Origin of the sequence: Spirosoma fluviale (assembly GCF_900230225.1) — a bacterium.
GTDB lineage: Bacteria > Bacteroidota > Bacteroidia > Cytophagales > Spirosomataceae > Spirosoma > Spirosoma fluviale.
Genome location: NZ_OCNH01000001.1, coordinates 173,015 through 403,700, shown reverse-complemented (window position 1 = coordinate 403,700; position 230,686 = coordinate 173,015). Strand labels below are relative to the sequence as shown.

Here is a 230,686-nt window from a genome sequence, read left to right as displayed (position 1 = left end):
AACTCACCGACGATGAATCGAGTCCTCCGCTCAAGTGCGCTCCAACGAGTTTCTTACCGGCCATCCGTCGGTTAACGGACTCCGTAAAACCAGTTTGAAATAAGGCTGAATACTCGTCGGCACGGGACAAATTCGCAAACCGGTTTAGGTCAATTTTCCAGTAGGGTCGCACATCGACGCTCCGGGCATTCACCTCAACAGAATGACCGGGCAACACGCTAAAAATACCCTCATAAAAAGTTTCAGCGCCGTAGGGGACATACTCAGTGGTCCAGGTCAGGTACTCCCGAAATTTATGTTCATTCGGTCGGATGGTTACTTCCTTCAGGGCCAGCAACGCTTTTATTTCGGACGCAAAGGCGGCAAAGCGACCGGGCTGATGGACGTAATACAACGGTTTTACGCCCATGATGTCGCGGGCGAAGACGAGCGTTTGCCGGGGTTGGTCCCAGATAGCCAGGGCAAAATCGGCCGTCAGGTCGTTGAACGAACGGGAACCGGACTGCCTATACGTTTCCAGAAGCGAAGAGTTGAATGATCCGCTGTGGGCGTCTACATCGGCGGTTGCATACGTCGAACCGGCAGTATCGAGCTTAGCACCGAACGCCAGCAGCAACCCTCCCTCTACTACCTGACTGGCAACCTGGCCCCGGTGCTTGAGCAACTCAGTTATCCGGCTTCGATCTATGTCGGTTACCTGTTGCCCATCAAATCGAATCATTCCCGCAATTCCGCCCATACGCTTGAATAAACACAGTAGTTACGTTATCTATAGTCGCTAAAACTACCCAATTTATGGGCAAAAGGGCTTTACATGGGTATCTTTTGTACATTCGTAGCCGCATCCGGCAAGGTTAACCACCCCTGGCTCCTGCCGCCGGATACCTGCTTTACCGTTGAAATATGCTGAAAATTCGCCGACTATATACCTCTCTTGTTTTCCTGATTGTACTCAATCTGCTGGGAGGTTGCCAGCCCGAAACTGACTTACTCCCGGACGATTCGGCCTATTTCCCGCTGCAAACGGGCGATTACTGGATTTATCAGGTTACCCAGGAAACATATTCAATCACGAGCCCGGCCACAACGCGGGCGTTTCAGGTTCAGCAGAAAATTAGTAGTTCATTCAGCCGCAATGGTCAACTGGTGTATCAGGTCGAAGAATCGGCCAGAAATTCGGAACAGTCCGACTGGAAAGTAAACGCCATTTGGACCGTTTACAGAACGCTTTCGGAAGTTGTCAGCCAGGAAAACAATGTCCCAACGGTGAGTCTGACTTTCCCAATTTCGGCGGCTACCAGCTGGAATGTGAACACCTACAACGCCCGCCCGGATACACTCCTTCGCTATCAAACCGGCAGCCAATCCATTACGCTGAATAAACGGTCGTTCGACAACGTCGTTTCCGTAGTAGGTCCGAACGACTCGACGCTGATCGGACTAAATAAATACGTTCGAATGTACGCACCAAACGTGGGGCTAGTTTACCGAGAAAATACCGCTCTCGCCTACTGCCAGTCCACACCCGACTGTATTGGCAAGGGGACTATTACATCGGGAAGCCGCCAGAAATGGACGTTACTGTCCAGCAATCGACTACCTTAATGCTGCCAGACCACCTTGCCGGTATGGGTTTCGGTGCGGCCGTCTTTGTACGTTAACCGAAACGAATACGGGTAAATGCCCGCTGCGGTTCCCTGCCACAACCAGGTGTTTTTGCCGGTGGTTACCAACAGGGTATCGGCATACACCAGCACACCCGACTGGTTATAAATTAACAGCCGGGATTCGGTGGGCAATTCGGTCAGATTCAGATTCAGGTCAAACTTCACGTAGGAAGTCGCCGGGTTTGGGTAGGCCATTACGGTAACGGGCTCATCCTTGGCCACAACGCCAATATCGAGGACGTAGGGCGACTGCGTACGATTCCCGGCGGCATCTTTCCCGAAAACAATAAGTTGATAGCTCCCCCCCGCCTGAAGCGCTACGGTTGCCGCTACCCGAAGCTGGTTGGCCGAAACCGACGATACGGTGAACTGAGTCGACGGCAGTTTGTTGGGCGAACAACTGGCGCAACTTTTCAGGTAGACCTCAACGGCACTTGTATCACCTGAAGAGAGCGGGTTTTCATCGAGAATAAACACCTCCAGGCGTGGGTTTACGCCAACAATGGCTTTATTCTCCCTGACTCTCCCGTCCAGAAATACGCTGATTTCCGGATCGACGCGATCAGGGAATCGATTAGGCGGGTAACTGGTGCTTGTCTTCGCCTGGGCCCAGTCGATGTCCAGACTGGCTTTATTATTCGATTTATTTAACTCGACAAGCTGATTCTCGGGATCAATCGTCACCTCCAGCTTCTGTAGCCTATCGTCTTTGGCGAACGTGTATACCAGCGTGTCGCGGTACCGAAATGCCGGAAACCGGAGCGTAGTAGTGGCTGCACTGCCGTTACTCGTTTTTGTCAACGCTACCGCAACCGACTGTCCGGCCACGAACTTGCCAAGGTTCGTTACCGGAACGACGACGCGCAGCGAATCGCTGTTCTGAAGCGAACTACCCACTACTTTCCCCTGAATGTACATGCCCTTTGCCTCGACAGAAAAGTCAGGGTTTGGTAGCGGGTACAGACTCAGGGCGGGGTCGCCCTGCAGGAGCATTTGCAGGATCACGGAAATGTCGTACCCATCCACACCTTCTTTTTCCAGCGCCAGGTTAACCTGCTGCTGTACCTTGCCAAAGGGTAACCCCAATGTGCTGGCATCGGCGTACAAGCTGGTATAGAGCCGGTTCAGGTACCGCGTTGTGGGCTGTTCATAACTGTAGTAGGAGTGCGCCAGCACCATACCCGCGCCCTTTTGGGGAGCCAGCAGCCAATCTGTCGACAGGGTTTTGAAGCTGGAAAAGATTTCGCCGACACCACAGCCGTTGAAGATCATGAACGGGTAATATTGATTGCGGAACCCGTTTTCGGGTGGAGAGGCAAACCCGAAATTCATGTCGGTGATGGCCGGTCCGGCATGGCCAAAAAACGTTACCAGACTAACGCCGTCGTTGACCAGCGGAGCAATGTTGATCTGCTCCACTTCGGCGGTGGTGTTCTTACTGAAGGCCGTCACCTGCCCGCCTAACAGGCCGTTGGTATAGATACGACCAACGCCATTGAGGGCTTCCCGCAGACTGGCTACTTCACCCGCCGACTTGCCCCCGCTGATGTGAACGATGTGTTTCCGCCAAATTCCGTTATAGGTGGCGCTTTCCATCTGCTTCACTTTGTCGAGATAGGTAAGCACCTGCTCGTTGGTGGTCGCGTTGATGCGTCCGGTCGGGATGGCCGGGGTATTCGGCGGAAAGCCCGCCAGTCCGGCCGAGAGTAGAATATCGGAACCGGGGTAGCCCATTGTCGGGACTAAATCATCGGTGGCCGTTTTGGTGGTATACGGGTAACTATTTGCCCGGCCCAGGAGCAGCAGGTTTTTAACGGCCGTATTCGCCACCAGATAATCGGCAAAACGTCGAAGTGCCAACGGGCTTTTCTCGCCATAATTGAACTGGTCGTACAGGGAATCGGACTCGACAATAAATGGCTTATAACTCCCACCCGCCACCGACGACCGGTAACCGGCATACGTAGCAGCCGACTGCCGGAGCGATGCGTGCGTGACAATAACGTAGTCTGCCGTTTTGGGCACCATCGTCTCAAACCGGATTGGCTGGATAGCCAGCGGTTTATTGATCTTATTGGTGATCAACACGGCCCGGCTCTGTGCGGTCTCGTTTACCACAAGCTGCGTTTGATCGCCGGTGGTTTGGGTGGTCAGTAGCCGGATGTTGGCCATGTCGGTGATATCGTACGCCAGCGATGCAGCTGGCACGTTTTTGACCGCCAGCTGCGCGGCCAGACGGGCGTTGGCGGGAATACGAAATACCTTAGTGGTTTGCCCAAACATATCCAGCGCCTGCGGATACGTTACCTTGACATACGTAATTGAATAATTGGTGGTAAAGCCGCTTTTTTCGACCCGGAAGCGTAGGGTAAGCTGGTCATTCTGAATCGTTGTGGGCGTAATCGTGGACTGGAATGTCTGGCTTGAAAATCCATTAAAGGGCTCTACGGCCAGGGGTGCGGTGGTAGTGGCGTCGAGTTGAAGCTGAAGTTGGTGGTACGAATTGTCGCGCCCGTTGACCATGCCTTCCAGCGTAACGGGCCAATTTGCCGACGTTCGGCCCGGCAGTTTCAGTTGGACAACCCCAACTGAATCGGCGGTAAGCTGGCGGCCGGACCAACCCTCGCCCGGCTCAAAATAGCTTTGCTGCAAGTACGGTTCCAGTCCTTTCAGGTTGTTGAACGTGTACTCGCTCGTGAACGCCTGAACGGTCTCTTCAACATGAAACGGCTCGGGCGTTAACCCCTGCGCCGACGGCTTTAGTTCGGGCATTCGTTTGCCGGTCAGCGTCGGGTTAGTGGTCAGGAAGAAAGCCGTTTTGTCGGAAAAGAGCGTCTGGTAGGGATGGAGTCGCTTTTGTGGACGATAGACCAGCGAATCCAATGCCCCATCGTTACCAATTCCGTAGAACTCAACATAATCCTGGGCATCAAAAACGCCATCCTGTTGTCCAGCTACCCGAATGGCAACCTCTTGCCCCCTGAAAAACAGTTGCCAGCTGGCGGGGTTGGTTTGCAAAAAAGACGCATCAGCCGCTTTAATATCCTCGTACCCAACCCGGTAAATACCCGCCTGATTCACGGTAAATTTGAGGTACTTCTGACCCGGCCGTATCCATTCATTCCCGAATCGACTTTGTCCATTCAGCACCAGTGCATTGACTAGAAACAAGCAGAGCAGTAACCCTTTTTTCATACGTAGATGTGGATCTGCCGATGGTAAACGATCAGGCAGCAAGTTCCCAATTTTTATCAAAGATACCGAATCGCCTGCATTAACCGACAGCCTGTTTCGCGCCTAAAACTCCGCAAGAATCGGGTTTATCCGGGCGGCTTTTCGAGCGACCTTTGTCTAAGTAAACGAACCGGGGCATCGACATCACAACCAGAACAACAACGACAATGAACACAAATAATCCGCACACGTACCAGCAAATTGCCCGCGCCATCGAGCACCTGACCACCCATTACCGGGAACAGCCGTCGCTGGGCGAACTGGCCGAAAAAGCCAACCTGAGCGAGTTTCACTTTCAGCGGCTTTTTACGGAATGGGCGGGGGTGAGTCCCAAAAAATTCAGCCAGTACCTGACCCTCGAACACGCCAAATCCAGACTGCGGAACGGCGCGCCCCTGGCCGATGCTGCGGATGCCGCCGGGCTGTCCGGTACCGGTCGGCTGCACGATTTGTTCGTGACCATTGAAGGCATCACGCCGGGACAGTTCAAACAGGGCGGTTCGGGCTTGGTGCTCACCTACGGCATTTTTGCCAGTCCGTTCGGGACGTATTTATTAGGGGCTATAAACGACAAAATAGCGCTGCTTCACTTCCTGAACGAGGGCGACGTCCCCGAAATCATTTTAACAACCGCCTGGCCCGAAGCTTCACTCCGGCCTGACCCCGTTACCCTGCAACCACTGACCGATCAGATTTTCAACCCAATTGCTGTTGAACACGAAGGCAGTAAGCCTGTCCTGTCGGTGCTGATGCGCGGCTCTGCTTTTCAGCTCAAGGTGTGGGAAGCACTGCTGAAAATACCCGAAGGTGGCCTGGCGAGTTACGACCAGATTGCCCATGCCATTGGTCAGCCCACGGCCTCGCGGGCCGTGGGTACCGCTATCGGGTCGAACCCTGTGGGGTACCTGATTCCGTGCCACCGGGTTATCAAAAAGACAGGGCTCTTTGGGGGGTACCGCTGGGGTGTTGAGCGCAAACAGGCCATGCTCGGCTGGGAAGCAGCGCGAGTTGAGCCTTAGGGTTTTTGTCACAGAGATGCACGGAGAAAACAGAGATTCACAGAGATTTTTATTACTGTTCTCCTCTATGTATCTCTATAATACAATAAGGACCTGTATCGGCTCTGCACCCGCTGTATGCCAGGCGAATACAAGGTCTGGAAGCAGGCAAATCAATAATACTTGCTACTGTCATTTTTTACAATAAACTTGACAGAATGAACGGATGACTATCCGTCTTATCCCACCTAAGTTTTTTATGAAAAACCTTTCCCGTTGGGCCAGCCAACACAGTCGAGCAGCGATTGCATTACTTATTCTCTGCGAAGTCAGTAACGCAGCCAATGGACTGCTGCTGGGTATGAATTTGCTGGAAAGCTGGTCCGCAGGCTATTTGATTCTGTTGATTTTGGTACTTGCCGCAGGGGCATTATTCATACAAACACAATCGGCTCGCATCGCCAGGCAATCGTATTGGGTTAGCAGACGTTGGCTTTTCGGAGCGTTTATGACCAATTATCTGCTATTTACCCTGCTAGGCGGCTTTTGGGCTACCAACTTACAACAGCCAACGTTTAGCCAAACAGCCTGGGGCAATCGGCGAATAGAAGTGCGGTCCGATACATTAGTGCCATCGCCGAACCTAAAAGCAACTAACCCGGCCTTTTATGAGGCCCCAATTTCGGTACAGGAACAACCTATTAAAGATCAGACCGGTAAGCGGATTGGGTTTATACTGCTGTTCCTGCTGGGTATTCTACTGAGTTCTTACGCAGTTGCACTAGCCTGTACACTGGCTTGCGCCAGTAACGGAGCCCTGGCGTTCCTGGCGGGCCTTTTGGGAGGTGGTATATTCCTCGGCAGCTTCCTGCTGTTGAGCCGCGCTTTCGATAAGGTCATCAAGCCCTGGAGGCTAATGACCCGGCGTGAACGGGGTCGGGTCTATTTACGCTCGTTACTTTTATTACTCGGTTTCTGGGTAGTCTCTGCATTACTGGGTGGGCTAACCAGATAAGCCTGTTGTATCACCTTTTTCAGCACTGCCACACTCCGTTCCAGCTCCTCTTCTGAACTCGACGCAAAGCCCAGGCGGGTGCTGTTAAGCCGCTGTCCGGGTGGGTTATGAAATAAGCCATTTGACAGATACAGTCCATTGTGCCCCGCCCGTTGGGCCAGCAACTCCATATCAATTGCCGGATCGAAAGAAGCCCAGACCGCCAGTCCGCCGTCGGGTTTATTGAATTGAATAACGCCAGGTAATTCACTCGCCAGCAGGTCGCAGAAGTGATCGCGTCGGGCGTGGTAAGCTCGCAGCGTCTTGCGGAAATGTCGTTTCATATCTCCCGTTTTGAACAGCTGCCCAATGGCAAATTCGAGCATCGGGTCGCCCTGCCGGTCAATGATGCGCCGGTGGCGGGCCAGTTCGTCGATCAGGGCTACAGGAGCCACCACGTACCCCACCCGAAACGCAGGTGCCACAGATTTTGTCAGCGATCCGACGTAAACGACCATCCCTCGCCGGTCGGCGCTGGCGAGGGGCAGAATGGGGCGGCTGAGGTAGTGAAAATCATAATCGTAATCATCTTCCAGGATAGCAAAACCATATTGTTCAGCCAGTTGCAGCAGTTTGATACGCCGGTCGGCGCGGAGGGTTACGGTGGTAGGGTAATGATGGTGGGGCGTCACGAACACCATCCGGATGCGCTGCGTCTGGCAAATTGCCTCCAGCGCATCCACCTGCAACCCATACTGGTCGACGGGTACGGTCAGCACCGTTGCGCCCGTTTTTCTAAAGTTCATGGTAGCCCCCGCCCAGGTTGTTTCGCCCACCACAACTACGTCGCCCGGTCGCAACAGAACCTGACTGGCCAGATGAAGGCCCATGATACTCCCTCGGGTAATCAACACATTGTCCGGCGTAGTTTGCAGGCCACGGGTTTCATTCAGGTAAGTCGACAACTGCTCCCGGAGTAACGAGTGGCCTTTGGTGTCGCTGTAGCCAAAATGTTGCTGGGGGTTGCCCCACCGAAAATACGACCGATACGCCCGGCTCAGTTCCTCCATCGGAGCCAGTCGAATATCCGGAAAACCATCGTCCAGGCGCAACCCGGCCTGATTCGTCAATACCGGCCGGACCAGAAAATCCACCGATTCAAACGCGTAACCCGGCTGCTCATTCGCGGGCCTGCTTCCGCTGGACAGGCTATTTATTGCTGATTGACCAGCACTTGTGACCTCTAATCCCTGCGGTTTTATATCCGGAAAATGATCGGCGACATAGGTTCCGCTGCCCGACCGACTTTCGAGCCATCCCTGCGCCAGTCCTTCTTCGTAGGCCGACACGATGGTTTGCCGATTCAGCTCCAGTAGTTCAGCAAGTTGGCGGGTACCTGGCAGCCGTTGCCCCGGCGCGAGTGTTCCCTGCCGGATGAGGTGACCAAGCTGGTTACTCAGCTGAACAAAAACGGGCGTAGACAATGTCTTGTCAACCTGAATTAATGACTTAAAGGGGACCATAACCGGACTAGCTGATTTATCCAAACCGGACGATTTGCATAGACCGATAAAACAAGACATTTGGTGCATCAAAAGCAAGTATTCCAATGCAAACCACTCGCACTACCCCCAGCCGTTTAGCGAAACGCGCCCATTACGACGCCGAAACCATCCATCCCATCCTGGATGAAGCCCTTTTTTGCACGGTCAGTTACGTACTGGATGGGCAACCGATGGCCATTCCAACTGCCTTTGCCCGGAAGGGCGATAAGCTCTACATTCACGGGTCGGTGGGCAGTCATTTTATCCGGTCTATCGAGCAGGGAAATCCGGTCTGTATTTCGGTGATGCTGGCCGATGGGCTAGTGCTGGCAAAGTCGGCGTTTCACCACTCGGTCAATTATCGTTCGGTCGTCATTTTTGCCTCAGCCGAAAAAGTAACCGACGAAGCCGAACGCATGGAAGCTCTGGCCCTGATTACCGATCACCTCATACCCAACCGCTGGGACGACCTGCGCCCAACGACGGACAGCGAAATGCGAAAAACCACCGTGTTGGCATTTTCGCTGGCCGAATCCTCGGCCAAAGTACGAACCGGCGGCCCCGGCGACGATCCCGAAGATGAGCACTTACCTACCTGGGCGGGTGTCATTCCGTTGCAAACAGTTCGGCTGACGCCCATACCCAAAGAAGGTGATAAAGACGTTCCGTTACCGGCTTATCTGTCTGGTCCAAAATAACGTGAATAATGGGATATACCATTTGGCAATCAAGCTCTTCAATACCTGTTCGGTGGCTGGTGTCAGATTGAAGCGAGTATATACAGCGTTGCCATAAGCCAATTAGCCCTGTCAGGGCAGCCTGTTATTAGTTGATATGGCTTCGGACTTATCTGAAGCGCCGTAGGTGCAACCTTAAAAGACCTGATCAGGTCGCACCTACGGCGCTTTAAACGGAACTCCCCTCACTTTTCTATTGATAAGTCGCCCCTGACAGGGCTGTTCTGTAAGAAAAAGAAGTGTATGCATCCTGGGGTTAACCCCACACTTAACCCTATTATTCACGTTAAAATAAAGCGTTGGTCAGCAAAATGAAGCTAGTTTCAGGCGTCGTCGTGGGCGATTTATCGTCACTTTTGCCCTTATAATGCTGCGTAAATTCGGGGGAAAAGCTAATTAAATATCAGCACTGTTCAATATATTAATATAGTTTGTTTTGTTAAGCCTGCTGAATAACCGCCTTCTCGCTGACCAGTGCATTGAACTCCTCGTCAGGTCAGTGGTTGCAGGTAGTTCGTCAAACGCCAGCGCAAAGCGGTTACTTTAAGAGACATTAAGCTAAAATTAACCGGCTGACTGTTAGATATTTACAGTTTAGTCTATAGGGATATATAGTTAATAGGCGTCTTTTTATTAGATTAATTTCAGTAATTATTGTCTTTAATTTATCAAATTTCTTTTTCCTATCAAATTCATAGAACAAGTTTGGAAATGTAAAAACAGCCGCTTTACCTTTACAGCATCTTACACTTACTACTGCTCCGGCAGCCCGGCTGCAAAGTAGCTGTGGATTTATAAAGAAAGGGGGAGAGACAGGCTCACCGAACCCTTAGCAACTTGCCAGTCGGCGTTAGTGCTAACCTGCCTAATTTTAACTAGGAACTATAAATTTACAACCGCCCCGGCGGACTACCATGATGACTCATACTTCGTTACACTGTCCCGATTTCAGACAGAACTGTCTGCATACGCAAGTCCGAACTACCCGTTGTTGTCGCTAACGGAAGGTATCCATACGATTTGACATAACGGTCACTTCATAGGGCTTTGTGGTTTTAACCTATGGTTCAATCTATTATTCTATATATTCTATAGGATAAGTTAATTAATAATTTTTCCCCAAAGACGGAATTACCACTTATGACGTATATGGTAAAACGTTAGCCAATAGCTAGTAGACTGAACCATGGCTTTGGCGATGAATCTGCCATAAATAAGTGGGATGCCTGATCAACCATCTACTAAACAATATACAACCATGCTAAACAGAATTTTACGTCGGTTATTCAAACCAATGGGCTTGCTATTCATTACCCTGCTTCTAACGGGTCGCGTCTATGCACAGGGCCAGACGGTTTCGGGCACTATCAAGGACAAACAAACGGGCGAAACATTACCGGGCGTATCGGTCGTGGTCAAAGGCTCCAATGCGGGTACCACGTCTGATCAGGACGGCAAGTTCAAGCTAGCCGTTTCGCCGGGTGCCACGCTTATTTTCTCGTTCATCGGCTACACCTCCATCGAGCAGCCTGTGCAGAACCGATCCGTCATCAACATCGACCTGAGTGCCGATACCAAACTGCTCAGCGAGGTGATGGTGGTCGGGTACGGCACACAGACGAAAGCGGAGTTTACGGGTTCGGCGGTGCGGGTCAATGGCGATGCCATTAAGGAACAACCCGTTCAGAGCTTCGATCAGGCGTTGCAGGGCCGGGCGGCCGGGGTCAATATTGCCCAGCCGAATGGGGTACTCAACAACCCACCTGTTATCCGAATCCGGGGGGTAAATTCCATTTCGCTGAGTTCATACCCGCTGGTCGTTGTCGACGGTATTCCCATCAACACCGGCAACGTATCGGCGAGTACGGCCGTACCCAATAACCCACTGGGCGATATAAATCCGGCGGATATTGAGTCGATCGATGTACTGAAAGATGCCGCTTCGACGTCCATTTACGGGTCCAGAGCAGCGGCCGGTGTATTGCTCATTACCACCAAACGCGGAAAAGCGGGCAAGCCCCGCATCACCTACGAAACCTGGGCGGGGGTTTCCGACGCGGTGCGGTTACCGGAACTCCTAAACGCCGAACAGTTCATCGCGATCAAGAACGAAGCTGTGCTGAACGCCAAAATTCTGGGTGGTAATGCCTGGAATGACAATGTTGCCTCGGCGCTGTTCTTCCCGAACTACAACGCCGATGGGTCGCCGGTGGATACGCGCTGGTACGATTACATCTACCGAACGGGGGTATCGCAAAGTCATAACATCAGCGTATCGGGTGGCACACCCACAACCACCTATTACTTCTCGGCCAATTACACCAAACAAAACGGCATCCTGAAAGGCAATGAGTTTGCCCGGAAAGCCGCCCGTTTCAACATCGACCAGGAAGTAACGAGCTGGCTGAAACTGAGAGGCAGTATTTCGTACAATACGAGCAACAACCTGTCGCCGTATTCCGGCTCGACGCCCAACACCACCTTTCTGCTCGTCTCGGCCGCGCGACTGGCCATTGCCCTCCCGCCTAACGTGGCGGCTTATAATGCCGATGGCAGTTACAACATCAACCCGGCCAGCCCGAATACGATTGGCGTCGGTAACAACCAGTTTGTCAGTAACTTCGGCAACCCGGTGGCACTGCTCGACCTGAACCGGTATTCGTCCGTCAATGACCGCATTATCGGTAGTCTGGGGGCCACGGCAAAGCTGCTGAAAGGGCTGGACTTCACGACAACCTACTCCATCGACCGGCTCCGGACCGACAACGTCAGTTTCGACAGCCCCCTTCAGGGAAATGGCTTTTCGAGCCGGGGGGCCGTCACGAATGTAACGGCCCTGCGCGATAACTGGGACTGGGCGAGCACGCTCACCTATAACGAGACATTTGGCGGTAAACATGCGGTATCGCTGCTGGCCGGGTACGACGTTCAGAAATTCGACAATTCGGCATGGGGCGCCACCCGAACCCAGACGTCCGATCCGTTCTTTCAAGATTATCAGGGTAACTGGGGGGTTATTGCACCTTCCGGCAACGACATCAGCGAACGGGCTTATCTGTCGGTCTTTTCCCGGCTGACCTACGATTTCAACAAGCGGTATTTTCTGACTGTCAACTTCCGTCGGGATGGTAATTCGGCACTGGGAACGGATAAGAAATACGGCAACTTCGGGGGTGTTTCCGGCGGCTGGGCCTTGTCTGAAGAAGGGTTCTACAAGAACTCCCGGCTGGCTTCTACACTCAGCAACGTCAAACTACGCGCCAGTTGGGGCCGGGTAGGTAATGGCAATCTGGCCAATGCCTTTAACTCGCAGGAACTGTATAGCGGCTCCCTGTACGGTAACGTAGCTACCTGGGCCATATCGCAGGCGGGCAACCCGAATCTGGGTTGGGAAACCAGCGATCAGACCAACATCGGGGCGGATCTGGGCTTTTTCAACGACCGGGTTCAGGCCGACATCACGTTCTTTAACAATAATGTCAACGGACTTATTCTGAGCGCTCCGCAAGCCGTTTCGAAAGGCATACCGGGCAATGCCATACTGGGCAACGTGGGGGCTATGTACAACCGGGGCATTGAGTTGGGCATTACCGGAACTATCATCCGCAAAGGGGATTTCTCCTGGAGCGCGGGGTTCAATTATACCAACCTCCGCAACAAGGTAACGGCCCTGTCGGAGGGCAATACAGACATTATTGGGACAACGATGGTGGCCTACGAAACCACCAACATCACCCGCGTAGGCTATTCCGTGGGGAGTTTGTACGGGGCGAAAACGGCGGGCGTCAACCCCGACAATGGCCGTCGCATTTTCATCAACGGCAAGGGCGAACAGGTTCAGTACAGTCAGGTGGTGGCACCGGGCGAAAGCCAGTGGACGTACCTGGACGGCCGGACAGCAGCGGCCATTACCGGGGCCGATTACTACCTGATTGGCAATGCACTGCCCAAGTGGTACGGCGGCTTCTCCAATACGGTCAAGTACAAGAACTTCGACGCGAACCTCAACCTGACGTTTTCGGGCGGTAACCTGATCATGAACGGAACCCGCGCCACACTCCTCGACCAGCGGGCGTACAACAACTCGACCGAGGTCCTCACGCGCTGGCAGAAACCCGGCGACATTACCGATGTGCCCCGGCTGGTGTATAACGACCAGACCTCAACGGGTTCGTCGTTTCCGGTATCGACCAACGCCCAGAAAGGTGATTTCCTGCGCTTGCAGAACGCGGCTATCGGCTACCGCCTGCCAGCTACACTGCTGAATAAAGTGGGTATCAGTTCGGTACGGGTGTATGCGCAGGGGTCAAACCTGTTTCTGCTGACTCCTTACAAAGGGGCCGATCCGGAATCGTCATCGAATGGAAATTCCAACACCACGCCCGGCGTGGAGAAGAATTCCATTGGTCAGGCACGCACCTTCACCTTTGGTCTTAACGTAGGATTTTAAACAACAGCCACTGCTCACGCCAATTACTGATCAGTATGAAAACATACATAACCATTCCGCAAATTCGTCGCTTCGGCAGCTTCCTAAGCATCGGACTACTCTTGTCAATCACGGCCTGCAACGACTCGGAGCTACTCAATCCTGTTCCGGCCACAGCTATCAGTGGTGCCAATGCCTTCGATACCCCCGATCGGATTCTGGGGCTGGTGAACGGCATTTACAAATCCGTTAAAAGCGGAAGTTTTTACGGCGGCAACTACCTCATTTATCAGGAAGCCCGTGGCGAAGAATTCATTAACCGCACCAGCAATACGTTTACGGCCTACGAAGCCTGGAACCAGACGTTAAATGCAGGCTCAAACTTTGTCGCGGCTTTCTGGTCGGCGGGGTATACGGCGATTAACAACGCCAATATCCTTATAAAAGGGATTGCCGACAATCCAACTCGTATAAGTGCCACCCTCGGTAAGCAGTACACCGCCGAAGCCAAATTCCTGCGGGCGCTGAGCTATTACAGCCTGGTAACACTCTACGCCCGGCCGCACAACGAGAACAAAGGCACCTCGCCCGGTTTGCCCCTGCGGTTACAGGCCGAGACAACTACGGCCAACAACGATCTGAAACGCAGCTCGGTAGCCGAAGTCTACGCCCAGATTCTGAAAGACCTGGATGAAGCCGAAGCCGACCTGCCGCTTACCTACTCGACGGCCCTGCTCAATACCACCAGGGCGCACCGAAACACCGCCATTGCCCTCAAAACGCGCGTTTACCTGAACAGCGGCAACTGGCCCAAGGTCATTGAAGAAGCAAAGAAAATTGTGTCGGCCAGCGCCCCGTATTCGGCGGCTACGGGGGTTACGCACAGACTCCAGAATATCGTCGAGATTTTCACCACGAACTACACCAGCACGGAGTCCATTTTGTCGGTACCCATGACCGAAACGGATAACGTGACCGGCCAGTCGTCGTTCCCCTACGTTTTTAACGCCAATGCCGAGTACAACCTGAATCCGAGCGGCATCTGGGGCGATACCGAGTGGAAATCGACGGATGCCCGGCGAAGCTTTGCCCGTACGGCATCGGGAGTGCAGTTTCTGACCAAATACAGCAAACCCTCGCCTTTCCTGGATTATCTGCCTATCATTCGCTATTCGGAAGTGCTGCTTAACTACGCCGAAGCCGCAGCCCGAACCGGCGATCTGACCACGGCGACCAACCTGCTGAAAGCCGTCCGGAATCGCTCCGATGCCAGCTATGTGTTTCCGGCCAATGCCGTTGGCACGCAGGATGCGCTGGTCAACACCATTCTGAAAGAACGGCGGATCGAGTTGCTGGGTGAAGGGTTTCGTTCCAACGATTTACTCAGGAATCTGTTGCCGCTTCCGGCTAAGTCGAGCAGTTCGAACAGTGCTCCGGCGGTGCTGCCCTCGCAGAGCAACTACATCTTGCCCCTGCCCAACATAGAGATTACAACCAACAAATTACTGCTGAGCTAACTCTTTATGAACGTTTATCTTCTCCTCTTCTGTCTGCTCACATACGGAGCTGTAGGCCAGCGGGTTCGCCAGGCCGAGCACCAGCACGATGTACACGACGGAGACAGCCACGACCTCAACCATAGCCACCTGGCTCATATTCAGGATTACCGCAAAGAGACGGTATTCGTACACAATCTGCCCGCCCCGGAACGGCTGAGCGGCATTGGCACGTCAGACCTGAAAATAAGTACCAAATCGCAGCAGACGCAATTTTTCTATAGCCAGGGGGTTGCGCTGCTGCATTGTTTCTGGGATTTCGAAGCCTACCGCGCCTTTAAAGAAGCCATCCGGCACGACTCCACGGCCATTATGCCCTACTGGGGCCTGTACAGCGCCATTGGAGCCATTGAAGGCACCGACTTTACCGCCGACAAAAAGCTGGCCGTCAACAAACTCAAAGCCCTGAAAGGGTCGGCATCGGAACACGAAAAACTTTATGCCGACGGGATTCTGGCCCGCGATACCGACGCAGAAAATGGCAAACGGGAATACCAGAAAAAGCTGGAGATCATTGTTCACAAATACCCCGACGATGTGGATGCGAAGCTGTTTCTGGCCCTGAGTAAAATGGGTGGCTACGACACGGACATGAACCCGAGAGAGGGGCAGCTCTACGCCGAATACCTACTCCGCGATTTACTGAAAACGCATCCCAACAACGCGGCCGTTCACCATTACTGGATACACCTGATGGAAAACTGCTGCGCCGAGCAGGCCGTTGAAAGTGCCGTCCTGTTGCCGAAACTAGCCCCCGCATCGGGCCATATGGTCCACATGCCGGGCCACATTTATTACAAAATAGGCGATTACAAAATGGCGTACGATGCCTTTGCCGCTTCGCTGGCGGCAGATTCGGCCTACATGAAAACCCAGCACATCCCCGAGGTTGATGCCTGGAACTACATCCACAACATCAATTACCTGCTGGCCAACTGCGCCGAAGACGGGCGTTATGCAACGGCGCTCCATTACGCGGAGAAATTGAAAAATATGCCCGCCACCAAAGAGCGGAAGCAGAAATACGAGGGGCGTTTTTTCTACCAGGGCATTATTGCGCCCGCTAAAATGGAACTGTGCTTCGGCTTTTACCGGAAAGCCGCCGACCGGTTGGCAGCCATCAAACTCGACAAAGACAGCCTCTACTCCACCAAAGCGATGGCCTACAAAGACGGGTTGTATTATTTTGCATCGGGCATGGATGCGGCAAAAAATAACCGGCTCGACGAAGCCCGTCGATTTGCCGATGCCCTCGATGCATCGCTCTGGCGCAACGCGAACCAGCTCACGCCCACCGACGTGATTACCGTTCGTCGGCTCAACGACCTGAATGTGGCCTCGCGGGAGTTACAGGGTGTTATCAAAAGCGCTGAGAATAAATACAAAGAGGCTGTTGCTTTGCTGGAGAATGCCAGAAAGAAAGAAGATGACCTAGGGTATAGTGAGCCCCCCTCCTATGCCCGCCCCGTTTTGATCAGCCTGGCCGAAGTACATCTGAAAGCAAAGCAGTATGACAAAGCCATTACTGCGTACACGCAACTATTGGAACGGCACCCCAACTCGGCCAACGCTTACTGGGGGCTTTACAAAGTCCATAACCAAAACGGCGACAGTGCCAAAGCCAACGAATATGCTACCCATCTGAAGCACACGGCAGCGTTTGGCGACCAGTCGCTATTTCCTTTATAATCAATTATTTATCAACTCAAATCGCTTTTAACCATGAAAAAACAAACCAACTGGCTGCTCTTACTGCCACTCCTGCTGCTGGCCTTCACAACCGATCTATCGTACGAAGAGGAAATCCGGCAATGGCACCAGCAACGCGAAGAAGCCCTGAAAAAAGAAGATGGCTGGCTGAATCTGGCCGGTTTGTTCTGGCTGAACGAAGGGGTCAATACCTTTGGCGGGAGTGATAAAAATATCATTGTGTTCCCGGCCGACCACAGCAATGCGCAACTGGGTAAAATTGTCCTGAAAAACGGCCGGGTAACGGTCGAAACCACGCCCGATGCTCAGGTTTTCGAAGGCGATACGCTAGTTACGAAACTCGACATCTTCCCGTACACCACTAAACCGATCGTACTGCGACACAAGTCGCTGCGGTGGTTCGTGATTCAGCGGGGCGACAAATATGCCATCCGGCTCCGTGATCTGGAAAGTCCCTCAGTAAAAGAGTTTAAGGGGATCGACACCTATCCGATCAGTACCAACTGGCGCCTGAAAGCGAAGTTTGTCCCAACGCCGGGCAAAAAAATTTCGATTACCGATATAACGGGGCGGGTAAGTGATCAGGAGTCGCCGGGGCGGTTGCTGTTTACGGTAAATGGGAAAGAATATGGGCTCGACGCGACCGGAACCCTCAAGCATCTGCACTTCGTTTTTGCCGATCAGACCAATAAGCACGATACCTATGGCGGTGGCCGGTTTTTAGATGCTCCCGGCCCTGATGCAGAAGGGTATACCTACCTTGATTTCAATAAAGCTACCAATCCACCCTGTGCGTTCACGCCCTACGCTACCTGCCCCACGCCCCCCAAAGACAACCGACTGGCAGTAGCCATCCCGGCGGGTGAAAAGCGGTACGGCGATCATTAACCGGGCAATCGGAACACACCGACTCTCAAGCTTTAAGAGCAATAGTTTAAATAAACCAACGTGAACAATGGTTTTTTGAGGCAAGAAATCAATCGTATAAACAGTAAGAACCCAAATCCAGACAATGGATTTGGGTTCTTACTGTTTTGAAATTATCCTTAGTCGCTATCGCTAAACAACGAAGGCTACTTCTTCTCGTGATACACCAGCACGGGCACATCGGACTTCGTAATCAGGGCCGTCGTGTGATTCGGGTGAAACAGATTGTCCAGAAAACCGGCCTTGGGCGATAGCTGCATAACGATCAGGTCGGCGTGGGTGTGTTCGAGTTTGTCTTCCGTCAGCACTTCCAGCTTCGCATCGAACGCATCGACCAGCGATTCTGTCTGGGCCGTTACGATGGATTGTGTCGTTTGCGCCTGCATGGCATACGCGATGGTATGCACCTGCGCCGGACGAATGGACTGCCCTTCGGGCGTGGTGGGTACAATCAGCACCGGACAGACGGCTTCATCGGCAACATCCGTCACGGCACTACCTGCCAAACGGTCGAAGAACGTGCTCAGGTCGCTGCGCCCCATGATGATCAGATCGGCAGAGCGTTCGCGGGCCACATCCAGTATGCCATCGTCGACTGCACCAATACGCCATTCAACCGTTACAGATAACCCCTCGGCCTGAAGCTGGGTGGCAAGTTCATCGAGCCGCTTCCGGCTAATATTCTCAATTTCCATGGATGCCATTACGCCCAGACCCGGATCGCCAACGGTTGGCAGCGTGGTATCGGGCAACATGGGCTGGTACATATGCAACAGCGTGACGGTAGCCCCCGTTTTACGGGCAAACAGGCGAACCCAATCTAAAGCGGCTGATGTATAATTCGAAAAATCGGTAGGAAAAAGCAGGTTTGTCATTTGTGCGTGAATCAGGTTTGATAGAATCAACAAATGAAAGTCGTAACGTTCCCAATATTTTTTCGAATTTTACTCACCTACCGTTTACCGGATATCGGTGGCGGGGTAATTATACCGCTCGACTCGATGCTGCTGTTCAGTGTTTGAACAGCCAGTAATTGCTTCATCGTTTTATCCATGCCATCGGTCGAGCCATCGAGGAAAATAATATTTCCCTGCCCGTTCTCGGCAAAATGCTTGATCGCTTCGGTCCAGATGGAGAACAGAATCAGCGAAGCATCCAGCTTGGCTTCGTTCATAACCTTGGCCGATTCAGCCATACCCTTGGCGACTTCCTCCCGGAACAACGCCACGCCCTGCCCGCGCAGCTGCGACGCTTTTTTCTCGGCTTCGGCCGAAATCTGAATGGCGTTTCCTTCGGCTTCGGCAGCTTTAGTTTTGGTGATTAGCAGCGCCTGGCCTTCGTTTTCGGCAGCCGCTTTCAGGTTCGACGACGCCACCACCTGCGCCATCGAGCGCATAATGACCTCATCGAAAGCGATGTCGTTAAGTTGCAAATCGGTAAGGTGATAGCCCCAGCTTTCGAGCAGCGTATCGAGTTGTGATTTGACGTGTTCGATGATTTCGGAGCGGAGAGCCAGGATTTCGGACTGTCGTTTGGTGGCTACAAAGCTACGAATAGACCCTTCGATGGTTCGAATCAATGCCTGCATGAAGGAGGCTTCGTCGATGAACTTGAACGCCACATTTTTAACGGTCTCTTCTTCCTGATTCAGCACCGAATACACCAGCATGGCTTTGAAATTGACATTGGCCTGATCGGCCGTGATGGCCTGAAACGCCAGTTCGACGGAGCGGTTCTGAATCGAAATCCGTCGGTAAATAACTTCGATGAAGGGAATCTTGAAGTTTAGCCCCGGCCGGAGAACGCGGGCGTACTTACCAAATACCGTGATGACGGCAACTGTACCCTGTTGGACAATGACAACCGAGAGAAAGATAAGGACTATCGCTAGCCCCAAGAGCAGTAATAAAAAATTCATAAGGTCAATTGGTTTGTAACAAAAAACGGATTCCGCGTAAAGTACGGAATCCGTTGATAAGGAAGGTAATAAATTGTTAAAGTGGTATGTGGTGGAGTTAGTGGAGTAGGTGAAATGAGCTGAACTTACTTCACTTACTCCACCCACTTCACTCATTCCACTACTCCACTAACTCTCCTAATGCCCAGCCACCAGTTCGTAGCTGGAAACTTCTTCGGGATCTTTGACGCCTTTTTCTCGCTGCCGGAAGTAGACGACCATAGCCAGCAGAAAACCGGCAAATGCCAGTGCTGCACCCACCCACTCGGGCGAGGCATAACCCAGACCAGCGGCAATGGGCAATCCGCCCAGGTAAGCACCCAACGCGTTGCCCATGTTAAACCCGGCCTGACTTACCGACGAAGCCAGCATTTCGGAGCCGTTGGCCGCCCGAATCATTAGAATCTGGATGGGCGCCCCCAGCGAGAACGCAATAGCCCCGGTAATGAAGGTCATAATCAATAGCGGTATTTGATACTCAGCCACAAAATAAACGCCGATCAGACTTACCGTCATAAGTAGTAAAAACAAGGCGGTTGCCTTACTAGGCGAGATCAGATCGGCGGTACGGCCAGAAATCAGGTTACCGGTTGCCATACCTAAACCTGCCAGAATGAGTATCCACGTAATCTGGTTGCTCCCAAAATGAGCGACTTCGGTCAGCAGCGGGGCGATATAGCTGAACCAGGCGAACAAACCACCCGTACCGATGGCCGTAATACCCAGAATAAGCCAGGGTTCTACCCGCGTAAATAATTTCAGATCTTTTCGTAGACTGGACTCCCCCACCACCGGCATTACCGGCAACAGTTTCTGAATGCAGAACATGGTGGCCAGACCCACCACGGCGATGATAATAAATGTTATCCGCCAGCTCATGGTATGACCAATGTAGGTGCCCAGCGGGACGCCAATGATGTTGGCAACGGTAAGTCCGGCAAACATCATGGAAATGGCCTGAGCCTCTTTTCCTTTACCGGCCAACCGACTAGCCACCACAGCCCCAACGCCAAAGAACGCGCCATGCGGCAAGCCCGACAACAGCCGGGTAATCATCATGATTTCGTAATTAGGCGCAAACGACGACAGTGCATTACAAAACGTAAACAGGGCCATCAGGCCCAGCAGAATTTTCTTAGGCGGATAATTCCCGGCAATGCCCACCAGCAGTGGAGCACCCAGCACGACACCCAGCGCATAGGACGAGATGAGGTGACCAGCAACAGGAATGGAGATTTGGAGGGAACTGGCAACATCGGGCAATATGCCCATGATGACGAACTCGGTCATGCCGATACCGAAGCCCCCAATGGCAAGAGGTAACAGACTTTTTTTCATTTGCAGACAAACCTATAAAGTTTTTGAAACCTTATAGGTTTACATTAATAGTGGTTCACCGTAAGTCACTAACTAGCGTGGCTTACTCTATCATGCAAATAGAAAAAGTGCAAAAATGTTCCCTGTTCTATAAATGTTCTAATTTATTAGCCAGCCGGTACAATTTATAGCCCATCATTAGCCTGGCAACACGCACCCGTTGGTTACACGCCATGTTTAAACGTTTAAATTGGCAAAAAAAATAGTGGTGGAGAACCAGGCTAAACTCATTATTGATAACAAAAAAAATAACGGCGGGTACTATTAATATTAAATAGCATCCACCGTTACCTTAGAATTATTCAATTAACTAAACAATCACCGAAGTCGCTTACCGGGCATATTCTGCCCGTTCTGGTGCAGGATAAGTTGCTCTACTTCGCCCTTGTCGTTACTTACAAACGACACCTGAGCCTCAACGACTTTGAGGTAAAACTTGGTTTTGGACTCGGGGAACAGCTCAAACCGCCCCTGTCCGGTAGCTTGCCCGTACAGTTTATCGCCTTCGCGGGTAATGACAATGGAAAAACCCGGTGCCAACTGGTAGTCGCCAACGTAGGACTCCAGCGTGGCTTTGTCAACAACCACCCCTTCCTGTTTGGGTACTTCGACTGTCTCGCCTAATTCCTTCAACATAGCAAACCCATTAGTATTACGCGGGTTGAGCGCCACCGACCGCTTGTAGTCCTGTATAGCGGCAGCTTTATTGGCCATTTTCATGTAGATCTCACCCCGGCTGTCATAGACATTATACGATTCGGGAAAGGCATCGGTATTTAGGTTGAAAACTGCTAATGCTTCTTTGTCTTTACCTTCCCGCATCAATTCGTACCCCAGCGCATTGATCTCGTTTTCATTCACCGAATAAGCTTTGTCGGCCTTCCAGGCTGTGAACTTCTGCTTCGTTTTCTCCAGCGGGTCGCTCAGCACCGATTGGCGAAGCAGGTCAGCAATAGGCATTTTAGGGGCTTCAACCGGCTGGTCATATAAGATTCGCAGGATGTTTTTGCGAATGTCGTTGAGGGGAGCCCCGCCGGTATTGTTCAGTAAAACAACCAGTTGCTTATCCTTCGGTAAGCGGCTGATAATGGTATTGAAGCCGTTGATTCCGCCACCATGCTCTAGTATGGCCAGACTGTCTTTTACCTGACCAACCTTTGATTTGCCAACGCCCCATCCGTAGGCATATCCATCAATGAACGGGGTGTACATGGTCGCTTTTCCGCTAGCCGATAGTAGTTTATCTGTGTACAGCACCTGATCCCAGCGGTACAAATCCTCGACCGTCGAGTACATGGAACCGGCCGCATACGGAATTGACATATCGAGGTAAGGAGAGTTTACGTAAGTGCTCCCCTTCTTTTCATAACCCGTTGCCCGTTTGGGTAGAATTGGACTGAACAGATCATAACCCGTATTGGCCATCTGAGCGGGTTTTAGGATGTTCTCGGTCAGCACATCGGCATACGATTTCCCCGTCACTTTCTCAATGATGGTCCCCAGCAGGAAATACCCGGAATTGCTGTAGGAGAATTTAGTCCCCGGTTCGAAGTCCAGCGGCTTGCCAGAAAACTCCTTTGTGAAGGATTCGGGCGTAACCGGGTCGCGGCTGAGTGTCTCGAAGAACTTCGGAAAGTTGGTATAGTTTGGGATGCCCGAGGTATGGGTAAGCAGGTGGTGAATCGTGATTTTATCGCCCGTTGCTTTTGGATAGTCGGGCAGGTAATCGGTTATTTTTCCGGTTAAACTGAGCTTCTTTTTTTCCACCAGCTGCATGATGAGCATGGCCGTAAACTGCTTGGTAATGGAACCCAGCCGAAACTTGGTATCCGGCGCATTCGGGATATTCCATTCCATATTGGCCAGGCCGTAGCCTTTCTTGAAAATCACCTGCCCTTTATCGGCCACCAGCACCGAACCGTTGAACTGCCGATTGGCCACGTATTGCTGAATAAGAGCATCAATTTTGGCGGATTTGGTTTGGGCGAAGGCCGCGCCCGTTAGCAGCAGCGAAACGACCACCCATAGGCTAAGCCGGTGAAGGACACGTACTTTTTTCATAAGAGAAGATGGGAAAGTGATAGGTGATTGTCCGCCAAGATTACCACTTTCTATTCCTTAGCCTTACGAAAAATGATTTGTCGGTTTATAGCCCGGATAAGTGGCCGAAAAAACCCCATCCTGAGTAGTAGCGTCAGGATGGGGTTTGTGTTGGGCGAGCGAATGCTCGCTTATATGAGAAGGCACGGGCCAATGCCCGCGCCAGCTTGAACCATATTAATACATTTCTAAGCTACCGCAAACCCGGAGTAAGTCCGCATGAACTCGGGCAGAAAACCGATAACAATATCAGATGCAGGAATACCACGTTCAATCAGGTCGTCGGTCACCAAAATATCGGTATTGTTGACCAGAAGCCAAACTTTACCTGTTGGCTTAATGTGAAAATGAAATACAACGTTATACTCAAATACATCTTTGCGCCATCCCGTTCGAATCACTTGATAATGACGATGCTTATCATCAGCGATTAGCTCATACTCGATTTCGCTGCCCCTATTCCGGCGGTTCACGAATGTGTCAAGACATTCAGTCAGAATAGTCGCGTATGTGGCTATTTTTTTATCCATTGCTCGATAAGTTTAGCTTCAACATCATACACAAGTACATTCATACCAAATTTAGTCAATATTAGTTGTGTTGCGGCATCTGTAAAGAACGTATCGTAAATTCCACGAGGCACAGCGAGATAAAGGACCCTATCTGGCTCCTGAATACCCATAAATGTGTGATAATTGAGGTACTGCCCTAGTATAGTATGAAATTCATACGTGAATGACGGTGACAGAAAACTCTTCACCTCTACAGCTATTTTATCTAAGCCCTTCTGAGCGCCAACAAGTTGTTCGGCCGCTAAATCAACCTCATAGTTCCGATCCATAGCATTAATAAAATATGGATCGTGCGTGATTACCCAGCCGTCATTCAGAAGAACCTCACGAACTACGGGGTGAAAAATATCTCTTGCCATATTGCTCTTATCAGTGCGCCAGCAACCAGTTTTCGCCGGTGCCGATGCCGGTTTCCATCTTCACGCCCATCGGGATGGCATTTTTCATGATCTCATCGACACGCACGCGGAGCAGGTCGATTTCATCGCGGTGGGCGTCGAAGACGAGTTCGTCATGTACAGTCAGGATCATTTTTGACTTTAACCGCTCGGACTGCATGAACTCGTGAATCTGAATCATGGCAATCTTGAGCATGTCGGCGGCACTTCCCTGAATGGGGGCATTTACGGCGTTGCGCTCGGCGAACATCCGGTCAGTCTGGTTGCGGGAATTGATGTCACGCAAATACCGACGCCGACCCAGAATCGTTTCGGCATAGCCAAAGCCGCGCGCTTTTTCGATGCACTGATCGATATAGCCTTTTACGGCCGGGAAACCGGCGAAATACTCTTCGATGATCTGCCCCGCTTCCTTGCGTGGAATCTTGAGCCGCTGCGCCAGACCAAAGGACGAGATGCCGTAAATGATGCCAAAATTGATGGTTTTGGCCTTCCGGCGCATGTCGGTGGTTACTTCGTCCAGACCCACGTGGAATACCTTGCTGGCCGTTTGGGTGTGAATATCGACGCCATTATTGAACGCGTCCAGCATGGTTTGGTCACCACTGAAAGCCGCCATGATGCGCAATTCGATTTGCGAATAATCGGCCGACATGATCACGAACTCCGGCCCGCGTGGTACGAAAGCCTTGCGGATTTCCTGTCCGCGTGGCGTCCGAATCGGAATGTTTTGCAGGTTCGGGTTTGTTGACGACAATCGCCCGGTGGCCGCAACGGCTTGGTTGAAGGACGTATGAATCCGGCCGGTGCGCTTGCTGATCAGCAGCGGCAGCGCATCGACGTACGTGTTCTTTAACTTGATCAACTCCCGGTAATCGAGAATTTTCCGGGCTATTTCATGTTCGACTTCCAGCTTCGACAGAATCTCCTCGCCCGTGGCATACTGCCCGGTTTTGGTCTTTTTAGCGTTCTTATCGAGCTTGAGCCGGTCGAACAGCACTTCGCCCAACTGCTTCGGCGAGCCGATATTGAACGTCTCACCGGCAATCTCGAAAATCTCCTGCTGCACCTGCCGCATATCCACTTCCAGCGTGGCGGAGAGTTCAGCCAGCGCGTTGGTATCGATCTTAATCCCTTCAAGTTCCAGATCCGTCAGCACCTGAACGAGGGGCATTTCTACCTGATCGAAGAGTTTGTGCAGGTTGTCTTTTTCGAGCCGGGGAGCAAAGGCGTGTTTCAGTTGCAGGGTAATGTCGGCATCTTCACCCGCATAATCGACCACTTTCTGAATGTCCACATCACGCATGGTCAACTGCCCTTTCCCTTTTTTGCCAATCAGGGCTTCAATCTCGACCGGGCTGTAGTTCAGGTAGGTCATGGCCATCATGTCCATATTGTGGCGCATTTCGGGCTCAATCAGGTAATGGGCAATCATGGTGTCGAACAGTTTGCCCTGAACCTCCACGCCGTACTTTTTTAGCATCAGCAGGTCGTATTTCAGGTTCTGCCCGATTTTTTCGATGGCTGGATTCTCGAAAACAGGCTTGAACTGGTCAACAATGGCTTGAGCCTCTTCTCGGTCGGCGGGAACGGGCACGTAGAACGCTTCGCCCGTTCGGTACGCGAAGGACAGGCCAACCAGATCGGCCTCAACGGGGTCGATGGCGGTCGTTTCCGAATCGAAGCAAAGGCTCTCCTGAAGGCTCATATAATGAACCAGACTGGCCCGGAGTTCGGGCGTATCCACCAACCGATAGTCGTGCTTGACGGATAGTATCGTCTTGCGCCGTTCGGGCTGATTCTCGTCGATTTCGTAGTCGGGATAGACATCCAGGTAAGCGGGTGTTCCGTTCGTTTCGCTCACCTCCGAACCCGGCTTGTCATCTGTCGTGATGGTATCGGTCACACCCGTTGGGGTTGCTTCAGAACCCGAGGCAACCGGCACTTTAACGGCGGTACGTTTGCCTTTGGGCTTCTCAGTGGGTGCGGCTGCCGGAGTCGTCTCATTCCCGAAATCAAACGGCAGATCACTGGCCCCGGATGGATTGGACGCCCCCATATTCGGAAACGGCAGGAATGCTGGCGTGTCGCCACCCGGCGAATCGAATAGATTCATCTGGGCGGAACCGGGGGCCTGGAACGCCGATGGCAACGGTTTTTCGTCGTACGTACCACCCAGCAAACGAGTCTTCATCTGCCGAAACTCCAGTTCGTCCAGCAAGGCGGCTAACCGGGGTTTGTCGTATTCGGTGTGGCGCAGGTGTTCTTCATCGAAAGGCACCGGCACATCCAGATGAATGGTGGCCAGCTCTTTCGACAACAGGCCCTGCTGGGCGAAATTGACAACGTTTTCCTTAAGTTTTCCTTTCAGCTCATCGGCGCGGGCAATAAGGTTTTCGACCGATCCAAAGTCGGCAACGAGTTTCTGCGCCGTTTTTTCGCCAATGCCGGGAATACCCGGAATGTTATCGACTGAATCGCCCATTAACCCGAGCATATCCGTCACCTGGTCGATGCGCTCAATATTCCAGCGTTCCAGAACCTCTTTCACGCCCAGTTTTTCGGCGGGTTTGCCCATGAAAGCGGGCTTATAAATATGAATATGCTCTTCCACCAATTGCCCGTAATCTTTGTCGGGCGTCATCATATAGACCTCAAAATCAGCCAGAGCAGCTTTTTTGGCGATCGTTCCAATAATATCGTCGGCTTCGTACCCATCCAGAATCAGCATGGGAATGTGCATGGCCTCCACAATCTGCTTGATGTACGGCATAGCCACACTAATATCTTCGGGCTGCGACTGCCGATTGGCCTTATACATCGGGAACGACTCGTGCCGGAATGTCTTCTTTGCCGAGTCGAAGGCAACGCCAATGTGGGTGGGCTTCTCTTTCGTCAACACCTCGATCATGGCGTTCATAAACCCGAACACGGCCGATGTATTGATGCCCCTCGATGAGATACGGGGCGATTTACTAAAAGCAAAATGAGCGCGGTAGATAAGCGCCAGCGCGTCTAATAAAAACAGTTTTTTGGTTGGTTTGGCCATTCTATAAAGGTAGCTGTCAATAGCTCAAAGGTCGAAAGTCTTACGGACAATCACGCGCTTTTGGCCCGACAAATTCAGAAGAGGTATGCACAAAGCTATACGTAAACAGAACAGTTAGGCAAGGGTTTTGATTCCGGCTGAACCGGTAGCCTGGCAGGCTGTTTTAAACGCCAAAAGGCGCAAAGGTCGCAAAGGAATGAGGCTCATCTCCTTTGCGACCTTTGCGCCTTCTGGCATTCCTGTCAGTTGATGTAAGTCTATTGGGGCAGTAAAACACGGTCAATGATGTGTACAACACCATTCGTAGCTGTAATATCAGGACCAGTTATGTTCGAAGCGATCCCTGAATTTCCTTTACCTGAAACCGTGATACCCGTTGTGCTTGTACCCGCCGTGATCGTTCCCCCCTGGAGGGTCGACAGGCTGGCACCATTCGTAACGAGCGGGCTGTAGGTACGGCTGTTAAGCACGTGATAGGTAAGAATTCCAGTCAAGGCCGTTGACGATGTATTGGCAATAACGGTGGAGTCGATACCTACTGCTTTAAAAGCCGCATCGGTTGGAGCAAACACGGTCAGCGGTCCCGTCCCTGTCAGCGCCCCCCCAATACCAGCTTTCGTCACTGCCGCCAGCAGGAGCTTGAACGAAGCAGCTGGATACAGCAGGGGAATACTCTGAATCGTAACGGCTACATTGCCAAAAACAGGGGGCAGCAGTACCCGGTCAATCGCGTGAATAACGCCATTGCTTGCCTGTCCGTCGGCTTGCAGAACACGGGCACCATTAATCGACACAACCGATGCGGTTCCGGTACCCGACGCAACTTTCGATATATATAGGGGTAAACCTGCCAGCGTCGGCTGGGATGTATTGATCGCCGTAGGTATATCCGACGCAGCCACCCGAGCGCCCAGAACGTGATATTGCAACACCGTTTTCAGTAAATCGACAGGAGCCGCCTTAATGGCGGCAGCATCCACATAGCCAAATGCCTTAAAGGCATCGTCCGTTGGGGCAAATACTGTGTAAGTACCGGGCTGGGCCACTACACCATCGAGTCCGGCACGAATGAGAGCCTCTTTTAATAAGGTGAACCTACTGCCAGTGTTGACGATCTCGCCGATGGTTGGGAACGTAGGTGTGTTTTTATCTACTTCATTACAAGCGGAGAAAGAAACGGCTAAAGAGACCAGTAAGGCGACAAGTAACGATAGTTTCCGTCCTGCGAACGGATTACGATTAGCTAACATGGGTGATTATAGATGGGGGATTTGAGTGGAACGGGTTGTCCGCTTTGCAAACAACAACAATCTACCCGTAATGTTCATTAATATTTACTGACCGTTCCTTAGCGCTCACTAGCCTGATGATTAAACTATTGACAAGCAAACGGGTTAGTCTAAAAATTCTCAGTTTCCCTCATGTCTACCTATCTGACTCTTACTACACTACTTCTGTTGGCAAGTTGCCAAAGCCGTCCTTCAGAACAATCGACCAATGAATCCTCACAGACCCGGCCTGATGAGCAAACAACCACATCAATGGCTCCCGATACCCTTTGTTTTCAACAGGTCATAAACCGCGATACCACCAGCCTACAGTTGGTTATCAACAACAATCTGGCCACGGGGTATCTGGACAACAAGCCCTTCGAAAAAGACCGGGCAGGGGGTGGCTTTCAGGGCACAATCAACAACAACACCATCCAGGCCGACTGGCAGCGTTCGGGTGAGGGCACAACGCAGATTTACCCGCTCGACTTCAAGATGAACGGCGACACTATTTCCTGGTACGAAGGGGAGCGCGTGGAAAAAGCCGGAAAATGGGTCTTGAAAGAGCCGAAGAGTGGCTACCGATACGTACTCATAAAAACCACTTGCCCGTAATTAAACGTCTGACAGCGTTTTTTGGGTTTCAGTCAACTTCTCTCCTACTGGCGGACGGTATTTCTGGAAAGGTATTTTCAGCAGGTTGCCGATGTGCGAATGTTCATTCGGTTCGCCATGCGTATCAATGCCGTAGTGGATAGCTTTGCCCGGCATTTCATGATAAGTGCCGAAAATTCGATCCCAGTAGGGGAAAATATTACCGTAGTTGGTATTGGTCACTGGCAACACATAATGATGATGCACATGGTGCATATTGGGCGTTACAACAAGTAAGCCCAGTAACCGGTCGGCCCAGCGGGGTAACTCGATATTGGCATGGTTGAACTGCGAAAGAACGACAGACAACGCCTGGTATAAGAAAACCAGCCACATAGGTGCCCCCGCAATCAGCACCGCCAGGGTCGTAAAAGCAAACCGAATAACGCTCTCGCCAGGGTGATGACGGTTGGCAGTCGTTGTATCGACGTAGGTATCCGTATGATGAATGAGGTGAAAGCGCCACAGGAAAGTGACCTTATGCTCCGTCCAGTGTGCCAGCCAGGCACCAACCAGATCCAGGACCAGCAACCCAACGATGGTTTCGGCCCAAAGCGGCAAATCGAGCCACGGCAAAAGACCTATTTGATGGTTGACCGCCCAATCGCTGGTTCTGAGCAGAATAAAGGCCAGCACAAAGTTGACAACAATGGTAGTTAGGGTAAAGAACAGGTTGATTCCGGCATGTTGTACTTTCCGATAAGAGAATCGAAACAAAGGCAAGGCACTTTCGATGATCCAAAAAGCAGCAATTCCCCCAACCAAAATCAACGCCCGATGCGACGATGGAATATGTTCAAAATAATTAACTAACCGCTCCATAGTCAGTATCTAGTTTTATGTTGTTATTATACAAATCTACAACGAAATAGTGCGATTTAATAAGCCTGTCACCTGGCAAAAAATCAGCAAAATTATTCCTTTGTTTGCCAGTCTGCTTTTTCGGTCGTTGGTTTGTGAACCGTAAGGAGCATCCACAGGACTGCTCCCCATCGGCTAACCACTCATTGACAAGACTACCCAACGAATGCCCCAACCCAAACACGCCCGCGATTCCATTACGGTAATGACCGAGATGGTACTTCCCAACGATACCAATACCCTCAACAATCTGATGGGTGGGCGACTGCTTCACTTCATGGATATTGCCGCAGCCATTGCGGCTCAAAAACACTCCAACCGCATTGTTGTGACGGCCTCGGTCGACAATGTCTCTTTTTCTGAGCCCATCCGGCTGGGTAACATCGTTACCATGAAAGCCCAGGTAACCCGTGCGTTCAGTTCTTCGATGGAGGTGTTTATTGAAGTGTGGGCCGAAGATATTCCGGCCGGTATCCGGGTCAGCACAAACAGCGCTTATTATACGTTCGTTGCAGTCGATCAAAGCGGCAGGCCCATTGAAGTACCCGCCGTTATTCCCGAAACCGACGATGAAAAAGACCGCTACGCCAGTGCTCTGCGCCGACGACAACTGCGTCTCGTATTAGCCGGACGCATGAATGCACAGGACGCTACGGAACTGAGGGAGTTTTTGAAAGTTTAAACCGCACGGGCGGCCCGTGCGGTTCTGACTATTTCATCTGCGTAATGGCCTGGTATACCAGTACCTTGAATTTATCGGTCAGATCACCGAAGCTGTTGGGTGTTTTCTGGGTATAAATCTGCGCAACAATGCCTTCTTTGGGATCTGCCCAATAGGTTGTTCCAAAATAGCCGCCCCATTCGAATGTGCCTTCGGAAACAGGTAACCGGGATGCACCTTTGTTCGACGTAATGGAGAAACCCAGACCAAATTTAAAGTCCCCCCCACCCAAGTCGCCAATTTGATTGGTTGTAATCAGTCGCACCGTTGTTGGGCTCAGGAAACGCTTACCGCCATACTCGCCCCCATTCAGCATCATTTGCAGGAAAATAGCGTAATCGTACATGGTCGACGATAAACCGGCCCCACCCGAGTAAAACGTACCCGCCTGTTTTGGGTAGTCGCCCGATAGACCATTGAGGACTGCTATTGGCTTTACAGATTTCACCGAATCCTCGGTAAAGACCATCGTTAAGCGGCCCTTTTTAGACTCGGGCAGATAAAAGTAAGTGTCATTCATTCCTAGCGGATCAAATAGTCGGGTACGAAGAAACTGGTCGAGTGACTGACCGGAGAGTACTTCGATCAGGTAACCAACCACATCGACACTCAACCCATAGGTGAATTTTTCGCCGGGTTGATGCAGCAATGGCAAAGTACCCAGCCGGTTCATCGCGTCGGCCAGACTGCCACCAGGGGTGCCAATTCCACTGGGTATTTTGTTTTTAGCATAGATGGCAACCGCTTCTTTTGAGCCAATAACCGGGTAGCCGATACCTGACGTGTGGGTGAGCAATTGCCGGATCGTGATTTCACGCTTTGCTGGAACAGTGGTAAACGACGAGTCTTTTTCGTTGAACTTGTCCAATACCTTTGGATTTTTGAAGGCTGGTATATACTTCGAAATAGGGTCGTCGAGCAGGAATTTTCCTTCTTCGAACAACAGCATCAGGCCAATGCTGGCAATGGCTTTCGTTTGCGACGCAATCCGAAAAATGGCGTCCCGCTTTAGGGGCGCTTTTGTCTGAATGTTATCGAGACCGTACGCTTTGTAGTACACAATTCGGCCGTTTCGCGAAACCATCACCCCAACCCCCGCTTGTCGGCCTTTGGCAATGTAGTCGTTGATTACCGCATCCATGCGCTGAAGCCGGGCGGTACTCATCCCAACCGTTTCAGCTGCGGCTTCTTTCAGAACAGTTCCAGATTGAACTGTCTGGGCCATGGAGGTCTGCACAGCGGCAGCCATAAAAAAACCGGCCATCAGGCCGGTCATAGTAATTAGTTTCATACAAACCGGAAGTTGTTAGGAATCCGGGCTAATGTAGTTATTTTTTTACACCCATTATTGATTCAGCCCGGCTGATTACGGTACCCCCCTGAAGCGTTTCCGTGGTTGTAGACATCGCAAACTGATTTTTATCGAATACCCCGGTAGCACTGTATTGCCCGGTAAAGGTTGTGCCCTGAACGTATATTTGATCCTGGGTGCGATCAATTACGTTGAAACTGGTGCCGGTCAGTTCAGCCGTTACCTGATACGGTCGAGTGCCTTTAATATCAATGTAAATCTCTTTATTATTTGAACTCTTGGTAACAGTTATGGTCGTTGTACCTGTTTCAGGTTTTAACTCGGCACCACCAAACCGAATCACACTTTGGTACCCTCCCTCATACGTACCAATGTATTGATCGCGGGGGTCAACATCATCGGCCCCTCCCGATTTTTTACAGGCTGTGGTAAGCGAGCTAATAATGGTTAAAACCAAAATAATATTTCGAAAAGATCGAACGGCATAAGGAGTAGCCATGAGTTTGAATAAGTTGTGTTATGGGTTGTGTTCAGGCGTTATCTATACAAACGTCATGCCGTGTTTCGAGCGTATAGGGCAGCTTGAGAAGGCCAAAGTTAACAGGATCAGGAAATACCAGTCAACCGGCGTAGTCAGAGGCCATCTATCAAAAAAGCCCCGGCAAGTAGCTTACCAGGGCTTTTGAAGAAAGATAACAGACTAAAAACGATGTTTAAACGCGTTTATTGTGTGCCATGAAACAGATCGTACTTTATTTTTCATTTTTAATTTGCTTTACATTAGCACACATCCAACAGACTTGTTGAGAGCCCATGCGGGGGGTTTACGTAAGCAAGCCGATATGGATAAACATAACTCAACATACCCGAGAGCAATCAGCTTCCGTTATCTATATAATAACAAACACATTAATTAAAATACATAAGTTTACCAGCGAATAGAAGCCGTTTCCAAGCGGCTTTTGCCTACACGATTAACCATTGTCATGAAAAGACCACTGCTCCTGTTTTTTATTGTTACCACCCTGTTTTTACGCAATTCTGTGGCGCAAACCACACAAGACAGGGCTACGGCTAAAACTTCTTTTTCCAACCCCCTGCCAATCCAGTTTGGTGACCCTTATATTTTACATACAAAGGATATGTATTATATGTATGGCACAGGCGGAGGAGCGGACAAGGGATTTTCGGCTTATTCGTCAAAAGACATGGTGACCTGGAAAGCGGAAGGGCAGGTTTATTTCCATAACAACAAAAACGGATGGAGCGACCCTAAAGCAGGTTGGGGCGGTGCCTACTGGGCACCGGAGGTGTATGAAGTAAAGGGGAAGTTCTATCTGTTTTACAGTGCTCAATGGAAGGTGAACCCGACCAAAGAACTGGAAAATTTCCGGATTGGGGTAGCCGTCTCGGACAAACCCACCGGCCCTTTTGTCGACCTGGCCAGCAAACCCGTTTTTGACCCTGGTTATCCCGTTATTGATGCCAACGTATTCTTCGATACTAACGGAAAAGCCTATTTGTATTTTTCGCGTTGCTGTTATAAACACCCGGTCAAAAGTGAAGTGGCCGATCTGGCCAAAAAGAACGGCTGGTTCAACGAGATCGAGGAAAGCTGGGTGTATGGTGTCGAACTCAAACCCGACTTTTCCGGCGTCATCGGCCAACCGGTGCTGGTGTTGCGGCCACCCGTTCGCCTGAGCGACAAACAGGCGGAGTGGGAGAGCCGTTCCGTAACCGCCCGCGAAGTAAACCGCCGTTGGACAGAAGGCTCGGTTACGTTCAAAAAAGACAACCTGTATTACATTATGTATTCGGCCAATCATTTCGGTGGCCAGAATTATGCCATTGGATACGCCACGGCGACCTCGCCGTTGGGTCCGTTCAAGAAAGCAGCCAACAACCCGATTTTACAGAAAAATACCGATAAAGGCGGCTCGGTAACGGGTACGGGGCACAACAGCGTAACGTACTCGCCGGATGGCAAAGAAATGTTCTGCGTCTACCACGCCAGAACCGCCAAAACCGGCGATGAACGGGTTGTTTGCATTGACCGGATGCAGGTAAAAAACGGAATCATAACGATCGCCGGTCCTACCACTACACCGCAGAAACTCCCTTCGGCTGGGGTTAACGTGAGTGGTCAGGGCAAAGGTGAGTAGTGCATTTATGTAGATTGAGGAGGGGTTTCAAGCGCCATATATTGAATGTATAGCGCTTGAAACCCTTGCCCGTTCTGAAAATCGGAGCCTGTTAAATCTGCGAAAAAGCCGTTGGAATCAGAAAGGTCCGGTGAATGTTCGAGATGATTTTGGCATCTGCGTACTCAGGCATGGAGCTTATCTTTTTCCACTCGGGATCACCGCCAAAGGCTTTCCAGTTCTGATCATGCTCATTCATGTCATCGAACGTCAGCATATACGTCAGGTTGGGGCGCATTGGCCCAATCAGCGTTTCTCCGAAGAATACCGGGGTAAGGCCTACCCGCTTAAAAATGGCAATCTCACCGGCCTGATTGAACATTTCTATCTTCTTTTTCCCGGCCGTTTCGTTGGGACTTTCATACCGACGCAGCTCAAAGATACGCGCCTTCTTTTCGGGCAGTTCCAACCTGGGCATGTTCGAAAAGGCTTTCAAGAGCGAACTCTCAATGCGCTCGTAGGCGGGCAAGGTGGCCTCGGCGTTCAGGTATTCGGCCCCGGCTTGTTGGTAGGCGCTATCGCTGGCTAACTGATCGGAAATCTTGAGGTAGGCATCTAAAGACGTAAAGGGTATCAGTACAAACAGTTTGGTAAATCCCTGAGAAAGGTATTCCGTAAAAACGCCCACATTCTTGCTACCCAGCCGATTGTAAGCAGGAATAGCGGCCTGCTGAAAGTAATTCTGGACTATTTTGAGTTGCCGACCGTTTTTTAACGTGTACGTCCTTAGTTCATAAAACTCCGGGGCAGCGTTCTGCTGCGTATCCGTAGCGGCTGTCGCCTGATTGATTGGCGCTAGAACACTCGCCACCGAAGTAGTAAGAAGAGAAGCTTTCACGAACTGACGTCTTTTCATAAACAATGCTTTTTTCGGTATGTATCCGGTAGAAATTAACTTTTAGTCATTTGTCAAAGTACGCAGACCGTTTGTTCTACCATACCGCAACCAACAACATTTTCCGGCAAATCGCTTTCCCTGCAAACCAAACGGTGCTGGCAGAATGACTTCAGGTCATTCTGCCAGCACCGTTCTTCTACTACTTTACTTACTTCTTATTGCGGCTCATCGCCGAATTTCTCGTTGCGGCCCGTTTTGTCCGTATCGCCCGTTAGTGCGCCTTTCGCCATCTCGAACAATTTAACCATTTTACCCCCCGGCCGATCCCAGTATTCACCGGCATGAGTTGTCACTTTGAGCAGCGTAACCTCTGGATCATCTTTGCCATTGGGAAACCATGTTTTCAGGAAATCGCTCCACAGTTGGTCAATTTTGGCTTTGTCTTTCACCACCTCTGCATACCCCGAAGTAGAGACATATACTTCAGAGTCGGGGTTCGAAAAACCCAGTGCAATACGCTCGTTCTGGCGGATTTCACTGACCTTGTTTGAGTTTTCATAGGTAAAGAACCACATGGTGCCATCGGGATCGATCTCGTGCATCGCCATGGGCCGGGTATGAAAATCGCCGTCCGGCTCCTGTGTGGTCAGCATGGCAATACGAATGTCCTTGACTTTGTCTTTAAGCTTATCCAGTTCAATTGGATTCAGGGTGCGTTGAGCTTGCATGAGATTATTGGGTTTGTTACCCAGCTAAAATCATATGTTTCACTATAGGGTTTATAGAATTTTAGATTATTCAGGAAAGTTGAGTGAATGGCCTGACGAAAACGATCATCACATGTCCGGAAGTAAAACTGCACATTTTACAAGCTGTTAAACAACTGGTTTATCCTTTTTGACAGTCTTTTCACAGTCAGTCTTTTACCCTGGTCTTTTAAAAATTCCCACCTCCCCGTTGCCTGTTCCCCGCCAGTTTGTTCTATTTTTACAGACGAACGAAATCCTGAAAATCAATAAAATCAGGTGAATCCCGGTTCAGACAGTTCAGACACTATGCAATTCTCTCATCTTCACTGCCATACTCAATACTCACTGCTCGATGGCCAGGCCGACATTAAGAAGCTGATCAAGAAGGCTAAAGCCGACAATATGCCGGCCGTTGCCATCACCGATCACGGCAATATGTTCGGGGTGTTCGAGTTCGTAGCCGAAGCCAGCAAACAGGGCATCAAGCCCATTGTTGGCTGCGAGTTCTATGTCGTGGAAGATCACCACAAGAAACAGTTTACCAAAGAGCAAAAAGACGTTCGGTACCACCAGCTGTTGCTGGCAAAGAACGCGCAGGGGTACAAAAACCTGGCAAAACTTTGCTCACTGGGCTATATGGAGGGGTTATATGGCAAGTATCCCCGCGTTACGAAAGCACTGATCGACCAGTACAAAGAAGGACTGATTGCGTCTACCTGCTGCATTGGTGCATCGGTACCCAAAACGATTCTCAAAAAAGGCGAGGAAGCCGGTGAGATCGAGTTCAAATGGTGGCTCGACCGCTTCGGCGAAGATTATTACGTTGAGTTGCAGCGCCACGAAATTCCCGACCAGATCAAAGCCAACGAGGTTCTGATCAAGTTCGCCCGGAAGTACAACGTGAAGATCATTGCCTCCAACGATTCGCACTATGTCGATCAGGACGACTGGGTTGCCCACGACATTCTGCTGTGCGTAAACACCAACGAAAAGCAAAGCACACCGTCGATGAAGGATTTCAGCGACGACGATGTGATGCCCAAAAATACCCGCTTCGCCTTCTTCAGCGACCAGTTCTATTTCAAGAACACGCAGGAGATGACGACGCTGTTCAAAGACCTGCCCGAAGCCATTGATAACACCAATGAGATTGTCGGCAAGGTCGAAACGCTGAAGCTGAAGCGGGACATCATGCTGCCCAACTTCCCGATTCCGAAGGAATTCCAGCAGCATACCGACGACGTTCTGAACCAGTGGGAGTATCTGCGCCACCTGACCTACGAAGGAGCCAAAGAGCGCTACGTCGATATTCTGCCGCACATTCAGGAACGCCTTGATTTTGAGCTGTTCACGATCAGGACAATGGGATTTGCCGGGTACTTCCTAATCGTGGCCGACTTCATTAAAGCCGGTCGCGATCTGGGCGTTATGATCGGGCCGGGTCGTGGTTCGGCTGCGGGTAGTGCGGTGGCGTATTGTACCGGTATCACCAACATCGACCCCATCAAGTACGACCTGCTGTTCGAGCGATTCCTGAACCCCGACCGGAAGTCGATGCCCGATATCGATACGGACTTCGACGATGAAGGCCGTCAGAAGGTAATCGACTATGTTGTTCAGAAGTATGGTAAGTCGCAGGTGGCACAGATTGTTACCTACGGTACCATGGCCTCGAAATCGTCCATTAAAGACGTAGCGCGGGTAATGGACTTACCCTTGCAGGATGCCAACGCCGTCGTGAAACTCGTGCCCGACAAGCCGACCTACAACATGACCCTCAAGCGGATTTTTGAAGACCCGCTGGAGGGGCCGGGCGGTCTGTCGAACGTTATCCAGCCCGAAGAACTGGATAACGTGAAACGCATGAGAGCCCTGGAAGCGGGCGATCGAAGCGCGGCACAGGCCATGCGAATTGTCGACTACGAAAAGGTATCGGCGGTACTCAAACAGGCCCGTAAACTCGAAGGCACGGTACGGAACACAGGACTTCACGCGGCCGGAATCATCATTGCTCCCAGCGATTTGTCGGACATTGTGCCGGTATCGACCTCAAAAGATACGAACCTCATCATTACCCAGTATGAGGGTAAAGTGATTGAAGATGCGGGCGTTATTAAGATGGACTTTCTGGGGTTGCGCAACCTTACCATCATCAAGGAATGTCTGCGTCTCATCAAGCAGAACCACGACATTACCATTGCCATTGATGACATTCCGCTGGACGACGAAGAGACGTACAAACTCTTCCAGCGGGGCGAAACCAACGCCGTGTTCCAGTTTGAATCCGACGGCATGAAAAAGCACATGAAGGACCTGAAGCCCGACCGCTTTGGTGACCTCATTGCCATGAACGCCCTCTATCGTCCGGGTCCGATTGCCTACATTCCGAACTACATTAACCGGAAACACGGCCGCGAAGAAGTCAAGTACGACATGCCGGAAATGGAGGAGTATCTGTCTGATACCTACGGCATTACGGTATATCAGGAGCAGTTGATGCTGCTGTCGCAGAAGCTCGGCAACTTTACCAAAGGCGACGCCGACGTACTGCGGAAGGCGATGGGTAAGAAAGACAAAGCCACGCTCGACAAAATGAAGGGTAAGTTCATGGACGGCTGTGCTGCCAATAACCTGCCCCTGAAAGTCTGCGAGAAAGTCTGGACCGACTGGGAAGCCTTTGCCTCGTACGCCTTTAACAAATCGCACTCGACCTGCTACGCCTTCGTCGCCTATCAGACGGCTTACCTCAAAGCGCATTATCGCTCGGAGTATATGGCAGCGGTACTCACAAGCTGTCTGGGCACGATCGACAAGATTACATTCTTCATGGAAGAGTGTAAGAACATAAACATTCCCGTTCTTGGTCCGGATGTAAACGAATCCGAACGGTTCTTCGGCGTTAACAAAAAAGGGGAAATCCGCTTTGGGCTGGGCGGTATCAAAGGCGCGGGCGACGCGGCCGTTGAAGCCATTATTGAGGAGCGAAAAGCGGGCGGGCCCTTTAAAGATATCTTCGATTTCGCCATTCGCGTTAACCTACGGACGGTGAACAAGAAGACGTGGGAATCGCTGGCGTATGCCGGTGCATTCGATAGCATCGACGAGTACCACCGGGCGCAGTATTTCGAGATGGGCGAGGGCGACACCTCGCCGTTTCTGGACAAGATTATCCGCTACGCCAACAACTACCACGCCGAGAAAGCAGCCGCTCAGCAATCGCTGTTTGGTGCCATGATGAACGGCGAACCCATGCTGGCCCGACCCAAGGCCCCAATCGTGGAAGAATGGAACCAGATACAGAAGCTGAAATTTGAGAAAGACGTTGTCGGCTTTTACATCACGGGCCACCCTCTTGATGAGTTCAAACTTGAAATGGACGGGTTCTGCAACTGTACACTGGCCAATATTTTCGAGACGAAACAGCCTGAAATTAAGGTGGGGGGCATCGTTTCGGCTGTACAGATGCGGGTAACCAAGAGCGGCAATCCATTTTGCATCTTTAAGGTTGAGGATTATAACTCCTCGCTGGAAATGGCCCTTTTTGGAGACGACTACATCCGGCTGGTGCAGTATATTGAGGTTGGCCGCTTCCTGCATATTACCGGCAAAACGCAGAACAAATGGGGCTCCGAGCAACTGGAGTTCAAGCCCACGAGCATCCGGTTACTAAATGAAATGCGGGAGAAATTCTGCAAAGAGCTACGCGTCTCGCTGACCCTCGACGCCGTAACTGCTCAGCTTATTGCCAAACTCAACGAGCTTGTTAGTGCTCATCCGGGCAGTTGTACACTTTCGCTCAACGTAGTCGACCCGAGTGAACGCATCGAAATCAGCTTACAGGCACGAACGCTGAAAGTATCGCCTGCCAATACCTTGCTTCGATCATTGGAGGCCATGGACGGCGTGACGTGTAAGGTGGCGTAAACCTGTATGAATTGTTCAAAACTCACCTACAAACTTCATGCAGTTGAACAAATGTTCAAGCGGAACATCACTCAACTTGAAGTAATAGAAGTTATTAAATCGGGCGAAACGATTGCAGACTATCAGGATGACAAACCTTATCCAAGTATTCTACGTTTGGCCTTCGTAGATGGCCGCCCTATTCACATTGTGATTGCTCAGGACGACCTAGGTGAATGTTTTGTTATAACAGCTTACGAACCAAGTGTTTTCCTTTGGGAAGCAGACTTTAAAACAAAAAAACGATGATCTGTCTAACATGCAAAGTTGGCACACCGGAGCCGGGGTTAACAACCGTTACCTTAGAGCGCAATGGAGCTATTATCGTTTTCAAAGACGTTCCGGCCCGTATATGTACGAATTGCGGTGAAAAATATTTTGACGATGCAATTACAAGTCGATTGCTCACGCAGGCGCAGGAAGCCGTTGAGAAAGGGGCCGAATTGGAGGTTGTTCGTTTACAAGCTGCTTAAGTGCACTTCCTGATGCCTTGCTTCGATCATTGGAGGCCATGGACGGCGTGACGTGTAAGGTGGCGTAAAAGTCGGAACTAAACGGCGGGAAAACGGTTTATGCTCATGAAACAAGTTCAACAAATAAACTCATTTCAGTCATGGCAGCAGGAACACATGCCGTAGAAGCAACCGACGCGAACTTCAACGATCTTATAAATTCTGATAAACCTGTTTTAGTAGATTTCTGGGCCGAATGGTGCGGTCCCTGTAAAATGATCGGGCCAGTTGTTGAGCAACTTGCCGGTGAATACGAAGGGAAAGCCGTAGTAGCGAAAATGGACGTTGATCAGAACTCCCAGGTTCCCGCTAAATTTGGTATCCGCAGCATCCCGACGCTGATGATTTTCAAGAACGGTCAGTTAGTTGATAAAGTAATTGGCGCCGTTCCCAAAAACGTACTGGAGCAAAAACTTCAGGGCGCTATGGAACCCGCAACGATCTAACTTTTTAGGTTTTCAATCAAAAAGGCCCGTTCGACTAGTCGAACGGGCCTTTTTGATTGAAAGTGGAGTAAGTAAAATGAATGGAGCACGTGAAAGTCAGTCCACACTACACTCATTTAACTTACTCCACTTATCCTCCTTTTTATACTAACATCCGCATCGGATCTTCGAGCAGTTGCTTGAACGTTTGCAGGAAAGCCGAACCCGTTGCGCCATCCACTACGCGGTGGTCGCAGGACAGGGTTACTTTCATGACATTCGTTGGTTTAGCCACCTCACCCTCAAACTTCACCGTCTGCTTAATGGCACCAACCGCCAGAATGCACGAATCGGGTGGGTTGATAATGGCCGTAAACTCGTCGATACCAAACATACCGAGGTTGGAAATCGAGAACGTGCTGCCTTCCCAGTCTTTCGGCTGAAGTTTTTTGTCTTTAGCTTTTCCGGCCAGTTCTTTCACTTCACCCGAAATAGTCGATAGGGTTTTCTGGTCGGCATTGCGAACGACCGGTACCAGCAAGCCTTCATCGACCGCTACGGCGACACCGATGTTCACGTACTTGTACTTCCGGATTTTATCGCCCAGCCACGACGAGTTGACGTTGGGGTGTTGTTTCAGTGCCAGAGCAGCCGCTTTGATCACGAAATCATTGAACGATACTTTAACCGGGCTAAGGCCATTTACCGTACCGCGCAGGTCCATTGCCTTGTCCATGTTGATTTCCATGGTTAGGTAGAAGTGCGGAGCCGTAAACAGACTCTCGCTCAAACGACGCGCAATAGTTTTGCGCATCTGGCTAACCGGAACATCTTCATAGTCCCCGGCGGGGGTTGGTGCAGGAGCTGCTGGTGCCGGTGCTGGCGTCGTAGCAGGAGCCGGTGCGGCTGGCTGGGCTACGGGCTGGGCAGCCGGAGCTGTTGGCTGAGCGGCTGGAGCTGCTTTGCCGGGCACAAACGATTCGACATCGCTTTTCACGATACGACCTTCCGGGCCACTGCCCTGCACCTGTGTCAGATTGATGCCTTTTTCTTCGGCAATGCGTTTGGCTAAGGGCGAGGCTTTCACCCGGCCACTCGATTCGACGGCATCCCCTTCGCCACCGGCATACGACAAATCCGTATCGGCATTGGCGGGCAAATCGGCCTGTGGGTTCTGCTGAGCCGTTGTGCTACCGCCTTCGCCGGTGGCTGTCTGCTGACCCGCTGCGGGTGCGCTTGAACCACCGTCGAGCAGTACTTTGAAATTGGCTCCTTTTTCTCCAACAACGGCAATGATCTCATCGACCGCAACAGATGAACCTTCTTTTACGCCAACATACAGCAGTGTTCCTTCCTCATAGGCTTCGAGGTCCATAGTCGCTTTGTCGGTTTCGACTTCGGCCAGTACATCGCCCGACTTCACGGTATCGCCTTCTTTTTTGTGCCACGCCACAATGGTTCCTTCCGTCATGGTATCGCTCATTTTGGGCATCCGGATGATCGACGCGTTTACGTTTTCGGCGGGAGCTGCCGATACGGCCTTTTCATCAGGTAGCTTAGAGGTCGATTCATTGCTGGCGCTGTTGGCTGGCGCAGGAGCCGGATCTGGCTTGGGTGCCGCCGGGGCTGCTTCCTGACTTCCTCCGCTCGATCCGTCGAGTACGGCTTTGTAATCTTCACCATCTGCACCGATAACGGCCAGAACGCCATCTACCGGCACCGATGCCCCTTTTTCAACACCGATGTACAGCAGTGTACCCTCGTCGTATGCTTCGAGGTCCATGGTTGCTTTGTCAGTTTCAACTTCGGCCAGTACGTCGCCGGACTTTACTTTATCGCCCACTTTTTTGTGCCACTCCGCAATGACGCCTTCGGTCATTGTGTCGCTCATTTTGGGCATTCGGATTAATTCAGCCATAAGAAGCTATGTATGTAATCGGGTTATACGAAAGGACTTGCTGGGTCGCCAGCGTGGCGAGCCGGTTGAGGCCCAAAATTAGCGGAAACCAGTCAATATCTATAACAGCAAGCAAAGTATAACCTTTATTGCGGTTATAGATAAACGACTTACAAGGGTATTTCGTTAAGTAACAGCCGCTCTATCGCTTTAGTTACTACTATTTATTAAGTGTTAATTACTCCACCCACAAGACTAATCCTTTCAGATAGCCACCCTCCGGGTGAAACAAACTGACCGGGTGATCGGCGGGTTGGCTCAGATGATGCAGCACCCGCACCTGCCGACCGGCTTCAATGGCCGCTGCTACAATCGTATTGTAGAACAACTCACGGTCCACCACCTGCGAGCAGGAAAACGTAAACAACAGTCCGCCCTTGGCCACCCGCTTAAAGCCTTCCGCATTTAGGCGTTTGTAGCCCTGTACCGCCCGGTGCCGCGCCGACTGGCTTTTGGCAAAGGCCGGTGGATCGAGCACCACGACATCATACTGCTGATCATGATTTTTCAGGTAATGCATGACATCCTCAGCAAAGGCCTGGTGTCGATCATCGCTTTCACCAAAATTGGCGGTTATGTTCTGCTCCGTCAGGTTGATTGCTTTCTGAGATACATCTACCGAATGCACTAAAGTAGCGCCCGCTTTAAGGCCGTATACCGAGAAACCGCCCGAATAACAGAAGGCGTTCAGCACCTTTTTCCCTTCGGCATACTGGGCCAGCAATGCCCGGTTGTCGCGTTGGTCCAAGAAAAAACCTGTTTTCTGACCGGTTATCCAGTCGATCATAAATGTGTTTCCATTTTCCAGCACCGGATGCGGTACGGGCGTACGGCCAAACAGATAGCCGTTGGTTACCGTAGCACCGTATTCATCGGGGAGTGTTTCGGCACTTTTGTCATATACCGCCTTAAGTTCATCACCAAAAACGGCTTTCAGGGCATCGGTAATAACTTCCCGCTCGCGGTGCATACCAATGGAATGCGCCTGTAAAACGATGACGCCATTGTACATGTCCAGAATCAGACCTGTACAGCCATCGCCCTCGCCATGAACAAGCCGATAGCAATTTGTGTCGCCTGTCACAATGGCTTTTCTGACCGTTCGGATGTGCGCTAGCTTTTTCGTCCAGTAGGGCAAATCGGGGGTAACGGGGCCGCCTGCTGTCGCATTGAACGAGAAGATACGTACCGCAATACTGCCATCGTGGTAATGGCCGGTGGCGAGGTAGTTCTTTTTGCTGTCAAATACTTCGACCACATCGCCGTCGTTCAGGTTGCCCTCGTACCGGCTGATGGCTCGTGAAAACACCCAGGGGTGAAATCGCCGGAGAGCCTCATCGCGTCCGGCCTGTAGATATAATTTTGAAAACGTCATTCGTCTTGAAGAAAGACCGTAAAGATACGCTGTTGATATTTGTCATTCTCAAAAGGCCCTGTTAAACCGGGAAAGAGTTAAGCAGTCTAAAATATTATAGGCCATTTTACGAAGAAGCGGCCCATCTTTACGTTTTAAACCTGCAAACTTTTACCAAACATGCAACGACGCAGTTTTCTAAAGCAGTCTGGCCTGTTAACCGCCAGCGCCTTAACTCTCAGCCAAACGAACCTTCTGGCCAACGCACCTGCTAAATTGATTAGCCCATTCGGCGTTCAATTATACAGCGCCCGCGATGTAATGCCCAAAGACCCAAAAGGTGTCATGGCCGAGTTAGCCAAAATGGGCTACAAACAATTTGAGAGTTTCGGCGGGGCACAGGGCTTCCTGTGGGGTATGGAGCCGAAAGAAATGAAGTCGTTCCTCGACGGTCTGGGCGTGAAAATGGTCAGTACCCACTTCAACTTCCGGGGAGATATGGAAAAGCCCGACGGCCTGAAGAAAAGCATCGAAATGGCCCACGGTGCTGGCTTAACTTACTTGCTATGCCCTTACATTGGACCCCAGAAGACCTGGGATGACTGGAAGAAAATTGCGGATATGTTCAATACCGCCGGAGAAGAAGTAAGCAAGGCCGGACTGAAATTCGGTTACCACAACCACGACTATTCGTTCCGCCCCCTCGATGGTAAACTTCCGCAGGAATTCCTGCTGGCCAATACCGATCCTAAGAACGTAATGTTCGAACTGGATTTGTGCTGGATTGATGTGGCAGGGGTAAACACCGCCGATCACCTCAAGAAGTACGGTAAACGCTACGAGCTGTGTCACGTTAAAGATTATACCGTACAGGGCGGCAAGCCGGTACAGAACGATCTGGGCAAAGGCAATGTCGATTTCAAGAAAACGCTGCGTATCGCTATGGACAGCGGCATCAAGTATTTCCTCGTTGAACAGGAAGAATACGCCGAATCGCCAATGGTGAGCCTGAAGAACGACGCTGAGTATATGAAGAAACTGGCCGTGTAAGTCAGAACCGGGATTTATGAGATTTATATGATTTAGCTGATTCTGTTGGTCTCTGCAATAGCTACAAAATCCTGTAAATCATATGAATCCCATAAATCCCGGTTCTGATTACTCTTCACCCCTTACCTTAAACAGTCTCTTCAACCACCCTTTCTTTTCTTCGGCTTCTTCTTTCTGCTCCTGATCGGTGAGCTGGTATTTCGCCAAAGTCCGTAAATCCGGCTGTCCGGCATCGACCCAGCAGGTGTACCAGAAATCGCCGACCATCTTTACGGACGCCCGCATCTGGCGCTCCACCTGCCCCCGTAACCGTTCGTGGTACTGTCGCGAAAAATCTGCCGAATAGACCTTGGCAGTAATTCCATTTCGCTCTTCGAAACCATATTTACGAGTCTCCCCTACCTGCTCCGTCAATTGCTGTTCAATGTGCAATACGGAATCTAAGGCCGCATTGGCATTGAATACAGCCCGCCAGGCTGCTTTTTGTGGAGAGTAAAGATACTCCGCCTGCCCGGTCAGGAAATCGTAGTTTGTACTGAACAGCTCCGGAAGCCTCGACTCCCAGAAACCATGAATACCCTGTTGATTTGTCAACTGTCCGTTGTAATTGCGGGTTGTATGCAAGGGTACATTGGCATCGGCAATATAATGGCCTAAATCGGCAGCTACGCGTAGAATTCGCCGTACATCCCGTTGCCTGAAGGCTTCCGTTAGCTGGTACTTTGTGAGTTGTATCTGCCAGGGAACCAACCCATGTAACGCCAGCGAGTCTTCGCCATACCGATCTGTAGCGTCCTTATAATAGCGAGGCAATGTTGCGCTTGTTGTATCCGGATAAGCATCCAGATCAATAAAGTGGCGCGGTGCTTCGCCTATAACTGCATACCGACGTTTGTCGGGGTTGACCGCATTATCAGATAAAAAGTTGATGTGCTTCTTAAAGAATGCCATCATATCGACGGGCAGCGTAAATACCGCCAGCCGATTGATCTGCTGATGCGCAAAGAAGCCCCAGAGTGGACGCTCCCAGAGTGGACGTTGCCAGCCGGGCCGACGTTCGCCGGGCCGACGTTCGGCTGGATGGCCCCGGAGTGTCGGCTCCCGGCGGGGCTGTTCTGAACTAATAACACCACTCTCCAGCAACAGATTACCCGGTTTTCCCGCTGCGAAATGACTACCGTGAACGCGATTAGCGAAAAAAAAAGTGACAAAAATTAGTAACCAAATAAAACGTTTGTACATTTGACAAAACATGGTACTATTCAGGAAAAATATTTAACTATTCACTTAAAGCACCATGCAATTCAAAACAAAATTTGGTCAAACTAATAAATCTTCGAATATCATGAATGCCAAGTCAAAGGGATATACCCTAATCGTTGTGTTACTCTGTGCTTTTGCTTTAACAATCTATGGTGCTTACTCACCCGCTAGAAAAGCTCAGAAACAGCAAATTGTGTGTGTAAAATTCAAAAAAGGGGTCGAAAGTGCAGCAGTTGAGCAGCATATGAATGGTTTTGCTTCCTTAAAGCATGAAATTCCACAGATCGTTGGTTATACGTCTGGTAAGACAATTTTGCCAAACCAGGCCGTTTCTGAGTATGACGTTGTCCATTATCTTACGTTTCAGTCGGAAGCCGATATAAAAACGTTTGAGAACAGCGCAGCCTACAAACAGTTCGTCAAAGAAAATGACGTTATTTGGGAAAAAACGTTGACTGTCAACGCCGATATCCGGCAGTAAGGTCAAGTAAATCAAAGAATTTCGGTTGGAACTATTGGTTGTTCCAACCGAAATTCTTATTTTTGCGCCCTCATATCGCGACAACGATCTCATTTTATATACCAATGGCAAATCACAAGTCATCAAAAAAAGCAATCCGGTCGAGTGCCAAGAAGCGCCTGTTGAACCGCTACCAGCACGTTACGACCCGGAACATGGTGAAAAAACTCCGTACCACAACCGACCACGCAATGGCCGTTGAACTGTATAAAGCCGTCTCTTCTGCTTTAGACAAACTCGCTAAGCGTAACATCATTCACAAAAACAAAGCGTCGAATAACAAGTCGAAACTGGCTCGTTTAGTGAATGGTCTGAAAACGGCTCAAGCTTAATTTCAGTCAGTCGTTGTTAAATTGTTCGGCGTTGACCAACAACGGATAATTATTTCGGCAGATATAAGTCATTCGAAACCTTACCTTTTTGTGGGTAAGGTTTTTTTGTGCACTTTGTAAACGAAAGCAGCACCGTAATTGACTTATACTCATGTCCTATCCAACTTCCGGCACCATTCAAAGCTGGGCCGAAGAAGACCGTCCGCGGGAAAAACTCATGCTCAAGGGCAAAGCCGCCCTGTCTGAAGCCGAACTTATTGCTATTTTGATCAACTCCGGTACGGTTGACCTGACGGCAGTGGATGTAGCCAAAATCATCCTTAAAAGCGTTAATAACAACCTGAATGATCTGGCTAAGCTAAGCATTAAAGACCTCTCGAAATTTCGGGGAATTGGCGAAGCGCGGGCTATCACCATTATTGCAGCCCTTGAACTGGGGCGTCGACGGAAGGAACAGGACCGGCCACAGCGGGCACGGGTTACCTGCTCGCGGGATGCCTACAACGAGATGATTCCGCACCTAATCGACAAGCCCCACGAAGAGTTCTGGATTTTGCTGATGAACCGTGCCAACGAAATCCTGCGTCCGGTTCAAATCAGTACGGGGGGTGTATCGGGTACCATTGCCGACCCGAAGCTAATTTTCAAACAGGCCATCGAACACCTGGCCTCGTCCATGATCCTGTTTCATAATCATCCATCGGGCAACCTGACACCCTCTCAGGCCGACAAAGATTTAACCCGTAAGCTGAAAGACGCCGGACGTCTGCTGGACATTCCGGTTCTCGACCACCTGATTTTTACGGACAAAGCCTATTATAGTTTTGCCGACGAAGGGATTTTGTAAAGTCGTCAGGACAAGCGCAGGCCCCGCATCACCTCAGCCCGACTAAGCTGCCGAATGTCGCCTGGCATCATGTCGTCGGCGGTCAGACTTTCGATTGCCCAGCGTACCAGCCGCAGCGTAGGAAATCCTACGGCCGCTGTCATCTTACGAACCTGCCGATTTTTACCTTCGTGCAGGGAAATGGATAACCACGAAGTGGGAATACTCGCCCGAAACCGAATAGGCGGATTTCGCTCCGGCAAGTTCGGCTCCTCAATCCGAATGGCTTTTCCGGGCAAGGTATCGTATGCTTTCCCATCGACGGAGATCGTAACTCCTTCGGAAAGCCGTTGGCAGGCCTCATCCGTCAAAGCCCCTTCCACCTGCACATGATAGGTTCTGTTATGCCGGAATTTAGGGTTCAGCAACCGGTGGTTAAGCTGTTTATCATTGGTCAGCAGCAATAACCCCTCACTATCCGCATCGAGCCGACCAACGGGATAAACATCGGTCGGAAAGTCGAAACCCAGATCAGCCAGTGTTTGCTTATGGCCCTCTTTGCTAAATTGAGAGAGCATGAGGTAAGGTTTGTAGATTAGGAAATAGTCAGACCCAGGATTCATGTGATTAAATTGATTTAGCTGATTTTCTAGTTAAAGCTGTCTTCTCATGTCAAGACAATCAGTTTAATCCTATAAATCCAGGTTCAGACAAACCGGACAATGGTCCGCATGAACGGCATCGGGCAGCATGGTGCAGTCGATAATCTGGTCGCGGAGGTTGTCGGTAACGGATGCGTAGTCGATACGCCAGCCTTTGTTGTTGGTTCGGGCACCGGCGCGGTAACTCCACCAGCTATACGCTACATCGGTGGGATGTTTATAGCGAAAGCCATCGGTCATGCCACTTGCAAACCAGCTGTCCATCCACGCCCGCTCTTCGGGCAGAAAACCGGTTGTGTTTTTATTCCGGACAGGATCATGGATGTCGATGGCGGTATGCGCAATGTTGTAATCGCCTACGACGATAACTTTAGGTCGTTCTTTCCGTAGGTCCTGGACAAACTGATAGAAATCGCGCAGAAACTCCATCTTGACACCCTGCCGAATCTCGCCGGTTGTGCCGGAGGGGAAATAGCAGTTCAACAGCGTCAGATCGCCGAAGTCCGTGCGAAGAATTCTGCCTTCACAGTCATAAACGGGTAAACCACAACCCAGCACTACATTCGTTGGCGCTATTTTTGAGAATGTCGCCACGCCGGAGTATCCTTTCTTCTCGGCCGCATGCCAGTGGTATTGATAGCCCAGTTGTTCGAATACGGATAAATCGACAACGTCGGTTGTGGCTTTAACTTCCTGAAAGCAAAGAATATCGAATTGATTTTGGGCAAGCCAGTCAATCAGACCGTTGCGAATAGCCGCCCGGATGCCGTTTATGTTGTAGGAAATGAGTTGCATAGTTGTCTAACCGCAAAGTCGCAAAGGTAAGCGCAAAGAACGCAAGGGTGAAATTTTGTATCCCCTGCGTTCTTTGCGCTTACCTTTGCGACTTTACGGTTATTTTAATTACGATACCAATTCACCTTCATTAGGAACTGCTTTCTTTTTATCAGAAAACAACAGCACAAAGATGATCAATACCGCAGCGGCAATAGCGGCCGGAACAAGCCAGACAGCCAGCCAGTCTTTCGTACCATCCGGGCGGGTGTACATATCGAGCACGATACCCGATAGTTTGGAACCGATGCCCATGCCAATGCCGTATGTAGCGAGAGAGATTAGCCCCTGCGCCGACGATTTGATTTTCTCTCCCGCTTTGTTGTCGGTATAAATCTGACCCGTTACGAAGAAGAAATCATAGCAAACACCATGTAGTACGATGGCCAGATACAGCATCCACTCGCCGGAACCACCATCGCCATAGCCGAAGCAGATAAACCGGACAATCCAGGCCACCAGACCTACAATGAGCATTTTCTTAACGCCCAAACGCGTATAGGCCAGCGGAATCAACAGCATGAATATTACTTCCGAAGCCTGTCCCAGCGACATTTTATTCTCTACATTCTGCATACCGCCATCCGTCAGCGAGGGGTTGGCCATGGCGTAGTAGAACGAAAGGGGAATACAGATCAGAACGGACGACAGGAAGAAGATGGCAAACGACCGGTCTTTAAACAATTTGAAGGCATCCAGACCCAGAATCTGGGAGAACGACGTCGATGCAGTGGCTTTGGGGGGCGTATTGGGCAGGAAGAAGGAGAAGACACCCAGTACAACCGCCGAATACATGGAAAGTTGGAAAATGGTCACCTTATCGCCGAAACCATAATAGCCCACAATGTTGGTAACGATAATCCAGGAAACCGTACCCAGCACCCGAATACCCGGAAACTCTTTCTCAGGGACACTCATCTGCTGCATCGCAATGGACGCCGTGAGGGCCAGCGTAGGGGCAAAGGTGAGGCAGTAGGCCAGAATGAGGTAGAAAAAATTATCGGGGTTGGTATTTTGCGTGATGAAGTACAAAACGATTGCGCCCAGCAGGTTCAATACGCCCAGCACTTTCTGAGCGGCAAAATAACGGTCGGCAATCATACCGACGAAAAAGGGAGCGATGATCATGGCCAGTGAAAAAGCCGCATAGGCATTCCCAACCTGATCGCCCGTTGCATGAAGTTGTGTAAGGAGGTATTTACTCATCTGACCGTACCAGGCTCCCCAGACAAAAAACTGGAGAAACATCATGACGGACAGCTTGACGCGGGTCGTTGACAGCATCGTAGAATAGGTAGTTAAGGTTTAAGCCAATGAAGGTAAGTAACGCCCGTCAGCCCTGCAAGCCGACTAGCCTCGAAACTTACCGATGGCGCAAAAATGAATTTCAATCTTTTTATCCAAACTGCTACTTGCCGTACGTTATACAAGGCAGGTTCAGTAACTTTACGAACTATCTGACTAATCTTTTTGCATGAAAAAGCAACTCATTACCCTTGTGGCACTTGTTGCCATTCCGGCTTTATCCTTTGCGCAGACGGCCGATGAAGTAATTAATAAAAACATTGCGGCTGTAGGCGGTGCCGACAAAATAGCCGCTGTAAAAACGGTTCAGTTCGAGCAGAGCATGAGCGTTATGGGCATGGACATGAAGGGCAAAGTATCAACTGTTATCGGCCAGTCATCCCGCAACGATATCTCCGTCATGGGTCAGCAAATGACGCAGGTGGTTGATGGCGATAAAGGCTGGGCCATTAACCCTATGGCTGGTAGCTCCAGTGCGCAGGCCCTTCCCGACGATCAGGTAAAAATACAGAAAGCCAATACCTACATCATTGGTACTGAACTGGCTACCGCTAAGATCAACAAATACCCGGTTGAACTGGTAGGCAAGGAAAAGCTGAATGACAAAGATGTATTTAACCTGAAAGTAACGCGCCCCGAAGGCGTTGTCAATTACTTTGTCGATGCAGCAACGTATCAATTGGCAGGCAGCAAAGCCACCATTAGTGTACAGGGGCAAAGTGGTGAAATCAAATCACAATACGGCAACTTCAAAACGATTGAGGGATTAACCCTGCCATCAACCATTGAGCTCAACAGTCCGGCCATGCCCGGTGCCATTACCATGACGGTGTCGAATATCGTCTTCAACCCTAAAATTGATTCGACTATTTTTGCCATGCCTAAGTAATCGACACTAATTTCCTGTCAAAAGAGCCGTAACGTCTACGGCTCTTTTTTTATGAGCCAACTATTCACTTGTTTTTTCTGCTTTTTACCGAAGCGAATTCCGATATTTGAGGATTAGACAACCTGATTCGTATGCAGCACCCTCTCCTTGTTAAAACCGCTTACCGAATGCTTTTTCTGGCATGTGGTGTAGCAACTGCCCAGGCTCAGTCGAGCCCAACGCCCACCCTCAGTGGATTTGTGCCCGCCCGGCAAGTCGCGCAGGTTAAACTCGAAAGTGACTTCAAAGCCAGACAATCAACAGCGGCTTTCAAAGCCCATCTCGAAAAGCTCAGTAGTGTACCGCACATCACGGGTTCGAAGGAAAACGAGCAAGTGCGGGATTACATTGCCGAAACCATGCGCAAGGCGGGTTGGCAGGTAGACATCTACCCCCACGATGTACTACTACCCAAAGGCCCCGGCGAGATTGCCGTGGAAGTGGTCGAGCCGGTACGACAACCGCTGAACATCCGGGAGTTTCTATTCAAGGAAGACAAATACAGCAGCGACCCACGACTCACCCCCGGCTACAATGCCTGGTCGGGTTCGGGTGACGTAACGGCTGAGGTGGTGTATGCTAATTATGGCCGGAAAGAAGATTTCGAGCAACTGAAAGCCATGGGCATTTCGGTGAAGGGGAAAATTGTAGTCGCCCGGTACGGCGGAAACTTCCGGGGCTATAAAGCGCAGTTTGCCCAGGCCGATGGTGCTATTGGCGTTATCATCTTCACCGACCCGGCCGACAGCGGCTACATGCGCGGACTGACTTTTCCCGAAGGCCCGTATTACAGCGAGAGCGTTATTCAGCGGGGCTCATTACTAACGACGCCCTATACTGGCGATCCGCTCACACCGGGCGAAGCGGCTTTACCGATGGACGCCAAGAATACGCCTAAGCGGCTCGACCAGAATGCCGTAGGCCTGCACAAAATACCGGTAACACCCCTCCCCTACGGCTCAGCTACCGAAATCCTGAAACGCATGGCGGGGGCTAGACCCGTTCCCGCTGGCTGGCAAGGCGGCTTGCCGTACACCTACCGACTGGAAGGCGGACCCGCGTTGAAAGTACGCCTAATGGTGAAACAGGAGAATACGATTCAGCGCATTTATCAGGTTGTCGGCACACTGACCGGCTCTGAATTTCCCGACGAGTGGATCATTGCCGGTTGCCACTACGACGCCTGGTCGTACGGTGCTACCGACCCGAACTCGGGCACAGCCATGTTACTGAGCATGACCGAAACGATGGGTAAGCTGGCCAAAGCCGGTCAGCGCCCCCGCCGAACCATTAAAGTGTGCCATTGGGATGCCGAGGAGCCGGGGGTAATCGGATCAGCCGAATGGAGCGAACAGTTTCGCGATGAGCTGTCGCAGAAGGCTGTTGCTTATATGAACTACGACGCGGCTGTATCGGGCCGGACGTTTGGCGCCAGTGCGTCGCCGTCCATGAAGAAACTTATTATCGAGGCTACGCAGGCCGTGCAATACCCTGACTCCAATAAAACGGTATATCAGCACTGGATGAGCAAAACGGCGGCAGGGAACCCAACCCGCGTAACGGGCTCCTCGGCTCCGGCACAGGTAGCGGGCGAACCAACCATCGGTAATCTGGGCGGTGGCTCCGACCATATTGCACCCTACATGCACATCGGTATACCGTCGCTCAGTGCAGGCATGGAAGGGCCAACGCTCTACCATTCGCAGTACGACGATCTGTATTTCTACGATAAGTTTGCCGACCCGACCTACAAAATGGGACCAATGATGGAGCAGGTTGTGGGTACGATGACCATGCGGCTAGCCAACGCCGACCTAGTACCCTATGACCTAGCCCGCTACCCAACGGATCTGGCCGTTCACCTGAAAGCCGCCGAACGAGCCATTCAGGCGTATGCGCCCACGTATTCGATCAATCCCCTTCTCAACGTAGTGGCTGATTTGAAAAAGAACGCCGATGCCTGCGAACTCGCCCGACAGAATTACCTGAAAAGCGGCCGAACGGATAAACTGGCAGAATTGAACAAGGAGTTGCGCCTGCTGGAGCGATCGTTCATCGACCCGAAAGGCAACGCTTTTGGCGGTTGGTATAAGTCACTTTACGCGTCATCGGATCCCAACAGCGGCTACGCATCCTGGATGTTGCCGGGGCTGTTGTATGAAGCGTCGCTTAAATCAACGAAAAACCTGCCTGATCTGGAAGCCCGGTACAAAAACGCCATTCAAACGCTTAGTGATAAATTGCTCGTCCTGTCTCAAGGCATGGCCGGACCGGCGGCCGTGGGAAGCAGTAAATAATGGATAATGAAAAATGGATAATGTAGAACAGGGTTTACCGCTGTATCCTGCATTATCCATCTTTCATTATCCATTTCCTAAATTTTAACCGTTGGTTTGGCGTGTTCAGGTTTGAGAACCACCACGTCGCGGACGGCACCACCGGCGTTGATCTTTTCAACCATTTTGTCGAGCAAAGGCGTAGCCCAGTTGGGAATATACTTATCCGTTGTTTCGATCAGCACTTTGGGAAAGTCGTATAGGGCACGGCCCAAACCGAACTGCACCGCACAGCGCTTCATGGCGTCGCTGATCCCCCCTTTCACGGGTTCAACGCTGGTGCGGCTGGCACCATCGGTCTTCCGAACGATTTCGCCACCGGGCAAAATGGCCGTAATCGTGCAGAGGAAACCACCCTCAATTTCCTTGATTTCATTCTGCCAGCCTGCCCAGCCAAATTGTTCATCGAAGCGCTGCATGACACAGCGGTTAGTGATGTAGGGCACCACAATAATCTTCTGACCATCTTTGGTCTGGCTTTGTACCCGCCACTCAATTTCATGTACAGTAAGGGGGGCATTTATTACGTTCAGTTCCATTCGTTTTTATTTGTTGTTTACTTGTTCATTCATAAATCTGCCGTCGATGACTAATTGCCACTACTTCGACAATTAACACATCATCCTGAATATCGTAGATGATTCTATAGTTACCTTTACGAATACGATATCCCGAACGACCTTTCAATTTCTTGCACCCCTCTGGTCGTGGCTCTTCGCCTAATTTTTCAATGGCGTCTAATAGCGTATCGACCACCTGATCAGGTAATTTATCTAATTGCTTTTGCGCTGTCTTCGTTAAAATAACTGTGTATTCAGCCATTCGCCCGTTGCCGTTTCTGCCTATACTCAGCCAACGAAATAGTTGGCTCCTTTCTGGCTTTCACTTCGTCATATAGCTTGATGTCATCCAGCTCTTCCAATTCCTCTAAAACCTGCTGCCACTGTTGAATAGGCAAGACTACCGAAACACGTTTACCATGCTCATCGGTAATGTATTGGGGATGGATTACTTTATTCACGATATACCAGATTACGTTAAAATCACTCCGCCATTTTCAGCAACTCGTTCAACTTCAGAAGTGCTTCAATGGGTGTTAGACGGTTTACGTCAATGGAACGTAACTTTTCTTTGATGGCTTCGGATTTGGGGTCGCCGGATTCGATGATACGCAGGGCCAGTTCCCGCTCCTGGGGTACCGCTTCCCGAATTTTCTCTTTGTTCGTTTCCCGGTTGTGCGACGACTCCAGTTGCTTCAGAATCTCATTGGCCCGCGTTACAATCTGGGCGGGCATACCAGCCATTTGCGCAACGTGAATGCCGAAACTATGCTCCGAACCACCTTCCTTCAGTTTGCGCAGGAAGATCACTTTGTTGCCAAGCTCTTTTACCGACACGTTGTAGTTCTTAATGCGCGGGTTATCCGTTGCCAGATCATTCAATTCGTGGTAGTGCGTCGCAAAGAGGGTTTTGGGGCGGCAGTCGGTCTTGTTGTGCAGATATTCGGTGATGGACCAGGCAATCGACACACCATCGTACGTACTCGTTCCCCGACCAATTTCGTCCATCAGAATCAGGCTTCGCTCACTCAGGTTATTGAGGATACTGGCCGTTTCGGTCATTTCGACCATGAACGTACTTTCTCCCCTCGACAGGTTATCACTGGCTCCTACACGGGTAAAGATCTTGTCGACAATGCCGATTTCAGCCGATGATGCCGGTACAAAACTCCCTGACTGTGCCATCAGGACAATGAGGGCCGTTTGGCGCAACAGCGCCGACTTACCCGCCATGTTTGGCCCCGTGATGATGATGATCTGTTGCGTTTCGTCGTCTAAATAAACGTCGTTGGGAATATAGGGCTCGCCGGGGGGTAGTTGCTGCTCAATGACGGCATGTCGCCCATCTTTAATATTCAGCACTTTGCTTTCATTGATAGATGGCCGAACGTATTTGTTCTTGACCGCCACCCGCCCGAATGAAGCCAGCACGTCCAACACCGACAATACACGGGCGTTCTGCTGAATAGCCCCCACATACTCACCAGCGGCCAGCACCAGCTCGTTGAACATCCGGGCTTCGATCTGAAAAATCTGCTCCTCAGCGTTCAGAATCTTCTCTTCGTACACTTTCAGTTCGGGTGTAATGTACCGTTCGGCATTGACCAGCGTTTGCTTCCGAATCCAGTCTTCAGGCACCCGGTTTTTATGCGCGTGGGTAACTTCCAGGTAATAACCAAACACCTTGTTGTACGCTATTTTTAGGGACGTAATGCCCGTTCGCTGTACTTCGCGTTCCTGCAACTGCAACAGATAATCTTTCCCCGAGTATGCAATGGCCGTCAGTTCGTCCAGTTCGGCGTTAATACCCGACTTGATCATACCTCCCTGATTTGACAGAGCCGGAGGGTCTTCGCGGAGTTCGGTTTCAATACGGTCGAGGAGGAAAGCTACCGGATTAAGCTGATCGGCATATTTTTTTAGTGAGGCCGACTCATTCTGGCTCAGTGCCGTGATCAGTAACTCCTTTATCGGGAGCACGTGCTGCAGCGACCGTTTTAGTTGGAGCAACTCACGGGGGCTGATACGCCGAACGGCTACTTTAGAGACCAGTCGTTCCAGATCACCAATTTGCCGCAGGTGACTCACCATCGTATCGGCCAGATCGAGGTCGTTTACCAAAAGCTCAACCATGTTAAGTCGCTCGTCGATCAGGGCTTTTTCCTTGAGCGGCAGGTTCAGCCATTTACGAAGCAGCCGGGCACCCATGGGCGTTACCGTCTGGTCGAGAATCTGGATCAGCGGCACCCCTCCCTCCTGCTGGGCGGCTGTCAGTTCGAGGTTGCGGATGGTGAAACGGTCGAGCCACACGTAACGGTCTTCTTCGAGCCGGGTAACGCGCGTGATATGCTGAAGGTCTTTATGTTCGGTTTCGTTGAGGTAATGTAGAATGACACCAGCCGCGATAATGCCATCGGGTAGCCCCTCAATACCGAATCCCTTAAGCGAAGTAGTCTGAAAATGCTGTTTCAGGAAATTATACCCGAAGTCGTAGGTAAACGCCCAGTCTTCGAGGGTGTAGGTATGAAACTTATCGCCGAACAAACTCCCGAACTCCTGCCGGTTGCGTTTGCAATACAACACCTCCGATGGGTTGAAGCTTTGCAGGAGTTTATCAACATAGGCCGAGTTTCCCTGCGAGGCCAGGAACTCGCCCGTCGAAATATCCAGAAACGAGATACCGAACGTATCATCCGCCTTGCCGAAATGAACGGCGGCCAGATAGTTATTACGCCGGGTGTCGAGTACGTTATCATTGAATGAAACGCCGGGCGTCACCAACTCCGTAACGCCCCTTCGCACGATGCCTTTGGCTACGGACGGATCTTCCAACTGGTCGCAGATGGCTACACGTTCGCCCGCCCGAACGAGTTTGGGCAGGTGCGTATCGAGCGAGTGGTGCGGAAAACCGGCAAGTTCTTCGTTGGCCCCACCGTTGTTGCGTTTGGTAAGGGTAATGCCCAGAATTTTGCTGGCCCGGACGGCATCTTCACCGAAGGTTTCGTAGAAATCACCGACACGAAAGAGGAGCAGCGCACCCGGGTATTTGGCCTTAATCTGGTTGTATTGGCGGTTGAGGGGCGTTTCGTTTTTCTTAACCTGAGGCTTTGCTGCGGTGGTTGATTTCACTGATTTTCGTTGGATTGTCGTAAACAAAAATAGTAAAATTTACCGAGAAAATGGCCATTTTTCGCCTTATTACAGGCCTTAACCGTAAACAAAACACTTCACTATGACGGGCAGCCCAGACCTATCGCTTCCACTAAAAGCGAGCTTCAATCCAATCATCCGGACGTATTTGTTATGGTATGTAGCCTTTTTTATGACTATAACTATCGTCGGCATTTTGTTCCTCCCATTTTGGCTTCTGGGGGTTGGGCAATGGTGGAGTCATCATTACTTTAACAACCTGGAATGTGAACTATCCGACCGGTCGCTACGCTTTAAAAAAGGCATTCTTGTCCAGGTTGAGAAAACGATTCCGCTCGAAAACATACAGGATGTTACTTTTGTAGCGGGGCCGGTGCTGCGCTATTTTGACCTTTGCATCCTGAAGTTTGAAACAGCCGGACAAAGTCAGCATCAGGCCAATGACATGAAGTTGATTGGCATCATCGATGCACAAGCCTTTCGAACGCATATCATTGAGCAGCGGCAAAAGTTGATGACTACTCAGCCCACCCTTCCTGTTACGTCAGATACGGCTCTTTTAACGGAAGTGCGCGATACATTGAACGCCATAAAGCAATTACTACAGCATCACCTTGACCAGAACAAATCGTAAATCTGCTTATGAACGATTTTACCAATAGTCCGAAGCTCCAATATGGCTTCTCATCAACGATTTAACAGTATCTCAAATGCCCCCTCGTAAACTCGCCCTCGACGAACTCAACCGCCTGTCGGTTGCCGACTTTAAAGACGCCGACAAATTCCCGTACTGCCTGATCCTGGACGACGTCAGAAGCCTGAACAACGTTGGATCGGTGTTCCGAACAGCAGATGCATTTCGGGCGCAGAAAATTTATTTATGTGGCATTACAGGCCAGCCCCCTCACCGGGATATTACAAAAACAGCCCTGGGCGCTACCGAATCGGTTGCCTGGGAGCACGTACCGGATGTAGTATCTTTAGTCAGGCAATTACAAGCAGATGGCTGGCTGGTTGCGGCAGTCGAACAGGCAGATGGCAGTACGTCGCTGGCTGATTTTAGCCCGGAGCCAAACAAACCGTATGCGTTTGTGTTGGGTAATGAAGTAACAGGTGTTTGTGATGAGGTTGTTCAGGCGGCTGATCTGGTGCTCGAAGTTCCTCAGTTTGGGACCAAACACTCGCTCAATATTGCCGTTACGGCTGGTATTATTTGTTGGGATTTCCTCCAAAAGAAATAACAAAAACTTAACATTGGGCTTTAGATTGTCATAAAAATTTCGTATTTCTTTGTAGATTTTTTTCATTCAAAATTCCCATGGCAAATAAGACCGCAAAAACGAAACAGAAAACACTGGCAGCAGACATCGTCAGTTCGATAGAAACCAAACTTGCAGAAGCAGGAACGGCTGGTAAGAAGGTAAAGAAATCCATCGAAAAATCGGCGGAGAAACTAGCCAAGAAGCTGACCAAGCTCATGCAGAAGGCGGAGAAGAAAGCAACCAAGCCGGTTAAATCCGTTGATAAGAAAGTAAAAAAGGAAGCCACGAAAGCTAAGAAAAATGCGGAGAAAGCAGATAAAAACGCTAAACGAACAGCTAAGAAAGCCGCTGCGTTAGCTACAGTATCTGAAGCTGTAGAGTCAGCAACAACAACTACGCCTGCTGCAGCGCCCAAAAAGCCAATTACGGCACCTAAGCCTCCAGTGCCAAAGGCTGCCCGCCCGTCGCGGACTACAACCGCCAGCGCACCAACTCCAGCCGAAGAAGCAGCAACGGAGAATTTGTAAAATGCCTCCCAATATACGTCTGACTGAAAAGCCCGCTAGTTGCGGGCTTTTTTTGTAAGGCATAGACCTTTACGAACCTTGCCGTGTGACATTTACCAATAGACAACGTCTACTTTACGGCTGTTTGAATTCAGGTTTTTACTAATCCACAACGGCGCTATGTTCCACCGTTCTACTGCCGTTCCTTTATTAACTTTCGCTATTTTGCTACTAATACTGGCCGGTATTCTGGTGGGTACTGGTGTGGTTTTTCAAGAAGCCACTCCGTCAATGCGCTCCCTAACATGGGTTGGTCTAGCCCTAACGGCTCAACTGCTTATTGGCTATGGCTTATGGTGGGTGCTTCGTCAGCGGCAACAGGCTATGGAAACAGAAGTGCTTCATTCTATAGTACACGAGTTTCAGACACCTGTTACTGCCATTCGAATGGCTGCCGACATTCTGAGTTCACCCATTGCCCGTAATCATCCGGAACGCACAGACAAATATGTTCGGATTATTCTCGAAGAAACCGAACGCCTTCAACATCAGGTAGAAACGATGCTTACCCTGGCGCGGGCCGACCGAAATACCCTGTCACTTAATCCGGAACCCATTCAACTTCACCAGCTGCTTCATTCGGTAGCCGAACGGCATGGTGACTACCTGACGCTGGACTTACCCCATGCCGATCCCTATATTCTGGCCGACCGTATCCATTTTACCAACGTACTGTATAACCTGCTGGATAACGCGATCAAATACAGTTCGACCAAACCAGTTATACTGATACAGACCCAGCTAACCAGCGATGGGCTAACGATTATGGTTCGAGACCGGGGGGTAGGTATACCGTCAAATTTAATTTCTCAGATTTTCCAACCGTTTTTTCGCGTTCATGACCGCAACCAACCCAGTGTAAAAGGGTTTGGGCTGGGACTAAGCTACGTACAACGAATTGTCAAATCCCACAACTGGGCAATCTGGGTAAAAAGCGAATTAGAAAAAGGTAGTGAGTTCATTATTCAGATTCCATCTTCCGCTCTTTTGCCTTTTCCCGTTTCCAACGTGACTACAAATCATACCGTTTAGAGAGCCTCCTCAACATAATGGCCCGCTACCAGACTGGTAGCGGGCCATTGCGCGTTTGAACATACGGGTAAACCTTACTTAGCATTGAGCCCTACGCTGGCTTTCGTAACTTTCATTACGCCGTTCATCAGTCGCCAGTGGCCGGGGAATGTACACACGAACGGATAATCGCCGGGTGTTGCCGGAGCGGTGAACTTAAGCCGGAACGTTTGGTCGGGGTTTACCAGCGGTGTCGCGGCAATAATCTGCGAAATCGAGGGCACATAATTTTTCTCAGCCCCATCTTTCGCCGTGATTAGCTTATCGGCGGCATTGCCAATGATCTCCATGCTCTTCGGTTTACCGATCACCAGGTTGTGCTGCATAGCATCCGGATTCTCCAGCACGATCTCCACCTGCTTGCCTGCCGTTACGGTAAACTCTTTCTTATCGAATCGCATCTCTTCGCGTACCGTTTTCATCCGGATTACTTCGACGTTCGGATCGACGGGTTCGCTTTTCGTCAGGCCCCAGGCTTCGTAGAGCCGCCCCAGACGCGTGCGGTTATCAGCCGAAACGCTGCCGGTCAGGCTTGCCAGAAATGACTTGTCGGCATCACGAACCTGCGCTGTCTGCTTCATATTCCAGCCTTCCGACACACCCTTAACGATGGCTTCACTCTGGGCTGCGTCCAGCTTCTGGGTCTGACGCAGTAACGCAATCACCGAATCGACCGGCGCAACCGACGCATAGCTGCGTGTGGCCCGCTCAAGGGCATAAGCACTCAGGCTTTGCGGGGCGCGGTAGGTTAAGGTGTGCGTGGCGTTGTTATTTTGCTCATTACTCTCGGCAATGGTGTTTTCCCGGTCGAGCATCACCGAAATGGTATAATCGCCCGCCCGTTCAAATAGTACGCCCATATCGCCAACCCAGGGACCGTTGTTTGACTTGCTGATGGTGACGGTTTCGCCGGGTTTGATACCCGTGTTGTGGGTCACACTCACAAAGTTGATTTTAGCTCCCTCCTGCTCTCCTTTTGGCCCCTCGATACGAACGGTCATTGGAATGGATACGCCTTCCGGAATGGCGACTCCGCCCGCATTGGTCACATCGACAAAAATGCGCGCTCCCTCCCGAACCGATGGCGATTCGGGCGTTGTCCGAACGGCGGCCACGACCAGGTCCGGCTGATTGCCAGCGGGGGCCGATGCCGTTTTGGGCATTGGCGCACTGGGGCCGTGTCCTTTGTCGGCGTGGGTGCTCATGTCATGCGCCGGTTTGGCGGGCGCAGGCGAACTTACCGCGATCTGTTTCAGGTACGTTTTAAGCAGTTGCCCATCATTGCCGGTCAGGGCGCAGGCAAACGCATCGGGCAACCAGCGGTCATTGGTTTCGCTGGCTTTATCCAAACGAGCCAGAATAGCCTGTTGCACCGTCTTGCTCTGTGGCGCTTCGGTGAACTTCAGGAGTGTGTTCAACACAACCAGCGGCTCTTTATCGTTCAACAGATTGTTTTCCAGTAATGCGGTGGCAGCCTGGCTGGTTGGCGGCATGACCTGAATTGCCGTTTTTCGAACGCTGGCAACCGGATGTTTCAGCGCCTGATTAACGGCAGCGGTTGCGTTCGCATCCGACCCGTTCAGTACACCTAATCCGTGTAATGTCCAGAGCGCATGAATGGCGGCCGGGTTGATGCCGATTTCATCCACCGACTTATCGTTCACCAGGGCAATCAACTGCGGTACAACATCTTTGTTATTCCGTTCGATCAGCAGACGCTGCGCGGCCATCCGCCAGAACATGTTCGTGTTTTTAAACGTAGCAACCAGTTCCTCCGGGCGACTTTTGCTCAGGGTCAGTGGCGTGTAGGCCGGTGCGTTTTTGTAACCGACGCGGTAAATCCGACCGTGGGTGAAATCGCGCAAGGGCGTTTCATAGGCGTTACCCAACCCGTTGGTAGCCCCTTTAGGCGTGGGATTATGCTGAATAATGAAACTATACCAGTCAACCACCCAAACGGCTCCGTCCGGACCTACTTCGGCAAAAACGGGCGCAAACCACTCATCGGCACCGGCCATCAAGTTAAACCCTTCGGCATCTTCGTAGTTAGTACCGCTTTTCTGCATTACGTTCTGGTGCAGGATGTGGCCGGTTGGCTCAGCAACGAACGCAATATTGTTCCAGTATTTTTTCGGGAAAGCCCGCGCCGTGTAAAAGTTATGCCCGGCGGCTGCCGTAAACCCACCGAACACATCCACCTGCCGTACTTTTTCGGTGATGGGCTTCATGTCCTTGTGGGTATCGGTGCTGCGACTGCCGTTCTCCCGAATGTGGGGAGCGCCGTGGAAATAACGATTTGGAATGGCCATGTACCAGCCGTGCGAATTGTTGGCCGTCGACCCGAAAATATCGCCCGTTTCAGTAAAGCCCAGCCCCCAGGTATTGTTGGAGGTGCTGGTTACGTATTCGAGTTGCGACCCATCGGGACCATCCAGTCCGGGCTTGAACCGGAAGAAGCCCTGACCGAACTTCACGCTATCGGCACCAACTTTTCCTTTGAAACCGGAATAGCCTACGCTTCCCCAAATCCAGTTATCGAAACCGTAGTGCAAATTACTCGGTCCGGCGTGGGTATCGTACGTACCGAAACCCGTAAAGACAATCTTCTTCACGTCGGCTTTATCGTCGCCGTTGGTATCCTGCAAAAACAGCATGTGCGGTGCCTGCGATACGTACAGACCACCATTACCAAATGTCATTCCGGTTGGAATGCTCAGCCCTTCGGCGAAGTTGGTGAACTTATCCGCTTTACCGTCTTTATCGGTGTCTTCGCAGATCACAATGTAATCGGAGCCACCTTCGGGTTTGCGTTCATTCGGATAGTCTTTCGTGATCAGCGCATACAGCCGTCCGCGTTCGTCCCAGGTCAGCGCAATGGGGTGCATTACGTTTGGTTCGTGAGCAAACAGATCGAGGGTAAAATCGACCGGCACCTGAATATGCTTCATCGACTCCTCCGGCGAAAGTGGCTTCTGCTGCAACTGCACTCCCGGACGTTTCTCGTAGTTCGGCAGGTTGGCTTCATGATACGCGAATGCCTGCGGCTTCAGGTCATCATGCAATTTTTTAACCTTGTCGCCCACGGCCCATAAAATACCGCGTTCCAGCAACTGCTGAAAGCCGGGCTGGCTCCAGGTCCGCTCATCGTGCCCATAGGCTGTGTAAAACACCCGCCCCTGGCCGTATTGGCGAGTCCAGGTGTACGGTTCTTCTTTAACCCCCGGCTTGTCCGATGCCTGACTGGGCATAATATCCCGAACGGCCAGCACATTATTATCAGCCTGTAGGTGGCTGTGCAGGTACGTTTCGTCGTACGCTTTGAACGACGGCAACCCCGCTACAATTGGGTTGTTGGGCTGGGTAAAGCGCGTTTGGATCGTATCCATCTTATGCCGCCAGAATTGCCCGCCAACAACTTTGTCGACGTATTCAGTCGAGTTGCGGAAGCAATACGAGGCACAGTGAACAGGAATCAGCCCTTTTCCGGACGACACATAGTCGAGAAGGGCTTTCTCCTGCGGTTTTCCGATACTATCCCAGTTAGCAAAAATCAGCAAGCCGTCATACTTATTCAGATTGTCGGCGTTCAGATCTTCCAACTTATCGGTATAGGTGATATTGATGCCTTTATCACCCAGTGCGGCCATGATTTCCGGCACCCGTTCGATAGGCCGGTGATGACCGTTATCGCCCAGAAACAGAATCTCTGTCCGACGGGGAGCCGACTGGCTCGATTTTGTCGACTCCTGCCGGACAGCCGTGTTGGGAGCCGATTGTCGGGCACATTGGGCGAGAGCCACAACTACCCCAATTGCTGTGAGTATTTTTTTCATAGACTATATCAAGAGCCGCCCGGACAGGTGGCGTTATAGGTTAAAATCCGGTAACTTAATGAGCTTCCCACCCTGTAAAGCAGATTCATGCGCCAGTATACCAACGCTTGTCCAGTTAGCCGACTGAGCCGCATTCGGGAACGGATCGCGGTCGTCAATAATGGCCGAAACAAACTCATGAACCATGTGCGGGTGCGAGCCGCCATGACCGCCCCCCTGCGTAAACGACAGGTGTTGCTGCTCATCGGCATCGTACACCCCTTTGGTTGTAAATCCGGCAATTTCGGCTGGTAACAGCCGTGCATAATCAGGCACCGTTACTTTTTCAGGAATCTCCGGCTCCGGCTTTTTGGCGGTATGAATAACAGGCTGCTCGTCTTCGATCAACTGCCACTCAAACGACTTTTTATCGCCGTATACTTCAAAACTTTCCCGGTATTGCCGGGCTACGTCGAACAGCGATCGGTACACATAGGCCGACAAATCGCTGTCCTTGAACTTAATATGTGCTGACTCCACCGCAAACGGCGAGTTATGAATCTTGGCCAATTCCTCGCGAATCGTTCCCGAACCGAAGCAGGACACATAGTCGGCCTCAAGTTTGAGTAAACCCGCTACGGGACCTACACAGTGCGTTGCATAGTGCATGGGGGGTAAACCCGGCCAGTAATCGGGCCATCCGTCCATATCCTGCTGGTGGCTGGCTTTCAAAAACTGAACCTTACCCAGTTCACCCGTTTCATACAATTCTTTAACGAACAGAAACTCGCGGCTATACACCACGGTCTCCATCATCATGTATTTTTTGCCCGACTCCTTACAGGCTTTTACGATTTCCAGACAATCTTCAACGCTGGTTGCCATAGGCACGGTGCAGGCTACGTGCTTACCGGCGCGTAGTGCTTTCAGGCTCTGTTCGGCGTGGTTTGGAATTGGGGAGTTGATGTGTACCGCATCGACGTTTGGGTCGGCCAGCAGTTCATCGTAGTTACTATACCGCTTTTCAATGCCATAGGCATCGCCAATCTCGTTGAGCTTTTCGACGTTGCGCTGGCAGATCGCGTACATGTTTGTATTCGGATGCCGCTGGTAAATGGGAATGAATTCTGCCCCGAAACCGAGGCCAACAATTGCGATGTTAATCATTGTTAAAGAGTGTAAGAGTGAATAAGCGAAAGAGCGAAGGTTGCATCGGGTGGCCTGAAAAGAGCAAAGCTACAAAGCGAGTATTTCGCTCTTTGTTTCTTCCGCTCCGGTTCGGCGCTCCGATTCGCTCCTTAATTTTATAAACGCGAGCCCATCGACCGCCAACTGTTCGGGCGACTCGAACATGGGCCGGAAGATATGCGTTGCAGAAGCCAGTTCGGGTGGGTTTGGACCAAACGCTTCAATGGCAATCGGGCCTTCGTACCCAACCTCCTGTAAGGCGGCAAACACTTCCTCAAAATTAATATGCCCCTGACCCGGCGTTGATCGGTCGTTCTCTGAAATCTGCACATGAACCAGATAAGGCGCACACTTCCGTAAGGCATCGCCTATGCTTTTCTCCTCCATATTGGCATGGAAAGTATCGAAGGCCACCCGGCAATTGGGATGGTTGACCGCTTCGACGTAGCGAACCACCTCATCAGCACAGGTGAGCAGGTACACTTCAAACCGATTGAGGTATTCAATGGCCAGCGTAACGCCCTGGGTTTGGGCGTATTCGGCTACCTCACGCATACCCGTGACGGACCAGTTCCACTCCTCGGCGGTAGCGGGCTTACCCGTAAACTGCTTGAAGCCTGCGTATAGCGGACCCATCAGAATAGATGAACCGGCAGCCCGTGAACAATCGACAACCTGCTTCAGATAGGTAACGCTTGCCTGTCGAACGGCGGGATCCGGACTGATCAGGCTGTGTTCGGGGCCACATATCGTACAGGTTTGTACGCCAATTTCCAGCTGACTGAGTTGCTGACCAATGCGCTGCCATTTCTCAAGACTGACATCGTTGACCGGTAATTCGACAAAGTCGAAGCCAGTTTCTTTCAGAAAAGTAAATGTATTGGATAGGTCTTCGTCCATAGACATTGTCCAGACGAACATATTCATTCCTAACTTATTCATATTCGTTCCATAAAAAATCAAACAAATATAAATAGTAGCTAAATTTGTGTTTTGGCTTTTCTTGCCGAATACCGACTTTATTTTTACACGTATTACAAAAAATATACGTCATTTGTGTTAAAAATCAGCAATTGAGTGAAACAGCCTCTTCGTAAAGACCTTGAACCCGTCGCGGCTTCATTCATCGTAAAAGAACTGGTGGAGCCCCACTTCGACCCAAATTGGCACTTCCACCCACATTATCAGTTGTTTCTGGTAGAAAAAGGGACGGGCACTCGCTTCATTGGCGATTCGATAAAGCCCTTTGGCCCCGGCGACCTGGTTTTTCTGGGCCCGAACTTACCGCACCTCTGGCGTAGCGATCAGGTGTATTTTGACCGGCAACCGGGTCTAACTTCAGATGAGTTAACAACGCGTGGCATTGTCGTCTATTTCACGGAGGACTTTCTGGGTCCTGACTTTTTCGAAAAGCAGGAAATGGCTCCGTTACGGCAGTTATTGAATCAGTCGCGGCAGGGGCTTGAATGGATGGGACCAACGCGTAGCCAGACCGCCACGGCCCTGAAGAATTTGTCAAAACAACCGGTGGGGTTCCAGCGCGTTATGAGTTTATTAACGCTCTTGAATGACCTTACACGGGCTACTGACTTTCGCTATCTGACCAGTCCGGGGTATACAAATACAGTCAAACCCGCCGAAACAGATCGAATGCAACTGGTTCATGATTACGTACTTGGACACTTCCCGGACGATCTCAGTCTCGATACCGTTGCCGATCTGGCAGGTATGACATCGCCAGCTTTTTGCCGGTATTTTAAAGCAAGGGCGAATAAAACGTTTTCGGAGTTCGTATCCGAAGTTCGTATCGGTCATGCCTGTAAGCTGCTCATGAACGGGAAGCTGAACATTACTCAAATCAGTTTTGAGAGCGGCTTTAGGACCTTGTCGAACTTCAACCGTCAGTTCAAAGACATTACTGGCCAAACGCCCTCCGGCTACGTCAAAACGTACCGGCGCTTGTGAAACAGGTCTTCAAAAAAAGCAGCCCACTCTCTCGCGAAAGTGGGCTGCTTGATTTCCTGTAAAGTAAGTTCGAAACTGGATTAACAGCTACGACTTGACACGTCACTTAGATATTTAATACAAGGTGGTTGTCCCAACCGATTCCCGAACAGACACGCCTTCCTGAATAAACGAAAGCAAATCCTGCGTCAGCCGATCTTTCTCCGTAACGAACAACCCGTGCGGAGCACCATCATAGACGATGTACTGGGCATTAGGCAGCGCATTGGCAGTCCGCTCACCCGAGGCTTCGATGGGCACTGTCTTGTCAGAATCGCCGTGAATAATTAAAGCAGGTACCTGAATCTGGGTCAGATCATCCCGAAAATCGGTCTCGGCAAATGACTTCGCGCATTCGAGTGTTGCCTTGTGAGAGGCTACGTAAGCACGGGTAAAATCGCCGTCGAGATGCGCTTGACTAACAGGCTTGCTGATCAGATTTACACCGTAGAACTGCTTGCCGAATGTTTGTAGAAAAGCAGCCCGGTCTTTCTTTATATTTTCAGTAATTTCGTCAAAAACGTCTTTATCGACGCCATCTGGGTTGTCCTCTGTCTTGAGCAGATAAGGTGTAACCGCACTAATGAAAGCAACTTTGGCTACCCGTGCGCCCCCGTGACGACTCATGTATCGCGCTACTTCGCCACCACCCATTGAGAAACCTACCAGGGTAACGTTCTGGAGATCCAGTTCGTCGAGTACGGCTTTCAAATCATCGGCCAGGGTATCGTAATCATACCCATCCCAGGGTTGGCTCGATTTGCCAAAACCACGGCGGTCGTAAGCTACCACGCGCAGGCCATGGGCGGGTAATTCGGCCAGTTGGTAATCCCACATTTCGTGGCTCAAAGGCCAGCCGTGAATCAGTACGACCGTTGATCCGGCAGTGCTGGTACCTAAATCCTGATAAAAGAGTTTAATGTCATTCCCGAAGGCATCGGTTCCTGATTTAATGTAGCTCATAACGTATTTAATTTTGTCGAGTTATTCGATTTACTAAATAGAACTATAGCTACGAAAAATAGTTGGGAACGGATTTGCCAATGAATCATTTTTCAAACACACTCACATCAATACCCCTTGAAAAACCTCATCCAGTCGGGAAACGGGATTGATGTCGATCTTATAACTCTTTGTATCTAATCCTTTCAGATTGTATTTGGAGATGAACATTTTCTTAAAGCCCAGCTTTTCGGCCTCAGCAATGCGCGATTCGATCCGGCTTACGGCCCTCACCTCGCCCCCTAACCCAATTTCGGCGGCAAAGGCCACGGAGGGCGGAATAGCAATGTCTTCGTAACTGGACACAATGGCGGCACAGACGGCCAGGTCGATGGCCGGGTCTTCTACCCGAAGCCCTCCCGCAATGTTCAGGAATACGTCCTGCTGACCCAACCGAAAACCACCCCGCTTTTCCAGAACAGCCAGTAACATATTGAGCCGCTTGGCATCGAAACCGGTGCTGCTGCGCTGCGGAGTGCCGTAGGTAGCCACACTCACCAGTGCCTGGGATTCAATCATGAGGGGTCGGTTACCTTCCAGCATCGACCCGATGGTGACACCACTAAGGGCTTCGTCGCGCTGCGAAATCAGAATTTCGGATGGGTTGGTTACCTGCCGGAGGCCGGAACCGAGCATTTCATAAATACCCAGTTCGTCGGTGCTGCCGAATCGATTTTTAGTCGTCCGAAGTATGCGGTAGGTGGTATGGCGGTCGCCTTCAAAGGTCAGCACGGTATCCACCATGTGTTCGAGCACTTTCGGTCCGGCCAGCGATCCTTCTTTGGTGATGTGGCCAATCATGAACACCGGCACACCACTCTCTTTGGCATATTTCATAAACTCGGCCGTGCATTCACGCACCTGCGAGACACTACCTGCCCCTGCCTCTACCAGCGACGACTGCATGGTTTGAATGGAGTCGATAATGAGCACTTCCGGTTCAAAGTGTTCGACCACCCGGAAAATGTTCTGGGTTGAGGTTTCCGTCATCACGTGGCAATCGCTGGTTGGGGCATCCAAACGTTCGGCCCGCATTTTTATCTGCTGCTCACTTTCTTCGCCAGACACGTACAATACCCGAAGCCCGGCCAGACTCAACGCAATTTGCAGCAATAGGGTCGACTTGCCAATGCCCGGTTCTCCGCCGATCAATACGAGAGAGCCAGCCACAATACCGCCACCCAACACCCGGTTGAGCTCACCATCGGTCGTTGTAATGCGCGGTTGCTCTTCATAGTTGATAGCATGAATGGCTTTGGGCTTGGCGGCTACTTTCAGGCCACCCGGCCCGGCTGATGGGCTGCGCCAGCCGCCTTTTTCGGGTTCGTCTTTCTGAACAACTTCCTCAACGATGGTATTCCATTCGCCACAGGCCGCGCAACGGCCCATCCATTTGGCAGACTGATTTCCGCAACTTTGACAAAAAAAGGTGGTTTTTAACTTGGCCATTCTATACGTAGCAGGCAATTATGGGTAGGTAACGGGAAATTATTTTCGGAGCAATTAAACTACCAAAGCAATGACGCATCAAAACTCCGGAACGAGGAATTTCAAACTCCTCACGGGTCATTTACAGAACGCCGTTCAATCGAAATAAGTTGATGTGAAGTACCGTTCCAGCCCAATTTACGTTAATCAACCAGCATCTTATTTACACAGCTACGCATGAAAAAAATCCTGCTTTTCGCTTCACTCGTTTTTTTACCGGCCCTGTCGTTTGCGCAGGGCGGTTTTCAGATTGGTATTAAGGGTGGTGTCAATTTATCCAAACTTAGTTTTGGGGATTTCATCAGAACCGGAACTAGTGGAACAGGTGCGCCAACAGTGAATATTGACGGACAAACCTTTCGAAACAACCTGAGCGATAGTTTTGATAGCAAAACGGGTACTTCGTTCGGCATTTATACACGCTTTGGCAAAAACCTGTTCATTCAGCCTGAGTTACTTTACTCGACGCGTTCGGGCCAGTTTGGGGTGATTCGAAATGGGCAAACAGAAACCGTTATCGTGAAGACTACGAGTTTTGATGTTCCCCTGCTGCTGGGGATCAAGGGTGGGCCAATCCGAGTGGTGGCGGGTCCGGTCATCTCCTTCCGAATCGATGACAATCAGAAGTTGGGGCAGGCGTTGACTCAATATACCAGTGGCAGCCTAAACGATGCCTGGTCTAAAGCCTATTATGGGTATCAGGTAGGCGGTGGACTCGACCTTGGTTCGCTTGGGATTGATGTACGTTACGAGGGCAACCTCTCAGACATTGCCCAGATTGAAGATAACCAGGGCAAATTCAGCCAGCGCCTGAAGTCATGGCAGATTACGCTGGCGTATAAATTATTCTGAAACAGTCAGAAAGTCAAAACAGTCAGAAAGTGGCTGGTGCGAGATTTTGCTTTCGCGCCAGCCACTTTCTGACTGTTTTGACTTTCTGACTGATTAACTTAATTCAACAACCGGAGCCAATACTGGGCAAGGCGTTGTGAAATATCTTTCATTCGCCGACGTGAGATGGCAACCTCACGACCATCGGCCATTCGTACCTGGCGTTCGCGGTTGAAGATAGTGCGCTGAACGTACGCCAGGTTAACGATATATGATTTATGAATACGCAGAAATATCGAGCCGTCCAGCGTTTTCTCAAACTCTTTCAGGGTCTTGGATACCAGGTATCGTTTACGATCACGAGTGTGCAGGAACGTATAATTTCCCTCGCCCTGAAGACACAGTATGTCATCAACCGAGATGAAAATGGTGCGGTTTAAATAGGGCAGTGCAATACGTTGCGAGCCCCGCTGATAAGACGTTGGAAACTGAGGAACAACGGCAAGTGGCTGAGTCGAGGAGAAAATTGTGGAGTCCATAGCAGAGAATAGTTTATGTTCAGAGTCCTGGTTGCTGACCGGTGAAACAAAACTACCTCATAGCCGCTTTTTCGAAAAGGGACGGCCTGATGAGTAAGGGCTGAAAATTTATTCAACCAATTACTAATCAGGCCGTTAGAGTTTATATTCCTCTTTTCTTCGGGTGAATGTACCCAACTCAATGCGTAAAACTACGTGGTTGAGCGGACTGTATATTTCCCACATTTTGGTGGAAAAATAAGTAGTCTTTATTAGCTAACCACTACAGGTTGGAAATCACGAATACGATCCATGAACACTTGCGCGCGTCGGCGTGAAATTTTCACTTGCTGACCATCTGTCAATTCAAGCTCACCTTCTTTTTTAATGAAAAATTTGCGCACGAAAACGAGGTTGACAATGCATGATTTATGTACACGAACAAATGCCTGTCCATCAAGAAGTGTTTCGTATTCTTTAAGTGTACGGGAAACCAACATTTTTGTGCCGTCTTTCAAAAAGAAGTTGGTGTAATTACCACAACCTTCCAGACGGACAATTTCATCTACAGAAACGGTCCGTTTGCGATCATAAAACGGAATGAGAAGCTTTTGCAAACAAGTAGAATCGGCAATTTTTTCCACACTTTTGTGGAAAGGCCTAGACATATTATCAAAAAGAGAGTCGTTAGCGAATGCGTTCATAAGCGTTTTATGAGATGATTGTTTAGTGATAATTTCCAACTGATAATCAGGGAGTTAATGGGCATTTTCATATCTGAAAACAACTCTTTAAACGCCCTTTTGTACTTAATATATTCGCAAGAATCAGACCTAGTTCTGAAAATACGTTTATAGGCATAGGATTCTAGCTTATGTTAGTTATGGATCAATAGTTTTTGACCAGACAATAAAGAAACATAGAGTAACCAGTTAGCAGAATTGTTCAATTATGCCTTACCTGACTGCGTAAGGAAAGCCCCAACCCGTGGTCATGGCTTCGAATCCTCTCCACAGTTTTATGTACCTTTGTCTTAACAAGTAGTGAAACACGTAGTATATGCTGGATAAAGTAAGAGACATCCACCAGGAAATTGAACAATTCGATATTAAGTCGCCGGAACATCTGGAACAGTTTCGCATGCGGTTTATCAGCCGTAAAGGCGTTATAACAGAATTATTTGAGGGCCTGAAGAGTGTTCCTCAGGCCGACCGCCGTGCGGTTGGGCAGGAGTTGAATGGACTGAAAAATTTTGCTCAGGAACGCTTCGACCAATTCAACCAACTGGTTGAAGAGCAACGCACAGCCGCTAGCAGTGCTCCACCAATTGACCTTACCCTGCCTACCCTCCCTAACTTAACGGGTACCCAGCACCCCTTGAGTCTGGTTCGGCAACGGATTATCCAGATTTTTGAGCGTATTGGCTTTAATGTTGCCGACGGCCCGGAGATCGAATCAGACTGGTATAATTTTGGTGCCCTGAACTTCCCGGACAATCACCCCGCCCGTGATATGCAGGACACATTTTTTGTTGAAAAAGCCGCCGATGGTGCTCCGTCCGACATGCTCCTTCGTACGCACACCTCAAACGTGCAGATTCGGTTGATGGAGCGACAGAAACAGGCGGCAACATTCCAGCCTATCCGGTCAATTATGCCGGGGCGCGTCTATCGAAATGAAACCATTTCGGCGCGGGCACACTGCATGTTCCATCAGGTTGAAGGTATTTACATTGACCGGAATGTTGGGTTCAAAGACCTCAAGGATACGCTGTATCATTTCGTGAAGGAGATGTTTGAGCCCGGTACACAAATCCGGTTCCGCCCCTCTTACTTTCCATTCACGGAGCCAAGCGCCGAAATTGACATTTCGTGTCAGATCTGTGGCGGCAAAGGCTGTAACATTTGCAAACATTCGGGCTGGGTTGAAATTGCCGGTTCGGGCATGGTTGACCCACAGGTTATTGCCAACTGTGGTATCGACCCCGAGGAATACACAGGCTTTGCGTTTGGTATGGGTATCGAACGCATCACGCAGTTGAAATACGTTGTGAATGACCTGCGCCTTTACACCGAAAACGACGTGCGTTTCCTGCGTCAATTTGAAGGACTTTAAATCAATGATAGAATACCTGAATGAGTGAATGAGTGAATAACTATTCCAGTCTTTTCACAACAGCCTGATCATTCACTCATTCAGGCATTCTATCATTCACTCATTGATTATGTCTCCCATCCGCCTTTCTGATTTAGCCTTTACCCTCGAAGCCGTCATTGACGAAGCCTTCGGCCAGAAAGCCGTGTGGGTAGTGGCCGAAACCAGTGATATTAAAAACTACCCAGACCGGGGTTACTGCTTTCTGACCCTGGTTGAACGGGCTACCACGGGCGGTACTTCGGGTCGGGATACGCTGGCTAAGCTCGATGCCTGCATCTGGCGAAAGAACTACCACACAATCGGCGATTTTGAGCGGGCAACGGGCGTGGCCTTCGCTCGTAATATTCAACTATTACTGCTGGTATCCGTAAGTTTCAGCCCGGTGTACGGGTTACGACTCGAAATTCTCAAAATTGACCCGTCGTTTACTCTTGGCAATCTGGAGCGCGAACGGCAGCAGGTACTCGATACGCTCGTTCAAAAACACCCGGAGTTGGTCTGGCTCGAAGCCGGGCAGTACATTACAGCGAATCAACTCCTCCCCCGTCCGTTGGTTATGCAGCGACTGGCGTTGATTACAGCCCCCAATTCGGATGGCTGGCGCGACTTTCGCCATGAGCTGGCGCAAAATCCGTTCGGTTACGACTTTGAAGTCGATGAATACCTAACCCAGGTACAGGGCCAGGGAGCCGAACGCGCTATTTGCAGCCAGCTGGAGCGAATCAGAACCAGCGAGTTGTCGTACGATGCCGTTGTTATTGTACGGGGCGGGGGGTCGCAACTGGATTTTGGCTCATTCGACACTTTTTTAATGGGGCATACCGTAGCTGGTTTCCCAATTCCTGTTCTGGCAGGAATCGGTCACGAACGTAACGTCAGCATTACGGACTTACTTTGCCACCAAAGCGTGAAAACACCCACAAAGGCAGCTGCTTTTCTAATTGAACATAACCGGCAATTTGAAGAAAGCTGTCTGCTACTGCGGGAGCGATTGGGCATTGTTACCCGCGAGGCCTTTCAAACGGCCCGCGAGGATCTTGACCGGGAAACGGAGCGACTACGGTTTGTTACCCAAACCTATTTTCGAGCCTGTCACACAAACCTTACCGAGAAAGCGGTTACCCTGCGCCACCTCGACCCGTCAAATGTACTGCGTCGTGGGTATGCGCTGTTACTTCGTAATGGTCGAATACTGACCCAGACCGCCGATATTCAACCTAATGAATTACTTCAGGTACAGATGTACGACGGAAGTATAAATATTGTCGTTAGTGATTCATAAATCGTCACTACCGACTGACAACCATTAACCAACTATGACTTATCAGGATGCGTATGATCAGCTTGCCACGCTGGTTGATGAGATTGAAAATGAACAGGTTCCGCTGGATGAGCTACCCGGAAAGATTCGATTGGCAAGTGAATTGATTATCTTTTGTCAGGAACGGCTGCGCGCTATTGAAACGGAGTATCAGGACGTTATAGAAAAGTTACCAAAGCGTTGAAATAAGGAATTAATTAATCCCCTGATATGAAACCTTTGCTAAACCTTGCCTAATTTTAGCCCGAGGGTAAATTCCCAAGGTGCTTGGTGTTGTTTTGGCTGTGTGTTTCTTGACAAGCACTGTTATTTGCCTGATTGAGTCGTTGTCCTATGAATTTATTTGCTAATCTGACTAATGTTTTAAACTCGGAGGTTTTGTCTCGTATAGCGATCTATATCGATGAGCCTATCGAAAAAACAAGCAAAGCCATTGATGGCCTTGTGTACACGATTGTGGGGGGGTTAATGAAACGCACAACCAGTGAAATTGGCGTCAATCAGCTATTTAACCATATTCAAAAAGGCCGTTACGACGGGGCTTCTCTTGATAACCTGGCAACTGTTCTTCGTGACCCCGCTCATATGAACATGCTCATTACGCAGGGTAACGATGTGATCAGTCATCTACTGCCTGCCATGAAGAGTTCGATAGGCAGCATGATTTCAGGGTATGCCAACATCCGTAACTCGTCGGCCATTTCGCTGCTGGGTTTAACAACAACCATTGTTCTTCAGGTTCTTGGTAAACAGGTAAAAGAGCAGAAATTAGATGCCGATGGGCTGGCAGCTACCCTTTTCACGGAACGGGAGTCATTTGTCAACATCGTGCCAGAGTCCTTTATGCCCCAACTGGTCGATAAAGTAGGTCTTCATCAGATAGTTGCTGGTGCAGCCGGACCCGCCCGGCGCACACCGGCCGAAGTAACCAGTAAGCCTGTTGCTACGGCAGCGCCTGTCCGTCCGGCAATAACTTATGACGTTACAGACGATTCGGATGGTGATAATGGAACGCTGACAAAATGGGGGGTTGGCATACTAATCGCCCTGGCATTGGCTTTTGGAGGGTATTACCTCTACCAAAACACCCAGAAATACTCGGATGGACAGGACGAAACAGCCGATCTTAATACCGTTACCAGCGATACGATTCAGGCCGATACCGTAACCCGGTCGCTGGCGGTACCTAAAGAGCAGGCAGCCGCAACAACCCCAAAGTCGGCAACGGCGGCCCCCGGAACCCCGGCAACAGCGGTATCGGCAACAGCGGCCGCCGGGAACCTGACCCGAGAAATGACGCCTTATCTTACTAATCCAACGTTACCCAAAGGAAGGGTCTTTGCGTTGCCGGGTATAGCCTTTCAACCGGGTTCACTGTCTATGACAGCCACGTCGCAGACATCCATCAACGAATTATCGACCTTATTAAAAACATATCCCCAACTACAGATTCAACTGGTTGGTTACGCTAATGATGCACAGGGTGGCGTAACTAACAAAGGGCTGTCGTTTAAACGGGTAAATTTGATCAAGCAGCAGTTGATTACATCGGGCATTAACTTCCAGCGCGTTGACGCTATTGGGCGCGGAACAGGTGTTATGCGAACTGATACATCGCGTATTCCTAAACCAAGTATGCGCAAGATCGTGATGCGAGTTGTTGTCAAGTAACAGCCACTTTAACAAAAGCCGGTTAACAAGATGGCGGCCCACTGAGTGGGCCGCCATCTTGTTAGGAGTTTTCTACCGGAAACTTGGTAAATACCTTACCAACCGCTTCGTCGATCTGAGCGGAAGTGACGCCCTTTTTACCCAGCACACTCAATACCGCAGCATCCCAGATAAGATTCTCTTTTCGGGCATCAACAATATGTATGCTAAGCGTACCTTCCCGGTACGTACCAACCGGCACATCCTGACTCTGCCAGTGATAGCGATACTGGCCAATATACCGGGGAGCTTCATAAATAGTTGTCTGGCGGGTTTGTGTTTTCTCATTCACCACCGCGCCAATATTTACCAGCAGATCCGGTTGCCCGGCAGCACGATTGTCGCCCACTGGCCGATACCCCCGCTTCGTCAACTCGGTCGTTACGGCTCGTTTGACCTGCTCCATCGCTGAACGGTACTCAATCGTTCCCGGCGCGGGATCAACCCGGCTGGTATCCACAAACGAAAAGGTTCGGTAGGTAGTCCAGGGGGCCGCATTGTCGCGTTCATTTCGCACAATGCGGTAGGGCGAACAGGCGGTTACGCCCATCATTAACAGCAAAATAAACCCTTGTATCGTTTTCATAACATCATGATCTGTACGTGTAAGTAGAACGTTGGGCAACCCCTTTTTGTGCCCAAAAATTTGACTACGGCTTGTGGGTAAACAGGAGATGGTCAAAACAACTTTCGCTGGTTGCAGTTCCTTAGGGGAAGTGTGTACTCACTAACCAACACTAGATTATGAACTCAGAAACAGGAAAGACTGCCCTGATTACCGGTGCCTCCAGCGGCATTGGTCAGGAACTCGCCAAACTTTTCGCACAGGATGGCTATAACCTGGTTTTAGTAGGCCGCAGCGACGAAAAACTCGACCGACTGGGCGAAGTCTTCAAAAGCAACTACGGTACCGATCAGGTCACTGTCATTACGAAAGACCTTTCGCAGGAGGATGCCGCTCAGGATGTGTACAACCAGGTAAAAGCAAAAGGGATTACGGTTAATGTACTAGTTAATGATGCGGGGGTTGGTCTATATGGCCTGTTCGCAACGGATACCGACTGGGAGCGGGAAAAGTCGATGATTCACCTCAACGTGCTGTCGCTGACGCAGATGACCAAGCTGTTTCTGTACGATATGCTGGCTCGTAATGAAGGTAAAATTCTGAATCTGGCCTCGCTTTTGTCGATTACCCCTTCGCCGTTGATGGCTGTCTATGCCGGTACGAAAGCGTATGTCTACAACTTCACACAGTCGCTGGTTAATGAGCTGAAAGACACGAACGTAAGCATCACGGCCCTGCTACCCAACGCAACCGATACCGATTTCTTTAATAAGGCAAATGCCGAGAACACGAAAATAACCGACGAGTTACAAGACCCCGTCATGGTTGCAAAAGCGGGCTACGACGCCCTCATGGCGGGTAAACCTAAGGTTGTACCCGGCGGTCTGAAAAACAAATCGTACGAAGTAATGGCGTATGTAGCTCCGCAGGAAGCGTTGGCGGCTCTGATGCGCGATAAGATGTCGCAAAAACCGGAACCGGAAGAAAAAGAACCAACCATTTCGCTTGCGTGGGGAATCGGCTTCGGGATTGCCGTCATTGCAGGTATCGCGTTGACAATTGGCTACAAAAACGCCAGCCCGTACGACAAGGTACGGTATAAATACAAAGCAAAATCGGCAGGTGATGCGCTGTCCAACACCCTGTCGTCGGTGTTCGACAAAGTAGCCCATAGCGTTGTAGATGCCTACCAGACCACGAAAGGTAAAGCAGAAAAATTTGCGCATAAGGAAGAGGAAATGCTGGAAGAAGCAACCGCCTAAAGTAAACCGGATGTCTAATTTTATTGACCCAATAAGCACCTGTCCGGGCTTATTGGGTCTCCTTATTTCAGACTCAACATATCATGAAAAACTCATCACTTTGGCGAATTGCCGCAGCCGTGTTCGCCGTGGGCACCATCATTTACACAACAACATCCAGCAGCCGGTCGCGGCAGCAGAGCAAGGCGCGTCATGAGGCCGACCAAAGTGGGTCTGAATATGAATATGACGTGCCCATAGAGTACGAGAACGTATTTGAGAAAAATATGATCGTGCCTGCTGGCTGGGCGTTTGGCGTGGTTTGGTCAACTATCTATTCAGGTCTGGCGGCATTGATGGTTCATCAGGCCTTGCCTTCGCAGGAAAACAACCCGCGTTATAAGAAGGCATTGCCCTGGTGGCTGGCCAGCTGGACGCTTAATGCTATTTTCGGCCGGTACTTCTCCCAGAATGATCCCCAAAGCATTGTCATTTCCGATCTGACAACGAAGTTTAATCTACCAGCGGCTTTAGGCCTTCACCAAAGCCTTGAAATTGGCAAAACCGAGGTGTCTGGTCCAGAGAAATATCTTCGTATCCCGGTCAGTTTATACGCAGGCTGGCTCACTGCAGCAACGGTTGTTGGTACGCCAAATACCATCCTGACGCTGAATGCCTGGGAGCCCGACGAGGAGCGTGATGAACCCGTTTCGGCGGGGATTCTGAGCGCCACCGCTGGAGCCGGTTACCTCATTGCGAATCGACTGAATGACCCCTGGTATATGGTACCCTTCGTTGCGGGCTTTGGCGGTATAGCAACCCGTCAGTGGACGAAAGAGCCCATTGTCGGCTGGACGGCAGCCATGCTGGCCGCTGCCTACGTTGGACTACTGGCGTATTGGCTCCCCAAAGGGAAATTCCATGACTATGGCCAACGGGTTGTTGACGATGTAGAAGCCGAAGTAATTTCGGGACCCGTCGAAACCTGGGAGCCTCATCAGGCAGAAATTGCCCGGGAACGGATGAAGCCTATAGAAGCCGAAGGGCTCGATTAACTGTAAAGCCGCCTTGCGAAAACAGGGCGGTTTTTTTGATGATAGGACTTTTGCTTTGACCCGTGCCACGGTTATATTGTGAGTCTGGGGTAACCGTGGCGCGGGCCTAAGCGAAAGTCCTGGATGACTATTTTTTTGGATAACCCCGTTAGGGGTGGCCTGTTAATAGACGAAAAAACCTTTATTCTCTCCCCAGCCCCGTCAGGGGCGACCTAGGCAAAAGTATGCCATAGAGTAGGTCGCCCCTAACGGGGCTTTGAAAACGTAGCCCTAATGCATCGTTTCTATTGACAGGACGCCACTACGTGACTCTGTTGCAGGTCATGTTCTTCTATTAATTGGGAAATTTGACCTTATCATCCTACCTCAAGAAGGGCAATTAAACCGCTGGATTTGTACAGCCGCACCTACTATTAACGACTTACTAAGGCTCTCCGCCGTTATTTCCGGTTTTATAGACCTGTTCGATAGAAAAACGCCAAAATGGCGCATTCCTGACTAAAAATCGCGTTTTTCCAGCCAAATTGTCCCGAAAACCAGCCCGGTACATGATTTGTTACTAGGTAGTCATACAGTCAATAACCCAATCGCAACAGCGAACAACCTAACTACCGTCATGGACTTTAAAAATTACACCATAAAAGCCCAGGAGGTCGTGCAGAAGGCATCGGAGATTGCCCTCGGCAACGGCCAGCAAGCTATTGAAACGGGGCACCTGCTTCAGGCTATTCTGTCGGAAGATGAGAATGTTGTCGGTTTTATCGCCAAAAAGACCGATGTTAATCTACAGAATACCACTGCTGCTCTACAGGCCATTTTAACTACCTACCCCAAAGTATCGGGCGGTACCAATGGTGTCTACCTGAGCAACGATACAGCCGCTGCTTTTGCCAAAGCCACCAGTTACACCAAAGAGTTCGGCGACGAATTTGTGAGCGTCGAGCTGATGTTGCTGGGACTTATGGGCGGTAAAGATCAAATTGCGACCTTGTTAAAAGATGCCGGTTTCAACGAGAAACAAACGAAAGCGGCCATAAAGGAACTTAGAAAAGGAAATTCGGTGAAAGACCAGAACGCAGAAGCTAAATATCAATCCCTGGAACGGTTCAGCGTTAACCTGAACGAACGCGCCCGCACGGGTAAAATTGACCCGGTGATTGGCCGCGATGAAGAGATCCGGCGGGTACTGCAAATCCTGAGTCGCCGTACCAAAAACAATCCGATCCTGCTTGGTGAGCCGGGCGTCGGTAAAACTGCTATCGTAGAAGGACTCGCCCAGCGTATTGTATCGGGCGACGTTCCGGAAAACCTGAAATCTAAAACCATCGTCTCGCTCGACATGGGTCTGCTCATTGCGGGTGCCAAGTATAAAGGTGAGTTCGAGGAACGTTTGAAAGCCGTTATTAAAGAAGTGACGGATTCGGACGGTGAGATCATTCTCTTTATCGACGAAATCCATACGCTTGTTGGTGCCGGAGCCGGTGGCGAAGGTGCTATGGATGCGGCTAACCTGCTGAAACCGGCCCTGTCGCGCGGTGAGTTACACACCATTGGTGCCACCACGCTGAAGGAATACCAGAAATACATCGAGAAAGATAAAGCCCTTGAACGCCGTTTCCAGGCCGTTGTCGTTGATGAACCCGACATGCCCGATGCCATTTCGATTCTTCGCGGTATCAAGGACAAGTACGAACTCCACCACGGCGTTCGGATTAAAGACGATGCGGTAATCGCGGCCGTTGAACTTTCGACGCGCTACATCACCGACCGCTTTCTGCCGGATAAAGCCATCGACCTTATGGATGAGGCAGCTGCCAAACTTCGTCTGGAAATGGACTCGGTTCCCGAAGAGCTCGACGAGCTGAACCGGCGCATCATGCAGCTTGAGATTGAGCGAGAAGCCATCCGTCGTGAAAACGACAAGGAAAAAGAAACCGTCCTCAACAAGCAGATCGAAGACCTGAGCGAACAACGGAACGACCTCAAAGCCCGCTGGGAAACCGAAAAGGCATCGGTCAACGAAGGGCGAACGCTTAAAGAGCAACTCGATCAGTTACGCTTCGAAGCCGAACAAGCCGAACGAACCGGTGATTATGGTAAAGTAGCTGAAATCCGTTACGGTCGTATCCCCGAAATCGAGAACAAACTGAACGCGCTCTCGAAAGAAGGGAATGACAAGGATTCGTCCGACAGGATGATGCAGGAAGAGGTTACCGCCGAGGACATTGCCGAAGTAGTGGCCAAATGGACGGGCATTCCTGTCTCGAAAATGCTGCAAAGCGATCGCGAGAAACTGCTCAATCTGGAAAAAGAACTGGGCAAACGCGTAGCCGGACAAGCTGAAGCCATTGAAGTTGTGGCCGATGCCGTTCGTCGAAGCCGGGCCGGCATGCAGGACCCCAAACGACCAATCGGTTCGTTTATCTTCCTCGGCACAACCGGCGTCGGTAAGACCGAAGTAGCCCGGACGCTGGCCGAATACCTGTTCAACGACGAGAACGCGCTGGTGCGGATCGACATGTCGGAATACCAGGAACGCCACGCTGTTAGTCGGCTGATTGGTGCTCCTCCGGGCTATGTAGGTTACGACGAAGGCGGTCAATTGACCGAAGCTGTCCGTCGGAAACCGTACTCAGTAGTGTTACTGGACGAAATTGAGAAAGCACACCCCGATGTTTGGAACATCTTGCTGCAAGTGCTCGACGAAGGGCGTCTGACGGACAACAAAGGCCGTGTGGCGAACTTCAAGAACACGATCATCATCATGACCTCCAACATTGGCAGTCACCTAATTCAGGAGAAGTTTGCCGAAGACGAAGGCTGGAACCACACGCTGGTGCTGGAAGAAGCGAAGTCGGCGGTGATGGAATTGCTAAAACAAACCATCCGCCCCGAGTTCCTGAACCGGATTGACGAAATTGTGATGTTCGAGCCGCTGACCAAAGCCAACATTCGCAAGATCGTTGATATTCAGTTCCGCCAGATCAAGCAGCGGTTAGCTGAAAACGGCATCCAGCTCGACGCGACGGACGAAGCGCTAACCAAACTCGGCGAAGAAGGGTTCGACCCGCAGTTTGGTGCCCGTCCGCTGAAACGGGTACTGCAACGCCGAATCCTTAACGAACTCTCGAAGAGTATTCTTTCGGGCGAGGTCAAGAAAGACTCAGTGGTGCTCATGGAGTTGACCCACGACGGCGAAATTGCCTTCACCAATCTGGATGCTGAGATTGAATTGTAAGTGATTTCCAGATAAGAAAGCCCGGCTCCTGCGAAGTGGCCGGGCTTTCTTGTTATATCTGTATATTTCCGTGATCAACACTCTTAATTGGCAGCCTCGTCATTCCTTTTTATATTTGAATAAATACACGAAGCCATGAATTTGCAAGTCATTCACGATAGCAAGGGAAATCCAACTGGTATTTTTATTCCAATGCCCGATTGGAAAGAGCTTAAGAAGCAGTATGCTGATCTGGAACAGTATGAAATCGGTGAGCCAACGAAAGAGCAACTGATTACTGAGTTGAAAGAAGCTATTCAGGAACTAAAAGCCGTTGAACAAGGGACTAAACAAGCGCGGCCTTTAGCCGATCTGCTCAATGAGTTATGAAATCCTGACGTTATCCGTTTTTGATAAACAGTTGAAACGGCTAGCTAAAAAGTACTCGTCTATTAAAGCCGATTTAATACGTTTAAGCCAAGAGTTGACGAACAATCCCACACTGGGTAAATCACTGGGCAACAATTTATACAAAGTAAGGCTTGAAATTACCTCAAAACGCACTGGCAAATCAGGCGTAGCACGCGTCATCACGTATGTCAAGATAATAGATGAGACGATTATCCTATCTTTTATCTATGACAAAGCCGAACGGAATACACTATCTGAGGGTGAACTGGACGATTTATTACAACTGCTGAAAGATGATTAAAGAGATTCCGTGGTGCTGATGGAGTTGAGCCATAACGGCAAGTTTGAGATTGATACAAACAAGAAGCCCGGCTACTGAATAGTAGCCAGGCTTCTTGTTTTCATATTTTCCTACCGCGCCAACCCATCCCGCTTAGCGCGGTCCCGTACGCGTTGGGCGCGGCTCGCACTATCGGGGTGAGTAGATACTATAGCAGCCACTTTGCCACCCTGCCCGCCACCGCTCTGTTTGGCAAGTTTCTCGAACGAGGTAGCCAGCGCCATCACGTTGTAGCCGTTCTTTTTCAGAAAATCATAGCTATAATCATCCGCTTCGGTCTCCTGATTACGACTGAATTTCGCACCCAGCAGATAATCGGCAGCCGTACCCAGTTGCGAGCGCGACAGCTTTCCAATGGCTCCCGAAGTTGACCCAAACAGATTTCGGATAGCCGACCGGTTCAAGGAGCTTTTCATGGCATCGCGCGAATCGCGGTTGACTACGTGACCGATTTCGTGCCCCATAATGGCCAGCAACTCATCATCGGTCATGATGTCCATCAGCCCTTTAAACACCCGTACGCTTCCATCAGCGGTAGCAAAGGCGTTAACATCAGCCACTTTATATACTTTGTAATTGATGGGCAAGCCGCCGATAGTCTGGTGCCGACTGACGATTTTATTAAGTCGGACGGCATAGGGGTCATTAGCGGCAGCTACCGGATTCTTGGCATCCATTTCTTTAATGGATGCCCTCGACAACTCGACTACCTGGGCATCTGACAAGGTAGCCGACGTAGCGGCCTGCATAAGTGCCTGCATTACGCTGGGACTCGAATCTGACTGCGCCCGGCTCACTCCCGAAGCCAGAGCCAGCACAAAAAATAGACTGGTTATGTATTTCATACGTTGAATGGTTTAGCTATTCGTAGCTGGTTTCTCTGCTATCGAATGCATTCTATTGACTTTTTTTTGATCAAAAAGTTTAGTCGGAATACTTAACGGGTCATAAATCAGCTGGTCTACCAACGCTTACAAACCGAAGTTAGGGGCTAGGAAAGTGCCATAAAAGCAGATTTCTGCCAGAATTTGCCGGAGGAGAATTTCGTTGGCATTTTTGCTGATTGAAGGGACGTCTTCTTCAAACTACCAACCGTCAAACAACCCAATGAAAGAGCAATCACGCCGAAATTTTGTCAAAAATACCGTTGCTGCCGGACTAACGGCGAGCTTACCAACGGTAGAAACAGCCCCGAAAGAGATGTTTGTTCACCACGTTTTCTTCTACCTGAAAAATGCAGGCGACGAGGCCGATAAGGCCAAATTGCTGGAAGGCCTGAACAAACTGGCCAAGTGCCCAACCATAAAGATGGTACACATCGGCACCCCAGCCGGTACAACCCGCAGCGTTATCGAGCGTTCATATGCCTACTCGTGGCTGTGCTTTTTCGATAGTGCCGCCGATGAAGAAGCGTATCAGAAACACCCCATCCACGACGACTTCCGGAACAACTACGCGTCGCTCTGGGAGAAGGTCGTCATCTATGATTCTGTAGGCCCGAAGCGATAGAAAAGTTAGTATTAGGAGTGAGGAGTGAGGAGTGAGGAGCGAGGAGCCGTCCGGCGGCAAAAAATATGCGTCAGCCTCCTAACTCCTCGCTCCTAACTCCTCACTCCTAATACTATTACTTCCCCTTGAGAACGAGATAATCGCGCCTGTCAGCACCAGCCCGGCCATGACCAGGTAAGCGTAATGCATGCCCAATAGCTGGGCGTTTGTTTCTTCGGGATGTACACCATTAGCCAGTGCGAATCGGTTTCGGGTGCTGTACCAAACGGCAGCAGCGAGGGCTATACCGACCACAAAACCCAGGTTACGCATAAAAGCAATCATGCTACTGGCAATACCCCGCTGATCCAAAGGGGCGGCATTGAGGGCACTGCTGCTGTTGGGCGATTGAAACAGACCAAAACCCAGACTTACCATCGAACTTCGCCATACGACATCCTGCCAGGTCCAGCTGGTATCCAGAAACGAAAAGGCAAAATAGCCGCTGGCCGTAACCAACAACCCAAAACTGGACAACCAGCGCGTACTGACCCGGCTGGACAAATACCCGCCTAAAGGAGCTATAACGCTTAAAGTAAGCGGACCCGCCAGCAGAATGAGTCCGGCCTGCGCCGGATTTAACTTGAGGAGTTGTTGCAGAAAGAACGGAATCACAAACAGGTTGCCTCCCGAGGCCAGAAAGCCGCAAAAGGCGGCCAGAATAGCCATTGTAAACGGTCGCACCCGAAACAGACTTAGCTGCAGCATAGGATCGCTAACCCGCATTTCCCAGAAGAGAAAAGCTACCAGCAGCACAGACCCAACCGAAAGCAGACCAATAACCAGCGGATTATCCCATCCATAACGAGGCTCCGGCCCAAACTCAATAGCCGTTAGCAAGGTAGTTACACCCACCAGAAATAACCCAGCCCCAACCAGGTCAAAACGCTGATTAGTCACTTTTGGACTTTCGGGCAGAATGGTCCAGGCTCGCCAGATGGCCAGCAAACCGATGGGTACGTTCACAAAGAAGATACTCGACCAGCCAAATTTACCCAGTAACAGCCCACCAATAACGGGACCGGCGCTGGAACCAGCCGCCACGACCGAGCCCATGAGCCCCATAGCCTGACCACGCTCCTTGGAAGAAAATGCATCGCTGATAATGGCAGGGCCGATGGCGTAAATCATGGAAGCTCCTAAGCCCTGAACGACCCGAAATGCCACCAGTGACCATAAATTCCAGGCCAGTCCGCAAAGTAGCGAACCCAGTACAAACACAGAAAAACCAGTGATGTACAGTTGTCGGCGGCCTACCCAGTCAGAAAGTTTACCCATGATGAGCAGGGTACTGGTTGTGGTCAGCAGGTAACACAGAACGATCCACTCGATGCTGTCACCAGCGTTAAGCTCACGCCGGATCGTGGGCAGTGCAATGTTGACAATGCTACTGTCGAGCGTAGACATAAACGTACCGAACATGACCGTACCCAAAATAATCCACTTGTTGGGTAAGGATGCAGTGTTCGTAGAAACGGGTGGTGCTGACACAGAGAAATGGGTTAATTCGGAAACCTAACTGGCTGAATGAGCCGGTTGTTTAGGACAGGATTGGCATAGGTAACGCAAAAATGGCCATTCGCTTATCAAATGGTTTTTGATTGCTTATCTTACTACGTTCATTCTCCAAGCTAATCATTATTATATAACCGCTTCGGCGGACCGACTGATGAAAACATCCCGACGAAGTTTTTTACGAAAGACAAGCCGCAATAGCTTAGCCCTCCTCTCCACCGGTGGCCTGACCACCACATCAATCGACCACTTATCGCCCCTAACAGACCCTACAAAAAAAACGACAGCCGTTATAAAGCCCGATCATGTCGTTCGTTCTTTACCCGAAAATATGGTCTGGGGCTATTTTGGAGCCGATGTGCCACCAGTTTACAAAGTAAAAGACGGCGATGTGGTTGAAATTCAGACCGTCAACCCGTCGGGGGTTAGCCGTACCAACCCGGAAGAGTTTTATACCAAAAACAACCTCCCCATCGATCAGCACGCGCAGGAGGTGATCGCCATTCTGAAAAACGTAAAGCCCGAACCATCGGGCATTCGGGGCCATATGCTCACCGGCCCCGTTTACATTGATGGTGCCCAACCCGGCGACACGCTGGAAATTCGAATTCTCGACTTAACCTTCCCGGCTGGCTTCGGGGTCAACAGCGTATGGCCGGGCGGGGGTGGTATTCCAGATGAGGTAAAAACCCGTGAGACCTTCGTGTATCGGTACGATGCAAAACGAAAAATGGCCACGCTCAAAGAAGGCGTCGAGATTCCGCTGAAACCTTTCATGGGCGTTATGGCCCTATCGCCCCCGGCTGATATGCCGCGTCAGAGTTCGATTCCACCCAACTTTTTTGGCGGCAATCTGGATATTAAACACTTAACCAAAGGCACAACTCTGTTTCTGCCGGTATCTGTACCGGGCGGATTATTCACCACCGGCGATGGCCATGGCGCACAGGGCAACGGCGAAGTAAGCGGTGTAGCCATTGAAACAGCCATCAACCTGACCGTCAAGTTTATTGTTCACAAAGGCAAAGCCTCGAAACAGCCGCGCGCCGAAACGCCCACGCATTTCATTGCCGTTGGCCTTGACAAAGACCTGAACAAAGCAATGAAAAACGCCTTATCCGAAGCCTGCGCCTTCATTCGCGACGAGTTGGGTTTTACGTTCAACGAAGCCCTTTCCATTGCCAGTACTGCCGTCGACTTTGAGGTCAGTCAGGTGGTCGATCAGACGCTGGGCGTTCATGCCATGATTCCGAAGGCAATCTTTACGAAGAAGAAATTTACGTTCTGGGCCTAAGTAATATCCCCCTCCCGTTACCGGGTGGGGCTTACTTCGCCGTCACCTGCACCACATACGTCCGAACCGGTTGACCGTTTCCGGATGCGGTCATGGCGCGGGTGGTGAAGGTAACGTTTGCGGTTCCTACGGTGACGCCCTTGATCTGAAAAACCGTTGGGCCGGTATTTGCCCGGGTAAGCGTATCGACAGCGGGAGCCAGTTGACGCCGGGAAACCTCCACCACTTCCTGATTATCGGATGTGCCGATCAGCTCCGACCCAGCATCTCCGCGATTAGGCAATGAGACTTCCTTTATCTCCCCTACTGACACCTTCAGTCGTTTTTTTGAACCCATATCCGACTGGCCGGTACGGTTACAGGCAACCATCCCGAAAATGAACAGAACAAGGAAAATTTGTGTCGGTATAGACCAAAATCCAGTCTTAGTCGCTGTTGGTCGATGCGTGAAAGTCGTTGAGGTAGCCATGCCTTCTATAACTGACTGGCGGTGTCAACGGTTTTAAATGTTCTCATTTACAGGAAAAATGTAGTGCCAACCGTCCCGGTCGGGCATGGCCGAACTAGTCAGGTACATTCACATCCGACCGGGACGGTCGGCATTACAACTACTCCTTTCGCTTCGAGTAAGAATACAAAAAAAGCTTTCTTATAATCCCGCGAGAAAATCATTTCGCCTTTCGCTGGTAAAAGACAAACCCATTTTCTTCGCCGGTCTTCTTTACATCAGGCAGAGAATCGAGCAGGGTTGGCTCTTCACTCGCTTTGCGGATGAACAGCACATCTTTGTCGATTTGGCCCCGTAGCAGCCACTCATCATTATAATAGTTTTTGTTGGTAACGGGTGGTTTCTGTGTATAGAAATAGGGGCCGTAGCTATGATAACCATACGTTCTTACGTACACATCCTGCCCTTGTGCCCGCTCAAAGAAGCGCATGGCCGCATCCTGCGAAATACCTTCGATACGGCCAATGAAAAACCAGAGGGTTAATGTTATAAAAACCGCCATTCCACCGAAAAGCGTTACGGCGGCACGTCCGGGTTCGCGCTGGTTGAACAGCATGAAGGCCAGAATCAGGACAACAAACAGCCATATTCCCGGTAGTACTTCCCAGCCGGTCCAGTTAACGTTTGCGTTGAGGTTTCCCTGGGTAAAAGCGTCCTGGTCGGCATAGGCTTTCACAACATCCATGTGGTGCGCCAGAATGGGTAATCCCACGATAGCTACCACATAAATACCCCCCACGATAATTAGGCCCGCCCGCATCCAGTTGTTGAACCGAATTTTGCGTTCCTCCAGTTGCGACAGCGTCAGAGCGGCAAAGTAGGTCAGCGGGAAGTAGCAGAGTGACGAGTAATGGACAATTTTAGACTGGACAATGCTGAATAGAACCAGCACCACCCAGAACAGGATCAGCATCCATCTTCGAAATTCACGCTGGTAGTTCCGCTCGATGAACAGCGAGCCAAACGCCCGAATACCAAAAATAGAGGCCGGAAAGCAGCCAACTAACAGAACGATGGTGTGATAGGCCGGAAAACCCACATGGCCCGCATCGGGCGTACTGAACAACCGAAAATTATAGGCCAGGAATTGTTGCACCAATGCCGGTCCGTGCAGGTAAATATCGAGTCCGTACCACATCAGTGACACGAACGAAGCCGCTATTGAAAAGGCCAAAAATTGCAGGGGCGAAATAAACCACCGAAAGCGGCTTAGCATCCAGTACACCAGCAGCACCAGGCAAACAATGAGGTAGGCAACGGGGCCTTTTGTAAGTATGCCCAACCCCAGCACAAAGCCACCCAGCACAATGTACGTCCACTCTGCTTTAGGTACGGTCATGGCTCCACCCAGCCGTTCGCGCTTCCAGGAAGCAAAAATCAGGTTAACCAATCCAATGAAGATAAACAGATTGAAGAACGGGTCGATGATGCCGGACCGAAAATAAAGATGGGGCGTTACAGAGCCCAGATAAGCCAGCGCCCATAACAAGCCAAAGCGATGACCGTGCAGTTTCTGACCTAGGTTGTAGAGATAAACCAGCGTAATGATCCCACAAATAGCGTTCGGCAGGCGGGCAGAGAACTCACTGACGCCAAAGAGGTTCATCATGGCCGATTGAAGCCAGAAAAACAGCGGTGGCTTTTCGTAAAACGGCTTGAAATCTATGTGAACATGCAGATAATCGCCAAGGGCGATCATTTCGCGGGCGCATTCAGCAAAATTTATTTCGTCCCAGTCGAATAGGCGGACGCCCCCCAGAAACGGGATAAACAGCAAGGTCCCTATAACGACCAGTACTAACGAATAAAAGAGTTTTTGATTCATCAAGCCACGTAATAATATGCGTAAACTAATCTTACTCGTAGGAAAAGAAGCGTAAAAATAGAGGAAAAAAGATTGCCGGGATTGTCGATATTCGCGCCAACAAATTAAACAGCCAACAGTTCTTAGTTTACAGTATTCGATTTTCGGCTTTCAGTGGACTAAGGCTAGCGTTTGCCTGATTTCCTTTAGGTCTGTTAAGTTTGTCAGTGGTCCGTTTTGAGAAACTAACAGCACGATACTGAAAACTAAAAGCTGAATCCAATTATCGCAACCCTGAAACGTATGCTCGCCAACCATCGATTTACCGACTTACCAGCCTATACTCAACTCCAGGCGCATTATGAGCAACTGAAAGACCGTCACCTCCGCGATCTGTTCGCGGAAGATCCGAATCGGTTCGCCACGTTTACCCGCCAGTTTGAAGATATTCTGCTCGATTTTTCCAAGAACCGAATCACCACCGAGACCCTTGGCCTGCTGCTGCAACTGGCCGAACAGGCTGGCCTGACCGATGCAATCGGCAAGATGGTCTCGGGCGACAAAATTAACCGGACCGAAGACCGAGCCGTGTTGCATATTGCCTTAAGAAACCAGTCTAACACCCCCATTCTGGTGGATGGAAAGGACGTTATGCCCGATGTGAATGAGGTATTGGCGCACATGAAATCGTTTACGGAGCAAATCCGGTCCGGCGAGTGGAAAGGCTATACCGGCGAAGCCATTACAGACGTCGTGAACATCGGCATCGGCGGTTCGGACCTGGGCCCGGTTATGGTAACCGAAGCCCTGAAGCCCTACGGCGATGACAAAAAGCTGCGTGTTCATTTCGTTTCGAACGTAGACGGGGTCCATATCTACGAAACTCTGCAAACGGTCCGGCCCGAAACCACGCTGTTTCTAATTGCTTCCAAAACCTTTACCACCCAGGAAACCATGACCAACGCCCAAACGGCCCGGCAGTGGTTTCTGGATACAGCCAAAGACGAAGCGGCCATTGCCAAACATTTTGCGGCCCTTTCCACAAACAGGAAAGATGTAGAGAAATTCGGCATCAACCCCGACAACATGTTCGGGTTCTGGGACTGGGTTGGCGGTCGTTATTCGCTGTGGTCGGCCATTGGGCTATCCATTGCCCTATACATTGGTTACGACAAGTTTGAAGAATTGCTGGAAGGTGCCCACGCCATGGATAAGCACCTCCAGGATACCCCGCTCGACCAGAACCTGCCCGTTATTCTGGCATTAGTGGGCATTTGGTACAACAACTTTTTCGGCGCGCAAACCGAAGCCATCCTGCCCTACGATCAGTACATGCACCGATTCGCGGCTTATTTCCAGCAAGGCGATATGGAAAGTAACGGCAAATCGGTGGATCGCGACGGCAATCCGGTCGATTACCAGACCGGGCCGATTATCTGGGGAGAGCCCGGCACCAACGGACAACACGCGTTTTACCAGCTTATTCATCAGGGAACGAAGCTCATTCCGTGCGATTTTCTGGCTCCGGCCATCAGCCAGCGCCCTATTGGCGAACATCACAAAATTTTAATGGCCAATTATTTTGCCCAAACCGAAGCACTGATGAATGGCAAAACCGAGGCCGAAGCCGCCGATGAATTGCGCAAAGGGGGCAAGAGCGATGAGGAAGTAAAGTTCCTGACACCATTCAAAATGTTTTCGGGAAACCGGCCCACAAATTCCATTTTATTCAAGAAACTGACGCCCCGAACGTTGGGTAGTCTGATTGCCATGTACGAACACAAAATCTTCGTTCAGGGCGTTATATGGGACATTTTTAGCTTCGATCAGTGGGGTGTCGAACTGGGTAAACAACTGGCGAGCCGCATTCTGCCCGAACTTCAGGACGATGCCCCGGTCAGTACACACGACAGTTCGACAAACGGATTGATGAACGCATTTAAAGCAATGCGGGCTGAGTAACGTTATCACTAATTAAAGTGATTTCGGGGTGTATCGGAGATATTAAATTTTTTGAGGAATTGGAATAGTTCTAAACATTGTCTGATAACCGTCTGTTAATGGGGTGTAATCTTTATTACGCCCTTTTTTTGTCTAACTCAACGTATCAAACAAAAGTCATGAAACGTCAATTCTCCATTCTGGCAGTTTGCCTATGTGGTATCGGCATTGCAAATGCCCAAACTACAACCAACACGTACTCGACAACCAGTACAACCGCGAACCCAACGTACACCTCACCGGTGACGACAGACAGCACGAATTCGATGAACAACAATTCGAATTCGATGAGCAACAACAGCCCGACTACGACCAATGGGTCAATGAACAACAGTGCTACGACGCCTAACAGTACGTATTCTACCAACAGTGCTCCATCGACCGATGGTACAACCACGACCACGTCGACCTACAGCACAACGGATAGCCCGGACCGTGTAAAGGCAACTAAAGACTATAAAAACTTTGTGTTCGGTATTTACGCTGGTCTTAACTCTACCAAGCTGAAAGGTGAAACAACCGGTGGTGACATTTCGGGGCGCATAGGTTATCAGGCTGGTTTCTTTGTACGGGGTGGTGGCCGTTTGTTCGGTCAGATAGGTGGTGAGTATTTTGCTTCCAGCTCGAACTACTTCACCCGTGGTGATGGTGCTACCCCATCGCAGATTCAGGACCAGATCAACATTCAGTACGTTCAGATCCCGGTTTATATCGGTTATAAATTGCTTGAATCGGATCGTGGCATTTCGGCAATTCGCCTGCAGGCAGGTCTTGAATATGCCAACCGAATCAATTCGAACAGTGGTGACTTTAACCTGACAAACTCAGAAATCAAGAGTGGTACATTCAATGCGCTGGGCCAGCTTGGCTTCGACATTGGTCCCCTGCTTATTGACCTGACCTACCACTATGGTTTGAGTGATTCGATCAAAAACCCAACCAACAATTCTTCGGTATCGACAGGTTTTGCCGGTTCGGCACGTCGTATCCTGAGCGCTAGTGTAGGTTTCAAGTTCTAATCGCACTGCCTTTGGCAAGTAAAAGCCGCCTTCCAACGAAGGCGGCTTTTACTTGCTTAAGACTGAAAAGCAACGATAAATAAATTCGGAGAATGTCCCTATTCTCTCAAAATAAATTACTGATTATCAGTAATTTATTGAAATTAATACTAAAAATGCTTCCTCATTTTTACAAACATTACCGATTGTGTACGGTTGTATCCCTAAATACTCAACTTGACAAGTTATGAAAACGTTAACGAAATCGATCCTGCTTGCGGCAGGTATGTGCAGCACTAGTCTGGTGTTTGGCCAGCAAAACTCGTACAACGACCGCTACGACCAATATGACCGGCCATCCCGTCGGGATGAACGCCGGGACGACCGACGTCTGGAAGACCGGCTCGACGAACGGCGCGAATACAACCGTCGTGAGCAGGAAGAGCCAAAATACAATAACCGTTATGAAGACCGGCGCGGTGACAGCCGTCGTGAGATGTACGACGAGCGTGACTTAAGCAAAGCCTACGACGAGGGGTTCGAAGACGGAATGCGGAATCAGGTCGTTAGTGAGCGTCAGGAACGTCGCGAAAACTACAAACACTTCACGTTTGGTGTTTATGGCGGTGCTAACTCAACCCGTTTTGAAGGCGAAACCGTAAATGGTGAAGGCCTGACTGGCCGACTAGGGTATCAGCTTGGCTTCCTTGTGCGGGGCGGTGGCCGGGTTTACGGACAAGTAGGGGCCGAATATCTGGCTTCCAGCTCGCAATTCTTTCAGGCAGGTGATGGTCAGGTAACCGGCGTTAGTGACATTACGGGCAACATCGATCAGCGTTACCTTCATATTCCGGCTTACATCGGTGTAAAACTGGCGCAGTCAGACCGGGGTGTATCGGGTATTCGGCTGGCAGTGGGTGCAGAATACGCAACGCCACTCAGTACCGACAAAAATGACTTTAACTTAGGCAACGCCGATTTCCAGGCAGCAACGGTTAACGGGCTGGCCAATCTGGGTTTCGATGCGGGTCCAATCATGCTTGATTTTGTATACCACTATGGTTTTGCCGATGTGTTGACCAGCGGTAACAGTAAACGCCGGATTTTGGGCGTAAACCTTGGCTTTAAGTTTTAATTAAGCACTAGGTTGCCAAGTAGTATTTGAATAAGTAGTAAGTGGTAAGTGAACAAGTGGTAAGTTTGTCAATGGGCAACCTACTAGCTGATCGCTTACCACTTATTGTTTGATAACCTGCCACTTTTCCCATGAATACCCTCTTCCCCATTTTCGTTAAAGCTGAGAATCTGCACATCTTGATTGTGGGCGGGGGCTACGTTGGTCTGGAAAAACTCACAGCCCTGCTTGGTAATTCGCCTGAAGCCCGCGTTACGCTGTTGGCTCCTGAAATTCGGGAGGAAATTCGGGAAATGACAACCCGCTTTCCTAAACTGGAACTTATCCAGGAGCCGTATCATAGTCTGTATTTATCGGATAAAGACCTCGTTATAGTTGGCACGAACGATAAAGCCGTTAACCGGCTGGTACAGACCGATTGTAAAACTCATCGGATTCTGGTCAACGTTGCCGACACGCCCGATCTGTGCGATTTCTACCTCAGCTCAGTTGTTAAAAAAGGGGATTTAAAAATCGCTATATCCACCAATGGCAAATCGCCCACCTTTGCCAAACGATTCCGGGAAGTGCTGGAAGAGATCCTGCCCGACAGTTTGCAGGAAACGCTCGATAACCTGACTGCTATCCGGAATCAACTCAAGGGTGATTTCGTGCAGAAAATGGAGAAACTAAACGAGATTACGAAGGTGTTGAAATAAACGTACCCATGGGCTTCAGCCCGTGTTTGCTTGTAAGTACTACACGGGCTGAAGCCATGGGTACAAAATCGCTGTATCCGGTGGCCTCTGTCCATCATACTTAACTGTCTGCACAACGTAGGAGCTACAGATCCAGCTCTACAGCGGGGTCCCAAAGAAGCTTCTTAAAATCAACTACCCGATCATCTTCAACGTGTACGCCTTCATCTTCCAGCAATTGCTGCATAATGGTTGGCCCACCAAAGAAATGCTTTCCCGATAACACCCCAATGCGGTTGACAACCCGGTGCGCGGGAACATCGGGGCGGTTGTGGCAGCCATTCATGGCCCAGCCCACCATGCGGGCACCCGCCCGCAAACTCAGGTAACGGGCTATGGTACCATAGGTTGTTACGCGGCCTTTTGGCACAAGTCGTACAACCTCATAAACTTCCTCAAAATAATCGCGCTGTTCCGGCATATCTTATAAGTCGCTCTTGAGCGTACAAAACGGCTATAATAGTAGGAATAATGGCTGCATAGAGGCTGGAGATTTCGTTTGCCCGAGTAACATGCCGGTGCAGACAAGTCTATTAAACGGGGCATCAGAAGCAGAAGAAGTGAGTACCTTAGTTAAGTCCTTAACAGCTAACTCCTATGACAACTTTCGAGCAAGTCCTGCGAAAAGCCCAAACCCTCCAGGAAGCCCTGGAAAAGGTACAGAGTAATCATTTTTACTGGCAAAAAAAGACCCGCCCTTTGCTGGAGGCCACCTTAAAGCAGGTTCAAACGGGAGCTGATATAAACTGGCTTTTCCACGAAGTCAACGCTGAATCTGTTCAACTCAGAATTAACGATGACCAGGAGCAGGAACTAGCTGCGCTAACTTTTCGGCTGGCTTATAACAGTCTCGTCTCTATTCACGTAACCTATTATACAACATTACACAACCCGGAAGCCCGCGCTCTGACGTATGCAGATTTACATACAGTTGAGCCGGGGCAGGTCGATGAAAGCCTGATTCACAACAGCGTAACCCGGTTTATTGATCTGCTTCTCAAAGAATATTTCACTCAACCCGCACACGACGAAAATCTACGCGCCAAGCGATACATACGTACGTCAGTGCCACCACAACGGTAGCACTACCTATGTACAGCAGAAACCGCTTTATTCGGCGCTGTCCTTTTCTTCGATTGCCTTTGATAACCGACCGTACCATTCTTCGCCATACGCGCGAATGAGTGCTTCGCGAACAAACTTATAGATGGGTACATTCAGTTGTTCGCCAAAGCCACAGGCGGGGCTACAGATAGGCCAACGGTCGTAGTTGAGCGCGTGAAACGACTCGTATTTTGTAACTCGAATGGGGTACAGATGGCACGAAATTGGTTTCTTCCAATCTACTTTTCCATCGTTATAAGCTTCTTCAATGCCGCATTTCAGAATACCCTGTTTGTTCCAGGTAGCATACACACATTCCCGGCCACCTACAGTATTGGTTACAAAACCACCATCATGGTCGGATTCGTATCCCCCCTTCTGCTCAATAACCCGAATGCCTTCGGGCGATAAGTAAGGTTTTATATCCTCGTAAATACGATCTAAAATAGCCGGTTCGTCACCTTCCAGGGGCGCTCCCATGTCGCCTTCAACGCAGCAGGCTCCTTTGCATTTATCTAAGTTACAGACAAAGAACTTTTCGGCGACGTCGTCGCTAATGCAGGTATTGTCAATGAGTATCATGTATGTAAAGATACAGGGTGACTGGCAAATTTTGATGATGTCCTGCTCATTAAACAAAAAGCTGCTCCGAATGGGAACAGCTTTTTGACTACCGGAAACATCCGCCTATCAGGGCTTTACGATTTTAATCTTCTGCCCCACTTTTACGCCTACATCCGTTAGTTTATTCCAGGACTGAATCTGCTCTACGGTCACACCATAAATTTGCGAAATGCGGAACATGGTTTCTCCTTTTGCAACGGTATGATACGTGACACCCGACGCCGACTCAGCAGCCGACGACGCTTTGTCTGTTGCCGATGGTTGCACCAACCGACCGCCGGGAGTGAGTTTCAGCGCCAGTTTCTGGCCAACTTCCAATTTATTATCCGCCGTCAGATTGTTGAGCGAGAGTAGCTCATCAACCGTCAACCCATACAGCTTCGAGATACTGTAGTACGTCTGTCCTGCTTCTACCGTGTGCGTACCAGCCGACCGGTTCCCCGCTCCTGAACGCGTCGATGTCGTAGCCTCCTTAGGGTCAATATCGGTTCTATCCGACGCTGTTGGGCGTGTTTCGGTTTTAGCGACTACCGGAGGAGCCGGACGAGGTGGCGCTTTGGTTGTAGGTACGGCCCCCGGAATCGTCAGTGACCCATCGGCCTGTTGTTCACGAGGTCCTTCGTATTTACCGGTTTCAGGACGTCCCATATCTACATCCGCCACCGGCGCTGGTTTTGAACTGGGTTTGCCAGCGTACGTCTGCGTTGGTTTTGGTGTTGTCACAACTGGGGTGTTAGCCGGTTTTTCCCGCTCGGGGGTAGTTGCTACGGGTATGGTCTTAGTAGGCTCCGGTCCATCTGGTGTTCTGACAATAACGACCCGTTGTGAGCCATCGCTACTTTCTGATCGCGGTGGCGGGGTAGTGACCACCGGGCGGCCCGAAGACATTGTCTGACTTGGATTGCCGGATGGCTGAATAGATGGCCGTTGCGGTTCCGACCGCTGCGGGGTAGCCGGTTCGGATGTACCGTCGTTTGGTGTAATACCTCCATCCACCAATTTGGGCTGGTATAGCTTTCGTTCCGATGCGTTGCGGGGCACACCGTCACTGCCCGTAACAGGCCGGGCGGCACCGCCCGATGAAGCCACATCCTGCCGGATTGAGGGTGTTGGTGTGCGATCGTAAACGGGTGGCGTAGGCGAATTAATCACTTCGATAGGCTTGTTGGCAGGCCGCCGTTCGCGGAGCCACATTACCCGGCCTACGGCCAGTTTTTGTACGCGGTCAAGGCGGTTATAGCGCATCAGTTTTTTCAAACGAATACCATAGCGTTGCGAAATACTGCGCGTCGTTTCGTCATCACGAACGGTGTGAAAGGGAACCAGCGCTTTTTTACGCTTTTTGGCCAGATAATACACATCGTTGACAATAATCTGATCCAGATCGCCCATGTCGTTATACCGCAGAAAACTCGACAGGCTAATTTTAGCCTTTCTGGCCAGCGTGCCAGCATTGTCGCCAGGTTGCGCCTGGATGCCCGGCAAGCCATTTATTTCGTATAAGATTGGATCATTCTTACTGCTGAGGCCCGTTGTAACCCGACGTAGAACCGGAAAGCCAACATCATTCTGAACAAATGCCGGTGTTCTTTTCGAACCAACGCTAACTATTTTCTGCCGGATGTCATTGATCTGATCGCTGGCTACCGGTATGGCTACAATATACTCTTTATCGGTTGGTACACCCTCGCCTAACACCCACCGATTATATTTACGCAGTTCAAACTCATCGACACCCAGCTCTTCGGCAATGGCTTTCATGGATTTACCACCCCCATTTGGATACTCAATGAGCGCGAAGCGGTTGCTGGTCTGGTGCGACTTCAGCGCGTTTTCTATGGCAACTTTATGCGCAAAGAAGCGCAGGATGTACCGATCGGTACGTCCATCCAGCGCTACCTCACGTGCATAGGCCCATTCGGGCGGAATTAATTTTGAAATGCCGCCAGCTCCCAAATAGTACGAATAGAGTGATGCTATCCAGTTATTGAACTGCGTATTACTTTTTTTGAGGTATTTGGCGGCACCGTGGGTTGAGCTCGTAATGCTTTTTCGCTCGTCTATTTCCTCATCTACGCGCATGCCATTGTCGGTGGCCGTTTCGCGTTTAAACTGCCAATACCCCACCGCTGTGGATGAAGAAACGGCGTCGGGCGTTAGTGAGCTCTCCTGAACGGCGAGGTATTTGAAATCCGTGGGTACGTCTTCATCAATTAAGATCGACTCGATCACCGGGAAATACAGCACAACCCGATCAAGTTTAGCCGCCCAGTATTGCCGATTGGCAAACAGTGCGTTGACATCCTGCTGCACAATACGCCGGGCATCGGGGTCCAGTCGCACAGAAATGTCGGCAAACGTTACCTGCTCCGGCACAACAGGAACCGATAAAGACTGCGCTGATGCGATCAGACTTATCAGAGCGAAGAAAAAAGTTAAGGAAGGGGTCAGTCTATTCATCGTTATCCGTAAAATCAATTTCGTTTTCTAAGCATCATAATCCCGTCTCGTACGGGTAGCAGCACATTCTCCACACGCGGATCTTTATGAACCTTTTCGTTAAAGGCCAGCACGGCAAGTGTATCTAAATCAGATGATTTTACCGGTTCAACAACCTTGCCACTCCATAGAACGTTGTCGGCCAGAATAAACCCGCCGGGTCGTACCTTATCAATAATCTGATCAAAATAGGTCGACAAATTGCGTTTGTCGGCGTCGATGAACACAAGGTCAAACGTTTCAGTAAAGGTTGGCAGTATATCCACGGCCTTCCCGAGCCGAAAGTCAATTTTAGAGTTCAGCGGTGATTGCTGCCAGTACGACCGGGCAAAGTCTTCGAGTTCCTCGTTCTGGTCGATTGTAATGAGGAGGCCATCTTCCGTTAACCCTTCGGCCAGACAAAGGGCCGAATAGCCGGTGTAAGTACCAATTTCCAGAATACGCCGGGGGCGAATCATCCACGAAACCATCGACAGGAAACGTCCCTGAATATGGCCTGACAACATCCGGGGAGCCATAATATGCGCATGGGTATTGCGGTTGAGCCGTTGAAGCAGCTCACTTTCAGGCGAGGTATGGGCGTCGGAGTAATTGGTTATAGCAAGTGGTAAAAAATCCATTCGGCAATTTACCTGTTCGCCAAAGCGGTAGGTAAGGGCTGGTTTTTAGTAAAAGTAACGGATAGTGGTAACAAATTCGTAACGATCTGGGCTAAATCCGATTTTTCGAGTCAATCACTATAGTTACTGGTCCATCGTTAAGAAGAGAGACTTTCATATCGGCCCCAAACTCGCCCGTTTGAATCGGCTTGCCCAACAGGGATGTTAACTGATTAATCATGGCTTCGTAAAGCGGAATAGCAACCTCTGGCCTGGCGGCTTCAATAAAGCTGGGTCGGTTACCTTTTTTGGTGCTGGCCTGTAGGGTAAATTGGCTAATGAGCAGAACATCCCCACCTACAGCGGCTAAATCGAGATTCATTTTTTCCTGCTCATCATTGATTATTCGCATGCCGATTATTTTTCGGCTCAACCAGTCCACATCCTCCTGATTATCCGTATGCGTAATACCAAGCAAAACCAGAAACCCAATGCCTATCTGGCCTTTTACCTGATTATTGATAACAACTGAAGCCTGAGAAACGCGCTGGATAACCGCAATCATAAATCTACCTGTTAGTTAATGTTGTAAAAGTACAATTAGGTTAGCCAGAATCAATTTAGTAGACAATTTCATATGTATAAAAAAAATACAAAATGATGTATATATTTGTAACCCCTTGCAAGCGACATGAATATATATATTTTATTAAAGTCAATACGCTCCAGATAGTTATACATGGCAACGTATTTGCTCGCAAAATAAGAAATAGAAAAATAATAAAGCTCACTTAAACCCTTTACCGCTGTACGGGTCTTAAGCAGTACTCACGTTTACTGTAATATCCTTTTGATTTTGGGACACATGCGTAAAACATTACTTTTTTCACTAATTCTTGTCGGTGCAACTGTGGTTCTTGTCGTCTACTTCACACTGCTGATTGACTGGGTCGATCGTTATTTCGTCGATATGCACCGTCCTAATCAGCTTAAGGGGGTTCTGGAATCGGCGGCTTTACTGGTCTATGTCTATGCGGGTATTAAATTCTTCAATCGCCACGTTGGCTCCATGCGATAACAGCCGGACGGCTTGATAACTTTGCCCGCTTATTTCAGTTGACTGAGAAAGCAACGATGTAATTAACTCAACGTATGTGGTGGAAGAAAACGAAAGTATTTAGTAAACAACGACTAAAAGAAGCAAATCTGGACCCGGTTCCCTTTGTTAAGGAGCGGGTACGAAGTGAATTCGCCCGAACCGTGCTGGAACCACTGCCCATCACCCAAACTGATTTGGGCAATGAAGTCGAGTTTCAGGCTGATGCACTGGTCTTGAGTCTTCCTCAATGGCAAACTATTAAAGCAGACCTGCTGACGCTATCCGAAGCGGTTTCTCCCGCTCAGCGCGAAACCATTGCAAACGTTATTGCGACAATAGAAGCCGAGGGTGAATAAGTTTCTGACAAAGAGACGTTCCATTATTAAAAAGCCCCACGCAGTAGCTCATTATTACTACTGCGTGGGGCTTTTGTTTGCCAGGCTACTCATAAACGGACAGTTACCTCACCAGGTCTGGCCCCCGGAGGTATTTGTCGAGAAACTCACGTACGGCTTTATAGGCAGTAATCTCATTTTCTTTCTTTACAAACCCGTGCCCTTCGTCAGGAAAGGTGACGTACTCAACAGGAACACCGTTTTTCCTGACATTCGTGACAATCTCGTCCGATTCGATCTTCAACACACGCGGGTCATTAGCCCCCTGGATAACCAAAAGCGGCTTTTTGATCCGCTGGGTATGAAATAACGGCGACTTATTATAAAGTGCTACAGAGTCTGTTTTGGGATGGCCGATCTCTTTAAATAGGGCATCGCGTTGTGGACCCCACCATTCGGGCATACTGTTTAACGTTCGGAGCCAGTTGGCAACGCCAAAAATGTCAACGCCAACGGCAAAATCATCGGGTGTAAACGTAAGCCCGGCCAGGGTCATGTAGCCCCCATAAGAACCACCCATGATACCGATCTTAGCCGGGTCGACATAGCCGGTTGCCGTCAGGAACTTCTTCGATTCCACACAGTCTTTCAGGTCGGCTTCGCCGTGCTTGCGGTCGTCGGCGGCATAAAACGTTTTACCATAACCCGAACTGCCCCGGTTGTTGACCGCCAGCACCACATAACCGCTGTTTACCAGATACTGCACCAGGGGCGAGTAGTTCAGGCGGGTTTGACCACCCGGCCCGCCATGAATGGACAGAATAGCGGGAAGTTTTGCACCTGCACCGGCATCTTTGGGCTTATACAACAGAGCTGGTATTTCCATTCCATCAAATGATTTATACCGAATCACTTCGCCAGCCACCAGATCGTCGGGGTCAATATCCGGGTTCAGGCCCCGTACCAGAGGAGTCACTTTACCTGATTTAAAGTCGTACGAGTAAAGCGTGGCGGGTGAGTTGGAGCTATTCACATAAAACGTCATCCGGCCTTCACTATCGGTAATATTCACGCCGGTAACATCGCCACCGGGCAGGGCGGGGAGTTTAACGGGTTGATTCGTGCGCGTATCGATGATTTTGAGTTCAGTACGGGCGTCGTTATTGACCGATAGTACGCGGTAGCGCCCCCGGTGCGAGAGGTAATCACCCGAAATATCCCAGTTGGCTTTGTCGAGTACGGCACTCTGGCCGCTGGCTAAATCATAAGCTTTTACATACGCAAATTCATTGCCTTCATCCGTCGAAATCAGGAGCTTTTTCCCGTCGGGCGTAAATCCTTCCGGGCCATTATTTACATCTCCCTCATGTTTGGTGAGCAGTTTGGTTTCTTTCGTTTTTGTATCATACAGGTATACATCCCCGTTTGTTGTGGTGATGGTTTTTGCCAGCGCGATGTACCGTTTATCGGGCGATACATCGCCGGGGAAGAAGCCGCCGGGATTTTCGAACAGGAGTTTAGGCTTCATCGTCGCGATGTCCATTTCATACACATCGAAAGCCGCCCGGTTGCGCTGGTTGGATTGATAAAAGAAGCTTTTACGGTCGTGGCTTAACCCAGCAAATTGAAACTTCGCTTTTTCGGCGGGGGTCAGGTCGCTTACGGCGCCATCTTTTTCGCGCAGGTAGATGTGATTCAGTTCGTTACCTCCCTGGTCGCTGCTGTACAAAATCCGGCCGTCGGGTAGGTAACCCAGCACATAAATGGCATTAGTGGTCGACCTGGTCAGTTGCTTCGGCTGACCACTGCCATCAAATGGAACCTCGTAAAGATTAAAGACCCCATCCTGATTACTACTAAACAGAACCGTCTTTTCGTCGGGCGAAATGTCGGACCCGCCAAAACGAATGGTTTTCATGAACTGCTCAATTGTGTACTTTCGGACGGCCGCTGGCTTCGGCGCTGGACCGGCCAGAACCATACTTGAAAGTACAGACAGGCTTAGCAAAAGCCAGACTCGTTTGCTGAATTGTGTTTTCATGGACAGGAAGTTTGAGTAGACGTACCATCATCGCCAGCGTACACACGGAGCGATTTCAACAAATTTGACGAATTAAGCGGACGCTCAGCCGCTCTGGACAATTATTTCAATGAATGATTTGAGTAAAAGGTCATCTGGCTCTTTCTCAAGCCATAGACTTTTGATTATTCGTGAGTTTCCCGTGGCAATGTCCTTACAGCAGCCCAGGTACTAACCCTTTTCTGGTCTACCGGGAAGCTTATTGTGAAGCTAATAGTACTAAAGTGTTAAGAGCTAGGGCCCGTTGATAAACTATCGGTAACAATGAGTAATTTTACAGCGCTTTACTTACTATTAGTTGTTGTGACTTGTTTCCGAATTACCGTTTGTCTGCTTGTAAGTTTCCTTGTTCCGGCCTTTACTGGCTCACTTGCTCAAACAGCTCTAACTCCGTCCTCTCCCTGGGGCACCTGGTTTATTGGTACAATTCAGTTACCTACTGGCCCGAAAAAGTGGGGTGGCTTTGCTGAAGTTCAAGGCCGTGCGAATGGCGTATTCAGCCAGTTTTTCTATAATGAACTGAAAGGTGGGGTCAGCTACGACCTCGATAAAAACTTTACGCTGACACTGGCAGGCGGTCGATACGCTACCTATGACTACAAGGTGCTGTCTGATGGACCACTTAACTCGGAGAAACGCCTGTGGGAACAGCTCATCATAAACCAGTACCTGACCCGACTGAAGTTCGAGCACCGGTATCGAGTGGAGCAGCGCTGGTTTACATTTCGGGATGGCAGCACGCCATTTCGGAGCCGTATTCGCTACCGGCTCAATATGTTTATTCCATTTAACCATCGCACCGTTACGGAAAAGACAACGTTTATGTCGATTTTCAACGAGATTTTCCTGAACCCGGTCGGACCAACTTTTGAGCGAAACCGACTTTATGCGGGGGTCGGTTATCAATTCGACAAGCAGTGGATTGTTCAACTTGGCTGGGTAAATCAGACCAATTACAACTCGGCCACCTTCGATCAGGGGGTTTTCACACCCCAATTGGCAACGGGGAAAAACAACATTGTTATTAACCTGACCTACCGGATCAAACGCAGAAGTACGTCCGAACGGCTACCAACTCAGCCCGATTAGTTATTGGTTATTGAAAAATAATCCGACCTACTCATTAACCAATAACTAACTCACCACTTTCGTGATACGGAAGCAGTGAATACCTGCCGTTTCCTGATAAGAGATGCTCAACCCGTAGCTGTCGCCGATTTGCCGGATAATGGATAGCCCCAGCCCTACAGAGTCAGTCCCGGCGCTCTCTTTCTTGAATCGCTCGAAGAGTCGCTCCGGTGAAGAGGTTAACGGACCGCCGGTATTACTCAGACAGAGCTGATCTTTTGTTGACACAAGGTCGATCCGTCCGTGTGGATGATTGTGTTTGATGGCGTTGTTGACCAGATTCATCACCAAACTATCGGCCAGCGATACCGGAAGCTGCACCTCAAACGGCTCCGTTCGCTGCACATTGACAGACAATTGCTTAAACGACAGCACCTCGTCCATATCTGATAATTTCTCGCTCAAGAGGGCCGACAGATCGACGGGCTGGCTGTCGCTGAACTGCCGGTTTTCGATCTTGGCGAGCAACAGCAACCCCTGATTTAAGCGCGATATTCGGCGGGACGCCTGATAAATACGCTCAATCCAGTGCGTTTGTGTTTCGGTCAACTGCTCATTCTGAATGAGTTGCTCCACGGTGGCGTTAATGAGCGCCAGGGGCGTTTGCATTTCGTGGGAGGCATTCTCGGTAAACTCTTTCAAGCTCCGGTAGTCCTGTTGCATTTTGTCGGCCATTTTCTGCAATGCATCGTTTAGCTCCCGAAACTCGGTTATCTCGGGTTTGTCCAGTGTCAGTGCTGTTACGCTGCTGAGGTCAAATCGTTTTAATCGGGATAATGTATCGTAAAAAGGAAGCCAGAGCCGCCCCGACAATTTGCCCTGAAACCAGAAATTCCCCACCAGTAGTAAACCCAGAAAAAGCAGCATGGCCACCGTAATTACTTCGATAAGCCGGTAGGTCTGGATCAGCGATTTACGGATCTCGACCCGGTGTATTTTGCCCTGAATTGACTCATAAAAAGTTAACTGCCGAAAGGGGATCAGTTCATCGTCGTACCGATTCAGGATGAGCGTATCGGTAAATATCTCAAGGGAAATCGGAGGCACCTCTCCCCTGACGGGCGTAACGTTGATTTTATTCTCAACGAAATACGGAATATTCGACCAGGCATTGTGCGCCCGGACGTACGCTTCGAAATCCCGCCGTTCGACCCGCAGCCGGTTTTCGACTTCATCGTAGATCACCAACCGGATAATCTGGTAAAAGGCAATGGCCGTAAGCAGGTAGATAACCAGCGAAAAAGTCAGATAAATGCGGTTGGTTTTGGCGAGGAGTTTCACGGCTGACTGAATTTATAGCCGATACCATAAATGGATTGTATATAATCGGCGGCTCCTTTTTCCAGCAATTTCCGGCGCAGGTTTTTAATGTGCGAGTACACCATATCAAACGAATCGGCGGAGTCGATGTTATCGCCCCAAAGATGCTCGGCGATAGAGGCTTTGGTGAGCGCCACATCCACATTAGACAGGAAGTAGAGCAGCAAATCATACTCCTTCCGCGACAGAGCCGCAGGTTGTCCGTTCACAAACACGTTGCGCGTGTGCGGCACCACCACGATTTCCTGAAACCGGATTTCGGTATGCCCGCCAAACTGCCGCCGACGCAGCAGTGACTTCACCCGGGCGTTCAGTTCCGAGAGGTGAAAGGGTTTGGTGAGGTAATCGTCCGAGCCGATCTCCAGCCCTTTCAGTTTATCTTCCAGGGCATCCCGCGCCGAAATGATGATGACTCCCGTAGTAACAAGGAGTCGTTTGAGGGCTTCGATGATCTGGAAGCCGTTGCCGTCGGGCAGGGTCAGGTCGACGATCACACAATCATACGTATAGAGGTGTATTTTCTCTTCGGCTTCGCGGAAGGTAGCCGCCGTTTCGCACACGTAGCCGTCTTTCACCATATAGTCGGTGATGCTTTCGGCCAGCCCCTGTTCATCTTCTACCACCAGTACTTTCATCGCGTTGCCAATCGTAACAGACGGCTAAAGTAAGCGGCAATGTTGGAAAGATTTGGGAAAAGTGGAGCAGATACAGGGAGTCGTGTGGGTTATTCGTCAATAGCTCACACGACTCCCTGTATCTGCTCTGCTAAAGCCTTTCTGCAAAATACACCATGGCTTTGTTCAAAAAAGCTGCGTATTCCGGATTAGACTGACCGTCCTGGGTTGTATATCGGGGGTCGTCGATATACAGTTGAGCCAGTCCTTTATAAGCGTCGGCCATGTTTCGGCTCCGGCAAACCGACTCGCCCCAGAAGCCCCGGATGTTGGCATAATGCCGGGCAATCTGCTGTTGAACAGCCCCGCTGGTTGGGTCCAGGTGCAGCATTGCCGCCAGTGCCTGGGCAATTTCCTGCTGATCGGCCTTTAGCTTGGTAAAATCGGGTTTCCCCATCCTGCGTAGCTTTTCCTCCGACTCCTCAACAACCTGACTGCCGTATTTTTCAATGGCTTCTTTTCTATAGACATCCCCTTTTGGGAAACCCTGGTATAATTCTTCGTTGGTTAACATAACTCGTTCTCCTTTTAACGTTAAAATCGTTTTGTCAATCGTCACGAGCAGCGTTGTGAGTCGTTCCTGTCTGAGCTTCAGCGCCTGTTTATGAGTTTCGAGGGCGGTCAGCACATTGAAGTCCGGCGCATCCAGCACGGCCTGTATCTCGGCCAGTGAGAAATCCAGTTCCCTGTAAAAGAGAATCTGCTGTAGCCGTATCAACTCTTTTTCGCCATACAAACGGTACCTGGCCTCGGTACGAATGGATGGCTTTAACAGGCCCAGACGGTCATAATGGTGCAGCGTGCGCACGCTGACACCGGCTAATTTCGCCAGCTTTTTCACTGAATATTCCCGCATAAACACATCGTTGCTGAGTGACGAAACAAAAGTAGGCTATGACGTAAGGGGAGAGTCAAGGAAAACTTTCAGTTTTTTTACTATTCACCCCTAGCCTCCTGGGCAGGCAGACGAAACCAAGGTAATAGGGCGTTTCAGATACAACCTAACGAGCAGATTGACAGCCGAATAATTTACGTATTCCACCATGACTCAGGGAAACACATGAACCAGCGAAAAACCCAACACCAACGACCAGCCTGGCTTTTCGCCGTCCTTTTCCTGAGCCTGTCGGGTCATTTACGGGCACAGTTTACCAGTACGATAAGCGGATTCTTCCCTAAGGAATGGGCGGGCAAACAGGCGATGGTAGTGGCCAAACCCCTTCATGGCCCAACTGTTATCGACACCACGACCATCGTGAACCGCAGCGCCACCTTCACCCTAAAACTTACCGAACCCTGCGCGGCTTACCTTTGGGTCGATGGTCGTAAAGAAGATATTCAATTTTTTATCGACTCGCCTAAGCTGTCGATCGGAGTGGAGTCAGGTACTTTTCAGCCGCCTATGATTACCGGTTCAGCCAGCAGCGAAACTTGGGCCGATCAGCTTACCCGTTCAAAGCAAGGGCGGGACCTTGAACCGGATGACCAACTGGCGATGATGAACGCTCTGCTGACGGGCGATTCACTCACGGCTTTTACCCTCGAATATACGCTGGATTCGTTGCGAATGCTTGACCGAAATGATCTGGCGAACCTGATCCTCGAACAGCCGACGCTGGCATCCAGTTGGTACCTGTTCGCGTCAAGTTCGTTCTCTTACCCGCAAACACTGGCTTTATTCAACAGCCTGTCAACGTTTGCTTCGTACCCCTCCTACCAGCGCATCAAAGCCGAACTGGCGCAAAAACAATTGGGTCGCAAATCACCCGATTTTAGTCTGCCGACCGCCAATGGGAAAGCCACCCGATTATCTGAACTGACCAATCGGTTTATTCTGATCGACTTCTCCATGCGGAATCTGGTTGGCTGCCGCAGGCGTCAGTTCGATCTAAAAAAGCTGTACGAGAAGTATCGCCCGCTGGGACTCGAACTAGTTACGGTATCCGTCGAATTTGACAAACCGTACGGGCAGGATACCTTGACGAAGTTTCCACTGCCCTGGATTCAGGTACAGGATTTTATGGATGCTCCGCTTATTACGAGAGACTTTGCCGTAAAGAATATGCCCGACAACGTCCTGCTCGACGCCAACAAAATCATGATTGGCCGGGATCTGTCCATTCAGGAGTTGACCGCCATGCTGGAGCAGTTGGTAAAGAAATAGGGTTTATACGGCCCGAGAATTTAGAAACTTGTCATTAAATATCTTTAACAAATAGCGAAATGCCCTATTTGCCGTTGCTTTTATTGTTGACAATCACCGGCCTGACTCAAGCACAGGAAATCACGCCGAAGCTTAGTCAGGACCCAGTCTTTTCCACCGTTCTGAACCGTCGTTTAAAATACCCCCGCCAGGCGGAGTGGTCAAGCAAGTACGGCCGGGTTTTTGCTGAATTTACGGTTGACGAAAAGGGGCGTGTTAAAGCTATTTCGATTCTCAATCATAGTGCTGAATGGGCCTATGCCGGTCTTGAGCCAACGGTAGTAAACGCGCTAAAAAAACTACCTCCGCTCAGCTTACAGTATACGGGCCGTTACATTCTTCCTGTTTCGTTTACCCTGGTGGATTATCGCCAACAGAATACGGCCCTAGCTCCTACCAATCAACTGTATGTTCAGGACTTGGCGGGCCGGGTTGTTTTGAACGAAATTACCGTAACGGGTAGTACGGTCAATAGTAAAGAACGTGTTGAAGCAGCCGATAAAAACGTATCGTATTAGTCGATTTTACAAGCTACAGCTTTCGGCTACCAACGGCCCCCTAAATACCGACGAATGGGCTCATCATAAACAAGCAGTACCAGATAGGCAAAAGCGCCAAGAAAAATAGTTCCGGAAACTAGCGGCTCAATAAACGTTCATTTTTTCACATTTCCTCGCATCGCCCTGTTTCGCTTGTCCCCTTATTATCCCGCTTATGGAATAATAAAGTAGACAGTCGGCCGCTCGGCTACTTTTGCTGAACGAGATTTTATACCGGATTAACAGGCTTACGGATATGACTACTTATTCAAGACGTACGTTTATGGAGCAAATTGGCTGGGGTCTGGGAGCCTCCCTAACCTTAGCATCACTTCCGGCCATGGCTCGGGAACGAGCGGGCGTCATGGACAATAAAAAACTGAACATTGCCCTCTGCGGATTAGGCCGGTATGCCAATGTACTCAAAGGCGGGCTAGCCGCGTCGCAATCCTGCCGTCTGGCGGGTATCGTTACGGGTACACCCACCAAAGCGGCTCAGTGGCAGAGCGAGTTTAGGATACCGGACAAGAATAGCTATACCTACCAGAATTTCGATCAGATCGTTAGCAATCCGGACATTGATCTGGTATATATCACCCTCCCCAACGGCCTGCATAAAGAATTTACCCTGCGTGCCGCTAAAGCGGGTAAGCATGTTATCGTCGAAAAGCCGATGGCGTTTACCGAGAAAGACTGCCAGGAAATGATTGATGCCTGCCGAAAAGCCGGTGTCCAGTTAGCGGTAGGTTACAGGTTGCACTACGACCCGCACCACATTGAACTAAAGCGATTGGGGCAGCATAAAGTCTTCGGACAGGTGCGCCTGATCGAGGCTTCGTTAGGGTATCGGCTAGCTGGCATACCTCCCGACGACTGGCATTTGAAAAAAGCCATAGCGGGCGGTGGGCCGCTAATGAACCTTGGGGTTTACTGCGTTCAAAGCAGCCGTTACGTGCTAGGAGAAGAACCCGTGGCGGTTACGGCTCAATTTGGGCCAGTCACTATGCCCGATTTGTTTAAAGAGGTGGAAGAAAATATCACCTGGCAGTTGTATTTCCCAAGTGGGGCCATCTGCACCTCATCGTGCACCTCGAATTGCAACGTTGATCGATTTTATGCCTCGGCCGATGAGGGCTATTTTGAACTGCAACCTGCCCTAAGCTATGGTCCTTTTAAAGGCCGAACCAGCCAGGCAGCGTTTAACTTTCCGGTTGTCAATCAGCAGGCGGCTCAACTGGACGACATTGCCCGACATATACTGGCGAATAAGCCCTTACCTGCCCACATATCCGGAGAAGAAGGCCGGAAAGATATGCGCGTGATCGAAGGCATTTACCAGGCAGCAACCAGCGGCCAAAAAGTAGACTTGACGTCCTGAACAGGTCATTTCGGCATTCATTTCTCCAAAATTTTGCTCAATCTTTCGGCCAGACGGCCTTTTTCCCAAATGTTTCCAAATTTGGGTTCGTGCTTTGCCATCACTCGACCGGGTACTTGTTTTAGAAACGGCCGGGTAGTTGTGCATGAACCACGCATTTTTTCCCGGTGCCCGACAGCGGCTTTATAAACGCTTCCCGCACCCAAAACAAACGGGCTGGCTCCTGCTACTGGGAGCAAGCCTGCTCTCGCTCCCCTCTTCTATGGGACAGTCGCTGAACCTCAAACAGGTCGTCGAGCAGAGCGTTCGGCAGTACCCGTTCCTGAAAGCCAAACAGGCGGAGGTCAGCAGTGCCCAGCGACGGGTGCAGGCCAGCCAGACGGAGCTGCTACCGGTGGTTATCCTTCAGGATCAGTACACCTACGCCACCAGCAACAGCCTGAATAACTCGTTCTTCCCCAACGAAGGCACCAATATCTCTACTTCCGGCGGGGTGCGCCCAATGGCGATTTCACAGGCCAGTTTTGGCAGTTATACCAGCGCCACCATCGAATGGCGGGCCATCACGTTCGGGCGGATCAAAGCCAATGTGGGCGTTGCCAAAGCCGACCTGCAACGGAGCGAGGTCGATTACGAAAACGAAATCTTCCAGCATCAGGTCCGTACCATCGATGCCTATTTGCTGCTGCTCATCAACCAGAAGCTGGTTCAGATTCAGCGCAGTAATCTGGATCGGGCACAAACGTTCAAACGGGTGGTCGATGCGGGCGTTCGGTCGGGGATGCGGGCGGGCGTCGATAGTTCGCTGGCTACGGCCGAGGCCATTCGGGCGCGGCTGCTTCTCCTAAACAGCCAGCAACAGGAACAGGTGCAGCGACTGCGGCTCTCCGAACTGGCGGGGCAGCTTCAGAACGACATGCAGGTAGACAGTATGCGTTTTTATACTTCCCTTCCAAACGGCACGTTCGTATCTGATTCGCTCTCACCCAAGAACCCGACGTTACGGCTGTTTCAATCGCAGATAAACCTGTCGGCGGCTCGTAGTCTGGCCACACAACGATCAGGAATGCCGCTGATCTCGCTGGTTGGGGCGGGCAATGCGCGGGGTTCGGGCTTCTCCAACCAGGGCGATATTTTCCAGACAAATCAGCTTAACGGACTCGGCTATCAGGTAGGCAATTATCTGGTGGGGGTGGTGGCCCGGTGGAATCTGACCAACATGCTGCGTGTCCGGCAGGATTACAAAGCCGACCTCTATCAGGTGGAGCAGTCACGGCAGTTACTGAACACCCAGCGGTTACAGATTACCCGACAGTATCAGGAAGCCGACACCCAATACCAGGTTGCGCTGGAACAGGCCCGGCAGGCGCCCATCCAGCTACAGGCCGCCCGACAGGCTTACAATCAGGCAAAATCGCGCTACGAAAGCGGCCTGACCGACTTACCCACCTTATTGCAAAGTGTCCTGACGCTCAACCGCGCCGAGGTCGATGGCTACGTGGCCGTCAGCAATGTATGGCGGTTTCTGCTCCTGAAAGCTGCCGCCGACGGGGATTTGTCGCTATTTATGAATCAGATCTTGTAAAGACGCAATCCTTTGCAGCTCTGCGTCAGCTAAAACCATCCGGGTCAAGACGCAAGGTATTGCGTCTCTACACAAAATATTATGTACAACATCATTCGTTCTGCGCTTCGTAAACCCATTTCGGTGGTCGTGGCGGTTTTGGGGCTTCTGTTTTTTTCGGTGATGTCGCTGTTTACCATTCCGGTCGACATTTTCCCGAATCTCGATTTGCCCACCATTTATGTGGTACAACCCTACGGCGGCATGGCTCCCGATCAGATGGACGGGTTCATTGCCACCCGTTATCAGGACCACTTTCTGTATGTGTCGGGTATCCGGGACATCGACGTGAAAACCATTCAGGGGTTATCGCTTATCAAACTGTCGTTCTATCCGGGTACCGATATGGCCCAGGCAGCCGCCGAAGTAGCCAACAACGTATCTCGTGCGAAAGCCTATATGCCGGAGGGAACGGTGCCGCCCCAGGTGGTGCGATTCGATGCCAGTTCGGTGCCGGTGGGGCAGCTGGTTTTTGAGAGCCAGAGCCGCTCGCTGAACGAGATTCAGGATTATGCCTCCTCGCGGGTGCGGCCGATGTTCTCGCGCATTCCGGGCGTGTCCAGTCCCCCACCCTTCGGCGGTAACCAGCGTACGGTCGTTATCAAGGTCAATCCGCAACTGGTTCGCAGTTATCAGCTCACGCCCGAAGAGGTTATCAAGTCGATCATTACCAATAACCAGCCTTCGCCAGCGGGTAACATCCGCATTGGCGACAAAGCCCTGATGACGCCGGTAAACTCACTGGTCAGACGCCCCGAAGATTTCCTGAACATCCCCATCCGGGTAGGCTCCGGCCCCACGGTGTTCGTTCGGGACGTGGGTACGGTAGAAGATGGTGCCGACGTAACGGTGAGCTACGCGCTGGTCAATGGCCGACGGGCGGTGTATATCCCGGTGGTCAAAAAATCGGACGCATCTACCCTAGACGTGGTGAACAACATCCGAAAAGCCCTGCCGGAACTGCGGGCTGCGGTGCCGGAAGATGTCAAGATTTCGTATGAGTTCGACCAGTCGGTGTACGTGACCAACGCTCTGAAAAGCCTCGTGACAGAAGGTATTTTGGGTGCCGTGCTGACGGGCTTGATGGTGCTGCTCTTCCTCCGCGACTGGCGCAGTGTGATCATCGTAGTGGTGACCATCCCGATTTCGATTCTGTCGGCGGTGATCATGCTCAACCTGTGCGGCCAGACGATCAACATCATGACGCTGTCGGGGTTGGCGCTGGCCATCGGAATTCTGGTCGACCAGGCCACGGTGACGATTGAAAATATCCACCAGCATTTGGAGACCGGCAAGCCCAAAGCGGTAGCCATCTGGGATGCCTGTAAAGAGATCGTTTTTCCGGAATTTCTGATCCTGCTGGCGATTCTGGCCGTTTTCGCTCCGGCCTTCGTCATGAGTGGCGTACCTCGATCCATGTTCCTGCCGCTGTCGCTGTCGGTGGGTTTCGCCATGATTGCGTCGTTCCTCCTCTCGCAAACGTTCGTGCCCGTACTGGCCAACTGGCTGCTGAAAAGTCATCCCCCCCACGAAGCGCCCACGCTGGCCCTCGACGCGCGGGAACGGCACACCATGCTGGACGAAGGGGCTCATCCGGTAGCGAACGCCAAAGGGTTCGAGAAGTTTAAACAGCGGTACGCTTCCCTGCTCGAAAAAGTACTCAATCAACGCGGCCTGGTCGTGGGCGGCTACCTGGCAGGTACTATTGCCATTATTGTGGTGTGTTTCATGGTCATCGGAACGGATATTTTACCCCACGGCAACAGTCACCAGTTTCAGATGCGCCTGCGCATTCCCGATGGAACACGCGTGGAGCGAACCGAAATGGCTACGCTGAAAGTACTTGACATTATCAAGGAAGCCGTGGGGAAAGACGCGGTCGAGATTTCATCGGCTTACGTCGGCACAGTTCCATCGAGTTACGGTACCTCCAACATTTTCGTCTTCAACAGCGGCCCCCACGAAGCCGTATTGCAGGTGTCGCTCAAGGAAGATCATCCCGTACAGATGGACGACCTGAAAGAGGAACTTCGAACCCGAATTGCCAAAGCGTTACCAACGGCCAATATTTCCTTCGAGCCCATCGAGCTAACCGAAAAAATCATGAGTCAGGGCGCATCGACCCCCATCGAGGTGACCGTAGCGGCCAAAGACCTGACTGAAGCGGGCCGTTTTGCCAATAAAATCCGGGAGCGAATGGCGAAAATCGACTTCCTGCGCGACGTTCAGATTGCCCAGCCACTGGCCTACCCGGTGCTTAAAGTAACCATGAACCGCGAACGGGCGGGACAGTTGGGCGTTACCTCCACGCAGGTGGCCCGCTCAATGGTGGCGGCAACTTCGTCCAGTCGCTTTACGGATAAAAACCTGTGGCTCGATGAGTCGAAAGGACTGGCCTATCAGGTGCAGGTGCAGATTCCGGAATACCAGATGAGCAGCGCCAGCGACATTGGCAACATCCCGCTGAAAAGTGGCGAGATGCACCCGCTGCTATCCGACGTAGCTACGTTTTCGGAAAGTACGGCCCCCGGTGAGTACGACCGCGCCGGGCCAAACCGACTCGTAACCATCACGGCTAATTTACAGAAGAAGGACCTCGGCACCGCCCGCAAAGCCGTCGAACAGGCCATCAAAGAAGCGGGTGAACCGCCCCGTGGTGTACTCGTTGAACTGGGTGGGCAAACCAACCTGCTGGCCGATACGCTGAGCAGTCTGCAAACGGGTCTGCTCGTGGCCATCGTCATCATCTTCCTGCTGCTGGCGGCCAACTACCAGTCGTTCAAACTATCGCTGGTGATTCTGGCGGCTATCCCGGCGGTAGTGGCGGGGGCGTTGCTGATGCTGCTGGCCTGTGGCGCAACGCTCAACCTGCAATCGTACATGGGTCTGATCATGTCGGTAGGCGTGTCGGTGGCCAACGCCATTCTGATGGTGACCAACGCCGAAAACCTGCGACTCGAAATCGGTGATACCCGACGGGCGGTGGTGCTGGCGGCCAACAGCCGGATTCGACCCATCCTGATGACCAGTATCGCGATGATTGCCGGGATGGTGCCGATGGCGTCGGGCCTTGGCGAAGGGGGCGACCAGATTGCCCCGCTTGGTCAGGCCGTTATTGGCGGACTGATAGCCTCCACCCTGGCGGCTTTGCTGATTCTGCCGTGCGTGTTCACCCAGTTTCAGGCCAAAGCCACCACGCAGTCGGTATCCCTTGACCCCGACGATCCGGAAAGCAAATATTACCATCGGGAGCTTAGCTCTATACATTGATTAGTACGGCTCAAAAATCATCAATATGAAACTGCTTATAATACTATTTGGAATTACCACCCTTGCCCTCGGGTTTACGGCCTGCTCAACGGCCAGCAGCGATAACAAACCGACTGCGACCAAAGAGCCAGACATTCAACAGGTTGAAGTGACGTCGGTACAGGCTTTGCAACCCAGCAACCGCGTTACCTTACCGGGCGAATTGAAGCCCTGGAACCGGGTCAATATGTACGCGAAAGTGAAAGGCTTCGTCCGCGATGTGACCGTAGACCGGGGCACCACTGTTCGTAAAGGGCAGGTACTGGCCCGACTCGATGCGCCCGAAATTATCTCCGAACTCAGCCAGGCGCAGGCGCAGGTTCAGGCGCAGGAGGCTACGCTGGTGGAGCAAACAACGCGGGCCCGCGCCAGTAAACTGACGTACTCCCGGCTGGTACAAACGGCGAAGATGGAAGGAGCCGTGTCGGCCAATGAACTCGATCAGGCACTGGCAAAAATGCAGGGCGACAGCGCCATGGTGGCCGTAGCGCGGGGCACGGTTCAGGCGGCCCGCTCCAATTACCAGGCCAAAACGGAACTTCGGCAATACCTGACCATTACCGCGCCGTTTGACGGTATGGTCATCGAGCGGAACATCAGCCCCGGCGCATTGGTTGGCGCGGGTGATGGCGGAAAACCGCTGTTCGTGCTGGAAGACAGCCGGACGTTACGCCTGACGGTTGCCATTCCGGAAACATTTGCCAATCAGCTTCCGAAAAAAAGCGCCGTTTCGTTCTCCGTCAACGCCATGCCCGATCGCCGGTTCAACGCAAAGCTGGCCCGTTCGGCCGAGAGTCTGGTGGAAACGAATCGGGCTATGATGGCGGAATTTGACGTGGCCAATGCAGCGCATGAACTTAAATCGGGCATGTACGCCGAGGTACTGATGCCCGTGGAGCGGTCGGGCAAAACGCTCTTTGTCCCGACCACATCGGTCGTTAGTTCGAGCGAAAAGATGTTTGTGATCAAGGTAAACGACAACCGGGCGCAATGGGTATCGGTTCAGAAAGGCAACGTTGTGGACAGTCTGGTGGAAGTATTCGGCGATTTACAGGCGGGTACGCCCATCGTGAAGAAGGCTTCGGAAGAAATTCGGGATGGGCAGGCCATCAAGACCGTTCGGAAGTAAGTATGCGGGGCAGGGTATTAAAATAAGGCTGAAACTGTCCAAAAGAAACAAACCTTTTTGTCTGGTTAGTGTATTATTTCTAATCAATTCGGAAATTCAATACACTATGTCTTTTACGTCAGGCCATCCCGAGGACTTACTCATCGATGCCGCCCGCAAGGGCGATACTACCTACATAAATCAACTTCTGGAAGCGGGTGTCAACGTTAATTACCAGAACGGAAAGGGGTTTACGCCCCTGATCATAGCCGCCTACGATGGACAGCTGGAAGCGGTAAAAGCCCTACTCGCGGCCGATGCCGACGTCAATATGCAGGATGCGAGCGGTAATACAGCCTTAATGGGCGTTTGCTTCAAAGGCTACCCCGAAGTAGCCAAACTCCTGATCGAGCACGGTGCCGACTTGAATATACAGAACGGCAACGGCGGTACCGCCCTGATGTTTGCCACTTTATTTGGCCGTAATCAATTGGTAAAACTGGTTCTGGAACAGGGTGCAGATACCACAATCCAAGACTTTAGAGGCCTAACTGCACTGGATTTAGCCGTTCAGCAGGGCAACGAAGAAGCCTGGCAGTTACTTCGGGGATAGTTAATGGTTAATGGTTAATGGTTAATGGTTAATGGTTAATGGTTAATGGTTAATGGTTAATGGTTAATGGTTAATGGTTAATGGTTAATGGTTAATGGTTAATGGTTAATGGTTAATGGTTAATGGAAAATAGTCCAACCTCAGAACTATCTACTCGCTAACCAATAACTATTAACTAATCACCATTAACTAATAACCAACAACTACTTACCACCCGGCCGCGTGGGGCGAACCTCAATCTTGCTGGGGAGCGTGCGGGCGGGCATGTGAATCAGGTCGGACACGATCTGGCCGATGTCTTCGGGCTGGATTTTCCAGGCGTCTTTTTCACTTGGCTGGTGGTCGTTGAAATAGGTGGCTACCGAGCCGGGCATGATGGTCGTTACTTTGATGCCTTCGCTACGCAGATCGAGCATGATAGCCTGCGAGAAACCCACCAGTCCAAACTTGCTGGCGTTATAGGCCGCTCCCTTCTCAAAGAAATTAGTCCCCGCCAAGCTGGCGATGGAAATAAAGTACCCTTCGGTTGCTTTCAGTGCGTCCAGCGTAGCTTTGGCCGTATAGAATACCCCAGTCAGGTTGATGTCGATGGTTTCGTGCCACTGCTCTGGGGTCAGTTCCTGAATAGAAGCAAAATGACCGACACCCGCATTGGCAATCACATAATCGAGTTGCCCCCACTGCGCTAGAATAGTCTCTACCGCTTTCTGCTGCGATGCCAGGTCGCGCACATCAGCAGCAAGGCCAAGCGCATAGCCCGGCTTGATCTCATTTAGTTTAGCTGCCGCTAGCTCTGCCGCTACGGACGAGCGGCTGGTGATTGCAACCTTAATGCCTTCATTAATCAGTACTTCGGCAATACCGTAACCGATGCCTTTCGAGCCGCCCGTAATGAGAGCGGTTTTACTGTTATCTGCCATAATTAAAACGACAATTAAAATACGTCATGTCTTAAAACAACCCGGTTATAAGCGTGAAAGTTTTTCTTGTCCAGGTACTCTTTATACTCATCCGGATCAGAATTGATGCGAGGCCATTATCTTAAATTGACAAGAAGCCTATAGAACACGTCAATCTCTACCACAAGCATACTTCCGGGGTGCCAACTGCTACTTAATACGGGAAATTTCACGTACTATCCGCGATAAATTGGATGCACTTTTGGCATTTGCAACGCATCGACCCATCTATCTAAAATACCATGAACCTATCCACCCACTTTTCGCTACAGGAAATGACGTTAAGTCAGACAGCCATTCGGAATGGTATCAAGAACATACCGAACGCCAAGCAGATTTCCAACTTAAAGGAACTGTGCCTCAATATCTTAGAACCTCTTCGCACACTGGTCGGTAAGCCAATCCATGTTACTTCCGGCTTCAGAAACCCAATTGTCAATTCATTAATAAGCGGGTCGTCAACCAGTCAACACATGAAAGGGGAAGCTGCAGATATTCATGTAGAAGGACTTACAACCCAGGAGCTGTTTGACATCATTCGAACGTCGGATCTGCCTTACGATCAGCTTATTCAGGAGTTTGACTCCTGGGTTCATGTTTCATTCTCGGCCAAAACGAGAAGAGATACCCTGGTTGCCACCAAAGGCCTAAACAACAAGACAATAATGACCCGAATTGCCTGACCTTACTCAAGTACGCGATTTCCGTATTCTTCAACGGCAACCAATTTAATTATCAGGCCGCTGTGCGGTAAACTTTATCTGGACAGACCAAACGTCTTTGTCTTTGCCGACGGTCTGGCTGTCGGCAAAGACAAAGACGTTTCTTTATAGCCTTCCCCGAAAAGGGAAATGATAATCGATTACAGGAGTGTACATGATAGAAACCAGGTAAAGTTTCGTAATCTTTGACCTCTGCTTTCATATCAGCCAACCGCCAGGAGTACACATTCAGAACGCCTGATTTAAACGATCGTCATGTCTATTTACCCATCTAAAACCGGTTTATCAACCCGAACACTGGGTTTAGTAGTCGCCGGTATGCTCACCGGCAGCACACTTTATGCCCAACCCGGCGCACCCAAAGCCAACGATTCGACAACGCCCCTGCACCTGTTACAACCCGATTATCCGGTGCCTTACGGCCAACCTAAACCGGAGGACGTCACGAAGGTTATCAACCGAATTTATACGTATCTGGACGCTAATACCCCAACGCAGCTTATCGACAAAGAGACGAAAAAAGATATTGCTCCGGGCGGCTCCTTCAATCCCAATGCCATTTTTAAACCCGGCGACTTCCGCCTGATCAGCTACGAGTGGGGCGTTACGTATGCCGGTATGCTACTCGCCAGCGAAGCCACCGGCGACTCCCGCTATGCCGACTATACCAACAAACGACTTGAGTTCATTTCTGAGCAAGTGCCCTATTTCCGCGCTCAGGTAACGGCCGACCCAAAAGCCAATACGCCCATGCGATCGGTGCTGGCTCCGCACGCCCTGGACGATGCCGGGGCCATGTGTGCCGCTATGATCAAAGCCAGTCGCGCCGGGGGTGTGAAAGCCAATCTGCGGCCTATGATCGACAATTACATCAATTACATTCAGACCAAAGAGTATCGTTTGGCCGATGGTACGCTGGCCCGGAACCGTCCACAACCCAATACGCTTTGGCTCGATGATTTATTTATGAGCGTACCGGCACTGGCGCAAATGGGCAAGCTTACCGGCGACCGAAAGTACTTCGACGAAGCCGTAAAACAAGTCACGCAGTTCTCGAAACGGATGTTCAACCAGCAGAAAGGGTTGTATATGCACGGCTGGGTTGAGGGCATGAGTGTACACCCGGAATTTCACTGGGCGCGGGCCAATGGCTGGGGTATTCTGACGGCCGTTGAACTACTGGACGCTCTCCCCACCAATCACCCCGGCCGACCGGCTATGCTGGACTTACTGAAAGCCCACGCCAAAGGGCTGGCCGCTCAGCAATCGGGTTCGGGTTTCTGGCACCAGTTGCTCGACCGCCACGATTCGTATCTGGAAACATCGGCAACGGCCATTTATGTATATGCCTTTGCTCATGCTATCAACCAGGGCTGGCTCGACCCGCTGGCTTATGCGCCCGCTACGCTGCTCGGCTGGAATGCGATGTCAACAAAAGTAACAGACAAAGGACAGGTTGAAGGGGTTTGTGTAGGTACGGGCATGGGCTTCGATCCAGCTTTTTATTACCACCGGCCCATCAACCCTTATGCGGCTCATGGCTACGGACCTGCTTTACTGGCCAGCGCCGAAGTGCTGAAGCTGCTCAAGAACAAGACGTTTGAGATCAATGACAGCTCGCTGCAACTAACGCTAAAAAAATAGACAGTTTACTTACCTTCCAGTTACCAGACAGGTGAGTTCAGGAGAGTTATACAAACCGAATTGTTTCTCTTTACTGACTAGTTATCATAGGTTTTATATCAAATAAGCCCGCCAGACTTCTGGTGGGCTTATTTATGTGATGGCATCTGAATCTCTAAATCTTAACAGCCTGACGGGCGAGGAGCTTCCAGTTTCCTTTCTGTTTAACCCACACAAGAAGCACCGACAATTTGGCCGTACCCGGCTTTCCATCGTTCGCCGTTTCGGCATTTAATTTGTGCCGGACGAAAGCCGTGTTATCAACGATCGTAACCGTTTGGTCTGTCAGATCAATGGTTTTAAAGTCCGATGAGCCGTTCATCAGCGCTTCGATAAACTCTTTTTTATCTTCCAGCTTCCCGTTCGAGTGCCCGTAGCTAAGTTCATCCGATGCCAGCGTTTCCAACTTCGCTTTATCGGGGTCAATCATGAGTGCCCGCAGTTGGGCAACAGACTGCGCCACAGCGGCCTGCTCTTTACTTTGTGCTTTTCCGTCGAGGGTAAGCAGGCTGCATAGGGTTACGAGCGCAAACAGAATGGTTTTCGTATACATTGTCGTTAAGGATTATTGGAATTCGTGTTGTCTGGGTTTTGTCAGTATTCCCACCTGGTGTCAAAAGCTCAATTCAGGATTTTTTACCGTAAATAAGTCCTTAACGGCTTAACGCATTCCTTCCTGATCCTGCTCACCTCTTACAAATTACGCTTTTTCATCTCGCTCACAGCAAAATTAGCTGCTCGTGCGGTGAGCGCCATAAAGGTAATCGACGGGTTTTGCGAACCGGTAGAGGTCATGGCCGCGCCATCGGTCACAAACACGTTCTTTACGCTATGGAGCTGGTTATGGGCATTAAGCAGTGATGTTTTCGGATCGCGGCCCATGCGTACACCGCCCATCTCGTGAATATCGAGGCCAGGATTTCGGTGGTCGTCGTAGGGGTTAATGTTCTTGCACCCCGATTTTTCCAGCATGTCGGCTCCCTGTTCCAGAAAATCTTTCATCACCTTCACATCATTGTCAGTGTAGTCGATGGCCGTCACCAGCTGCGGAATACCCCACGGGTCTTTCCGGTCGGTGCTGAGCCGCACGTGGTTTTCATAACGCGGGACGGTTTCGGCCTGCATCATCATGAACACATGCCAGGCACCGGGATCGCTTAGCTTATCCTTGAAATCGGCTCCAAAACCTTCCTGACCCGCGCCCCGGCTCCAGCCGCCACGGGCCGCACTAAAAGCCACCATGTACCCCCGCTGAAAATCGGTTTCCTGCTTGTTAACATTCCTAAAGTTGGGCATAAATGCCGTCGTTGGGCGACGACCGTAGTAGTACCCGTCCTCGAACCCTTCGTAATCGGCTACGATGTTGCCCCGGTAATTGTGAAAGGCCACGTAACGGCCCAGTACACCACTATCATTACCCAAACCATTCGGAAAACGGCGGGACGTCGAGTTCAGCAATACAAGATTCGTATTGAGACAGGCGGCATTGACAAAAATGATGCGGGCATAATACTCCGTCATTTGTTTGGTATGCGTGTCGATCACCCGAACGCCCGTTGCCTTCTTTTTCACATCATCGTAAATAATCGAGTGAACGACCGAATCCGGCCGAAGGGTAAGCTTCCCTGTTTTAGCGGCCCACGGAATAGTCGATGAGTTACTGCTGAAATAGCCGCCATACGGGCAGCCCCGGTAGCACAAATGCCGAGCCTGGCACTGCGCTCGTCCCTGATCGTAATGAATCTGTTTGGGCTCCGTGAGGTGAGCGCACCGGCCAATGATCACGTGCCGGTCTTTGTAACTCTCGGCCACCCGTTTCTGAATGTGTTTCTCCACACAATTCAGCTCCCAGGGTTTTAGAAATTCGCCATCGGGCAGAGTTTCCAGACCGTCTTTATTGCCACTGATGCCCACAAACTTCTCCACATGACTATACCAGGGCGCAATGTCTTCGTACCGGATGGGCCAGTCCACGGCGGCTCCGTCGCGGGCGTTGGCCTCAAAATCGAACTTACTCCACCGCTGCGTCTGCCGCGCCCAGATCAACGATTTACCGCCCACCTGATAGCCCCGAATCCAGTCGAACGGCTTTTCCTGCACGTACGGATGCTCGGCATCTTTGACGAAAAACTGCTCGGTGCCTTCGTCGAGGGCGTAGCACTTGGTAGCAATGGGATTCTCTTTATCGAAGGCCTCCGGCATGCGGTTGCGATGCTTGAACTCCCAGGGGTTGAGCGTGGCCGTTGGGTAGTCGACTATGTGTTTTACATCACGCCCCCGTTCCAGCACGAGCGTTTTCAACCCTTTCTCGCAGAGTTCTTTAGCCGCCCAGCCTCCGCTGATTCCCGAGCCGATGACGATGGCGTCGTAGGTGTTTGCTTTCGTGGCATCGCCGTTGATGTTCATGGTGGTAAGGGTTTTGGAGGTACTATATTACGAATACATTCCAGCGCATCAAAATCTACCATTTCAATAGATTTATCAAAACAACCGCCGTTGCTTTTGGCTTATTTAAGTAAGTACAACCAACAGCAACGTTATGAACATAGACATTCCGCCACAACATCAGGACCTCCAGCCGGGCATTGAAGCCGAGCTGACTCCGCAACCGGAGTTCATCCGGAAATCGTACAAGGGGGCGAACAAACTAAACGGTAAAGTGGCCCTCATTACCGGTGGCGACTCAGGCATCGGGCGGGCGGTGGCCGTTCATTTTGCCCGGGAGGGAGCCGATGTAGCCATTTCCTACACCGACCGGGAAGAGGAAGATGCCCAAAAGACCAAATCACTTGTGGAAGCCGAAGGCCGTAAGTGCCTCCTGCTGCCGGGTGATATTCGTCAGGAAGAACAGTGCAAGCAACTGGTGAGTGACACCATCAGCCAGTTCGGCAAGTTGAACATTCTGGTCAATAATGCGGCCTTGCAGCTTCAGCATAAAGAACTCGAAGATATTGAGGACGAAGACCTGCTGGCAACTTACGAAACCAATATTTACTCCTTCTTCCGCATTACCAAAGCCGCCGAGCCACATCTGCAAAAAGGCGATTGCATCATTAACACGACCTCCGTTACGGCTTATCAGGGCCGCGCCGACCTACTCGAATACTCGTCAACAAAAGGGGCGATTATGACCTTCACCCGCGCGTTGTCCAGCAATCTTATCACCAAAGGAATACGGGTTAACGCCGTGGCGCCCGGTCCCATCTGGACACCGCTCAACCCGGCATCGGTCAGTGCCGAAGAAGTGGCTGAGTTTGGGAAAGATGTGCCTATGAAACGCCCCGGTCAGCCGAGCGAAGTAGCCCCGGCTTACGTCTTTCTGGCATCGGAAGATGCGTCCTACATCACCGGACAGGTATTACATCCCAATGGCGGTACTATCGTCAATGCATAATTAAATGAGTATACAGGAGTTGGGAGTGATGAGGATTCATGCCTTTTTCTTCTCGCTCCTGACTCCTCGCTCCCAACTCCTAGAAAAAATGGAACAAATGGAAATTGAAACCAAAGCCCAGCATCAGGATGAGCAGCCGGGCCTGGAATATAAAATGGACCCGCAACCGATCTACATTCGGGATAATTATCAGGGTGCGGATAAACTACAGGGGAAAATTGCCGTAATAACCGGTGGCGATTCGGGCATTGGTCGGGCGGTAGCCATTCACTTTGCCCGCGAAGGGGCCGATCTGGCCCTGTTTTACCATCCGCGCGAAGAGCAAGATGCCCAAAAGACAAAATCGCTCGTGGAAGCCGAAGGGCGGCAATGCCTGCTTGTTCCGGGCGACCTCAAACGGCTTCCCTATATTCAGGAGGCCGTTGATAAAGTTGTCGATACGTACAGTAGGGTAAATATCCTGGTGAATAACGCGGCCAACCATGTTGAGCAGAAGGAGTTCACCGGGATTTCGGATCAGCAAATGCGCGAAACCTTTGAACTGAATATTCTGGCTATGTTCCGGCTTACGAAGGCTTTTCTGCCGTACATGGCCGCTGAGGATTGCATTATCAATACCACGTCGGTTGTTTCGTACCGGGGCAGTCAGGCTCTAATTGACTACGCGTCTACAAAAGGAGCCGTAACGTCCTTTACGCGGTCGTTATCGCAGAATCTGGTCGAGAAGAATATCCGGGTCAACGCGGTAGCGCCCGGCCCCATCTGGACACCCCTTATTGTGGCCACCAAAACATTGGAAGAAGTAGAAAACTTCGGGAAAGATGTACCCATGGAACGTGCGGGTCAACCCGCCGAGCTAGCCCCGGCTTACGTCTTTCTGGCGTCGGAAGATGCGTCTTATTTCACCGGGCAGGTCATCCACGTCAACGGTGGCGAGGTGGTGAACTCGTAGCAATTTTTAGCACGCGGCCGTATCTTTATAGCCGTTCCGACCTTATGTCCGGAACGGCTTTTTTAATGGAAACAACTGCCGCCCCTACCCATCCGGTCCCGCTGCACCCCGGCTTACCGTTTCTGGGCAATACCCTTGCCTTCGTTCGCGACCCACTGACCATTTTGCATACACTACAGCGAAAACAGGACCGGATTGTCCATCTGCGTATTGGCGGTCGGAATCAGTATCTGGTGTTCCAGCCCGAAGACAGCAAGCATATTTTACAGGAGAATAACCGTAATTATGGTCGTTCGCCCGCCTTCGAAGTGCTCAAAATTTTCCTGGGGAACGGCCTGCTGACCAGCGACGGCGATTTTTGGCGTCGGCAACGGCGATTGGCTCAACCGGCGTTTCATCGCCAGAAACTGGCGGCATTGGCCGAAACCATGATCGCCGAAACGGCTGACTGGCTCGATACGCTGAAATCAGCTGATTTGACACAACCCGTCAATGTATCGCAGGCATTTATGGATGTAACGATGCGCATCGTTTGCAAAACGTTGTTCGGTTCAGACACCAGCGGTAAACTCGATGGCCTTTCCCATGCGCTGGATTCGCTCAACTACCTGGCCAATAGCCGGATGTTATCGCCTATTCGTTTCCCGATGAGCTGGCCTACGCCCAACAACCAACGCTCCAAACGTGCCCAGCGACAGGTAGATACGTTTATTTATGGCCTGATCGACCAACGGCGTAAGCAGCATGAAGACAAAGATGATCTGCTGGGCATGCTGTTGAGTGCGGAAGATGAAGAAACGGGAGAGCGCATGTCGGACCAGCAACTGCGCGACGAGTGCGTAACTATATTCTCCGCAGGTCACGAAACTACGGCTGTGTCGATGGCATGGACGATCTACCTCCTTACCAAACATCCTGATATCCTCACCAGGCTACAGGCTGAAAGCCAGACTGTGCTGGGTGATGCTCGAATTCCACCAGCCGATGCATTCCGACGGTTGATCTACACCTTACAGGTTGTTCAGGAATCCCTGCGCCTGTACCCACCCGCCTGGATCATGAGCCGCCGGGCACGTGAAGACGATCACATTGGCCCGTACACGATTCCGGCTGGCGACACGGCTCTGGTTTGCCCCTATCTGCTCCACCGGGACCCGGCCAACTGGCCCGAGCCCGAGCGTTTCGACCCGGACAGGTTTGCGCCGGGAGGCCCAAAGGATAAACTCCACTCCTACGCGTACCTGCCCTTTGGTGGCGGGCCCCGCCTATGTATCGGCAATCAGTTTGCGCTGATGGAAATGCAGATCCTATTAGCTCTTTTTGTTCGACGTTTCGACATAAACAGGGCGTCGGGTCAAACTATCACCCCCAAACCACTTATCACGTTACGACCAAATCAGCCGATACAGGCGGTTTTGTCGAATCGATAAATTAGATTTTTTCAAGAACTTTTGCATTCAATCGTTCCACGTCAGTCAACAAACGTGTGCTGTTACAGAGTATTAACTTTTAGTAACATAAATACCCGTGAAACAGCCTTGCATCTTTCGTAGGTGCTATTGACTTTTTGGTCGTTATACCCAAACTTAGTCAATCCATTGATGTTCTGATCAATTCACCTTAAAAGCGACACAATGAGACTACAAATGCATGCCGTTAAGTTCACGGCCGACCAGAGCCTGTTAGATTTCATCCAGGCGAAACTCGACAAGTTAGACACCTTTCATGACCGTATCATTAGCGGAGAAGTGTTTCTACGATTAGAGGGTGCGGATTCTAACAAAGTCAAAGAGAAAATAGTCGAAGTGAGGCTGATGCTTCCGGGCAAAGAGCTCTTTGTAAAGGAACACGATAAGAGTTTCGAGAGCGCAACCGACCGCGTGATGGATGTTCTTAAAGACAAACTTGTCCGATTTAAACAAAAACGAAATGACATTTCCAGCCCGGCCATCGCAGAAGCAAAGACGCGGGTAGATGAAGAAGATGAGGTCTATGAGGCCGATGAGTTATAAATTAACTTAACACCTTAAACAAGCAGAACGCCACTCCAGACTGGAGTGGCGTTCTGCTTGTTGTATAGCACGGATCGTCCGCGCTACATTACATCTTACAAACCAAAAGCAGCTTTTACCTGATCAACAAAATCAAGTTTTTCCCAGGTGAACAGTTCTACTTCAAGTTCTATAGTCTGCCCGTTCGAGCCAAACGTTTTCTTTACGATCTCGTTTTTACGGCCCATGTGTCCATAAGCGGCCGTTTCGGAGTATATAGGATTACGGAGCTTTAGCCGTTGTTCGATGGCGTAAGGACGCATATCGAAGAGTTGGCCCACTTTTTCGGCAATGGCGCCATCGTGCATATCCACTTTGGCCGTGCCATAGGTGTTTACGTACAAACCGCAGGGCTTGGCAACGCCAATGGCATAAGACACCTGTACCAGCACCTGATCGCAAAGCCCGGCGGCTACCAGGTTTTTGGCAATGTGCCGGGTGGCATACGCTGCCGACCGGTCTACTTTCGAAGGATCTTTACCCGAGAAAGCACCACCGCCGTGAGCACCTTTACCCCCGTAGGTATCTACAATGATTTTGCGGCCCGTCAGGCCCGTATCGCCGTGTGGTCCACCAATGACGAACTTGCCGGTTGGGTTAATGTAATACGTGATATTATCGGTGAACAGACCATGCAGTTCAGCTTTCTGAGCCGCCTTCACACGGGGAATCACAATATTGATAATATCATCCTTAATCTTGGCCAGCATCGTTGCGTCATCAGCAAAATCATCGTGTTGCGTTGATACAACGATGGTATCGATTCGGATAGGTTGATCGTCGTCGGAGTACTCAATCGTCACCTGCGATTTGGCATCTGGCCGCAGATAGGGCATCAGTTCCAGTTCGTTATTACGGATGTTCGACATCTCCCGCAGAATTGCATGAGCCAGATCAAGCGGCAGGGGCATGTAATTATCCGTTTCGTTGGTAGCGTAACCAAACATCATACCCTGATCACCAGCGCCCTGAGCATTAGCCAGCGTTTCAAAATCGGCATTCTCAACCTTGCGATCAACGCCTTGATTGATATCAGCCGACTGGTCATGCAAAGCCGAAAAAATACCGCATGAGTTGGCCTCGAACATATATTCGCTTTTTGTATAGCCGATTTTACGGATTACATCGCGGGTAATTTTCTGTACGTCAAGGTAGGTGTCCGTCTTAATTTCGCCAGCCAGCACCACCTGACCTGTTGTAACGAGCGTTTCGCAGGCTACTTTACTGGCTGGGTCGAATGCCAGAAAGTTATCAATCAATGCATCGGAGATTTGGTCGGCGACTTTATCGGGGTGTCCCTCAGAAACAGATTCAGACGTGAAGAGATAAGGCATTTCTCTATTTTATGACTTGGTTAGAAACTGCAAAGCTACGAGTTTCTAAACAGGGTACAAGTAACGGCTACGTTGTGGGCGTACACTTGTCGAAAACAGGGTATAAACAGTTTCTTTTAACGATATATCGACAAACTCAACAAACTCTACAAACTTTATATCTTACTGAGCGTTTCCAGATATTGGATCCAGGTAGCTACCTGTTTTGTTCCAATCATTGGACGGATGAGCTGGCATCAAAGGATTTAACCCGGCATTTCGACCAGTTTACCAGACAGAGTACGGCTCCAACCTCTTATGAACAAACGTATGGCATATTTCAGCCAATGGTTAGAATCGGCTTATGCGCGTTGTTTCGGATGGTACACCGTTGTATTGGTCGTGTTCATTGCGCATTTCCGGGCAATTGCACAGCCAGCATCCGATAAGTTTGACCATTTATCCGTAAAAGATGGTCTTTCAAACAACTCCGTCAATTGCATTCTTCAGGATCGGGAGGGGTTCATGTGGTTCGGTACGAATGATGGACTCAATAAGTTTGACGGCTATTCATTCCAGGTTTTCCAGACCGACCCCGCCCGCCCTACCCGCAGTTTGACCGACAATCGTATTCTGGGCCTTTGCGAAGACCATAAAAACCGGCTATGGGTGGTTACTGAAGGAGCTGGACTGCATGAGATCGATAAGCAGACGGGCAATGTAACCCATCATCCCATTCATACGAAACACGAAAACTGGTGGAATAACCAGTTGTCTGTATATGAAGATCGACAGGGTATCTTGTGGCTCTGCTCGTACGGCGGACTTATTCGGTACGAACCGGCCAGCCATCATTTCACCCTGTACCCATCGCCCAAACGGGAAGTTCCGGTGAAATGCGTTTTCGAAGATCGGCAAAACCGATTTTGGGTAGCCACCGCCTAGGGGTTGTATTTATTCGATCGGCAAACCGGCCACTTTGCGCTGTTGCCCGTTGAAAAAGCTACCGATCCGCAGCCCTGGTTCGGCCCTATTTACCTGGATGGTAGTGATGTCCTCTGGCTTGGTGCCGTTGGTAGAGGCATCTTTCAGCTTAACCTTCACCATCGGCCTTTACAGATCGTGCCTTACACAGCAAAAGGCACGATCAATAAGTACATGTATTTGAACACGCTCCACCGCGACAGGCAGGGCTTTATCTGGATGGGTACAACCGATGGGTTACAACGCATAGAACCCAAAACAGCGCAGGTATTCACCTATCTTCCCAATCCGGATGCACTTCATAGCTTAGGGAGTACGAATGTGCAGGCCGTTTACCACGACCGGGCTGGTACGCTATGGGTAGGCACCGATAACGGTATCGACAAACAGACGCTGAATACGAAACCGTTTACAACTTACCAGATAAGACGCAGCATAGGAATCGTCAATTTACCCGAGAATAAAGTATCTACGCTGGCAATAGATAGCCGAAAACAGGTCTGGTTCAGCAACCACAACAACCTGTACCGATTGAATTTGCGAACAAACCAGTTCACCGAAATTCCCGCAAGCCTCTTTGGTAACACCCGTCAACATGAAAATAACCTCCATGCCCTGCTGCCAGATGGCCCCAACACATTATGGCTTGGCACCTGGGATGGCCTTTATCGGCTTGATCAGACAACCAACCGCTCCGTTAAATTTCCAACCGAAATTGCAGCCCAGTTTGTTGGCCGGGACAGGAACGGAACAATGTGGCTGAGTGGCGAAGGCGGGGTAGCCTCGTTTGACCCCTTTAGGTCGAAATTCACGTACTACAAGTATAACCCATCGGATACGAGCGGCCTGCCCGAAAAGTACATCTATGGTATGCTGGTTAGCCAGACGGGCGATATCTGGCTAACCCTCCGGGGAAAAGGGCTCAGCCGGCTAAATCCCCGGACAGGCCGGTTCACTCATTATACCGCCAGCCTGAAACCAGGAGAGCTTAACAGCAACGAGATAGGAACTATTTATGAGGATGCGTCAGGAATTGTCTGGCTGGGCAGCACCCGAGGTGGCCTGAACTGGTTCGACCCTAAAACCGGCACATTTTCGCACCTTACAACCAGGGATGGCCTGCCCAGCAACTGGATTATTGGCATAACGGAAGACAATAAGGGCTATTTGTGGCTCAGTACGAATAAAGGTCTATGCCGCTTTGATTCACGAACAAAGTCATTTCGCTCTTACGACAATAACGACGGATTGCCAAGCAACGACTTTAAAGTAAATACCGTTTCGCGGTCAGGCAACTCGCTTTTCTTTGGCACGCTGAATGGACTGGTTCGCTTTAATCCCGACAGCGTCCAGAACGACACCCACCCTTTTCCAGTTTACATTACTACGTTTAAAGTAGGCGATAGGCTTCAACCAGTGGCTGGTAAACAGTTTATACTGGCTCACTATGAAAACTTCCTATCGTTTGAATTTGTCGCGCTAACGTATGGTCTGCCGGAACGAAATCAATATGCTTACAAACTAAGCGGTATTGACAATGACTGGATAAACAATGGAAATCGCCGATTTGCCAGTTACACACACTTACCGCCAGGCCACTACACCTTTCATGTCAAAGCGGCTAACAGCGATGGTATCTGGCGCGAACTCGATCACCCACTCACTATTCATATTCGTGCGCCCTGGTGGCAAACCTGGCCTGCTTACGTACTTTATACCTTAGCCGGGCTGGGAAGTATATGGGCGCTGGCCACCTATCGGTCCCGAAAATTACTGGCGGCCAACCGGCAGCTCGAAGAGATTATAGCCAGTCGAACCAACGAGATTCGGCGGCAGAGCGATCAGTTGGCTTTACAACGCGACAGTTTGGAAAAAACCGTAACCGAGTTGACATCTACCCAACGCCAGCTGATTCATAAAGAAAAAATGGCTTCACTGGGCGAATTGACGGCGGGTATCGCTCATGAGATTCAAAACCCGCTCAACTTCGTCAATAACTTCTCGGAAGTAAGTACGGAACTGGCGGGCGAGCTTCTTGATGAATTGGCCAGCGGGCAGCAGGAAAATGCAGTTACTCTGGCAACCTATTTGCAAACAAACCTCGAAAAAATTACCCACCACGGTAAACGAGCCGATTCTATTGTTAAAAACATGCTGCAGCATTCCCGTTTCAGCAGCGGTAAAAAGTCTCCAACCAACCTCAATAAACTGATTGACGATCATTTGCGTCTGGCTTATCAGGGTATGCGCGTTAACGATAAATCACTCAACGTGCGGCTACTTACTGACTTCGACCCTACGTCTGGCATCGTGAACGTAGTACCCCAGGACATTGGACGGGTGCTCCTGAATCTGTTCAATAACGCGTTTTATTCAATAGCTGCGAAACAAAAAGACGCGGCTGTGGGCTACGAACCCGAAATAATGGTTAGTACGCGTCGGCATACGACGTCCGTGGAACTACGGGTACGCGACAACGGACTTGGCATTCCGCAAGCTGTATTGGAAAAGATTTATCAGCCTTTTTTTACCACCAGGCCCACCGGTCAGGGCACCGGCTTGGGGTTATCGATTAGTTATGATATTATTACGAAAGGCCATGATGGCGAACTGAGCGTCGATACCCAGGAAGGCCAATTTGCCGAGTTTATCATCAAACTTCCCCTGCCAGCTTCTTCATAACTGATTGCCAGCCCTTGTTGGGCAGGGCATTTCTGGTCCTGTAATCTAACCAAATAGCTTTCGGCGCAGGACATCGAAGAACGCGTTGAGAAATGGCATGAACGGCATGGTGGCAAACAACCGAAGTTCGTCGATGAAGCGGGTTTCTTCATCAAGAAAAGTAAATACACGGCTGTGATTTTTGGTATAAACCCGGGTAAATATATCGTCGGCCGGATGGCGATGCTTTTCGAGCACGTTCAGGAAGATACTGTCGTAGAGTTTAAACCGTTTTTTCAGCCAGCTTACGGGGCGATGGGGTTTGCCCGTTTGTACCAGATTTTCGACAATACTTTGCAGGTAGCGTTGCGTGCGCTGAAACGTATACCCCGTGGATGCTTTGGTGTACCCGCCCGATGTGCCGATGCGAACAATGTGATCGGAAGGATTTTCCTGCGTGACCTCATCCGACATAGGAATAACGCCGTACTCGGTTTCGCTTATTTCGTAGGCTCCCGTGTTTAAAAAACGGTCGATATAATTGCGGATTTCAAAGTCGTATTCTGGTTCAGATAGTAGCTTATCGTTGAAAAGCGTAAACTCGACCAAAGCCGATTTCTCCGTGAAGGGCAGTATATACACAAACCGGCAGTCGCCGTGTTGTTGGATTCGAAAATCCATTATTTCGGGTTCATGCGGATTAAAACATGGTTTCTCCGCAGTGATAACCCATCCCTTGAAATGTTGAAGCAGATTATGATTTTCGGATTGGTCGAGCTTTAGAGAAAAGGTGCTGTCGAATACATAGTCGGCAATGTAAGGTTCATCATCGGCAATGACGAATCCGCCTTGCGGGGTATCCTTTATGCGATTGATCGTTGCCTGCTTCCGCTCAATTGTCGGGCAATTAGCCAGTTCACGCTCGATAAACTCATAAAAGTCGATGCCACGCAGCATTTTGTAGTTGTACGGCCCCATGTCCAGCAGCCCGGCATAGGTTGTTCCATGAAAGCTAACGCTGTTCCAGGTCCGGAAAAGAATAGCGTCAAAGGCGTTTGTACGGCCCTTTTTTGGGGCTGCTTCCGCCTTCTTTCGTTCCCAGAAACACCAGGTTCGGTCGTTACTGTTCTTTGTTTCCCGATCCAGAATCAGAATGCTGCGGTCCCGCAGCGGTGACTGGCTAAGATAGTAGGCAAGGCTCAGGCCGGCCATGCCTCCTCCGGCAATGATGAAGTCGTATTTTTTCATGCAGTAAAGAAGAGAGTCCGACCCTAAGCCCGGACTCTCTTCTTTAAATAACGATTAAAGGTAATTGTTTAATAACTAAGCATTAAGTAGTAAGTGGCTTACGCAAAAGTAATACTCCTACGACCAGCTACTTACCATTTATTACACATTCACATGTTTCTCCGCGTGATAACTCGAACGGACCAATGGTCCAGACTCAACATATTTCAGCCCACGCCGGAGGCCTTCTTCACGATACATGGCAAACGTTTCCGGATGAATCCACTCAATCACTTCGTGGTGCATTTTGGTTGGCTGCAGGTATTGCCCCAGCGTCAGAATATCCAGGCCATTGGCGACCAGGTCATCCATAGCTTTAACGACTTCGTCTTTTGTTTCGCCCAGGCCCAGCATAATGCCTGACTTAGTCCGCTGGCCGTACTCTTTCGTTCGTCGAATCTGCTCCAGACTACGCTCGTAGCGAGCCTGCGGACGCACCCGACGATAGAGCCGCTCTACGGTTTCCATATTATGTGAAACAACCTCCTGCCCGGCCGAAATCATGCGTTCGAGCGCTTCCCAATTGCCTTTGGTGTCGGGAATCAGAGTTTCTATAGTCGTTGCGGGCGATGCTTCCTTGATAAGTCGAACGGTTTGGTACCATATCTCGGCGCCCCGGTCTTTCAGTTCATCCCGGTTTACCGATGTAAGCACCGCATGTTTCACCTTCATCAACACAATGGCTTCGGCTACGCGCCGGGGCTCGTCGGTATCATATTCGTTCGGTCGGCCGGTAGCGACAGCGCAAAATGTACAGCTTCGCGTACACACATTCCCCAGAATCATAAACGTAGCGGTACCAGCTCCCCAGCACTCGCCCATATTTGGACAATTGCCGCTTTCGCAAATGGTGTGGAGTTTGTGTTCATCCACCAGTTTACGGACTTTAGCATATTCGGGGCCGATAGGCAGCTTAACACGCAGCCAGTCGGGACGTTTTGGCCGGGGTGCTGCATCAGCGCCCGCCCGGTTACGTTGTTGTTCGGAGGGTATTACAGGTAGTTCAATCATGTCTCCTCAATCCTTTCAAGCAAAATTCGTTTTTTGGGTGTAAAGTTCATAACGATAGCAAAGGGCAGGGAGCATAAGGATAAAATCGGCTTATTTCTGCCTTACCTTATGCTCCCTGCCCTTCGCCCTTTACTATTTCTTACTCCCGAAAAACAAAGTTATGTATCCCGTTGTGAAGAAGCTACGATTTCCATCTTCACGGCTGCCATTGGGATCTGGATTAGGAATGATCAGGATTTTAGTTGGGAAAGCTTCGGCCAGAAAACCAATTTCCACCCCGGTTGTGTTATTGCGAAACGCACTCAATTCAAAGCTCAGAGCAGCTTTTACGTTGAGGCCAACGGTTAGCTTCGACTCGCCAATACCCTGAAAGAAACCACCGGCACCCGTAACGGTTTCGCCCGCTGAGGTGGCAAATCCGTTCACCTGGGAGGCTGGCACCGATCGGGTTTGGTTGCCATACGAAACCTCCAGATAGTAGGGTTTGATGATACCTACTGATGGACCGCCGGCCAGAATACCGCTTATAGCGATGCCCTCGTCAGAACTTCGCTCAAACAGCTTTACCTCACGTCCATATTGGGGGCGCAGTACAAACAGATAGTTCTCTTTCCCATCCAGATACCCGGAACCAACGTTGTTGATAGATGACCGAAGCTCCTTGGGATGCTTTACGTTAACCAGTTCAACACTCAGGTAGCGGGACTGGGGCAAGCCAAACAGAGAAGACGACAATAATTTGGATTGCCGGAACGCGAACCCACCAACGATGCCGGAGTTCGTGTTGGTCGTAATTCCAAAAGTTGTTATCGTTGAGTAGGCATCATCTTCACTATCAACCCGTTGGGCCAGCGTGGTTTGACCTGGAAGGAGCCATACGCCCACCATAAGCCCCAAAAGTCCGTATATAGTTTTCATCGTCGTAGAATGCTGAAATAAAAATACACTTTTTTGTGGTACCTCACAAAATCGCGTTTTACTATTAGCGTAACCAGATGATTATTTATATGTTTAACAAGTTGTAAGTTTGTAAGTTGCCAGCTAATAAATAGCTTACACTTACCTAAACAGATGCCCGTTCAACTTTTCATAATCCACCTACTCCTTACTGATTGACAACTTACAAATTAGATCTCTATGCCAACGATTCACATCGATTATCTGGGCGGCTTACGCACCGACTGCACACATTTACAATCTGGAACTCACATCAATACCGACGCCCCAACGGATAATCAGGGGCGGGGTGAGGCTTTCTCACCAACCGATCTGGTCGCCAATGCGCTGGGTACCTGCATTATAACAACTATGGCCATATTTGCCCGGCGTGATGGCATTGAACTGGCGGGCAGTAAGCTGGATGTAACCAAGATCATGACGACTCAGCCGCCCCGGCGCATCGCCCGAATTGAAATCGACTTGGTTCTCAATACGGAAAATATGCCGGATGATGAGACCCGTACCCGGCTGGAAAAAATTGCCCACACCTGCCCGGTAGCCATTAGTTTGCATCCTGATATTGAGCAAGCGGTGAGCATTCAATGGCAGGAACGCGCTGTCATTACAGAATAGCAGAGCCAATAATAGCGATTTACCGCTTATTCTTCCGTTTCTGCCGCCAGCGCTTAATATCGGCGGTGAGGTTTTCGAGAAAGAACGAAGGCCCTACCGAAAAGTATAAGCCCGTGTAATTAATTTGACTTTCAGGAACATCACGCTTTAGAATGAATCGGTAGCCTGTCAGAAAATTCAGCCCAAACCAGTGTAATGGCCTTAGCCAGCGCACGGTTGGAAACTGATAGGCTGCCGATACACCCACTCCCAGGGGCAAAAACACCCCTCGCGCCACTTCGTATTTTCCGGTCTGTTCATCATTGATTTCATACCGTGAATGACCATAGCCAAGCTCGATGGGCATACTCACCTCAAACGATCGCCGACGAAACAGGTACCGCTCGTAGTAGACCGTTGCAATCCGTAAATGGCGGGTAACGGATTCGGACGTATTGGGCAGCAGACCAGGACGATCGAGCCGTTGGTTTACGAAATAGAACCCCGCCCCGGCCTTGAAACTAGCCGATCGACCAGATTTAAGCGCATCCCGTTGTTTACTGGGTGGAAACAAAAAGCCTGCCCTTATCCCATATACGCTTACCGGCACCCGTCGGTTATCTTCGGAGCGCGTATCATTGAAGAAGAAAAAACGCTGGTCAGTAGAAGCCGTAAAGGTTAGCGACTTAGGTTTTGTCTCTTTGAGTCCGGTCGTATCAACAAACGTTGCCTGCGTCTCTGCTACGGGCACAGCGAAGCCCGGCCAAGCCAGTATTGTTAATAGCAAGAGTATACATGTACTGCGGACTGAATAGTATCCAAACGTCCGCTGCTGTTGAGTTATGTTTTTCATCGCGTTGATGATAACATAACGGCTATAGGCGATAATAGTTAAAAAGTAGGCTTTAGGCTTGTAGAAAACCAAATAATAAGACTACTGTATCTCTAATTTAACAAGATCAAGTACGTTGAAAGTGACTTTTGAAAGTCTTATGTAGCATTAGAATGGCATCATCTGCCTTTATTAGAGTACCTCAACCTAGAAACCCTATAAGAAAAATACAATTTTGTTCATTCATCCATACTCTTTCCTTCACAAATATGGTCCTCTTAAAAGGCCTCATATAACATACTTTTTTACAACTATATCTTTATGTTTTCCCTTTTGGCAACGTTCCCGGTAACGCTTGCATAAAAAAAGTGAGGAAATTTCTTTTTTATATCTAATATTATAAGCAAGCTTACATATAGGTTTTAACATAAACGGACTAACTATATCGATAGAGATTCATAAAATTATCCATAATTCACTCGATCAAGTCAAAGGAAGTTTTTCAGCGATCTATTTCATTTATCTCAGTAAGTAGAAACCCTTATTCCTGACGCTTTTGCTAACACGAAACCGCTATACACCGTGTCTCAAAAGTCATATTCTGCTTACAGCGCTGAGGAATTCGTCCTTGATGACTTATTCGTACGATGGATTAAACACCCGGACGACGAAGAGGTAGCCTCCTATTGGCAGATATGGTTGTCAAACCACCCGCATCAGGAAGAAACCGTTGAAACAGCACGGTATCTCATTCAAACGGCCCGGCACTCTGATTTGCCAACCTTATCGTCCGATGAGATTTCAACGGTTTGGGGACGCATTCGGGAGTCGCTCCAGACCATGGAAGACGTAAGGCCACTTCAGCCGGATGTTCGGGCAATGGTTGGGTGGTGGTACTTTATGCGGACCGTTCTGGCTGGCGTTGGGGTCGTCGCTCTTATTGGCTGGGCGCTCTGGATGCAGTATGGACCCGAGCAATCGGTATGGAGCATTAGCACCCATGCTTACCAAACCCGTCAGATTCGATTACCGGACAATTCAACGATGACCCTGTATCCAAATAGTACCGCCCGCTACGCCCGACGTTGGTCTGATGAGACACCCAGAGCGGTGTGGTTAAAGGGAGAAGCTGATTTTTCCATCATCCACCGCAACGATACCTCATCAGCCCGTTTGTTCAGGGTTCATACCGCCGGTCTTACCATTGAGGCAGTAGGTACCATTTTTCGAGTGAGACAACGACCAACAGGAACCTCCGTAGCGCTTACTTCAGGGCAGGTAAGCTTACTTGTAAAATCGCAGGAACCAATACGGCTCAAGCCTGGCGAATCCATCGAGGTTGCCGCTGGTTCGAGCAAGACTTTACCCTAACACCCTAGTTTGTTAACTTTTACGCCAATCTAATCTAACATGCAAGCAACAATTACCCAACCACCACGCCTGACGTGGCTTCCTCTGCTTGGCCTGGTAGCTCTGACGCTGATAGCCCAACCAGCGTTCAGTGCGCCACCAACCAATCATCCGCTTACGGATAACCCCAAGCAGGAACGCACTATAACCGGCAAAGTTTTATCATCGGATGACAACTCTGCCCTGCCCGGTGTAAACGTAGCGGTTAAAGGTACCACACGCGGTACGACTACCGACGCCAATGGCGAGTACAAGATTAGTATCCCCAACGAACGGGCAATACTAGTGTTCTCATCGGTCGGGTTTATTTCTCAGGAGATTACCGTAGGAAACCGCTCCTCGGTCGACGTTACAATTTTAGCTGATACCCGTGCCCTGAGTGAAGTGGTCGTTGTTGGTTATGGTACACAGAAGAAGAGTCAGTTAACTGGAGCCATTTCGTCAGTTAGCTCAAAGCAAATTACGGAGATGCCCATTACCAACCTGGGTCAGGCGATGCAGGGACGGGTAGCGGGTGTCGACGTAGCGCAGTCGGGAAGCAGGCCCGGGGCAACACCAACAATCCGGATTCGGGGCCGTCGTTCGTTCAATGCCGGCAATAACCCGCTGTACGTAGTTGATGGCATTCCGCTTACAGGCGACCGCAACGAACTGCTATCCGGTCGTCCGTTCGATTTTGCATCGGGTGGTTACGAAGATCTCAATCCAAATGATATTGCCTCGATGGAAATCCTGAAGGATGCTACATCGACCGCAATTTATGGGGCCAGAGGTGCCAACGGTGTTGTGTTGGTAACGACCAAACGGGGTAATAACAACGGCAAAACAACCATCAGTTATGATGCCTACGCGGGTGTTACAGATCCGCTGGATAAAGTCCATTTATTTAGCGGCCCTGAATTTACCGAGTATGTACGGGAAGCTTACCGGGCAACGGGTTTATACAATGATGCTACCGGAAAACCTGTACCAACAGGTGTAGCGGATGCCTTTGCCGACTCAAAAGTAGCCGTTTTGGGTGGCGACCCCGCTGTAGCAGCGGGCATTGCCGCTAATCGGAACAGCGATTACCAGTCATTGATTCTCAGACAGGGCGTTCAGCAAAACCATTCACTTGGTATTCAGGGCGGTAATGAAAAAACGCAGTTCTACATTTCCGCCAGCTATTTCACGGATAAAGGAATTGTTCCTGGTCAGGATTACAACCGGTACTCGCTTCGTGCCAATATCGACCACCAAATCAACAAGGTACTGAAGGTAGGCATTTCGTCGTACATGATGTATAGTGGCCGGAACGGAGCCAATCTAAATCCTTATCGCTTTACACTCCAGCAAAACCCACTGGGCAGACCCTATGACGATAACGGCAAACTGATTTTTGCGCCGACAAACGATGCATTATTGACTAACCCGTTGTATGAAATCATACCGGGTGCCCAGATCGACAACACGAAGAAGTATCGGATTTTCAATAGTATTTATGCCGAAGCCAATATCATCGACGGCTTAAAGTACCGTGTCAATTTTGGTCCTGATTTCTCTGTTTCGCGGGCGGGTCGCTTCGTAGGGTCACTAACGAACGACCGGAAAGGTGGCGACGCCACGGCAGCGAATAACAGCCAATACGGATTCAATTATACGCTGGAAAATATAGTAACCTATAATAAGACGTTTGGTAACCATAATCTGGGCATAACAGCACTCCAATCCATTCAGCGGGATAACTTCGAATACAATAGCCAGTCCGTACAGGGTGTTCCTGCTGAGTCTCAGGAGTTTTACAATACGGGTAATGCCAGTCTTGTCCTGGGTGTGGGCAGCAATTTGATCCAGTGGACGCTCAACTCGTTTATGGGTCGCGTTAACTACGACTACAAAGATAAATACCTGGTAACCGCTACGTTACGTCGGGATGGATCAAGCCGTTTCGGCGAAAACAGTAAGTACGGTAACTTCCCGGGTATCGCGCTGGCCTGGAACATCAACAACGAGGATTTCCTGAAAAATGTAACCTGGCTCGATCAGTTGAAGCTGCGCGTTAGCCGGGGGTCGGTAGGTAACCAGGGTGTGGTTCCTTATCAAACACAGGGTTTGCTGGGACGTACTGTTTATGCATGGGGGAGTACGGGTGCCTATGGGTATCGGCCAAGTACCATTGGCAACCCGGATTTGAAGTGGGAAACATCGACCTCGTCAAACATAGGGGTAGACTTCAGCTTCTGGAGAGGCCGGGTAGCTGGTTCGATTGAATTCTACCAAACCAACACCACCGACCTACTGCTGTCTGACCAACTGCCAACCTCTATTGGTTTCAATGCGGTGACGAAGAACGTTGGTGAAACGCGTAACCGGGGGGTCGAACTTAGTCTGTCGACCGTAAACATCAATTCGAAAAGCGGATTTAAGTGGACGTCTGATTTCGCCTTTACCAAAAACAGCGAAGCCATCATCTCGCTTTATAATGGTGCTGTCGATGACTTAGGTAACAGGTGGTTTATCGGAAAACCATTAACGGCTTTCTATGACTATAAGAAGGCGGGCATTTGGCAAACAAGCGAAGCTGACCTGGCGAAATCGTTCCAAAGCTCCGTTGGACAGATTAAAGTACAGGACACCAACAAAGACGGCAAAACAACGGCAGATGACCGCGTATTTCTGGGTTCGGATATCCCCAACTTCAGTGCCGGGATTACCAACCGGTTTAGCTACAAAGGATTCGATTTATCGTTCTTCGTCTATGGACGTTTTGGCCAGACCATTTTGAGCGGCTTCCACCGGGACAATAACCAGTTGGCAGGGCGTTATCAGCAAATTAAAGTAGACTATTGGACGCCCAACAACCCAACCAATGAGTTTCCACAACCTAAGTCGAACCAGGAGTTTCCCGTTTACAACACGTCCCTGTTTTACTTCGACGGTACATTCGTGAAAGTTCGTAATATTAATTTTGGGTACACGTTCACGTCTAAACTAACTCAGAAACTGGGCATGCAGTCGCTGCGTGTATTTACCAGTATCCAGCAGCCGTTCATCTTTTCAACCTACCGGTCGAAATACAACGGTGTCGATCCGGAAACGGCTGATGGAACCATCAATAATGACGTAGTACCGGCTACCCGGATAACCACATTTGGTTTGAACGTTAAATTCTAAGCACGTACATAATCGCGAGTCCAGTTGTAGGCGCTACTTACGCTTTATGTGCTCATAAAATTCTTTAGATTCTAAAAAAATGAAATCTATAATTTCCCAAAAATCATTCCGTATTCTGGGCCTTGCAACGCTCTTGCTGAGTGGTCAGGCCTGCAAGAATGTATTGGAAGAAAAAGTAATCTCCAGCATTGGTAACGATTACGTTAACACCCCAAAGGGATTTGAGGATGCTGCCAAGGCAGCTTATGCTCCCTTACGAAGCTTTTATGGTACGCAGCAAGGCCTAACCATGACCGAGTACGGCACTGATCTTTATGCAACCGGTGCCGATGGAGGCTATAAAGGCTTTCACTTCTACGATACGCAACTAAATAGCTTTGTGGATTTCCTGCAAAATGTTTGGGAAGAATTGTATCGGGGCATCAATACCTGTAATTCGGTTATCGAGCGCGCTCCGGCAGCCAACGTTTCGGATGCGGTGAAAAAACTACGGGTGGCCGAAGCGAAATTTCTGCGGGCGCACTACTATTTTATTCTTGTACAACAGTGGGGTGGTGTCGATCTGCGATTAACGGAAACCCTGGCACCCACAAAAAAAACCAGCCGTGCAACAGAGGCTGACATATACAAGGCTATCCTGGCCGATCTCGAATCAGCTGCGCCGGATCTAGACCCCAAAATCAGGTCGACAGATTATGGTCGCGCAACCAAAGCCGCTGCCGAACACCTGCTGGCTCGTGTGTACCTGACTAAAGCAACCTCGTCGGCAAAAGCGGCCGATGATTATGCTAATGCAGCTAAATACGCCACCAGTGTTATCAACAATTACGGTTTCAAGTTACTGCCTGATTTTGCAAGCGTATTTGCTCAGGGAGCCGGTGAAATTAGCGATGAGGTCATCTTTGCGGTTCAATATACGTCTGACCCATTGACCAATGCGTCAACTCCTCCGGTAGCTAATTCGGGGGGTAACACGGGTGGCAATAACCTGCACTTGTTCTTTGGGATGCAATATGACGTGCAGGCGGGTATGGTTCGCGATATTTTTTATGGACGTCCATTCAAGCGGTTGCGCCCAACGGCTTTTTGTTTAGAGACTGTTTTCAAAGATCGGGTGAACGACTCTCGCTACAAGAAAACGTTTAGGGATACCTGGCTCAGCAATGCTCCCAATACCCCCGCCAACCCCTTCTACAACACGGCCTTCGACAATTCTAAAAAGACAGTTACCTTTAAAGCAGGCGACACGGCCATTTACATTCCGGGAGTTGAATGGACATTGGCCCAGCGGGCCGCCAAACCGTATCAGGTGCTGGTACCAAGTGCTTACAATGAAGCACTGTTTCCAACGCTGCAAAAATTCTTCGATCCCCTCCGCCCCGATCGGACCTACGAACCAGGTAGCCGCGATTTCTTAGCTTTCCGTCTGGCCGAAACGTATCTGATTCTGGCTGAGGCCCAACTGAAGCTGGGCAAAACGGCAGAAGCTACAACCGCTATCAACATGGTTCGCCGTCGGGCTGCCTGGCCTGGTAAAGAGACGGCCATGGAAATAACAACCGCCCAGATGGATATGGAAATGATCTATCAGGAGCGAGGACGGGAATTACTCGGCGAACAAATCCGGTGGATGGATTTAAAACGCTGGGGAAATCTGGTTGAGCGGGTTAAATTATATAACCCCCAGGCAACTGCGAATATCAAGGAGACGCATAACCTTCGCCCCATTCCCCAAACCCAGATTGACCGTACTGAGAAAGCAGCCGACGGTAGTGCTGGCTTCCCTCAAAATCCGGGCTATTAATTGATCGCTGAGTTCATAAACGAGCGAAAGAGTGGAAATTGCATACGCCAAATTTTCACTCTTTCGCTCGTTTATTCTTTTAGCTCAGTAGAAATAAGCCTCTGAACGCTTATTTCAGCAGTTTTTACGTAAAACGATTTAACTCACAAGCAGTCAGTATGCCATCAAATAGTACTGATTATTGACCTCTACAACTATGCTGGAAACGGTAAACCGACGGCAGTTTTTGACAACGGCTGGCGTTTCAGCCCTCACTTTACTGGCGGGTACCAATCGGCTACTCGGTGGTGCAGCTAAACCATCCGGCCTGAAAATCGCCTACTCAGCCATCACCTGGGGTGGTAACGATGCCCAGGCCATCGCCGACCTATCCGCATTAGGATACCGGGGCATTCAGCTTCGTGCCAATGCCTTTGGCCCTTACAAAGCCAAACCCTCGGAGCTGAAAGCACTGCTCGATCAACATCATCTGGCGCTGGCCATGTTTTCGAGCGGTAACGTTGAGATTGATCCGGCTAAAGAGCAGAGTACGATTGACATGCACGTGGCCCATGCCAGCTTCGTGAAGGCGCTGGGAGGTTCGGCCATTCAGTTAACCAACTCCGCCCGCCCCAAAGATCGTCTCCCCACAACCGAGGAGTTGAAACGGCTGGCAACGGTCATGAACGAAATCGGCAAACAAACCGCCGACCTGGGTGTACAGGCAACCTACCACAACCACATGAGCCAACTCGGCGAAACCCCCGAAGAGGTAGACGTGATCATCCAGGCAATGAACCCCAAATTCATGAAGCTGGAACTGGATATTGCCCACTATAAACAAGGTGGTGGCGAGCCGGAGAAAGCCGTAAAGCAATATAAAGACATTATTTACGCGCTGCATTTGAAGGACACGATGTCGCCCCTCCCCGATAAGCCGGACAACCCTAAGGCATACAAGTTTGTCGAATTGGGCCGGGGAAACGTAAACGTTCCGGCGGTATTCAAAGCCCTTGAGGAAATCAAGTTCAAGGGATGGGGAATCATCGAACTGGATGGCGTGCCGGAAAAAGACAAGACAGCCGCCCAGTGTGCACAGATCAATAAAGATTACATAACCAAAACGTTAAACCATCCTCTGTGAATCTCTGTGTGAAAAAACTATAACACAGAGATTCACAGAGAAAACACGGAGATTCACAGAGAAAGACGTATATGAAAAAATCATTTGTTTTTGGTCTTTTAGCACTTAGCCTGTTCGCATTCGAAAGTCCGCAAGCACCAAATACCCTTACGGCTAAAGAAAAAAAAGACGGCTGGAAATTAATTTTCGATGGCAAGACAACCAATGGCTGGCGGGGGGCTTACAAGGATAAGTTTCCAGAGAAAGGCTGGAGCATCACGGATGGGCAATTAACCATTCAGCAATCGGACGGGTCCGAATCGCAAAGTTTTGGCGACATCGTTACCGATGGCGAATACGGCGATTTTGACCTGATGTTCGACTTCAAACTAACTGAAGGGGCCAACAGTGGCCTTAAGTACTTTGTGGTGGAAGAATCGCCCAAGCCGAAAGGGTCAGCCTTTGGTCTGGAATTTCAGGTACTGGACGATGACAAACACCCCGACGCCAAAATGGGCCGCAATGGCAACCGCACGGTGGGTTCACTCTATGATCTGATTCCGGCCAGTAGTAAGAAAGCGAATGCTATCGGCGAATGGAATACCGGCCGCGTTATCTCGAAAGGCAAGCACGTGGAGCACTGGCTGAACGGCAAGAAAGTGGTTGAGTACGAGCGGGGCAGCGAACAGTTTCGCGAACTGGTTGCCATGAGCAAGTACAAAGCGCCCGAATACAATGCTCACGGCCGCTTTGGCGAAGCCGCAAAAGGTCATATCCTGCTTCAGGATCATGGCAACCGGGTATTTTACCGAAACATGAAAATTAAAGCACTCTAAACTGACTAGGGCTTAATGCCTCTGGGTCAGCCCCTATCATTTCTATTTAAATCAACTTGATCCTATGGAAAATCGTCGTGAGTTTATAAAAAAATCAGCTTTAGCTGGTCTTGGCATGAGTTTTTCGGCCGGTAGCTACGCCCGCATCCTTGGCTCGAACGACCGCGTTCGGGTTGGTATCATTGGTTTCTCCGATCGTTTTCGGGCCTCATTGGCGCCCGCTTTCATGGAGCACGCCAAAGCACAGAACTTTGCGTTCGTTGGTGTGTCGGACATCTGGAGCCGCCGTCGCGAAGAAGCGGAGCAGTTTTTGAAAGGCAAAGGCTGGAACGACAGCTCGTTCTTTAAAGCCCGCAACAACGACGAACTCCTCGACCGCAAAGATGTTGACGCCGTTATCATCAGCACCGCCGACTTTCAGCACGCGCTGCACTGCGTAGCCGCCGTGGAGTCGGGCCGCGATGCTTATTGCGAAAAACCCTTCGCCGAATCGCTGGACGACGCTCGTAAAGCGGTGAAAGCCGTAGAAAGCTCCAAGCGAATTGTTCAGGTGGGTTCACAGCGCCGGTCGGCTCCCAACTACCACTCGGCCAACGATTTCATCAAGTCGGGTAAGTTCGGTGATATCACCATGGTCGAAATGACGTGGAACGTTAACCAGCCTGGTCGCTGGCGTCGGCCTAAGTTGGTATCTGAAATCCGGAAGGAAGATACTGACTGGGATCGCTACCAACTGAACCGGCCAAAAACGGCCTGGGATCCACGCAAGTACCTTGAGTTCCGGTTGTTCTACCCCTACTCATCGGGTATTCCCGGTCAGTGGATGTCGCACCAGATCGATACCGTACACTGGTTCAGCGGTTTAGATCATCCTCGTTCGGTTGTTGCCAATGGCGGTGTGTATAGCTGGAAAGATGGTCGTGTTAACGCCGACACGTTTACGGCGGTATTCGATTACGGCCCGGACAATGATAAAACGAAAGGTTTTCAGGTACTCTACTCTTCCCGCATGAACAATGAAGCGGGTGGCGTGAAAGAGTATTACTATTCGAACGGCGGCATGATTAACCTCGACACGAACAAGATTTCGCCCGATGGTGGTCTGGAAGCTAAGTACGCGAAAGAGATGAACATGCAGGCGAATATGCTGCCGACCATGTCACTTGGCGAAGCCGTTAAAATGGAAACCTCCGCCAATACCGGTGGCGACCCGATGACATCGTTGCACATGCTGAACTGGATGGGTTGCGTTCGTAGTCGTAAAGAGCCAAATGCACCGGCACGGGTTGGTTTCAACCACTCCGTTGCGAACATTATGGCAACTACGGCTCTGCACACGGGCAAGCGTGTAACCTGGGACGCCGTCAAGAACGATATGGTGATTAGTTAGCCTTAAGATGTATGATGTATGATGTATGCGCTAACCCATACATCATACATCCTATATCATACATCATTTTAACAGCCCCGCTCCAATCTGGCAGCTTAAGCATTTTTTGACGGAGCAGAATTCATTATACAATTCAATAGCCGCCTGCGAATCGAACGCTGTCCGGATACCCAGTCCAAGGGTATCCCAAGTGTCGGTCAGGCGGTTTTTTTCTGAAGGTAGTTCTTCCAAAAGGGCAATGGCCCGGTCAATGTAAGCGGGTTGCTCCCGGTGGTGAGCGTAGGCTGCCAACAACGGAACAACCGTGTTAATGACAATATTCTCGGCAGCGTTACTCCCCAAAGCAGGGACTATTTTTTCGGTCTTTTTTCCGAACCGATAATGCGTTTGCCAGTAGTCAGAAGGAGTTACCTGCACTAATTTCAAGAGCATAGTCAAATCACTTGTACCGACAAAAAGCGAAAACAAGCTGGCGTGTTTGGTTAACAGGCGGGCCAGTTGGGCCAGGCGAAGCGTTGGGAAATTAGCCGGACGAAGCCGCCCCCACTTCCAGGCCGACTCGGTCACTTCTTTATCGGCCAGTTGGTATTTAGCAGATAAAAAACGGTACTCCCGCAAAAGCGTTGCAGTATACTCATCCGATGCTTCTGTTTCCAGCAAGCCAGCCGTACCAAAAAGTATGGCTTCTACCTGATGAATCTGGTCACGGTGTTTATGGATGACTTTCAGCGGTACAGACCGACTTAACTGCTCCATGGGAGCCGCGTTTATTTTAAAGCCCATATTGATCGCTAACAAGCGATAGGCGGTCTCCTCCCAATCACTTCCCGTTTGCTTAAATACGTCCAAAACCCCCATGGCTTTCCGCTCCAGACGTTGAAGCATTGCCTTATCGAGCATGGAGGTCAGCCGGAGGGGCGACACGGATTTGAATTGCCCGGCACACGGAATTACATCCGGCGATTCGATAAGTAGCCGATATTGATCCAGCAAGGTGGCGTTGGTGCGTGAACTCAGTTCAAGCGTGGGTAAAGGCGTACCATTCGACCGATCTACACGCCGACCATTAACCGGACGATCATCTTCCCAGACAACGTGCAGGATAACATTGTCGTACGCCCGGTCAAACTGATGACGATGCGCCAGCCAGTCCGACGTGCGCGTGTGCATTTCTACCGTACCTACCCATTCTACATCGTTTATCAGTAAACGGGCATTTGTGAAGTCCGGCCCGGAATCATGGTTCCGGAAACCAGGGCGTAATACCTGCACCACTTCGCCATCGGTCGTGGTTAGATGCTGGGTTGCAAAGTATTGATATTGCCAAAGAAAATAGAGAAAGGCTTCGGGCACGGAAGAACAACGACGATTAAGTGTAGCACCTTGACTGTGTCATGAATATAAACACAATACCTCAAAATGATACGTTAACTACCCTTATTTTATAAATATGCCCAAAATACTTACTGGATTTGAGTCAGATACCCGGCCATCTCTAATTGGAGCCGTTGTGCTTCGTCTCTCGCCCGATCGGCAAAATCCGGTCCGTTTGACGCGTACAAAATACTTCTTGACGCATTGACGAGTAAACCGCCCGCTTTGGTCAACCCCAGCCGGGATACATCAGCCAGACTACCACCCTGCGCTCCAACGCCGGGAACCAGCAAAAAATTATCGGGAGCAAGCTGCCGGATACGTTCTAATTCACTTGTTTGCGTGGCCCCTACAACGAACATCAATTGGTCAGGCCCGGCCCAACCCTGGGCGGTTTCAATCACTTTCTCGAATAAGGGCTTCTGACTGGCAGTTCTGGAAGAAAGCGTCTGGTATTGAAAATCGGTGCTGCCCGCATTGGACGTCAGGGCTAATAAAATGACCCATTTCCCCTTGTATGCCAGAAACGGCGTTACCGAATCGTGCCCCATATACGGGGCTACTGTCACCGAATCAAAATCCAGTCCGGCAGCGGTTGGATCGAAGAACGTACGGGCGTACAAATCCGATGTATTGCCAATATCCCCCCGTTTTGCATCGGCAATGGTGAAGCAACTGGCAGGAATGTAATCCAGCGTTTTTTGCAGACTTTCCCAGCCACGTGGCCCCTGGGCTTCGTAAAAAGCAATGTTGGGCTTGTAAGCTACGGCAAAATCGGCCGTGGCATCAATAATGGCTTTGTTGAACGCAAAGACGGGGTCTTTCTCAGTCAGTAAATGCGGGGGCAGTTTACGCGGGTCGGTATCTAATCCGACACATAAATAAGACTGTTTTTGAAAAATCTGATCGCTTAATTCCGAGTAGGTCATGCCTAAATGAAAGCACTACAGTAAATGATTGAGCCCAAAAGTACAACTAATGGTACCAGTTTCATAAATTTGACCCAGATAGTAATTACCTCTACGAAACAAACCTGCCTCATGCAAGTTCGGCAAACATCCATACAGGGCCTGATTGAATTAACGCCACGTCTTTTTGAAGATGAACGTGGTCACTTTTTTGAGTCTTACAACAAACCGCTTTTCGAATCCCTTGGCTTACCTATGGATTTCGTTCAGGACAATCAATCCTTTTCAACAAAAGGCGTTTTGCGGGGACTTCACATGCAGAATCAGCCGTTTGCCCAGGGTAAACTAGTTCGGGTTATCAGTGGTCAGGTATTGGATATTGCCGTTGATTTACGACCCGATTCGCCCACCTTTGGTCAGTATGAAGGCTTTCTACTGGATGCTAAACGCGCCAATATGGCCTATATACCTGAAGGCTTTGCGCATGGGTTTGTGGCGCTGGAAGACAGCGTTTTCAGTTATAAGTGTACGAATGTGTACAATAAAGCGGCCGAATCCGGTATCATCTGGAACGATCCGGATCTGAACATCGACTGGGGCGTTGCCAATCCGATTGTTTCAGAGAAAGACAAAGAGTTGAAGTTATTCCGGGAGATATTTCCCCAGGCAGTAGTCTAACCTTTACTGCGCTTTATTTTTCATACATTTCTTCGAGTACCTTTCGGCCTACCTTACGGGCCGAAAGGGGATTCTGGCCGGTTACTAACCGCTCATCTACTTCAATGTATGGCAGAAAAGGAATCAGACTTTTGCTGTATAATGCGTTTTGCTTCCTCAGCGCATCTTCGAGCAGGAAGGGTACCTCCTCATCAAGACGAACGAGCTTCTCTTCCATGTTCGAAAAACCCGTTACCTGCCGATTATCAATCAGCCTGGTTCCATCCGAGAGCGTCACATTAAGTAACGCACTTACCCCGTGGCAAACGGCCGACACCATCCCTCCTTTTTCGTAAATCTGACGCGTTAGCCTCTTCACGATTTCATTGTCAGGGAAATCCCACATGGTACCATGTCCGCCGGTGAAATAAATAATCTGGTAGTTCTCCGCCCTTACATCGGCAAGAGGTATTGAATTATCCAGTTTGGCGCGAAACGTTGGATCATTATACCACTTCTCATTGACGGTATCCCGCCGGTCCATACTCCGTTCATCAATAGGCACCGCTCCCCCTTTGGGACTAGCTATATCATAGGGCAGATTCCGATCCGCCAATTCATCGTAGAAGTGCGTGGCTTCACTTAACCACAAACCTGTTTTGTAAGGCTTCGTCGGGTAGTCGGTATGATTGGTACAAACAATCAACGCGCGGTAAATAGGGTCCATGAGCAGAAATAAATTGGAGGTTTGAAGTTCGGAGTTAAACCCTACACTTCAAACTTACTGATTAGATTATATAGTTCAGCACCCAATGCCGCCAACATTGAACCCTGTTTTTTCTTATTATCCATTAAACCAAAATGCCATACACCTATCTAATCAGTGGTTCATAAACGAATACGCCAAAAAAAATTTTACCGAATAGCCTTTTAACCAATTAAGTTAATAGAGTTATTAGTATATTTGTCATAAACCGTATTTGTACAAATCGCCATGAAAACTGTAACGTATGACTCGCTTCAAGCTGAACATGCCTGGATGATTGTATCCGACCAACTTCAGCAGCGCAACAACATGTTGGCCAAAAGTATTTCGCACATGGAACGTAATCCGGGCGAGTTACCTATGGCCAGTCGACTTATAATACTCCGCTATCATCTAAAGATGAGCCTGCGCCTATTGACGCAGGAAGCAAGACAGCAAAAGCAAAGCCCTAAAACGGAGAACCAGTTGGCTACCCAGTGGATGCACGTTCATCAGTTGTTTTTTCTACTTCGGCAAATAGACAATGAACTGGGCCGGGCCACCACCGAGAGCAATATGCTTCGTTCGTGGATGGGCAAAACGGAAGGGCGCGTCTATCGATCAGCACTTGTCCATTTAAACTAAGCTATTAACATTGCATTCTACATCATAAAGCCCCTGGAAACTAACTTTCAGGGGCTTTATGATGTAGAATGTTTAGCCCACCAATTATTTTATCAACTGCTTCAGGGCAATGTCTGACAGGTCGCCCGATTGAATCAGCAGCTTGTAGTGAAACGTAACCGATTTACCAGCCCCCAGCGTATAATTCATGGCCGGAGCCTTCCCGTTTGTAAACACCGACGGCCCCAGTGGGTTAGCCGCAAACAACCCATATCCACGGGCATGCCAATAGGTTGGATAGCCGATGTTATTCGGATCGTCAGACAATACGACAGACACGTTCTCATTGTTAATGGTGCCGGTAAGTTTATTCCACTGGGCACGTGTACCCCAAACGGCATCCCCTTCTACGCCCTGGCTGGTATGGTATAGACCCGTTACACCCGCATTATCCAGAACCGGCACTTTGGTCGCTACGCCCTGGGCATCGGTAAATACTTCGGCTTTGGTAGATGGCTGCTCGAGCTGGCGAGCCATTCGTAAAGCAATCATACCCTCTTTGTTATCCTTAAAAACGACGTCTTTATCCATGGCTTTGAGCGTTGTGGTGCGGTCGATGATTCGGTTATTGGTACCGGCTTTGAACTGGAAGGTTGTCGTTTCCTGAAGCATCACCTTGTTGTCCTTGTCAAGCCAGTTAGCCGTTACAACGAGTTCGCCCTGCCCCTTTCCACTTTTCATGGATTTTACGCCCGTATGAACAATCGTACCGAAAGGCCCTTTGTGCTCCGGACCCACATCAATCGAGTTATTCCAGAAATCATGTCCGTTCACATCGCCGTAATTGAACCACATCCCCACGTGGTGCGGGTGGTCGATACGCTCGCCGGGACGCGGGTCCAATGGCCAGCCACGGGTTATAAAATTTCCTCCGGCCGATAAAATCGGATACAGAACCGGCTTTTTCAGTACGGCTGGACCCGGATAAATATACGCCGTGAAGGGTTTGCCATCTACCGTGACAGAAACCCGCTTCTGGGCTTCGTCGTGGGTGATACGAACTTGATTTGACTGAGCCTGAACCGATAACATCGAGCCGACAACCAGGCAGGAAAAGAGTAAATAGCGCATTGAATAAGAGTAGTTAATCAGCCGTGCAAATACTGGTTTAGGGAGCGTAAAACAAATTGCCCCGACCTGAAAAAGCCGGGGCATGCCAAATGCTACTGAATACACCGATCAGAAAAGCCAGGTGCAACTAGTTTCCCAGCAAAATCTTATTCGTTACATCCTGGTCGATGGTGATATAGCCCGGATAGTTAACCTGCTTGCCCAGTAAATCCAGCGTAGGCTTGATCTTGATGGTCAATTTGGAAGGTTGCGTTCCCGACGCCCCCGAAAGATTCTGAACCAGTTGGGTGAACGCATCGCGGGTTTTGCTATCGGTAAGCAATTGATACGCATTGGTATTCAACCGAACCGGCACGCGGGTTTTGCCCCCACCCGGTTGTACTTCGATACGCTGGTTTAAAAACCCGTTGAACAATTCCTGCCCGGCCAGCATAACGCGGTACTCCAGTTGGTTGATACCGGCCATTTTATTGGTTGGATTGGTGATGTCAAGGTTAATACGGGCATCGAGCGGAATGTTGCGCGTAAGCAGTCCGGCCGCCAGTCGTGGAAAACGAGCGGGGTTCAAGTCTTCGAGCTTACGTAATTGGCGCACGTCGATACCCGCCAGGTAGATACTGTCGGCCGAGGCTAGTGTATAGCGGCAGTTACCGAGGGCTTTGGCCTGCGATAGCTGACTATTGGAACTACATTGACTAAATAACAAAGGCAGTGCCAGCAGTAGGCAAAAAAGGCTTTTTTTCATGATGGTTCGCTAATCGTTTTACTATAAACGTTTGACAGTGGGCAAAGGGTTTGGTTTAATCGGTAAACCGGTACGGATTACATCCCGAAGACTAAGCTGCCAAGTCAGCGGCCCAACATGTACTGTACTACCAATAAGTGGCAAATGTATACATATAAAATGCCATCACTAAATAAGTATGTGCTGCGTTCCTGATTCGGGCTCTGTAAAATAGTGGTCGAATACCTTATATTTGTTGTTCTACACGCGTACGAGTTTAATGGAGAAGCTAACCGCCGACGACCTTGTTTACGGCTACATTAACGGTATTTTCCCAATGGCCGATGCCGACGGTACTCTTTACTGGTACGCGCCAGACCCGCGCGCCATTATCCCAATTGATACTTATAAACCTGCCAAATCGCTCCGCCCGGTTCTTAATCGCAATCAATTTGAGGTTCGCGTCAACACCGCGTTCAATGAAGTGATGCGCAATTGCTCCATTCCCCGTTCGGACGATGACAGCGTCTGGATTTCGGAAGAAATCATAAATGCCTATACCGAACTGCACCACATGGGCCTCGCCCACAGCGTTGAAACGTATATGGACAACAGGCTGGTTGGCGGCTTATACGGAGTGGCCCTGGGGTCGGCATTTTTTGGCGAGTCGATGTTCAACCGAGTTAGTAATGCGTCGAAAGTAGCGTTTCATAATTTGATTCTTATTCTTCGCCAGCAGCACTTTAGTCTCCTCGACACGCAGTTTATCAACGACAATGTGCGTCGATACGGGGCTATTGAAATTCCGAAGGCCGATTACCTGAAACAACTGAAAGCGGCCCTTCGCCAAAAAGCCCGCTTTGCGGATCTTGTGCGGGAGAAGGTATAACGCTTCGAAACACTTACCTTCGGAGCACGCAACTCATGATTTAGTCGTCATAAACGGTACACCAAAACCAGACGCCAAAACGGGAAACCCGTATCTTTGCGGCATGACTAAGCCCGTTCTTGTACTTAAATTCGGTACCGCTTCCATCACCAAACCCAACGGTGAGCCGAATGAGCCGGTTATGGTGGACATTGCCCGCCAGGTAGCTGCCCTGCATACGCACTATCGCATTGTGCTGGTATCGTCTGGTGCAGTGGGCGCTGGTAAATCCCTGATTCGGGAATACCGGGGGGACATTATCCAGCGAAAAGCCGCTGCGGCCGTTGGTAACCTGCTTTTGCTTAACCAGTATTCCCGTTTTTTCTCGATATATGGCGTCTCGATTGCCCAAAGCCTGTGCGAACGGCACCACTTTGCCAACCGTGATCAGTTTCTTCAGTTAAAACAGACCTACGAAGAACTTTGGGCCAACGATCTCATTCCTATTGCCAATGAGAATGATGTTGTAAGCAATCGTGAACTGAAGTTTTCGGATAACGACGAACTGGCCACGCTCATTGCCGTTGGCTTTGGTGCCGAGGCTCTGATGCTCTGCACCTCCGTGGGTGGATTGCTGGATGCCTATGGTAAAATAATCAGACAGGTAAACGAGTTCGACGAGCGCATATTCGGTGTTGTACGGACGGATAAATCCTCGCTGGGATTGGGCGGTATGGCATCCAAATTGACTTTTGCCAAGTTGGCTACCCGCATGGGCATCCGGGTCGTCATTTTTGGGTTAAGTGAGCCGGATAGCATCAGCCGGGCTCTGAACCATGAAATTGGCACCGAATTTACGCCACAAAGCACCGCCCTTTCGGCCCGAAACCGGTGGCTTGGTTCGGGTAGTCTGGCAGCCGGGCGGATACAAATCGATGCGGGTGCCGTTCGGGCACTGCAACAACGAAGAAGCTTACTGGCCGTTGGTATTCGAACCGTATTGGGTGAATTTGCCGCGGGCGAAATGGTTGAGATTCTGGACGACGAGCAACAGACGATAGCCGTTGCCCGCGCTCGGATTTCGTCCGAAACGCTGATTCAACAGCTTAATCAGCAAAATGTGGAAGTCGCCAATGCCAATGATATTGTACTTTTGTAATCATGACACCAATTACGCCCCTCCTCCAGGCCACTCAGCAAGCTGCCGCAGCCGTTCGGCGGCTCAGCCCCGCTCAGAAAACTGATCTGCTCAATCGGCTGGCCGACGTGCTGGCTGCGCATACCGGGACTATCGTTGCCGAGAACCAGAAGGACCTCGACCGTATGGACGCAACCGATCCCAAATACGACCGGCTCAAACTAACCGAAAGTCGGGTAGCTGACCTATCGAAAAGTCTGCGGGAAGTAGCAGTATTGCCCGATCCGGCCGGTGAAATCATTCTGGAACGAACCATTGAGCAGGGACTGAAGCTTAAAAAAATTGCCGTTCCGCTGGGTGTGGTGGGTGTCATCTACGAAGCACGACCTAACGTAACGGTCGATGTAGCCTCGCTTTGTCTGCGATCAGGCAATGCGTGTGTTCTGAAAGGCGGCAAAGAAGCCGACTTCTCCAATCGCTACCTGATTGGCCTGATTCAGGGGGTACTGGTGGAATTTGGCGTATCAAAAGCCGCCGTGACCCTACTCCCCCCCGATCGGGCTGTGGTTAATGAACTGCTTACGGCCACCCGGTACGTGGACATTATCATTCCCCGTGGCTCGGATTCGCTCATTCAGTTTGTTCGCAAAAACTCGCTGGTACCAACCATCGAAACCGGGGCCGGTGTATGCCACGCCTACGTAGAGCAAACCGCTGATCTGGACAAAGCTGCTGCTATTGTGGTAAATGCCCGCGTCTCGCGCCCATCGGTCTGCAACTCCCTCGACTGCGTGTTGGTCGACGAAGCCATTGCCGACCGTTTCCTGCCCATGCTCACGGCCGATTTCAACAAATGGAACGTGGAAGTTTTTGCGGATGAAACCTCGTACACCATTTTTGACAAAGCCGGTTACACAAACCTGCAACACGCCCGTGCTGAAGATTTCGGTCGCGAGTTTCTGGATTATAAATGCGCCGTTAAGGTGGTCGCCGGACTGGACGAAGCCCTGTCTCACATTCAAACCTACTCGTCGCGTCATTCTGAAGCCATTTTATCGCAGAATCAATCGTTTATCGACCAGTTCCTGCGCGAGGTGGATGCAGCGGCTGTATACGCCAATGCATCGACTCGCTTCACGGATGGAGGTGTATTTGGCCTAGGTGCCGAGATCGGCATTTCGACCCAGAAGCTCCACGCCAGAGGGCCTTTTGCATTGGAAAAACTAGTGACGGAGAAATGGATTGTAGTCGGCGATGGTCAGGTGAGGTGGTAGTTTTCTTACCACCGTTTCACGCGTTCAAAACAAAGTTTGGGGGTTTGGCCACAAAGGAGCCAGCATTACCCATATCTGCTAGGAAAGAGTTAATGACATAAGTTGTTTTGGTTCGTAAACCAAAACAACTTTTTGTTTATGAGATTCTCCTTTCTACTTGCTCTACTAAGTACATACTCCGCCTGGAGCCAATCAACCGACTCTACAACAACAGTTGACATACCAGCCAAAAGTAATTTTAGATCCAGTATCATGCAGGAGCTTGGTTGCGGCCAAGCCTATACCCGCATACCCAACATGCGTGCGTTTTTTAAGTCTAATCAAATCAAGGAAAATAATACCCTTGATGATTTTGTTGCCATTGGTTTTGGCTACCGTCGGCAGCGGTTTAAAGGTAGTGTATACGCGTCCTATGGCCTTGAACAAGGCACACGCTCACCGGATAATACAGGACAAGCCCCGCTGATAGCCCGACGCCAGAACTTTAGCGGTGCTGTTCTTTTTGTGGGGTATGACCTGGCGAACACCCGCAATAAACGCGTATTTTTAAATGCAGGTTTTGGTGGCATTCGGTATGAATACAATGTGTTCCGGGCTACGAACCAGGCGGTTCCTTTCCAAACAATATTACAGAACAACCCTCCTGGAAGCATTCCTTCTCTCTTTATCGCCAGTAATTATTGGGACGTTAACATAGAAATTTCGCAGCGGGAAAAACGCAGGGATGCCCTTCAATTAGTGAGCCGATTTGGTTACCGTCGTGGTTTCACGGCTGATGCCTGGCAATCTGACGCGTATCAACTGATCGATGCCCCATCGGACCGCATCAGCCAGTTTTATGTTCAGCTTAGCCTGTATCTTTCCCGTAATTACATGTCTCGCTCAAAGCGATGAGTACATTCTTACTCCCCTGGCTCCTCTTCCTGCTACTGGGAGACGACCAGCCGCAGGCCAGCCAGCCCGAGCAGGCTCAGTTAATTCTGTACCGCGAAAAAGAGTTTATTTCGGGCATGGGTAAGGGCTATGCATTCAAGATCAATGAGGAAAAGATGGGCAAGCTCTCCCCAAACCGGTATGTTCAGCTAGCCGTAAACCCCGGCCGCATTAAACTGGAGTTCGATAGCAACTATCTTTCTGACAGTCGGCCGCTCTGGCTCCGTGTGCAGGCCGGTCAAACCTACTACGTGAAGGCCGTTGTGGAGATTGACTTTTTGAGCACGACAATCGTAATGGCTCCTGTTGAACCGCAAAAGGCGCAACAGGAACTTAGCCGAATGAAGCCCGAGTATACGCAGAAAGTCAAAGAACCCGATTAAGTTTACCCAGTTTCAAACCGATAACCTGTGCGTTTATCCCCATCATTCCGGAAAACTCTGTTACTGGGCAGCTGCTTAATCGCTCTGTTTAGCTACTGGGGCTGGCTTCTTTACCGACTTTTTGGGCCGCAGCTTACGCAGGAACTGCCCGATTTGGGTAGTCTGGCGGGCTATCTTCTGGGTTTGGTTATTGTGCTTATCGGCATCTGGCTACTGGCTTACCTAAACTACCGCTTCACGTTCCGGCAGTGGATGGTTCACCCCGGCAAACGGCTGTACTACTGGAGCTGGCTGTGTTTTCTGGCCTGGTTACTGTTTGAATTGCTCCAGTTACGTACCGACCAGGAACCGGCCTTCGTCGACGAAAATATCCTGGTGACGTTAGTCTTACTTGGCTTTGTCATTCTGTATGGTTTCGTAGCAGACTCCCTGCAAAGCAAACGCCAGCAACAACTGTTGATTCAGCAAAAAACGGAGGCCGAACTAACAGCCCTGAAAGCGCAGATCAATCCTCACTTTCTGTTCAATGCGCTCAACACGATTTATAACGAAGCGCAACAGTCAGAGAACCAGACCGTAGCCGATTTGATTGAACAGTTAGCCAGCATTATGCGATTTACCTTACAGGAGTCCACTCGCTCGCTGATTTCCGTTGAGCAAGAGTTTCAATTTCTGGAAAAATACCTGGCTTTGCAGCGTGCCCGGCTTCCCAAGCTCGATACGTTGAGCGTGCATACGCACCTGGATTGGGACGGTCAGCCTGCTCAACTGCCCCCACTCCTGCTGATTCCCTTCGTTGAGAATATGTTCCAGTATGGCGTTAGCCTGGAGCATCCGGCAACGCTGGAGTTGGCTGTGCGGGTTGAGAATGGGCAGCTTGACCTGCGGGTCTTTAATACCCTCGGGGTAGCCATCGGTCGCAAGAACGGTTCCGGAACAGGTATCAAAAACGCTCGTCAACGGCTGGCATTACTATACCCTGATCGGCACAAACTGCATGTCGAACAGGGAGCGCAATTCTTTATGGTTACTTTACGGATAGATTTATAACGCTTATGCTTCGTGCCATTGCCATTGACGACGAACCCGCTGCGCTGGATGTGCTGAGTCGGTATGCCGATAAAGTTCCGTTTGTAGACCTGGTGCAAACGTTTATCAATACAACCGATGCGCTGACGTATCTCTACACGCACCGGGTCGACTTAATCTTTCTGGATATACGGATGCCGGATCTCATGGGAACAGAGTTTGCCCGGTTAGTTGCTCCCCTCCAAAAGTCGATTGTCTTTACAACGGCTTACGCCGATTATGCGCTGGAAGGCTTTACCCTCAATGCCCTTGATTATTTGCTTAAACCCATTGATTTTGCCCGCTTTCTGCATAGCTGCAATCGGGCCTATACACAGTACCTGCTTCAGCGGGGTGAGCCATCGGGCATTTTTGTAAAAGATGGCTACGACTGGGTACGCGTCAACCTGAGCGAGGTTCTTTATATTCATTCGGATACCAATCTTCTGTTCATTCACGAACCCGGCAGGCAAGTTAATACCCGCATGACCCTGGCCGAGATGATGGACATACTCCCCGGCGAGCAATTCATCCGAATTCATAAATCGTATATCGTTGCCTTGAAAGCCATCCGCAAAATCGAACGCCATCAGGTAACGGTGGGTGATGTCGTCATTCCGCTGGCATCCGGCTACCGGCAATCGCTGGAGCAACGTTTATTACGAAAATAGCTCCTGTTAATCATCCTTCTAATACCCGTACCAGTCGCCCCACCATTTCTGTAAGCTCCGCCGAATTTCGGCTTCGCGGGCATTATGACCGGGTTCGTAAAGCTTGTGCCCTTTCAGATCGTCGGGGAGGAAGTTTTGCTGGGCGAAATTCCCCTCGTGAGCATGAGCATACTGATATTCTTTTCCGTAGCCGATTTGTTTCATGAGCTTGGTTGGCGCATTGCGCAGGTGTAAAGGCACCGGCAGATGGGCCGTCTGTTCAGCCAGCGCAATGGCCTCATCAATGGCCACGTAACTGGCGTTACTCTTGGGCGACGTAGCCAGATACACTGCCACCTGCGACAGAATAATCCTTCCCTCGGGCATGCCAATGGCCCGGATGGCCTGTACCGCTTCCGATGCCATGATCATAGCCGTCGGGTTGGCGTTACCAATATCTTCCGACGCCATAATAAGCATACGCCGGGCAATAAAAATGGGATCTTCGCCCGCCACGATCATCCGGGCCATCCAGTACAGGGCGGCATTGGGGTCGGAACCACGAAGTGACTTGATAAAAGCCGAGATAATATCGTAATGCTGTTCCCCCGACTTATCGTATCGGGCAATATTCTGCTGCGCTACGGCGGTCACACCTTCATCCGTAATAACCAGCGGCTCAACCGACACATGAGCCGAAGCCACCAGTTCCAGTAGATTCAGCAGCTTGCGCCCATCACCACCCGATAACCGAAGCAAGGCATCATACGACTCGACGGTGATTTTTTTCGATTGCAAAAAAGTATCCTGCGCAATGGCCCGGTCAACGAGTTGAACAAGTTCATCGCGGCTAAGGGCTTCGAGAATATATACCTGACAGCGCGACAGCAGGGCGCTGTTTACTTCAAAGGATGGGTTTTCGGTCGTGGCGCCAATGAGCGTAATCTGTCCTTTCTCAACGGCACCCAGCAGCGCGTCCTGCTGGCTTTTGTTGAAGCGGTGAATTTCGTCGATGAACACCACCGGCGGGAACATACCACTGGGGCGGCTCAACACATCCCGAATTTCTTTCACGCCCGAGTTGATCGCACTCAACGCAATAAACGGTCGCTTAACGGCTTCGGCCAATAACAACGCCAGTGTCGTTTTGCCAACACCCGGCGGCCCCCATAAAATCATAGATGGTAAACGTCCGGCATCGACCGCCCGCCGAAGGGCGCCCGTCGGGCCGATCAGCTTCCGTTGACCAATAACATCATTCAGCGTTTGTGGGCGTACCCGCTCAGGTAGTGGCGTTGAGTCTGTATTCATTCAGCGAAGTTACCCGAACCGTAGATTCTTCACAAACGTAGCATGAACCCTGCCTGGTCGAGCGCAATAAATCGGGTGATCCACCTCTTAGGCTACCATATAGAAGTAAACCTATAGGTTTAAATAAATAAAGGCCGATTGCTTCGCCCAAGCAATCAAACTCGCATGTATATTGATACTAAATTGTTAAGCTTCGATGCGCTACTACGTTTCAATTGCCTAACTCAAGCATGAAATACCTTACTATCCTCACTTTATTTCTGGTCAACCTGAGTCTAAGTCGGGCACAAACCCCTCAACTGGACAGTCTGGATCGACTTATCAGACAGGCCCGAACCGATACCGGGCGTATCAATCGAATCAACGAAAAGATTATGCTGCTTGGCCAGATTAATCTCGATTCAGCCATTGCACTCAGCCTCAAAACCATTGCCCAGGCACGGCAGATCAACTACAAAGTAGGTGAGGGAGTTGCCAGAATGCGATTAGCCTACAACTATAGCTTTAAAGGAAACTATGCCGGTGCGAAAGCCAACTTACCGCTTGCCGAATCAACGTTTATCTCATTGGGGGATACCGCCCGGTTGATCAAAGTTTACAACACCTATGGGGCCATGTACGGTATGCAGAGCAAATACGACAGTTCAATCACCTTTCTGGAGAAAGGAATGGCCCTGGCCCAACAGACTGCCCATCAATCTGATTTGGCCAGCATCTATCTAAACATTGGCATTTCCTACGACATGCTGTCGAACCGGCCCCAGGCGCTGCTTTACCAACAGAAAGGGTTGACCCTGGCCCAGGCGCAGAACGATGTAAATACCCAGGCCTATTGCTTGGTTAATATGGCCAATACATATAAACTGATGGGTAACTGGGCAGGCGCAGAACGACGCTATAAACAGGCTATCGAGCTGGCTAAGCAGGCGGGCATCAGAAACGTCGAATTGTACGCCTATTCCAACCTGGTAGATGTCTACGGCCAGTTGAAGGCTCCCCAAAAGGCTTATACGTTCGCTTTACGAGCCGCTTCTCTGGGGAAAGAAACGGGCGATCTCGCCATCCAGGCCACAAGTCTGGCGAAAGCCGCCACCAATCTGGCGCAGCAGAAAAAGTTTGTGGAGGCCGAAAGCCTGAACCGACAGGCCATGCGGATTGCCGATGCCTCCGGGCAACCGCTCAATATCCATCAGGCCTATGCCGCTATGGGGACAATTCTGAAAACGCAGGGCCGCTATGCCTCCGCTATACCTTATTACGAACGTAGTTTTGATGCACTCAAAGATGCCGATATCTATGATTCCCAAACGGGCGAAATTTACGCTGAACTGTCAGACTGCTACGAGAAAACCGGCAATTACCCCAAAGCGTTAGCTACATACAAGACGTCGGCCGCCATTGCTGATTCTGTTCGGGGCAAAGAGAACGTTCGCAAAGCCACCGAACTGACGATGACTTATGAGTTTACGAAAAAACAGCAGGCAGCCCAGGCCGAGCAGCAAAAACAGAACGCACTCTCCAGAACGCGTCAACTCGCCCTGACGGCAGGTATGGGATTGATGCTGGTGTTGGCCGCCGTCAGCTTTTATGCCTATCGCACAAAGCACAAAGCGAACGCGCTGCTCTATCAGCAAAAAGCTGCCCTGGAGCAAACACTGACCAAACTTCAGGCTACCCAAACCCAGCTCATCCATTCGGAAAAGATGGCCTCTCTGGGCGAATTAACGGCGGGAATTGCCCACGAGATTCAGAATCCACTGAACTTTGTTACTAATTTCTCAGAGGTATCGGCCGAGTTACTGGAAGACATTCGGGAGGAGCGTAACAAGGGCCAGCGAGATGAGGCTCTGGAAGAGGAAATTCTGGATGATCTATCCGGAAATTTAGGCAAGATCAAGTATCATGGAGGCCGGGCGTCAAGCATTGTAAAAAGTATGCTCGAACACTCCCGTACCAGTACGGGCCATAAGCAGCTGACCGATCTCAACGCGCTTACGTCGAAATATATCCAATTGGCTTACAGTAGTTTAAAGGCCAAAAACAAAACTTTTGATGTTACTATAGTCACTACTTTTTCGCCCACCCTCGACCCGGTCGAAATCGTGCCGCAGGAAATAGGCCGGGTGCTGTTAAACTTGTTAAACAATGCCCTATACGCAGTTCAGGCCAAACAACAGGCGGGGCTGGCGGGCTATCAGCCAACCGTAAGCGTCAGTACCAACGAGCGAACTAGCCAATTAGGCCGACGAATAGTCGAAATTCAGATTCGTGATAATGGTACGGGAATGAGTGAACTCGTGTTAGCCAAGATTTTCCAACCGTTCTACACCACCAAACCGCCTGGCCAGGGAACGGGTCTGGGCTTGTCCTTAAGTTATGATATTATCACTAAGGGGCATGGTGGCCAGCTAAGCGTCATTAGCCAGGAAGGCGAATTCACCGAGTTTCGAATTAACTTCCCCGTCACCACCTAAAAAGGTGCAGCCTGCCATGCAGACGTAATCAATTCTAACGGTATAAACTGATACCTTACAAAATATACACTACGAAAGCTGTGGCTGATTGACGGCAAATAAAAAGCCGGTAACTGTATGAAGGTTACCGGCCTGAGGAAGGTTTTGCAAAAACGGCGTTAAAGCGACACATTTTCAAGCGTAACATACCGCTTGAGATTGCTCATAGCTCCAAATATTAAGTTGTATACCGATTGAATGTTAATTTCCATAAGCGCGGAAATTTCTTCGTTGCTCATGTTTTGAAAATACCGCAGATGAACGGCTTCACGCTGACGGCGGGGAAGTTTATCGAGTGCCTGGTGCAGGCAATCATTTACATACGAATCTTCTTCGTGGGCGATCAGCAAGTTTTCGTGAGATGGATCGGCTCCGGGCAGTGTATCACCTACGCGTCGGCCATTGATCATATCGTCCTGACTAACCAGTTTCTGTTCGGCCGTTAAGTGGCGTACCAGCTTACGTTTGATGGAAGCCATCAGGTAAAAGCGAACGGAGGTAGTTGGCCCTATGGTGTTCCGATGCTTCCAGAGTTCGACAAATAAATCGTGGATGCAATCTTTAATCAAGGCGCGGTCAGTAGCAAAGTGCGCGCAGTAGTGGTAGAGGGTTTGAACATAATTTTGATACAATCGGGCAAACGCATTTTCATCGCCACCGCGGAACAGATTCCAGAGGGTTTCGTCGTCGGGGCCAGTTTGGGAGCGTGAGCGAGCCATAGTTCGTAATAGAGAGGTAAAGGTTAGGAATAGCCTAGGGAAGTGTAAACGTACCCATAAAAAATAGAATTTAAAACAGTTACCAAATAAAATTTTTTTCTGTCACGATTTGACTATTTGAAGAGGAACAAAATTGAACGTTTTGCCATCAAATAAGCCTAAGTCACTCAGTTTGACCTTAGGAATGACCAGTAGCGCCATAAACGATAAAGTCATAAAGGGTGCCAAAAGGGTACTTTTAAGTCTATACTTAGCATACTGATCTAACTTAGTATATTGTTCAGCTATAGTATAGCCATCCGTATCGCTCATCAGCCCAGCTACGGGTAGTGGCAGCAACATCGACTCGGCATCCGGTCCTCTCCCTACCGCCGATAACCCCCCTCTTGCCTCGATAATTAAATTAACTGCTCTGCAAATACTCTCGTCATCGCAACCCACTGCCGTAATATTGTGCGAATCATGACCAACTGACGAAGCAAGAGCCCCGGACGTAAGCCCGAAATTTTTAATAAATGCTACAGCAGGGGGCGTATCCTGATACCGGTTGACGACAACCAGCTTTAACATGTCTCCTTCAACATCGGGTACAAGCTGGCCATTTTCAACCTTCGCTTCCAGATGCAGTTCATTCGTGATCAGTTGCCCGTCGAGCGCTTCAATAACCCGGATCAATACAGGCTCATCTAAAACAGCTGCCTTTACGGCAAAATCTTCGGGCTTTTTAGGCGAACAGGAAAACTGGTTTACGTGCTCACTGCGCAGGTCCGAAATGGTCGATTGCCCATTCTCGGCTACGACCTCCCCGTTGATCACTGTTTGCTGCACCTTAAATTCGTTCAGATTATTAACAACTATATAGTCGGCGGGGTCGCCCTCGCGCAGGAGCCCAACCGGCATTCGGTAATGAAGTACGGGGTTCAGGCAGGCCGCCCGCAACACATGCCAGAGTGAATGCCCCTTCCCCAGCGCCCGAACGACCAGCTGATTGATGTGTCCTTCGGCCAGTGTATCGGGGTGTTTATCGTCCGAACAGAACATGATCTGGGCCGGGAACTCAGCCAGTAATGGAATCAGGGCTTCGAAGTTGCGGGCCGCACTACCCTCCCGAATCAGGATGTTCATACCGCGCCGGGCTTTATCCAATCCTTCCTCATAGGTAAAACATTCGTGGTCGGTAGTGATGCCGGCGTCAATGTATCGCTGGGCGTCGTCGCCGGTCAGGCCAGGTGCATGCCCGTCTACAGGTTTGTTAAACGCGTTGGCCAGACTGATCTTGGCCATCATGTCGGGGTCCTGATGTAGTACGCCCGGAAAATTCATCACTTCGGCCAGATACCCAATTTCTTTCATCGCCAGCAACTCCCTGACGTCCTGCGGACTGATTGTCGCTCCTGCCGTTTCGAAAATCGTGGCGGGTACGCAGGAGGGCGCTCCGAACATAAATTTAAAGGGAACCCGACGAGCCTCTTCAATCATGTACTTTACACCGGCAACGCCTAGCACATTTCCGATCTCGTGCGGGTCCGATACGGTCGCTACTGTGCCATGAACCACGGCCAGACGCGCAAACTGGGGCGGTGTCAGTAATGAGCTTTCCACATGAACATGAGCGTCGACGAAGCCTGGAAGCACATAAGGCTCACCGGGGCGTTCGGGACCGAGTTGAGTCAGTTGCCGGATACGCCCGTTTTCAACAGCGATGGTACCGTAGTAAATAGTTTGATCGAACAGATTCAGGATATTCGCTGTAAGCATACAATCAGATACGTATAAAGAGTTTGCGACGGTACATCCACCGCAGAATGAGGTAAAAAATACCGAGCGTAACGAGTCCTGTCAGCAGGGTTTCGTAAGCTGGACCGAAAATTAGGAAAGGGCGCGTACCCAGATGGGTATGGAGCGAAGTGATAATAAAGCGATCGATGAGATGCACCAGACAGTAGATCGCGATGGAGTTCATGCCGACAACAATCAATGGAAAAGCCCAGCTACGCCGGTTGGCCACGTCAATAATTCCGTAGAACAGCGCGAGGAGCCAGAAGCACCAGCCTCCGCTAAACAATACCCAGGCGGGGGTCCAGATTCGCTTTACAATAGGGCAAATGCCCGCTACGTGGAGTAAAACGCCAATTGTCATACAAATCCCCCCAACCAGCAGGAAACGCTGTATCAGTGCCCGCTGGTCCATATCTGAGCGTAACCACCGCCCAGCCTGCAAACCGAGAAGCATAGTACCCAGCGTTGGAATGAAACTGAGGGTAGCATATCCCCCGCCATTGAACAGAAACGTTTTCTCTCGCGGGAATAAATTCAGGAACCACGTATCGAAGGCCCAGGCGAGGTTGCTGTTCTTATTAAAGTGAGCCATTATACCACTGTAATGCTCCGGCCAGTCGGGCTGAACACCCACAGCACTGTAATCGAACCCCGTTCCGGGAACGGGATAAAGCACGAAAGCCAGCCAATACCCAACCAGCACCACAGCCAGGGCAATCCAGCCGGTTCGGGAGCTATACTTTCCCAGTAAGAACAGAAACGGATAGCCAAGACCAATCTGAGTCAGGGTATCTTCAAACGTAAAATTTGTCTGACTGGCATGGGTGGAACGCAGGAAAATGCCCAGCAGGATTAAAATCAGCGACCGGCGTAGGGCATAACCAAACTGCGTACCGAACGATTGCCCCTGACTGGCACGGCTGGCCATGGAGAAAAGCAGGGCAACGCCTACAAGGAAGGAAAAAGACGGCTGGATTAAATCGTGCAGCGAGCACCCGGCCCAGGCCACATGACTTTGATGATGCGCCAGAAAGGCCCAAAAGGCACTATCGGGAAAAGTTTCGTGCAGATGGTCGAATTGCAACATTTCGGCGGCCATTAACACCATGACAAAACCTCGGTAGGCATCCATGGACATCAGGCGACCGGGCAACGCAAAGCCAGTCTCGGTAGTAGACAACGGTGGGGGCATGATTAAGGGAGGAATTAGTTGTCAAAACTTAGCATTGCCCGTCACATTCGCAACAGAGTTGGTTAAAGTTTTTGGCATAGGTGGTATATTTCGAACGAATGAGACTCTTTACTATAAAATAATCCTTTTGCTGATGCCTGCCCGTGTGTTGAAAGTTCACCCTGCCGATAATGTCATCGTTGCCCTACGCAACCTGGCGGCTGGTGAACAAATTGAGTTTGATAATGCCCTGTATGAACTCCCCTATGCCGTTGGGGCCAAACATAAATTTGTGACCGAAGACCGCCAGCCCGGCGATCCGATCACCATGTACGGCGTACTCGTCGGCAAGGCAACCCAGCCGATCCGCAGGGGCGAACCCATTACAACGTTCAATCTTAAACATGAAGCAGACACGTACGGGCTCGACAAAAAACAGTCCTACGCCTGGCAGCCACCCGACGTTTCAACTTGGGAAGGTCGCACGTTTATGGGGTATCATCGGGCCGATGGCAGCGTTGGCACCCGTAACTACTGGCTGGTGGTGCCTCTGGTATTCTGCGAAAACCGCAATGTGCTGATCCTGAAAGATGCCTTCGAGCGGGAGCTTGGTTACGCCCAGCCCGAAACCTACCGGGTGCAGGTTCATGAGCTACTGAGTCTGTACAAAGCTGGTGAAATGGACATTGCCAAAAAGATGCAGCCGTTTGTCGATGAGTCGCAGAATCAGACGCTTAATTCAAGTCGGCATCAGGCAAATCGCCCTTTTAAGAACGTAGATGGCATCAAATTTCTGACCCACGAAATGGGTTGTGGCGGAACCCGGCAAGATTCGGGCTACTTATGTTCGCTGCTGGCCGGGTTTATCAACAACCCCAACGTGGCCGGAGCCACCATCCTCAGTCTCGGTTGCCAGCATTTACAAACCGATATGATCTCGGCCGAGATTAAACGGCAGAATCCGAAATTCGATAAGCCTCTCCTGCTGTTCGAACAACAGGCAGGTACGGAATACGCACTGATGTCGGAAGCCGTCAAACAAACGTTTCTGGGGCTGGTCGACATCAATAAACTAGAACGCAAACCCGCTCCTCTCAGTGCGCTGACGGTTGGGTTGAAATGTGGCGGTTCCGACGGATTCTCCGGCATTTCAGCCAATCCAGCCCTCGGCCAACTGTCCGACATTCTGGTAACGCTGGGCGGTAAAACCGTACTCGCCGAATTCCCGGAACTGAACGGTGTTGAGCAGGAACTGATCAACCGCACCGACGATACCGACAAAGCCCAGAAGTTCATTACCCTAATGGGCGACTATTCGGCTCAGGCAGAAGCCGTAGGCTCGGGCTTCGATATGAACCCCTCGCCGGGAAACATTAAGGATGGTTTGATTACAGACGCCATTAAATCTGCCGGAGCGGCAAAGAAAGGCGGAACGGCACCAGTGGCCGATGTACTGGATTACGCCGAACCCGCTACCAAACCCGGTCTTAACTTACTCTGCACACCTGGAAACGACGTTGAAGCCACAACCGGCATGGCAGGCTCAGGTACCAATGTCATCCTGTTCACAACGGGTCTTGGAACGCCCACGGGTAACCCCGTTTGCCCCGTCGTGAAAGTATCGACGAATACCATCCTCAAAAACCGAATGCCCGACGTCATCGACTTCGATAGCGGCCCGATCATTGACGGGGAACAAAGCATCGAACAAAACGCCAATGCCATGCTGGAATACATCATCAAACTAGCCTCCGGCGAAGTAATCACCCAGGCCGAACGACTGGGTCAGGACGATTTCATTCCCTGGAAACGGGGCGTTTCACTCTAATTAATTTTGAATGATTGAATGCGTGAATGATTGACTAGTTGCCATACCTATTCAATCATTCACGCATTCAAAATTCACGCATTATTTATGTTCTCTCTCAACAACAAAACCGCACTAATTACGGGCGGGGCCAGTGGTATCGGACTGGCTATTTCTCAGACGTTCGCCCAAGCGGGTGCAACGGTTCACATTCTCGAAATTAATGGCGAGTTGGCGCAGCAGGTCGCCAGTGATATTACGTCGGCTGGCGGGAAAGCCTATGCCCACACGGTCGACGTGTCCGATCAGGCGCAGGTAGTGGCACTGGTTGGCCAGATAGCGACCGAATCGCCCGTTCACATTCTCGTTAACAACGCTGGGGTGGCGCACATTGGCAAGGCCGATACAACCCAGGAAGCTGATTTTGACCGAATTTTCCGCATCAATGTGAAAGGGGTTTACAATTGTCTGTACGCCGTTATTCCGCATTTCAAAACCAACGGTGGCGGGGTTATCCTGAACATGGCCTCGGTAGCGGCTACGCTGGGTCTCTCCGACCGGTTTGCGTACTCGATGAGCAAAGGGGCCGTTCTGACCATGACCTTGTCCGTAGCCAAAGACTACCTGAAAGACAACATCCGCTGTAACTGCATTTCGCCCGCCCGCGTACACACGCCTTTCGTGGATGGTTTCATCGCCAAAAACTATCCGGGGCAGGAAGCCGAAATGTTTGAGAAATTATCGAAAACCCAACCCATCGGCCGTATGGCCGCCCCCAGTGAAGTGGGCGCATTGGCCTTATACCTCTGCTCCGATGAAGCAGGCTTCGTCACCGGCTGCGACTACCCGCTCGATGGCGGCTTTACCCGGCTGAACAGCTAGGAGCTTTTCAAAGAAGCGTCATTTTGTAAATGTCGGGGACGAAATTCTTTTTCTCATCCCCGGCATTCTCTTTTTATACCTGCTTCATAGCCGCGTTTTCAGGTAGTGCCGACCGTCGCTACTACAAACTGAAGCCCGTTTCATTAGAAAACAATCATTCCATACGAAACCATTAGGTTTGCGGCAGAATGGTTAAACTTGCAGTCTAGTCTGCTTTTCGTTTAAAGAATCTTCTTTCTGCATGAAACTCTTCCGCTTCGGCTCGCCCGACCACGAACACCCTGGTGTTGTATTACCCACCGGTCAACATATCGACGTAACGCACTTTGGCGAAGATTACGACGAATCGTTTTTTGCCAGCAATGGCCCCGAACGCCTGGCGCACTGGCTGACGGCTCACGCCCATACCTGCCCGGAAGTGTCGGCCGATGAGCGTTTTGGCCCATGCATCAAACGCCCGTCGAAAATCGTTTGTGTGGGGCTGAACTACGCCAAACATGCCGCCGAAACCGGTGCCGCCACACCCGCCGAGCCCATTCTGTTCTTCAAGGCAACCACGGCCCTCTGCGGCCCGAACGATAACGTGGTTATTCCAAAACGGTCCGAAAAAACGGACTGGGAAGTAGAACTGGCCATTATAATCGGCAAACGGGCCAGCTATGTGGAGCTGGACGAAGCGACGAATTACATTGCAGGTTACGCCCTGCACAACGACTATAGCGAACGGGCGTGGCAGCTGGAACGCGGTGGTCAATGGGTAAAAGGCAAAAGCGCCGATACCTTCGCACCGCTGGGACCGTACTTAGTAACGACCGATGAAGTTCCCGAGCCGAACAACCTGCACCTGTGGCTCAGCATCAACGGCAAGCGCCTTCAGGACTCGAATACCGACGATATGATATTCAACGTCCCAACGCTGGTTAGCTACATCAGCCAGTTCATGACGCTGCTGCCCGGCGATGTTATTTCGACCGGCACACCCGCTGGCGTGGGTCTGGGCATGAATCCGCCCTGGTACCTGAAACCCGGCGACGTAGTCGAACTAGGCATCGAAGGCCTCGGCGAACAAAAACAGACAGCCGTAGCATTTGTCTAAACCTGGATTTTTACGATTCACAGGATTTTTGTGATTTAATGAACCGACCCTAATTTTCACTTTAAGAGAAGGTCACATAACAAAATCACAGTCAGTCAGACCAATCAAATAAATCCCGGTTCAGATTATGACAATCGACGCTCACCAACATTTCTGGCACTTCGACCCGGTTCGGGATAGCTGGATTACGGACGACATGGCCAACATCCGGCGCGATTTCCTACCCGCCGATCTGGAGCCGGTTCTGAAAGAGAACGGGATTGATGGCTGCGTGGCCGTTCAGGCATCTCAGTCGGAAGAAGAAACCGTGTTTCTGGTTCGGATGGCCCAGACGTACGACATTGTGAAAGGTGTTGTTGGCTGGGTCGATTTGCAGTCGAGCCAACTGTCGGAACGTCTACAATTCTTCGCTCAATATCCTGAAATAAAAGGCTATCGGCACGTGGCGCAGGCCGAACCCGACGACTTTCTGGCCCGTCCTGCCGTGATCGACGGTATCCGGCAGCTAGCCGATTTTGGCCTGACGTACGATATTCTGATCTACCCGACGCAGTTGAAAGCGGCTTTGCAGTTGGTGCGGGCGGTGTCCAATGTCAACTTTGTGATCGACCATTTGGCCAAGCCTTACATTCAGAAAAAAGAGATCAGCCGCTGGTCGAACTTCATGGCGGAGATCGCCAAAAATAAACACGTTTCGTGCAAACTCTCCGGTATGGTTACCGAAGCCGACTGGCATAACTGGAGCAAAAAAGACTTTTTCCCCTATTTGGATGTTGTCTTTGAAAGTTTCGGCCCCGACCGGCTCATGTTTGGCTCCGACTGGCCCGTCTGTCTGGTAGCCGCCAACTACACACAGGTCAAAACGCTGGTTGAGGAGTACGTTGTCAACTGGGGCGAAGAAGTCCGGGCGAAAGTATTTGGTGGCAATGCGGTGTCGTTTTACAAATTATAAAGGTTTTTTGCCACAGACCGGGCCGCCGTTGCGGATGCACAGAGACGCACGGAGATACACAGAGAGTAGAGAAAAAATCTTTGTGAATCTCTTTTACCCTCTGTGTAACTCTGTGGCAAAACCTTTTTCAATCTTTCGTTTATGAATTGCTTTGTGGGTGTTGACGTCGGTACGACGAATGTTAAAGCGTTGGCTATGTCGCCGGATTTAAGTCAGATTCTGGCTCATGCCTCTGCTCCCGTCACGACCCTCAACCCCGAACCCGGCTATGCCGAGCAGGACCCGGCCGAAATTTGGGCGGCTTTTGTACAGGTCGTTGCCGAAGTCAGTCGCGAAGCTGCGGAGGGTGGGCATGTCATTACGCATATCGCCTTCTGTACGGCCATGCACAGCCTACTGCCCATGAACGCCGACGGGTCGCCCATTGGAAATGCCATTCTCTGGTCTGACAACCGGGCAGAGGAACAGGCAAAGGCGCTGCGAACAACCCAGGCAGAACTGGGAAAGGCTATTTACGCCCAAACCGGAACGCCTATTCACCCGATGATTCCGCTTTGCAAACTGGCCTGGCTTCGCGAAAACGACCCACGACTGCTGCGCCGGACGGCCCGTTTCGGCTCGATCAAGGAATTTTTGTGGCATAAACTAACCGGTCAGTTTGAGGTTGATTTCTCCATTGCTACCGCTACGGGACTCTTTAACGAAAGCAAACGGGAATGGAGTGACCTAGCGCTGAAATTCGCCGGTGTCCGGGCGGATCAGTTATCGACACCTGTCCCGACAACGTCTCAGCGATCGTACCAGCCAGGACCGGAAACCGCCGGAACGGGACTCCAGGCGGGCGTTTCACTGGTTATTGGCGCGTCGGATGGCTGTCTGGCCAATCTGGGTGCGGGGGCCATCAAAGCCGGAACGGCCACGCTCACCATCGGTACCAGCGGAGCCATCCGCCAGACGGTCCGCAAACCCCTGCGCGATGCTGAACTTCGTCTATTCTGTTACTTTCTGGACGAAGGCTATTATGTGGTTGGCGGCCCGACCAATAACGGAGGCAACATACTGGAATGGCTCACCGAAAAACTAACATTACAGGAGACAGACGCCGTTCTGGCCGAAGCCGCTACCATCGACCCCGGCTCCGATGGGTTGCTGTTCCTCCCCTATTTGCAGGGCGAACGGGCTCCATTGTGGGACGCTTCTGTTCGGGGCGCTTACCTGAATGTCGACTGGCAGCATACGAGAGCCCATTTTATCCGGGCTGCGCTGGAAGGGGTTTTATTCAATTTGCTTAGTATTAATGAACTGCTGATCGACCATACGGGACCCGCCAGGGTTATTCATGCCAACGGTGGCTTTGCCCAGTCGGACCTTTGGGTGCAAATGCTGGCCGATATGGCGGGCGTTCCGGTGCGACTCAACGCCAGCAACGAAAGCGGCTCTATGGGGGCCATACTTCTGACGATGAAAGCCATCGGTGCGGTAAAAACGCTGGATGAAGCTGCTGAACAGGTTGCTTTTGGGCAGACGTTCCAGCCCGACCTGGACCGCCATACATTATACCGGAAGGAGTTCACGAAATGGCAGGAAGCTCAGAAAATACTATATGTCGATAGCGGGCGTACCAAATAACAGACTCTCTTCGCCGTCACCCTTGTACATGATTTTTTTCTCGAAACGTAGCCCCAGCTTTTCGAGCAAATGGATAGACGGCTGATTCATGGGGCTGGTGAAACCAAGAATCCGACTGATGCCCAGTGTTTCGCGGGCGTACGTCATCACCGCCGAAGCCGCTTCGTAGCCGTAGCCCGTTCCCGTATGACCCGGCAAAAACGCAAATCCGATATCCGGCGCATCCAGCATCTCGCGTTTGAACAAACCACACATGCCAATAGGCTGACCGCTGGCCTTTACCCATACCCGATACGCCCCGTAACCAAGCTGTTCATAACTCGTCAGCGGACCGGTGATGAGATAGTTCTCGGCGTCCTGAAGCGTCCGCACACCCCGGTCGCCGATAAACTCCAGCCAGGCAGGCATGTTCAGCAACTCCAGTATGAATGGAGCATCGTTAAGCGTAAACATTGAAAGCCTCAGTCGTACCGTTTCGATCATTGCTCAATAATAAACCTGTCTGGGCCAAGCTCCGGCCTGGCCTTAATACGTCAATTAAAACGCGACTGATTTCAGCCGAAGTCCGGTGTCTTCCGGCAAACCAAATACCAGATTCAGGTTTTGGACGGCATGACCTGAGGCCCCTTTGGTAAGGTTGTCGATTACGCTCGTAATCAGCAGCTGGCCATCGTGTACTTCCAGATGCACCAGGCATTTGTTGGTGTTCACGACCTGCTTTACATCCACCGGCGCATCGCTGACGTGGGTGAACGGGTGGCTTTCGTAATACGTCCGGTATAGCTGCTTTGCTTCGTCCAGGGTTCCGGCAAAGGGCGTGTAAACGTTGGCCATGATGCCCCGCGTGAAATCGCCCCGGTAAGGAATGAAATTGATGGCAGCCGTAAAATCAGGCTCCAGCTGCGTCAAACTCTGGCGTATTTCGGCCAGGTGCTGGTGCGTGAAGGCTTTGTAAATCGAAACGTTGTTATTGCGCCAGGTAAAGCCGGTTGTGGGTACAAGCGCCTGACCCGCGCCCGTGCTGCCGGTTATGGCACTTACGTGGACGTCGTCGGTCAGTTTACCGGCTTTTGCCAGGGGCAACAGCGCCAGTTGGATACTACTGGCAAAGCAGCCGGGATTGGCAATGCGCATGGCTTCCTGAATACGCTCCCGGTTGAGTTCCGGCAAGCCATACACGAAATCGTCGTGCTCATCCCGAAAATCGGCACTGAGATCAATTACGGCAATATCGTCGGACACCTCGTGCTCCGCCATAAACGTTGCCGAAGCCCCATGCCCAGAACATAGGAAAATAGCATCCAGGCCGTCCTGCGCTAGCAATTCACTAATTTCTTCACCCGAAAAGGTGAGGTCGGTATCACCCAGCAGATCGGTATGCGTAGCCCAAACGGGTTTGCCCGCCTGACTTTTGCTGTGTGTAAAGGCCACATTTACAAACGGGTGATTGATCAAAATACGAAGCAACTCACCTCCCGTATACCCGGCTCCACCAATGATACCAACGTTTATTTTTTCCATGTTTTTGTAACGACCGCGTTCATTTATTGATTCAATGTACTGCCAGTCTCACCTCTGACACCGGCTTTGCAAACCGCATTTAAGTAGCCGATACCTGGCTTTGCTCTCTAATTGCGCGAAACCAGACCAGCGCCCGATTCAATACGCTTTCATCGAAAGCCGTCACATATTCACTTTCAAATCCCGGCCGGTCGAGCGTTAATGAGCGGCTTAATTCATGATTGTGAATTACCAGGGTTCGCTTGCTGGAAATGGGGAAGAACTGAATACCCATGCCATTCTTCTGAAACGACAAGGTCGGGCAACCCAGACAGCATAGATGCATCGGTAGCGAATCGAGGGTAAAGGCAGCCTGTGACTGTTCACTCAGGCTGGCCATATCCTGAAGGGATAATTTATTGACACCAGAAATCAGCCTGTCAACAGCCGTTGGATTCGTTGCACGAACCCGTTCGTACACCTCCGCCGTAAATGCTTTCTGCCCGCTGAATACCAGTGGATTTTGACTTTCCTGAAGCAGTTGGGTTGATAACTCGCACCAGTAGTCAACCGGCAGCATCCGGATGGGATCTCCCGACTCAGGACAAATCAGAATGGGTTTATACGCAGGCACTGGAAAACCCAGCTTGGCCCATAACTGCTCGGGGGATTCGGGCGGATGAACGAAGTAAGGTTCAATGGTTTCCAGTCTAGCCTCAACGCCCATGGGTTTCAGGAGTCGCAGAATCAGGTCAACGTTATGAACTTCTTCATCCGGCATGAAAAACTCATCATCCAGCAGACCGCCAAAGCCCCTTGTTCCATAGCCAATTTTACGCTTAACCTTTAAGTAAGGCAGGATAAAATGCATGGGCGAATCCGAGAAGCGAATATCAACGGAATAATCGTAAACGGTGTCGCTGAGCGTTTTTATGGCCGCTTTGGTTGTTTGCCAGAAATCCTGCCATTTCTGAAGTTTGGACAGCGGCCGACGACTTGTTCCGATATGATTGAGGTGGATAACCCGCCGTATGTACGGGTTATCCTGCCAAATGGGATCGCACCAGCTACCGGCCAGTATGTCAATCCGGGCATTGGGGTATTGCTGCCTGATCAACGGAAAGGTGTACGACAGAATCAGCGCATCGCCCAGATGCCCGGAGGTCATCAGGAGAATGGCTGGCTCATCGGTAACGGGCACGCTATCCTGCTTACGCACAGACCTACTGGCGTAGGCATCCACTACTATATCAAGCAGTTGCAACGGATAGGCAATGCTCCGGGGAGCGCAATATTTCCGCGCTTTTCCAATCACTGGTTGTTGATTTTCTCGTAGATCATCACCTGATTGGAGGCTACTTTCGAGAAGCCGCGCACGTCGTCGCCCGTCCAGGCGTTGTTCATTTCGCCATACGAACCGAACTTCGACGACATCAGATCATGATCCGACTCAATACCCATCACCTGGAACCGGTAGGGTGCCAGCAGCACATGCACTTTACCCGACACATGCGCCTGCGAATCGGCCAGGAAGGTTTCGATGTTGCGCATAACGGGGTCCATAAACTGGCCTTCGTGGAGCATGGTACCGTACCAGTTGGCCAGCTGCTCTTTCCAGTACAACTGCCATTTGCCCAGCACGTGCTTTTCGAGGGTATGGTGCGCTTTAATAATAATCAGGGGCGCGGGGGCTTCGAATCCAACCCGGCCTTTGATGCCAATGATGGTGTCGCCCACGTGAATGTCGCGGCCAATACCGAACGGACCAGCCAGTTCGGTTAGTTTACGAATGGCATCGACCGGATTGTTGTAGGTCTCGTCGCCAAATGCGCCGGAAATACCTTTGATTTCACCGTGCTGGAACGTGATCGTAATCGTTTCCTGGTCCGATTTGGTCACCTGCGTTGGCCAGGCCGATTCGGGTAGGAACTGATCCGATGTCAGCGTTTCTTTACCGCCTACCGATGTTCCCCAGAGTCCTTTGTTGATGGAATAGGCCGCTTTATGCCACTCCTGATCAACACCTTTGGCTTTGAGGTATTCGATTTCGGCTTCGCGCGACAGGCGCAGGTCCCGAATGGGGGTGATCACTTCGGCGTCGGGTGCAATGATGCGGAACGCCATATCGAAACGAACCTGGTCGTTACCCGCACCCGTACTCCCGTGCGCAATGGCCGACGCGCCAATTTCGCGGGCGTATTCGGCGGCAGCAATGGCCTGAAAAATCCGCTCGGCGCTTACGCTGAGCGGGTAGGTGTTGTTTTTCAAGACATTACCATACACCAGAAACTTCAGGCATTGCTGGTAATAGTCGTCTGTCTTCGAGATGGTTACATGAGACTTAACCCCTAATGAATAGGCCCGTTCCTCAATCGCTTTGAGCTCGGCATCCGAAAAACCGCCTGTATCGACCAGCACCGAATAAACATCCATGCCACGATCTTCAGACAAATATTTAACACAGAAGGAGGTATCGAGACCTCCGCTAAAGGCGAGAACTACTTTTTGAGACATTAGAGAGAAAGACGCCGGGCAATGACTCGCTCGTTGTCGGAATGGTTTTGGTGGCACAAATATCGGGCTTGTTCACGAAAAACCCGACTGAATTCGTATCCTTTCGTTTATCCGTGGCGTGGGACTGCCAACAAGAGGCTTTGCTTAAGATAAATCACTTATCAGACATGGGCGTTCAAGCTATCACGAAACACTCTTGAAACTACAAATAGAGACAGGTACGGTTTCTATAAAAAAGCCATATTTCCCTCCTTTATCTCTCCCGTCAAGTCCCAGAGTTTATTCTGGGAGATGAGAATATTGCAATTTTAGCTTTTCAAGGAGTATAAGACATGATTTGTAGACTAGGTAACTAAAAATATAATACTAATGGCTACTTACCCATTTTATAAGAAAAACTGAATGCACTAGAGAGATAAAGCTAAGATCAAAACCTACAGAATAAAAAAATCGGAACCACTAATAGCTCCGATTCTTCAAGAAGATCAGTTCTAAAAATAGTTAACTTTTTTCAGGAGGAGACATTCGCTCAGTTAATTTCGCTTTCAAATGACTCTTCAGATTGTCACATTGTTGGTAGCTAAATTTTGGTGGAAGAGCATTACCTATTAAAAGTGCAATTGCGGCCTTAGGTATGTCTAATGGAAACTTATAGTTGGGCGGAAAAGACTGGAGCAAAGCGGCTTCACGTGGTGTTATTACCCGATCTTCCTCTGGATGTAAAAAACGACCCTTCGAAGGATTAAGGCACCCCCCTGTTATAGTTGTTGAATAATCGTCCCATCTTAATCTCCCGTAAATATCATTAAAGCCAACGTTTGGCTTTTTATGGCAATCTAAAGTATACTCCTCAGGTAAATCTTTTCGACTACCCCCATTTTTAGGAGTCAACTTTATTCTATTTAAAACTTCTGGAGTATGAACTGCAACAATTTTATGGAGAGCATCAGTTGTCTCAGAAATAGACTCAAGTTTCTCAATGTAATCACGTACAGTTTTCTTTTCTCCAGTTCCTGGTGCAATCTTAATTGCCCCTATTAATGATCCTACCATAACTAACCTTTCACGACTTTGTGGAACGCCATAATCTTTTACATTTACAACTTGAATATCTAATTTATATCCAAGAGCTTGTAATTCCTTTGTTATTTCAATAAATACATCATACGTTTCTAAACCAGGAACATTTTCCATCATAATTGTGATTGGCATTAGCTCCTTAACGAAACGAAAATATTCAAGAACTAAATCGTTTCTAACATCAAAAACTTCATCTTTTCGGTTGAGTTTTCGAACCTTTGAAAATCCTTGACAAGGTGGGCATCCTGCTAGCAAATGTAAGGGTCTACGTTTAAGCAAACGTTTAATTGATTTTGTATCTATTTCTCTAATATCTTGTTGAATTAGAGTTGTGTTTGGGTGATTCAGTGAATATGCTTTAATAGCGTCTGAATTTATTTCAACAGACGCTATTACTTCAAAATCAGCATCTATCATACCTTGAGACAAGCCTCCGCAACCGGAGAACAGGTCGATGGCAGTGAATTTTCTTTTCATCAATCGAAAAATTAACTTATTGCAGGTGGAGTATCAGCACTGGCGGTATTACCATCGGCAGTAGCAGTTGGTGCAACAACAACTACGGTATCAGCGGCATCAGAAATTGGCATGACAACTGAGGAGTCAGCAACAGCGATCGGACCAACATATGCTGGTACTAGGGGTGACTCATCATCTAGTCTTATTTCTACGTCTTTTATTATTGGATGCTCTGGTGCTCGTTGTTTTAAGAAGTCAAAAAACTCTTTATATCTAGTTTTAACATTTCTAAATAGCCCTCCCCAAGTAACAGCATCAAGACTGCTTCTTAATTGGGTTAGTGTTGAATTGAGCGAACTATCTTTTGCCAAATTATCAGCAATCAATTGCCCATAGACTGATTTGTTTCTAAATTCATTTGTAGTTCCTTGATCAGAAATAGCTGCTTGAATACGAGTAACATATCTATTTAACCTCATCAAATGGTCATAGTCCGCAGTAAGCCCAGGTGCCATTAATTCAAGTACTATGATTCTGGTATCGTCTCTGATACATAGAAGATCAAACCTACGACCATCACGATCATCATCTCTTTTGTACTCTTTGTCTGTTTGAATTAGAACATCTTCGATCCATTTATCCACCCCATGCTCATGATGAAAATCAGCAGGAACTAGATGCTCATATTCATGACCAAGTAGCCAAGGGTGATCTTTAAGAAAAGTTTGCATATCAGGCTTTCCTTTACCAGCCTTTTCTGGCAATCTTGCCTTGATGTATTTATCAAACTGGTTTATAATTTCAATTTTACCAGCAATAACTTCTGCTGTTGAAACCGCTGCAATTACATCCCATTCGTGAACAGCTTCAATCAGGCTAGCTAAAGAATTTTCATCTGTAGCATTTATTTTTTTAATTACCTTTTTTACACTTTCCCGTTCTACGCCCGAAATCATTGAGGAAGCAATTATTTTAAAGTCTCCTTCATTGATACGTTCTATTTCAGCAACTTTATCTAAAGCTAATAATAGATCTTCCCTCTCTTGCTTTGCAAGTCTGTCAATCCGTTCGTTATATTGGCTAAACGTATGTCTAAAATTAGCCAGTTGACTACTTGTTCTCCTTTTTTTCCAGTCAGAGCAAAGCTGTTTTATCATAGCTTGTCCCCATTTTTCAAAATCCTTTGCTTTATCATATTGCCAATTGACAGTTTGTCTGTCCGTGGCTATATAATCCTTCTCTGAGTCAAGAAATTCAGCTTTAACTTGACCAGTCAGATACTCAAGTCCAACCTGTCCATTTATGCCTCCGCTAAGGTTAAAAAGAAATGGAGTTGTTTGAGCAATCCTCCCGTGTGCAAATATTGAGATTCCTTTTAACTCAGAGTCATTAATGGGGACTTTAAGAAAGCCAAACCAATAACTTATATGACCAACATCAGGAATATTCAACTCTTCCCATCCATCATCTGCTGGTATTCTATGCTCAAAATCGAGATTTTCTTTGCTTAAAGGAACTCCATTGATTATCACTTCCATCACATCAGACCGTATAGCGAATCGCCTTGCCATACTTGTCATAAATGATTGCATATTAATGCGATTATGAAGCTTAAGCCTTCTATAGGTTATTGTTACTCCAGAGGATTCATCAGTAGTATTGTCTATTTCTGGTTCAATGTAAAACTCTTGCAAATCATCACGGCCCCGCAAATCGTTGTAGTTAAGTGTAAATTGAACTACACGCCCATCTTTCACTGCTTTTACTACAATATCCTCTGCAATACCAAATCCAGCCAGCTTACCGATTCCTTTACGACCCATAACAAGCCGCCCATTAGCTGTTTTCTCACCTCTTCTTCTTCTCTCATATCCTATTTGCAGATAGTAATTATTGATTTCATTGAATGTCATACCTATTCCGTAGTCTTTTACAATGATCTCGGCTCCTGGAGATGTAGGGTCTGCTGGAACGCTGATTTCAACTTTAGTAGCATCTGCATCCCATGCATTTGCAATTAATTCAGCAACGGCAGGAACAGGTCCCCCGTACATATCTTGGCCAAGAAGGTCAATAAATCTCCCGGCAAATTTCATTTTTAACCTCGTATCAGTATTACCTGAATCTTGGCTTGCATTCATGTGGAAAAGGGCTATTCTGGTGTGTAATCAGAGATTCTGCAAAAACAGAAGAGAAATATTTAAAAACAAGAAATCAACTATGTACAAAAGTAAGACCATTATAAGTATTCTACTCTCTTACTAAAAACTTTAAGCTATCTAACTAACTTACAGTTAGTTGGCAAAATATTTATTTTTCACTTAAGTGTTGAAGATTAGAAAATAACGTTGACACCCTTAAGCTAAAAAGCCAACCTTTCTTCACCCTCTCAAAGCAGCACCAGTAAACTCCCCGGCAGTACCCGCACGTTAACCTGACCGGCAGGCAGCGTCAGCGGCTCACCATCGGCATGAATCAGTACGGGGCCGTCGGCTTCTACGGTGGCTTTCGTTACAGATGTTCCGCGCCAGTAAGGTGATTGATTGAGCGTCTTGTTGAATAACCGCCAGGTGAGGACACCAGCGGCCTGGGTGGGAAAGGGACGAATTTCGCACTGCTCCAGCCTACCGTCGGCGATGTTGGCGGTCGGGGCCATCCAGGCATTATTCCCGAACTGCCCCGCATTGGCGAACGTGAGCGAGAAGAGCTTCTGCTTCTGCCCATCCAGCAAAAATACCGGGGGCTTATACCCCAGAAACGCGTTAAACGCCGTACGAATGTAAGTTGGCAGTCCACGGACGGGTTGCCGGGCGAAGGCGTGGGCTACATAAGCCTCAAATCCAAGTCCGGCGGTACAGAAAAACGGATGCTCGTTTATTTCGCCACTATCAATCACCACCGGTCGTCCGGTCAGGGCGCGTTCAATGGCTTTCGGCGGAGCAAGCGGAATTCCCAGATGCCGGGCCAGCCCATTGCCGGAACCAATGGGCACAATGCCCAATGCCGTAGCTGATCGACGGAGGGCCTGAGCCGTTTCGTTGATGGTACCATCGCCCCCAATGGCCAGCACCCGATTGACCCCCCGCTTCACGGCATCGGTGGCAAGTTCGGTAGCATGGCCGGGGTGCGTGGTAAAAATAGCTTCGGGTGCATAATCGAGCGCTTCAGCGCGACGCATAAACGCATCCTGAAGCAGGGCTTTCTGCGCAACGGAGGTTGTACCGGAAAGCGGATTGATGATAGCCAGAACGGCTGAACGACTGCTCACTCAGGAGAAGAAAATAAATAAGATTAAAATAAAGACAACGATAAAAATATAGTACCAACCATCGGAAAAGATGTATGGTTTGTAATCGTTGTAAAACTTCCGGACCTTTTTCATAAATCGTTACGCTAGATACGGGGACAAAGATAACGGTAGGTTTTGGGTATTCAGTTTTTGGGTTCTAAACCGATGATGCCAGATGTGAGCATCTGGCATCATCGGGGCAAGCTACAACGCCTGCCCACCGTTGACGGCCAATACGTGTCCATTCACAAATGAGGCCTCGTCCGAAGCCAGAAACAGATACGCGTTGGCAATGTCTTCGGGCTTGCCAATGCGCCGAACCGGAATGGTTGCCACGGCCTGGTTGCGTACCTCATCGGGCATGGCATCGGTCATAGCGGTTTGGATAAAACCCGGCGCTACCGCATTAGCGGTAATGCCTTTCGGACCCAGCTCTTTGGCCCATGACCGCACCATGCCAATGATACCCGCTTTGGCGGCTGCGTAGTTGGTTTGTCCAAAAGCACCATGAACTCCGTTGATCGACGACGTACAGATAATTCGCCCGTATTTCTGCTCCACCATGTACGGTGCCACCACTTTTGTGCAGTTAAAAACACCCGTCAGGTTTACGTCGATCACCTGCTGCCAGTCGGCAAATGACATTTTCAGCAGGGTTTTATCACGTGTGATCCCGGCGTTGTTAATCAGAATATCGATCCGGCCATACTGCTCGTGTACAGAGCGGGCGGCTGCTTCAATACCGGGCACATCCGTTGTGCTCACGTGCTGGAAAACGCAGGCAAACCCCCGGTCGCGCAGTGACTGGGCGGTGGCTTCACCTTCATCCAGCAAATCCCAGATGATAACGGTGGCTCCTTCGCGGCAAAACACCTCGGCAGCTGCCTGTCCGATGCCCCGGGCAGCCCCGGTAATAATGGCAATTTTATTCTGTAATCTCATAACCTGTCAGCAGGAAATCCGTTAGCATTGAATGAGCGAATAACGCAAAATTCCATTCGATTCACCAACATTGTTTGGGTTATGGAATGTATATGATAGCTTTAGTCAAAACGCTTTCTTTATGAAACAACTCACCACTACACTCCTCCTTTTCCTGCTCGCTTTCCCGGCTCTGAGTCAGCCTACAGCGCAGACACTGGCCGATAACCGCGAACGACGGGCCATTCTCGAAATCCTGAAACGGCAAACCGACGACTGGAACGCCGGACGTATCGACCGGTTTATGGTGGCTTACTGGAATTCCGACTCGCTGACATTCATCGGCAAGGCCGGTATTACGTATGGGTATCAGCCAACGCTCGCTAATTACAAAAAGCGCTACCCCAGCCGGGCATCGATGGGCACGCTTAAGTTTGATGTTCTGGAGCTAAACTTCCAGACGCCCACCGTGGCCTATGTGATTGGCCGTTTTCACCTCACCCGCCCCCAAATTGGCGATGCGGAAGGGTACTTTACCTTACTCTGGCGAAAAATCAATAACCGCTGGGTAATCGTAAGCGACCATACAAGTTAGCCATTAATCAGGCCTGAGACGGCTGATTGTCAGACTCAACCATTTCTGTGAATGCATTTATTTAAACTATAAGCTAAAGCCGCTTTAGCTTACACGTATAAACCTTTGGTTTACTTGCGAAGTTTTTTATTATATATTCAAGAAATTTTTGGCCTTTGTTACGTAAAAGCTAAAAAACAATACCGTGTCAAAACTGCTTGAATAGACGGTACCTCTGAACGCTACTCATGCTGATTACGCAACCCATGACTTCCGATACTGCCTGGCACAATGCTCACTCAGACCCTCACTTTTGGGCAATTCTGGCGCAAAGCCTGTTTCCTCCTTATGTCAACACCTGTCGGTGGTTTGCGGGGAAAGCCAGGCAACAAACCGGCTTTTCGGTAAAAACAGTTCATACATTGGCTCTTCCGGATGGCGATGTGGCGTATCTCCTCATTCTGGAATCGACCTACGCCGATGGCGGACCTGAAACGTATTTATTGCCCATTTCTTTCCTAACCGATCATACAACACATACCCTATCGTTTCAACCGGCGACCATTCCCGAAAAAGCCCGAATCAGCGACGACATCACCATTGGGAAAGAAACCGGTATGCTCATCGACGCGATCTATGACGAACGGTTTCGGGAAGTCCTGTTCACTGCTATTTATCAGAATCAGATAATGCCGCAAACCGATGGAACCCTAACGTTTCACCGGGGCAAGGGGCTCGATGAGGGCGATGAACGGCTTCCATCGCGGGTGCTGCCTGTCGACTCAAGCAACTCGGCCATGACCTTCGGTGATAAATACTTCCTGAAACTATACCGAAAACTCTTTCAGGAAACGAACCCGGAAGTCGATATGGTAGCGTTTCTGACCGACGAAAGCAACTTCGAACACATCCCTGCTTTCGGTGGCAGCATTATCTGGCAGGGAAGTGACCGACCGGATATTACGCTCGGAATGGTGCAACGGATGGTGCCTAATGACAAGGATTCGTGGATGCAAACCGGCGATTACCTCAACGATTTTCTCTACGCCGTTCCGCAACGGCTGTTCGCCATTCGAGAAGATGTGTTCGATAAAGTGGAACTGCTGGGCCGCCGAACGGGCGAGATGCACTGCGCCCTGTACAAACCGTCTAAACCCAACGCTCCAACCGATCCGGCTTTTGAACCCGAGCCGTTTACCGACGAGTACCGCGAGTTTCTGATCAAACGGTTAGAGGATCTGCTCGAACGCCGGTATGCGCTGCTGATCGACAATTATACCAAACTCGATTTGCAGGCGCAGCGGCTGGCCTGGGTATTTATGGAAGCGAAAGAGATGATCGATACCTTCATTGCCGACTTCCGCACCCGCCCCCTCAGTTCGCAACGCATCCGAATCCACGGCGATTATCACCTTGGGCAGGTACTGGCAACGGAAAACGACTTTGTGATCATCGACTTCGAGGGCGAACCCGAGAGCAGCATTGCCGAACGAAAGATCAAGCACTCACCGCTTAAAGATGTGGCAGGTATGATTCGGTCGTACCACTACGCCGTTTCGGCTAAGCTGTTCAACTCCGTCGAAACCGACGAACTTGACCCCGACCACCTGCAGCGCGTATCGGATCGGTGGTTTTACCTGATTCGGGATACGTTTCTGGATGCGTATCTGGACGTATTTGGTGCTCCTCACCCGCTTTTCAAAAACAACAGCGAAATCAATTTCCTGCTTCTTATCTACCTGCTCGAAAAGGCCGTGTACGAATTGGGGTACGAAATTAGTTACCGCCCCTCGTGGGTTAAAATCCCGCTGAAAGGTATCATTGATGTAATCCGTGAGATCGAAAAAATCCGGCTGAGCGATGGCGAGGTCGCGCCCAACGTACCCATGCTGCAAACGGGCCTGCTACAAACAAAACGCGACTAGTTGATCAGGTAAAATACAGCGGCAAGCCCGTTACACGAATGCGCTGATTTAAGAACAGGCCCCGGTTTTTCGTAGGAAGGCGGGGCAGCGACCCTATAAATTGAGATCATGTATCTGCGAACGGTGAGGATTTTTTCTAACTTTCAGCCGCTGATCACGTTCAATAACGTATCTATTTAGTTCCAACAATGGCAAAACGCAAAACTCCAACCCCCTCGGCCGAAACCGAACAAGCGGTGCAGCCTGCTTTACCCGAACAAGTTACGAGCCAACCGGCCTCGTCGGACAAGCCGACCCACCAGGATGGGGTTTACTCCCGCTTCTCTGATTTCGATATTCACCTCTTCCGGAGTGGGAAGCATCAGAAGCTATACGATAAATTTGGCGCTCACGTCGTTGAGCACAACGGTGTTATAGGCACCTATTTTGCCGTGTGGGCACCCTCGGCCCGCTATGTTGCCGTTATCGGTAATTTCAACGGCTGGGATAAAGGCAGTCATTCCATGAATGTTCGCTGGGATTCGTCGGGTATCTGGGAGGTGTTCATTCCGAACATCGGCCGGGGCGAAACCTACAAATATTTTATTATCCACGAAGGCGGACGCGAAGTCGAAAAAGGCGACCCTTATGCTCACTGGTGGGAAGTGCCGCCCAAAACAGCTTCGGTCATTTGGGATACCTATTACGAATGGCAGGATCAGGAATGGATGGCCAACCGGGCTGCCAAAAACGCCCTCAACGCGCCGATTTCCGTGTACGAGATGCACATGGCCTCGTGGCGACGTGATCCCGGCAATCCGGAGCGCGAGTTGACGTATGGTGAAATTGCCGATGCGCTGGTGCCTTATCTACAGGACATGGGCTTCACGCACGTTGAGTTCATGCCGGTCATGCAGTATCCGTACGCGCCTTCCTGGGGCTATCAGATTACCGGCTATTATGCACCCAGCAGCCGTTTTGGTACACCTCAGGAGTTTATGAAACTCATCGAACGGCTTCACCAGGCGGGTATTGGGGTGTTACTGGACTGGGTTCCCTCCCACTTCCCCGGCGACGCCAATGGCCTGTATGAGTTCGATGGCTCGCACCTGTACGAACATCCAGACCCACGCAAAGGGTATCATCCCGACTGGAAAAGCTATATTTTTAACTATGGCCGACCAGAAGTCCGCTCGTTCCTGCTCAGCAACGCCATGTTCTGGCTCGACCGTTGCCACGCCGATGGTTTGCGCGTAGATGCCGTTGCCTCCATGCTGTATCTGGACTATTCGCGCAATGCGGGCGAGTGGGAACCGAACGAGTTTGGTGGCCGCGAGAATCTGGATGTCATCTCGCTCATCAAGGAAATCAACGAAGCGGTTTATAAGGAATTCCCCGATACGCAAACCATCGCCGAAGAATCGACCGCTTTTCCGGGCGTATCGCGGCCGGTTTTCATGGGTGGACTTGGCTTCGGGATGAAATGGATGATGGGCTGGATGAACGACACGCTTCGGTATTTCCAGCGCGACCCGGCTTTCCGCAAATTCCATCAGGACGAGTTAACTTTCAGTACCGTTTATGCCTTTACGGAGAACTTCATGCTACCCCTCTCACACGATGAGGTTGTGTATGGCAAGCACTCGCTGATTGGTAAAATGCCCGGCGATGAATGGCAGCGATTTGCTAATTTACGGTTGCTCTTCTCCTACATGTTTACGCATTCGGGCACTAAACTGCTCTTCATGGGTGGTGAGTTCGGTCAAACATCGGAGTGGAAATTCGATTCCAGTCTGGATTGGCATTTGCTCGAATATGGGCCACATAAAGGTATGGCCGCCTGCGTAAAAGCATTGAATGCGCTTTATAAAGCTGAACCGGCCATGTATGAGCGCAATTTCAGCGCTGATGGTTTCGAGTGGATCGACACAAGTGACCGCGAGAACAGCGTTATCACCTACATTCGAAAAGGCAACCGTCCGGAAGACAACTTGCTGATTATCCTAAATATGACCCCCATTCCACGTTCCGGTTATCGCATAGGCGTACCGTCGGCGGGCTCATACAGGGAAGTATTTAATAGCGATGCCGTTGAGTTCTTCGGGAGTGGCGTCAGCAATTCGGAGCCCATTGCCAGTTATGAACAGGTATGGCACGGTCGTCCGCAATCCATCGACGTAAACGTTCCTCCGCTGGGAGCTGTCGTTTTAAAAATGATTTAGGAAAGACTAAAAAGGAAGTGGGTAGCCTGTGTACACATGGGCTACCCACTTCCTTTTTTATTACCCGTTTATCCTTCTCTATCTTTGCCCTACAACACCTTAATTTATTGATGAAGCAAACACTCATTGCATTGCTAACGCTAGTACCACTTTTTGCAGTTGCGCAATCGCCCGTTTCGGCTCGACTTAGCAGTGGTTATGACTTAGGGATGGCTTACTCGAAAAATAAGTACAATCCGTCTATTACCTACTACCAGCTAATTCACGTCGGTGAACGTAAGTTGCTCTCTCTGGGCTGGACGGCTCGTTTAGGCGCTTTTTACGGCGACAATCTGAATTACTACACGGCACCCGCCCGCTTAACCCGTGGCAAAAGCGGCCTGGGTGCGCTTACCGCCCCGCTCATCACCAATAACATCGATACGGTTCGGTATGATTACATCACGAACACTTCGCTCAATATTGGATTTCGGGCGCAGCTTAATTTAGGAAGACTGGAAATTGGGGGCAGTGCCGATTTGCTGGGAATCGCTTTCGGCAAGTCACGACTGGGCCGTTATATGTCGTCGACGGGTCAATATAAAATAACCTCCAGCACGGGTGCCGATTCAACGACAACTTACTTTCAGGGTGCCAACACCTTCCAAGATGCAAAGCCCAGTACGTTCAACGTGCGCTTACTGGGCGATAACGACCGGGGCACACTGGCCACCGAAATTTACGCCCGCTATCGCGTGAGTCAGCGCATGGGCATTAAACTGGGTTACCAATGGCTTACCACCGAAACAACCGTCTCAAACCGTGATGTTATTGCAGACAACAATCGATTTAGGAATCGGGCGGGTATGGCTTACTTTGCCGTAACCTTGCCCGTCTTTCAGTAGTGGAGTGGGGAGTAGTGGAATAAGTGCAGTAGAACGACCCTCACTTACTCCACTACTTTACCACTCCACTTACTCCCCTACTTACTAAACTTCTACTGGTTTCAGGTCGAAATACGTTTGAAAGATAGCGGCCCCAATTTCGTTGGTACGCGTCTGAAAGTTATCAAGGTATTGATGCAATCCCCCACTAAAGATATCTGCCGTGTCGGTGAACTCAATCTCCGAGCGTAGTTTGGACATTGTCCGCTCTGCTGAGTTCCCAAAACCGTGTGCGATGTTATTGCCAGAAATTTCATAAAGCGACAACTCCGCCTGCCGGATGCAATGCGCTACGGAACGGGGAAACATCCGGTCCAGAATCAGAAATTCGACAATGCTGGACGGCGACAGTGACCGATACTGCTGACGATGCATGTTGTACGCACTGACCGACTTTAATACGGCCGACCAGATCATTAAATCGATGGTAGAACCAACGGCTTCTATTTCGGGCAGCAGGGTAAAATATTTCACATCCAGAAACCGGGACGTTTTATCGGCTCGCTCCAGAAACCGGCCCAGCCGCCCAAAATGCCAGGCTTCGTTGCGGGTTATGGTGGCGTCGATAATACCATAGAAAAGCTGGGTACTGTTCCGAATCTCGGTAAAGAAATGCTGGGTTTCAATTTCCTCCCACTGCTGCTTGGGCGAGGTATCGCGCACCATCAGATAAAACTGGTTCAGGTGCTCCCACATTTCTTTCGAAATCACCTCACGGATAGTGCGGGCGTTCTCACGGGCGTTGCTCAGGCAAGCCACAATGGAGTTGGGGTTACGCTTATCGAAGGTCATAAAATGAATGACATTCTCCCGCGTAGGCTGCTGATAATATTTCGTAAATAAGTCGTGATCGGCGGTGGCAATCAACAAAGGCTCCCACTGCTGATCCACGTTGGGGGGCAAATCGAGTGCCAGGTTAAAATTCACACTCATGAAACGGGCATAATTTTCGGCCCGCTCAATGTATCGGTGCATCCAGTAAACAGAATTGGCAACGCGGCTCAGCATAACGTATAATATTGGGTTAAAACGGTGGATGACCAACAAAAATAGGGCTTTACCGCTACTAAACAAGAAAAATTGGCCAAATCAGACCAACAAACAAAACAAGTACTTGAAAGATAAAACGTTGCCTGTCACGCTATAGCACTCATTCAGGCATATTCATCAACCCTTATATAAAATTTACGCGGTTAGAAAAAGGATGTTTTACTCTTCTGATTGCAGAACGCCTTATTCGTACGTTTCTACAATATTATGATAGACAAGCTAGTTTCCTTATGCCTTTTTAGCCTGCTTTTCAGCATGGCCGCTTTTGCAACCACTACTCCCGGCAAATCTACAGCCCCGGCACCGGGTTCCAAGTTTTACGAAGTCAGAATTTATTACCCAACACCTGGTAAATATGCTGAAATAGTCGACCGTTTTCGTCAGTATACCACCAAAATTTTCGAAAAGCACGGTATGGAGAATATCGGTTACTGGACCCCAACCGATACGAGTCGTAAAGAATTAATCTATATTCTGGCCTACCCCAGCCGCGAAGCTCGTGATGCTTCATGGAAAGCCTTCGGCAGCGATCCCGAATGGAAAGCAGTTGTAGCCAAAACCGAAGCCAACGGTAAACTAGTCGACCATGTCGATCAGATTTTCATGACCGATGCCGACTTTTCGCCCAAGCTGAAACTAAGCCAGAAATCACCGGAGCGAACATTCGAGTTACGCACCTACACATGTACTCCCGGCAAACTGCCTAACCTGCTGTCACGCTTCCGCGATCATACGGTGAAGCTGTTCAGCAAACACGGTATGACCAACGTAGCGTATTGGGTGACGCAGGAAAAAGATCCCGCTACCCAATCCAAACTGGTGTACATCCTGGCTCACCCCAGCGAAGCCGAAGGAAAAGCTCACTTCGAAGAATTCCGTAAAGACCCAAAATGGATTGCGGTCAAAGATGCATCGGAAAAAGAAGCCGGCGGGTCACTGACCACCAAAGTTGAGTCGGTCTACATGAAACCTACAGATTATTCGCCTATTAAATAACCAGGGCAAACAACGCCTTTCATCAATCGGTTTCACGACGTAAACAAACAACGTTATGAAACCGATTGATCGTTTTGTTACTAACCTATTTGGCAATCCGGCGCTATCTACCCTCTCCCGCCAGGATTTTCTTCAGCTAACCGGCCGTACGCTGGCCGTTGGTGCGCTGGGCAGCACCCTGGCTTCCTGCGAAAAAAAACCGGATGCCAGTAACACCGCCGTCGAAACAGCCAGTACTCCCAGCGGGCCCGTTCCCAAACTACCCGCCACCTCTCCCCCGGCCGACGTTCCCGCCGACTCCACCAAGCCCATTGAACTGGAGCAGATCAAAGCCAAAACCGAACAGCAGGAAGGCCCAACACCAACGCCCCTGGCCGAAGATCAGCGCATAGGTTACGCCCTTGTTGGTCTCGGACACCTGACCCTGAATCAGATTTTACCCGCTTTTGGTGCCTGTACAAAATCGAAAGTGGTGGCTCTGGTGAGCGGAAGCCCCGAAAAAATGCAGAAGGTAGCTGCTCAGTATGGCATTAAGGAATCGAGCTGTTACAGCTACGCCGATTACGACAAGCTGAAGGATAACAAAGAGGTGCAGGCCATTTACATTGTGCTGCCCAATGGAATGCACGCCGAATACACCATCCGGGGAGCGCAGGCGGGCAAGCATATTCTCTGCGAGAAACCAATGGCCAACACTGCCCAGGAATGTCAGGCAATGATTGACGCCTGCAAAAAAGCAGACCGTAAGCTTATGATCGCCTACCGGATTCAGTACGAGCCTCATAACAGGATGGTGCGCGAGATGGTCCAGACCGAGAAATTCGGGAAGGTGAAAAGCATTATCGCCAACAACGGCCAAAACTCCGATAACCCGAAGCACTGGCGGTTCAACAAAGCCCTGGCCGGGGGCGGCTCTCTGCCGGATGTGGGCCTATACTGCCTGAACACCATCCGGTTTGTACTGGCCGAAGAACCAACCGAAGTAATGGGTTATATTCACAGTACGCCAAACGACCCACGTTTTAAGGAGGTAGAGGAACAGGTAAACTGGATGATGAAATTTCCAAGTGGCGTACTGGCGAGTTGTGCTACCAGCTACGGGCATCACGACGAGAAGAGCTATCGGGTTCTGGCCGATACGGGCTGGATAAAAATGGACCCGGCTTTCCCGTACACCGGTCTACAGTTGGAAACCAGTCAGGCGCAGGGCGAAGAAAATCAGATCATCCAACACAAAATTGCCGACAAAGACCACTTCACCCTCGAAATGGATCACTTCTCGGAGTGCCTTCTGGAGAATAAAGTCCCGTTCACGCCCGGCGAAGAAGGGCTTCAGGACCAGAAAATAATGGAGGCCATTTATCAATCGGCGCGGGAAGGGAAACCGGTCAAGTTGCCCGCCGTAAGCAAAAAAGACGCTTTCCGGGGACCGGAACCAAAAACTGCCTGATTCATACAGGTGGCCCTGCGGGATTATGAATCCCGTAGGGCCACCTGTATGAATTACAATGCCACAAACTCCACCCGCCTGTTTTTCTTTCGGTTATCTTCGCTACTGTTTGGCGAAACGGGGTCAATGGGGCCACGACCGACGGCTTTTAACCGGCTTTTAGCGATTCCCTTACCGGCCAGGTAATCAATAACCGCCTGGCAGCGGTCTCGGGAGAGTTTAACGTTTAAATCAAAATCGCCCTGGTTGTCGGTGTGGCCGCGGATTTCAATTTGCAACGCCGGATTTTCGCTAAGTACAGCCGCCAGCTGATCGAGTTCGGGGGACGATTCCGGGCGCAGAACGGGGGAGCTTTGATCGAAGTAGATATTCTTAAGCGTAACAGCCTTTCCCTTTTCAATAGCGCCAAACGGCTGGTTCGTCACGGCTGGCATCCGGAGGTTAGCGGAGAGAGCGGGCGCTTTTAGGGCTGGTTTTGCGGTGGGAGTTTCCACGTAAGCCGTCTTCGCCGATTTAACCACCGCTTCGGGAAGCGCCTGCGTTTTTGTAATGTCCGGCGTTTTTTTAGGCGTTAACATAACCCGTGCTTCACTCTGTACACTATCCAGCCTGATGGACTTTGTGAAATCCCCATAGCCATTGGCGGAACTGGTTAACTGGTAGACTCCCCTACCGGGCAGGTCTGTTTTAACCAGACCGGTCACTGAATCGGGCGTTAGTAACAGCGTTGTCTTACCCGCTTTGCCGGAGATCGTAAACCGGGCATCATGAATGAGTTTGTTTGTCCGGCTATCGACCGCCCACACGGTTAGTTTAATGGGGGCGGGATCCAGCTGGGCATCAAATTCATAGCGGTTCCCCGTCGGTGACACAGCAATCGTCATGCTTCGAAAAGCGGTTGTATACCCCTCGCCACTTACCTCAATCGCTAACACATCGGGTCCCTCAAACACACGTTCCAGACGCCCGTCTACCAGCGAAAACTGCTGCGTCTTACCCGTTGCTTTGGAGGTTATGCTGGCGATAGCCGATGTCATAGGTTTGCTAATGTCGACGGCAAACGCTTTGACTGTCAGAATGCTGGGTTTGGTTGCCCGGCCGGATTCGACAGGAGAAGCCATCACTGGCCTGGCGCTGGGCGTTGCTTTAATCCGTGAGTAATCAACTTCCCTCCTCTGGGCCATACCAGAGCTGACAACCAGTAAATAGACTACTGTCGCCAGAAATAGCTTTCCGTTTGAAAGGAGCATAAGTTGCCTGTTATTAGAAACCTATAAGGTCTGCGAGACCTTATAGGTTTTGCCGGTTTATGGGACTGATTACGGCCTCCCAATCTGACTTTCCCCTTAATGATGCGCCGTAGTCGACACGGGCGGATTAATCATAATATGAGCCCGATGCGTACCGGGGTCCATAATCCAGGGCATGCCGGGTGCTTCGGGCTTTAGTGGCAAACCGGTGCTTTCGGCGGTAGCATATGGAATGTACACAACCGAGCGCAGATACCCATCTTTTACCTCACCCGTAGCGGCATCATAATCTTCGTCTTTAGCGGTGTAGGAAAATAACGACGATGGATGGGTGGGCATTGTCAGCTTTTTCGCCTTTACTTCCTGCTCACGCATCGCCAGAATTTCAGCCGGTTTTTTCCCTGCCTGTTTCAGTACCCGACCACGTTCCATAAACGGGTCGAGGTCGCGGTGGTAACAGGATACGCTCAGTCCTTTCTGAGCGGGATCATCGGCCAGGCAAACGAGTTCGTTGGTTCCTTTGCGCAGCACGACAAACTCATTTTTGGCGGAGTATCCGTACACCGTTGCACCATCTCGTTTATCAGCCGGAGCGGCCAGCACAGCGGTTTTAATTTGAATATCGGGAGCTGGAACCGTGGGCGTTTGGGCAAACGCGGTGGCCAATAGGCCTTGTAAGGCGATGAGGGCAAGGGTAGTTTTCATGGTTGTTAGACGAGTTAATTAGGATAAGGCAAGGCCGCGCTATCCTCAATAATGAAACCGGCATTGGATGATATGTATTCGGTCAGCCTCGACCCGGTATACGAGACGATGTTCATCGGTGATTCGTCTCGACCAAAACCCAGACAAATTTTCCTTTAATGGTTCTGGCTTTCCTTTGCCCTCAAACGGGGTTCGAAGGCATTCTTTGATGAGTTCGTTAATACGACGCAGTACACTTTTTTCCGTCTGCTGCCAATAAATGTAATCCTCCCATGCATCCTTATCCCATGATAGGTTCATTAGTAGCTTAATCTTCTATCAGTGGATGCGACTCAAACTCTCCTCGGTCTGCGCGATCAATGGCGCTCATTAATCGGTTACGGTTTTTTTCAGAACTGAGTAAATGAAGCGTCTCCTTCAGTGAATTATACTCCCGTAATGAAATTAAAACGACGTTTTTATTTTCACTGCGGTTAATAATAACCGTATCACCGTCATCACTAACCTGATCAAGTTTGGCTTTCATCGATCGCCGAAACTCTGTGTAATTGACAACTTGCATGATTTATCACTATTTACGTACAATTTTAAGTACTTATTTCATCTAAAGCAAGCCTATTTTTACTGGTACCCACGCGCCTGCAAGCCAAACAACTCAGCGTAGCGGCCGTCTTTCTCCAGCAATTCATAATGGCTGCCGATTTCGAGCAGAGTGCCGTTTTCCAGCACCAGAATCCGGTCGGCCATACGAACGGTGCTGAATCGGTGCGAGATGATCACCGATGATTTCCCGTCGGTTAACTGCCCGAATCGCTGGAACACTTCGTACTCTGCGCGGGCGTCGAGGGCTGCGGTGGGTTCGTCCAGAATGATCAACTGGGCATCGCGCATGTAGGCCCGTCCCAGCGCTACTTTCTGCCACTCGCCCCCCGATAGTTCAACGCCTTTGCCAAACGAGCGACCCAGTTGCTGGTCGTAACCACCGGCGAGTTTGGCAATGACCGTATCGGCCAGGCTGCGTTGGGCAGACGTTTCGATACGTGGTTGGTTGGTCCGTTCGTCGATGTCACCCACGGCAATGTTCACTCCAGCCGACATTTTGAAGCGGGTATAATCCTGAAAAATAACACCAATATTCCGCCGAAGCTCCATCAGGTCATATTCCCGCAAATCGAAGCCATCGAGCAAAATCCGCCCTTCGGCCGGGTCGTAAAGACGAGCCAGCAGTTTAACAAGCGTCGTTTTGCCCGCGCCATTCTCACCAACAAGGGCCAGCTTTTCGCCCGCCTGCAAAGTGAAGGAAAGATTACGCAAGGCCCAACGTTCGGAGTTGGTGTATTTAAAACCGACATTCTCAAACACAAATCCTTCCCGAATCGGATTGGGGAACGGACGGGTTGTTTTGGGTGAATGAATCAGCGGCTTGATGGCGAAGTAATCGAACAAATCCTGTAAATAGATTGCTTCCTGTGTCAGACTGCTAAATTGAAGCAGAATCCCTTCCAGCGAACCCCGCACCTGCCGGAACGACCCGGCAAGAAACGTCAGGTCGCCGAGCGAAATTTGCCCGCTCACGGCCCGCATCACAATCCAGACGTAGGCTCCGTAATACCCGGCGGTACCCAGCGCGGTGAGCAACGTGCCCCAACCCGCCCGACTGATTGCCAGCGCTCGATTTTTAAGGTAATACCCCCACGACAATTCCCTGAATCGGTCGATCAGAAAGCCCGACAAACCAAAAATCTTGACCTCTTTCGCCGTTTCGTCACTGGCTCCAATGTAGCGTAGGTAGTCGAGTTCGCGCCGTTCGGGCGTCCAGGAGCGCGAGAGGGAGTAGCTGCGCTGATTGAAGTAATTATCACCAATGAACGACGGCGTAACGGCTATCAGAATCAGCAGCAATAGCCAGGGATTATAAACGGCCAGACCGGCTGCCAGAAACCCTACTGAAATCAGCTCCTGCACCTGCCCGAAAACGCCGGAGAGTAGCACTGTCCGGCCGGTGGTTTGTCGGCGGGCGCGTTCGAGTTTGTCGTAGAAAGTGGCGTCTTCAAACTGTTCGAGATCGAGGGTAGCCGCGTGTTCCATCAACCGGATGGAGGTCTGGTTAGCGAACAGATCGCCCAGCAAACTATCCATCAGCGCGACGGCCCGGCCCAGTGCGGTAGAGAGAATAGCTAGCCCGAATTCGGCACCCACGAGCCACCAGATGTAGTTTGTATCGTCCGTTGTGGTTTGCCTGGACAGGGCAACAACCTGATCGATGATCAGCTTACCAATGTAGAGTGTAGCGGCTGGAATAGCGGCCCGAATCAGGCGCAGGGCAGCATTACCGAGAAATAGTCCCGGCGAAACTTCCCACACCAATTTAAAAAATGCGGGCAGGTTTCCCAGGGCCGCAAAGCGCTCACGCCAGCTTACCTGGTCTTTGGTATCAGCGGGGTTAGCGTGTGGAATGTCCTTTTTTGCCATATACGAAAAAGACAAGCCCAACGGGGGATTAGTTCATTAACCTTTCCCGGTGCCCACTCCTGAAACTTACCCGTTAAACCTCACTCTCTTCTGGTCGAAAGACGCCATGACAAATTTTCAATTGCCCTTGGTTGATGGCGCGAGATCGGGCCACGTTAGCGCTGGCCTCGCGCCATCGACAGTTATGCTATTGGGCAATTCATGATTTTTTGTTGTTACTTCCCGAATGAATACATCCATTTCAAGGCTAATTCTATTCTTTGTTCTCGTTACCACGGGCGTCTCAGAGGCTCACACCTTCATACTCCCGTCCAACGATCCGCCGGGCATTGCCTTTTTTAAGGGTTCCTGGAAAGATGTACTCGCTGAAGCTAAACGACAGAACAAACCCGTGTTTCTGGACGTCTACACAACCTGGTGCCCGCCCTGCAAACGAATGGCTAATGAGGCCTTTCCTAATGCGAAGTTGGGAGCCCGCTACAATGTACACTTCATTAATTACCAACTCGACGCCGAGAAAGGCGAAGGCCTTACCCTAGCCAAACAATATCTCGTGGCCAGTTATCCAACGTCTCTGTTCATTGCGCCCAACGGTGATCTGATCCACCGGGCGGTAGGGTACGGCGGCATCAACGCCATGCTTGTTCAGGCCGATCATGTACTGGCGCTGCCGCGCCTGAAATCGACAGTGGCAAAGGGCGACAAAGCCTACGCCGAAGGGAAACGTGACCCGAATTTCCTGAAAAAGTACCTCCAAACGCGTCAATCGCTCAATCGCCCCACCAGCGATGTACTCGATGCTTATCTGGATGCCTTACCCGAGTCGGAGCGCACCGCAACCGAAACAATACGGTTCGTGGCAGGGGTTATCGAATCCGCTGATACGAAAGCATTTGACTTGTTGATTTCCGACCGGCCCGGTTTACCTGCGCCTGATTCGGCTCAGGAAGGTCTGTCGAAAGAAATCTTTGGCGCGTTAGACCGGGTATTGAGCAGCACCGCTAACCGGGTTGGCAGCAGTACGACCCATGACGAGCAACTGCTCGAAAAAGGTAGTGTAAACAGCGAACGGGATGCCCCAGCCGACTGGGAACCAGCTTTAGCCTGGGCAGAGCACTCCATTCACCTGTATCGTACTCATAATTCTCTGCATACCTATGCCCGGCTGCTAAATAAAGCCGGGCGTACTCAGGACGCGATTAATGCCCAGAAAGAAGCGATTCGTGAGGCCGGGAAAGAGGGCTGGCCCACGCGTGACTATGAAGATGAACTGGCGGCTATGAACCAAATGTGACGACCCGTAAAGACGATAAAGAATTACTCATTTTTTAATTTCAGAACGATTTATTACCCAACATTTAAGCGTTCATACTATTGTAATCAGCTTTTTAACCTGCACGATCCTAATGGGTACCTCTTCATTTACCAAGTTTTTTGAGCGCTTTGCTTCGCGGGCAACGCAGGCTACCGGTTCCTCTACCGCTTTTTTGCTGGCCCTAATCACCATTATCACCTGGATCATTACCGGACCCATCTTCGACTACTCTGACACCTGGCAATTAGTGATCAATACCGGCACAACCATCATCACCTTCCTCATGGTTTTTCTGATCCAGAAGTCGCAGAATAAAGATTCACTAGCCATGCAGCTTAAACTGAACGAACTCATTGCCGTAAACCGGAAAGCCAGCAACCGGCTGTTGAATGTCGAAGACCTGACCGAAGCGGAATTGCACGCCCTGCATCGTTTTTTTGGTCAGTTGGTAGAAAAAGCAAAGACAGAAGTTAATTTGTCGGTATCGCACTCGGTTGAAGAAGCCGAAGATATCCATCAGGATAAACTCGATGCCCTGCACGAGCGGCAATCAGTCCGCCGAAAAGACAGAGGAATTGACAAACCAGTGCCATCGCCCATCTTGAAATCACCATCAAAAAAACGGTCAGCCAATAAAAGTCAGGATAACAAGAAAATTTAAATTCTTCTTCTTTCCAACGTGAACAGAGTAAATAAGAGTAGACACTTTTCCCTTAATTTTGTTTAGTATAAAATCAGCGTTTTTTCGGGCTACCAACCCAGCGGAAAACGAATTGATTGATCCCCGATACCGGGTAGTTCGTTGTTTGTCAACTTCTCATAAGACGGGAATTAACGTCCAGTACCGACAAACGAATTTTACAGATAGTCTCAACGCATGAATCGGCCTTTTGCTGCTCCATCAACTTCATTGTTAGCCAACGAAGAAGCGCTGCTTTTACGTTCTTATGATCAATTACAAACAGCACTTAGCATTGGCCTGATTGCCACCTGGTTCTGGGATCTTGGAGCAGACAACGTAGTTGGCGACCAGAATCTTCTACGCATGTTCGGTATTCCGGAAAGTCCGGAGAGAATTGGCCTGACCCTGCGTGTATTTACCGACTCCATCCACCCCGACGACCGCCCCAGGGTAATCCAGTTGATTGATCAAGGCATCAAATCCGGACATCCTTACGAAGCGGAGTACCGCATTGTAGTCAATAACCAGATCCGCTGGGTACTTGCCAGAGGTCGGTTAACGTACGATAATCACCAGAAACCGCTTGCGTTCTCGGGCGTATTGGTCGATGTAACGGACCGCAAGGACGTAGAACTGCGCTCGCAAATAGCCGAAACCAGCTTTCGGCTATCGGTGGAAGCCGCCCGCATGGGAACCTGGGATTACAGTCCGCTCACAGACCAGCTGGTTTGGTCTGATCGGACAAAAGAACTGTTCGGCCTTCCTCCAACAGCAACCATCGACTATAACGTCTTCCTTCAGGGACTTCATCCGGATGATCGGGAGCGAACTCATCAGATGGTCCAGGCCGTGCTTCAACCCGGCAATAGTGGTCGATTTGACTGCGAATACCGAACGCTGGGAATTGGGGACAAGCAGTTACGCTGGATTCGCGCCAACGGACAGGCCTTTTTCGATGAACAGGGGACCGTCAATCGATTTATTGGTACGGTTATCGACATAACGGCCGATAAAGAAGCCGAAACACTGCTGCAACGGCGGGTAGAGGAGCAAACCCACACACTGGAACAACAGGCGCTTGCGCTGCGAACCACCCTGGACGCGTCGCTCAATAGTATCATTGCCATGACCGCCCTGCGGGATGAAACCGGTACGATCGTTGATTTTATGATGGACACGGCCAACGAAGCCGTCATTAAAAGCAACTTCATGACGCCCGATCAGATAATTGGTCGTAAGCTGCTCACTGTATTTCCGGGAAATAAGGACAACGGCTTTTTCGATCTCTACGCGCGGGTGGTCGAAACGGGCCGGGCCGAACAAAGCAGCCAGTATTACCGCGACGAGTTTGGGCTGGAAGGCTGGTTTGAGGTATCGGCCGTGAAGCAGGGCAACAACGGAGTAGTCGTTACGTACAACAACATTACCGACCGAAAGCTAGCTGAACTAGCCGCCCAACAACAGGAGCGCGAACTAAAAGAAGCCAACGCCGAACTACAACGCTCCAATGAGAATCTGCAACAGTTTGCTCATATTGCTTCCCACGATTTACAGGAACCCCTCCGACGCATCCAGGCATTCAGCGATATTCTCCAGAATCAGTTTGTCGATAGCCTTTCTGATGGCGAGCGCGACATGGTTCGGCGGATTCAGAAGTCGGCGCAGCGCATGCAGATGCTCATTAAGGATCTGCTGCTGTATTCGCAGGTAAGCACCCAGCGGGACTCGTTCATGACCATTCCACTGGATACGGTACTTGACGACGTGGTGACCGATCTGGAAATGACCATTTCGGAGAAAAACGCAACGGTCGAAGTATCTCCCCTGCCAACCGTGTACGGGAGTGCCTCGCGGCTTCGTCAGCTGTTCCAGAATCTGATCACCAACGGCCTGAAGTTCTGCCAGACGGAGATTCCCCCACTTATTCGAATTCAATACCGTGCCGCCCAACCGAGCGAACTTCCGCCTGCCCTGCTAGACGAGCCTAATCAGGCCTTCTGGTTAATCACCGTCACCGACAATGGCATAGGGTTTGACGAGCGGTATAAGGACCGAATTTTTACCCCATTTCAACGATTGCATAAGACATCTTACAGCGGCACCGGCATTGGTCTGGCCATTGCTCAGCGCGTAACCGAGAGTCATGGCGGAACTATTGACGTAACCAGTCAGGAGGGAAAAGGCTCCACATTTAAAGTTTTCCTACCTGCTTTCTGACGACGTACTACAGTCCTACCTGGCTGTAGTGCCTTATTCGTTCCTCGTACGTTCGAAGCAGTAAGTCGTCCCCATGCCCGGAGGCAATAGCCGCCAGATCAGTCAGGCATAGCGCATCCATCCGGCCTGCCTGGTCATGCCGGGTCACATTATTGACTAATCAATCTTTACGTCGTTACCACTGCCTGACACGATGACCCCAACGCGGCCAGCACCCGGCTTGACCCGGACACGATTCCCGGCCGAATCGACCGCTACAGAATCGGTGTACTTCTTGCCGTTGATAGTTACGCTTACCTGTTGATCTTTTGACTTGTTCTTTGGTTGGCAACCAGCCAGCAGCAGACAGATAAATAAGAGCCTTTTCATGATTAAGGTGTATTAATCTTTTTTCTTACCAAGTTTCCAGGTGGTGGAACCGCCAATGATGCGCCCATTCTCATACGTGTAGCTGGACTGAACCGGATTTTTGGACGGATTACCGAATGTGGATACCGGCTGAGTCGGCTTGGGAGCTAACATTAACGACGCAGTTGCAGGACGGCTCGGTTGCTGAGATGTAGCAGACGGTGGCGTCGGTTGCGTTTTTTTTGTACTGTCGACGCCTTGTGCATAGCCGACATACGCCAGTGAAATCAGGCAGGCCGTTAGACTAAATTTCATACTATTGAACAGTTTCTTTTTCAAAAAATAGATAAATGTATATAGCAAATTCAAAACTGGTCGATGTTGTCGAGGCCAATCGGTAGCCCTGAGCCGTGTATTCGTCAAGTTTTTCCTGAATTTCTTCTTTCGACTTTTTCAAAATGTACTCCCAGTCGAACGTCAACTTCGAATAGTAAACTAGGGCTTCTACTTTGCAGTCTTTCATTAATGTTCAAGTCTACCTGTTCAATGTATTTCTTGTCGGTGGGGATTCTCAATCGACCGTATTCCGACGGCTTATTTCTGCCTGAATTTTCTTTAGCTTCTTGTTGTAAATGCTACTTATTATGTAAGCAAAAAGTAGCATTACACCAGTGTTGGCAAAATTTTTATCTATAGCCGACCAAAAAGCTACGCCAATAAATAAGCCTATTAGTGCAGCCGTTAATATTTTTTGTGATTGTACTTTTTTCTCTTCGGCCACTAATTCGTCAAGTGTCATTTTTGAATAGTCTTTATCTGTTGACATAGTACAGTTTGGTCCTAGTAGTTCACAATAAATTTTTACCCATGCTACGCAGCTTTCTCAACAAAATACATGCCCATATCTCCTTTCCCCTTGGCATGAACCTGCCCTCTGTATTCAAAGGAGAAGCACTCTTCCTGTTTTATGAATTCGTAAAAGGTCTCACTAATATTCACCTTCCCAATCAAGCCACTACTTTCCATTCGGCTGGCGGTGTTTACGGTATCGCCCCACACGTCGTACTGAAACTTTTTCACTCCTACAATGCCGGCCACAATTGGCCCGGTATGAATGCCCAGACGCATATCAAAGGCGGGGCGACCATCGGCGCGGTTTTCAGCGGCCCGTTTTATCATAAACTCCTGCATTTCCAGGCCCGCCAGCACTATGTTTTTTAGCGAACGCTCATCCGTATACGGGATGCCCCCTGCCGCCATATAGGCATCACCAATGGTTTTTATTTTCTCGATCTGGTACTTCCCGACAATCAGGTCAAATGCCTTGAAGCAGGTATGGATCTCTTCGACCAGGCTTTGCGGAGACATTTGCTCGGCGGTCTGCGTAAAGGACTTAAAATCGGTGAATAAGATCGAAACCAGGTTGTACTCGCGGGCATCGACATGGCCCTTTTCTTTCAACTCCTCCGCAATTTCTTCGGGTAATATATTCAATAACAAGGCTTCTGAACGGTCTTTTTCGATTTTCAGGGCGGCCCGTGATTTCCTGACGTAGTTGAGCTGCCACCCCAGGCCTGCCGCCACCAGGAGGATAAAGCCCAACGAAAGGATAATTTTATTCCGCTGTTTTTCCTGCTGCTGCACTTCCTCTTTATGCTTCAATTGAATGGCGTGTTCTTTTTTGACATAGGCAATGCTATCGACCAGCTGCTGCTTCTGAAACTCCATGTTCATCACTTGGTTGGCCGTTTCGGTCAGGTTTAAGCTGTCGTCAAGCGTGTTGGTCTGCTCAAAGTAGTACAGAGCCTGCCGGGTATTGCCTAACGCTTTATATGATTGATAGAGGCAATCGCAACCACTTTTTTTTACTGAAATAGAACCCAGTTTTTGAGCCAAATTTAATCCATAATGGCATTTATCTACTGCAACTTTGCTCCTGCCAAGATGGTGCATGATAGTACCAATGGCAATCTCTGATTCGCTTTGGTATTGTAAGCTACCGATTTGATTGGAATAAGCTAGACAGCGGGTATAATAAGGAAGTGCTTGGGTGTAATCTGACTGCTCGTAAAATAATTCACCCAAGCTGGATAGTGCCATTATTTGTAACTGTCTATCTTTTCTCTCATCAGCAATTTGTAATGTTTTCTCAAGGTTATTAAAAGCTTTAACGTACTCTTTTTCCTGTACATAAAGTTTCCCTATTGCATTAAGTGCATGCGTAATTCTCTCCTGATTATTAAGTTTTCTATAGACCGACAATGACTGGGTATAATATTTCATTGCATTGCGAAAGTCCTTACCTCTAGCATAAATCAATCCTATATTATTGGTTGCTACAGCAAAACTTTCATTATCACCCATCCTACCGAAGGTTAAGGCAGCGCGTCTATAATAATCCAACGCTTTAAGATAATTCCCTTGACCGTTATAAACACTGCCTATATTATTTAGCGCGGAAGCATAACCTTTCGTATAACCTATCTTGTTAAAGAGTTTTGCACTTTTTTCGAAGGAATCTACTGCTTTTGAATAGTTACCTTGATAATAATAAGTAATTGCTATATAGTTAAAACAATCTCCTATCTTTTTCCCGTCACTAATCAGTTGATACAGTTTCAAGCTTGCTTCAAGTAAATGTAATGACTCCTTGTAAGCTTGCCTATCTTGATATTTTGAGCCTAGATTAAAAAGACTATCGGCTACCTTTTTATTCCTATTATTTATTTCATTTATTGGATTCGTCCTCTTCGACGTTAGTTTGGTTTGTGCATATAGTTTTTCCCCTGTTACATTTAATAGCAGAAGTAGCAACCATATGCACATTACCCCCTTTTTCATCCTTTAAGTATTTGACCTAAGTCACTGCCCCCCCCCGATATAATATCCAACTGCTCTTCGTTCAGTTCCATATCCTCCACGGGTTCGGCCGGGAAGCTGGCAGTTACGCCAGATGCATCCATCTGGTCGGCGATACTCACCTTCTTGTCTTTCTGATCGTTCTGTAATTCCATGACCTTGTCTGTTTACATTCGGTTTACAGAGCAAAAATCCTCACTTATTCGTTGACAAAACTGACAAAAAAACCGACAAAATCACACTTCGTTACAGATCACTTACCCAGCCTTGCGATAAGCTCCCCCGCTATAGGCACGGGGGAGTTTCCATATCTGCCCAATCTATTTTTATAGCTTTACTTATGTATTACTTCCGGTATAGCTATCGTGCTACGCTCCGGTTCACTACTACTATGGCTACTATTAGTATGCGTATGTATTACTGGTTGGTTTTACTGTCTGTCGGTGCTATTGATGTCACAAAGTAATTAGCGGATAACGACTCTATCAATAACCTCAGGTTATAATTTATTCGCTTAGGTTATAAACACGGGGCTACATCAGGCCGCTTCGTCGTAATGGGGCAATGACTCGTCCGCAGGCAATTCCAACCCGTTGAACAGATCCCCGGCCGATACCATCCAATTGTCATCGAATGAGCCAATCTCGTCGGCCATCGAGTCGATGTCGTTGTTGATCCATACCTCAAAAGAGAACTCGGACATGATGCGCTTTTTCATGATTTTATGTGTTTAGAGAGTCATTATGCGTTTGTGTTTGTGATTGATTTGTTGATTCAAAATTGGCGTGCTCCCCGGTAGATTTCAATAACTAACCGTTATAGTTTATGCCTTTTCGGAATACTTTATTCCATTTGGTTATAAAACCTTTCCCTACTCTTTCTGGCGGGCGCATACGGAGTCATAATGCCGCGCCAGGCAGTGATACAGCACGAGTTCATAGGCCCGCTGCTTCGATGGGAACAGCCGGTTCACCAGCATGTGGATCAGGCTGGTGAGTATGCCGTACTGCTGCCGGGGCATTGATTCGTGAGCCTTGGCCAACTGATGCAGCAGCGTTGCCTGTTGCTGAAAATACGGTTGCAGTTCCTGGCCCGGCATGAAGTTATCAGACAGGGCCTGCGCCAGCAGCGGACGGTAGGTCCGGTATTTGTCGTTCAGTTGATGGCGTAATGCCGGATCGCCCCCGAACTCGTCAAAAAACTGTTCCTTCAGTTGTTTCATGACGCGCAGCCTGTCCTCTATCGACAGACCGGCCCCGGACAGCAACGTATCAATTTTGCGGATCGCCAGGGCCACACGCAGGTTTTCGTCAAAAACCTCTCCGGTCTGGGCCAGAAAGGCCAGCGTAGAAAGGCTATCCAGATGAAAAAGCGATTCGCACAAATTAATATGCTCCATACTGTAGCGTTCCAGTTCGCGCTGGTACGTATCGACCTGCACCCGATGCACCACCCCGGTTTCGATGGATTCGTGTAGCCCCTCGGTCATGGCCCGCACCACGTACTGATAAAACTCCACGTGCGGATTGCCCCGGAAACGCAGCCGCAGGTGGTGGTCCGTGTCTTTGTATCGAACAAAAAAGAACTCCTGAATAACCCCCGATTTCAGCAGTTGCTGCACGATTGGATAAATGGTTTGCACCAGCAGGGCATCCGACGTTTTCTCGCCGGTGTATAATTTCAAATAAAACCACTCACTGCCCACTGAAAACCGACGGGGCGGGAACTTCTCATCGGTGCGGCTCAGGCCCGACAGGGCCGGGGCTTTGGGATTGGTAAACGGTATAATCACTTCGTGGGTGAAGCGTTCACCTTTTTGCGCCAGAGGACAGCCATCAGTTGTGCTTAGAAACTCAACGAGCCGTATCTGTGGGTATTTTTTGATCTCAGCCGCCAGCAGTTCGAGCGAAGCCGGTATATGCAGCGAGATAAGCAGCTCGTTGTCGCCCTGGGCCAGCCGAAACTCCTGAGGCAATCCGGCTGCCGTTAATTGAGACACCAGCTGCAAGGGGTTTTCGGGGGTAAGGTCACGGCTTTGAAGTTGCCACGTGGCCCGGCTCAGAATGATGCTCTTGTAACACACGCGGGGCAGATACGGCTGCGTGTGCAGCCCACCCCAGTTCCAGGCTACGTTCAATTGGGCATCCTGTTGCTGCAAATCGCACAGAAACCGGTAGATCGGCAAGCCGTTTGTGAAATTATGGGCGGTGGTCAGGCGCGGAATAACGCGACGGTTAAGCCGTTTCGAGCGCAGAATAATCGTGTCGTTCCTGACCGAAACCATCAGGTCCGACAGCGGGATCTGATAGTCAAGGGGCACCGACGACTGGCCCATATATGGAATTTCGTAGGTATGAATGGTGGGACGGGTTAATATATTACCAGCCCGGTCTTCGGGAAGGTGAACGATTTCGGCAATAACTACCTCGGGATGATGCGCTTCTTCATCCAGAGCGGCCTGCCGAATCTGTTGTGCCAGTTCAGGGCTGCCTCCGCCAAAACGCCCCATCAGATTCAGCGCCGATGGCCCCTTGCAGGCCAGTAACTTGAATAAAAAGTCGCCTTCATCAAGAGCACTGGCCGAACTGGCCACAAACGTACCAAACACATAGAAACTACTGGGCAGCGGTAATGATGACGTTTGCTTACTTTCGATATAGTGCAAATCGGCATCGGTCAGGGCGATTTGATTACGACCTGTGCGCAGGGCATCGGCGTATTTGTCCATCACAAACCGCTGCCACCAGTCCCAGCGCGTGGTGTGGACCGTTTCTGCGTGCCCAAACGTCAGGTCGTCAATCAGGGGTGCATAGCCAACGCCCAGCGTAGAATTGGTGCCGTAACCCACACCAAACTCACTGTCGATTACTCTGGCCAGGGGGACTTCTTCGTCTTCATACCGATTATAAAACCGTCGTTTGAACTCATCGAGGTCGGCACTGCGGTTGGGCTGATTCAGCACCATAAGCTTGCTGAGGTCACGCTGTAACTGCTTTAGCGGTCGTTCGCCAAGGCGCAGGTCGGGGTTATCGAAGTAAGTGTCGACCTGTATGATATCCGCACTGGTAAGCGGTATGCCCTGCTCAGCAAACCACGCCCGAATGGCTGCGTACGACTCCAGGCGGTTGGGCTGGTCGAGCAGCGTTTGCAACCGGCGAAGCGCGTCGGCGGCAGATTCCGCTCCGGGCATGGTAGCGATGTGGTCGGTCAGCCAGGTTAAGTAATACGTACCCGTTACGGTGGGTTCGATGGCAAAGGTGAGCAGTTGACCTTCAATGAGTTGTTCAACAAATGCTACGGCTTCGTCGGCATGGGCACCCATACCCACCAGTTGGTCGGCAAGTTGCTGCATAGTAGCTCCCGTACGGGCTGCCTTCAGGATTGCAGTCAGGAATGAATTGGTCTCAACGGCGCTAATGAAATAATGCCCCCCGCTGGGATCCACCTGCTGTTCGACGTAGCGCAGGGATGCGCCCACGGAATAGATGGAGGAATTGGGAAACAACCGTAGTTGTGGCCGAATGGCTGGTTGGTTAAGTAGCCACGTCCGGATAGCCAGCAGGTAATGCATGTCGATGCGCATGTGCGTCCGCATGGCCTGAGCGTTGCCAGCCCGGAGGTTCGTCTGTCCACCTAACGTACCGACCGAGCAGCCGGCAAAGAGGCCATACGGGGTAGGGCGGCTACACATCCGGATAAAATACTTGTGTAGCGTAGCGATTAGTTTTTCTTGGTCAGATACCGTTTTTCCGGCCAGCCATTGTTGTAGGCGTTCGTAGAGTACGGGCGAGGCTACCCAGATGGCCTGCTGGGCAAGGAGTTGTTGGTAGTGCTGCCGTAGCAGACTTTCCAGCGATTTTTGAAATACGCGCTTGTAAAGGTTTGCAAGCTGAGTAACAGGAAAGGTAGGTTGGCGTAATACAAAGAAATTCTTTGGCCTGAACATGTGGAGAAGTCATAAAATTACAGTAATCGTGTTGGGAGCCCATTGGAAACTACCGCCCCGAACGTTGGTGAGTTGCGCTAAAACGTTCAGCTTTTTTATGGTAGTCCGATAAAAGCCCGAGCCCCTTCTCTATAATCAGCTAACAACAAGCCATAAATGTACCTGAAGCAATCCAATATATATACTAATTGGCTATTATTCAATATGCCTGTTTAAAAAGTAGGCACGATTGAAAAGAAGCGTTCAAAGCCTGAGCGTTACCTCCCGCTGATTGGTGAAACCATCATTCATCATTACCCGGACGGTATAAATCAACATCATCTTAAACGCAAAAAGCCCCCAACCGATTGGCTGAGGGCTACTGGCATCAGGGATCCATTAGTTACCCGAACTGTTCAACGTAGCGTTCCATACTCTGAGTGAAACGCTCAAACGAAAACGGTTCCGTCAGAAAGTCGAAGGGCTGTAGGGGCAAATGCCGGTATAGGTGCTGTGGATAAGGCGATGTAACGATAACGCCCGGATGCTGCCGGAGCGCGGCCAGAAACGACTCGGGCAACTCGGTATCCGGGTCGGGCAGGCGTAGAAATACCGGCGCGTAGTTGCCCGATTTCACACACGCCAGCATCTCTCCCGTAAATGAACCAGCCTGACCCAGATTCAGCCAGCCGGTTCGTTGGAGATAATGAGCAAGCTGGCTTCGGCTCGCTCTTGAATAGTTTATGGTTATATAGGTCCTCAACGTATTACTGTATAGTAAGCCAATCACAAATTTTGCTTGAATCGCCAATGTTACGTTGTCCAGTTGACTTTGTCGTTAGGCTGACGATACGTTGCTTTTTCAGCATCAGACGGGGGGCGGTGGCAGCTAGTTCGTTTTTCATGGCTTAATAGATAGTAGGTTTATATCGGATGGATCAAAAGACGTTTACCCTTGTTGTATGTGTTACGAAGATATGCCCTCCTGTATAAGCCATTCAACTAATTTAGATGAATTCCACTCCGTATTTCGACCAGTGAGCACATTCTTTCGACCAATTTCGCTGGTGATTATTTGTCGAATCAATTAGTCAGTACCACCGAAAGCTCAACCTTATACGTATGCTCATTAGCGGTCACCGCTAAATCATACGCACCTGGATAAATAACATCTAGTCGGCGTTTTACATTGGTTAACCCAACACCGCCCTGGCGTTTGGTGTTATCCTGCCGTTCAGGACGATATCGTTGAGACGTAATACTGTTCTCTACCACAAACTCTAAGCTGTTATTCTGAATGACAACAGTAACCTGCACAAAGGCAGGCTCAGTAGCCCCTTTGACACCATGCTTGAACGCATTTTCAACAAAGGCTATTAGCAGCAGGGGTGCAATCTGGTGTGATACCGGAGCGCCCTGCTGTTTGTACTCAATCAGCACGTCTTCGCCCAGCAAGCGGTTGCGTTCCAGATCGAGGTAGTTCTGAATATAGCCCAGTTCTTTTTCCAGACGAATGCGCGGCACATCGGCTTCATACAGGTTATACCGCATCAGTTCTGACAGGCGCAGCACTAAATCCGCTGCCTGCTCATCGGTCTCGAAGACGCGCCCATAAACACTGTTGAGGGTGTTGAAGAGAAAGTGAGGGTTAATCTGTGCTTTTAGAAGGTCAATTTCAAGACCATATCGCTCCTGTTCAGCTGTCCGCAGGCGTTGCTGATAGCTGAAAACGTCTCTCACAGCTTTGACAAACAGAATAATGGTAACCAGAAAAAAACTGTAGGCGTAATTCCAGAAAAAAACGCGTAAGCTGGTAAAGCAGCCGAGCCAGCCTGCGTCTTTGATCATCGCAGCTATTTTAGGAACATATGCATTGGATTGGCTAGATGAATGACCAGTTAAGCCCCCCAATAAATCGAACTGGACACGATTGGTCTGGTAAACAATAAAAAAAAATACGCCCAGAAATAGCAGAAACGCGCTGTACCGTTTCCGATAAAGGAATTGGGGATAGGCGATATAACCGATGCCATAATAGATGGCTATCGTTTGCAGAACGGAGGCCAGGGAAGCCCACTGAACAACGGTTTCATTGTCTTTTAGAAGACGGGGACTGAAGTAATACCGTTCAAAGCAATACAGTATTAGCCACAAAAGAATATGACCACTGACTTTGAGGAGTTTTCCGGGCTTTGTAAAGTTATTAATCATGGGTTCTATTGCATTAGTCGAAAAAGACCGCGCATTGGTCGAAATTAGTTTTGGCAGCCAGCGCGGATAACTTGTTTTGTGTCAGGCAAACGACCAAAATCTGATAGCTCAGCTCCGACATGAATCCAATTGCACTCAAACTCCGCAAACTGCGCGAAATTCATGGGTATCCACAGGAATACGTCGCCTTTCACCTGGGTGTGAGCCAGGCGGCTTACAGCAAGAAAGAAACCGGCCGCACAGAACTTACATTAACTGTATTACAACAGGTGTCGGCGCTGTATGGCATCCATCTGATGGACCTCATCAACCTGAACCTTCAGGACCTGGTAATCACCGCCGTTCGGCAGCAGGTATCGTGACATGTTCCATTTTATGGCTTCAGGCACGAGCGGCCTAAAGCAACTACAGCATATTGATCTTCAATTTTTCCAGTACGGCATCGCGGTAAGTCACGCCAATCTGTACACGTTTCTGCCCATCGATGGTTGTAATCACGTTGCCGTCGATTTCTTTGATGGCCTGCATCCGTACGATGAACGACCGATGTACCCGCAGAAACTGCGAGGGCGGCAGCATCTCTTCCAGTCGGGTCATGGTCATGTGGGTAATGAGCAACTGATCCGTCAGTTGCAACCGGATATAATCTTTCATACCCTCGGCAAAGACAATGTCGGCCGGGGCCACGCGGACCAGTTTTTTGTCGGTCTTGATCAGAAAGTATGGTACGTTCTCGCGGGGGTCCACGTTTTCCTGAAGCTGTCTTTTGGCGGGTGGGCGCGTGGGTATAGGAGCCGTGGGATCTACGGCAAATTCCAGTCGTTTGGTAACGCGGTTGATGGCCTCCATAAACTTATCGAACCCGGCCGGTTTGAGCAGGTAATGCGCTACCGACTCAAAGCTATAGGTATCGGCGGCAAACTGGGGCGAGGCCGTGACCATGATCACGGTCGGGTGCGGTTGTGGCAGCGACCGCAGAAACTCAACACCCGTCATATAGGGCATTTCAACGTCGAGAAACAGTATGTCAGGCCGAAGTTCCTGTACTTTATCGAGCCCATCGAATGGATCCGTGCTTTTGCCCAGCAAACACAAATACGGCACCCGCTCAATGTATTTGGTCATAATGTGGTGCGCAGCTCCTTCGTCGTCAATCAGGTAGCAGGTAAGTTTCTCTGACATAAGCAGGTAATGGATAACTAATTCACGTTAGGGCGCAGGCTCACATGGAAGCCGATCAATACGGTGAAACAGAAAACCGAAACTGTCTTCTTTCCACATGTCCCCAAAAAGACGAAATTAGTATATTTTACATTACCCTGAATTTACTCAGCAAGTTTTGAGCAACGTTTACCCCTGAGGAGTAGACATTATTAAAAAAGCAGCGTCTCTTCGGAAGTCAGTAAGTGGCTTTTACAGCATCCACTTATTGACTTACCTTCCTGAAAACGGTTTGATAAAGTATAAATGTCCGGCTGGCCGCGTCGACGACTTCATCGGCATAGGGCGTTCCGTTTTCGGTCAGGAAATCGCCGAACGTCCGCCAGTATTTACCCGTTTCGGGGCCGTAACCGCCATAGAACCGGGCGTGCTCCATAACTGGCTGAAGGGTGGCATTCTTCTGTAACAACCGGCCAATCACGGTGCCGCCCAACATGGAACCTTCGCCTACATAAGCAGCCCCCAGCAACGCCACCGTCGACCAATCGGCAAACAAGTTCGTCATGGGCGCTGGCAGGGGTTCGCCCAGATAGTTTAAATCAGCCATCAGCCAGGCTGTTTTTTTACGACGCTCGGACTGGTAATCCAAAAAAAAGTTGGGGTGCCGATCAATCGCGGATTCCAGAGCTTGATGAAAGACGAAGTGGGTCCGCAGCAGGTGGGTGTATTCTACTACTGAAAGGGTACCATTCTGCAAAGCTTCTGTATAAAAAAGTTGCTCCGTTTGCTCATGAGCGGGCCGGGTTTCGTACCGCAATCGTTCCAGTAAATTACTCATCTATAGTCTATTCGGGTATTATTTTCCAGCCAGAAGTCGCAAAGTTTTCTGAGCAACGTGCCCGTAGCCTGATAGCTACCCGGCTTTACAACATACGCATTAATACCGGCCTGATAAGCGGACTGTATATCTTTAGGATTATCCGATGTGCTGAAAACAACGATGGGCAGGAACCGGGTTCGCTCAAACGAACGGGTTTGTTCAATTACATCGATTCCACTCACACCAATTAAATTAATATCCAGTAGCACTAGTTTTGGCAAGCCCAGTCTTTGTTGTTCATGCTGGCCTTTGCCGGTCAGGTAGTCCAGTGCTTCTGAGCCGGAATGCAGCACGGTATACGTAACAGTCCGATTCAGCTTTCCCATTAGCCGACAGAATATATCTGCGTCGTTCAGATTATCTTCAACATACAGTATGTCTACCATGGTCTGGTCTAATCAGCAGGTGTTACCGGAAAGGAAACGTGGAATACAGTACCCTGGTTCGGTTCGCTGTGAAACCAGATTTTGCCGTTATGCCGGTTAATGATTCGCTTCACGATGGCGAGCCCTACGCCGGAGCCTTCAAAGTTACGGGCGTTTTCCAGACGCTTGAATAGGTCGAACATCTTCCCGGCCTGCTTCATATCGAAGCCAATGCCGTTATCTTCTACCGAGTAAATAACCTCCTGGTCGGTCTGGCGTCCGCTTACCTTAATAATGCCCTCATAAGTCAGTTGCGTGTATTTAGCCGCATTACTCAGCAAATTTGTAAAGAGCTGAAGCGCCATGGTGGAATCGGCCACAATAGGGGGCGTATCTCCAATTTCGATGCGCAGCGACCGGTCTTTTTCCGTAACCAGAATTTCCTCCCGAATCCCTTCCAGCAAATGTTTCATGTCAATGGATCGCGTGTCCAGTTCGGTACGGCCCATCCGTGAATAATACAGAATATGGCGTATCAGTCGGCGCATGCGTTCTGTTGAGTCAATCACTTTCTGAAACAAAGCCTGCGCATCGGGCGTAAAATCCTGCCCATACTCTTCAACCAGAATCTCGGCATAACACCGAATAGAGGACAGGGGCGTCCGCAAATCATGCGATACCGTGTAGCTGAACGCGTCCAGTTCCTCGTAGGCCAGTTGCAGACGCTGGTTGAGCAAACGTACTTCGTTAGCCTGCCGGGTCACGATCTGCAAAATATCCTCCCGTAATTTCACCACCACCGAAATCTCCGCTTCGGTCCAGCGCTCCGATGTGTTCCGGACAATTTCGGTCCAGGCCGCAAAACTCGTGCGCGGACTGAGTCGGCGTATCCCGTCGTCTTCAACAGTTACGGGCTTATCCGGATTACCTGCCCAGGTAACCTGCTGAACCAGCTCGGGTTTGAACCAGAAAAGATATTCGTTCAACTCCCTCGATAGAACAATGGTCAAAAGTCCCGCCCCAACGGCTCTGAACTCTTCGGCGGGTGCATACAGATTAGGTAGTTGATTCGTTTCCAGAAACGACTCGGTTGTTGTTGTCCCCACCCAGTCGACCAATGCCCGAATTGCCTGTTCATCAGGCGTTTCTCCCAGCGTATAGACTCTGTTATTAAAGACAAGTGCAGCACCGGTGGCCCCGGTAACATCCAGCGCAGTGACAGACTGTTTTGTGAGGGCGCGGGCCACATCATCGCTTAGCAGCAGTTGCTCATGCAGTTGCTGGCCTACCTGCCGGTATTGCAACAGATTTGTCTGATCCTCCTTATCCTTCCGAAACTCCAACGCAGAGGACAACAACTGGCTGACAAATTTAGCGGCCTGACGCGCCGTAAAATCAGTAAAATGGGGCGTACTGTTATGGCAGGAAATAAGTCCCCACAGTTTGTCCCGATACAACAGTGAAATACTCATGGATGCCTGTACACCCATGTTTTTCAGGTATTGTATGTGTACCGGCGACACAGCCCGCAGTACGGAATGCGTTAGGTCGAGTGGTTTATCTGTTGACCAGTTGGGTACGGACAAAATGGGCGACGGCACACTGTTTACGTCGGCAATGAGTCGAACCAGATTGACTTTGTATAATTCGCGGGCCTGGCGCGGAATGTCAGAAGCCGGGTAGTGCAAACCCAGAAACGACTCCAGATGCTCATCTTTCTCTTCGGCCACGACCTGCCCATGCCAGTCTTCGTTAAATCGATAGACCATTACCCGGTCGAAACCAATGATGGTTTTTACCCGGCGGGCGGTATTTTGCAGCAGGTCGGCCAGCGTCCGGCTCGTTTGTACCTCGGTTAACGCCTGCGAAATGAGCTGCTGATTGATCAGTGTGTTTCGATCATCGCCCACCGGTTCCCACTCAAGCAGAACGAGGTTCTGGTACTGATGCATGATCAGATTCCAGCTCGTACCATTCACCGTAATCCGGTGCGGATTCAGGATTTCCCACGTCTCATTCCGGCGGCTAACGTTCAGAAGCTCGACCAGCGTACTGGCGGGCAGATCGGTAGCGGTCAGCAACGTATCAATGGGCTGCCCCAGCAGTGTGGACGCGGGAATACCAACTAAATCAACAATGTTGTCGCTGGCATGAACAATAGTGTAGGTATCGGGCCGAATGGCAATCAGGTAACCGTGTGACTGAATATGACCAAGAATATGAATGGGCTCCCGGTCGCAATTTGTCAGATCAAAACTTTCTGGAATCATCGACTAACAGTCTATGCTAAAGCAACGTAATCGCCAAGACTGCAAACGAAAACGAGACACTACTCCATTATTACTAACTTACTGCAATATAAGCATACAAAGTCAATCGTTCTAGTAAACCTATCAATTGACCAGACCATCTACACGAATTAAGCAGCGAGCGACCAGTAAATACCTGGCAGTGACTACATTTATTAACTCAATTCTTAAAGCTATGTTTTTTTACAGGCTCTTCTTCTTCTTGTTTTTGTCGGTTTCCGCGTCAGCCCAAAAGCCCGTACTACCTGCGCTGCACCTGAACCCGGCGGGAGAGTTACAGACATACCACGACAACCTGAACGCCCTGCGAAAGGAACATAGTCACCAGCGGGAGTTACCCGATCTGAAATTCTTTCTATTCGGAATGGGCGACCGGCTGAAACTCATTTATCGAAACGGTCGGCTGCTAAATGCCTTAACCGGCAACATTGAAGAACAGTGGCCGGTGAAAGAGGAACTCATCGTACCATCGGCCTATCTGGTTCATCTGGTCCTGACAGATGGGCAAATTGTGCAGATCCGGGAAAATGAAACGGGCGTGTGGCTGCTGCAGCCCACCAAACGACCCCGGCTGATTCCGGGCACCCGCAGTCGGCTAAACCTACCGCGCTTTGCCGACAAACGCTTTGGTCCGGTGTTGCGCGTACTGCATCAGGAACTGTTGATCAACATTATTCACGGTCGCCCGGTCCCTAATTATCTGGTTTATCAGAAGCCGTGGTACCGCGATGCAGCCCTAATGGGCATGGTGTTGCACGAGACCAACAACCTGTACTTGATTAAGGACTGGATTATGGCCATCCGTGACCCATTCGACCGTAACAACCACGGAATTACCGAAGCGGATAACCTGGGAGAAGTACTCTTTCTGGTATCACTAGTGTCCGACAAAACCCACCCGGTGGTGCAGGTAGTGCTGGATTCTGTGGCCCGATTCAGGAAAGAGGGCCACATCGCCGGCCAAACCGACTATAATGAACACCCTGTATTTCAGACCAAATGGCTTAAATACGGGCTTAAGTCATTGAACCTGCCCGATGCCTATGTTATCCCCAAACAGTATGACAGTTACTCGTCTCTCTTCTGGTGGGCGTACACGAATGAGCATGTTGACGGGAAAAAATTTGACGATGGTTCGAGCCTCAACTACCCCTATCTGGTCTGGGCAGAAGATCATTTTTACCAGGAAAAGCGGGGTATGCTCGGGAATCTGGACTATCCATTAAGTTGGGAGCAGAAAGCCAGCGACGCCCATTATCCGGGCATGACGGTGCTGGATAAAGACCTGGTTAAGCAGAAACTGGCGTTTCCGCACACCTGGCACGCAGCCGAGATGTTTTTGCAGCTATACAAACAATAATTGCATTGGAACCGTCGACGCGTCGACGGTTCCAATGCAATTTACCGGGAACCACCAATGGTTAAGCCCGCTTTTACGCTGAAGTATGAATTGTTGGCCGTCAAGGTCAACCGATTGGCCGCGTTCGTTACGCTGAGATCGCTAACAAGATTGTATGTACCTTCTATGTTCAGGATACCGTACTTCACCCCTACTCGGCCAAGGCCACCTAAATTGACGGCGGCTGGCAGCGGATAAGAAACCACCGAACTAGTTCCCGAAACCTGATTCGTTTGCAGGCTTTCGCCGGTATAAAATCCACCAATCCCAACGCCAATATAAGGACGAAAACCACTCTTCAACCTCAATACATAATTGGCCGTGGCAACCGCCGAAAGCATGGAATTTACCTTGGTGTTTTTATAAATATCACCGTCCAGTGCCTCCGAACGCTTGATGAACGCCTGCTCAAGTCGTACCCCGACTTCCAAATTTCGGCTCAGTTCGTACTGCGGCTCCAGACTATAGACGAGGCCCGGCTTTACGAAATCGTTTGTACCCACCTTGTCTAAAGGTGAGGCATAGCCTACACCCAGATTTACCTTAAACGGCTTCTCTATTTTAGACGATTTAGCAGGCTCGGCTGGTGTGACAGGGGCATCGGATGCAGCCGTTTGTGCCTTTGCGACGAAAGAACTCACGACAAACAGGGTAACGAAAAACTTACGCATAAAAAGTTGAGAATTGTGTACTTGGTTTTAAACTGATTGGACCAACAGTGACCCGGAAAAGACCCGTTTGGTTCGTAAAGCTGCCTTTAATTTAATTCTATTCCACTAAGACGCTTATTTTTTCGGGTAACGGTTCATAACGGCGATCGATCTATAGCCTATACAAGTAAAGGGGCCTTTACGTTGCAGTCCTCCCTTGTTCTGGCCGCAAAATAATACCGGTTCTTTATTATAACTTCCTGTTTTCGGGAGAAAAGGCCGTTTTCACCACCCTGTTTTTCACGATTGCATCAAACTCGTTATCTTAGGGCTTACCGATAACATCCCTCCGTATTCATGTCCTTCTCTACACGCCAGTTCGTCGGCATTAGCCTGGCTTTCTTTTGCTTACACCTCTCGCTCAGGGCACAAACGCCTTCGGAGCAACTTCGTCAGGTTATTGACAGCACCTGGGCGTTTGAACTGCGGGAACATCCATTGACGGCCGTTTTTGCGGGTAAAAAGACCCAGATCGAAAGCCTGGGATCTTATACCGAAGCCGCCATAGCCCGACAAACTGCTTTTTACCGGAATCAATTAGCCAAACTCAACGCCATTCCATCAGTATCCCTCTCCGGAGCCGAGCGCGTCAATGCCGAACTGCTTCGGTACACGATGCAGGACGATATTGAGCAGTATGACCTGAAAGGGTATCTGAATCCCTTTACTTCCGACTCCGGTCCGCATACCTCCTTACCATTTATTTCCAATTACCTCACCTTCCGTACCGCAGCCGATTACGAGAGCTATATCAAACTGCTTTACACCTTCCCGGCCTACCTCTCGGATGTCGTAACCCTGTTGCGGGAAGGGTTGCGCACGGGCATGACGGCCCCTAAAATCACGCTGAAAGGCTACGAAATAACGTACCGAAACCACATTGTTACGGACCCGACCCGAAGTGTTTTTTACGGGCCTTTCCTACACTTTCCAGCCTCGGTCAGCCCCGAAGACCAGGCGCGTTTACAGCAAGCCGGTCAGAAAGCAGTCATGGACGGGGTCGTTAAAGGCTATACCCAGTTTGGTGCCTTTATGGATACCGCATATTTGCCGGGTGCCCGCAGCACGCTTGCCGCCAATGCGCTGCCCAATGGCCCCGCCTTCTACCAGCAGCGTATTCGCTACTACACAACCCTCGACCTGTCGGCCGATGCGATTCACCAGCTGGGTTTACGGGAAGTAGCCCGCATTCAGGCGGAGATGCAGGCGCTCATTACGAAAACGGGGTTCAAGGGCTCGTTTCAGGATTTCCTGAAATTCCTGCGTACCGACCCGCAATTCTACGCCAAAACGCCTGTCCAGCTCCTTAAAGAAGCCAGCTTCATTGCCAAACAGGCCGACGATAAGCTTCCGGCGTTCTTCGGTAAACTACCCCGGCAACCGTACGGCGTTGCCCCCGTTCCCGATGCACTAGCCCCTAAATACACCAGCGGCCGATACGTGGGTGCTCCCATCAGCAGCAAAACCCCCGGTTACTACTGGGTTAATACGTACAATCTGGCGAGTCGGCCGTTGTACACGCTGGAAGCTCTCACCCTGCACGAAGCCGTACCGGGTCACCACCTGCAATCGGCCCTGTCGCAGGAGTTAACCGGCCTCCCCGACTTCCGGAAACGCCTTTACGTCGATTCGTTTGGTGAAGGATGGGGCCTTTACTGCGAATGGCTGGGCAAAGAAATGGGCTTTTACAAAGACCCGTACAGCGATTTTGGGCGGCTCACCTTCGAAATGTGGCGGGCCTGTCGGCTGGTAGTCGACACGGGTGTTCATACCAAAGGCTGGACCCGGCAGCAGGTAATCGACTATCTATCGTCGCACACGGCCCTGTCCATTCACGACTGCACCACCGAAACAGACCGCTATATTTCCTGGCCCGGTCAGGCGCTGGCGTATAAAATCGGTGAATTAAAGATCAAGGAGCTACGCCAGAAAGCGCAAAAGGCTCTTGGGGATAAGTTCGATGTACGCGTTTTTCATGATCTGATTTTAAGCCAGGGCACCGTAACCATGCCGATTCTGCAACGTATTGTCGATGAATACATTCAGGCAGCTCACTAGCCGCTTCGGGTCAGGCAACTATTTTTCCTGAAAACTATGTAGGGTCTAATACCGGGGGAAGGGCGTTGGTTACCTTTGCAGTCATGAATTACATTTATATTTTCTTCGCTTTCCTGATTGGTATGGCCATTACTGTGCAGGCGGGTGTCAATGCCAATCTGCGTCAGGCAATGGCCAGCCCTATTCTGGCAGCGGCCGTATCGTTCGGCTCCGGCTTTGTCGTTCTGGTCTTGCTGTTTATGGGATCGGGCGCGTCTGTGCCTCCGCTGGAAGCCATCAAACAGGTAAGCTGGTGGAAATGGATGGGCGGGGTGATGGGCGCCGTTTACATGATAACCGTTATTGTGAGCGTCCAGAAGATTGGAACCGCCAACCTGGTTAGCCTCAGCGTAGCCGGTCAACTGGTAGCGGCCATCGTTCTCGACCATTATGGCCTGTTGGGTTTCACGCTCCACCCCGCCAACGGCTGGCGACTGCTCGGTGTACTGCTTATTGTGGCCGGTGTACTGCTGGTGGTAAGAAACTAAGTACGGGGTTTCGGGTTTACAGGTTTCGGGGCTTCGGCTGCCGTAAACCGAATCTTGTCACGATGATCAACTACCGTTTTTACCCGTCTCTGCTCAATTTCTTCGCCCGTTATGCACGGGGCGGGAATCTATCGGCGCAGGAGCTGATTGATTCCATAAACCGGGTGCCTACGCCTACAACAGCCGCTCAGGAGCGTGGCGTTTCATTTGAAGAAGCCGTTGTGAAGGGTACCAACGAAGACCGCTTCGACCCGGAGATTATCAAAAAAGTCCGAAAACTGCTCCCCCGTCCCATTGTCGACACGCAGGTCTATTGCCAGTGGGAAATCGACGATGTGCTGTTTTACGGCTATGTCGACCTGATCGGCAAGTTCAAAGCCGTGGATTTAAAAACGACGGCTTCGTATCAGGCGGGGCGGTTTACGCATAACCACCAGAACCTTTACCTGCACGCCCTCAAACGCAAAGGAATTAAACTGATGGAATACGTCATTGCCGAGTTTCAGCCCGACGGCCGTTCGGAAGTTTATGTAGAGAGCTATTCGCTTACCCATCCTATTGACAAACAGCTGGAAGAAATCAGCTTGCTGAAAGCCTTCCTGGAAGAGCATCGGCCGTTGATTACAGACAAGAAAATCTTCGTAGCACCCGGCGAAGATGCCGGTGCCCGCCGAAAAACCTGACAACACCCTTCTGAAACCAACCCCATTTTGTTTACTCGTACCTTCGCGCTATGATTCAGCGCACCGTTCATCTTTATCAGCAGGCCTACCGTGGACTTTCGCCATCGGTCTGGCTTCTGGCGGGCGTCATGCTCATCAACCGATGCGGTACCATGGTATTGCCGTTTATGACGCTTTACCTAACCCAGCACCTGCATTACTCCGTTGAACGAGCCGGTGTCGTCATGGCCATTTACGGCCTGGGTGCCTTCGTGGGTACTTTCCTCGGCGGGCGACTCACCGACCGATTCGGGTTCTACTACATCCAGCTCTTTAGTTTGCTGTTTGGCGGATTTGCTCTATTGGGCTTGCAGTTTGTTACCAACTTTTATATGCTTTGTGGCAGTGTGTTTATGTTCACCCTGCTCGGCGATGCGTTTCGACCCGCTAATCAGGCCGCTATTGCCTATTATTCGGAAGTTGGGAACCGGACCCGCGCCTTTTCCCTCAACCGGTTAGCCATCAATCTGGGCTGGTCGGTGGGCGGTGGTCTGGGCGGCTGGATTGCGGGGATCAGCTACAATCTCCTCTTCTGGACCGACGGACTTACGTGTCTGGCCGCCGGGGTTGTTCTGTGGCTCTGTCTGCCGGTACCGGCAAGAATTCCGGCTCCGAATGCCAATCCGGACGATTTACAGCCGGTTACCATTGATACGAAGTCCCCTTACCGCGACGGCTTGTTTGTTGCCTTTGTCATTTGCTCCTGCCTGTATCTGATCACGTTCATGCAGCTATTTTCCATTGTCCCTCTGTTTTTCAAGGAGGTGATGTACATGACCGAAAGTACCATTGGCAGTCTAATGGCGCTGAACGGGCTAATCATCGTATGTCTCGAAATGGCGCTGGTGTATAGCATTGAGCAGAAAAAACGGGCAAAAACAAGTCTCATTGTTACTGGCGTTCTCCTCACAACCTTTTCCTATCTCCTACTGGCATTAACCAACAGCATTGCCCTGCCCGCAATGACCATTGCCCTGGTTTTTATTGTGGTTGGCACCTTCAGCGAGATGCTGGCCATTCCGTTTATTCAATCCTTCACCGTCGAACGCGCCAGTCCGGCCACACGCGGGCAGTACCTGGCGCTGGCCGGTATGAGCGGAGCGCTGGCCCAAACGCTCTCCCCGGCAATCGGGTCACAGGTGGTGGCTCATTTCGGTTTCTCCATCCATTGGCTGGTTATTGCTGGTATCAGCCTGCTGTCGGCTGGTGGGTTCTGGTGGCTGGGGCGCAGATTATCTACTACTGATTAACATCAAGAGCAGGTAAACACTTATGTAAAAGGTTTTTAGTTATTAGGAATTTTTTAATATTGCATTTAGGATTGGAAGCTTATTAAAAGTTAGTAACCTCCTGACAATTATAATTTTCTAGAAATTATGTACCAAAAACCATCAACTGCATTTATTGTTGCTTCCTGGGTTGCATTGGGAGTCGGTATGTTAGGATACCTGGTCGGGCTCTGGCGATCAGAGATGCTTCTCAATGAAAGAGGATACTATTTTACAGTCTTGATGTATGGACTTTTCTCGGTTGTATCTGTACAGAAGAGTGTTAGAGATAGATTAGAAGGAATAGCTGTAACAGACATTTATTATGGGATAAGCTGGTTTTCAACGATCTTGTCAATTGCGCTATTAGCTATCGGACTTTGGAACGCAACTCTTTTACCAAGTGAAAAAGGGTTTTACGCTTTTGCTTTTTTATTGAGCCTGTTTGGCGCAATCGCTGTACAGAAAAATACCCGCGATAGTCTGGACGTAACAAAGCCGGAAGTAACAAAGAAAGAGTAACATTAGCCTTTTTCCCTAGCTACATATCAGTACGATCAGGGAACAGGCTAACTATTCCTTTCTCCCATCAGGTATCTCTCTTTGCTCCAATAGCGAACTTTTACGGCTGGGCATTAAAATAGCCGTCGTACCAAATTAATACTACCTCACATAATTTTCTTTACGACCTTTGCGGAAAGGGAAAGAGCAAAAGAGCGCAGGGATGAACCGTTCACTCTTTCACCCTTTCACCTTTTCACTCAGTAAGCCTTGAAACTCTGGCAAAAAGAAGGCGTCAGTACCGCCGAACAAATTGAACGCTTCACCGTGGGTCGGGACCGTGACATGGACCTCTACCTCGCTCCTTTCGATGTACTGGGCAACCTGGCCCACGCCCATATGCTCGAAACCATCGGCCTGCTTTCGAGTGATGAACTGAAAATGCTGAACAATGAATTGAAAATCATTTATCAGACAATTCAGTCGGGGAAGTTCGAGATTGAAGAAGGCGTTGAAGATGTCCACTCGCAGGTTGAACTGATGCTGACCCGCGTACTGGGCGATGTGGGCAAGAAAATTCACTCGGGCCGGTCGCGCAATGACCAGGTGCTGGTCGATTTGAAACTCTTCACCCGCGACCGGCTCTGGCGCGTTGCCGAAGCTGTCCAGACGGTATTCGACCGGTTGGTAAGCCGCTCGGAGCAACATAAAGATGACCTGCTGCCGGGATATACCCACTTGCAAATCGCGATGCCCTCTTCGTTCGGCTTGTGGTTCGGGGCCTACGCCGAAGCCCTCGCCGACGATATGCTGACGCTGCAAACCGCTTATCGGCTGGCTAACCGCAACCCACTTGGCTCGGGAGCGGGCTATGGCTCGTCATTCCCACTAAACCGTACTCTGACGACCGAATTATTGGGTTTTGAAGGTATGCACGTGAACGTAGTGTACGCCCAAATGAGCCGGGGTAAAACCGAGCAAACCGCCCTCACGGCCCTGGCAGCGGTAGCCGCTACCCTGTCCAGAATGGCGATGGACATTTGCCTGTACAACAGCCAGAACTTCAGCTTTCTGGTCCTTCCCGACGCACTCACAACGGGCAGCAGCATCATGCCGCACAAGAAAAATCCCGATGTGGCCGAGTTACTGCGGGCCAAAACCAACCGAATGAAAGCCCTGCCGATGGAAGTGACGCTGGTGATGAGCAACCTCCCCTCCGGCTACCACCGCGACATGCAATTGCTGAAAGAAATCCTGATGCCGGCCTTCGACGAAATTCTCGACTGCCTGGAAATCACCGATTTCATGCTGGAACACCTTCAGGTAAAGGCCAATTTGCTGGATGAGCCCAAATATGACCTGCTCTTCAGCGTCGAGCGCGTGAATGAACTGGTGTTGCAGGGTGTACCTTTTCGGGAAGCTTACCGGACCGTTGGGAAGGAGATTGCCGAACATACGTACGTTCCGCCCCGTAACCTGCATCATACCCACGAAGGCAGTATCGGCAATCTGGGCAACGACCTTATCAGAGAAGCTATGAATCAGGCAATGGCCGGTTTCGGAGCCGATAAGGCGCAAGCCGCGGTTCGACAATTGCTGTCGAAATAAAAAATCCGGGATATGAACACCTTACGTTCATATCCCGGATAACCCTTATTGCTGACGCGACTGAGCCGCAAGGTATTGCGGCTCTACGTTATTGCTCTACCCGGTAGGCTACCAGCGTGTTACGGTAGAAGGTCGGGACAACCAATAATTTTTTATTGGCAACGTAGTCGATATCCGCCGAATTGATTTTCTGCTCGCGGGTATCCATGAGTTGTTCTTTCGTGCCATCGGCATTAACATGAAACAGCTGCCCGTTCCAGTCTGAAACGAAATAGTTACCTTTTCCTTCCGGCACAATGCCATCTGTAGCGGCCATCCCATCAGCCAGCGTAGTGATTGCTTTGGTGTCTACATCCACCGTGCGCAACGCCCCAATCTTGGTGCTGCCGATCATCAGTTTGTTTTTGCCGACGGCCAGCACGCCATTCGGTTTGTTGAGTTGCTCGCCTTCCAGCCAAACCTCCCACTTATCGTCTTTTAACCGATAAATTTTATCGTTCCGATTGTCCGATACGTATACGGTTCCATCTTTGGCTACGGTCACGTCGTTCAGAAAGGCGTCTTTACCTACGCCATCCCAGGTTTTCTCGGCCTGACCGGTTGCGGTGTTGATGCACACCAGCCGATAAATATCCGTTACGTACAACCGGTTCTTATACAAGCCCATGCCTTTGGGGGCATTCAGACCCGAAGTCCAGTGCAGGTTCTCGATCTTGCCGTCCAGCGTCACTTTCGAGATAAACCCGCTGCCATCGAGCCCATCGGGTTTACCATCAATATTGGCGACATACAACGTGTTTTTTCCATCGTACAGCACCGATTCGGGCGTACGAAGGGTTGTATCGGTTTCCCAGGCTTTGACCAGCTTCATTGGCTTCGGGCGGAGGGGCGGAGTTAGACCAACGAAGCTGGCACTGGCAATGGCCAGCAGTAGGTACAAGTTAAATTTCTTCATATTTCGATTGATTATCAGTTAATTAAAAAAAGTTTTATTTTTTTTGTTGTATGATACCGGGCTTATAGTAGCTCTCAGCTGCTCAGACAAAAGACAGAATATAATTTTTCTAACTAGCCCTTTCTTAGCCTCTTTATTTTTCAAAACAATAGAAAAACCAAGGTGTTTAAAAATCTCGCACGCTAAATGACAACCGCTATGGAAACTGCCCAACTCCAATCATATGGGGTGCAAACACCTGTGAGTCAACTGAAAGAAAGCATCCGGGATATGATTCGGCTGCAACGTGATTACCAGATCTCAGATGAATTATTCTGGGAGATTTTTAACGCCCGCGTTCTGCTCAATGAGCCGATTGACATCGACGATTTTATCCGTAATGTGTACCTACCGCCAGCCTACGCCTAATAGAACTTCTGTTAACGCCAACCTCCGCCCGACTGCCCACTAACAGATGGTAGCCGGGCGGAGGTCTGTTCTTCTAGCTCAATCGCACCGCCAGTAACGCCTTCGATTTGGCGTATACATAGGTGACAACCAGCAGAGTAACAACGCCCCCCAGCATAACGGATGGCACCGTACCCAGCAAACGGGCCAGCAAGCCGGATTCAAACGCGCCAATCTCGTTCGATGAGCTGACAAAGATTCCGTTTACAGCCGCTACGCGCCCCCGCATATGATCAGGCGGGAAGATTTGCAGGATTGTTTGACGGATAATAACACTCACACTATCGAAAGCGCCCGTCAGCCCGAGCATGATGAGGGATAGATAAAAATTGGTCGATAGGGAAAAGATAATCGTGGCCACACCAAACCCGGCTACCGACAACAGCATGTTTCGCCACGCATTATGGGTGGGTGGGTGTTTGGCCATGTAGGCCATCGTTAGCAACGCACCTACCGATGGCGCAGCTCGCAGAAACCCCAGCCCTTCGGCCCCTACTTTCAAAATATCTTCGGCGAAGACCGGCAAAATGGCCACCACGCCCCCAAACAGGACCGAGAACAAATCGAGGGAAATAGCGTAGAGGACAATCTGGGTTTTAAAGACAAACCGGAATCCTTCTTTCAAGCTTTCACGAAGGCCAAGCACGGGCGAATCGCTGACCGGTGTTGGCTTACGCTCGATGAGCGAAATCAGAACAAAACAGGCAACCAAAAGCCCAATGACCACAATCAGCGAATTATCGAAACCTACCCAACTGTACAGAAATCCCGCCAGGCCAGGCCCCACAATGGCACCGGCCTGCCAAAACGAACTACTCCAGGTAGCGGAGTTGGCATACAGCTCACGGGGAACCAGAAAGGGTTTTAAGGATGAACTGGCGGGCGAGTAAAACCCTTTGGCCGTGCCAATCAACATAAGGACGCCGTAAATAGTCCCTAAACGAGCCGTTTGCGATAACCCGGCCGCAAATGCAGGCTGAAAGACCAGGTACAGAATAACCGACCCGATTAAAATGACCAGTAAACTCCACTGCAAAATCCGTTTCTTATCCTGCCGGTCGGCGAGGTGCCCGCCGAAGAGCGACAGCGCAATGAACGGTATCGCTTCGGCCAGTCCAACCAGGCCCAGCATCAGCGGATCGTGCGTGATTTTATAAAGTTCATATCCCAGAATAACCTCCTGAATCAGCAACGTAGCCGTGATCAGGAAACTGTTCATGACGAAGTAACGAAACTCGGGGATGCGAAGGGATGCGTACGTATCGACTGGGGATTGTTGAACCATACATTTGTCGGCTTAACCTATCTTTGCCGCGCGAGTGTTTCATTAATCAACCCAAAACTATGCAATCTCCGTTCCGAACGAGGGTTAAAATTTGCTGCATCAGCAGTATAGCCGAAGCGCAGACGGCTATTCAACTGGGAGCCGATGCCCTTGGTCTGGTGGGCCGGATGCCCAGCGGTCCCGGTGTAGTAGCCGATGAACTGGCGGCCCAGGTTGTTCAGGCTACGCCCCCGCCCATTGCTACGTTTATGCTCACAAGTGAAACAACTGTAGCCGACATCGTAGCTCACCAGCGTCGCGTAGGAGCCAATACCATTCAACTTGTCGACGCCGTTCCAGCCGACACGTACACGCAACTCAAGGCCCTACTCCCGGCGGTGAAGCTGGTGCAGGTGATTCATGTCATTGACGAACGAACCATTGACGAGGCCCTTCTGGCTGTTCAACTGGGAGCCGACGCCCTGCTCCTCGACTCAGGGAATCCCAATCTGGTGGTTAAGGAACTGGGCGGTACCGGACGAATACACAACTGGCAGGTAAGTCGCCGGATCGTGGAGCAGTCATCGGTACCGGTCTTTCTGGCCGGTGGATTGAACGAAGGCAACGTCCGGGAAGCGATTGAGACCGTCCGTCCGTTTGGTCTGGACATTTGTAGTGGTGTACGAACAAACGGGCAACTGGACGCGCAGAAGCTGGAAGTGTTTATAAAGTTGGTACAGCAATTAGCGTGAATAACGCTCAAGTGCATAAAAAAAGTGGTGACATACGATGTCACCACTTTTTTTATGCACTTGAGCGTATGAGGTTAGGTCGGCCAGTTGTCAATTAAGCAACGGCGATTTCTTTTACAAGTTTCTCTTCTTTAACCTCAACTTTGGGTAGTTCAACCGTAAGGATACCGTCGGTATAAGCTGCTTTGATAGCATCGGCGTTTACTGATTTTGGCAAACGGAAGCTGCGCTCAAAGGAAGTGAAACCAAACTCGTGCCGGGTAAATTTATTGGCGGTTTCGTCGGTTTTCGTTTCTGACTGATACCCGATGGTCAGTTTGTTGTTTTCTACGTTAATTTTCAGATCCTCTTTTTTCAAGCCGGGTGCGGCCAGTTCAAGCAGGAATCCGGCTTCATTTTCTTTAACGTTTACAGCGGGTACGTTCGGCGTCGTGTTGTAATACCGGTTGATAACGGGACGGCTGTGGAAAGGGTTAAAGAACGTGGGGAAGTTATTATATCGAACTAAAGTTGCCATTGTCTTATGTAGTTTATTGTGTTGTTCCCTTTCAGTTACATCCTTCCTGAATCAAATCTTATACCAAAGCAAACTTTTAACTCCTTCAAGACATTTTGTCGCTTTTTCGCATTAAACTACCTTAAAAACCGGCGTTTTGTCGTGTTTTTTTTGTAAAATTAGCCCACAATTTGCTACCATAACCTCTTTTTGACAGTTCTTCTTTAACGTAATTGCCACCAGGACGCTGTATTCGACACAATTATACACATTACCTAGAGGTTACGTTACAAGGAACTAAACACCTGATACTGCTCATTCAGTAAAAAACTCACCATAACTTTTTACTTTAAGAATGAAGCGACATTTATTGCCGGCTGTTTTCCTGTTTTTGGGAACCAGTCTTTCTATTCCTGTTACCGCTCAACAGACTGCGGTTGAGTTCTTTGAGAATGGAATTAACCGTAGCAAATCAAGTGATTTCACGGGTGCCCTGCAGGCCTTTAGTATGGCCATAACCATGAACCCCGAAAACGCACCCAGCTACTACAACCGGGGGTTGGCCAAAGCCAATTTAAAAGACCATCGGGGTGCCATTCTCGATTATGACAAGGCAATCGAGCTCAATAGCAAAGATGCGATGGCTTACCTTAGCCGAGGGGTCAGCAAAAGTCGGCAGGAGGATCATCGGGGCGCTCTACTCGACTTCAGCCGTTCCATTGAGCTTAACCCAGACGACCCTCAGGCGTATTACAACCGGGGAATCAGCCGCAGCCGAATCGACCAATACCAGAGTGCATTGACCGATTTCTCCAAAGCCATCGAACTGGAACCCACAAATGCCTATTCCTATTTCGCTCGTGCGGTCACCAAGCAGAAATTGAGCGACTTTGCCGGCAGCGTACTTGATTTTGCAAAAGTTATTGACATTACCCCAAAGCGGGCACAAGCCTACGCTGGTCGGGGCATGTCCAAAGTTGAACTGAAGGACTTTGCCGGTGCGGTTACCGACCTTAATAAAGCTATTGAGTTAAGCCCGGAGGATAGTGAATCCTATTTTTACCGAGCCTACGCCAAAGGAAAGCTCGACGATTATAAAGGTGCGTTGCCTGATTACGAGCGGGCGCTGGCATTAAAGCCGGATCATTACCGGGCTTACTACGGGCGGGGTTTCTGCCGAAGCAAACTTGGCGATCAAAAAGGGGCCGTTCAGGATTTTAACCAGGCTATAGAGATTAACAATGTCAATGTCGACACAAAAGTTGTTTATAACGGCCGGATCACCCATGCTATTCTCGACAATCTACGTAACCTTGTTCAGGAACGTGACAAAATCAACGAGCTAGGTGCCGAACGCGCCGAAGCGTACTTTAGCAGGGGCGTCAGTAAACACAAGCAGGGCGACTCGAAAGCCGCTCTCATAGACCTTAGTAAGTCAATTGAACTTAATCCGGCTTATGCCGAAGCCTATTTCAGCCGGGGCCTGATCAAATCGGCACAGGGTGACCAGAAGGGATCCCTCACCGACTGCAACAGCGCAATTAAACTAAAGCCCGGTTATGCTGAAGTGTTCTACGTACGCGGGCTCATCAAACATAGCCTCGGCGATGAAAACGGTGGTTGTCTCGACCTATCCAAAGCGGGCGAACTGGGCTACACTCCAGCGTATAAGGTGATTAGTGAGTATTGTAATTGATAGTATTAGGAGTTAGGAGCGAGGAGTTAGGAGTTAGGAGTTAGGAGGGCTGACGCGAAAGCAACACATGCGTCAGCCCTCCTAACTCCTAACTCCTAACTCCTAATACTATCCCATCCCTACTCAAACTTCAGGTGCTTTACGGAATCGCCGGAGGATTCCAGTTCCAGCAGGGCGTCGATACCGATTTCCAGATGCACGTTCACAAACTGACCCGTGACGCGTTTGTCGCTTTCTTCCGTTTTGACGCCTTCCGGCACAAGTGGGTTATCCGATACGAGCAACAAAGCACCGTGCGGGATGGAATTAACAAAGCCAACGGTGAAAATGGTGGCCGTCTCCATGTCGATGGCCATTGCCCGGAGTTCGCGCAGGTAATCTTTGAATACCTCATCATGTTCCCAGATGCGCCGGTTCGTAGTGTATACAGTACCGGTCCAGTAGTCCAGTTCGTAGCGTTTAATGGTCGAGGATACGGCCCGTTGCAGACGGAATGACGGTAAGGCCGGAATTTCGGGACGCATATAATCATTGCTGGTACCCTCCCCCCGAATGGCCGCAATGGGTAAGATCAGGTCGCCAACCTGCGTTTTTTTCAGCCCACCACACTTCCCTAAAAACAATACAGCTTTTGGACTAACCGCCGAAAGCAGGTCCATAACGGTAGCCGCCATGGCGCTGCCCATACCGAAGTTTATGATGGTGATGTTATTGGCCGTAGCCGTTTGCATGGCCCGCCCCATCCCGAAAATCTCGACGTCGAATTTTTTGGCAAAGAGTTCGACATAGTTAATAAAATTTGTCAGCAAAATATATTCGCCGAATACCTCAATGGGTGTACCGGTGTAGCGGGGCAACCAATTCTGAACAATTTCTTCTTTAGTCTTCATGTTTTTTGGGAGGAGTTAGTACTTAGGAGCGAGGAGTTAGTAGTGAGGAAGAATGATCAGACCAGCGTCAGCAAGAAGGGATGCGTCAGCCCTCCTCACTACTAACTCCTAACTCCTAACTCCTAACTCCTAATTACTTATCTTCGTGGTATGGTTGCGCTGAACCTTCCTGTTTTCGATTGCAAAATTAAGCAAGTCGAAGGGAAACCCTACATTTTCGATTCATTACGCCGGAAGTACGTCCGGCTGTCGCCAGAAGAGTGGGTGCGGCAGCATATTGTCAATTTACTCTTAACGCATTACGGTTATCCCAAAGCGCTCATTCGTACGGAGGGCGGCCTGGTGTTGAATCAGACCCAAAAACGTACGGACGTTGTGGTTTTTGACCGGCAGGGCCAGCCTTTTCTGGTTGTCGAATGCAAAGCCCCTCATATTCCGCTTACCCAATCGGTATTTGATCAGATTGCCCGGTATAACCATGTTCACAAGGCCCCCTTTGTGGTTATCTCCAATGGACTTACTCACTACTGCTGCGGCATCGATCATGAGACTGCTAACGTACGATTTCTGGATGACTTCCCAGCGTTTGTTCAATAGCTTGACTGGAACGCCAGCCAAGCTACTGAACAAAAAATCCCTGCCACCGTTGGGTAGCAGGGATTCGTATGGGAGTAATGATACCTTAGTTGGCTTTTACAAGCTCACCAGTGGCACGGATAGCGATTTCATCACTAACAACAGCGGCAGGAATCGTACCTAAGGTAAAATCGGCGCGCTTCACTTCACCGGTTACTTTGAAACCAGCCAGCGTTTTCTTGTTCTGTGGGTTCGTAACAGGACCGGTGATAACGGCATCGAGCGTTACAGGCTTCGTTACACCGTGCATCGTCAGATCGCCCATCAGTTTGTATTTGTTACCAGACACCTTGCTGATCGACTTACTTTTGAAGGCCAGAGTTGGATATTTGGCGGCATCGAAAAAATCAGCGCTCTTCAGGTGGCCGTCACGCTTC

At 50.2% G+C, this 230,686-nt stretch carries 204 protein-coding genes and 1 riboswitch (2 of these 205 cut by a window edge); of the genes, 104 read left to right on the top strand and 100 right to left on the bottom strand.

Going from position 1 to position 230,686, the window contains the following annotated elements:
- A protein-coding gene (locus CRO74_RS01690) for an asparagine synthetase B family protein (protein ID WP_097124274.1) crosses the window boundary here: on the bottom strand, nt 1-739 show its start. It extends 1,205 nt beyond the left edge of the window; 739 of the gene's 1,944 nt are visible here — the first part of the coding sequence; its start codon is at nt 737-739; its stop codon lies beyond the left edge, outside the window.
- Nucleotides 740-903: 164 nt separating this feature from the next.
- Between CRO74_RS01690 and CRO74_RS01685 the strand changes: the two genes are divergently transcribed.
- Nucleotides 904-1,605, top strand: a complete 702-nt coding sequence (locus CRO74_RS01685; protein WP_097124273.1) for a hypothetical protein — start codon at nt 904-906, stop codon at nt 1,603-1,605.
- Here CRO74_RS01685 and porU2 read toward each other — a convergent pair.
- A complete protein-coding gene (porU2, locus tag CRO74_RS01680) occupies nt 1,602-4,862 on the bottom strand; it encodes a putative type IX secretion system sortase PorU2 (RefSeq protein WP_097124272.1) in 3,261 nt (1,086 codons plus the stop codon). The two genes, CRO74_RS01685 and porU2, sit on opposite strands and share 4 nt — an antisense overlap.
- Before the next feature lie 206 nt (nt 4,863-5,068).
- Between porU2 and CRO74_RS01675 the strand changes: the two genes are divergently transcribed.
- Nucleotides 5,069-5,920, top strand: coding sequence for a bifunctional helix-turn-helix domain-containing protein/methylated-DNA--[protein]-cysteine S-methyltransferase (locus CRO74_RS01675; RefSeq protein WP_097124271.1), 852 nt, complete (start codon nt 5,069-5,071; stop codon nt 5,918-5,920).
- A gap of 238 nt (nt 5,921-6,158) precedes the next feature.
- Complete coding sequence (locus tag CRO74_RS01670) at nt 6,159-6,914, top strand: hypothetical protein (RefSeq protein WP_097125972.1); 756 nt, start codon at nt 6,159-6,161, stop codon at nt 6,912-6,914.
- On the opposite strand, the gene CRO74_RS01665 is transcribed toward CRO74_RS01670, so the two are convergent.
- Entirely contained in the window at nt 6,842-8,416 is a 1,575-nt protein-coding gene (locus CRO74_RS01665; RefSeq protein WP_097124270.1) for an aminotransferase-like domain-containing protein, read from the bottom strand. The two genes, CRO74_RS01670 and CRO74_RS01665, sit on opposite strands and share 73 nt — an antisense overlap.
- An 86-nt stretch (nt 8,417-8,502) precedes the next feature.
- On the opposite strand from CRO74_RS01665, the gene CRO74_RS01660 reads away from it, so the two are divergent.
- The 5 genes from CRO74_RS01660 (at nt 8,503) to CRO74_RS01640 (ending at nt 17,757) form a co-directional block, all read left to right on the top strand.
- The gene (locus tag CRO74_RS01660; protein WP_097124269.1) at nt 8,503-9,135 is read left to right on the top strand and encodes a pyridoxamine 5'-phosphate oxidase family protein; all 633 of its coding nucleotides are present in this window, start codon (nt 8,503-8,505) and stop codon (nt 9,133-9,135) included.
- An 828-nt stretch (nt 9,136-9,963) separates the two neighbouring features.
- A riboswitch (SAM riboswitch) is annotated at nt 9,964-10,065 on the top strand.
- Between the two features lie 367 nt (nt 10,066-10,432).
- Nucleotides 10,433-13,624, top strand: coding sequence for a SusC/RagA family TonB-linked outer membrane protein (locus tag CRO74_RS01655; protein WP_245877728.1), 3,192 nt, complete (start codon nt 10,433-10,435; stop codon nt 13,622-13,624).
- Between the two features lie 35 nt (nt 13,625-13,659).
- On the top strand, nt 13,660-15,120 hold the full coding sequence (locus tag CRO74_RS01650; protein WP_097124267.1) for a RagB/SusD family nutrient uptake outer membrane protein: 1,461 nt from the start codon (nt 13,660-13,662) through the stop codon (nt 15,118-15,120).
- Nucleotides 15,121-15,126: 6 nt separating this feature from the next.
- Nucleotides 15,127-16,848 (top strand): tetratricopeptide repeat protein, encoded by a 1,722-nt coding sequence (locus tag CRO74_RS01645; RefSeq protein WP_097124266.1) that lies wholly within the window; start codon nt 15,127-15,129, stop codon nt 16,846-16,848.
- A gap of 33 nt (nt 16,849-16,881) precedes the next feature.
- Nucleotides 16,882-17,757, top strand: a complete 876-nt coding sequence (locus CRO74_RS01640; protein WP_097124265.1) for a DUF1684 domain-containing protein — start codon at nt 16,882-16,884, stop codon at nt 17,755-17,757.
- Nucleotides 17,758-17,942: 185 nt separating this feature from the next.
- On the opposite strand, the gene CRO74_RS01635 is transcribed toward CRO74_RS01640, so the two are convergent.
- The 8 genes from CRO74_RS01635 to CRO74_RS01600 form a co-directional block, all read right to left on the bottom strand.
- Nucleotides 17,943-18,671 carry a universal stress protein gene (locus tag CRO74_RS01635; protein WP_097124264.1) on the bottom strand — a complete coding sequence of 243 codons (729 nt, stop codon included), beginning with the start codon at nt 18,669-18,671 and terminating at the stop codon, nt 17,943-17,945.
- A gap of 77 nt (nt 18,672-18,748) precedes the next feature.
- Nucleotides 18,749-19,714: an SPFH domain-containing protein gene (locus tag CRO74_RS01630; RefSeq protein WP_097124263.1), complete on the bottom strand. Its 966-nt coding sequence runs from the start codon at nt 19,712-19,714 to the stop codon at nt 18,749-18,751.
- A 177-nt stretch (nt 19,715-19,891) separates the two neighbouring features.
- Nucleotides 19,892-21,091 carry an MFS transporter gene (locus CRO74_RS01625; RefSeq protein WP_097124262.1) on the bottom strand — a complete coding sequence of 400 codons (1,200 nt, stop codon included), beginning with the start codon at nt 21,089-21,091 and terminating at the stop codon, nt 19,892-19,894.
- A gap of 357 nt (nt 21,092-21,448) precedes the next feature.
- On the bottom strand, nt 21,449-23,191 hold the full coding sequence (locus CRO74_RS01620) for a serine hydrolase (protein WP_097124261.1): 1,743 nt from the start codon (nt 23,189-23,191) through the stop codon (nt 21,449-21,451).
- A 227-nt stretch (nt 23,192-23,418) separates the two neighbouring features.
- Entirely contained in the window at nt 23,419-23,760 is a 342-nt protein-coding gene (locus tag CRO74_RS01615; protein WP_097124260.1) for a XisI protein, read from the bottom strand.
- On the bottom strand, nt 23,745-24,161 hold the full coding sequence (locus CRO74_RS01610) for an element excision factor XisH family protein (protein WP_097124259.1): 417 nt from the start codon (nt 24,159-24,161) through the stop codon (nt 23,745-23,747). The genes CRO74_RS01615 and CRO74_RS01610 overlap by 16 nt, the downstream gene beginning before the upstream one ends.
- A gap of 10 nt (nt 24,162-24,171) precedes the next feature.
- Nucleotides 24,172-27,249 (bottom strand): DNA polymerase I, encoded by a 3,078-nt coding sequence (polA, locus tag CRO74_RS01605; protein WP_097124258.1) that lies wholly within the window; start codon nt 27,247-27,249, stop codon nt 24,172-24,174.
- A gap of 257 nt (nt 27,250-27,506) precedes the next feature.
- The gene (locus CRO74_RS01600) at nt 27,507-28,499 is read right to left on the bottom strand and encodes a fasciclin domain-containing protein (protein ID WP_097124257.1); all 993 of its coding nucleotides are present in this window, start codon (nt 28,497-28,499) and stop codon (nt 27,507-27,509) included.
- A gap of 171 nt (nt 28,500-28,670) precedes the next feature.
- Between CRO74_RS01600 and CRO74_RS01595 the strand changes: the two genes are divergently transcribed.
- Entirely contained in the window at nt 28,671-29,135 is a 465-nt protein-coding gene (locus tag CRO74_RS01595) for a hypothetical protein (protein WP_097124256.1), read from the top strand.
- Here CRO74_RS01595 and CRO74_RS01590 read toward each other — a convergent pair whose 3' ends face one another.
- Nucleotides 29,136-29,996 carry a sterol desaturase family protein gene (locus tag CRO74_RS01590; protein WP_097124255.1) on the bottom strand — a complete coding sequence of 287 codons (861 nt, stop codon included), beginning with the start codon at nt 29,994-29,996 and terminating at the stop codon, nt 29,136-29,138.
- A 205-nt stretch (nt 29,997-30,201) separates the two neighbouring features.
- Here CRO74_RS01590 and CRO74_RS01585 point away from each other — a divergent pair, with 205 nt between their 5' ends.
- Entirely contained in the window at nt 30,202-30,717 is a 516-nt protein-coding gene (locus tag CRO74_RS01585; protein ID WP_097124254.1) for an acyl-CoA thioesterase, read from the top strand.
- 28 nt (nt 30,718-30,745) lie between these two features.
- On the opposite strand, the gene CRO74_RS01580 is transcribed toward CRO74_RS01585, so the two are convergent.
- Both CRO74_RS01580 and CRO74_RS01575 read right to left on the bottom strand, forming a co-directional pair.
- Nucleotides 30,746-32,047, bottom strand: a complete 1,302-nt coding sequence (locus CRO74_RS01580) for a serine hydrolase domain-containing protein (protein WP_097124253.1) — start codon at nt 32,045-32,047, stop codon at nt 30,746-30,748.
- A gap of 37 nt (nt 32,048-32,084) precedes the next feature.
- Nucleotides 32,085-32,567 (bottom strand): hypothetical protein, encoded by a 483-nt coding sequence (locus CRO74_RS01575; RefSeq protein WP_097124252.1) that lies wholly within the window; start codon nt 32,565-32,567, stop codon nt 32,085-32,087.
- A 487-nt stretch (nt 32,568-33,054) separates the two neighbouring features.
- Between CRO74_RS01575 and CRO74_RS01570 the strand changes: the two genes are divergently transcribed.
- Entirely contained in the window at nt 33,055-34,230 is a 1,176-nt protein-coding gene (locus CRO74_RS01570; RefSeq protein ID WP_097124251.1) for a glycoside hydrolase family 43 protein, read from the top strand.
- Between the two features lie 91 nt (nt 34,231-34,321).
- On the opposite strand, the gene CRO74_RS01565 is transcribed toward CRO74_RS01570, so the two are convergent.
- Both CRO74_RS01565 and CRO74_RS01560 read right to left on the bottom strand, forming a co-directional pair.
- Nucleotides 34,322-35,125 carry an NIPSNAP family protein gene (locus tag CRO74_RS01565; protein ID WP_097124250.1) on the bottom strand — a complete coding sequence of 268 codons (804 nt, stop codon included), beginning with the start codon at nt 35,123-35,125 and terminating at the stop codon, nt 34,322-34,324.
- 197 nt (nt 35,126-35,322) lie between these two features.
- Nucleotides 35,323-35,835, bottom strand: a complete 513-nt coding sequence (locus tag CRO74_RS01560; RefSeq protein ID WP_097124249.1) for a pyridoxamine 5'-phosphate oxidase family protein — start codon at nt 35,833-35,835, stop codon at nt 35,323-35,325.
- Between the two features lie 327 nt (nt 35,836-36,162).
- Between CRO74_RS01560 and dnaE the strand changes: the two genes are divergently transcribed.
- The 4 genes from dnaE to trxA all read left to right on the top strand — a co-directional run bounded on the left by dnaE (nt 36,163) and on the right by trxA (nt 40,777).
- Complete coding sequence (gene dnaE, locus CRO74_RS01555; RefSeq protein WP_097124248.1) at nt 36,163-39,780, top strand: DNA polymerase III subunit alpha; 3,618 nt, start codon at nt 36,163-36,165, stop codon at nt 39,778-39,780.
- 6 nt (nt 39,781-39,786) lie between these two features.
- Nucleotides 39,787-40,068 carry a DUF4258 domain-containing protein gene (locus CRO74_RS01550; protein WP_097124247.1) on the top strand — a complete coding sequence of 94 codons (282 nt, stop codon included), beginning with the start codon at nt 39,787-39,789 and terminating at the stop codon, nt 40,066-40,068.
- On the top strand, nt 40,065-40,292 hold the full coding sequence (locus CRO74_RS01545) for a type II toxin-antitoxin system MqsA family antitoxin (protein ID WP_097124246.1): 228 nt from the start codon (nt 40,065-40,067) through the stop codon (nt 40,290-40,292). The genes CRO74_RS01550 and CRO74_RS01545 overlap by 4 nt, the downstream gene beginning before the upstream one ends.
- Before the next feature lie 140 nt (nt 40,293-40,432).
- Nucleotides 40,433-40,777, top strand: coding sequence for a thioredoxin (gene trxA / locus CRO74_RS01540; protein WP_012925146.1), 345 nt, complete (start codon nt 40,433-40,435; stop codon nt 40,775-40,777).
- A gap of 142 nt (nt 40,778-40,919) precedes the next feature.
- Here the strand turns inward: trxA and CRO74_RS01535 are convergent, their stop codons facing one another.
- A complete protein-coding gene (locus tag CRO74_RS01535) occupies nt 40,920-42,674 on the bottom strand; it encodes a pyruvate dehydrogenase complex dihydrolipoamide acetyltransferase (RefSeq protein ID WP_097124245.1) in 1,755 nt (584 codons plus the stop codon).
- A gap of 217 nt (nt 42,675-42,891) precedes the next feature.
- A complete protein-coding gene (locus CRO74_RS01530; protein ID WP_097124244.1) occupies nt 42,892-44,088 on the bottom strand; it encodes a class I SAM-dependent rRNA methyltransferase in 1,197 nt (398 codons plus the stop codon).
- Nucleotides 44,089-44,247: 159 nt separating this feature from the next.
- Between CRO74_RS01530 and CRO74_RS01525 the strand changes: the two genes are divergently transcribed.
- Nucleotides 44,248-45,117 carry a sugar phosphate isomerase/epimerase family protein gene (locus CRO74_RS01525; protein WP_097124243.1) on the top strand — a complete coding sequence of 290 codons (870 nt, stop codon included), beginning with the start codon at nt 44,248-44,250 and terminating at the stop codon, nt 45,115-45,117.
- A gap of 108 nt (nt 45,118-45,225) precedes the next feature.
- Here CRO74_RS01525 and CRO74_RS01520 read toward each other — a convergent pair whose 3' ends face one another.
- Nucleotides 45,226-46,359, bottom strand: coding sequence for a zinc dependent phospholipase C family protein (locus tag CRO74_RS01520; protein WP_097124242.1), 1,134 nt, complete (start codon nt 46,357-46,359; stop codon nt 45,226-45,228).
- A 103-nt stretch (nt 46,360-46,462) separates the two neighbouring features.
- Here CRO74_RS01520 and CRO74_RS01515 point away from each other — a divergent pair, with 103 nt between their 5' ends.
- The 3 genes from CRO74_RS01515 (at nt 46,463) to radC (ending at nt 48,079) form a co-directional block, all read left to right on the top strand.
- Nucleotides 46,463-46,861, top strand: coding sequence for a Dabb family protein (locus CRO74_RS01515; RefSeq protein WP_097125971.1), 399 nt, complete (start codon nt 46,463-46,465; stop codon nt 46,859-46,861).
- A gap of 104 nt (nt 46,862-46,965) precedes the next feature.
- Entirely contained in the window at nt 46,966-47,232 is a 267-nt protein-coding gene (rpsT, locus tag CRO74_RS01510; RefSeq protein WP_012925140.1) for a 30S ribosomal protein S20, read from the top strand.
- Nucleotides 47,233-47,383: 151 nt separating this feature from the next.
- Nucleotides 47,384-48,079 (top strand): RadC family protein, encoded by a 696-nt coding sequence (gene radC, locus CRO74_RS01505; RefSeq protein ID WP_097124241.1) that lies wholly within the window; start codon nt 47,384-47,386, stop codon nt 48,077-48,079.
- 5 nt (nt 48,080-48,084) lie between these two features.
- On the opposite strand, the gene CRO74_RS01500 is transcribed toward radC, so the two are convergent.
- The 3 genes from CRO74_RS01500 to CRO74_RS01490 form a co-directional block, all read right to left on the bottom strand.
- The gene (locus tag CRO74_RS01500) at nt 48,085-48,636 is read right to left on the bottom strand and encodes a pseudouridine synthase (protein ID WP_245877727.1); all 552 of its coding nucleotides are present in this window, start codon (nt 48,634-48,636) and stop codon (nt 48,085-48,087) included.
- Nucleotides 48,637-48,750: 114 nt separating this feature from the next.
- Nucleotides 48,751-49,515 carry an exodeoxyribonuclease III gene (locus tag CRO74_RS01495; RefSeq protein ID WP_097124239.1) on the bottom strand — a complete coding sequence of 255 codons (765 nt, stop codon included), beginning with the start codon at nt 49,513-49,515 and terminating at the stop codon, nt 48,751-48,753.
- Between the two features lie 108 nt (nt 49,516-49,623).
- Nucleotides 49,624-50,838 (bottom strand): nucleoside permease, encoded by a 1,215-nt coding sequence (locus tag CRO74_RS01490; RefSeq protein ID WP_097124238.1) that lies wholly within the window; start codon nt 50,836-50,838, stop codon nt 49,624-49,626.
- 190 nt (nt 50,839-51,028) lie between these two features.
- Here CRO74_RS01490 and CRO74_RS01485 point away from each other — a divergent pair, with 190 nt between their 5' ends.
- A complete protein-coding gene (locus CRO74_RS01485) occupies nt 51,029-51,748 on the top strand; it encodes a DUF4292 domain-containing protein (protein ID WP_097124237.1) in 720 nt (239 codons plus the stop codon).
- A gap of 131 nt (nt 51,749-51,879) precedes the next feature.
- Nucleotides 51,880-54,084: a M28 family peptidase gene (locus tag CRO74_RS01480; RefSeq protein WP_097124236.1), complete on the top strand. Its 2,205-nt coding sequence runs from the start codon at nt 51,880-51,882 to the stop codon at nt 54,082-54,084.
- A gap of 77 nt (nt 54,085-54,161) precedes the next feature.
- Here the strand turns inward: CRO74_RS01480 and CRO74_RS01475 are convergent, their stop codons facing one another.
- The 4 genes from CRO74_RS01475 to mutS are packed head-to-tail and all read right to left on the bottom strand — an operon-like array spanning nt 54,162 to nt 57,812.
- The gene (locus CRO74_RS01475) at nt 54,162-54,662 is read right to left on the bottom strand and encodes a Rad52/Rad22 family DNA repair protein (RefSeq protein WP_097124235.1); all 501 of its coding nucleotides are present in this window, start codon (nt 54,660-54,662) and stop codon (nt 54,162-54,164) included.
- A gap of 25 nt (nt 54,663-54,687) precedes the next feature.
- Nucleotides 54,688-54,945: a type II toxin-antitoxin system RelE family toxin gene (locus CRO74_RS01470; RefSeq protein ID WP_097124234.1), complete on the bottom strand. Its 258-nt coding sequence runs from the start codon at nt 54,943-54,945 to the stop codon at nt 54,688-54,690.
- Nucleotides 54,938-55,144: a RelB antitoxin-like protein gene (locus tag CRO74_RS01465; protein ID WP_097124233.1), complete on the bottom strand. Its 207-nt coding sequence runs from the start codon at nt 55,142-55,144 to the stop codon at nt 54,938-54,940. Before CRO74_RS01465 ends, CRO74_RS01470 begins: the two co-directional genes overlap by 8 nt.
- A 22-nt stretch (nt 55,145-55,166) precedes the next feature.
- Entirely contained in the window at nt 55,167-57,812 is a 2,646-nt protein-coding gene (gene mutS / locus CRO74_RS01460) for a DNA mismatch repair protein MutS (RefSeq protein WP_097124232.1), read from the bottom strand.
- 103 nt (nt 57,813-57,915) lie between these two features.
- Here mutS and CRO74_RS01455 point away from each other — a divergent pair, with 103 nt between their 5' ends.
- The 4 genes from CRO74_RS01455 to CRO74_RS01440 all read left to right on the top strand — a co-directional run bounded on the left by CRO74_RS01455 (nt 57,916) and on the right by CRO74_RS01440 (nt 60,693).
- Nucleotides 57,916-58,467 carry a PH domain-containing protein gene (locus CRO74_RS01455; protein WP_097124231.1) on the top strand — a complete coding sequence of 184 codons (552 nt, stop codon included), beginning with the start codon at nt 57,916-57,918 and terminating at the stop codon, nt 58,465-58,467.
- Between the two features lie 76 nt (nt 58,468-58,543).
- Nucleotides 58,544-59,074, top strand: coding sequence for an RNA methyltransferase (locus CRO74_RS01450; RefSeq protein WP_097124230.1), 531 nt, complete (start codon nt 58,544-58,546; stop codon nt 59,072-59,074).
- A 77-nt stretch (nt 59,075-59,151) separates the two neighbouring features.
- A complete protein-coding gene (locus tag CRO74_RS01445) occupies nt 59,152-59,622 on the top strand; it encodes a hypothetical protein (protein WP_097124229.1) in 471 nt (156 codons plus the stop codon).
- Between the two features lie 204 nt (nt 59,623-59,826).
- Entirely contained in the window at nt 59,827-60,693 is an 867-nt protein-coding gene (locus tag CRO74_RS01440; protein WP_245877726.1) for a sensor histidine kinase, read from the top strand.
- Between the two features lie 74 nt (nt 60,694-60,767).
- Here CRO74_RS01440 and CRO74_RS01435 read toward each other — a convergent pair whose 3' ends face one another.
- The 3 genes from CRO74_RS01435 to CRO74_RS01425 all read right to left on the bottom strand — a co-directional run bounded on the left by CRO74_RS01435 (nt 60,768) and on the right by CRO74_RS01425 (nt 66,674).
- A complete protein-coding gene (locus tag CRO74_RS01435; protein WP_097124227.1) occupies nt 60,768-64,565 on the bottom strand; it encodes a PVC-type heme-binding CxxCH protein in 3,798 nt (1,265 codons plus the stop codon).
- Between the two features lie 33 nt (nt 64,566-64,598).
- The gene (locus CRO74_RS01430) at nt 64,599-65,711 is read right to left on the bottom strand and encodes a Gfo/Idh/MocA family protein (RefSeq protein WP_097124226.1); all 1,113 of its coding nucleotides are present in this window, start codon (nt 65,709-65,711) and stop codon (nt 64,599-64,601) included.
- Between the two features lie 69 nt (nt 65,712-65,780).
- Nucleotides 65,781-66,674 carry a sugar phosphate isomerase/epimerase family protein gene (locus CRO74_RS01425; RefSeq protein ID WP_097125970.1) on the bottom strand — a complete coding sequence of 298 codons (894 nt, stop codon included), beginning with the start codon at nt 66,672-66,674 and terminating at the stop codon, nt 65,781-65,783.
- Nucleotides 66,675-66,809: 135 nt separating this feature from the next.
- Between CRO74_RS01425 and CRO74_RS01420 the strand changes: the two genes are divergently transcribed.
- Nucleotides 66,810-67,697 (top strand): AraC family transcriptional regulator, encoded by an 888-nt coding sequence (locus CRO74_RS01420; protein WP_097124225.1) that lies wholly within the window; start codon nt 66,810-66,812, stop codon nt 67,695-67,697.
- A gap of 114 nt (nt 67,698-67,811) precedes the next feature.
- Here the strand turns inward: CRO74_RS01420 and CRO74_RS01415 are convergent, their stop codons facing one another.
- Together CRO74_RS01415 and radA are read right to left on the bottom strand one after the other, a co-directional pair.
- Nucleotides 67,812-68,699: an alpha/beta fold hydrolase gene (locus CRO74_RS01415; RefSeq protein WP_097124224.1), complete on the bottom strand. Its 888-nt coding sequence runs from the start codon at nt 68,697-68,699 to the stop codon at nt 67,812-67,814.
- A gap of 102 nt (nt 68,700-68,801) precedes the next feature.
- Complete coding sequence (radA, locus tag CRO74_RS01410; RefSeq protein ID WP_097124223.1) at nt 68,802-70,187, bottom strand: DNA repair protein RadA; 1,386 nt, start codon at nt 70,185-70,187, stop codon at nt 68,802-68,804.
- Nucleotides 70,188-70,403: 216 nt separating this feature from the next.
- Here radA and CRO74_RS01405 point away from each other — a divergent pair, with 216 nt between their 5' ends.
- Nucleotides 70,404-71,078: an outer membrane beta-barrel protein gene (locus CRO74_RS01405; protein WP_097124222.1), complete on the top strand. Its 675-nt coding sequence runs from the start codon at nt 70,404-70,406 to the stop codon at nt 71,076-71,078.
- Between the two features lie 98 nt (nt 71,079-71,176).
- Here the strand turns inward: CRO74_RS01405 and CRO74_RS01400 are convergent, their stop codons facing one another.
- Both CRO74_RS01400 and CRO74_RS01395 read right to left on the bottom strand, forming a co-directional pair.
- On the bottom strand, nt 71,177-71,596 hold the full coding sequence (locus CRO74_RS01400; protein WP_097124221.1) for a LytR/AlgR family response regulator transcription factor: 420 nt from the start codon (nt 71,594-71,596) through the stop codon (nt 71,177-71,179).
- A gap of 251 nt (nt 71,597-71,847) precedes the next feature.
- A complete protein-coding gene (locus tag CRO74_RS01395) occupies nt 71,848-72,279 on the bottom strand; it encodes a LytR/AlgR family response regulator transcription factor (protein WP_097124220.1) in 432 nt (143 codons plus the stop codon).
- 355 nt (nt 72,280-72,634) lie between these two features.
- Here CRO74_RS01395 and pheS point away from each other — a divergent pair, with 355 nt between their 5' ends.
- The 4 genes from pheS to CRO74_RS01375 all read left to right on the top strand — a co-directional run bounded on the left by pheS (nt 72,635) and on the right by CRO74_RS01375 (nt 76,724).
- Nucleotides 72,635-73,690: a phenylalanine--tRNA ligase subunit alpha gene (gene pheS / locus CRO74_RS01390; RefSeq protein ID WP_097124219.1), complete on the top strand. Its 1,056-nt coding sequence runs from the start codon at nt 72,635-72,637 to the stop codon at nt 73,688-73,690.
- 109 nt (nt 73,691-73,799) lie between these two features.
- Nucleotides 73,800-75,014, top strand: a complete 1,215-nt coding sequence (locus CRO74_RS01385) for an exodeoxyribonuclease VII large subunit (protein WP_097124218.1) — start codon at nt 73,800-73,802, stop codon at nt 75,012-75,014.
- Nucleotides 75,015-75,048: 34 nt separating this feature from the next.
- On the top strand, nt 75,049-75,237 hold the full coding sequence (xseB, locus tag CRO74_RS01380) for an exodeoxyribonuclease VII small subunit (RefSeq protein ID WP_097124217.1): 189 nt from the start codon (nt 75,049-75,051) through the stop codon (nt 75,235-75,237).
- A 149-nt stretch (nt 75,238-75,386) separates the two neighbouring features.
- Nucleotides 75,387-76,724 (top strand): DUF937 domain-containing protein, encoded by a 1,338-nt coding sequence (locus tag CRO74_RS01375; protein ID WP_097124216.1) that lies wholly within the window; start codon nt 75,387-75,389, stop codon nt 76,722-76,724.
- Nucleotides 76,725-76,785: 61 nt separating this feature from the next.
- On the opposite strand, the gene CRO74_RS01370 is transcribed toward CRO74_RS01375, so the two are convergent.
- On the bottom strand, nt 76,786-77,349 hold the full coding sequence (locus CRO74_RS01370) for a DUF4136 domain-containing protein (RefSeq protein ID WP_097124215.1): 564 nt from the start codon (nt 77,347-77,349) through the stop codon (nt 76,786-76,788).
- Nucleotides 77,350-77,507: 158 nt separating this feature from the next.
- Here CRO74_RS01370 and CRO74_RS01365 point away from each other — a divergent pair, with 158 nt between their 5' ends.
- The 5 genes from CRO74_RS01365 to CRO74_RS01345 all read left to right on the top strand — a co-directional run bounded on the left by CRO74_RS01365 (nt 77,508) and on the right by CRO74_RS01345 (nt 83,553).
- Nucleotides 77,508-78,590, top strand: coding sequence for an SDR family NAD(P)-dependent oxidoreductase (locus CRO74_RS01365; RefSeq protein WP_097124214.1), 1,083 nt, complete (start codon nt 77,508-77,510; stop codon nt 78,588-78,590).
- Between the two features lie 83 nt (nt 78,591-78,673).
- A complete protein-coding gene (locus CRO74_RS01360; protein WP_097124213.1) occupies nt 78,674-79,624 on the top strand; it encodes a TspO/MBR family protein in 951 nt (316 codons plus the stop codon).
- A gap of 616 nt (nt 79,625-80,240) precedes the next feature.
- Nucleotides 80,241-82,862, top strand: coding sequence for an ATP-dependent chaperone ClpB (gene clpB, locus CRO74_RS01355; protein ID WP_097124212.1), 2,622 nt, complete (start codon nt 80,241-80,243; stop codon nt 82,860-82,862).
- 135 nt (nt 82,863-82,997) lie between these two features.
- Nucleotides 82,998-83,231, top strand: a complete 234-nt coding sequence (locus CRO74_RS01350; RefSeq protein ID WP_097124211.1) for a hypothetical protein — start codon at nt 82,998-83,000, stop codon at nt 83,229-83,231.
- Nucleotides 83,221-83,553: a type II toxin-antitoxin system RelE/ParE family toxin gene (locus tag CRO74_RS01345; RefSeq protein WP_097124210.1), complete on the top strand. Its 333-nt coding sequence runs from the start codon at nt 83,221-83,223 to the stop codon at nt 83,551-83,553. Before CRO74_RS01350 ends, CRO74_RS01345 begins: the two co-directional genes overlap by 11 nt.
- Nucleotides 83,554-83,663: 110 nt before the next feature.
- Here the strand turns inward: CRO74_RS01345 and CRO74_RS01340 are convergent, their stop codons facing one another.
- Nucleotides 83,664-84,437: a M48 family metalloprotease gene (locus tag CRO74_RS01340; RefSeq protein ID WP_097124209.1), complete on the bottom strand. Its 774-nt coding sequence runs from the start codon at nt 84,435-84,437 to the stop codon at nt 83,664-83,666.
- Between the two features lie 262 nt (nt 84,438-84,699).
- Here CRO74_RS01340 and CRO74_RS01335 point away from each other — a divergent pair, with 262 nt between their 5' ends.
- Nucleotides 84,700-85,101, top strand: a complete 402-nt coding sequence (locus CRO74_RS01335; RefSeq protein WP_097124208.1) for a Dabb family protein — start codon at nt 84,700-84,702, stop codon at nt 85,099-85,101.
- 78 nt (nt 85,102-85,179) lie between these two features.
- Here CRO74_RS01335 and CRO74_RS01330 read toward each other — a convergent pair whose 3' ends face one another.
- Nucleotides 85,180-86,631: an MFS transporter gene (locus CRO74_RS01330; protein WP_245877725.1), complete on the bottom strand. Its 1,452-nt coding sequence runs from the start codon at nt 86,629-86,631 to the stop codon at nt 85,180-85,182.
- A gap of 178 nt (nt 86,632-86,809) precedes the next feature.
- Here CRO74_RS01330 and CRO74_RS01325 point away from each other — a divergent pair, with 178 nt between their 5' ends.
- On the top strand, nt 86,810-87,949 hold the full coding sequence (locus CRO74_RS01325; RefSeq protein ID WP_097125969.1) for an acetamidase/formamidase family protein: 1,140 nt from the start codon (nt 86,810-86,812) through the stop codon (nt 87,947-87,949).
- Between the two features lie 31 nt (nt 87,950-87,980).
- Here the strand turns inward: CRO74_RS01325 and CRO74_RS01320 are convergent, their stop codons facing one another.
- On the bottom strand, nt 87,981-88,319 hold the full coding sequence (locus tag CRO74_RS01320) for a hypothetical protein (protein ID WP_245877724.1): 339 nt from the start codon (nt 88,317-88,319) through the stop codon (nt 87,981-87,983).
- A 298-nt stretch (nt 88,320-88,617) separates the two neighbouring features.
- Nucleotides 88,618-90,282 carry an ArnT family glycosyltransferase gene (locus tag CRO74_RS01315; RefSeq protein WP_097124206.1) on the bottom strand — a complete coding sequence of 555 codons (1,665 nt, stop codon included), beginning with the start codon at nt 90,280-90,282 and terminating at the stop codon, nt 88,618-88,620.
- A gap of 282 nt (nt 90,283-90,564) precedes the next feature.
- Here CRO74_RS01315 and pgi point away from each other — a divergent pair, with 282 nt between their 5' ends.
- The 4 genes from pgi (at nt 90,565) to CRO74_RS01295 (ending at nt 95,093) form a co-directional block, all read left to right on the top strand.
- On the top strand, nt 90,565-92,223 hold the full coding sequence (pgi, locus tag CRO74_RS01310; RefSeq protein WP_097124205.1) for a glucose-6-phosphate isomerase: 1,659 nt from the start codon (nt 90,565-90,567) through the stop codon (nt 92,221-92,223).
- Between the two features lie 158 nt (nt 92,224-92,381).
- Nucleotides 92,382-93,281 carry a porin family protein gene (locus CRO74_RS01305; RefSeq protein ID WP_097124204.1) on the top strand — a complete coding sequence of 300 codons (900 nt, stop codon included), beginning with the start codon at nt 92,382-92,384 and terminating at the stop codon, nt 93,279-93,281.
- 226 nt (nt 93,282-93,507) lie between these two features.
- On the top strand, nt 93,508-94,395 hold the full coding sequence (locus CRO74_RS01300; RefSeq protein WP_097124203.1) for a hypothetical protein: 888 nt from the start codon (nt 93,508-93,510) through the stop codon (nt 94,393-94,395).
- 131 nt (nt 94,396-94,526) lie between these two features.
- Nucleotides 94,527-95,093 carry a precorrin-2 dehydrogenase/sirohydrochlorin ferrochelatase family protein gene (locus CRO74_RS01295; protein ID WP_097124202.1) on the top strand — a complete coding sequence of 189 codons (567 nt, stop codon included), beginning with the start codon at nt 94,527-94,529 and terminating at the stop codon, nt 95,091-95,093.
- A gap of 124 nt (nt 95,094-95,217) precedes the next feature.
- Here the strand turns inward: CRO74_RS01295 and CRO74_RS01290 are convergent, their stop codons facing one another.
- Nucleotides 95,218-95,553, bottom strand: coding sequence for an MGMT family protein (locus CRO74_RS01290; protein WP_097124201.1), 336 nt, complete (start codon nt 95,551-95,553; stop codon nt 95,218-95,220).
- 176 nt (nt 95,554-95,729) lie between these two features.
- On the opposite strand from CRO74_RS01290, the gene CRO74_RS01285 reads away from it, so the two are divergent.
- Nucleotides 95,730-96,215 carry a hypothetical protein gene (locus CRO74_RS01285; protein ID WP_097124200.1) on the top strand — a complete coding sequence of 162 codons (486 nt, stop codon included), beginning with the start codon at nt 95,730-95,732 and terminating at the stop codon, nt 96,213-96,215.
- 27 nt (nt 96,216-96,242) lie between these two features.
- On the opposite strand, the gene CRO74_RS01280 is transcribed toward CRO74_RS01285, so the two are convergent.
- From CRO74_RS01280 to dtd, 4 genes are all read right to left on the bottom strand, one after another.
- Nucleotides 96,243-96,818 (bottom strand): DUF3109 family protein, encoded by a 576-nt coding sequence (locus tag CRO74_RS01280; RefSeq protein WP_097124199.1) that lies wholly within the window; start codon nt 96,816-96,818, stop codon nt 96,243-96,245.
- A 108-nt stretch (nt 96,819-96,926) separates the two neighbouring features.
- Entirely contained in the window at nt 96,927-99,320 is a 2,394-nt protein-coding gene (locus CRO74_RS01275; RefSeq protein WP_097124198.1) for a LysM peptidoglycan-binding domain-containing protein, read from the bottom strand.
- Between the two features lie 14 nt (nt 99,321-99,334).
- Nucleotides 99,335-99,979, bottom strand: coding sequence for an O-methyltransferase (locus CRO74_RS01270; protein WP_097124197.1), 645 nt, complete (start codon nt 99,977-99,979; stop codon nt 99,335-99,337).
- A gap of 91 nt (nt 99,980-100,070) precedes the next feature.
- Nucleotides 100,071-100,523, bottom strand: a complete 453-nt coding sequence (dtd, locus tag CRO74_RS01265; protein WP_097124196.1) for a D-aminoacyl-tRNA deacylase — start codon at nt 100,521-100,523, stop codon at nt 100,071-100,073.
- 345 nt (nt 100,524-100,868) lie between these two features.
- Between dtd and CRO74_RS31440 the strand changes: the two genes are divergently transcribed.
- Together CRO74_RS31440 and CRO74_RS01255 are read left to right on the top strand one after the other, a co-directional pair.
- The gene (locus CRO74_RS31440) at nt 100,869-101,036 is read left to right on the top strand and encodes a hypothetical protein (RefSeq protein WP_179830094.1); all 168 of its coding nucleotides are present in this window, start codon (nt 100,869-100,871) and stop codon (nt 101,034-101,036) included.
- Nucleotides 101,037-101,110: 74 nt separating this feature from the next.
- Nucleotides 101,111-101,413, top strand: a complete 303-nt coding sequence (locus CRO74_RS01255; RefSeq protein ID WP_097124194.1) for a hypothetical protein — start codon at nt 101,111-101,113, stop codon at nt 101,411-101,413.
- Between the two features lie 103 nt (nt 101,414-101,516).
- On the opposite strand, the gene CRO74_RS01250 is transcribed toward CRO74_RS01255, so the two are convergent.
- A complete protein-coding gene (locus CRO74_RS01250; RefSeq protein ID WP_245877723.1) occupies nt 101,517-103,433 on the bottom strand; it encodes a S9 family peptidase in 1,917 nt (638 codons plus the stop codon).
- Nucleotides 103,434-103,736: 303 nt separating this feature from the next.
- Between CRO74_RS01250 and CRO74_RS01245 the strand changes: the two genes are divergently transcribed.
- Nucleotides 103,737-104,561: a DUF2490 domain-containing protein gene (locus tag CRO74_RS01245; RefSeq protein ID WP_097124193.1), complete on the top strand. Its 825-nt coding sequence runs from the start codon at nt 103,737-103,739 to the stop codon at nt 104,559-104,561.
- A 45-nt stretch (nt 104,562-104,606) separates the two neighbouring features.
- Here CRO74_RS01245 and CRO74_RS01240 read toward each other — a convergent pair whose 3' ends face one another.
- From CRO74_RS01240 to CRO74_RS01230, 3 genes are all read right to left on the bottom strand, one after another.
- Nucleotides 104,607-105,881 (bottom strand): sensor histidine kinase, encoded by a 1,275-nt coding sequence (locus tag CRO74_RS01240; protein ID WP_097124192.1) that lies wholly within the window; start codon nt 105,879-105,881, stop codon nt 104,607-104,609.
- Nucleotides 105,878-106,555 carry a response regulator transcription factor gene (locus tag CRO74_RS01235; RefSeq protein ID WP_097124191.1) on the bottom strand — a complete coding sequence of 226 codons (678 nt, stop codon included), beginning with the start codon at nt 106,553-106,555 and terminating at the stop codon, nt 105,878-105,880. Before CRO74_RS01235 ends, CRO74_RS01240 begins: the two co-directional genes overlap by 4 nt.
- A gap of 130 nt (nt 106,556-106,685) precedes the next feature.
- Nucleotides 106,686-107,450 carry a MerR family transcriptional regulator gene (locus CRO74_RS01230; protein WP_097124190.1) on the bottom strand — a complete coding sequence of 255 codons (765 nt, stop codon included), beginning with the start codon at nt 107,448-107,450 and terminating at the stop codon, nt 106,686-106,688.
- A gap of 204 nt (nt 107,451-107,654) precedes the next feature.
- Here CRO74_RS01230 and CRO74_RS01225 point away from each other — a divergent pair, with 204 nt between their 5' ends.
- The 7 genes from CRO74_RS01225 (at nt 107,655) to CRO74_RS01195 (ending at nt 117,368) form a co-directional block, all read left to right on the top strand.
- A complete protein-coding gene (locus CRO74_RS01225; RefSeq protein WP_097124189.1) occupies nt 107,655-108,758 on the top strand; it encodes a TlpA disulfide reductase family protein in 1,104 nt (367 codons plus the stop codon).
- A gap of 59 nt (nt 108,759-108,817) precedes the next feature.
- On the top strand, nt 108,818-109,315 hold the full coding sequence (locus CRO74_RS01220) for a TonB family protein (RefSeq protein WP_097124188.1): 498 nt from the start codon (nt 108,818-108,820) through the stop codon (nt 109,313-109,315).
- Between the two features lie 277 nt (nt 109,316-109,592).
- The gene (locus tag CRO74_RS01215) at nt 109,593-110,714 is read left to right on the top strand and encodes a Gfo/Idh/MocA family protein (RefSeq protein ID WP_097124187.1); all 1,122 of its coding nucleotides are present in this window, start codon (nt 109,593-109,595) and stop codon (nt 110,712-110,714) included.
- Nucleotides 110,715-110,859: 145 nt separating this feature from the next.
- Nucleotides 110,860-112,299 carry a TolC family protein gene (locus CRO74_RS01210; RefSeq protein WP_245877722.1) on the top strand — a complete coding sequence of 480 codons (1,440 nt, stop codon included), beginning with the start codon at nt 110,860-110,862 and terminating at the stop codon, nt 112,297-112,299.
- Between the two features lie 81 nt (nt 112,300-112,380).
- Nucleotides 112,381-115,608 (top strand): efflux RND transporter permease subunit, encoded by a 3,228-nt coding sequence (locus CRO74_RS01205; protein WP_097124186.1) that lies wholly within the window; start codon nt 112,381-112,383, stop codon nt 115,606-115,608.
- 25 nt (nt 115,609-115,633) lie between these two features.
- Nucleotides 115,634-116,776, top strand: a complete 1,143-nt coding sequence (locus CRO74_RS01200) for an efflux RND transporter periplasmic adaptor subunit (protein WP_097124185.1) — start codon at nt 115,634-115,636, stop codon at nt 116,774-116,776.
- A gap of 106 nt (nt 116,777-116,882) precedes the next feature.
- Nucleotides 116,883-117,368, top strand: a complete 486-nt coding sequence (locus CRO74_RS01195) for an ankyrin repeat domain-containing protein (protein ID WP_097124184.1) — start codon at nt 116,883-116,885, stop codon at nt 117,366-117,368.
- Between the two features lie 203 nt (nt 117,369-117,571).
- Here the strand turns inward: CRO74_RS01195 and CRO74_RS01190 are convergent, their stop codons facing one another.
- Complete coding sequence (locus tag CRO74_RS01190; RefSeq protein ID WP_097124183.1) at nt 117,572-118,288, bottom strand: SDR family oxidoreductase; 717 nt, start codon at nt 118,286-118,288, stop codon at nt 117,572-117,574.
- 281 nt (nt 118,289-118,569) lie between these two features.
- Between CRO74_RS01190 and CRO74_RS01185 the strand changes: the two genes are divergently transcribed.
- Together CRO74_RS01185 and CRO74_RS01180 are read left to right on the top strand one after the other, a co-directional pair.
- Entirely contained in the window at nt 118,570-119,010 is a 441-nt protein-coding gene (locus CRO74_RS01185) for a D-Ala-D-Ala carboxypeptidase family metallohydrolase (protein WP_097124182.1), read from the top strand.
- A 294-nt stretch (nt 119,011-119,304) separates the two neighbouring features.
- Nucleotides 119,305-120,693, top strand: a complete 1,389-nt coding sequence (locus tag CRO74_RS01180; RefSeq protein ID WP_097124181.1) for a glycoside hydrolase family 88/105 protein — start codon at nt 119,305-119,307, stop codon at nt 120,691-120,693.
- A gap of 154 nt (nt 120,694-120,847) precedes the next feature.
- Here CRO74_RS01180 and CRO74_RS01175 read toward each other — a convergent pair whose 3' ends face one another.
- Entirely contained in the window at nt 120,848-121,285 is a 438-nt protein-coding gene (locus CRO74_RS01175; RefSeq protein WP_097124180.1) for a nuclear transport factor 2 family protein, read from the bottom strand.
- A gap of 140 nt (nt 121,286-121,425) precedes the next feature.
- Nucleotides 121,426-123,138 carry a GMC oxidoreductase gene (locus tag CRO74_RS01170; protein WP_097124179.1) on the bottom strand — a complete coding sequence of 571 codons (1,713 nt, stop codon included), beginning with the start codon at nt 123,136-123,138 and terminating at the stop codon, nt 121,426-121,428.
- Nucleotides 123,139-123,271: 133 nt separating this feature from the next.
- Between CRO74_RS01170 and CRO74_RS01165 the strand changes: the two genes are divergently transcribed.
- The 4 genes from CRO74_RS01165 to CRO74_RS01150 all read left to right on the top strand — a co-directional run bounded on the left by CRO74_RS01165 (nt 123,272) and on the right by CRO74_RS01150 (nt 127,090).
- Entirely contained in the window at nt 123,272-124,126 is an 855-nt protein-coding gene (locus tag CRO74_RS01165) for an SDR family oxidoreductase (RefSeq protein ID WP_097124178.1), read from the top strand.
- A gap of 88 nt (nt 124,127-124,214) precedes the next feature.
- A complete protein-coding gene (locus tag CRO74_RS01160) occupies nt 124,215-125,078 on the top strand; it encodes an SDR family oxidoreductase (protein ID WP_097124177.1) in 864 nt (287 codons plus the stop codon).
- A gap of 65 nt (nt 125,079-125,143) precedes the next feature.
- On the top strand, nt 125,144-126,508 hold the full coding sequence (locus CRO74_RS01155; protein ID WP_097125965.1) for a cytochrome P450: 1,365 nt from the start codon (nt 125,144-125,146) through the stop codon (nt 126,506-126,508).
- Between the two features lie 204 nt (nt 126,509-126,712).
- Nucleotides 126,713-127,090: an HPF/RaiA family ribosome-associated protein gene (locus tag CRO74_RS01150; RefSeq protein WP_097124176.1), complete on the top strand. Its 378-nt coding sequence runs from the start codon at nt 126,713-126,715 to the stop codon at nt 127,088-127,090.
- Between the two features lie 95 nt (nt 127,091-127,185).
- Here the strand turns inward: CRO74_RS01150 and metK are convergent, their stop codons facing one another.
- Entirely contained in the window at nt 127,186-128,463 is a 1,278-nt protein-coding gene (gene metK, locus CRO74_RS01145; protein WP_097124175.1) for a methionine adenosyltransferase, read from the bottom strand.
- A gap of 309 nt (nt 128,464-128,772) precedes the next feature.
- Here metK and CRO74_RS01140 point away from each other — a divergent pair, with 309 nt between their 5' ends.
- Together CRO74_RS01140 and CRO74_RS01135 are read left to right on the top strand one after the other, a co-directional pair.
- Complete coding sequence (locus tag CRO74_RS01140) at nt 128,773-129,387, top strand: ligand-binding sensor domain-containing protein (protein WP_179830093.1); 615 nt, start codon at nt 128,773-128,775, stop codon at nt 129,385-129,387.
- 3 nt (nt 129,388-129,390) lie between these two features.
- Nucleotides 129,391-132,108 carry a sensor histidine kinase gene (locus tag CRO74_RS01135; protein ID WP_097124173.1) on the top strand — a complete coding sequence of 906 codons (2,718 nt, stop codon included), beginning with the start codon at nt 129,391-129,393 and terminating at the stop codon, nt 132,106-132,108.
- A 45-nt stretch (nt 132,109-132,153) separates the two neighbouring features.
- Here CRO74_RS01135 and CRO74_RS01130 read toward each other — a convergent pair whose 3' ends face one another.
- The 3 genes from CRO74_RS01130 to CRO74_RS01120 form a co-directional block, all read right to left on the bottom strand.
- Nucleotides 132,154-133,335, bottom strand: a complete 1,182-nt coding sequence (locus CRO74_RS01130) for a lycopene cyclase family protein (RefSeq protein ID WP_097124172.1) — start codon at nt 133,333-133,335, stop codon at nt 132,154-132,156.
- Nucleotides 133,336-133,476: 141 nt separating this feature from the next.
- Complete coding sequence (gene lipA / locus CRO74_RS01125; protein WP_245877721.1) at nt 133,477-134,385, bottom strand: lipoyl synthase; 909 nt, start codon at nt 134,383-134,385, stop codon at nt 133,477-133,479.
- 132 nt (nt 134,386-134,517) lie between these two features.
- On the bottom strand, nt 134,518-135,303 hold the full coding sequence (locus CRO74_RS01120; RefSeq protein WP_097124171.1) for a hypothetical protein: 786 nt from the start codon (nt 135,301-135,303) through the stop codon (nt 134,518-134,520).
- A 219-nt stretch (nt 135,304-135,522) separates the two neighbouring features.
- Here CRO74_RS01120 and CRO74_RS01115 point away from each other — a divergent pair, with 219 nt between their 5' ends.
- The gene (locus tag CRO74_RS01115; protein WP_097124170.1) at nt 135,523-135,957 is read left to right on the top strand and encodes an OsmC family protein; all 435 of its coding nucleotides are present in this window, start codon (nt 135,523-135,525) and stop codon (nt 135,955-135,957) included.
- 19 nt (nt 135,958-135,976) lie between these two features.
- Here CRO74_RS01115 and CRO74_RS01110 read toward each other — a convergent pair whose 3' ends face one another.
- Nucleotides 135,977-136,789: a hypothetical protein gene (locus tag CRO74_RS01110; RefSeq protein WP_097125963.1), complete on the bottom strand. Its 813-nt coding sequence runs from the start codon at nt 136,787-136,789 to the stop codon at nt 135,977-135,979.
- Nucleotides 136,790-137,350: 561 nt separating this feature from the next.
- On the opposite strand from CRO74_RS01110, the gene CRO74_RS01105 reads away from it, so the two are divergent.
- From CRO74_RS01105 to CRO74_RS01080, 6 genes are all read left to right on the top strand, one after another.
- Nucleotides 137,351-138,139: a FecR family protein gene (locus CRO74_RS01105; protein WP_097124169.1), complete on the top strand. Its 789-nt coding sequence runs from the start codon at nt 137,351-137,353 to the stop codon at nt 138,137-138,139.
- A 39-nt stretch (nt 138,140-138,178) separates the two neighbouring features.
- Nucleotides 138,179-141,331 (top strand): SusC/RagA family TonB-linked outer membrane protein, encoded by a 3,153-nt coding sequence (locus CRO74_RS01100; RefSeq protein ID WP_097124168.1) that lies wholly within the window; start codon nt 138,179-138,181, stop codon nt 141,329-141,331.
- A gap of 79 nt (nt 141,332-141,410) precedes the next feature.
- The gene (locus CRO74_RS01095; RefSeq protein WP_097124167.1) at nt 141,411-143,135 is read left to right on the top strand and encodes a RagB/SusD family nutrient uptake outer membrane protein; all 1,725 of its coding nucleotides are present in this window, start codon (nt 141,411-141,413) and stop codon (nt 143,133-143,135) included.
- 196 nt (nt 143,136-143,331) lie between these two features.
- Entirely contained in the window at nt 143,332-144,258 is a 927-nt protein-coding gene (locus CRO74_RS01090) for a sugar phosphate isomerase/epimerase family protein (protein ID WP_097124166.1), read from the top strand.
- Nucleotides 144,259-144,329: 71 nt separating this feature from the next.
- Nucleotides 144,330-145,073, top strand: coding sequence for a 3-keto-disaccharide hydrolase (locus tag CRO74_RS01085; RefSeq protein WP_097124165.1), 744 nt, complete (start codon nt 144,330-144,332; stop codon nt 145,071-145,073).
- 64 nt (nt 145,074-145,137) lie between these two features.
- Complete coding sequence (locus CRO74_RS01080; protein ID WP_097124164.1) at nt 145,138-146,463, top strand: Gfo/Idh/MocA family protein; 1,326 nt, start codon at nt 145,138-145,140, stop codon at nt 146,461-146,463.
- A gap of 63 nt (nt 146,464-146,526) precedes the next feature.
- Here the strand turns inward: CRO74_RS01080 and CRO74_RS01075 are convergent, their stop codons facing one another.
- Nucleotides 146,527-147,816, bottom strand: coding sequence for a DUF2851 family protein (locus tag CRO74_RS01075; RefSeq protein WP_097124163.1), 1,290 nt, complete (start codon nt 147,814-147,816; stop codon nt 146,527-146,529).
- Nucleotides 147,817-147,926: 110 nt separating this feature from the next.
- A complete protein-coding gene (gene pyrF, locus CRO74_RS01070) occupies nt 147,927-148,766 on the bottom strand; it encodes an orotidine-5'-phosphate decarboxylase (RefSeq protein WP_097124162.1) in 840 nt (279 codons plus the stop codon).
- Nucleotides 148,767-148,877: 111 nt separating this feature from the next.
- Between pyrF and rfbC the strand changes: the two genes are divergently transcribed.
- Nucleotides 148,878-149,423, top strand: a complete 546-nt coding sequence (gene rfbC / locus CRO74_RS01065; protein WP_097125962.1) for a dTDP-4-dehydrorhamnose 3,5-epimerase — start codon at nt 148,878-148,880, stop codon at nt 149,421-149,423.
- 13 nt (nt 149,424-149,436) lie between these two features.
- Here the strand turns inward: rfbC and CRO74_RS01060 are convergent, their stop codons facing one another.
- Nucleotides 149,437-150,129 carry a type 1 glutamine amidotransferase domain-containing protein gene (locus tag CRO74_RS01060; protein ID WP_097124161.1) on the bottom strand — a complete coding sequence of 231 codons (693 nt, stop codon included), beginning with the start codon at nt 150,127-150,129 and terminating at the stop codon, nt 149,437-149,439.
- 267 nt (nt 150,130-150,396) lie between these two features.
- Between CRO74_RS01060 and CRO74_RS01055 the strand changes: the two genes are divergently transcribed.
- Nucleotides 150,397-150,792, top strand: a complete 396-nt coding sequence (locus CRO74_RS01055) for a hypothetical protein (protein WP_097124160.1) — start codon at nt 150,397-150,399, stop codon at nt 150,790-150,792.
- 84 nt (nt 150,793-150,876) lie between these two features.
- Here CRO74_RS01055 and CRO74_RS01050 read toward each other — a convergent pair whose 3' ends face one another.
- On the bottom strand, nt 150,877-151,902 hold the full coding sequence (locus tag CRO74_RS01050) for a DUF6807 domain-containing protein (RefSeq protein ID WP_097124159.1): 1,026 nt from the start codon (nt 151,900-151,902) through the stop codon (nt 150,877-150,879).
- A gap of 127 nt (nt 151,903-152,029) precedes the next feature.
- Nucleotides 152,030-152,647 carry an LEA/WHy family protein gene (locus tag CRO74_RS01045; RefSeq protein WP_097124158.1) on the bottom strand — a complete coding sequence of 206 codons (618 nt, stop codon included), beginning with the start codon at nt 152,645-152,647 and terminating at the stop codon, nt 152,030-152,032.
- 259 nt (nt 152,648-152,906) lie between these two features.
- Here CRO74_RS01045 and aat point away from each other — a divergent pair, with 259 nt between their 5' ends.
- The 7 genes from aat (at nt 152,907) to CRO74_RS01010 (ending at nt 158,961) form a co-directional block, all read left to right on the top strand.
- A complete protein-coding gene (gene aat / locus CRO74_RS01040; protein ID WP_097124157.1) occupies nt 152,907-153,515 on the top strand; it encodes a leucyl/phenylalanyl-tRNA--protein transferase in 609 nt (202 codons plus the stop codon).
- Between the two features lie 103 nt (nt 153,516-153,618).
- Entirely contained in the window at nt 153,619-154,653 is a 1,035-nt protein-coding gene (gene proB, locus CRO74_RS01035; RefSeq protein ID WP_097124156.1) for a glutamate 5-kinase, read from the top strand.
- Between the two features lie 2 nt (nt 154,654-154,655).
- Entirely contained in the window at nt 154,656-155,906 is a 1,251-nt protein-coding gene (locus CRO74_RS01030) for a glutamate-5-semialdehyde dehydrogenase (RefSeq protein WP_097124155.1), read from the top strand.
- Between the two features lie 297 nt (nt 155,907-156,203).
- Nucleotides 156,204-156,800 carry a hypothetical protein gene (locus tag CRO74_RS01025; protein WP_144035865.1) on the top strand — a complete coding sequence of 199 codons (597 nt, stop codon included), beginning with the start codon at nt 156,204-156,206 and terminating at the stop codon, nt 156,798-156,800.
- Nucleotides 156,797-157,222 carry a DUF2846 domain-containing protein gene (locus tag CRO74_RS01020; protein WP_097124153.1) on the top strand — a complete coding sequence of 142 codons (426 nt, stop codon included), beginning with the start codon at nt 156,797-156,799 and terminating at the stop codon, nt 157,220-157,222. Before CRO74_RS01025 ends, CRO74_RS01020 begins: the two co-directional genes overlap by 4 nt.
- A 27-nt stretch (nt 157,223-157,249) precedes the next feature.
- Nucleotides 157,250-158,272 carry a sensor histidine kinase gene (locus CRO74_RS01015; RefSeq protein ID WP_097124152.1) on the top strand — a complete coding sequence of 341 codons (1,023 nt, stop codon included), beginning with the start codon at nt 157,250-157,252 and terminating at the stop codon, nt 158,270-158,272.
- Nucleotides 158,273-158,277: 5 nt separating this feature from the next.
- Nucleotides 158,278-158,961, top strand: a complete 684-nt coding sequence (locus CRO74_RS01010) for a LytR/AlgR family response regulator transcription factor (RefSeq protein WP_097124151.1) — start codon at nt 158,278-158,280, stop codon at nt 158,959-158,961.
- Between the two features lie 18 nt (nt 158,962-158,979).
- On the opposite strand, the gene CRO74_RS01005 is transcribed toward CRO74_RS01010, so the two are convergent.
- A complete protein-coding gene (locus CRO74_RS01005; RefSeq protein WP_097124150.1) occupies nt 158,980-160,251 on the bottom strand; it encodes a replication-associated recombination protein A in 1,272 nt (423 codons plus the stop codon).
- A 230-nt stretch (nt 160,252-160,481) separates the two neighbouring features.
- Between CRO74_RS01005 and CRO74_RS01000 the strand changes: the two genes are divergently transcribed.
- Nucleotides 160,482-162,725 (top strand): tetratricopeptide repeat protein, encoded by a 2,244-nt coding sequence (locus tag CRO74_RS01000; RefSeq protein ID WP_097124149.1) that lies wholly within the window; start codon nt 160,482-160,484, stop codon nt 162,723-162,725.
- A 158-nt stretch (nt 162,726-162,883) separates the two neighbouring features.
- Here CRO74_RS01000 and CRO74_RS00995 read toward each other — a convergent pair whose 3' ends face one another.
- The 3 genes from CRO74_RS00995 to CRO74_RS00985 form a co-directional block, all read right to left on the bottom strand.
- Nucleotides 162,884-163,483 carry an RNA polymerase sigma factor gene (locus CRO74_RS00995; RefSeq protein ID WP_012925035.1) on the bottom strand — a complete coding sequence of 200 codons (600 nt, stop codon included), beginning with the start codon at nt 163,481-163,483 and terminating at the stop codon, nt 162,884-162,886.
- 102 nt (nt 163,484-163,585) lie between these two features.
- Nucleotides 163,586-165,241 (bottom strand): adenine deaminase, encoded by a 1,656-nt coding sequence (gene ade / locus CRO74_RS00990; RefSeq protein WP_097124148.1) that lies wholly within the window; start codon nt 165,239-165,241, stop codon nt 163,586-163,588.
- 4 nt (nt 165,242-165,245) lie between these two features.
- Entirely contained in the window at nt 165,246-166,394 is a 1,149-nt protein-coding gene (locus CRO74_RS00985; protein ID WP_097125961.1) for an acyltransferase family protein, read from the bottom strand.
- 193 nt (nt 166,395-166,587) lie between these two features.
- On the opposite strand from CRO74_RS00985, the gene CRO74_RS00980 reads away from it, so the two are divergent.
- The 5 genes from CRO74_RS00980 (at nt 166,588) to CRO74_RS00960 (ending at nt 172,799) form a co-directional block, all read left to right on the top strand.
- A complete protein-coding gene (locus CRO74_RS00980; RefSeq protein WP_097124147.1) occupies nt 166,588-168,261 on the top strand; it encodes a UxaA family hydrolase in 1,674 nt (557 codons plus the stop codon).
- Between the two features lie 87 nt (nt 168,262-168,348).
- Nucleotides 168,349-169,122, top strand: coding sequence for an SDR family NAD(P)-dependent oxidoreductase (locus CRO74_RS00975; protein ID WP_097124146.1), 774 nt, complete (start codon nt 168,349-168,351; stop codon nt 169,120-169,122).
- A 241-nt stretch (nt 169,123-169,363) separates the two neighbouring features.
- Nucleotides 169,364-170,218, top strand: a complete 855-nt coding sequence (locus CRO74_RS00970; RefSeq protein ID WP_097124145.1) for a fumarylacetoacetate hydrolase family protein — start codon at nt 169,364-169,366, stop codon at nt 170,216-170,218.
- A 127-nt stretch (nt 170,219-170,345) separates the two neighbouring features.
- Nucleotides 170,346-171,170, top strand: coding sequence for an amidohydrolase family protein (locus tag CRO74_RS00965; protein ID WP_097124144.1), 825 nt, complete (start codon nt 170,346-170,348; stop codon nt 171,168-171,170).
- A 141-nt stretch (nt 171,171-171,311) separates the two neighbouring features.
- Nucleotides 171,312-172,799 carry a gluconokinase gene (locus CRO74_RS00960; RefSeq protein ID WP_097124143.1) on the top strand — a complete coding sequence of 496 codons (1,488 nt, stop codon included), beginning with the start codon at nt 171,312-171,314 and terminating at the stop codon, nt 172,797-172,799.
- Here the strand turns inward: CRO74_RS00960 and CRO74_RS00955 are convergent.
- The 8 genes from CRO74_RS00955 to fabG all read right to left on the bottom strand — a co-directional run bounded on the left by CRO74_RS00955 (nt 172,770) and on the right by fabG (nt 182,583).
- Nucleotides 172,770-173,282 carry a GNAT family N-acetyltransferase gene (locus CRO74_RS00955; protein WP_097124142.1) on the bottom strand — a complete coding sequence of 171 codons (513 nt, stop codon included), beginning with the start codon at nt 173,280-173,282 and terminating at the stop codon, nt 172,770-172,772. The genes CRO74_RS00960 and CRO74_RS00955 overlap by 30 nt on opposite strands.
- 54 nt (nt 173,283-173,336) lie before the next feature.
- Complete coding sequence (gene argC, locus CRO74_RS00950; protein WP_097124141.1) at nt 173,337-174,320, bottom strand: N-acetyl-gamma-glutamyl-phosphate reductase; 984 nt, start codon at nt 174,318-174,320, stop codon at nt 173,337-173,339.
- 79 nt (nt 174,321-174,399) lie between these two features.
- The gene (locus tag CRO74_RS00945; RefSeq protein ID WP_097124140.1) at nt 174,400-175,614 is read right to left on the bottom strand and encodes a glycosyltransferase family 9 protein; all 1,215 of its coding nucleotides are present in this window, start codon (nt 175,612-175,614) and stop codon (nt 174,400-174,402) included.
- A complete protein-coding gene (locus CRO74_RS00940; protein WP_097124139.1) occupies nt 175,611-176,813 on the bottom strand; it encodes an argininosuccinate synthase in 1,203 nt (400 codons plus the stop codon). Before CRO74_RS00940 ends, CRO74_RS00945 begins: the two co-directional genes overlap by 4 nt.
- Nucleotides 176,814-177,314: 501 nt before the next feature.
- Complete coding sequence (locus tag CRO74_RS00935; RefSeq protein ID WP_097124138.1) at nt 177,315-178,370, bottom strand: DNA cytosine methyltransferase; 1,056 nt, start codon at nt 178,368-178,370, stop codon at nt 177,315-177,317.
- Nucleotides 178,371-178,381: 11 nt separating this feature from the next.
- On the bottom strand, nt 178,382-180,493 hold the full coding sequence (locus tag CRO74_RS00930; protein ID WP_097124137.1) for an ATP-binding protein: 2,112 nt from the start codon (nt 180,491-180,493) through the stop codon (nt 178,382-178,384).
- Nucleotides 180,494-180,741: 248 nt separating this feature from the next.
- Complete coding sequence (locus CRO74_RS00925; protein WP_097124136.1) at nt 180,742-181,620, bottom strand: diacylglycerol/lipid kinase family protein; 879 nt, start codon at nt 181,618-181,620, stop codon at nt 180,742-180,744.
- A 225-nt stretch (nt 181,621-181,845) separates the two neighbouring features.
- The gene (fabG, locus tag CRO74_RS00920; protein ID WP_097124135.1) at nt 181,846-182,583 is read right to left on the bottom strand and encodes a 3-oxoacyl-ACP reductase FabG; all 738 of its coding nucleotides are present in this window, start codon (nt 182,581-182,583) and stop codon (nt 181,846-181,848) included.
- Between the two features lie 121 nt (nt 182,584-182,704).
- On the opposite strand from fabG, the gene CRO74_RS00915 reads away from it, so the two are divergent.
- The 4 genes from CRO74_RS00915 (at nt 182,705) to CRO74_RS00900 (ending at nt 188,146) form a co-directional block, all read left to right on the top strand.
- Entirely contained in the window at nt 182,705-183,157 is a 453-nt protein-coding gene (locus CRO74_RS00915; protein WP_097124134.1) for a YybH family protein, read from the top strand.
- 245 nt (nt 183,158-183,402) lie between these two features.
- Complete coding sequence (locus tag CRO74_RS00910; RefSeq protein WP_394341877.1) at nt 183,403-185,061, top strand: putative maltokinase; 1,659 nt, start codon at nt 183,403-183,405, stop codon at nt 185,059-185,061.
- 188 nt (nt 185,062-185,249) lie between these two features.
- A complete protein-coding gene (gene glgB / locus CRO74_RS00905) occupies nt 185,250-187,262 on the top strand; it encodes a 1,4-alpha-glucan branching protein GlgB (RefSeq protein WP_097124132.1) in 2,013 nt (670 codons plus the stop codon).
- A 110-nt stretch (nt 187,263-187,372) separates the two neighbouring features.
- A complete protein-coding gene (locus CRO74_RS00900; RefSeq protein WP_097124131.1) occupies nt 187,373-188,146 on the top strand; it encodes a hypothetical protein in 774 nt (257 codons plus the stop codon).
- A gap of 84 nt (nt 188,147-188,230) precedes the next feature.
- Here CRO74_RS00900 and CRO74_RS00895 read toward each other — a convergent pair whose 3' ends face one another.
- The gene (locus CRO74_RS00895) at nt 188,231-189,193 is read right to left on the bottom strand and encodes an alpha-E domain-containing protein (protein ID WP_097124130.1); all 963 of its coding nucleotides are present in this window, start codon (nt 189,191-189,193) and stop codon (nt 188,231-188,233) included.
- A 249-nt stretch (nt 189,194-189,442) separates the two neighbouring features.
- Between CRO74_RS00895 and CRO74_RS00890 the strand changes: the two genes are divergently transcribed.
- Together CRO74_RS00890 and CRO74_RS00885 are read left to right on the top strand one after the other, a co-directional pair.
- On the top strand, nt 189,443-190,231 hold the full coding sequence (locus CRO74_RS00890) for an NIPSNAP family protein (protein ID WP_097125960.1): 789 nt from the start codon (nt 189,443-189,445) through the stop codon (nt 190,229-190,231).
- Nucleotides 190,232-190,286: 55 nt separating this feature from the next.
- Nucleotides 190,287-191,681, top strand: coding sequence for a Gfo/Idh/MocA family oxidoreductase (locus CRO74_RS00885; RefSeq protein ID WP_097124129.1), 1,395 nt, complete (start codon nt 190,287-190,289; stop codon nt 191,679-191,681).
- A 53-nt stretch (nt 191,682-191,734) separates the two neighbouring features.
- On the opposite strand, the gene CRO74_RS00880 is transcribed toward CRO74_RS00885, so the two are convergent.
- The 5 genes from CRO74_RS00880 to CRO74_RS00860 all read right to left on the bottom strand — a co-directional run bounded on the left by CRO74_RS00880 (nt 191,735) and on the right by CRO74_RS00860 (nt 196,108).
- Nucleotides 191,735-192,931 (bottom strand): OmpA family protein, encoded by a 1,197-nt coding sequence (locus CRO74_RS00880; protein ID WP_097124128.1) that lies wholly within the window; start codon nt 192,929-192,931, stop codon nt 191,735-191,737.
- Nucleotides 192,932-193,027: 96 nt separating this feature from the next.
- On the bottom strand, nt 193,028-193,636 hold the full coding sequence (locus CRO74_RS00875; protein WP_097124127.1) for a hypothetical protein: 609 nt from the start codon (nt 193,634-193,636) through the stop codon (nt 193,028-193,030).
- 45 nt (nt 193,637-193,681) lie between these two features.
- Entirely contained in the window at nt 193,682-193,936 is a 255-nt protein-coding gene (locus tag CRO74_RS00870) for a Txe/YoeB family addiction module toxin (RefSeq protein WP_012925007.1), read from the bottom strand.
- Nucleotides 193,937-193,943: 7 nt separating this feature from the next.
- Nucleotides 193,944-194,198, bottom strand: a complete 255-nt coding sequence (locus CRO74_RS00865) for a type II toxin-antitoxin system Phd/YefM family antitoxin (protein ID WP_097124126.1) — start codon at nt 194,196-194,198, stop codon at nt 193,944-193,946.
- Nucleotides 194,199-194,257: 59 nt separating this feature from the next.
- Nucleotides 194,258-196,108, bottom strand: a complete 1,851-nt coding sequence (locus tag CRO74_RS00860; RefSeq protein ID WP_097124125.1) for an ABC transporter ATP-binding protein — start codon at nt 196,106-196,108, stop codon at nt 194,258-194,260.
- Nucleotides 196,109-196,334: 226 nt separating this feature from the next.
- Here CRO74_RS00860 and CRO74_RS00855 point away from each other — a divergent pair, with 226 nt between their 5' ends.
- The 3 genes from CRO74_RS00855 to CRO74_RS00845 all read left to right on the top strand — a co-directional run bounded on the left by CRO74_RS00855 (nt 196,335) and on the right by CRO74_RS00845 (nt 200,322).
- Entirely contained in the window at nt 196,335-197,402 is a 1,068-nt protein-coding gene (locus CRO74_RS00855; RefSeq protein WP_097124124.1) for a thioredoxin family protein, read from the top strand.
- 112 nt (nt 197,403-197,514) lie between these two features.
- On the top strand, nt 197,515-198,084 hold the full coding sequence (locus CRO74_RS00850) for a low affinity iron permease family protein (RefSeq protein ID WP_097124123.1): 570 nt from the start codon (nt 197,515-197,517) through the stop codon (nt 198,082-198,084).
- A 216-nt stretch (nt 198,085-198,300) separates the two neighbouring features.
- Nucleotides 198,301-200,322, top strand: coding sequence for a PAS domain-containing sensor histidine kinase (locus CRO74_RS00845; RefSeq protein WP_097124122.1), 2,022 nt, complete (start codon nt 198,301-198,303; stop codon nt 200,320-200,322).
- Between the two features lie 7 nt (nt 200,323-200,329).
- Here CRO74_RS00845 and CRO74_RS31435 read toward each other — a convergent pair whose 3' ends face one another.
- The 12 genes from CRO74_RS31435 to CRO74_RS00800 form a co-directional block, all read right to left on the bottom strand.
- On the bottom strand, nt 200,330-200,470 hold the full coding sequence (locus CRO74_RS31435) for a hypothetical protein (protein ID WP_179830092.1): 141 nt from the start codon (nt 200,468-200,470) through the stop codon (nt 200,330-200,332).
- Nucleotides 200,471-200,478: 8 nt separating this feature from the next.
- Nucleotides 200,479-200,691 carry a cupredoxin domain-containing protein gene (locus CRO74_RS00840; RefSeq protein ID WP_097124121.1) on the bottom strand — a complete coding sequence of 71 codons (213 nt, stop codon included), beginning with the start codon at nt 200,689-200,691 and terminating at the stop codon, nt 200,479-200,481.
- 12 nt (nt 200,692-200,703) lie between these two features.
- Nucleotides 200,704-200,985, bottom strand: a complete 282-nt coding sequence (locus tag CRO74_RS00835) for a hypothetical protein (RefSeq protein WP_097124120.1) — start codon at nt 200,983-200,985, stop codon at nt 200,704-200,706.
- Between the two features lies 1 nt (nt 200,986).
- Nucleotides 200,987-201,193, bottom strand: a complete 207-nt coding sequence (locus CRO74_RS00830; protein WP_097124119.1) for a DUF4177 domain-containing protein — start codon at nt 201,191-201,193, stop codon at nt 200,987-200,989.
- A 48-nt stretch (nt 201,194-201,241) separates the two neighbouring features.
- Complete coding sequence (locus CRO74_RS00825) at nt 201,242-201,496, bottom strand: hypothetical protein (protein ID WP_097124118.1); 255 nt, start codon at nt 201,494-201,496, stop codon at nt 201,242-201,244.
- Between the two features lie 44 nt (nt 201,497-201,540).
- Entirely contained in the window at nt 201,541-203,511 is a 1,971-nt protein-coding gene (locus CRO74_RS00820; protein ID WP_097124117.1) for an adenylate/guanylate cyclase domain-containing protein, read from the bottom strand.
- Nucleotides 203,508-203,684 carry a hypothetical protein gene (locus tag CRO74_RS31430; protein ID WP_179830091.1) on the bottom strand — a complete coding sequence of 59 codons (177 nt, stop codon included), beginning with the start codon at nt 203,682-203,684 and terminating at the stop codon, nt 203,508-203,510. The genes CRO74_RS00820 and CRO74_RS31430 overlap by 4 nt, the downstream gene beginning before the upstream one ends.
- Before the next feature lie 383 nt (nt 203,685-204,067).
- Entirely contained in the window at nt 204,068-204,247 is a 180-nt protein-coding gene (locus CRO74_RS00815) for a hypothetical protein (protein ID WP_097124116.1), read from the bottom strand.
- A 153-nt stretch (nt 204,248-204,400) separates the two neighbouring features.
- Nucleotides 204,401-207,475, bottom strand: coding sequence for a lantibiotic dehydratase (locus CRO74_RS00810; protein ID WP_097124115.1), 3,075 nt, complete (start codon nt 207,473-207,475; stop codon nt 204,401-204,403).
- A 382-nt stretch (nt 207,476-207,857) separates the two neighbouring features.
- Nucleotides 207,858-208,217 carry a hypothetical protein gene (locus CRO74_RS00805; protein WP_144035864.1) on the bottom strand — a complete coding sequence of 120 codons (360 nt, stop codon included), beginning with the start codon at nt 208,215-208,217 and terminating at the stop codon, nt 207,858-207,860.
- A 4-nt stretch (nt 208,218-208,221) separates the two neighbouring features.
- A complete protein-coding gene (locus CRO74_RS31425; protein WP_179830090.1) occupies nt 208,222-208,359 on the bottom strand; it encodes a hypothetical protein in 138 nt (45 codons plus the stop codon).
- A gap of 178 nt (nt 208,360-208,537) precedes the next feature.
- Nucleotides 208,538-209,665, bottom strand: coding sequence for a sensor histidine kinase (locus tag CRO74_RS00800; protein WP_097124113.1), 1,128 nt, complete (start codon nt 209,663-209,665; stop codon nt 208,538-208,540).
- 119 nt (nt 209,666-209,784) lie between these two features.
- Between CRO74_RS00800 and CRO74_RS00795 the strand changes: the two genes are divergently transcribed.
- A complete protein-coding gene (locus CRO74_RS00795) occupies nt 209,785-210,027 on the top strand; it encodes a helix-turn-helix domain-containing protein (protein WP_097124112.1) in 243 nt (80 codons plus the stop codon).
- A 43-nt stretch (nt 210,028-210,070) separates the two neighbouring features.
- Here CRO74_RS00795 and CRO74_RS00790 read toward each other — a convergent pair whose 3' ends face one another.
- The 4 genes from CRO74_RS00790 to CRO74_RS00775 all read right to left on the bottom strand — a co-directional run bounded on the left by CRO74_RS00790 (nt 210,071) and on the right by CRO74_RS00775 (nt 214,341).
- Entirely contained in the window at nt 210,071-210,847 is a 777-nt protein-coding gene (locus tag CRO74_RS00790) for a LytR/AlgR family response regulator transcription factor (protein WP_097124111.1), read from the bottom strand.
- 244 nt (nt 210,848-211,091) lie between these two features.
- Entirely contained in the window at nt 211,092-211,664 is a 573-nt protein-coding gene (locus tag CRO74_RS00785) for a biliverdin-producing heme oxygenase (RefSeq protein WP_097124110.1), read from the bottom strand.
- Complete coding sequence (locus tag CRO74_RS00780; RefSeq protein WP_097124109.1) at nt 211,661-212,092, bottom strand: response regulator; 432 nt, start codon at nt 212,090-212,092, stop codon at nt 211,661-211,663. The genes CRO74_RS00785 and CRO74_RS00780 overlap by 4 nt, the downstream gene beginning before the upstream one ends.
- An 8-nt stretch (nt 212,093-212,100) precedes the next feature.
- Nucleotides 212,101-214,341, bottom strand: coding sequence for an ATP-binding protein (locus tag CRO74_RS00775; RefSeq protein WP_097124108.1), 2,241 nt, complete (start codon nt 214,339-214,341; stop codon nt 212,101-212,103).
- A 214-nt stretch (nt 214,342-214,555) separates the two neighbouring features.
- Here CRO74_RS00775 and CRO74_RS00770 point away from each other — a divergent pair, with 214 nt between their 5' ends.
- Nucleotides 214,556-215,740 carry a hypothetical protein gene (locus CRO74_RS00770; protein ID WP_097124107.1) on the top strand — a complete coding sequence of 395 codons (1,185 nt, stop codon included), beginning with the start codon at nt 214,556-214,558 and terminating at the stop codon, nt 215,738-215,740.
- A 41-nt stretch (nt 215,741-215,781) separates the two neighbouring features.
- Here the strand turns inward: CRO74_RS00770 and CRO74_RS00765 are convergent, their stop codons facing one another.
- Nucleotides 215,782-216,450, bottom strand: coding sequence for an outer membrane beta-barrel protein (locus tag CRO74_RS00765; protein ID WP_097124106.1), 669 nt, complete (start codon nt 216,448-216,450; stop codon nt 215,782-215,784).
- A 336-nt stretch (nt 216,451-216,786) separates the two neighbouring features.
- Here CRO74_RS00765 and CRO74_RS00760 point away from each other — a divergent pair, with 336 nt between their 5' ends.
- From CRO74_RS00760 to argH, 6 genes are all read left to right on the top strand, one after another.
- Nucleotides 216,787-218,547, top strand: coding sequence for a DUF885 domain-containing protein (locus CRO74_RS00760; RefSeq protein WP_097124105.1), 1,761 nt, complete (start codon nt 216,787-216,789; stop codon nt 218,545-218,547).
- A gap of 83 nt (nt 218,548-218,630) precedes the next feature.
- Nucleotides 218,631-219,074, top strand: coding sequence for a DMT family transporter (locus tag CRO74_RS00755; protein WP_097124104.1), 444 nt, complete (start codon nt 218,631-218,633; stop codon nt 219,072-219,074).
- Nucleotides 219,075-219,136: 62 nt separating this feature from the next.
- Entirely contained in the window at nt 219,137-219,757 is a 621-nt protein-coding gene (locus CRO74_RS00750; protein WP_097124103.1) for a hypothetical protein, read from the top strand.
- Between the two features lie 50 nt (nt 219,758-219,807).
- Entirely contained in the window at nt 219,808-221,046 is a 1,239-nt protein-coding gene (locus CRO74_RS00745) for an MFS transporter (RefSeq protein ID WP_097124102.1), read from the top strand.
- A gap of 126 nt (nt 221,047-221,172) precedes the next feature.
- Nucleotides 221,173-221,586 (top strand): inner membrane protein YiaA, encoded by a 414-nt coding sequence (gene yiaA / locus CRO74_RS00740; protein ID WP_097124101.1) that lies wholly within the window; start codon nt 221,173-221,175, stop codon nt 221,584-221,586.
- Between the two features lie 249 nt (nt 221,587-221,835).
- Nucleotides 221,836-223,173, top strand: a complete 1,338-nt coding sequence (argH, locus tag CRO74_RS00735; protein ID WP_097124100.1) for an argininosuccinate lyase — start codon at nt 221,836-221,838, stop codon at nt 223,171-223,173.
- A gap of 88 nt (nt 223,174-223,261) precedes the next feature.
- On the opposite strand, the gene CRO74_RS00730 is transcribed toward argH, so the two are convergent.
- Nucleotides 223,262-224,128: an SMP-30/gluconolactonase/LRE family protein gene (locus CRO74_RS00730; protein ID WP_097124099.1), complete on the bottom strand. Its 867-nt coding sequence runs from the start codon at nt 224,126-224,128 to the stop codon at nt 223,262-223,264.
- A gap of 198 nt (nt 224,129-224,326) precedes the next feature.
- Here CRO74_RS00730 and CRO74_RS00725 point away from each other — a divergent pair, with 198 nt between their 5' ends.
- Nucleotides 224,327-224,536 carry a hypothetical protein gene (locus tag CRO74_RS00725; RefSeq protein WP_097125959.1) on the top strand — a complete coding sequence of 70 codons (210 nt, stop codon included), beginning with the start codon at nt 224,327-224,329 and terminating at the stop codon, nt 224,534-224,536.
- A 73-nt stretch (nt 224,537-224,609) separates the two neighbouring features.
- Here the strand turns inward: CRO74_RS00725 and CRO74_RS00720 are convergent, their stop codons facing one another.
- The gene (locus CRO74_RS00720) at nt 224,610-225,860 is read right to left on the bottom strand and encodes an MFS transporter (RefSeq protein WP_097124098.1); all 1,251 of its coding nucleotides are present in this window, start codon (nt 225,858-225,860) and stop codon (nt 224,610-224,612) included.
- A 59-nt stretch (nt 225,861-225,919) separates the two neighbouring features.
- Between CRO74_RS00720 and CRO74_RS00715 the strand changes: the two genes are divergently transcribed.
- Nucleotides 225,920-226,591, top strand: a complete 672-nt coding sequence (locus CRO74_RS00715; RefSeq protein WP_097124097.1) for a phosphoribosylanthranilate isomerase — start codon at nt 225,920-225,922, stop codon at nt 226,589-226,591.
- A 94-nt stretch (nt 226,592-226,685) separates the two neighbouring features.
- Here CRO74_RS00715 and CRO74_RS00710 read toward each other — a convergent pair whose 3' ends face one another.
- Entirely contained in the window at nt 226,686-227,108 is a 423-nt protein-coding gene (locus CRO74_RS00710) for an Hsp20/alpha crystallin family protein (protein ID WP_097124096.1), read from the bottom strand.
- Nucleotides 227,109-227,442: 334 nt separating this feature from the next.
- Between CRO74_RS00710 and CRO74_RS00705 the strand changes: the two genes are divergently transcribed.
- A complete protein-coding gene (locus CRO74_RS00705; protein ID WP_097124095.1) occupies nt 227,443-228,783 on the top strand; it encodes a tetratricopeptide repeat protein in 1,341 nt (446 codons plus the stop codon).
- Nucleotides 228,784-228,902: 119 nt separating this feature from the next.
- On the opposite strand, the gene CRO74_RS00700 is transcribed toward CRO74_RS00705, so the two are convergent.
- Nucleotides 228,903-229,673 (bottom strand): AMP nucleosidase, encoded by a 771-nt coding sequence (locus CRO74_RS00700; protein WP_097124094.1) that lies wholly within the window; start codon nt 229,671-229,673, stop codon nt 228,903-228,905.
- 150 nt (nt 229,674-229,823) lie between these two features.
- On the opposite strand from CRO74_RS00700, the gene CRO74_RS00695 reads away from it, so the two are divergent.
- Nucleotides 229,824-230,270, top strand: coding sequence for a type I restriction enzyme HsdR N-terminal domain-containing protein (locus CRO74_RS00695; protein WP_097124093.1), 447 nt, complete (start codon nt 229,824-229,826; stop codon nt 230,268-230,270).
- A gap of 85 nt (nt 230,271-230,355) precedes the next feature.
- On the opposite strand, the gene CRO74_RS00690 is transcribed toward CRO74_RS00695, so the two are convergent.
- A protein-coding gene (locus CRO74_RS00690; protein ID WP_097124092.1) for a YceI family protein crosses the window boundary here: on the bottom strand, nt 230,356-230,686 show its 3' portion. Its footprint extends 239 nt past the window's final position; only the last 331 of its 570 coding nucleotides appear in the window; its start codon lies off the right edge, out of view; the stop codon is at nt 230,356-230,358.

What these genes read in the sequence shown, in the direction of transcription:
- CRO74_RS01290 (WP_097124201.1), bottom strand. Translation starts at nt 95,553, where the DNA reads ATGCCGGAACAGCGCGATTATTTTGAGGAAGTTTATGAGGTTGTACGA.
- CRO74_RS01430 (WP_097124226.1), bottom strand. Translation starts at nt 65,711, where the DNA reads ATGATTAACATCGCAATTGTTGGCCTCGGTTTCGGGGCAGAATTCATT.
- aat (WP_097124157.1), top strand. Translation starts at nt 152,907, where the DNA reads ATGGAGAAGCTAACCGCCGACGACCTTGTTTACGGCTACATTAACGGT.
- rpsT (WP_012925140.1), top strand. Translation starts at nt 46,966, where the DNA reads ATGGCAAATCACAAGTCATCAAAAAAAGCAATCCGGTCGAGTGCCAAG.
- CRO74_RS01435 (WP_097124227.1), bottom strand. Translation starts at nt 64,565, where the DNA reads ATGAAAAAAATACTCACAGCAATTGGGGTAGTTGTGGCTCTCGCCCAA.
- CRO74_RS01340 (WP_097124209.1), bottom strand. Translation starts at nt 84,437, where the DNA reads ATGAAATACATAACCAGTCTATTTTTTGTGCTGGCTCTGGCTTCGGGA.
- CRO74_RS01235 (WP_097124191.1), bottom strand. Translation starts at nt 106,555, where the DNA reads ATGAAAGTACTGGTGGTAGAAGATGAACAGGGGCTGGCCGAAAGCATC.
- CRO74_RS01675 (WP_097124271.1), top strand. Translation starts at nt 5,069, where the DNA reads ATGAACACAAATAATCCGCACACGTACCAGCAAATTGCCCGCGCCATC.
- CRO74_RS01175 (WP_097124180.1), bottom strand. Translation starts at nt 121,285, where the DNA reads ATGTATACGAAAACCATTCTGTTTGCGCTCGTAACCCTATGCAGCCTG.
- CRO74_RS00835 (WP_097124120.1), bottom strand. Translation starts at nt 200,985, where the DNA reads ATGAAATTTAGTCTAACGGCCTGCCTGATTTCACTGGCGTATGTCGGC.
- CRO74_RS01455 (WP_097124231.1), top strand. Translation starts at nt 57,916, where the DNA reads ATGACGGGCAGCCCAGACCTATCGCTTCCACTAAAAGCGAGCTTCAAT.
- CRO74_RS01110 (WP_097125963.1), bottom strand. Translation starts at nt 136,789, where the DNA reads ATGAAAAACATAACTCAACAGCAGCGGACGTTTGGATACTATTCAGTC.
- radC (WP_097124241.1), top strand. Translation starts at nt 47,384, where the DNA reads ATGTCCTATCCAACTTCCGGCACCATTCAAAGCTGGGCCGAAGAAGAC.
- CRO74_RS00935 (WP_097124138.1), bottom strand. Translation starts at nt 178,370, where the DNA reads ATGAAAAGAAAATTCACTGCCATCGACCTGTTCTCCGGTTGCGGAGGC.
- CRO74_RS01400 (WP_097124221.1), bottom strand. Translation starts at nt 71,596, where the DNA reads ATGGACTCCACAATTTTCTCCTCGACTCAGCCACTTGCCGTTGTTCCT.
- CRO74_RS01140 (WP_179830093.1), top strand. Translation starts at nt 128,773, where the DNA reads ATGGCATATTTCAGCCAATGGTTAGAATCGGCTTATGCGCGTTGTTTC.
- CRO74_RS01385 (WP_097124218.1), top strand. Translation starts at nt 73,800, where the DNA reads ATGTCTCCCATCCGCCTTTCTGATTTAGCCTTTACCCTCGAAGCCGTC.
- CRO74_RS01565 (WP_097124250.1), bottom strand. Translation starts at nt 35,125, where the DNA reads ATGAAAAGACGTCAGTTCGTGAAAGCTTCTCTTCTTACTACTTCGGTG.
- CRO74_RS01450 (WP_097124230.1), top strand. Translation starts at nt 58,544, where the DNA reads ATGCCCCCTCGTAAACTCGCCCTCGACGAACTCAACCGCCTGTCGGTT.
- CRO74_RS01245 (WP_097124193.1), top strand. Translation starts at nt 103,737, where the DNA reads ATGAGTAATTTTACAGCGCTTTACTTACTATTAGTTGTTGTGACTTGT.
- dnaE (WP_097124248.1), top strand. Translation starts at nt 36,163, where the DNA reads ATGCAATTCTCTCATCTTCACTGCCATACTCAATACTCACTGCTCGAT.
- CRO74_RS00765 (WP_097124106.1), bottom strand. Translation starts at nt 216,450, where the DNA reads ATGCGTAAGTTTTTCGTTACCCTGTTTGTCGTGAGTTCTTTCGTCGCA.
- CRO74_RS00860 (WP_097124125.1), bottom strand. Translation starts at nt 196,108, where the DNA reads ATGGCAAAAAAGGACATTCCACACGCTAACCCCGCTGATACCAAAGAC.
- CRO74_RS01030 (WP_097124155.1), top strand. Translation starts at nt 154,656, where the DNA reads ATGACACCAATTACGCCCCTCCTCCAGGCCACTCAGCAAGCTGCCGCA.
- CRO74_RS01090 (WP_097124166.1), top strand. Translation starts at nt 143,332, where the DNA reads ATGCTGGAAACGGTAAACCGACGGCAGTTTTTGACAACGGCTGGCGTT.
- CRO74_RS00970 (WP_097124145.1), top strand. Translation starts at nt 169,364, where the DNA reads ATGAAACTCTTCCGCTTCGGCTCGCCCGACCACGAACACCCTGGTGTT.
- CRO74_RS00910 (WP_394341877.1), top strand. Translation starts at nt 183,403, where the DNA reads ATGACTTCCGATACTGCCTGGCACAATGCTCACTCAGACCCTCACTTT.
- CRO74_RS01640 (WP_097124265.1), top strand. Translation starts at nt 16,882, where the DNA reads ATGAAAAAACAAACCAACTGGCTGCTCTTACTGCCACTCCTGCTGCTG.
- CRO74_RS01650 (WP_097124267.1), top strand. Translation starts at nt 13,660, where the DNA reads ATGAAAACATACATAACCATTCCGCAAATTCGTCGCTTCGGCAGCTTC.
- CRO74_RS01610 (WP_097124259.1), bottom strand. Translation starts at nt 24,161, where the DNA reads ATGGCAAGAGATATTTTTCACCCCGTAGTTCGTGAGGTTCTTCTGAAT.
- argC (WP_097124141.1), bottom strand. Translation starts at nt 174,320, where the DNA reads ATGGAAAAAATAAACGTTGGTATCATTGGTGGAGCCGGGTATACGGGA.
- CRO74_RS00955 (WP_097124142.1), bottom strand. Translation starts at nt 173,282, where the DNA reads ATGATCGAAACGGTACGACTGAGGCTTTCAATGTTTACGCTTAACGAT.
- radA (WP_097124223.1), bottom strand. Translation starts at nt 70,187, where the DNA reads ATGGCCAAGTTAAAAACCACCTTTTTTTGTCAAAGTTGCGGAAATCAG.
- CRO74_RS01545 (WP_097124246.1), top strand. Translation starts at nt 40,065, where the DNA reads ATGATCTGTCTAACATGCAAAGTTGGCACACCGGAGCCGGGGTTAACA.
- CRO74_RS01655 (WP_245877728.1), top strand. Translation starts at nt 10,433, where the DNA reads ATGCTAAACAGAATTTTACGTCGGTTATTCAAACCAATGGGCTTGCTA.
- CRO74_RS01300 (WP_097124203.1), top strand. Translation starts at nt 93,508, where the DNA reads ATGAAAACGTTAACGAAATCGATCCTGCTTGCGGCAGGTATGTGCAGC.
- CRO74_RS01220 (WP_097124188.1), top strand. Translation starts at nt 108,818, where the DNA reads ATGCCCTATTTGCCGTTGCTTTTATTGTTGACAATCACCGGCCTGACT.
- CRO74_RS00850 (WP_097124123.1), top strand. Translation starts at nt 197,515, where the DNA reads ATGGGTACCTCTTCATTTACCAAGTTTTTTGAGCGCTTTGCTTCGCGG.
- CRO74_RS01270 (WP_097124197.1), bottom strand. Translation starts at nt 99,979, where the DNA reads ATGGATTTTTTACCACTTGCTATAACCAATTACTCCGACGCCCATACC.
- rfbC (WP_097125962.1), top strand. Translation starts at nt 148,878, where the DNA reads ATGCAAGTTCGGCAAACATCCATACAGGGCCTGATTGAATTAACGCCA.
- CRO74_RS01600 (WP_097124257.1), bottom strand. Translation starts at nt 28,499, where the DNA reads ATGTTAGCTAATCGTAATCCGTTCGCAGGACGGAAACTATCGTTACTT.
- CRO74_RS01285 (WP_097124200.1), top strand. Translation starts at nt 95,730, where the DNA reads ATGACAACTTTCGAGCAAGTCCTGCGAAAAGCCCAAACCCTCCAGGAA.
- CRO74_RS01550 (WP_097124247.1), top strand. Translation starts at nt 39,787, where the DNA reads ATGAATTGTTCAAAACTCACCTACAAACTTCATGCAGTTGAACAAATG.
- lipA (WP_245877721.1), bottom strand. Translation starts at nt 134,385, where the DNA reads ATGATTGAACTACCTGTAATACCCTCCGAACAACAACGTAACCGGGCG.
- CRO74_RS01160 (WP_097124177.1), top strand. Translation starts at nt 124,215, where the DNA reads ATGGAACAAATGGAAATTGAAACCAAAGCCCAGCATCAGGATGAGCAG.
- CRO74_RS00870 (WP_012925007.1), bottom strand. Translation starts at nt 193,936, where the DNA reads ATGAACCTATCATGGGATAAGGATGCATGGGAGGATTACATTTATTGG.
- CRO74_RS01485 (WP_097124237.1), top strand. Translation starts at nt 51,029, where the DNA reads ATGAAAAAGCAACTCATTACCCTTGTGGCACTTGTTGCCATTCCGGCT.
- CRO74_RS01530 (WP_097124244.1), bottom strand. Translation starts at nt 44,088, where the DNA reads ATGACGTTTTCAAAATTATATCTACAGGCCGGACGCGATGAGGCTCTC.
- pgi (WP_097124205.1), top strand. Translation starts at nt 90,565, where the DNA reads ATGCTCGCCAACCATCGATTTACCGACTTACCAGCCTATACTCAACTC.
- CRO74_RS00830 (WP_097124119.1), bottom strand. Translation starts at nt 201,193, where the DNA reads ATGAAAGACTGCAAAGTAGAAGCCCTAGTTTACTATTCGAAGTTGACG.
- polA (WP_097124258.1), bottom strand. Translation starts at nt 27,249, where the DNA reads ATGGCCAAACCAACCAAAAAACTGTTTTTATTAGACGCGCTGGCGCTT.
- CRO74_RS00800 (WP_097124113.1), bottom strand. Translation starts at nt 209,665, where the DNA reads ATGATTAATAACTTTACAAAGCCCGGAAAACTCCTCAAAGTCAGTGGT.
- CRO74_RS01495 (WP_097124239.1), bottom strand. Translation starts at nt 49,515, where the DNA reads ATGCAACTCATTTCCTACAACATAAACGGCATCCGGGCGGCTATTCGC.
- CRO74_RS01060 (WP_097124161.1), bottom strand. Translation starts at nt 150,129, where the DNA reads ATGGACCCTATTTACCGCGCGTTGATTGTTTGTACCAATCATACCGAC.
- metK (WP_097124175.1), bottom strand. Translation starts at nt 128,463, where the DNA reads ATGCCTTATCTCTTCACGTCTGAATCTGTTTCTGAGGGACACCCCGAT.
- CRO74_RS00880 (WP_097124128.1), bottom strand. Translation starts at nt 192,931, where the DNA reads ATGCTCCTTTCAAACGGAAAGCTATTTCTGGCGACAGTAGTCTATTTA.
- CRO74_RS01230 (WP_097124190.1), bottom strand. Translation starts at nt 107,450, where the DNA reads ATGCGGGAATATTCAGTGAAAAAGCTGGCGAAATTAGCCGGTGTCAGC.
- CRO74_RS01645 (WP_097124266.1), top strand. Translation starts at nt 15,127, where the DNA reads ATGAACGTTTATCTTCTCCTCTTCTGTCTGCTCACATACGGAGCTGTA.
- CRO74_RS01250 (WP_245877723.1), bottom strand. Translation starts at nt 103,433, where the DNA reads ATGAAAACACAATTCAGCAAACGAGTCTGGCTTTTGCTAAGCCTGTCT.
- CRO74_RS01360 (WP_097124213.1), top strand. Translation starts at nt 78,674, where the DNA reads ATGAAAAACTCATCACTTTGGCGAATTGCCGCAGCCGTGTTCGCCGTG.
- CRO74_RS01155 (WP_097125965.1), top strand. Translation starts at nt 125,144, where the DNA reads ATGGAAACAACTGCCGCCCCTACCCATCCGGTCCCGCTGCACCCCGGC.
- CRO74_RS00865 (WP_097124126.1), bottom strand. Translation starts at nt 194,198, where the DNA reads ATGCAAGTTGTCAATTACACAGAGTTTCGGCGATCGATGAAAGCCAAA.
- CRO74_RS00820 (WP_097124117.1), bottom strand. Translation starts at nt 203,511, where the DNA reads ATGAAAAAGGGGGTAATGTGCATATGGTTGCTACTTCTGCTATTAAAT.
- CRO74_RS00710 (WP_097124096.1), bottom strand. Translation starts at nt 227,108, where the DNA reads ATGGCAACTTTAGTTCGATATAATAACTTCCCCACGTTCTTTAACCCT.
- CRO74_RS00785 (WP_097124110.1), bottom strand. Translation starts at nt 211,664, where the DNA reads ATGAGTAATTTACTGGAACGATTGCGGTACGAAACCCGGCCCGCTCAT.
- CRO74_RS01150 (WP_097124176.1), top strand. Translation starts at nt 126,713, where the DNA reads ATGAGACTACAAATGCATGCCGTTAAGTTCACGGCCGACCAGAGCCTG.
- CRO74_RS01615 (WP_097124260.1), bottom strand. Translation starts at nt 23,760, where the DNA reads ATGGATAAAAAAATAGCCACATACGCGACTATTCTGACTGAATGTCTT.
- CRO74_RS01170 (WP_097124179.1), bottom strand. Translation starts at nt 123,138, where the DNA reads ATGAACATCAACGGCGATGCCACGAAAGCAAACACCTACGACGCCATC.
- CRO74_RS01045 (WP_097124158.1), bottom strand. Translation starts at nt 152,647, where the DNA reads ATGAAAAAAAGCCTTTTTTGCCTACTGCTGGCACTGCCTTTGTTATTT.
- porU2 (WP_097124272.1), bottom strand. Translation starts at nt 4,862, where the DNA reads ATGAAAAAAGGGTTACTGCTCTGCTTGTTTCTAGTCAATGCACTGGTG.
- CRO74_RS01525 (WP_097124243.1), top strand. Translation starts at nt 44,248, where the DNA reads ATGCAACGACGCAGTTTTCTAAAGCAGTCTGGCCTGTTAACCGCCAGC.
- CRO74_RS00775 (WP_097124108.1), bottom strand. Translation starts at nt 214,341, where the DNA reads ATGATTCCAGAAAGTTTTGATCTGACAAATTGCGACCGGGAGCCCATT.
- CRO74_RS01275 (WP_097124198.1), bottom strand. Translation starts at nt 99,320, where the DNA reads ATGAATAGACTGACCCCTTCCTTAACTTTTTTCTTCGCTCTGATAAGT.
- CRO74_RS01660 (WP_097124269.1), top strand. Translation starts at nt 8,503, where the DNA reads ATGCAAACCACTCGCACTACCCCCAGCCGTTTAGCGAAACGCGCCCAT.
- CRO74_RS01395 (WP_097124220.1), bottom strand. Translation starts at nt 72,279, where the DNA reads ATGAACGCATTCGCTAACGACTCTCTTTTTGATAATATGTCTAGGCCT.
- CRO74_RS01535 (WP_097124245.1), bottom strand. Translation starts at nt 42,674, where the DNA reads ATGGCTGAATTAATCCGAATGCCCAAAATGAGCGACACAATGACCGAA.
- CRO74_RS01375 (WP_097124216.1), top strand. Translation starts at nt 75,387, where the DNA reads ATGAATTTATTTGCTAATCTGACTAATGTTTTAAACTCGGAGGTTTTG.
- CRO74_RS01500 (WP_245877727.1), bottom strand. Translation starts at nt 48,636, where the DNA reads ATGCTCTCTCAATTTAGCAAAGAGGGCCATAAGCAAACACTGGCTGAT.
- clpB (WP_097124212.1), top strand. Translation starts at nt 80,241, where the DNA reads ATGGACTTTAAAAATTACACCATAAAAGCCCAGGAGGTCGTGCAGAAG.
- CRO74_RS00695 (WP_097124093.1), top strand. Translation starts at nt 229,824, where the DNA reads ATGGTTGCGCTGAACCTTCCTGTTTTCGATTGCAAAATTAAGCAAGTC.
- CRO74_RS01120 (WP_097124171.1), bottom strand. Translation starts at nt 135,303, where the DNA reads ATGAAAACTATATACGGACTTTTGGGGCTTATGGTGGGCGTATGGCTC.
- pyrF (WP_097124162.1), bottom strand. Translation starts at nt 148,766, where the DNA reads ATGACCTACTCGGAATTAAGCGATCAGATTTTTCAAAAACAGTCTTAT.
- CRO74_RS00700 (WP_097124094.1), bottom strand. Translation starts at nt 229,673, where the DNA reads ATGAAGACTAAAGAAGAAATTGTTCAGAATTGGTTGCCCCGCTACACC.
- CRO74_RS01520 (WP_097124242.1), bottom strand. Translation starts at nt 46,359, where the DNA reads ATGTACAAACGTTTTATTTGGTTACTAATTTTTGTCACTTTTTTTTTC.
- CRO74_RS01425 (WP_097125970.1), bottom strand. Translation starts at nt 66,674, where the DNA reads ATGAATAAGTTAGGAATGAATATGTTCGTCTGGACAATGTCTATGGAC.
- CRO74_RS01050 (WP_097124159.1), bottom strand. Translation starts at nt 151,902, where the DNA reads ATGCGCTATTTACTCTTTTCCTGCCTGGTTGTCGGCTCGATGTTATCG.
- CRO74_RS00980 (WP_097124147.1), top strand. Translation starts at nt 166,588, where the DNA reads ATGCCTGCCCGTGTGTTGAAAGTTCACCCTGCCGATAATGTCATCGTT.
- dtd (WP_097124196.1), bottom strand. Translation starts at nt 100,523, where the DNA reads ATGATTGCGGTTATCCAGCGCGTTTCTCAGGCTTCAGTTGTTATCAAT.
- CRO74_RS01335 (WP_097124208.1), top strand. Translation starts at nt 84,700, where the DNA reads ATGAAAGAGCAATCACGCCGAAATTTTGTCAAAAATACCGTTGCTGCC.
- CRO74_RS01165 (WP_097124178.1), top strand. Translation starts at nt 123,272, where the DNA reads ATGAACATAGACATTCCGCCACAACATCAGGACCTCCAGCCGGGCATT.
- CRO74_RS01595 (WP_097124256.1), top strand. Translation starts at nt 28,671, where the DNA reads ATGTCTACCTATCTGACTCTTACTACACTACTTCTGTTGGCAAGTTGC.
- CRO74_RS00725 (WP_097125959.1), top strand. Translation starts at nt 224,327, where the DNA reads ATGGAAACTGCCCAACTCCAATCATATGGGGTGCAAACACCTGTGAGT.
- CRO74_RS00840 (WP_097124121.1), bottom strand. Translation starts at nt 200,691, where the DNA reads ATGAAAAGGCTCTTATTTATCTGTCTGCTGCTGGCTGGTTGCCAACCA.
- CRO74_RS01095 (WP_097124167.1), top strand. Translation starts at nt 141,411, where the DNA reads ATGAAATCTATAATTTCCCAAAAATCATTCCGTATTCTGGGCCTTGCA.
- CRO74_RS00745 (WP_097124102.1), top strand. Translation starts at nt 219,808, where the DNA reads ATGATTCAGCGCACCGTTCATCTTTATCAGCAGGCCTACCGTGGACTT.
- CRO74_RS01635 (WP_097124264.1), bottom strand. Translation starts at nt 18,671, where the DNA reads ATGACAAACCTGCTTTTTCCTACCGATTTTTCGAATTATACATCAGCC.
- xseB (WP_097124217.1), top strand. Translation starts at nt 75,049, where the DNA reads ATGACTTATCAGGATGCGTATGATCAGCTTGCCACGCTGGTTGATGAG.
- CRO74_RS01225 (WP_097124189.1), top strand. Translation starts at nt 107,655, where the DNA reads ATGAACCAGCGAAAAACCCAACACCAACGACCAGCCTGGCTTTTCGCC.
- CRO74_RS01130 (WP_097124172.1), bottom strand. Translation starts at nt 133,335, where the DNA reads ATGAAAAAATACGACTTCATCATTGCCGGAGGAGGCATGGCCGGCCTG.
- CRO74_RS01560 (WP_097124249.1), bottom strand. Translation starts at nt 35,835, where the DNA reads ATGCAAGCTCAACGCACCCTGAATCCAATTGAACTGGATAAGCTTAAA.
- CRO74_RS01315 (WP_097124206.1), bottom strand. Translation starts at nt 90,282, where the DNA reads ATGAATCAAAAACTCTTTTATTCGTTAGTACTGGTCGTTATAGGGACC.
- CRO74_RS01055 (WP_097124160.1), top strand. Translation starts at nt 150,397, where the DNA reads ATGAAAACTGTAACGTATGACTCGCTTCAAGCTGAACATGCCTGGATG.
- fabG (WP_097124135.1), bottom strand. Translation starts at nt 182,583, where the DNA reads ATGAGATTACAGAATAAAATTGCCATTATTACCGGGGCTGCCCGGGGC.
- CRO74_RS00815 (WP_097124116.1), bottom strand. Translation starts at nt 204,247, where the DNA reads ATGAAAAAGCGCATCATGTCCGAGTTCTCTTTTGAGGTATGGATCAAC.
- CRO74_RS01685 (WP_097124273.1), top strand. Translation starts at nt 904, where the DNA reads ATGCTGAAAATTCGCCGACTATATACCTCTCTTGTTTTCCTGATTGTA.
- CRO74_RS01620 (WP_097124261.1), bottom strand. Translation starts at nt 23,191, where the DNA reads ATGAAAAAAGTACGTGTCCTTCACCGGCTTAGCCTATGGGTGGTCGTT.
- CRO74_RS01570 (WP_097124251.1), top strand. Translation starts at nt 33,055, where the DNA reads ATGAAAAGACCACTGCTCCTGTTTTTTATTGTTACCACCCTGTTTTTA.
- CRO74_RS01625 (WP_097124262.1), bottom strand. Translation starts at nt 21,091, where the DNA reads ATGAAAAAAAGTCTGTTACCTCTTGCCATTGGGGGCTTCGGTATCGGC.
- CRO74_RS01215 (WP_097124187.1), top strand. Translation starts at nt 109,593, where the DNA reads ATGACTACTTATTCAAGACGTACGTTTATGGAGCAAATTGGCTGGGGT.
- CRO74_RS00960 (WP_097124143.1), top strand. Translation starts at nt 171,312, where the DNA reads ATGAATTGCTTTGTGGGTGTTGACGTCGGTACGACGAATGTTAAAGCG.
- CRO74_RS00885 (WP_097124129.1), top strand. Translation starts at nt 190,287, where the DNA reads ATGAAACCGATTGATCGTTTTGTTACTAACCTATTTGGCAATCCGGCG.
- CRO74_RS01295 (WP_097124202.1), top strand. Translation starts at nt 94,527, where the DNA reads ATGAATACCCTCTTCCCCATTTTCGTTAAAGCTGAGAATCTGCACATC.
- CRO74_RS01365 (WP_097124214.1), top strand. Translation starts at nt 77,508, where the DNA reads ATGAACTCAGAAACAGGAAAGACTGCCCTGATTACCGGTGCCTCCAGC.
- CRO74_RS00780 (WP_097124109.1), bottom strand. Translation starts at nt 212,092, where the DNA reads ATGGTAGACATACTGTATGTTGAAGATAATCTGAACGACGCAGATATA.
- CRO74_RS01405 (WP_097124222.1), top strand. Translation starts at nt 70,404, where the DNA reads ATGAAAAAAATCCTGCTTTTCGCTTCACTCGTTTTTTTACCGGCCCTG.
- proB (WP_097124156.1), top strand. Translation starts at nt 153,619, where the DNA reads ATGACTAAGCCCGTTCTTGTACTTAAATTCGGTACCGCTTCCATCACC.
- CRO74_RS01005 (WP_097124150.1), bottom strand. Translation starts at nt 160,251, where the DNA reads ATGAATACAGACTCAACGCCACTACCTGAGCGGGTACGCCCACAAACG.
- CRO74_RS00845 (WP_097124122.1), top strand. Translation starts at nt 198,301, where the DNA reads ATGAATCGGCCTTTTGCTGCTCCATCAACTTCATTGTTAGCCAACGAA.
- CRO74_RS00705 (WP_097124095.1), top strand. Translation starts at nt 227,443, where the DNA reads ATGAAGCGACATTTATTGCCGGCTGTTTTCCTGTTTTTGGGAACCAGT.
- CRO74_RS00915 (WP_097124134.1), top strand. Translation starts at nt 182,705, where the DNA reads ATGAAACAACTCACCACTACACTCCTCCTTTTCCTGCTCGCTTTCCCG.
- CRO74_RS00965 (WP_097124144.1), top strand. Translation starts at nt 170,346, where the DNA reads ATGACAATCGACGCTCACCAACATTTCTGGCACTTCGACCCGGTTCGG.
- CRO74_RS01475 (WP_097124235.1), bottom strand. Translation starts at nt 54,662, where the DNA reads ATGGAACTGAACGTAATAAATGCCCCCCTTACTGTACATGAAATTGAG.
- CRO74_RS01665 (WP_097124270.1), bottom strand. Translation starts at nt 8,416, where the DNA reads ATGGTCCCCTTTAAGTCATTAATTCAGGTTGACAAGACATTGTCTACG.
- CRO74_RS00985 (WP_097125961.1), bottom strand. Translation starts at nt 166,394, where the DNA reads ATGGATGCCTACCGAGGTTTTGTCATGGTGTTAATGGCCGCCGAAATG.
- CRO74_RS01630 (WP_097124263.1), bottom strand. Translation starts at nt 19,714, where the DNA reads ATGAATTTTTTATTACTGCTCTTGGGGCTAGCGATAGTCCTTATCTTT.
- CRO74_RS00720 (WP_097124098.1), bottom strand. Translation starts at nt 225,860, where the DNA reads ATGGTTCAACAATCCCCAGTCGATACGTACGCATCCCTTCGCATCCCC.
- CRO74_RS00760 (WP_097124105.1), top strand. Translation starts at nt 216,787, where the DNA reads ATGTCCTTCTCTACACGCCAGTTCGTCGGCATTAGCCTGGCTTTCTTT.
- CRO74_RS00900 (WP_097124131.1), top strand. Translation starts at nt 187,373, where the DNA reads ATGAAGCAAACACTCATTGCATTGCTAACGCTAGTACCACTTTTTGCA.
- CRO74_RS01085 (WP_097124165.1), top strand. Translation starts at nt 144,330, where the DNA reads ATGAAAAAATCATTTGTTTTTGGTCTTTTAGCACTTAGCCTGTTCGCA.
- CRO74_RS01490 (WP_097124238.1), bottom strand. Translation starts at nt 50,838, where the DNA reads ATGCTGTCAACGACCCGCGTCAAGCTGTCCGTCATGATGTTTCTCCAG.
- CRO74_RS01370 (WP_097124215.1), bottom strand. Translation starts at nt 77,349, where the DNA reads ATGAAAACGATACAAGGGTTTATTTTGCTGTTAATGATGGGCGTAACC.
- CRO74_RS01205 (WP_097124186.1), top strand. Translation starts at nt 112,381, where the DNA reads ATGTACAACATCATTCGTTCTGCGCTTCGTAAACCCATTTCGGTGGTC.
- CRO74_RS01020 (WP_097124153.1), top strand. Translation starts at nt 156,797, where the DNA reads ATGAGTACATTCTTACTCCCCTGGCTCCTCTTCCTGCTACTGGGAGAC.
- CRO74_RS01515 (WP_097125971.1), top strand. Translation starts at nt 46,463, where the DNA reads ATGAATGCCAAGTCAAAGGGATATACCCTAATCGTTGTGTTACTCTGT.
- CRO74_RS00875 (WP_097124127.1), bottom strand. Translation starts at nt 193,636, where the DNA reads ATGAAAACTACCCTTGCCCTCATCGCCTTACAAGGCCTATTGGCCACC.
- CRO74_RS01320 (WP_245877724.1), bottom strand. Translation starts at nt 88,319, where the DNA reads ATGGTTGCCTGTAACCGTACCGGCCAGTCGGATATGGGTTCAAAAAAA.
- CRO74_RS01100 (WP_097124168.1), top strand. Translation starts at nt 138,179, where the DNA reads ATGCAAGCAACAATTACCCAACCACCACGCCTGACGTGGCTTCCTCTG.
- CRO74_RS01000 (WP_097124149.1), top strand. Translation starts at nt 160,482, where the DNA reads ATGAAATACCTTACTATCCTCACTTTATTTCTGGTCAACCTGAGTCTA.
- ade (WP_097124148.1), bottom strand. Translation starts at nt 165,241, where the DNA reads ATGCTTACAGCGAATATCCTGAATCTGTTCGATCAAACTATTTACTAC.
- CRO74_RS00790 (WP_097124111.1), bottom strand. Translation starts at nt 210,847, where the DNA reads ATGTCAGAGAAACTTACCTGCTACCTGATTGACGACGAAGGAGCTGCG.
- CRO74_RS00855 (WP_097124124.1), top strand. Translation starts at nt 196,335, where the DNA reads ATGAATACATCCATTTCAAGGCTAATTCTATTCTTTGTTCTCGTTACC.
- CRO74_RS01195 (WP_097124184.1), top strand. Translation starts at nt 116,883, where the DNA reads ATGTCTTTTACGTCAGGCCATCCCGAGGACTTACTCATCGATGCCGCC.
- CRO74_RS01580 (WP_097124253.1), bottom strand. Translation starts at nt 32,047, where the DNA reads ATGAAACTAATTACTATGACCGGCCTGATGGCCGGTTTTTTTATGGCT.
- CRO74_RS00825 (WP_097124118.1), bottom strand. Translation starts at nt 201,496, where the DNA reads ATGTCAACAGATAAAGACTATTCAAAAATGACACTTGACGAATTAGTG.
- trxA (WP_012925146.1), top strand. Translation starts at nt 40,433, where the DNA reads ATGGCAGCAGGAACACATGCCGTAGAAGCAACCGACGCGAACTTCAAC.
- CRO74_RS01185 (WP_097124182.1), top strand. Translation starts at nt 118,570, where the DNA reads ATGAACCTATCCACCCACTTTTCGCTACAGGAAATGACGTTAAGTCAG.
- CRO74_RS01010 (WP_097124151.1), top strand. Translation starts at nt 158,278, where the DNA reads ATGCTTCGTGCCATTGCCATTGACGACGAACCCGCTGCGCTGGATGTG.
- CRO74_RS01480 (WP_097124236.1), top strand. Translation starts at nt 51,880, where the DNA reads ATGCAGCACCCTCTCCTTGTTAAAACCGCTTACCGAATGCTTTTTCTG.
- CRO74_RS01345 (WP_097124210.1), top strand. Translation starts at nt 83,221, where the DNA reads ATGAGTTATGAAATCCTGACGTTATCCGTTTTTGATAAACAGTTGAAA.
- CRO74_RS01445 (WP_097124229.1), top strand. Translation starts at nt 59,152, where the DNA reads ATGGCAAATAAGACCGCAAAAACGAAACAGAAAACACTGGCAGCAGAC.
- CRO74_RS00940 (WP_097124139.1), bottom strand. Translation starts at nt 176,813, where the DNA reads ATGTCTCAAAAAGTAGTTCTCGCCTTTAGCGGAGGTCTCGATACCTCC.
- CRO74_RS00770 (WP_097124107.1), top strand. Translation starts at nt 214,556, where the DNA reads ATGTTTTTTTACAGGCTCTTCTTCTTCTTGTTTTTGTCGGTTTCCGCG.
- CRO74_RS01670 (WP_097125972.1), top strand. Translation starts at nt 6,159, where the DNA reads ATGAAAAACCTTTCCCGTTGGGCCAGCCAACACAGTCGAGCAGCGATT.
- CRO74_RS00930 (WP_097124137.1), bottom strand. Translation starts at nt 180,493, where the DNA reads ATGAATGCAAGCCAAGATTCAGGTAATACTGATACGAGGTTAAAAATG.
- CRO74_RS00715 (WP_097124097.1), top strand. Translation starts at nt 225,920, where the DNA reads ATGCAATCTCCGTTCCGAACGAGGGTTAAAATTTGCTGCATCAGCAGT.
- CRO74_RS01115 (WP_097124170.1), top strand. Translation starts at nt 135,523, where the DNA reads ATGCCAACGATTCACATCGATTATCTGGGCGGCTTACGCACCGACTGC.
- CRO74_RS01280 (WP_097124199.1), bottom strand. Translation starts at nt 96,818, where the DNA reads ATGATACTCATTGACAATACCTGCATTAGCGACGACGTCGCCGAAAAG.
- CRO74_RS01350 (WP_097124211.1), top strand. Translation starts at nt 82,998, where the DNA reads ATGAATTTGCAAGTCATTCACGATAGCAAGGGAAATCCAACTGGTATT.
- yiaA (WP_097124101.1), top strand. Translation starts at nt 221,173, where the DNA reads ATGTACCAAAAACCATCAACTGCATTTATTGTTGCTTCCTGGGTTGCA.
- glgB (WP_097124132.1), top strand. Translation starts at nt 185,250, where the DNA reads ATGGCAAAACGCAAAACTCCAACCCCCTCGGCCGAAACCGAACAAGCG.
- CRO74_RS00895 (WP_097124130.1), bottom strand. Translation starts at nt 189,193, where the DNA reads ATGCTGAGCCGCGTTGCCAATTCTGTTTACTGGATGCACCGATACATT.
- CRO74_RS00730 (WP_097124099.1), bottom strand. Translation starts at nt 224,128, where the DNA reads ATGAAGAAATTTAACTTGTACCTACTGCTGGCCATTGCCAGTGCCAGC.
- CRO74_RS01210 (WP_245877722.1), top strand. Translation starts at nt 110,860, where the DNA reads ATGAACCACGCATTTTTTCCCGGTGCCCGACAGCGGCTTTATAAACGC.
- CRO74_RS01305 (WP_097124204.1), top strand. Translation starts at nt 92,382, where the DNA reads ATGAAACGTCAATTCTCCATTCTGGCAGTTTGCCTATGTGGTATCGGC.
- CRO74_RS01080 (WP_097124164.1), top strand. Translation starts at nt 145,138, where the DNA reads ATGGAAAATCGTCGTGAGTTTATAAAAAAATCAGCTTTAGCTGGTCTT.
- CRO74_RS00750 (WP_097124103.1), top strand. Translation starts at nt 219,137, where the DNA reads ATGATCAACTACCGTTTTTACCCGTCTCTGCTCAATTTCTTCGCCCGT.
- CRO74_RS00795 (WP_097124112.1), top strand. Translation starts at nt 209,785, where the DNA reads ATGAATCCAATTGCACTCAAACTCCGCAAACTGCGCGAAATTCATGGG.
- CRO74_RS01325 (WP_097125969.1), top strand. Translation starts at nt 86,810, where the DNA reads ATGAAAACATCCCGACGAAGTTTTTTACGAAAGACAAGCCGCAATAGC.
- CRO74_RS01585 (WP_097124254.1), top strand. Translation starts at nt 30,202, where the DNA reads ATGCCCCAACCCAAACACGCCCGCGATTCCATTACGGTAATGACCGAG.
- CRO74_RS01590 (WP_097124255.1), bottom strand. Translation starts at nt 29,996, where the DNA reads ATGGAGCGGTTAGTTAATTATTTTGAACATATTCCATCGTCGCATCGG.
- CRO74_RS01255 (WP_097124194.1), top strand. Translation starts at nt 101,111, where the DNA reads ATGTGGTGGAAGAAAACGAAAGTATTTAGTAAACAACGACTAAAAGAA.
- CRO74_RS01470 (WP_097124234.1), bottom strand. Translation starts at nt 54,945, where the DNA reads ATGGCTGAATACACAGTTATTTTAACGAAGACAGCGCAAAAGCAATTA.
- CRO74_RS00995 (WP_012925035.1), bottom strand. Translation starts at nt 163,483, where the DNA reads ATGGCTCGCTCACGCTCCCAAACTGGCCCCGACGACGAAACCCTCTGG.
- pheS (WP_097124219.1), top strand. Translation starts at nt 72,635, where the DNA reads ATGCTGGATAAAGTAAGAGACATCCACCAGGAAATTGAACAATTCGAT.
- CRO74_RS00755 (WP_097124104.1), top strand. Translation starts at nt 218,631, where the DNA reads ATGAATTACATTTATATTTTCTTCGCTTTCCTGATTGGTATGGCCATT.
- CRO74_RS01180 (WP_097124181.1), top strand. Translation starts at nt 119,305, where the DNA reads ATGTCTATTTACCCATCTAAAACCGGTTTATCAACCCGAACACTGGGT.
- CRO74_RS01190 (WP_097124183.1), bottom strand. Translation starts at nt 118,288, where the DNA reads ATGGCAGATAACAGTAAAACCGCTCTCATTACGGGCGGCTCGAAAGGC.
- CRO74_RS31430 (WP_179830091.1), bottom strand. Translation starts at nt 203,684, where the DNA reads ATGGAATTACAGAACGATCAGAAAGACAAGAAGGTGAGTATCGCCGAC.
- CRO74_RS01025 (WP_144035865.1), top strand. Translation starts at nt 156,204, where the DNA reads ATGCGTGCGTTTTTTAAGTCTAATCAAATCAAGGAAAATAATACCCTT.
- CRO74_RS01575 (WP_097124252.1), bottom strand. Translation starts at nt 32,567, where the DNA reads ATGGCTACTCCTTATGCCGTTCGATCTTTTCGAAATATTATTTTGGTT.
- CRO74_RS00810 (WP_097124115.1), bottom strand. Translation starts at nt 207,475, where the DNA reads ATGTTCAGGCCAAAGAATTTCTTTGTATTACGCCAACCTACCTTTCCT.
- CRO74_RS31425 (WP_179830090.1), bottom strand. Translation starts at nt 208,359, where the DNA reads ATGAAAAACGAACTAGCTGCCACCGCCCCCCGTCTGATGCTGAAAAAG.
- CRO74_RS00975 (WP_097124146.1), top strand. Translation starts at nt 168,349, where the DNA reads ATGTTCTCTCTCAACAACAAAACCGCACTAATTACGGGCGGGGCCAGT.
- CRO74_RS01200 (WP_097124185.1), top strand. Translation starts at nt 115,634, where the DNA reads ATGAAACTGCTTATAATACTATTTGGAATTACCACCCTTGCCCTCGGG.
- CRO74_RS01415 (WP_097124224.1), bottom strand. Translation starts at nt 68,699, where the DNA reads ATGAGCTACATTAAATCAGGAACCGATGCCTTCGGGAATGACATTAAA.
- CRO74_RS00890 (WP_097125960.1), top strand. Translation starts at nt 189,443, where the DNA reads ATGATAGACAAGCTAGTTTCCTTATGCCTTTTTAGCCTGCTTTTCAGC.